Genomic DNA, 230686 nt, shown 5'->3' on the forward strand with positions numbered 1-230686 from the left:
CCGGTGTTCACCCTGCCGTCCATGGACTCTGCCTCCGCGAGCACACACGCGTACGACGGTGTACGCACCCTGGGAACGCCCCGCGCACTGGCCACCGAAGCCGTGCACGCCGGCCGGGACGACCTGGCCCGCCAGGGCCTGCACGCCCCGCCCATCGATCTGTCCACCACCTATCCCTCCTACGACAGCCGTGCCGAGGCCGCCCGCATCGACGCGTTCGCCGCCACCGGCGCCGAACCGGAGGGCCCGCCCGTCTACGGCCGGCTGGGCAACCCCACGGTCGCCCGCTTCGAAACCGCCCTCGCCCGGCTGGAGGGCACCGAGAGCGCGGTCGCCTTCGCCAGCGGCATGGCCGCGTTGAGCGCGGTGCTGCTCGCGCGCGGCTCGCTGGGCCTGCGGCACGTGGTGGCCGTCCGGCCGCTGTACGGGTGCAGCGACCATCTGCTGACCGCGGGGCTGCTCGGCTCGGAGGTCACCTGGACCGACCCGGCCGGGATCGCGGACGCGCTGCGCCCCGACACCGGCCTGGTGATGGTCGAGTCACCGGCCAACCCGACCCTCGCCGAGGTCGATCTGCGGGCGGTTGCCCACGCCTGCGGATCCGTGCCGCTGCTCGCCGACAACACCTTCGCCACACCGGTGCTCCAGCGGCCCGCCGAGCAGGGCGCACGGCTCGTGCTGCACAGCGCGACCAAGTACCTCGGCGGCCACGGGGACGTCATGGCGGGCGTGGTCGCCTGCGACGAGGAGTTCGCGGGGCGGCTGCGGCAGACACGGTTCGCCACCGGCGGGGTGCTGCACCCGCTCGCCGGCTATCTGCTGCTGCGCGGGCTGTCGACGCTTGCGGTGCGGGTGCGAGCCGCCTCGGCGACCGCCGCCGAACTGGTCCGCCGGCTGGCCGCGGACCCCCGCGTCGCACGCGTGCACTATCCGCGGATAGGCGGCGCGATGGTCGCCTTCGAGGTGCACGGCGATCCGCACGAGGTGATCGCCGGCGTCCGGCTGATCACCCCCGCCGTGAGCCTCGGCAGCGTCGACACCCTCATCCAGCACCCGGCGTCCATCAGCCATCGCATCGTGGACACACGGGACCGGCGGGACGCCGGGGTCGGTGACCGGCTGTTGCGGATGTCGGTGGGCCTTGAGGACGTCGAGGACCTGTGGGCGGACCTGGACGCGGCGCTGGGGGCCGGCCGGGAGCCCGCAAAGGCAGAAACGATTCACCGCGCACGGGCCGGGCACGGCCGCGCGGTGGTGTGACGGCTTCCCGGCCGGTGGGTGACGCGGGTCGCCGTACGCGGAACGGCCCGGCGGCGTCGTACGCCACCGGGCCGCCCTCCGGACGGTCCGCGTCAGTCGTGCGCTGCCTGCCTCTCGTACCGGTCGGAGGCCGCCCCGGCGCCGGCCCGCTCCAGGCGGGCGGTGATCACCAGGGTGCCCTCCTCGATCTGGTAGTCGAGGGGCAGACCCAGCCCGCGCATGGCGGCGACCATGCCGGTGTTGGAGGCCTGCGTCACCGCGTAGACGCTCGCGCAGCCCGCCTCCCGGGCCATCGCGACCAGCCGGCCCAGCAGTTCGCCGCCGATGCCGCGCCGCTGCCACTCGTCCTCGACGAGCAGGGCGACCTCCGTCTCGTCGCCGTCCCACAGCAGATGGCCGAGGGCGATGACGCGTCCCGACGGCGTCTGCACGGCGAGGGTACGGCCGTGGCGCGGGCTGAGCAGGTGGGTGAGGTAGCGGTCGGCGTCGCCGACGGGCCCGTGGTAGCGCAGCCCGAGCGTGCGGGGCGAGCAGCGCGCGTGCATCGCCTTGGCCGCCTTCACGTCTCCGGCGCCGGCCCGGCGCACGGTGATGTCGTCACCCTGAGGCAGCGTCAGCACGTCGAGCTGGGGCGGGACACGCGGACCGAGCCGGGCGTCCAGCTCGACCAGCGCGCGCGCCCGAGCGAACTCGGTCGGGGTGAACGGCAGATACGGCCGCTCCACGGCGATCACTCCGCCTTCCGGCGCCCGCAGGCGCATGACGGTGTCCTCCAGCACCCCCTCCACGGGGACCTGCTCCGGCTTCCGGCCGACGGGTCCGCCTGTGGCGGGCAGCGAGCGGATCGTGCACCGGCCCAGCAACTGGCGTAGGGCGAGGGGCAGTTCGGCGGGGTCGAGAGCGGTGCGGGTGGCCAGGCCCAGGACCCTGGTCGGGGCGTCCACGAGGTCGTGGGTGTCGGCCCGTTCGATCCAGGTGTCCGTGCCGCCGGCCTGAGCCACGGTTCCGGTGACCTCCGCCGCCGTGAGCGCGCCGGGCGCCCGCAGGAGGAACTCGTCCACCGTGTCCTCGCCCAGCGGGTGCGTCTGCAGGCTCAGGATGTCGACCCGGTGGGCGGCGAGGGCCGCGCAGAGTGCGGCCAGCGAACCCGGCTCGTCCTTCACCGTCGTGCGCATCCGCCACAGCGTGCTCGACTCGGCGGCGGGAGAGGGGAGTTCGGACTTCTGCCCGGCCGGCCCCGGCGCTGAGGGCGGCCGGGCGTCGGTATCGCTGGTATCGCTCGCGGGCGGCACGTGGTCGTGGCGTCGTGTGAGCCAAGGGGCGGCGGACTCCAGTGCGGCGCGCAGCAGGCGGCGCGCCGGGCGCTTGGGGTCGCAGTGCGTGTCGTCAGTCATGTCTCGAGTCATGCAGCCACTGTGAAGGAACGGTGTTGCGTGATCACGAACGGTGTGTGACCGATGGGTAAAGGAACCATTTGACCCTTTCTTCAAGGATTGTACAGATATGGGGGCGTATGCCGTTCGGACTCTCGCGTCGCCGTCGACCGAGGTCCTGCGTCCTCCCCGGGGGCCGGGCCGCGCACCGAAAGATGACGCCGATGCGCGGAACGCCCCTTCAGACTACGGGAGTCACCCCTGCGCCACGGGTCCCGTTCGGGACGTCCTGGACGAGGCCGACCGTACGACGTGGCTCACCACGTCCGCGAGTTCCTCGGCGTGCTTCCGGCCATGCCGGCGTGGCGTGATCGGCACGGCCGTCGGCGCCCCGCCGTCACTGCCCGACGCGGCCCGGCTGCAGCACCTGGGTGAACAGCACCGTGCCGTCCTGCTCGCGCAGTCGCACCGTCAACTCCCCGCTGTCGCCGTCGATGTCGACCTCGCCGAAGAACTGGTAACCGTCGGCGGGCGAGACGTTCGCCGTGGCCGGCGCCTTCACGAAGACGCGGTCCGGGCCGAACGTGCCGTCCAGCGCGCTCGCCGGGAAGGCGCCCGCGTTCAGTGGCCCGGAGACGAACTCCCAGAATGGCGCGAAGTGCTTGAACGCCGCCCGTGACGGGTCGTAGTGCTGGGCCGAGGTGTGGTGGACGTCCGCCGTCAGCCACACCGTGCCCGTGATCCGCCGGTGCTTGACGAACCGCAGCAACTCCGCGATCTGGAGCTCACGGCCGAGCGGCACGCCCGGGTCGCCCTGCGCGACCGCCTCGAAGTCGGGCTCGCCGTCGGTGGTGTCCGGCACGACCAGTCCGAGCGGCATGTCGGCGGCGATCACCTTCCACACCGCGCGGGAGCGGGTCAGTTCGCGCTTGAGCCACTCCAACTGCTCCCGGCCCAGGATGCCTTGTGCGTCGGCGGTCTGGGTGTCCGGCGAGTTGGCGTCACGGTAGGTGCGCATGTCCAGCACGAAGACGTCCAGCAGGGGACCGTGCCGCTGCACCCGGTGGACCCGGCCGCTCGGGCGGCGCAGGGTGGAGACAGGGAAGTACTCCGAGAACGCCCGGCGGGCCCGCGCGGCGAGCACGTCCACGTCCTTCTCGGTGTACCGGGCGTCCCCGAGGATCTCGCCCGGATACCAGTTGTTGGTGACCTCGTGGTCGTCCCACTGCACGATGGAGGGGACCTGGGCGTTGAAGCGCCTGAGGTTGTCGTCGAGCAGGTTGTAGCGGAAGTTGCCGCGGAACTCGGCGAGCGTCTCGGCGACCTTCGCCTTCTCCTCGGTGGTGACGTTCCGCCAGGTCCGCCCGCCGGGGAGCGGCGCCGACCCGGCGAGCGGGCCGTCGGCGTAGATGTTGTCGCCGCTGCACAGGAAGAAGTCGGGGTCGAGCGCGGCCATCGCCCGGTAGATGCGGTAGCCGCCGAGCTCCGGGTTGATGCCCCAGCCCTGTCCGGCCAGGTCGCCGGACCAGACGAACCGTACGCCGTCGCGCCGCGTCGCGGACGCCGTGCGGAACGTGCCGGTCACCGGTTCGCCCGTACGGCGCGGATCGTCCGGGTCGGCGAGCAGGACGCGGTAGTGGATCTGTTCGCCGGCCGGCAGCCCGTGCAGCCGGGTCGTGCCCGTGAAGTCGCTGTCCGCGCCCAGCAGGGGACCGAGCCGACGGCGCGCATTGCGGAACGACGGGGTGGCCGCCGTCTCCACGATCATCCGCGCCGGCCGGTCCGAGCGCACCCACACCAGCCCGGAGTCGGTGGTCACGTCCCCGGCCTGCACGCCCCAGCCGGCCCGGGGCCGCCCCGACAGGGCGAGGGCCGGCGCCGCGCCGGCCGCGACGGGCAGGGTCAGGGCCGCCGACGCGGCCAGCGAGCCGCGCAGCACGCTGCGACGCCCGGGGAGCGGACGAAGTGACATGACAGGCCTCCTGAGACGGAACCGACCGGTGTGCACAGCCACACCTACGGCCCCGCCACGGCCGGCACGCGAACCGGACGTGAACATCAGGACGCGGCGCGGAGGCGGACGCCGGCCACCGCGGGCCACCGCTCAACGCCGGCCCACAGCCCGCGCCATCAACCGGACGCCGTCCCGGATCCGCGCCGGCGACAGGTGCGCGTACCCGAGCACGAGACTCACTTCGTCGGCGTGGCCGCCGGCTCCGGGCACGCCTTCGCGCATCCCGGCGTGCGCGTACGCGGCCAACGCCCGCACCTCGATCCCCGCCTCGGCCGTCCGCGCGGCGAAGCGTGCCCACGGGCCGTACTCCTCGGGGAGCGTCGCGATGACGTGCAGGCCGGCGGCGATGCCGGACACACGCGTGCCGGGGAAGTGCTCACCGAGCGCGTCGACGACGGTGTCCCGCCGCTCCCGGTAGGCGCGTTGGCACCGACGCAGCTGACGGTCGTAGTCGCCGTGCTCCACGAACCGGGCGAACAGCGCCTGATCCAGGGTGGGATGGCCCAGATCCATGGTCCTCTTGCGCTCCACCGCTTGGTCGGCCAGTGCCTCGGGCACGAGCAGCCAGCCGAGCCGCAGCCCCGGCGCGAGGGACTTGCTGACCGACCCGGTGTACGCCACCCGCTCCGGATCGAGGCCTTGAAGCGCGCCGACGGGCGCGCGGTCGTAGCGGAAGTCGCCGTCGTAGTCGTCCTCCAGCACATAGCCGTCCACCGAGCGGGCCCACTCCAGAAGTTCCGTACGTCGGCGCGGCGAGCAGGCGATGCCGGTCGGGAACTGGTGCGCGGGCGTGGTCACCACGGCCCGAACGCCCGACGCCCTCAGCGGGCCCAGGGCCGGTCCCTGGTCGTCGAGGGGGAGCGGTACGGCGGTGACGCCGGCCGCCGCGTACAGCGCGCTGTGCTGCGGACTGCCGGGGTCCTCCACGCCGACCGCGTCGATCCCGCGCCCGTGGAGCACGAGTCCGAGCAGGGCCGTCGCCTGCGCCACACCGGAGACGACGACGATCCGTTCGGGGTCGGCGACCACGCCCCGCCGCCGGGCGAGCAGCTCGGCGAGCGCGGTGCGCAGCCGGGGCAGCCCGCGCGGGTCGGGGTAGCCCAGCTCCTGGTGGGGGAGCTCCGCGAGCACATGCCGCTGGGCGGCAGCCCACGCGGCCCGTGGGAACAGCGACAGGTCCGGTGTCCCCGGCACGAAGTCGGCGCGGACCCCGGGCGGGCGCGGGGCGAGGTCCCGCGCACGGGGCGGGGCCGCCCGCACGGCGCCGCTCACCCAGGTCCCGGCGCCGCGCTCGCTGCGCAGATAGCCCTCCGCCGTCAGCTGCTCGTACGCCTCCGTGACCAGCCCGCGCGACACGCCCAGGTCAGCGGCGAGGTCCCGGCTCGACGGCAGCCGGGTGCCCTGTGCCAGCCGCCCCGAGCGGACCGCCTCGCGCAGGGCCGTCCGGAGCGAACGCCCCCGCGCGCGTGCGGGCGCCGCCACGGCCGGCAGCAGGAGCTCCCATGCGGCCGAGGCGGACCCGCCGGCGACGGGTGCTTGCGGATTGGTCCCCGATGGCGTCATGGAAGTGGACCTTAAGCCGGGCCGCCGCACTTCCTAACGTCGCCGTCATGAACGCCACCACCGCACGCGGCTCCCTGCTCGCCGCGCTCGCCTGCCTCCTCGTCGGCGGCTCCTTCACAGCCAACAGCGTCCTCGGCTCCTACCCGTACGCGGGTGGGCAGGCCCTGCGCTACGGCCTCGCCTGTCTGCTGCTCGTCCCCCTCGCCCGCCCTGGCGCCGGGGCTCGACTGCGCGCGCTGACAGCTCGTCAGTGGGTCCGCCTCGCCCTGCTGGCCGCCGCGGGCATGGTGGGCTTCAACCTCGCCGTCCTCGCCGCCGAACGCTCCGCCGAGCCCGCCGTCCCCGGCGTCTTCGTGGGCTGCGCGCCGGTCGTCGTGGCGGTCATGGTGCCGCTGCTGGAGGGGCGGCGGCCGCGCCGGACGGTTCTGTGCGGGGCGGCGCTGGTGGCGATGGGCGCCTTCACCGTGCAGGGCTGGGGCCGTACGGACGCGGCCGGCATCGCCTGGTCCCTGTGCGCACTGGCCGGGGAGGTCGGCTTCGCGGTGTTGGCCGTGCCCCTGCTGCGGCCGCTGGGCCCACGGCTGCTGTCCGCGACGGTGTGCGGGCTCGCCGCCGTCGAGTCGGCGGCGCTCGGGGCGGTCCTCGACGGCGGCGCGTGGCTGCGCCGGCCCGACGCCGGCGAGACCGCCGCGTTGCTGTGGCAGGCGGTGGTCGTCACCGTCGTCGGCTTCGTGTGCTGGTACATGGGCATGCAGCGGATCGGCGCCGAGCGCGCCACGCTGTTCTCCGGTCTCATCCCGGTCGCCGCCGCCGGTACCGCGCCGCTGGCCGGCACGGGATCCTACGGCCTCGCCCAGGCCGCCGGCAGCGCCTTCGTGGGAGCCGGAGTCGCCCTGGGCGCGGGCGTGCTGGCCCGGAGGCGAGGTGCGTCGCCGGTGACCGGTCGGGGGCCGAGGGGGTCAGCGGCTGCCGTCGAGGAGTACGCGGGCGACGAGTGCCGGGTCGTCGTTCATCGGGCAGTGACCGCAGCCCGGGAGCCGTACCAGACGGGCCTGCGGGATGATCTGCTTGGCCCGGATGCCCTGGCGACGCACCAGGAGCCAGTCCCGGGTGCCCCAGGCGACGGTGACGGGTATGCCGGGGACGTCGTCGGTGAACTTGACGCTCGTGCCCGCCCGCAGGGTCTCGTCGAACCCGGTGGCCCCGGCCAGCGCCAGCGTCTCGGCGACCACGGCTTCCGGTGAACGGCGGCCAGGGCGGGCGTAGATGGTGCTGGTGAGGGCCGTACGGCCGACCGCCGACCGTGACAGCCGCTGGACCATCGGCAACGGCATCCGCTGGGAGAGGTGGCGCATGGTCAGCAGGACCCCGAAGGCGTAACGGCGCTCCGCCTCCGACCAGAACCCCGCCGGGGACAGCGCGGTGACGGACCGTACGCGCTTCTCCCGGCCGAGTTCCAGCGCCAGCAGACCGCCCAGCGAGTTGCCCGCGACATGGGGGCGCTCCAGCTCCAGCGCCTCGCAGAAGGCGCCGAAAACCGACGTGGTCGTGGGCAGGTCATAGGAGAGCCCCTCGGGCAGCCCCGGGGACGCGCCGAATCCGGGCAGGTCCACGCTGATCACGTCCCGCTCGGTGGCGAGGATGTCCAGCACCGGGTCCCAGGCCTGCCGGTGGTGCCCGATGCCGTGCAGCAGGAGCAACGGCTCGCCGCGCCCCGCGCGCGCATAGGACACGGTGACGGGCTGTGGGCCGCTGGGGGAGGGGACCGTGAAGGAGACGGTGGCGGCGGACATGGCGGTGCTCCTCGTCTGAACGGGCTGAACGGTCGAACTGGTCCGGCTGGTTGCTCTGGTTCAACGGCGTTACTGGCTGGGGGAGTTCGGGGCAAGCCCGGCGCGGCGGACGGGTGTCGGCGGCCGGTGCGGCCGTGGCCGGGCGTCGCGTAGACAGCTTGTCAGCAATTGCTACCGACGGGTAGCCCCCGGCGGCGCTCCGTCTGGACACCGGCTGCACTGTCGGATGGGATGGCTCGGTGACCACAGACACCGCGACCGAGGTCTTCGAGGAGCACCGGCCGCTGCTGCTGGGCGTCGCCTACCGCATGCTCGGCCGCGTGGCCGACGCCGAGGATGTCGTCCAGGACGCCTGGCTGCGCTGGTCCGCCGCCGGCCGCGCGGACGTGAGCCGGCCGCGCGCCTACCTGGTGCGGATCGTCACCCGCCTCGCCCTGGACCGCCTGACCCGCGTCAAGTCCCGCGACGAGGCCTACATCGGCCCCTGGCTGCCCGAGCCGTACCTCACCGACTTCGGCGACACCGTCCCGGACGCCGCCGAGCGGGCCGTGCTCGCCGACTCGGTATCGCTCGCCGTCCTCGTCGTCCTGGAGTCCCTGTCGCCCCTGGAGCGCGCGGTGTTCGTCCTGCGGGAGGCCTTCGGCTACCCCTACGCCGAGATCGCCGCCGTCCTCGACCGCTCCGAGCCGGCGGTGCGTCAGCTGGCCGGCCGGGCGCGCCGGCACGTCGAGGAGCGGCGGCCCCGCTTCACCGTGGATCCCGCCCAGCGGCGCGAACTCACCGAACGGTTCCTCGCCGCGGCCGCGGAGGGCGACCTGGAGGGGCTGATGGCGCTGCTCGCGCCGGACGCCCGGCTCGTCGGCGACGGCGGCGGCAAGGTCCAGGCGTCGCTGCGGGTGCTCCGGAGCGCGGACCACGTCGCCCGCTTCATCGTCGGCGTCGCCCGCAGGGGCCTTCCCGACGTCTCGTTCCGCTTCCTCGAGGTCAACGGCGGACCCGCCGTGCTGACCCTGTCCGGAGGCGAGCCGGACACCGTCCTCCAGCTCGACGTGGCCGACGGCCGGGTCCGGGTCGTCTACGTCATCCGCAACCCGGACAAGCTGCACGCCCTGCGGTCGTGATTCCGGATTACCCACCGTCAATTCCCGTACGGGAACCTCCGTTTCATTGCGGCTGTTGTGCCGCCGTGTCTACGGAAAGGGCCGGGTGCGAACGCTCCGTAAACGCTTACCCCTCCTGTTCCCTTGGGCTTCGAGAGCGTTCGAAGATTGATCTTGACCCTGGATGAGGGCCGCCTTATGGTCGCAGACAAGTGCAACAACCCTTAATAAACAAGGGCACGAAAACACCGCCTGCCACGGCGATCGCGAAGGACAGGGTGGGGACCTTGCAAGCGAAGGACAGGGTGGGGACCTTGCGACTGGAGACGGTGCCCGAGCCGAAGTACTGGCATCTCAAGACCGTGCTCACCGAGGCGCTGGACTCGGAGTTCGCCGTGGGCGAGGTGCTGCCCAACGAGCGTGCGCTGGCCGCCCGGTACGGGGTCGCCCGCGCCACGCTGCGCCAGGCGCTGGAGCAGCTCGAACTGGAGGGCCGCCTCCAGCGCCGCCGGGGAGTCGGCACCACGGTCGCGCCGCCCCGCGTGGACGTCGGAGCGGAGCGGCACGGCTGGCCCGGCGCGTCCGGTGACACGTGGAACCCGGTCGACTGCGCGCTCGCCGTACCGCCGGCGGCCGTCGCCGACGCCCTGGGCTCCGAACGCGACGAGCCCGTGCACATCGTGCGCCGCTCCCGGGTCTCTCACGGCCGGCCCCTCGCCGCCGAACTGCTCTACGTCCCGCAGGCGTCGGTGCCCGAGCTGACCGCGATCGACGCCCCCTCCGGCCCGGCACGCGCGCGTGCGGTGCTGCGCGAACTGCAGCACCTGGAGCTGGAGAGCCAGGACCGGGCCGTGGAGCTGGGCTCGGCCCGCGCGGACGACGCCAAGGAGCTCGACCGGCTGCCCGGCGCGCCCGTCCTCGTCGTCACCACCCGCTTCTTTGCCGGGGGCCGCACCGCCGCGCTCTCCGCGGCCACCTACCGCGCGGACACCTGCCGGCTGACGTTCGGCGCGTCGGGCGGCGTGGAGATCCACCACGACGACCCCACGCGCCAGGCCTCCTGACAGCCCGTCACGAACTCGTGCCCGGGCTCACGCGTCCCCCCGCCGGTGCCCGGCCCGTCACCGTCCCCTCCACCGCGAACAGTTGCTCCTCGACGTGATCGAGGGCCAGCCGCAGCGCGCCCGTCGCCACGGCCGCCTCGCCGAGCAGCGAGAGCGCCACCCGCGGCGGGCGGAGGCAGTAGCGCGCCAACTCCCGTCGCAGCGGCTCCAGTACGCCGTCCAGTCCGGCCGCCCAGCCGCCGACCACCACCAACTCCGGGTCCAGCGCCAGGACCAGCGCGGCCACGTCGTGCACGAGCCGCTGCAGGAAGCGCTCCACGGCCGCCCCGGCCCGCCGGTCGCCCTCGCGGGCCTGCGCGAACACCTGCGTGACCGCCTGCTCGTCCAGCGGATGCAACGGCTCGCCCGTCGTGGACAGCAGGGTCTCCGGCGTGACACCCCGCCCCAGCAGGTGCAGCGCGCCGATCTCGCCGGCCGCCCCACCGTACCCCCGGTGCAGCCGCCCCCCGATCAGCGAACCGGCACCCGGACTCAGCCCCGCCAGCACGAACACCACGTCGTCGGAACCGATGGCGGTGCCCTTCCAGTGCTCGGCCACGGCCGCCGCGTTGGCGTCGTTCTCCACCAGCACCGGGCACCTGAAGGAACGGCCCAGCCGCTCGCCCAGCCGCAACCCCGTCCACTCGGGCAGCGCGGTGCCCAGCCGCACCGTCCCGTCGGCCTCCACGATGCCGGGTGTGCCGACGCCCACGGCCCGCAGCGAACGGCGCGGCACGCCCGCCCGGCGCAGCAGCTCCGCCACCGCCGTGCGCAGCCGCTCCAGCCGCTCGTCGGCGGGGGCGCCCTCGTCGACCTCCGTGGCCTGCGCGCCCAGCACCCGCCCGTCCAGGTCCGACAGCAGCGCGGCCACGCGGTGCGCCCCGATCTCCAGGCCCAGCAGATGGCCGGCCTCCGCCCGGAACCTGAACCGGCGCGCCGGCCGCCCCTGCCGCCGGGCGGCGCCCTCCTCGGCCGCCTTCTCGACGACGAGCCCGGCCCCGACGAGGTCCTCCACGACCCCCTCGACGGTCGGCCGGGACAGCCCGGTGGCCCGCGTGATCTCCGTGAGCGTCGCGCAGTCGGCGGCACGCAGCTCGTGCAGCACCACCGCGGAATTGATCCTCCGCAACAGCGAGGGATCCCCGCCGGTCAGCCGCCCCAACGTCCGTCCTCCCAGCTCGCGCGCGTATGGGCCGGATCGTACTCGGCGCCGCGAACCCCGACGAGCACGAAATCGACACGAACCGCGCCCCACGCGCGCGTGCCGATACCCCCCGCGTCCCCCGGTGCGTGCTCAGCCCACCCCCACGAACCCCGACTCGTACGCCGTGATCACCGCCTGCGTACGGTCCCGCGCCCCGAGCTTCGCCAGGACGGCGCTCACATGCGACTTGACCGTCTCCGCCCCGACGACCAGCCGTGCGGCGATCTCCGCGTTGGACAGCCCGCGCGCCATCAGCCGCAGCACCTCGGCCTCCCGCTCGGTCAGGCGGGCCCGCTCCAGCACGTCCCGGGCCGCACGGTTGCCGCCCCCCTCGCCGTGCTCGGCGGCGAGCCGCCGCACCGAGGCGGGGAACAGCAGCGACTCGCCCTCGGCGACCAGCCGCACCGCGTGCACGATCTCCGCCGGCCGCGCCCGCTTCAGCAGGAAGCCGTCCGCGCCCGCGCGCAGCGCCTCGTACACGTACTCGTCGTTCTCGAACGTCGTCACGACCAGGATCTTCGGCGGGCGGTCCACCGTCCGCAGCAGCGCGCGCGTGGCCTCGATGCCGTCCATCAACGGCATCCGTACGTCCATGGCGACCACGTCGGGCCGCAGCGTCCGCACCAGCGGGATCACCGCCGCCCCGTCCGCCGCCTCCCCGACGACGTCGATGTCGGGCTGGGCGGACAGCACGGCACGCAACCCCGCGCGGACCAGCGGCTCGTCATCCACGAGCAGTACGGAAACCGGCACCCGCACAGCTTAGAGTCACCGGGGATCTGTCTGACCATCAGCTCAGCGGCAGCTCCGCGCGCACCTGCCAGTCGCCGGCGTCCGGGCCCGTCGACGCGTGGCCGCCGAGCAGCGCCGCCCGCTCACGTATCCCGCGCAGCCCGCTGCCCCGCCCGGGGCCGATGACGGCGGCCGTCAGCGGATTGCGGACCTCCAGGGTCAGCACGTCCGCCGCGGCATGGACGCGGACCCGCACCGGCACCGCGCCCGCGTGCCGCAGCACGTTCGTCAGCGCCTCCTGGAGGATGCGGTAACCCTCGCGGGACACGGGCCCCGGCAGCGCCTCGACAGCCCCCGTCACCTCCGCGTCCACCTTCGCCCCGGACGTCCGCGCCGACTCCAGCAGACGGTCGGCCTCGGCCAGCGTCGGCCGCCCGCTCACCGGCCGCTCCGCCTCGCGCAGCACCCCGAGCACCCGCTCCAGGTCCTCCAGCGCGGTCCGGCCGGTCTCCTCGATCGCGCCGAGCGCCCGGTCCGTGAACTCCGGGTCTCCCGCCGCCCGCGCGGCGCCCGCCTGCACCACCGCCACCGTCAGCGCGTGGCCGATCGAGTCGTGCAGCTCCCGGGCGATCCGGTTGCGCTCCAGAAGCTGCTCCGTGCGCTCCTCCAGGGCGGCGAGCCGCTCGCCGGCGGACGGGCCGAGGAGCCACCGGGCGACGGCCGTGACCGCCTCGCCCATGCCGACGACGACCGCGCCGAGCGCGAGGAGGGGGAGCGGCGCGAGCAGCGCGTACCACCAGTGCGGGGCCGCGTCCGCGAGGACCGGGACGTCGTCGTGCGTCAGCCCGCGCGCGGCCGCCACCAGCTCCAGGGCCAGGACGGGCAGCCAGACGCAGGCCACCGCCGTCACCCCGCCCAACACCATGCGCGCTTCCAGCCACAGCACCGTCCGCAGCCGGTCCCGCCAGGCCGTCGCCGGCGACACCGAGAACCCGGGGTCGCGCTCACCCGGCGTCAACAGCAGCTCCGCCTGCACCCCCTCGCCCCGGCGCACCGCCGGAATCAACCCGACCGGCACCAGCAGCAGCGCGGGCACCCATGGCTTCGACGAGTCGATGAACATCCAGACGCTCACCAACAGCATCGGCACCCACAGATGCACCAGCCGTGTGTACGTCGTCCCCCGCAGCAGCGGGCGCAGGAAGCGGCCCATGCGCACATGGTGGCAGCCGCCACTGACAACCGGCCTCCCCCGAGCGGGGGAGACGGACTCCACCCGCGGGGGAGGCCCCGGCCCCGGCCGGGCGGCCACAGTGATGCCCATGACCAGCATCGACGTCCGCGACCTCACCAAGGAGTTCGGCCCACGGCGGGCAGTGGACCGGCTCACCTTCCGCGTCCTGCCCGGCCGCGTGACCGGCTTCCTCGGCCCCAACGGCGCCGGCAAGTCCACCACGCTGCGCCTCGTCCTCGGCCTCGACCGCCCGACCTCCGGGACCGCCACCCTCGACGGCCGCCCCTACGCCGCCCTCGACGAGCCGCTGCGCCATGTCGGCGCGCTGCTCGACGCGCAGGCCCCGCACGGCTCCCGCACCGGCCGCGACCACCTGCGCGCCCTCGCCGCGAGCAACCGCATCCCCTCGCGCAGGGTGGACGAGGTGCTGGAGGAGACCGGCCTCGCCCCGGCCGCCCGCCGCCGCGTCAAGACGTACTCCCTCGGCATGCGCCAGCGCCTCGGCATCGCGGCCGCCCTGCTCGGCGACCCCGCGGTGGTGCTGCTCGACGAGCCGTCCAACGGCCTCGACCCGGAAGGCATCATCTGGATCCGCGGACTGCTGCGCCGGCTCGCGGCGGAGGGGCGCACGGTGCTGGTGTCCAGCCACCTGATGAACGAGACCGCCTCCTTCGCCGACCACCTCGTCGTCCTCGGCCGGGGCCGCCTCCTCGCCGACACCCCCCTGCGGGACTTCATCGACGCGCGCGTACGCCCCCGGGTGCGGGTCCGCACCAGCGACCCCGACGCGCTCGGCAAGGCCCTCGCCCGGCACGGCCACGACGGCGTCGCCCACGGGGAAGGGCACTTCACCGTCGACCACGCGCGCGTGGACGACATCGGCCGCCTGGCGTCCGAGGCGGGTGTCCCGCTGCTCGAACTGACCGCCGAGGAAGGCACGCTGGAACAGGCCTACCTCGATCTGACCGCCGCCGACACCGAGTTCGCGGCCCAGCCGCAGGAGGCCTGACCATGGCGTTCGCTCCCGCCCTCCACGCCGAGTGGATCAAGATCCGTACACTGCGCTCGCAACTCGGCGGACTGAGCGCGATCCTGCTCGCCACCGTCGCGTTCTCGGCGCTCGCCGCGGCCGACTCCGGCGACGACCCGACCGACGCGCTCGACCCGTTGTCCTCCGTCTACTTCGGTGTCAACTTCGGCCAGATCGCGGCGATCGCCTTCGCGACGACGGCCGTGTCCGCCGAGTTCCACGGCGGCGCCCTGCGGGTGTCCCTGGCCGCCGTGCCGCACCGGGGCCGCTGGTTCGCCGCCAAGCTCACGGCGATCGCCCTGCCCGTCCTCGCGGTCGGCCTCGCCACCGGTCTGCTGGCCCTGGCCGTCGGCAGCGCCGCGCTCGGGGACGACGCCGACGTGATCGGCACGGGCGAAGGACTGCGCGCCGCCGTCGGATGCGGGCTCTACCTCACCCTGCTGGCACTGTTCGCCGCCGGCCTGACGGCCGTCCTGCGCAGCGGCGTCGCCACGCTCAGCATTCTCATCCCGTTCCTCCTGATCGTGTCCTTCGTGGTCGGCGACGTGTCCGGCAACGCCGCCGACTTCCTGCCCGACCGGGCCGGCCAGACGGTGCTGCACAGCACGTGGGAGGGCGCCCTCGGCCCGTGGTCCGGGCTGGCGGTGACCGCGCTGTGGACGGCGGCGGCCCTCGCGGCGGGAGCCTGGCGGCTGCGGCGAAGGGACGCCTGAGGCGGCCGGGCGCTGACGCCCAGCCAATTGTCAGTGGCGGCCGCTTTACTGGAGCACATGGACATCGCGCGCTGCCTCGACACCATCGACCTGCTGTGCACCCGGGGCTTCCCCGCGGAGCACGGCAGGACCGACGTGGGCACCGCCGGTCCGGACGGTCTGGTCGCCGAATTAACGACCAGCGAAGACTTCTGGGAGGACGACGGGACGCGATGGGAGCAGACGCAGGCCCAGTACGACGCCGACCGGGACGGCCTCGCCCAGCGGCTGACCGACCGCTGGGGCCCGCCGCACCACATCAGTCTGGCGAGCGTCCTGGAACGCTCGCTGGACGGCGAGGACATACCCGAGCCCTGGGGCTCGCTCAGCGCTCACGTGCCGGACGTCCATCTGTGGCAACTGCCCGACACGGCGCGCTGGTTGGCCCTGGGGGTGTCCCAGTGGGACAAGGAGCTGCCGTTCCAGCTCCTCGCCGTCGTCACCGAGACGGATCCGCCGTGACCGCAGGGGGCGCCTCGGCCGCCAGCCGCAGCCGCTCGAACTCCTCCGCCATCGTCGCCGTCGTCCAATGGGCGTTGAGCCCGCTGGGGTTCGGCAGCACCCACACGCGCGTGTCCCCGATGAGCCGCTCCTGCGGACCCACCCGGGCGGCGCGGTCGTCGAACGCCGCCCGGTAGGCGGTGACCCCGACCACGGCCAGCCAGCGCGGCTTCAGCCGGACGACCTTCTCCGCCAGCAGCCGGCCGCCCTCGCGGTACTCCTCGGCCGTCAGCTCGTCGGCCCGCGCACTCGCCCGCGCGACCACGTTCGTGATGCCGAGCCCGTACGTCAGCAGCTCCTCCTGCTCCGCGGGCTTGAGCAGCCTCGGCGTGAAGCCGGAGCGGTGCAGCACGGGCCAGAAACGGTTGCCGGGGCGGGCGAAGTGGTGTCCGGTCGCCGCCGTCATCAGCCCCGGGTTGATGCCGCAGAACAGCACGCGAAGGCCGCTCGCGACCACGTCCGGGACGAGACGGTCGCGCGCGGCCTCCAGCTCCGCCTGGGTGAAGCGGCTCAGAGGATCGCTCCGGGCGTGTAACCGGCGGCCTCGGGCCGCTGCTTGACGATCTCCTCGATCCGGGCGACCACGACGCCCACCTGGTCGGCGGCGGCGCCCGTGAAGGACAGCTTGTCCGCCATCAGCGCGTCCAGCTCCGCGCGGTCCAGCGGGATGCGGTCGTCGGCGGCGAGCTTGTCGAGCAGTTCGTTGCGCTCGGCGCCCTGCTCGCGCATCGCCAGCGCGGAGGCGACCGCGTTCTCCTTGATCGCCTCGTGCGCGAGCTCACGGCCGACGCCGGCGCGCACCGCGCCCATCAGCACCTTGGTGGTCGCGAGGAACGGCAGGTAGCGGTCCAGCTCACGGGCGACGACGGCCGGGAAGGCGCCGAACTCGTCGAGCACCGTCAGGAACGTCTCCAGCAGCCCGTCCAGCGCGAAGAACGCGTCCGGCAGCGCGACCCGGCGCACCACCGAGCAGGACACGTCGCCCTCGTTCCACTGGTCGCCCGCCAGCTCGCCGGTCATCGACGCGTACCCGCGCAGGATGACCATGAGGCCGTTGACGCGCTCGCAGGACCGTGTGTTCATCTTGTGCGGCATCGCCGACGAGCCGACCTGGCCCGGCTTGAAGCCCTCGGTCACCAGCTCGTGCCCGGCCATCAGCCGGATCGTCTTCGCCAGCGACGAGGGACCCGCCGCCAACTGCACCAGCGCGGTCACGACGTCGTAGTCCAGCGAGCGCGGGTACACCTGGCCGACCGAGGTGAACGCCTGCGAGAAGCCCAGGTGACCGGCGATGCGGTCCTCCAGCTCGGCCAGCTTGCCCGCGTCGCCGCCCAGCAGGTCCAGCATGTCCTGCGCGGTGCCGACCGGGCCCTTGATCCCGCGCAGCGGGTAGCGGCCGAGCAGCTCCTCGATACGGCCGTACGCCACGAGGAGCTCGTCGGCGGCGGTCGCGAAACGCTTGCCGAGGGTGGTGGCCTGCGCGGCCACGTTGTGCGAGCGGCCGGCCATGACCAGCTCGCCGTACTCGCCGGCGAGCTTGCCCAGCCGGGCCAGGACGGCCACCGCGCGGTCGCGGATCAGCTCCAGCGACAGCCGGACCTGGAGCTGCTCGACGTTCTCCGTCAGGTCGCGGGAGGTCATGCCCTTGTGGACCTGCTCGTGCCCGGCGAGGTCGTTGAACTCCTCGATGCGGGCCTTCACATCGTGCCGGGTGACCTTCTCGCGCTCGGCGATCGAGGCCAGGTCGACGGTGTCGAGGACACGCTCGTAGTCGGCGATCGCCGCGTCCGGCACCTCGATCCCGAGGTCCTTCTGTGCCCGCAGCACGGCGAGCCAGAGCTGACGCTCCAGCTTCACCTTCTGCTCGGGCGACCAGAGCGTGGCGAGCTCGGCGGAGGCGTAGCGTCCGGCGAGGACGTTCGGGATGCGGGGCTTGGCGGGAGCGGAAGTCACGTGCACGGAGTCTACTGGCGATTCGTGCAGGCCAGCGCCGCGGGTTCGTTCGGCGGAACCTACGAGACCCACGTCACCCGGTCATGCCTGCCGGGGCACTAGGCAGTGGGTGGCTCGTACGGGAGCAGGTCCGGGCGTTTCGGCGGCAGGCCGTCGCCGGAGGAGCGGCCGGTGAGGCGGCGGCCTATCCACGGCAGCAGGTACTGCCGGGCGAACCGGGCGTCCTCGGCCCGTCGCAGCAGCCAGCCCGGCGGCAGGGTCGCCGGCATCGGCGTGCGCCACTCGGTGTCCTCCGGGTCGTGTCCGAGGCCCTGCCAGACCGCCTCGGCGACCCGGCGGTGGCCCTCGGCGGACAGGTGGAGCCGGTCCACGTCCCACATCCGCGGGTCGCTCAGGGACGGGGCGGCGTACAGGTCGACGACGAGCGCGCCGTGCCGGGCGGCCAGGTCGTCGACGCAGGCGAACAGCTCCTCCATGCGCGGCCGGAACCGCTCCAGCACCGGGCCCTGCCGGCCGGGGCTGCGCATCAGCACCAGCTGCTTGCAGGCCGGGGCCAGCGTCTCCACGGCCTCGGTCAGCAGGGCGCGCACCCGGCCCATGTCGCACTTGGGGCGCAGAGTGTCGTTGAGGCCGCCGACGAGGGTGATCACATCGGCGCCCATGGCGGCGGCCACGGGCACCTGCTCCTCGACGATCTGACCGATCAGCTTGCCCCGCACCGCGAGGTTGGCGTAGCGGAAGCCGGGCGCGTGGGCGGCCATCCGTCCCGCGAGGAGATCGGCCCAGCCCCGGTAGGTCCCGTCGGGCAGCAGGTCCGACATGCCCTCGGTGAAGGAGTCGCCGACCGCGACGAGGCTGGAGTACGGGGGTGTGGTGTTCGTCTGCATGGCGTCAGCGATGGTAACCCGCCGCCATACCCGCCGGTCGGTCGCCCCGGGACCAAGGCCCGTCAGGGCGCGGGACCCCCTGAGGGCGCCCCTGAAGGGCACCCCCGGGGTCGTCCCTCAGACCCGCTGTCCGAACAGCTCCCGCAGGACGTCCTCCATGGTCACCAGGCCCGCCAGACGGCCGTCGCCGCCCAGCACCGCCGCCAGGTGGGTGCGGCTGCCGCGCATCGCGGTCAGCACGTCGTCCATGGGGGTCGTCTCCCGCACGCGCGCGATGGGCCGCAGGTCGCGAACGCGGAACGGTACGTTCCGCGGTGAGGCGTCCAGCGCGTCCTTCACATGCAGGTAGCCCACGATCCGACGCTGCTCGTCCACGACCGGGAAGCGGGAGAACCCGGACGCGGCGGCCAGCCTCTCCAGCTCCTCCGGGGTGACGCCCACGCGCGCGTAAACGACGCGCTCCAGCGGCAGGGCGACGTCCCGCACCGGCCGCCGGCCCAGTTCGAGGGCGTCGCGCAGCCGTTCCTGGGCGCGGTCGTCCAGGAGGCCGGCCTCGCCCGCGTCCTTGACGATCTGGGCCAGCTCCGCGTCCGAGAACGTGGCCGTGACCTCGTCCTTGGTCTCGATCCGCAGCAGCTTCAGCAGCGCGTTGGCGAACGCGTTGATCGCGAAGATCACCGGCTTCAGCGCCCGGGAGAGCGCCACCAGGGGCGGGCCGAGCAGCAGCGCGCTGCGCACCGGCTCGGCGAGCGCGATGTTCTTCGGCACCATCTCGCCGAGGAGCATGTGCAGATACGTCGCCAGGGTCAGCGCGATCACGAAGGACACCGCGTGACCGGCGCCCTCGGGCACGCCGACCGCGTGGAACACCGGCTCCAGCAGATGCGCGATCGCCGGTTCGGCGACCACGCCGAGGACCAGCGTGCACAGCGTGATGCCGAGCTGCGCGGCGGCCATCAGCGCGGACACGTGCTCCAGCCCCCACAGCACGATTTTGGCCCGCCGGTCGCCCTCCTCGGCGTACGGTTCGATCTGGGAGCGGCGCACGGAGATCAGCGCGAACTCGGCACCCACGAAGAAGGCGTTGACGACAAGGGTCGCCAGGCCGATCAGCAACTGGACGGCGGTCACTTGCCGACCTCCTGTTCCGACTGTTCCGTGGCGTCCTCGACCGGCGCGTGCAGCAGCACCCGCGCGGCCCTGCGTCCGGACGCGTCCACCACGTCCATGCGCCAGCCGCCGATCTCCACCCGGTCGCCGACGGCCGGGATACGGCCCAGTTCGTTGGCGACGAGCCCGGCGAGCGTCTCGTACGGCCCCTCGGGGGGGTTCAGTCCGACGCGGGAGAGCTGGTCGATGCGGGCGGCGCCGTCGGCGGAGTACAGCACGCGGCCCTCGTCGTCCATGCCCGCCGGGGCCAGGTCGGGCGTCTCGTGCGGGTCGTGCTCGTCACGGACCTCGCCGACGACCTCCTCGACGATGTCCTCCAGCGTCACGACGCCCGCGGTGCCGCCGTACTCGTCGATGACCACGGCCATCGTCCGCCGGCCGGACAGCCGGTCCAGCAGCCGGTCCACGGTGAGCGACTCGGGCACCAGCAGCGGTTCGCGCATGATCTCGGCGACCGGCACGCGCGTGCGGCGCTCCGCGGGTACCGCCAGGACGTCCTTGATGTGGGCGGTGCCGACCACCGTGTCCAGGTTGCCCCGGTAGACCGGGTAGCGGGACAGGCCGGTGGCGCGGGTCGCGTTCGCGACGTCCTCGCAGGTCGCCTGGGTCTCCAGGGCGACGACCTGGACGCGCGGGGTCATCACGTTCTCCGCGGTCAGGTCGGCCAGGTTCAGTGTGCGCACGAACAGCTCGGCGGTGTCGGCCTCCAGTGCGCCCTGCCTGGCGGAGTGCCGGGCCAGCGCGGCCAGCTCCTGGGGGCTGCGGGCGGAGGCCAACTCCTCGGCGGGCTCCAGGCCGAAGCGGCGTACGACGCGATTGGCGGTGTTGTTGAGATGGGTGATGAAGGGGCGGAACGCGGCACTGAACCAGCGCTGGGCGTTGCCCACCCCCTTGGCCACCGCCAGCGGCGAGGAGATCGCCCAGTTCTTGGGCACGAGTTCGCCGACGACCATCAGGAACACGATCGACAGGGCGGTGCCCAGCACCAGCGCGACCGAACTCGCCGCGCTGCTCGACAGGCCGACGGACTCCAGCGGCCCGGAGATCAGTTCGGCGATCGACGGCTCGGCGAGCATGCCGACGACCAGGTTGGTGACGGTGATGCCGAGTTGGGCGCCGGAGAGCTGGAAGGTGAGGTTGCGGACGGCTTCGAGGGCGCCCGCCGCGCCGCGCTCGCCGCGCTCGACAGCGCGTTCCAGTTCGCCGCGCTCGACCGTGGTGAGCGAGAACTCGGCGGCGACGAACGCGCCGCACGCGAGCGACAGAAGGATCGCCACCAGCAGCAGGACGACTTCCATCATCGGGTCACCTCCGTCCCATCGTCGGCCAGGGCAGGGAGGAGTGCGCGATGTCGGATACTGGGAGGCTCGCCCATGGGCGGACGCTCACACCTTTCGTCGAGGTCGAAGAGGGACCTTGAAGGTCCACACGGTCCCCCAATGGTAAAGGATCGGCAAAGCGGCGGTGAGTGCGGTCTCCTTCGCCGCGTACCCCGCCGCGCGCCCCGCATGAGGCGCCGTCGGCACGGACCGCGGCCAACGCGTCCACGCCCCGTCCGCACGGATCGCGACCACCGCGTCCACGCCCCGCCGGCAAGGCCGCGCCCGGCGGTCCCTACAGCGGCTTGACCCAGCGCCGCCAGTGGTCCTCCCGCTGGTAGCCGGCCGCGTCCCAGGTGTGGTGCGCCCGTTCGTTGGCCTCCAGGACCATCGCGTCGACCCGTCGCCCGCCCAGGGCGGCGAAACGCCGCTCGGCCGCTTCCAGCAGGGCGGTGGCGATGCCCTGCCGGCGGTGGCCCGGGTGGACGGCCAGGCGGTAGGCGGAGCACCGCCACCCGTCGAACCCGGCTATGACCGTGCCGGTGAGGAGACCGTCGCGCTCCGCGAGAAGCAGCGCCTCGGGGTCCCTCGCGATGAGCCGCGCCACGCCGTCGTGGTCGTCGCTGATGCTCGTCCCCTCGGCGGCCTCGCGCCAGAAGCGCAGCACGGTGTCGATGTCGGCGAGGGTGGCGTGGCGGATGTGGAGATCGCTCATGGGGCGAGCCAAGCAGAGCGCCCGCCCGTCTGGCGAACCGTTTCGGCACGCACCGGTGAGGCGTCACACCGCCCGCGAGCGACCGCCTGCCGGATCAGTCCCGAAGGCCCACGTGACGGTCCAGCACACGGCAGGCGCGGGCGGTGCCGTCCTCGGCCGCCAACGCCCGGCCGAGCCGGTCCGCCGCCTCGGCGTAGGGAGCGTGCCGGGTGAGGGCGCGCAGACGGCCGGCGAGGGCGGCCACGGTCAGATCCCGGGCCGGCAAGGGGGCGGGCCCCGCGCCGAGATCACGCACCCGCGCCGCCCAGTACGCCTGGTCGCCGAAGAAGGGGCAGGTCAGGGAGGGCCGGCCGGCCCGCAGCGCCGAGGCCGTCGTGCCCGCCCCGCCGTGGTGGACGACCGCGGCCGTGCGCGGAAACAACCAGTCGTGAGGGGTGTCGCCGACCACGAGCATGTCGTCCTCGCCGGTGGCGGGATCGCCGGCGAGCACCCCGCGCAGCCCCTCGCGACGCAGCGCCGCCCGCACGACGGCGTCGGTCGCCTCCGGGTCTGCGGTCCTCATGCTGCCGAACCCGACGTAGACGGGCGGGGGCCCGGCGGCCAGGAAGTCCAGGAGCCGCCGCGGGGGCCGCCACTGCGGCTGATCGTGGTGCCAGTAGCCCGTCACATGGACGTTCGGCCGCCAGTCGGACGGCTGCGGCACCACCGCGGGACTGAACGCGCAGAGCACGGGCGCGCGTCGAGCCTGCCGGAAAGCGGCCGCCATGGACAGCTCCGGCAGGCCGAGACTCTCCCGGCGCCACGTGTTGACGTACTTCCGGCACACGAGCCAGGAACCGGCGTCGACCGCGTCGAAACTGAGCCTGTTGCCCCAGCCTCCCAGTGCCCGGGCCGCGGGCGCGAACGGGTGAGGGAAGGCCTTCGTCGGCTGGCTCGGCTGGAAGTGGACGACGGCGTGCGGGACTTGGAGGTACTGGCTCAGGTGGACGCCGAGGAAGGCGAACGTGGGCGCCAGCACCAGATCGGCCCCCTTCGCGCCCACCGCCGTCTGCTCCAGCATCGGCGTCATGAGGGGGCGCAGCAGCCGGTCCATGCCGCGGATGAACGCCACCGGGTTGCCTCGCCCGGTGAGCAGCTCCTGACCCTCGGGGGACTCGACCAGTTCCGCGGGATCGGCAGGCAGGGCGTGGAACTCCAGCCCCGCCTCGGCGATCAGCGGCAGGTAGCGCGCACTGGCGAGGATCCTGACGGTGTCGCCCTGCCGGGTCAGCGCCCGCCCCAGTGCCAGGCAGGGCTGGACATCGCCCCGCGACCCCCCGGCGAAGATCACCACTGTGCGCGGCATGCCGTTCCTCTTTCCGGTTGTGCCGAAGTGACGGGCGTCCGGTGGTGCCGATGTGACGAGCCGGACGGGCCCGCCGGACCCGTCACCCGATCGGCAGCCCCTGGGACAGGGTGAGAGATCCATTACAGAACAAATGGTGCAAGCATGTGGAAAATGCCACCCCTTGCGGGAGGGAAAGCTGATGCCACGGACCATGGCCCACGTCACTGCGGCAGCGCTCGGCGCGGGGTTCGCCCTCAACGCGGTACGGCTCGACCGCCGGCTGACCGGCTTGCGCCCGCTGGAGCCTTCGGCGGAGCAGCCCTCCCCGGACTTCCGGTTCGCCTTGGCCTCCGGCGTGCGGCTGGACGACGAGACGCGCCGCGCCGCCTGTGCCTTCGCCTCCCGCGAAGGGCTCAAGGTGCTCGATCTGGTGCCGGGCGACCTGCCCACGGAGGAGCTGCTCGACTTCGCCCGTCTGGTGGACACGCGCTCCTTCCGGCGCGACAGGCTGGCCTTCGGACGCAGCGCCCTGCACGCCGTCGTCGTGGAGGCGTCCGTGCTGGAGCGGCTCGGCAGACCTCTCCCCGCCGGCACGGACCTCTCCGGGCTGTCCGCCGCGGAACTCACCGACCTGCTCGGGTCCCTGAAGAAGTGTGCGCCGAACACGACCGGGTTCGCGCTCGCGCCCGGACTGCGCGGCGTCCGCCGCACCGCCCGTGAACGGGTGGCCGCACGGCCGGACAACACCTTCGTGCCGCTGCCGGCCGTCCTGGCCGCGCGCCTGGCCGCCGGCGCCCTCACCCTCGCCTGCCTCGCGAAAGCCCCCGCATGGGGGACCGCCGCACTGGCCGGATACGCACTGCAGCCGACCCTGGTGCGCGGCTTCGGGAAAACGCGCGCCGACCGGTACCGCGCCGCGCTGCTCAGGCCCGTACGGGGTCCGGGCGACTGGCTGCGCACGGCGCGGGCCGTGCACGCCCAGCGCGGTCCTGCCGACCCCCATGCCGCGCTCCGGCCGCGGTACCAGGCGGAGATCGCCCGCGGCCTGGAGCGGTTCTTCGAGCCGCGCCGCCGCTCCTGCCCGTGGTGCGGATCGTCCGACCTGAGACACCGGGTGACGGCACGGGACATGTACCAGGGAAAGCCGGGCCGGTTCACCCTGGAGGAGTGCGGGGGCTGCGGCCACACCTTCCAGAACCCGCGGCTGAACCCGGACGGCCTCGACTTCTACTACCGCGACTGCTACGACGGCGTCGGCGAGCGGCAGATGGAGAAGGTGTTCGCCTTCCAGGGCCCCGCCTACCGCGCCCGCGCCCGGCTGCTGCCCACCCACACCGCGCCCCGGACCTGGCTGGACGTGGGCGCGGGGCACGGACACTTCTGCCTCGTCGCCCAGGACGTGTGGCCGCGGACCGTCTTTCACGGACTGGACCGAAGCGAGGCCGTGGAGCGGGCCGCGCGATACGGCTGGGTGCACCGAAGCCACCGAGGAAGCTTCCCCGAACTCGCCGAAGGCCTGGCAGGCGCCTACGACGTGGTGAGCATGTTCCACTACCTGGAGCACACCCTCGACCCCCGGGCAGAGCTGGAGGCGGCTCGCAGGGTCCTCAAGCCGGGCGGGCACCTGGTGATCGAGGTCCCCGACCCGCAGAGCTCCCTCGGCCGGCTGCTGGGCCGCCACTGGATCCCCTGGATGCAGCCGCAGCACGTGCACCTGATGCCCTTCACCAATCTCGAACAGGCGCTGCTGGAGCGGGGTTTCGTCACGGTGGCCGAGCAACGTGTCACCGGACGGCCGGGCGGGGACTTCTGCGGCGCCGTCGTGGAGCGATTCCGCTCCTGGACGCCCAGTCCCCGCCACCCGTGGTCACGCACACCCCCGTCCCGGGGCCGCGCCCTCGCCCACGCGGCCATCTGGACGACCTCCGTCCCGCTGTTCGCCGCAGCGGCCGCGGCCGACGTCGCCGTCGCCCCTTTCCTGGGGGCGCTGCGAGGCGGGCAGGCCTACCGGATCCTCGCCCGCAAGGAGGAGTGACCCGCCTCACCGGCACGGCCGGCCCGGCTGCCGAGAGAGCCCATCAGCGCGGGCCAGATGTGGTGCAGTTCCTTGCGCCAGTACGCCCAGGAATGCGTCCCCGGCGCGTACATGTGCGTCGTGACCCGCACCCGTTCCTCGCGCAGCGACGCGGCGAACTTCTTGATCTGCGCCGGGAGCGCCGCCTCGCCCACCACGCTCGCCAGCACCACGTCAGGGGCGCGGCCCAGGTCCATGGGGCCGGGAGCGCTGTTGCCCACGGACAGATGGACGCGCGTCCCACGGAAGGAGCGCGGCATGGCGGCGGGATTGTGGTACCGCCAGACGTCGGCGTTGCGCACCGGGTCGCCCCAGACCTTCTTCATGTCGACGCCGACCCGCTGGGAGCCGAGCCCGATGGCCAGACGCACGGCGGGGTCGTCGAGGTCCACGTACGAACTCATCGCCGCCGCGTACCGGAACAGCCCGCGGTGGTGTGCCGCGTAGTTGAGCGCTCCGAACCCGCCCATGGACAGCCCCACCACGGCGCGCGAGGAACTGGCCCGGTACTCCTTCTCCATGAGCCGCACGAGTTCGCCGGTGTGGAAGGTCTCCCACCGGGGAGGACCGGCGAACCAGTCGCTGTAGTAGCCGTCCTTTCCCGCGTCGGGCATGACGATGAGCACGTCGGACTTCCGCGCCAGCTCTTCCAGGTCCGTCTCGCGCGTCCAGGCCGTGTAGTTGTCGTCACCGCCGTGGAGCATGTAGAGAACCGGGAAGGTGGCTTTCGGCCTCCGGTCCCAGTTCGCGGGAAGAATGACGCGGACCGGAATGGACTTGCCCATGGCCGGTGAACTGACCGTGATGTCGCGCGTTCGCTCGTCGAGCGTCTTCACGGCAGTGACACGGGCCTCCGCACGGGGAGACCCGGGCGTGCCTTCCCGGTCCCGCGCGACGGCGTCCGTCTCGGCCGAGACGAGAGCTGCCACGAGCCCCAGGCACACCAGATTCGTTTTCGCACACTTCGCAAGAGAGAGCCACACGGCTCGGAGCATGACGAAACTCACCGCCCGTCAACCGCAGACACTCCGCCCGGCCGAGGGCAGTCGCCCGTACGGCAGAGCAGCGGTTGCGGCGCCCCAGGTCAGCGGTTCTCGTGGGAACAGTCGCGAGAAGTGAGCATGAATGGAGCCGACATGACATCGCCCCTGTCAGAAGCGGTCATCGCGGGAGCGGACGCTGAGGCCCTCAAGTCCCTCCCGCTCCCGGACCACTTCCCGGCGGCCTGTGTGCGCGCCGCCGACGTCAACATGTTCGAGGGCGTCGAGGACAAGGACGTGCGCAAGTCCCTGCACGTCACGGACGTGCCGATGCCCGAGCTCGCTCCCGACGAGGCGCTGATCGCCGTGATGGCGAGCGCGATCAACTACAACACGGTCTGGACGGCGATGTTCGAGCCGCTGCCCACCTTCCAGTTCCTCAAAGCCATGGGCAAAGGCGGCGGATGGGAAGCGCGGCACGACCTGCCCTACCACATCGTCGGCTCCGACGCCGCGGGCGTCGTCGTCCGCACCGGCTCCTCCGTGCGCAAGTGGAAGGTCGGCGATCATGTCTCGATCTCGCCGGCCTACGTCGACGAGCAGGACCCCGACACCCACCAGGACGGCATGCTCGGGCTCGGGCAGAAGGCCTGGGGGTTCGAGACGAACTTCGGCGGCCTCGCTCACTACGCCGTCGTGCGGGCGAGCCAGCTGATGCCGAAACCCCCGGCGCTCACCTGGGAGGAGGCCGCCGTCAACCCCCTGTGCGCAAGCACGGCGTACCGCATGCTGGTCAGCGACCGCGGCGCGCGGATGAAGCAGGGCGACATCGTGCTGGTCTGGGGCGCGACCGGCGGACTGGGCGGCTACGCCGTCCAACTGGTCCGCAACGGCGGCGGCATCCCGGTCGGCGTCGTGAACTCCGAGGAGAAGGCGCGACTGCTCAGATCCCTCGGCTGCGACGCCGTCATCAACCGCGAGGAGATCCTCGGCGGCGACGACTCGCTCCTGCAGCGCGCCGAGGGGTGGAAGCTGATGGGCAGGGCGATCCGCGACGCGGTCGGCGAGGACCCGCACATCGTCTTCGAGCACGTCGGCAGGAAGACGTTCCCCGCGTCGGTGTTCCTGGCCAGGCGCGGCGGGACCGTCGTCACCTGCGGATCCAGCACCGGCTACGAGCACACCTACGACAACCGGTACCTGTGGATGCGGCTCAAGCGGATCATCGGCAGCCACGGAGCGAACCTGTACGAGCAGTGCGAGGTCAACCGGCTCATCGCCCTGGGCGGCGTGGTCCCCGCCCTGTCGGTCACCTACCCCCTGGCGGAGGTCGGGGCCGCCACCCGGACCGTCCAGGCCAACGAGCACATCGGCAAGGTCGGCGTGCTGTGTCTGGCGCCCCGCCCCGGCCTCGGGGTCACCGACCCCGAGGCCCGGGCCCGGATCGGTGAGGAGCGGCTGCGCCTGTTCCGCAGGTAGGACCACGGAACGGGCGCGGCGCGCGCATCACCGGGCGGACAGCCCCAGAGCACGGATGAGGTGCTCCGCGATGGTCTCGACGTGGGGCGGGTCGATGACGGACAGATGGTCGCCGCCGACGGGGACGATCTCCAGGGACGGGCACAGGGGCGCCCACCCGAGGTCGGCGTCCTCCCGCAGATAGCGCGGGTCCAGAGCGGTGGTCAGCCGCTGCGGCTGCTGCGCCCGGTAGAGCACCACATGACCGTCGTGAGGACGGGGGACGTACCGTTCGCCGACGCGGGCGTCGACGTACGAGGTCCGCTGGTGCTCCATGATTCCCGGGCTCATCTCCAGACCGGCCTCCGCGACGAGCTGCATGATCACCTCGATCTGCTGCTCGTCCGGGGTGCCCGCCAGCTCCTCGTAGGGAAGCTCCAGACGGTGGCCGTACGTCTGCTCGATGTACTCGGCGAAACGGCCGAACCGTTCGAGCAGGAACTCCGGCGACTCCCGCTGCTGCAGGGCGGCGGGCAGGATGGTGTCGATCAGCCCGAGGAACCCGACGCCCTGCCCCTCCTCCTTCAGCTGACGGGCCACCTCGTAGGCGAGGCAGCCGCCGAAGGACCAGCCGAGCAGGTGGTACGGGCCGTTCGGCTGGATGCCCCGGATGAGCGTGCGGTAGTGGGCCGCCTTGTCCTCCATCGTGCTCAACTCGTCCACGCGTTCCAGCCCGTACACGGGCAGCCCGGCCGGCAGCAGCTGCGTCAGAGGCAGGTACACCGAGGTCGGCCCGCCCGCCGGGTGGAACGTGAACAGCGGGGGGCGCGGCGATCCCGCGGGCGCCGGGCGCAGGGTGGTGACCGCGGAGGCGCCGGTCCGGTTGACCACGGGCCGGATCAGTTCGGCGACGGCCATGACCGTGCGGTGGGCGAGGACGGCGTCGGCCGTCAGCGCCAGCTGCGGATCGTCGCCGAGCCGCCGGCTGATGACGCCCGCCATGGCCGAGGCGGCGGCCAGGTCCCCGCCGGCGGCGGTGAAGTCCTCGCGGATGTCCTTCGGCCCGCGCCCGAGGACCTCCGCCCACGCGCTCGCCACCAGCCGCTCCGCGGCGTCCCTCGCGCCGAGGGAGGTCGGCAGCGAGGGCGGGGGCGACTGCGCCTGTCGCACGCTGTCCGGCGCGGAGGCGGCCAGGGGCGCCGCGGGGTCCAGTCCGAGCCGCTCCAGCACGGCGGAGCCGAGCTCCCGGAGGCAGGCGCCGCGCAGCAGCTGCGGGGCGGGCAGGTCGACGCCGAAGTCCTGGCGGACGGCGTTGCGGATGCGCACCGCCATCAGGGAGTCCAGCCCCAGCTCGGTCAACGGGGCCGTCTCGCTCAGCTCGTGGACGCTGAAGCCCATGATGCCGGCCGTCCGCCGGACCAGGCGGGCGTACACCGCGTCCGGGGCGGAGCCGCCGAGCGCCGCGATGCCGTCCGGGCCGATCCAGTCGTCGACGACGACCGAGTCGTCCTCCAGGACGTCGGTGAAGAAGGGGATGGCCGACAGGCCGGGGAACGCCGCCAGCACGCGGTCCGCGTCGAGGTGGACGACTCCGACGTGCGTGCGGTCGAGGACGACGAGCGACTGGAGGGCGTCCATGCCCTCACCGAGCCGGATGGGCTCCAGGGCCAGCGCCGGGTTCCCGGCCGTCGACGCGACGTTCTCCCAGGGGCCCCAGGCGATGGAGGTCGCCGGCAGGCCGACGGCCCGGCGGCGGTGGGCGACGGCGTCGAGCCAGGCGTTGGCGGCCGCGTAGGCCGACTGTCCCGGTGAGCCGAGCAGCGCGGCGGCGGAGCTGTAGTTCACCCACCAGTCCAGGTCGTGGTCGGCGATCGCCGCCTCCAGGTTGCGGGCCCCGACGGCCTTGGGCCGCAGCACCGTGTCGACGTCGCCCGGTTCGAGGTCGGTGATCACCCGGTCGTGCAGGACGCCGGCGCAGTGCGCGACACCGCGCAGCGTGTGGCCCTCGGCGAGGGCCGCGCTCACCAGGGCCTCGGCCACGCCGGGTTCCGCGATGTCCCCCTGGACCACGGCGACGGACGTGCCCCGGGCCTCCCACCCGGCCAGCGCCTCCAGGGCCTCGGGGCCGGGGTCCCGGCGTCCGTTGAGGACCACGCGGCCCGCTCCCTGTTCGGCGAGCCGGGCCGCGGTCGCGAGCCCCAGCCCGGTCAGGCCGCCGGTGACGACGTAGGCGCCGTCGGGACGGGCGAAGACCACCTCGTCGCCGCGCCGGGGGGTGAGGTCGGCACGGGCGAGCCGGGCGGTGAGCCGGGTCCCGGTCCGCCAGGCGATCTCGTCGGCCTCCCCGTCGGCGAGGAGCTCCTCCACCAGATCGTCGACCGCGCCGGTCTGCCGGTCGACGTCCACCGAGGACGCCCTCAGCTGCGGCTGTTCGAGCGCCAGCACGCGGACGAGGCCGCGCAGGCAGGCCAGGTGCGGCGTGCCCGCTTCGCCGGGCCCTGTCGACTGCGCCAGCACCGTGGCCATCCACAGGCGCGGCGGCTGCCGGCGGGTGTCGGCGGCCAGGCGGCGGGCCAGCCGGGCCGCCGTGCGCAGCGGCCGGATGTCGTCGTCGCGGTCGCACTGCGGGAAGAACAGCACGACGGCACTCGGGCCGTCCTCCGCCGCCTCCAGCCAGGCGTCGAGCGCGCCGTCGACGGCGTCGTCCCGGGCGTCGGCCACGGTGAGGGCGGCGCCCTTGGCCTCCAGGGCCGATGCGAGCGAGCCGGTGACGCCGCTCGCGGCGTCCGGTTCGTCGCTGACGAGCAGGACACGCCGCGGTCGGCCCAGCGGCAGGGGAGCGGTGGACTTCTCCCACTGGACGTCGTAGGCGCTCGTCTCCAGCGGCCGTGGCACCTCGTGCCGCTCGACGGGACGCAGCCTGACCTGCCGGGCGACGATCTCGCTGGTGTCACCCCGGGCGGTGAGGTCCCAGTGGCTGACGGCGGGCTCCGCCGCGTCGTCGCCGTCCGCGGGGGTGCAGCGGATGTCGTACGCGGTGTCGAAGACGCCGGGCCCCTTGACGTGCAGGGACGCCACGCCGACCGGGACGCCGGCTTCCGTGTCCGCGGAACGCGCCGCTTCGAGCATGGCGGTCAGCAGCTGGGCGTAGGACGGCCGGTGCGGATGCTGTACGTCCATCAGGGCGAAGTGCTCGACGAGGACCGGTTCCCGTTCCGCGGCCGGGCGCTGCCGCCCCTCGGCGGCGCCGTCACGGGTGACGCGGGCCGAGGCGTGACAGCTCCAGGTGGGGCCGGCGCCGCGGGCGTGCAGGGAGACGGTCCCCTCCGTACCGGTCGCAGGCTCCCAGACCAGGGTCACCGGAGTGCTGTCGGAGAGGGCGAGCCACTGGTGGATCCGCAGGTCCTCGACGCCGAGCCGGGTGATGCCCTCCCGGGCCCACAGGTCCAGTCCGGCCTCGATCATCAGTTCCGCCGCGTCCGCCAGGGTCAGGATCGCTCTGTCGTGGACCGTGCCCCGCAGGCCGTGCCGGCGGGTGCCGACGTCCGCCTGCCACAGCGCGGCGCCGCTCCTCGGGTCGTCGGTGCGCACCCCCAGCAGCGGATGCCCCACGACCTGTTCGGAGCGGACGGCACGGGCGAACCAGAACCGCTCGTGCCGCCAGGGCGGTGTGGGCAGCGAGGTGCGCGCTCCGGCCGGCCACAGGCCCGTGTCCAGCCTGACGCCGGCGAAGTGCAGCCGGGTCAGCGCCGCACGCAGCTCGACGGTGTCGTCGGTGTTCTTGTGCATGGTGGCGACGACCAGGGCCTGGCCCCCCGCCGGGATCGCGTCGAGGGTCTCGGCGAGCGGGACGACGGCGATCGGGTGGGGCGAGATCTCCAGGAAGAGGCCGTGGCCGTCCTCGGCGGCCGCGGCCACCGCCTGCTGCAGCCGGACGGGACGGCGGACGTTGGCGCACCAGTACTCCGCGTCGGCCGTGATGTCCGTCCGGGGATCGTCGAGAGCGGTGCTGTACCACGGCGTGGCGGGCACGCGCGGGCGCAGTCCGGCCAGGTCCTCGCGCAGGGGCGGCAGGACGGGGTCGACCTCGGCGGAGTGCCCGGCTCCGCCGACCTCCAGCAGCCGGGCGAGGTGGCCCTGCTCGGTCAGCTCGTCCACCAGGTCGCGCACGGCGTCGGCCGGTCCGGCCACGGTGCAGCGCTGCGGAGAGGAGTGGACGGCGACCTCGACGCCGGGAAACCGGCTGAGGACGTCGGCCCGGGTCGCCGCGGGCAGCTCGATCGCGGCCATCGCGCCGGCGTCGATGGTGGCGAGGAGGGCGGACCGGCGGACGATGACGCGCAGTCCGTCCTCGGCGCCCAGTGCTCCGGCGACCACGGCGGCGGCGACCTCGCCCATCGAGTGGCCGATGACGGCGGCGGGTACCACACCGTGCGCCCGCATGGTCCGCGCCAGGGCCAGCTGCATGCCGTAGAGCATCGGCTGGACCCGGTCGACCGTCCCGTCGTGCGAGGTCGTGAGCAGGTCGGTCAGCGTGGAGCCGGTCTCCGCGAGGAAGACCGGGTCGAGGGCGGCCACCTCGGCGGCGAACAGGGAGTCCTCGGTCAGCAGCCGTCGGCCCATGCCCTCCCACTGCGAGCCGTATCCGGAGAAGACGAACACCGGCCGGCGCGGTGTGGACGGCTGCGCCGCCGCGGCGTCGGCGCACGCGGCGACCACTCCGGGAACCGTTTCGCCCCGGGCGAGCGCGGCGAGCCTGTCGGCCGCCTCGCGGCGGTCCCGCGCGACGACCGCGGCACAGGACGGGCCCCGGCGGTGGGTGGCGAGCGTATGGGCGAGGTCGGTGAGGGCGGGTGCGCCGTCGGCCGCCACCCACCGCGCCAGACTCGCGGCGACGTCGGGGAGCCGGTCGGCGGACCGGGCGGACACCACCAGGACGTGCGGGCGCCCGGCGTCCTCGTCGTCGGCGGGCGTCCGCGCGGTCCCCGGGGCGGGCGGCGGCGCCTGCTCCAGGACGACGTGGGCGTTGGTGCCGCCGAAGCCGAAGGCGGACACGCCGGCCCGTGCGGGCCGCTGTCCGGCGGTGGGCCACTCGGTCGGCTCGGTGACCACCCGAAGGCCCAGCTCGGCGAAGTCGATGTGCGGGTTGGGCGTGCGGAAGTGCAGGCCGGCCGGGATACGGCCGTGCCGCAGGGCCAGGGCGGTCTTGATCAGCCCCATGATGCCCGCCGCGCCCTCCAGGTGGCCCAGGTTGCTCTTGACCGACCCGAGGAGCAGCGGCCGGTCGGCCGGCCGCCCGGCTCCGACGACCGCTCCGAGAGCCGTCGCCTCGATGGGGTCCCCCAGAAGCGTGCCCGTCCCGTGCGCCTCGACGTAGTCGAGGTCCGCGCCGTCGAGCCGCGCGTCCCGCAGCGCGTCGCGCAACAAGGCTTCCTGGGCGGCCGGGTTGGGCGCCATGAGCCCCGCCGAGCGGCCGTCCTGGTTCACCGCGGTGCCCCTGATCACGGCCACCACCAGGTCGCCGTCGCGCCGGGCGTCGGCGAGCCGCTTGAGCACGACCACACCGCAGCCCTCACCGCGGGTGATCCCGTCCGCCGAGGCGTCGAACGGCTTGCACCGGCCGTCCGCGGCCAGCGCGCCGGCCTGCTGGAAGGACGCCGTGACCGCCGGGGACAGCAGCACGTTGACGCCCGCGGCCAGCGCGGTGTCGCACTCCCGGCCGCGCAGGCTGCGGCAGGCCAGGTGCACGGCCACGAGGGACGACGAGCAGGCCGAGTCGACGGTGATGCTCGGGCCGCGCAGGTCGAGCGAGTACGAGACCCGGTTGGCGACGATGCTGCCGGCGGCCCCGGTGCTCGTCCACGGCGTCAGACGCGCCGGGTCCGAGGTCGTCAGCTGCCCGTACTCCAGGGCGCTGAGGCCGACGAAGACGCCGGTGGAGGTGGCCCTGAGGGAGTGGGCGGGCGTTCCCGCGTGGTCCAGCGCCTCGCAGGCCACCTCGAGCAGCAGCCGTTGCTGGGGGTCCATGACCTCGGCCTCGTGGGGGGCGATGCCGAAGAACTTCGCGTCGAACCCCGCGACGTCGTCGAGGAAGGCGCCCCAGCGTGTGGTGGCCTCCATCAGCGCGGTGACGTCGGAGGCGGTGCCGGCGAAGTCGCGCCACCGCTCCTCGGGGACCTGGCCGACCAGGTCCGCTCCCGCCATGAGCCGCTCCCAGAAGGCGTCGGGACCCCGCACGTTCGCGGGCAGCCGGCATCCGATGCCGACGACGGCGACGGCGTCCTCGTCGTCGGCGTCGGAGGCGGCTGCCCCCGTACCCGCGTCGGCGGAGGCGCGGGCCTCCTCCGCGCCGGCGTCCTCGTCGTCCGTCAGCGCGCCGACCAGCTGGGCGAGGGTGGGGTTCTCCCACAACAGGGTGGCGGACAGCGGCCGGTCGAGCACCTTCTCCAGCTCACCGGTCAGCCCGACGGCGTCGCGGGAGGTCAAGCCGTACTCCGCCAGAGGGCGGGCGTCGTCCAGTTGTTCCGGGGAGATGCCGCAGAGGTCCGACACCAGCCGCACCAGTACCGTCCGCAGCGCCTCGGAACCCGGCCCGGAGCGGGCGTCTGGCGTGACGGGGGTGGTCCGGACGTCCTCCACGGGCTCCTGGTCTCCGCCTGGTCGCTTCATGCGGTGCCGGTCTCCCTCTGTGCTCGGGTGTCGTCGCTCCAGGCGCCCTGGAGGTAGTGCTCGCGGCAGGCCCCGCGGGCGACCTTGCCGCTCGTGGTGTGGGGCACGGTGCCGGGCGGGGCCAGGACGAAGTCGTGGACGGCGACGCCGTGGCCGGTGGAGACCGCCGCGCGCACGGCCCGTGCCGCCTCCTCCCGGACGCCGTCGGCGTCCGCCAGGTCGCGGGCGTGCTCGGCGACGACGACCAGGCGTTCCCCGTCGTCGGTGAGGACGGAGAACGCCGCAGTGTGATGGCGGCGCACGGCCGGGTGGGCGCTCTCGACGGTCTGCTCGATGTCCTGCGGGTAGTGGTTGCTGCCGTCGATGATCACGAGGTCCTTGATGCGCCCGGTGACGTAGAGCTGGCCGCGGTGGCGCAGCCCCAGATCGCCCGTGCGCAGCCACCCCCGCGTCCCGCCGTCCGGGCCGTCGCCGTGGAGGGCGGCGCGGAACGTGGCCTCGCTCTGCTCCGGCCTGCCCCAGTAGCCGCGCCCGATGTTGGGGCCGCGCAGCCAGATCTCGCCGACGTGACCGTCCTCCAGACGGACGTGCGTGACCGGGTCGACGACGGCCGCCTCCTGGCCGGTGGGCAGGCCGCAGCCGACCAGGCGGGTGACGGCCCCTGTGCCCTCGGCGACGCGTGCGACGCCGGCCGCGAGCGCGTCCCGGTCGAAAGGGGTGACGGTGGGCTCCTCGCCCGCCGGTGAGGCGGACACGAAGACGGTCGCCTCGGCGAGCCCGTACGACGGGCGCATCGCCGTGGGGACCGCGCCGGCCGGGGCGAAGGCCTGCTGGAACCGGTGGAGCGTCTGCTCGGAGATCGGTTCGCTGCCGTTGACCATGGCGGCGACGGACCCCAGCGACAGCTCGCCGCGCTCCTCGTCGGTGACGCGGCGCGCGCAGTAGTCGTAGGCGAAGTTGGGGGCGGCGGTGATCGCGCCCTGGTGCGCGGTGAGCAACCGCAGCCAGCGGACGGGCTGTTGGACGAAGGCCAGCGGGTCCATCAGCACGGACGGGACATGGCCGACGAGGGGGAGCACCACCGCCAGCACGAGCCCCATGTCGTGGTAGAGCGGCAGCCAGCCGACGGTGCAGTTGTGGCCCGGGCGGATGCCGTAAGCCTCAAGTGCCTGGCGGGCGTTGGCGCAGACGTTGGCGTGGGTGATCTCCACGCCGGACGGCACGCGCGTGGAGCCCGAGGTGTACTGCAGGTAGGCGCAGTCCCCGGGCCGGACAGGGGCGGTCTCCCCGCCCGCCGCCGGGCCCCCGGCCGCCGGCTCCGAGACCAAGTCCCGCTCGGTGACCACACGTACGCGCAGCCCGTCCTGGTTGGCGCAGAACTTCTCCACGCTCGGGAGCGAGTCCGGGCTGGTGAGCGCGAGCACCGGGTCGGCGTCGGTGAGGACGGCGCCCAGCTTCGCCGCGTGGCCGGGCAGGTCCGGCGTGAAGAGCGGCACGGCGATCGCGCCGGAGCACGCGGCTGCGAGGAAGCCGACGACGTAGTCCAGGTTCTGCGGCGCCACGACGGCGACCCGTTCGCCGACCGCGCCGGCGCGGCGCAGCGCGCTCGCGAGCGCGTCCACCCGCCGCTCCAGCTCGCCCCACGTCAGGCTGGAGGGGACGCCCCCGCGGTCGCCGGCGAAGTCCACGAAGGTGAACGCCGTTTCGTCGGGTGTGCGGGCCGCGGCTTGAGCGAGATAGTGACTGATCGTGTCTCTCACGGTTTCCAGCACTAAGTCACCGAACCTTTGTCTGAGGAAGGGGGCTGACTCCTGGCAGTGGTGAAGGAACAGCCAAACACGGAGGGATGCCGGGCATCCAGTGACACGCCGAGGCGAACCGCGGGCCGAAAAGCTCGGCGGAATACCCGCGAGTCGCCCTCGATATGTCCGGGGTGCGGCGTATGCAGGAGGGGATTTGAGAACGCGGCTCCCCTTTCCGCTTCCTTCCACCGTCGCACGAGGCAGGTATCGTGAGCCGACCGCGTGTCATCGCCCTTCTCGTGGCCGTTCTCCTGCCGTCGTTCATGACGGCCCTGGACAACACCATCGTCAATGTGGCACTGCCCGCAATTCAAGCCGAACTCGTCTTGACCGACGCCGACTTGAAATGGGTCGCGGCTGTTTATCCGCTCACGCTCGCAAGCTTTCTCCTGCTGGGCGGACACCTGGCCGACATCGTCGGGCGGCGCGCGACGCTCCTGTTGGGCGTCGCCCTCTTCAGCGTGTCCTCGGCAGGCGGCACGGTGGCCGCCTCGGGGGAGGTGCTGATCGCCCTGCGGGGGCTCCAGGGCGCCGGCGCCGCGCTGATCCTGCCGGCGTCGCTGGCCGTCATGGCGCAGGACCTCCCCGCCCGCTCGCGCAACGTCGCCTTCAGCGCCATGACCGCCACGCTGGCCACGGCGCTGGCCTGCGGACCCGTCGTCTCCGGTGTGATGACCCAACACCTGGGCTGGGAATCGGTGTTCGCGATGAACGTGCCGCTCGGCTGCGTCAGCCTCCTCTTCGGCTGCGCCGTCCCCCGGCGCGCCCCCTTCGGCCGCTCCCCGTCCGCGCGAACGGTCACGCTGTCCCTGCGCGTCGTCGCACTGGCCTGCTGCGCGCTGGCGGCCCTCGCCCACTGGCTGATCGAAGGAGCCGCGTACGGGTTCACCGGCATTCCCGTCGTCGTCTCGGGAACCGTGTTCGCCGCCTCGGCCTTCGGTCTGTCGTACGAACTGACGCTCCGCAGGAACGCGGCGCTGCGGCTTCTCTTCCGGCAACGTCCCTACCTCGGCGGAGTCATCACCCAACTGCTGGGCGGACTGAGTGTCAGCGGGGTCTATTTCTTCACGTCGCAATTCCTCCAGAACGGCCTCGGACTCACCCCGACATCGGCTGGTCTCACCTTTGTCCCGCTGGCTCTTTCCGTACTCGTCACCGCCCCTTTCATCGGTCGGATCGCGAACCGCTGGGGGCCCGGCAGGGTGTCCGCCGCGGGCCTTCTCCTGGTCGGCTCGGGATTGCTGCTGATCGCGCTGGGGAGCCTGGGAGGAACCGTCGTCCATATCCTGCCCGGGCTTTCCGTCGTCGGCTTCGGCTCCGCGCTCGCCGTTCCGCTCACCACCCGCGCCCTGGAATCCTCGCCCGGCCACCTTTCCGGTATCGCCGCCGGATTGTTCAGCGCCATCCGGGAGGCGTCCGGAGTCGTCGGGATCGCCCTCGTGGGCGCCGTCGTGTCGTTCGTGGAACAGAGCGCCGTCGCCGCGGGAGCCGGTGAGACGGACGCCTTCCTCTCCGGCTACAAGATCGGGCTCTGCATGGCGGCTGCGCTGGTCGGGGCCGGCGCCCCCGTCGCGCTGTGGGCGCTGCGACAGGGCGAGGACACCCCGGAGGGTGGCAGGGAGACGTCCCCGTACCCCTCGGAACGGGGACGGTGACGGCCGGCACGCCGACGGCGTCACCCGTTCACCCCGGTGGCCTGCCGTGACTTGCCGGTGCACCTCGCACGCACAGACTGGGAAGGAGCCTGCGCACCGGCGGGAGCCGGGCCGGCCCACGGCCACCCTCGCCTTCTCGCGGCACAGCCATGTCCCGCCCCTCTCCTGACGGAAGGAACAGGTATGGCCACGCTCCTCTACCGGCTGGGCGCCTTCGGTGCCCGGCGGTGGCGAACGATGCTGACCGGCTGGCTCCTCGTTCTGTGCGCCGTGGCCGCCCTGGGCGTCTCCTTCGCCGGCGCGTTCCAGGCCGGCGACTCCATCCCCGGCTCCCCGACCCAGCAGGCGCTGACCCGGATGGAGCGGCACTGGCCGGCGCCCGCCGGCACGTCCGGGCACATCGTCTTCCAGGCGCCGCCGGGCCACCGGGTGACCGAGCCCGGCCTGCGCAAGTCCCTGGCCTCCGCCCTCGACGCGGCCGCACGCGTGGAAGGGGTGATCCGGGTCGGCGACCCGGCCACCAGCGGCCAGGTCTCCGGCGACGCGCGCACCGCGGTCGCCCAGATCCTCTTCGCCGAGCGGGACGGCCAGGTGCCCGGCGCGACGCTGCGGGCCGTCGAGGACGCCGGGGCCGAGGTCCGCAGGGCGGGCTTCGTCACCGCGTACGGCGGCGAGGCCTACGCCCCGCACAGCTCACCCTTCGGCCCCACCGAGACGGTCGGCCTCGCGGTGGCACTGGCCGCTCTGGTGATCACGTTCGGTTCGCTGCTCGCCGCCGGTCTGCCGCTGATCACCGCCGTCCTCGGCGTCCTCGGCACGATGGTCGCCCTGACCGGACTGGCGTCGGTGTTCGACATCGCCGACAACGCCCCGACCCTGGCCGTCATGCTGGGCCTGGCCGTCGGCATCGACTACGCCCTGCTCATCGTCTCCCGTCACCGCGCCCAGCTCGCCGCCGGTGTGCCCGTCCGGGAGTCCGTCGCCCGGGCCACCGCGACCGCGGGCAGCGCCGTCGTCTTCGCCGGGGTCACCGTCGTCATCGCGCTGGCGGGACTGTGCGTCGCGGGCGTCCCGATGCTCACCTCGATGGGCCTCGCGTCCGCCGGGGCCGTCGCGGTCGCCGTCGTCGTGGCGCTCGCCCTGCTGCCCGCGCTGATGGGCATGGCAGGCCATCGACTCGTCCCCCGGCCCGGATCACGCGCCGCCCGCCTGGCCCTCCAGGCCGGCCGCACGGACGGCGAGCCCGCCCTCGGGGTGCGCTGGACCGAGGGAGTGCTGCGCCACCCCCTGCGCACCCTGATCCTGGGCACGGCCGTCCTCGTCGCCATCGCGATTCCCGCCGTACGGCTCGAACTAGCCCTCAACGACGAGGGCTCCCAGGCCGTCAGCACCTCCGGCCGTCAGGCCTACGACATGATCGGCGACGCCTTCGGGCCGGGCGCGAACGGCCCGCTGGTCGTCGTCGTCGAGGACGCCGACCCGGAGACCGTCCGGGCCACGGCCGCCGACGTCGTGGAGGAGCTGGCGGGCGTCGAGAACATCGCGCACGTCAGCGGCGTCGAGGTGGCCGGGGACGGGAAAGCGGCCCGGGTCCAGATCGTCCCCGGCACGGGACCCCGCACCCAGGAGACCGCCGGTCTGGTCTCCCGGCTGCGGGAAACGACCCGGTCCGTCGGCGACGCGCACCACGCCTACGTGGCGGTGACCGGACAGACCGCCGTCAGCGTCGACGTCTCCGCCCGGCTCGGCGGTGCGCTGGCGCCCTTCGCCGTCGTCGTGATCGGCCTCTCCCTGCTGCTCCTGCTGGTGGCGTTCCGGTCGGTCGCGATCCCCCTCAAGGCGACCCTGGGCTTCCTGCTGTCCATCGGCGCCGCCTTCGGCGCGACCGTCGCCGTCTTCCAGTGGGGCTGGCTGGCCGGCCCGCTCGGCGTGCCCAGTCAGGGTCCGGTGGCCGGCTTCGTGCCCATCATCGTCATGGCCGTCCTCTTCGGCCTCTCCATGGACTACGAGGTCTTCCTGGTGTCCGCCGTGCGCGAGGACTACGTCCGCCACCGCGACGCCCGCGCGGCGATCACCGCGGGGGCGCGCACCTCGGCCCGGGTGGTGACCTCGGCGGCCGTCATCATGATCTCGGTGTTCGTCAGCTTCCTCTTCTCGCACGCCATCGACATCATGCCGATCGCGTTCGCGCTGGCCTTCGGCGTCCTGGTCGACGCCTTCCTCGTCCGGATGACCCTGGTGCCCGCGGCCCTGGCCCTCCTCGGCGACCGGGCCTGGTGGCTGCCCCGCCGGCTCGACCGGATCCTGCCCCGCATCGACGTCGAGGGCGGGAACGCCCCCGCCCCCGGGGCGGCCGGGCCCGGCGCCGGGGAACACCGGCCCGGCGAGCCCGCGAGAAGGTGACCGGGGCGGCGGCACGCAGACCGCCCCGGTGCGCGCCGGTCACTCGTGCGCGATGGCCGCCAGCACGTTCATCCGGGACGCCCGCAGCGCCGGCAGCAGCGCCGCCACCACGCCCACGACCGCCGAACCGACGACGACCGCGACGATCGTGCCCCACGGGACCGCCAGCGCCTTCATCCCCTGGAGGGCCAGCACCCGCTGCGTGCACAGACCCCACACCAGCCCCAGCCCCAGCCCCAGCACCGCGCCGAACACGGCGATCACCACCGACTCCAGCCGGATCATCCGGCGCAGCTGACGCCGGGACAGCCCGATCGCCCGCAGCAGCCCGACCTCCCGGGTCCGCTCCACCACCGACAGCGCCAGCGTGTTGACCACCCCGAGCACCGCGATGACGATCGCCAGCCCGAGCAGCGCGTACACCAGGTACAGCAACACGGCGATCTGGTCGTGCACCAGGTCCTTGTAGTCGGCCTGGTCGCGCACCTGCACCTGCGGGTACGCGTTGAGCGTCCGCTCCAGCCGGGGCCGCAGCGCGTCGGCGTCCGCGCCGTCGGCCGCGTTGACGTACAGCGCGGAGTCCTGACCGCCCGGCACGTACTTCTCCACGGTCGCGATGCCGACGAACAGGCCGCCCTGCATGCCGTAGCCCTCGGCGGCGTCCTGGTCGGTCAGTGCGCCGACCCGCAGCGAGGCCGTCCGCCCGCCGGGGAACCACACCGGCAGCACGCTGCCGAGGCGCACCCCGTGGTCCTCCGCGAAGTCCACGTCCATGCCCATCGCCCCGTCGGCCAGCGCCGCCGCCGCGCCACCCGCCGCGTACGTCACATGGGCGACGTCGTCGACACGGTCGTCGTACCCGGCGGCCGTGGTCTCCACCCGCTTGCCGTCGGGCAGCCGCACGGCGAGCGGCGCGAACCGCTGCCGTACGACGAGACCGACCCCGTCGGTCGCGCGGACCTGGTCGGTGACCTCCCGCGGGAACGGCGTGAAGTTGGCGTTCTGGACGACGAAGTCGGCGCCCAGGGTCTTGTCGATCTGCTCGTCGAAGGACTTCGACATCGAGGCGCTCGCCACCGACATGCCGCCCACCAGGGCGAGGCCCACCATGAGCGCGGCAGCGGTGGCGCCCGTGCGGCGCGGGTTGCGCAGGGCGTTGCGCTGGCTCATCCGGCCGACCGAGCCGAACAGGGCGGGGAAGGCCGCGCCGAGCACCCGGATCACCGGCCGCACCAGCAGCGGTCCGGCGATGACGGTCGCGATCAGCGTGAGGACGACGCCGAGGCCCAGCAGGGACGCCGAGGTCGCCGTCCGGGACGCGGTCGCGCAGCCGGCGAGCGCGGCCGCGCCGAGCGCGCCGACGACCGCCCCGACCACCGCCCGCGTCCTCAGCGGCCGGCCGACGCCCGCGACGTCCGCGTCCGACAGCGCCGCCATCGGCGACACGCCCGCCGCGCGACGCGCGGGGAGGTAGGCCGCGACGAAGGTGACGCCGACGCCGACGACGTACGCCGTCATCGGGGTCACCCACCCGACGACCATCTCCGTCGTCTTCAGGTTCATGCCGAGCGTGCCCATGAGCCGGATCAGGCCGGCCGCCAGGCCGATGCCCGCCGCCAGGCCCAGCGTCGAGCCGACCAGGCCGAGCAGCACCGCCTCGGTGAGCACCGAGCGCCGCACCTGACGCCGGTCGGCGCCCAGGGCGCGCAGCAGCCCCAGTTCACGGGTGCGCTGCGCGATCAGCATCGAGAACGTGTTGACGATCAGGAACACGCCCACGAGCACGGCGATGCCGGCGAATCCCAGCATCACGTACTTGATGACGTCGAGGAACCCGCCGAGATTCTCCGCCGCCGACTTCGCCTGCTCGTCCGCGGTCTTCACGTCGTAGGGGCCCGCGCCGACCGCGGCGGCCACCCGTGTCTTCAGCTGCTCGTCGGTGACCCCTTCCGCCGCTGTCACGGAGACGGCGGTGGCCAGGCCGGGCGAGCCCAGCAGCTCGGTCGCGGCGACCTTCTGGTCGAGGAAGACCAGTGCCGCGCCCGGGTTGGTGGTCTTGAACGTGGCGATGCCGACGACCGTGACCCGGAACGAGCCGGGCTGCGCCATCACGGTCAGCGTGTCGCCGATCCGCACGTGCTTCTTGTCGGCCGTGTCGGCGTCGAGCAGGGCCTCGCCGGCGCCCTGCGGGGCGTGACCGGAGGTCAGCTCCACGGGGCTGCGGTCGGTGACGTTCCAGCCGGAGGCGATGGTGGGGGCGCCGGTGGTGGGCCCCACGGACTGGTTCCGGCTGTTCACGACGGTGATGTTCTGCACGCCCACGTCGGCGTGGGCGGACGCCACCCCGGGGACCTTCGCCACCGTGCCGGCGAGCGAGGCGGGCAGGGTCCGCACCGCGCCGGTCGGCACGGAGGAGGTGATGTCGTCCTTCGGCTCGACGGACACATCGGCCGCGGTGGAGGCGAACAGGCGGTCGAAGGTGCGGGTGACCGTGTCGGAGAAGATCAGACTGCCCGCGACGAACGCCACCGAGAGGATCACCGCGAGCGCGGACAGGAGCAGTCTGCCCTTGTGGGCGAGGAAGCTCCGCAGGGTCGCTCTGAGCACGGGTCAGTCCTCCCCGGCGGGCTCGCCGGCCCGGACGGCGACGCCGTCCCCCTCGGCGGCGCGGGCGGTGTTCCCCCCGGCGAACAGGCGCATGCGCTCCAGCACGGCCTCGGCGCTCGGATGCTGCATCTCGTCCACGATCCGCCCGTCCGCGAGGAAGAGCACCAGGTCGGAGTGGGCGGCGGCGCCCGGGTCGTGGGTGACCATGACGACGGTCTGGCCGAGGTCGTCGACGGCCTCCCGCAGGAACGCCAGGACCTCCAGGCCGGCCCGCGAGTCCAGGTTGCCGGTCGGCTCGTCCGCGAAGATCAGCTCGGGGCGGGAGGCGAGCGCCCGCGCGCAGGCCACGCGCTGCTGCTGGCCGCCGGACAGTTGGGACGGCCGGTGCTTCAGGCGGTCCCGCAGCCCGAGTGTGTCGATCACCTGGTCCAGCCACTCCCGGTCGGGCTTCTGCCCGGCGATGTCCATGGGCAGGGTGATGTTCTCGGCCGCGTTCAGCGTCGGGATCAGGTTGAACGACTGGAACATGAAGCCGATCCGGTCCCGGCGCAGCCGGGTCAGCTCCCGGTCCTTCAGGCCGGTGATCTCGGTGTCACCCAGCCACACCTGACCGGCCGAGACGCTGTCCAGCCCGGCCAGGCAGTGCATCAGCGTGGACTTCCCGGAACCCGACGGGCCCATGACCGCGGTGAAGCGGCCGCGCACGACGTCCACGTCCACCGAGTCCAGGGCGAGCACGGTCGTCTCGCCGGAGCCGTAGGCCTTGGTCAGCCCGCGGGCGCGGGCCGCCACGTCGTGGGCCGAGGCCAGACCGGGGGCGTGCTCCGCAGCAGGTGTGGACAAGGTGCCTCCTCGCTCGCGTGGACGTGCAGACGTTCCTGTCCGGCCGAGCCTAATGTGACCGGGTCCACACCTGGAACGGTTTTCCGGCTCACCGCGCCTCGGGTCCGGCTTTCAGCACCCCGGTCCGACGGCGACAGCACGGGCGCGGCGGACCCGCCGGGACTTCCGCCCGCGTGGGTCCGCCGCGCCCGTGCTGTCGCCGTGCTCCCCCTACTGGATGAAAGCGCGCACCTGCGCGTACACGCCCGGGTCGCTGTTCATGTCGGTGTGCGAGACACAGCCGACGCCGACGTTGGTCGCCCCGCTCAGCAGCGCCGAGTCGTCCGGGTCGATCGCCGCGTCGCAGTTCGACCAGTAGGCCGCGTAGGAGACGCTTCCCGGCGTCTCGTCACCCAAGTTGAGCGCGGTGACGAACGAACTGCCGGTCCGCATCTCGTTGCACGAGGTGTACAGCCACCCGCACAGCGAGGCGACCGAGGTGCCGTGGTTGGTGCCGGCCACGGACACGAAGTCGTCGACGTACGCGGTGCCGCCGAGGTTCTTGAGGTAGTAGCGGGAGCTGAGCGCGCCCATGGAGTGCACCACGAGGTCGACCTTGCTCGCGCCGGTCCGCGCCAGCACGTTCTGCACCTCGGTGGCCAACTGCCGTGCCGTGGTGGCGTTCGACTGGGACCAGGTGTACGACCAGGCGTCCAGCTCGGCCGCCGTGTAACCGTCGGCCTTGAAGGAGGCCGCCCATGCGTTCCAGCTGCCGCCGGAACCGTTGAAGCCGTGCACGAAGACGACGGGGTTGCGGGCCGCGGCGTGCGCCGGGGGAGCGGTGAGGGAGAGTGACACGAGGAGCGATGCGGCCAGGGCCGACAGGGCCGTGGCGATGCGACGCCGGGAGCGCTGCATGGTGCCTCCTGGAACGTGTGGGGTAGCCAGGAGTGTCCGGCCGGGTCTACGCGCGCCGCATCGGTGAAGTCGCCGGTCTTTACGGTTCAAATAACCCGTCGGTAACCTGATGTGTGTGGTGACTCCGGTGAACCCCCCACGCCTTGACCGCACTTGGCCACCACCGCCCCCGGCCCTCGCTCTCCGCGAAGGGGTCCGGGTGCGGATCCTGCGTTCGGTGCACGGTGACCCGCGCGCCGCCGCCGCCCTCACCGTCCGCCTGACGGACGGTCAGCTGACCGGCTCCGACCCCCTGCCTCCCGAACCCGCGGCGCTGCTGCCCGAGTTGCTCGCCCCGTACCGCCACGCCGTCCGGGCCCTCCCCGACGGAACCCGGCTGCTGCTCCTCCTCGCCGCCGCCGACCAGTACCCGGTCGCCACCCACGCCTTCCTGCGCGCCGTCGCCGCGGCCCGCCTCGACACCCGTCCGCTGGAGGCCGCGGAGGCCGCCGGACTCGCCCACGCCACCCCCGGCGGCGTCGGATTCGCCGACCCCTGGACCCGGGTCGCCGCCTACGAGACCGCCGCACCGGCCGACCGGCGCGACGCCCACCGACTGCTCGCCCGCGTCCTGCACGGCGCGGGCGAGTCCCCCCGCCGCTCCTGGCACCGGGCGGCCGCCGCGCTCGGCCCCAGCGCCCGGCTCGCCGCCGAACTGACCGCGGCCGCCGCGCAGGCCCGTGGCGCAGGGGAACCCGCCCTGTCCGCAGTCCTCACCGAACGCGCCGCGGACCTCACCCCCGCCCCCCACGCCGGCTCCCGCCTGCTCGCCCGGGCCGCCGCCGACGCCTGGAACTCCGGCGACGGTGACCGCGCCCGCATCCTCGCCGCCCGCACCGACACCCCCGCCCTCGACGGCGTCCTCGCCCTGCGGACGGGGCACGCGGGCGACGCCTTCGACGCGCTCACCGAAGGGGCCGCACGGGCCGCCGACGGCCCCTCGGACCGGGCCGGCGAACACGCCCGCCACCTTGTCGCCCGCGCCACCGAAGCCGTCGTCTACACCGGCGATCTGCGCCGCTGCCGCGAGGCCGTCCACCTCGCCCACCGGCTCGGCATCGAGCCGCCCGGCGTCCTCGGCTCACTCGCCGCCGCCGTCGACGGGCGCTACGACGACGCCCGGGATCTGCTGGAGGCCACCGCCGGTCGGTGCGGACCGGGCGGCGACCCCACCCTCCTGCTGCACGCCGGCATCGCCGCCCTGATGCTCGGCGACCACACCCGCGCCGCCACCGCCACCGTCCGCGCGGCCGGAGCCGCCCGCGCCCGCGGGCTCACGCCCCTCGTCTCCCAGGCCATGGAGTTCCGCGCCCACGCCGACCTGTGGACCGGCCGCCTGCGCGCCGCCGAGGCCGCCGCCCTGGACGCGCTGCGCCAGGCCTACGCCACCGGCCAGGACAACGGCGCCTGCCACCTCCAGGCCGCCCTGGCGATGTTCGCCGCACTCGCCGGCGACGCCGCCGTGTGCCGGGACCGGGCCGCCGCCGCCCGCTCGTACGCCCTCGCGCACGGCCTGGGGCTGCCCGCCGCCCTCGCCCAGTGGGCGCTCGCCCTGCTCGACCTGGGGTTCGGCCGCTTCGACTCCGCCGCCGCACGGCTGCGCGCCCTCGCCGGCCTCGGACCCGGCCACGGACACCGAGCCGTCCGCCACCTGGCCACCCCGCACTACGTCGAGGCCGCCGTCCACACCGGGGACACCCGGATCGCCCGCGCCGCCCACGCCGACTACGACCGCTGGGCCCACGCCGTCCGCAGCGCCGACGACCTCGCCCTCAGCGCCCGCTGCCACGCCCTGCTGACCCCCGGCGCGGACGGCGTCGAGCACTACCGCACCGCCCTCGACCTCCACGACCGGGGCACCCGAGCCCTCGAACGGGCCCGCACGGAACTCCTGTTCGGCGCCGCGCTGCGCCGCCTGCGCCTGCGTGCCGAGGCCCGCGACCGGCTGCACAGCGCCCGGGAGGCGTTCGAGGCCTTCGGTGCCCCGCACTGCGCCGAACGGGCCCGCGCCGAACTGCGCGCCCTCGGCGCCCCCGCCGACACCGCGCACCCGCCGCGGAACCGGACGCCCCGTCTGACCGCCCAGCAACTCCGGGTCGCCCGCATGGCGGCCGACGGGGCCACCAACCGCGAGATCGCCACCTCCCTCGCGCTCAGCCCCCGCACCATCGACCACCACCTGCGCGGCGTCTTCACCCGGCTGGGCATCCGCTCCCGCATCGAACTGGTCCGCCTGCTGGAGGACGAACACAATGCCTGAACGTGTACTGAGGGGCCCTAAGCCTGCGCCCGGTTGCGGAACGCCTCCGCCTCCCAGGTTCCGTCCAGCCGCGCCGCCAGCCAACCCGGGGCCCGCGTACGGAAGTCGGCGGGCGTGAGCGAGCCGGCGCCCCCGGGCAGCACGCCCAGCAGTGGCGCGCCGGCGACGTCCGGGAGGTCGGTGACGTTGCACCGCATCGCCAGATCCGGGGAGTCGGGCCAACTGCCGATCACGACGCCCAGCAACTCCAGCCCGCGTGAACGCAGTTCACGGGAGGTCAGCTCGGTCGTGTTCAGCGTGCCCAGGCCCGGCGAGGCCACCACCAGCACCGGCGCGCGCAGCAGCTCCGCCGCGTCGGCCAGCGTCGCGCCCGCCTCGTCGAAACGCACGAGGAGACCGCCCGCGCCCTCCACCAGGACCAGGTCGTGCTCGGCGGCCAGCTTGGCGGCGGCCTCGGCGATCGCCTGCGGACGCACCGCCGGCCGGCCCGCCCGACGCGCCGCCGTCGCCGGCGCCAACGGGTCGGGATAGCGGGCGAGTTCAGCCGTCGTCACCGGACCCGCGAGCCGCGCGACCTCGTCGGCGTCCCCGCGCTCGTGTGGCCCCACACCGGTCTGCGCGGCCTTCAGGACGGCCACCGACCGGCCCGCCGACCGGGCGGACGCGGCCACGGCGGCCGTGGTGACGGTCTTGCCGACCTCTGTGCCCGTCCCCGTGATCACCAGGATCGGCATGCTCATCCCTCCCGCGCCGCGGCGCACACCGCGCGCGCGATCCGTGCCACGTCCGCGTCACCGGTGACGTACGGCGGCATCGTGTAGACGAGGTCGCGGAACGGCCGCAGCCACACGCCCTCGCGCACGGCCGCGTCCGTGGCGGCCTTCATGTCCACCTCGTGGTCGAGCTGGACGACGCCGATCGCGCCCAGGATCCGGACGTCCTTCACACCGGGAAGCGCGGCGGCCGGCGCCAGCCCCTCGCGCAGCCCCGCCTCGATCCGCCGGACCTCGGCGAGCCAGTCCTGCCCGAGCAGCAGCTCGATCGAGGCGCAGGCGACGGCCGCGGCCAGCGGGTTGCCCATGAACGTCGGCCCGTGCGCCAGCACCGGCACCTCGCCCCGCGAGATGCCGTCGGCCACCCGGGGCGTGCACAGCGCCGCCGCCATCGTCAGGTAGCCGCCGGTCAGCGCCTTGCCCACGCACATCACGTCCGGCGTCACCGCCGCGTGCTCCGCCGCGAACAGCGCGCCCGTGCGCCCGAACCCGGTCGCGATCTCGTCGAACACCAGCAGCACGTCGTGCGCGTCGCACGCCTCGCGCAGCACCCGCAGATACGCGGGGGAGTGGAACCGCATCCCGCCCGCGCCCTGCACCACCGGCTCCACGATCACCGCGGCCAGCTCGTCCGCGTGCCGCTCGATCGCGGTGCGCAGCCGCTCCGCGTACGCCTCGTCGTACTCCGCGGGCGGCGCGTCCACGAACACCTGACGGGGCAGCACCCCCGTCCACAGGTCGTGCATCCCGCCGTCTGGGTCGCACACCGACATCGGCTGCCAGGTGTCGCCGTGGTAGCCGCCGCGCCAGGTCAGCAGCCGCTGCTTGCCGGGGCGGCCGAGCGAGCGCCAGTACTGCAGGCACATCTTGGCCGCGACCTCGACCGACACCGATCCCGAGTCGGCCAGGAAGACGTGCTCGAGACCGTCGGGCGTCATGTCGACGAGGAGCTTCGCCAGCCGTACGGCGGGCTCGTGGGTGAGCCCGCCGAACATGACGTGGCTCATCCGGGCCAACTGCTCCCGCGCGGCCGCGTCCAGCACCGGGTGGCCGTAGCCGTGGATCGCCGACCACCAGGACGACATGCCGTCGACCAGTTCGCCCGAGCCGTCCGCGAGCCGCAGCCGGACCCCGCTCGCCGACTCCACCACGAGCGGTTCGGACCGGCCGGGCATCGGGCCGTAGGGATGCCACACATGCCGCCGGTCGAGGTCCAGCAGTTCCGGCACGCCCAGCTCAGGCATTGGGCGCGAGGTCCGTCCCGGTGCCCCGGCGGCGCACGGCGACCAGGTCCGTACGGGGCTCGCCGGCCGCCGGCGCGCCGACGGACCCCGCGACGCCCGCGCTCTTGACCTCCTCGGCGGCCGTGTGCGAGCCGCACACCCCGCCGCCCTCGTGCGAGCCGCAACCGCCGCCGGCGTGGGAACCGCAGCCCGCGCCCTGCGCGGATCCGCACCCGGCCCCGGCGTCGGCGTGCGAGCCGCAGCCACCGCCCCCGCCGGCCGCCACCCGGTGCTCGGGCAGCGTGACCTCGCCCGCGCCCTCCACCTCGAACCCGGCGTCCGCGATCATCTCCAGGTCTGCCTTGCCCGCCTGGCCCTCGCTGGTCAGGTAGTCGCCCAGGAAGATCGAGTTGGCCACGTGCAGCGCGAGCGGCTGCATCGTCCGCAGATGGACCTCCCGGCCGCCCGCGATGCGCACCTCGACGTCCGGGCACACGAACCGCGCCATCGCCAGGATGCGCAGACAGCGCTGCGGGGTGAGGTGCCACTCCTTGGCCAGCGGGGTGCCCTCGAACGGGATGAGGAAGTTGACCGGCACCGAGTCCGCGTCCAGCTCACGCAGCGAGAACACCACGTCGACGAGGTCCTCGTCGCTCTCGCCCATTCCGGCGATCAGACCGGAGCACGCCGACAGGCCCGCCGCGTGCGCCTTGCGGACGGTGTCCACCCGGTCGGCGTAGGTGTGTGTGCTCGTGATCTCGCCGTACGTGGCCTCGGAGGTGTTGAGGTTGTGGTTGTAGGCGTCGGCGCCCGCCTCGCGCAGCCGCTCGGCCTGGCCGTCGGAAAGCAGCCCGAGACAGGCGCACACCTCGACGTCCTCGTTCTGCTCCTTGATCGCCTGGATCGTCTTGGAGACCCGGTCCACGTCCCGGTCGGTCGGGCCGCGCCCGGAGGCCACCAGGCACACCCGCTTGGCGCCGCCGGCCAGCCCCGCGGCGGCCGCCTCGGAAGCCTCGTCTGGCTTGAGCCAGGTGTACTTGAGGATCCCGGCCGTGGAGCCCAGCCGCTGGGAGCAGTAGGAGCAGTCCTCGGGGCACAGCCCCGACTTCAGGTTGACGAGGTAGTTGAGCTTCACCCGTCGGCCGAACCAGTGCCGGCGCACCTTGCCGGCCGCGGCCACCACTTCGAGCAGGTCGTCGTCGGAGGTGGCCAGCACGGCCAGCGCTTCCTCGCGGGTCGGCAGCTCGCGCCGAAGCCCCTTGTCCACCAGCGTGTTCAGCAGGTCCATGAGAGCCGATCCTGTCCTACCGACCCGCTCCGGGCCAAGGTAGGGACCGGACAACACACCCGCTTCGACGTGTGGGTATTGCCACACCATGGGGGACCGGCCGGGCCGCTAGTGTCTGTCCGCTACCTACAAAAGACCCGGAGGACCCATGGCGTTCGGCTGGATCGACGAGCAGTCGGAGTCGCGCCGCCGCGCCGGACTCGTACGCACCCTGCGCCCCCGGCCGGCCGACTCCCCGCTGCTCGACCTCGCGAGCAACGACTACCTGGGGCTGGCCCGCCATCCCGAGGTCACCGAGGGCGCGGCGCGTGCCGCCCGGACCTGGGGCGGCGGCTCCACCGGCTCCCGGCTCGTCACCGGCACCACCGAGCTGCACACCGAACTGGAGCGCGAACTCGCCGCGTTCTGCGGCGCCGAGGCGGCGCTCGTCTTCTCCTCCGGCTACGCCGCCAACCTGGCCGCGGTCACCGCGCTGGCACCGCACGGCTCGCTGATCGTCTCCGATGCGGGCAACCACGCCTCGCTCATCGACGGCTGCCGGCTCGCCCGCGGCGTCACCCAGGTCGTCGCGCACGCCGACCCGGACGCCGTGCGCAAGGCGCTCGGCACCCACGACGGCCCGGCCGTCGCCGTCTCCGACACCGTCTTCTCGGTCGACGGCGACGCGGCCCCGCTGGCCGCCCTCGCGCGCGCGTGCCGGGAGCACGGCGCCGGTCTGGTCGTGGACGACGCCCACGGCCTCGGGGTGCTCGGCGACGGCGGCCGGGGCGCCCCGCACGCGGCGGGACTGGCGGGCGCGGACGACGTGGTCGTCACGGTGACGCTGTCCAAGTCGCTGGGCAGTCAGGGCGGGGCCGTGCTCGGTCCCGCGCGCGTGATCGACCACCTGGTCAACGCGGCCCGGACGTTCATCTTCGACACGGGACTCGCCCCGGCGGCGGCGGGAGCGGCCCTGGCGGCCCTGCGGCTGCTGCGCCGGGAACCGGAACGCGCCGCACGCGCGCGTGCGGTCGCGGGTGAGCTGCACGCCCGGCTGACGGCCGCGGGCCTGGAAGCGGTGCGTCCGGACGCCGCGGTCGTCTCCGTGCGGGCCCCGTCCCCGGAGCTGGCTCTGCGCTGGGCGGCCGACTGCCGGACGGCCGGCCTGGCCGTGGGCTGCTTCCGTCCTCCCTCCGTGCCCGACGGCGTCTCACGTCTGAGGCTGACCGCCCGCGCGGACCTCACCGAGCGGCAGATCGAACACGCTGTACGGGTGATCGACGGGACACGGCCGTGAGCGGGTGCGACACGGCCGTGCGCCGGGGAGAAGGGGAAGGAATCAGCGGAACGCGGCGGTGAAGCCCGTCCAGCTCTCGGGGGAGAACAGCAGGGCGGGACCGTCCGGGTCCTTGGAGTCGCGTACGGCGAGCAGGCCGGACCACGGTCCCGAGCGGGGGCGGGCCGTCTCCACGCAGTTGTTGGCCCCCGTGCTGTGGCTGCTGCGCAGCCAGCGCAGACCGTCCGGGCAGCAGAGGTCGGCGAGTTCGGTGCTGGAGGGTACGTGCCGAGGCAGTGCGGTCATGGTGCCTCCTTACACGCCGTCACCTATCGCGGCGATGTATTCCAGGGAGTCCTCGGGCGAAAGCGCGTTCGCCTGAAGGGCGTTGAAGGCCTCCGTGTAGACCCGGAGGTCTTCTTTCCGCTCGAGGTAGAGAGTACTCGTCAAGTGGTCGAGAACAACCACGTCAAGATCAGAAGTGCTCGAAAATGAGAAGACGACGAAGGGGCCGGTGACGCCGATATGTGCCCCGGCAGTGAACGGCAGTACCTGCAGCCTCACTTGGGGAAGCCGAGCCGCCTCCATCAGCCGCTCCAGCTGCCGTGCCATGACCTCGGGACCGCCCACCTCCCGGCGCAGCACCGCCTCGTCCAGCACCGCGTCCAGCTCCAGCGGCGGACGGGCCCGCAGCACCTCCTGCCGGGTCAGCCGCACCTCCACCAGCGTGTCCAGCCGCTCCTCCGGAACTCCCCCCACGGCGGCCCGGGTCACCGCGCGGGCGTACTCCGCCGTCTGGAGCAGGCCCGGGACCACGGTCGTCTCCAGTGTGCGCATCGCGCGGGCCTGGGACTCCAGGCTGATGAAGTCCCGGTAGGTGGGCGGAAGGACACCCCGGTAGGCGTGCCACCAGTGGTCCCTTCCGGCGCCGTCGTCCAGGCCGGCCAACGCGAGCATGACCTCGCGCAGTTGGGGGTCGCCCACGCCGTAGGCGTCGAGGAGTGAGCGCACATCGGCCGGTTTCGCACCGCTGGAGCCGGTCTCGATCCGGCTCACCTTCGACTGGTGCCAGCCCACGAGCCGCGCGGCCTCATCGCTCGTGAGGCCGGCCCCGGTGCGCAACGCCCGCAGTTCCGCGCCCAGTTTCCGGCGGCGCACCGCGGGACCGTGCTGCATGGAGCGCTCCTCACTCCTGGGGGCCGTGCAAATACGCTCTGCCGTAGCAGAGTTCACCGCATCGGGCGACAGATATATGCACTTCTTGGTGGATCGCCGCCCGGGCGTGAGGCGGTGATGGCACTCTGGCGACGAAGCACCAGTCCGGGACCGTACTCGAACCATCCGCACCGTGTCGGACTCCGGTCCCGTGGGAAAGGGACGACGTCGCCATGGCAGACCATCTGGAAGCCTCCCTCACTCTGCCGAGCGACCCCGCTTCGGTGTCCACGGCCCGCGCCTTCGCACTCGACACCCTCGGGGAGTGGGGACTGCCGGCGGACGCGGACGTGTCCGACACCATCCGCCTCATCGTCTCCGAACTGGCCACCAACGCCGTTCAGCACACCTTCGGGCTGTCGCCCACGTTCACGGTGGACCTCGTGCTCGACCGGGACGAGCGCCTGCGCATCGGCGTCACCGACAGCCACCCCCGCTTCCCCAGACGCCTGCCGGCCGCTGTCCAGCAGGACAACGGCCGGGGCATGGTGATCATCCGCTGTCTCACCGCCGAGCACGGCGGCAGACTCCGCGTCCGCCCCACCCGGGAGGGCGGCAAGACGGTGTCGATCGAGCTTCCGTGGGCCCTCCCGGCGGAACCGGTTCCGCCGAGCCCCGCGCCCGCGGCATGACGCGCCGGACAGGCCCTGGCGGCCGGCGGGGGGCCGAAGAGCGGGACTACTTGACCCGGCCGTACCAGACGCTCTTGGTCCAGATCTTCTGGAGCCGCACCACGTCGCCCGTCTTCGGCGAGTGCCAGATCTTGCCGTTCCCGGCATAGATCCCGACGTGGTAGACGTTCGACCCCGAGTGGAAGAACACCAGGTCTCCGGCCTTGCGGCCGGACGCCCCGATGTGGCGCGTCTTGTTGTACTGCTGGGCCGCCGTACGGGGCAGCGTCTTGCCCGCCTTCTTGTACGAGTACATCGTCAGCCCGGAGCAGTCGAACCTGTTCGGGCCGGTGGCACCGTACTTGTACGGGGATCCCTTCTTCGAGGCCGCGACCTGGAGTGCCTTCGACGCCGGCGTGGCGGCCGCGGCGTCGGCGGCGATGCCCGGAACCATGATCGAGCCGCCGACGGCGGCGATGGCGAACGCCGAGGCCGTACCGGCCCGGGCCATGAGCGACGGGACACGATTGAGCGCAGTCATGCGCAACCCTTCGTCAGCCGCCTGTGAAGGATGACCTGTCGGATTCGGGCTGACAAAGTTGCCCGGCCGCTCGCGCGGCTTCACCCCAAGGGCTGCTCGACCCGGCGCCTCCAGTGCGGAGACGACCGTGCCGGCGACCCGTCGTGCTTGGGTCCTCCACTCCTGCCGATGCACTTCTGTCGACCTGTCATCCGAACGGCGGCAGGACTCGGCGTCCGCGCGGATCGCCCCGCCGCTTGTGGCGGGGTCTTGTCGTCAGTCAGGGATCTTGGCCTATCGATGTCCGAAAATCCCAACGGAACCGGGTATTTGTGGGGTTACTCACCACTCACCTGTTCGGGTGAACAAGCTGATGATCGATCAGATGTCCGGCCGCTGTGAGCCTCCGACCAGCACCGGAATCCCTCGCGTCTCCCGCTCGGCGGTCCCGGCGCGCAACCGCAAGGGTCCATAAGGAGCAGCGACAACTCCTCCGAACAGCCGTACGCCATTTGGTCCGTTTCGGCTCCGGGCCGGACGAGGGGCGCGCCGGGCCACCCGTCCGGGTCCGGCGGGCACCCCGTCAGCCGTCCGAGAGCGGCGGCATCGCGACGCGCGCCGCCCTGCGCTCCCCGTCCAGCACGCGCAGCGCCCGCGCGAGCGTCGGCGCGTGCAGTTCGTGCTCGCCCCGCTGGTGCATCAGCGTCAGGGCGTCCCGCAGCGCCACCGCCCGGCCCACGAGCGCCTGGGCCGCGCGCAGCCCACGGTAGGTGTCCCCGTGGCGGGCGGGGTTGATGCGGCCGAGCAGGTCGACCGCCGCCAGGTAACCGTCGATCAGCTCGGCCTCTGCGCGGGTCAGCGCGGGCAGCGGCGGCAGTTCGGGCAGCATCGGCGGCTCACCTCGCGCCCGGGCCGGTCCGGCGGTCCGGCACGATCCCGTCCGCCAGTCCGTACGCCACGGCCTCCCGCGCGTCGAGGATCTGGTCCCGTTCGAGGTCCGCGGCCACCTGCCGCGGGCTGCGCCCGGTGTGCCGTGCGAGCAGCTCCTCCATCAGGGTGCGGGTGCGGATCAGTTCCTCGGCCTGGATCGCCAGGTCGCTGGGCTGCCCCCGCACCGGCTCCGGCAGCGCCGGCTGGCCGAGCACCACCCTGGCCCCCGGCAGCAGGTACCGCTTGCCGGGCGCGCCCGCCGCCAGCAGCACGGCCGCGTGGGCGCCGACCCGGCCGAGGCAGGTGGTCGCCACGTCGCAGCCGACGTACCGGAGCGTGTCGTAGAGGGCCGTCATCGCGCTGAACGAACCGCCGGTGGAATTGAGGTACAGCGAGACGTCGCGATCCGGGTCCCGGTGCTCCAGGTACATGAGCTGGGCCATCACGTCGTTCGCCGCGGTGTCGTCGACCGGCGTCCCCAGCAGGACGATCCGCCCCTCCAGGAGCTTCGAGTAGGGGTCCAGGGTCATGTACCCGGTGCCGGTGCGTTCGGTGAACTCGGGCAGGACGTGGCGGGCGAGCGGTCGGGTCATGGGTGCCCCTCCTTCTGTTCTGTACAGAACGTACAGTATGTACGTGACGTTAGAATGGGGTCATGGCCTACGAGATTCCGGTGACACAAGCCCGGGCCGAACTCGCCGACCTGATCAACCGGGTGGTGTACGGCGGTGAGCGCGTCGTCGTGACGCGGCACGGGAAGCCGCTGGTCGCCCTGGTCTCCGCCGCCGATCTGGAGCGGCTGGACGCGCTCGACGCGCCGGCCGAGGAGCAGGTGATCAGCTCGGTCTCCACCGTCCGCGACCAGGCGCCGTCCGCTCCCGGCGAACAGCGGCGGTTCGGCATCGCCGCGGAACACCGGAGGCCGGGCGCTTCCTGAGCCATGGCCCGGCCCCGCGCGGGGCGTTGCGCCGGACGCCGCACCCGGCCGTGCGCCGGAGGTCGCGGGGAGCGTTGCGCCGGACGCCGCACCCGGCCGTGCGCGGACGCCGCACCCGGCCGTGCGCCGTGCGCCGGACGCCGTGCGCCGGACGCCGGACGCCGGACGCCGGATGATCACAGCATGGTTAACGTCCGCGAAACGCGGTCCAACTAGCCTGCCCCTCCACGCCACCAGGCGCGTCGCCCGTGGCCGCGGCAGCCGGGCCCCGCACGGTCCGGAGCGAGGATGTGAGGTGGGAAGGTGCGACTGACCCCGCACGAGCAGGAGAGGCTGCTGATCCACGTGGCGGCCGACGTCGCCGAGAAGCGCCGGGCCCGCGGGCTCAGGCTCAACCATCCCGAGGCGGTGGCCCTCATCACCTCCCACATCCTCGAAGGCGCGCGGGACGGCCGCACGGTCGCCGAGTTGATGGCTTCCGGCCGCAAGATCCTCACCCGCGACGACGTCATGGACGGCGTGCCCGAGATGATCCACGACGTCCAGGTGGAGGCGACCTTCCCGGACGGCACCAAACTCGTCACCGTCCACGACCCGATCGTCTGAGGGGGCTTGATGATTCCCGGCGAGATCCTCTTCGGCGAGGACCCGATCGTGTACAACGAGGGCCGCGAGGTCACCCGGCTCACCGTGCTCAACACCGCCGACCGGCCCGTGCAGGTGGGCTCCCACTACCACTTCGCCGAGGCCAACCCCGGCCTGGAGTTCGACCGGGCCGCCGCCCGGGGCAAGCGGCTGAACGTCGCCGCCGGGACCGCGGTGCGCTTCGAGCCCGGCCTGCCCGTCGACGTGACCCTCGTGCCGCTCACCGGCGCCCGAGTGGTGCCCGGTCTGCGTGGTGAGACCGGAGGCCCCCTCGATGCCTGAGATCTCACGCCACGCCTACGCCGACCTGTTCGGCCCGACCACCGGGGACCGCATCCGGCTCGCCGACACCGATCTGATCGTCGAGATCGAGGAGGACCGCTGCGGCGGGCCCGGACTCGCCGGCGACGAGGCGGTGTTCGGCGGCGGCAAGGTCATCCGCGAGTCCATGGGCCAGTCCCGGGCCACCCGGGCGGAGGGCACGCCCGACACCGTCGTCACCGGTGCCGTCGTGATCGACCACTGGGGGATCGTCAAGGCCGACGTCGGCATCCGCGACGGGCGGATCACCGGCATCGGCAAGGCCGGCAACCCCGACACCATGGACGGCGTGCACCCCGAGCTGGTCATCGGCCCCGAGACCGAGGTCATCGCCGGCAACGGCCGCATCCTCACCGCCGGCGCGATCGACGCGCACGTCCACTTCATCTGCCCGCAGATCGCCGACGAGGCCCTGGCCTCGGGCGTCACCACGCTGGTCGGCGGCGGCACCGGACCGGCGGAGGGCTCCAAGGCGACGACCGTGACGCCGGGCCCCTGGCATCTGGCCCGCATGCTGGAGGCGATGGAGCAGTACCCGCTGAACATCGGCTTCCTCGGCAAGGGCAACACCGTCTCGCACGAGGCGATGCTGTCCCAGATCCGGGGAGGGGCGCTGGGCCTGAAGCTGCACGAGGACTGGGGGTCCACGCCCGCCGTCATCGATGCCTCGCTGACCGTCGCCGAGCGGACCGGCATCCAGGTCGCCATCCACACGGACACCCTCAACGAGGCCGGTTTCGTGGGCGACACGCTCGCCGCGATCGCCGGACGCGGCATCCACGCCTACCACACCGAGGGCGCGGGCGGCGGGCACGCGCCGGACATCATGACCGTCGTCTCCGAACCGCACGTGCTGCCCAGTTCGACCAACCCGACACGGCCGTTCACGGTGAACACCGCCGAGGAACACCTCGACATGCTGATGGTGTGCCACCACCTCAACCCGGCGGTTCCCGAGGACCTCGCCTTCGCCGAGTCCCGCATCCGCCCCTCGACGATCGGGGCGGAGGACGTCCTGCACGACCTCGGCGCCATCTCGATCATCTCCTCCGACTCCCAGGCCATGGGACGGGTCGGCGAGGTCGTCATGCGGACCTGGCAGACGGCGCACGTGATGAAGCGGCGGCGGGGCGCGCTGCCCGGCGACGGGCGCGCCGACAACCGGCGGGTGCGGCGCTACGTCGCCAAGTACACGATCAACCCGGCGCTCGCGCAGGGGCTCGCGCGGGAGATCGGGTCGGTGGAGACCGGCAAACTCGCGGACCTCGTGCTGTGGGAGCCCGCGTTCTTCGGCGTCAAGCCGCACCTCGTCATCAAGGGCGGGCAGATCGCGTACGCGCAGATGGGCGACGCCAACGCCTCCATCCCGACCCCGCAGCCGATCCTGCCCCGGCCGATGTACGGGGCGACGGGGCGGGCCCCGGCGGCCAACTCGTTCAACTTCGTGGCGCCGCTCGCGATCGAGGACGGGCTGCCGGAGCGGCTCCAGCTCGGCAAGAGGTTCGTCGCCATCGACTCGACGCGCGGCGTCACCAAGGCGGACATGCGGGAGAACGACGCCCGGCCGCGGGTGGAGGTGGATCCCGACAGTTTCGCCGTGCGCGTCGACGGCGAACTCGTCGAGGCGACACCGGCGGCCGAACTGCCCATGGCACAGCGTTACTTCCTCTTCTGACGGTGTGACGGCATGACACGGGCAGCACTTCTGATCCTCGCCGACGGCCGCTTCCCCGCCGGCGGGCACGCCCACTCCGGCGGGGCGGAGGAGGCCGTGAAGGCGGGGCGGATCACCGACGCGGCGTCTCTGGAGGCCTTCTGCCGGGGGCGGTTGCACACGGCGGGCCTGGTGGCGGCGTCGCTCGCCGCGGCGGCCGCGGCCGGGGCGGACCCGGCGGAGCTGGACGCCGCCGCGGACGCGCGCACGCCGTCGCCGGCGCTGCGGCTGGTCGCCCGGAAACTGGGCCGCCAGTTGATGCGGGCCGCTCGCGCGGCTTGGCCAGGCGCCGAACTCGACGCCGTGGCAGGTCAGTTCCCCAAGGGCGCGCACCAGGCGGTGGTGCTCGGGCTTGCGGCGCGCTCGGCGGGGCTGGGGCCCGAGGACGCCGCGTACTGCGCGGGGTACGAGAGTGTGAGCGGGCCGGCGTCGGCTGTGGTGCGACTGCTGAGCCTGGATCCGTTCGAGGCGACCGGGGTGCTGGCGCGGTTGGCGCCGTCGCTCGATCGGGTGGTGGACCTGGCCGTGTCCGCGGGGGTGGCCGCCCTGGGGGAGGGGGTGGGGGTGCTTCCTTCCGCTTCCGCGCCGTTGTCGGAGATCGGGGCGGAGGTGCATGCGGAGTGGTCTGTGCGGTTGTTCGCCTCCTAGAGGGGGGTTCGCCCCCGCCGCCCCTTGCCGTCCCGTCCACAGCGGGGCTGGCGCCCCCCAAACCCCCGCTTCGGCCCTGGACGCTCCTCGTCCTCGAATTCCCCCAGAGGGGGACCCCCAGACGGGCTGGAGCACTCACCTTGGAGGAGTCGTACATGCATCTTGATCATTCTCATCACGGTCCCGCCGCTGTCAGTGCCGACGCCCGGCGGGCCGACGGGGGGCGCAGGGCTCTGCGGATCGGGCTCGGAGGGCCCGTCGGGTCGGGGAAGACCGCCACCGTCGCCGCGCTCTGCCGGGTGCTGCGGGAGGAGTTGGCGCTCGCCGTCGTCACCAACGACATCTACACCCGTGAGGACGCCGAGTTCCTGCTGCGGGAGGCGGTGCTGCCGCCCGAGCGGATCACGGCCGTCGAGACGGGAGCCTGCCCGCACACCGCGATCCGGGACGACATCTCCGCCAACCTCGAAGCGGTGGAGGACCTGGAGGACGCGGTCGGGCCGCTCGACCTCGTGCTCGTGGAGTCCGGCGGGGACAATCTCACCGCCACCTTCTCCAAGGGGCTGGTGGACGCGCAGATCTTCGTCATCGACGTCGCCGGCGGGGACGACATCCCCCGCAAGGGCGGCCCGGGCGTGACCACCGCCGACCTGCTCGTCGTCAACAAGACCGACCTCGCGCCGTACGTCGGCTCCGACCTCGCCCGGATGGCCGCCGACGCCAAGGCGCAGCGCGCCGAACTGCCCGTCGTCTTCCAGTCGTTGCGGAGCGAGACCGGGGTGGCCGACGTGGCCGCGTGGGTGCGGGCGCGGCTCGCCGCGTGGACGGCGTGACATGAGCGCTGTACGTGCCACCGCGCGGATCCGGGCGGCGGCGGACGGGCGCGGGGGGACCTCGCTGCCCGTCCTGGAGAGCGACGGTCCGCTCGCGTTGCGGCGCACCCGCGCGGCCCCGGGCGGTGAGGCCCGGGTCGTGCTCGTCGGGGCGATGAGCGGGCCCCTCGGCGGTGACCGCTTCGCGGTGGAGACCGTCGTCGACAGCGGTGCCCGGCTGCGCGTCGGCTCCGCCGCCGCCACGATCGCGCTGCCGGGCCAGACCAAGGACGAGGCCCGGTACGGCGTACGGATCGACGTCGCCGACGGCGGCGAACTGCACTGGCTGCCCGAGCCGTTGATCTCCGCCCGGGGCAGCGACCTGCACGTGGTCACCCACGCCGACCTCGCGCCCAAGGCGCGGCTGGTGCTGCGTGAGGAGCAGGTGCTCGGGCGGGCGGGGGAGGAACCGGGGCGGCTCACCAGCCGTCTCGTGGTACGGGTCGGCGGACGGACCCTGCTCGACCAGGAGTTGGCCTGCGGACCCGGTGCGCCCGGCGGCTGGGACGGGCCCGCGGTGCTCGGGGGCAACCGCGCGGTCGGACAGATCGTGCTGGTGGCGCCGGAGTTCGCGGATCGGCCGGTGCCGGCGCGGAGCCTCGGGGACGGCGCCGCGCTCATGCCGCTCGCCGGGCCGGCCGCGCTGGTGACCGCCGTCGCCCCGGACGGCCTGCGCCTGCGGCGGCTGCTGGACGAAGCCCTCAACCGGGTTGTCTGATCCGGGCGTTCATCCGTTCAGCGGGCGCGTTTCTCCGGTTATCGGATTGGCAAAGAACCTCGGCGACACCTGTTCCCGGCGGCCTCACAGCCGCGAGGATCCCCGGTGACTGTCACAACCAGACACGGGAGATTCCCACTTGAGGGACATACGACCGAACAGGCGGACCGCGGCACTCGGCTCGGCCGGCGCGCTCGTCGCCGCCACGCTGATCGCCGGCGCGGTCGCAGCGCCCACCGCGAGCGCGGCCGGTGCGGTGAGCGGGCAGAGCGCGCAGACCGGTCAGGACCGGGAGATGCGCGGCGCCGCCATCGCCGCGGAGCGCGCCGCCGCGGCCGGCGTCGACTGGCGGGACTGCCCCGCCGACTGGGGCCTGGAGAAGCCGATCCAGTGCGGCTGGGTCACCGTCCCGCTCGACTACGCCAAGCCCGACGGCAAGCAGATCAAGCTGGCCGTCGACCGCATCGGCAACACCGGCACGAAGGAGGAGCGCCAGGGCGCCCTCGTCTACAATCCGGGCGGCCCCGGCGGTTCCGGCCTGCGCTTCCCGCGCCGGGTCACGACCAAGGCGCCCGTGTGGGCCAACGTCGCCAAGGCCTACGACTTCGTCGGCTTCGACCCGCGCGGCGTCGGCAAGTCCGCGCCCATCTCGTGCGCCGACCCGACGGAGTTCGTCAAGGCGCCCAAGAGCGACCCGGTCCCCGACAGCGAGGCCGACAAGCTCGCCCACATCAAGCTCGCCCGCGAGTACGCCGAGGGCTGCGCCGAGCGCAGCGGCGAGATGCTGCCCCACATGACCACACCGAACACCGTGCGCGACATGGACGTCATCCGCGCCGCCCTCGGTGAGAAGAAGCTCAACTTCCTCGGCGTCTCCTACGGCACCTACCTCGGGGCCGTCTACGGCACGCTGTTCCCGGGCCACGTGCGCCGGATGATCGTCGACAGCGTCGTCGACCCGTCCAGGGAGAAGGTCTGGTACCAGGCCAACCTGGACCAGGACGTCGCCTTCGAGGGCCGCTGGAAGGACTGGCAGGACTGGGTCGCCGCCAACGACGCGACCTTCCACCTCGGCGCCACCCGTGACGCCGTCCAGGCCAAGTGGCTCTCCCTGCGCGCCGCCGCCAAGAAGAGCCCCATCGGCGGGGTCGTCGGCCCGGCCGAGCTGATCTCCTTCTTCCAGAGCGCCCCGTACTACGACTCCTCGTGGATCCCGGTCGCCACCGTCTTCAGCAAGTACGTCGCCGGTGACACCCAGGCGCTCGTCGACGCGGCGGCCCCCGACCTCACGGACACCGCCGGCAACATCACCTCCGAGAACGGCAACGCCGTCTACACGGCCGTCGAGTGCGCCGACGCCAAGTGGCCGACGAACTGGCGGACCTGGAACCGGGACAACACCCGGCTGCACAAGGACCACCCGTTCATGACGTGGGCCAACGCCTGGATGAACCTGCCCTGCGCCTTCTGGCCGGCGAAGCAGCAGACCCCGGTGAACGTCAAGAGCAACAAGGACCTGCCGCCGGTGCTCATCGTGCAGTCGGAGCGGGACGCGGCCACTCCCTACGGCGGCGCCGTCGAACTGCACAAGCGCTTCGAGGGCTCGCGCCTGATCACCGAGAAGAACGCCGGCTCCCACGGGGTGACCAGCCTGGTCAACTCCTGCATCAACACCCGGGTGGACGCCTACCTCCTCACGGGCAAGCTGGACGGCGCGGACGTGACCTGCGCCCCGCACGCCACGCCCAAGCCGTAAGCGCCGCTTGCGGACACGGAAGGGGGCGGCCCGGAGTGATCCGGTCCGCCCCTCTTCCATGCCTCACGACGCGTCACCTGAGCGGCAGCCGCGGGAACCTGCGCGCCTTCTCCTTCGCCGCGGCCTCCTCCGCCTTGACCACGGCGGCGTACTGGTCGACGTACTCCTGCCCGGACAGCGTCAGGATCGCGTACATGATCTCGTCGGTGATCGCGCGCAGCACGGCCTTCTCGTTCTCCATCCCGGCGTAGCGGGAGAAGTCGAGGGGCTCGCCGAAGCGGATCGCCACCGGGTGGACGTTGGGGATCACCTTGCCGGGCGGCTGTGCCTCGAAGGTGCCGATCATCGCGCACGGCACGACCGGCACCCCCGCCTTCAGGGCCATCACCGCAACGCCGACCTTGCCCTTGTAGAGGCGGCCGTCGTGCGAGCGGGTGCCCTCGGGATAGATGCCCAGCAGCTCGCCCTTGCTCAGCACCCCAAGCCCCTCACGGATCGCCGCCTGCCCGGCCTCCTTGCCGGAGCGGTCGACGGGGATCTGCCCCGCGCTGCGGAAGAAGGCCGCCGTGAGCCGCCCCTTGATCCCGGGGCCGGTGAAGTACTCGGCCTTGGCCAGGAACGTGATGCGCCGCTTGAGGATCGCCGGCATGAGGAAGTGATCGGAGAACGAGAGGTGATTGCCCGCGACGATGGCCGCTCCGGAGTCCGGCACGTGCTCGAGGCCTTCGATCCGCGGCCGGAAGACCAGTCTCAGCAGGGGCCCCAGCAAGACGTACTTGAGCACGTAATAGAACAAGGTTGCTCCTCACTCCGGCGGATCGGCGAACGGCCATCTGAACAGGGTCCTGCTCCCGCCCACCCCCCAGCAACCCCGGGAACGCCACGGGACCTTCCAGGTCACGGGCAACTCCCCGACGCCGCCGGCTTGATCGAGGCTGAACGGCCCGTCACGACGGGTCACAACCGCACGATCACCAGCGCCGTGTCGTCCGTCGCGCCTCCGTGGGGGAGGAGTTCCAGGAGTACCGCGTCGGCGAGGGTCTCCGGGTCGTCGGCGCGGTGGCGGGCGAGGGAGTCGGCGAGGCGGGTCAGGCCGGTGTCCAGGTCCTCGTGGCGGCGTTCCACCAGGCCGTCGGTGTACAGCGCGAGGGTCGCGCCCGGGTCGAAGGAGGTGGTCGCCTGCGGGCGGGGGACGGGGTCGGGGCGGGCGTCCAGCGGGGGGTCGGTGGCCCGGTCGAGGAACTCCACCCGGCCGTCGGCGTGCACGAGCACCGGAGGGGGATGGCCGGCGCTGCTGTAGGCGATGGTGTGGTGGTCGAAGTCGATGAACGTGGTGACCGCGGTGGCCGACTCGGCGCCGTCCACGACATGGGCGTACCGGCCGAGGACGTCCAGCGCCTGGGCGGGTCCCACGGCGACCCGGGAGGTGGCGCTCAGCGCGCTGCGCAGTTGGCCCATCACCCCGGCGGCCTCCAGGCCGTGCCCCACGACGTCCCCCACGGACACGCCGACACGGCGTCCGCCGACCAGGTCCACCAGGTCGTACCAGTCCCCGCAGACGTTGAGCGCGCCGACCGCGGGCCGGTAGCGCACGGCGGCTCCGAGGTGCCGCACCTGGGTGTGTGCGGGCAGCATCGCCTCCTGGAGGGCGAGGGCCACCTCGCGCTCGCGGGCGTGGGCCAGCCGCAGGCGCTCGTTGAGCTCCTGGAGCTCGCGGGCCCTGGTGTACAGCTCGGCCTCCAGCACCCGGGACCGGGTCGGGGCCCGGTCCCCGGCCCCGCGGCCGCCGCGGGCGCGGATCAGCTCCGTCACCTCCTCCACGCGGTGCACGACCAGCGCCACGGACCCGCCGGGCCCGAGCACCGGCGCGTTGACGGGGCTCCAGTAGCGCTCCTCCCACTCCCCGGGCCGGTCGTGGGACTCGAGGTCGTAGCGCTGGAGCGCCATGGCGTCGCGTTCACCGGTGGCCAGCACGCGGTGCAGCGAGGCCTCCAGGTTGCGCATGCCGCTCGCGGAGGGGTCGTTGGGGTTGTCCGGGAAGACCTCGAAGACATGGCGGCCGATCACCTGCTCGCGCCGGCGCCCCGCCACCCGCAGGAACTCCTCGTTGGCGTCGGCGTACACCAGTTGCGGGGTCAGCAGGGCGACCATCCCGGGCAGGGCCTGGAACACCGCCGCGTAGTCGATCTCCGTGTCGTTCATCACCCGTGCCCCATCTGCCGCTTTTGCATCATTTTCTCATGGGGGTGGGGCACGGGTTCGCAGGCGGAAAAGGACCGGGGCGGCGTCAGGTCACGCGTCGGGCGAGGTCAGGGACTGCTCCGCCCGGATGATCTTCCCCTCGGGGGTGAACCGGGTGCTCCAGCGCCGGGTGAGCTGAGACCGGCAGCAGCCCCCGGCCGCCCTCGTCCGTCGTGCACGGATGGCGCGGACGGGGCGCGGTGGCGCCGCCGTCGTGGACCTCGCGCACCAGCGCCCGGTGCCGAGGACGTGCCGCATCTGCGCCTCGACCGCCCGGGCGTCGAAGCCCGGCTGCACGTCGGCCAGCCGCAGCCCGAGCCGGCGCTCGGGCGGCCCGCCGCCGAACCGGCCGAGCGCCGCGTTCGACCACACGAACCGCAGATCGGTGTCGACGACCGCGATGCCCACCGGAGCCCCGTCCACCATCTGCTCCAGCACCGGGCGGCTCATGCTCCAGCCGGGCGCGCCCTCGATCTCGATGAGCAGCGCCAGCCGGCGGGCCGGGCCGCCGGGCTCGTCGGCCGAGGTGATCCGCGCCATCACCGGCAGCGGCTCCTGGTCCTTGCGGCGGGCGGACAGCAGCCCCGCCCACCCGCCGTCCCGCCGGCACCGCTCCAGGACGTCCGGCACCCGCCCGGCGTCACCGACGGTCAGCAGCCCGGCCAGGTCCTTGCCCACCGCCTCGTCGCCCGCGTACCCCGGCAGGCGCTCGGCGTCCCCGGTCCAACTGGTCACCACGCCCCGCGCGTCGAGCAGCAGCGGCGCGGCGTCCGCCACGCCGAATATCCCCGACGGGCGACGCCGTCCTCGTCGTGTGAGCCCACGGCTGACCTCTCTGTCGCTGAGAGTGGTCTACCGTCTCCGGCCCCCGTCCTCACCCACCTCACCGGCGCCGCACGCCGGGCGAGAGAATTGGAAGATGCCCTTCCGGTAGGGGTCTCCTCATGCGAGCACCCTGGCCAGCGCCCCCAGCGCCGCCGTCAGCTCCTCCTCGGTGATCGTCAGGGGCGGGGCCAGCCGGATCGTCGAACCGTGGGTGTCCTTCACCAGGACGCCCTCCCGCAGGAGCCGCTCCCCGATCTCCCGTCCCGTCCCCACCGCCGGGTCCACGTCGACCCCCGCCCACAGCCCGCGCGCACGGAAGCCGACGACGCCCCGGCCGACCAGAGCGGCCAGGCCCTCCCGCAGGACCATCCCCAGCTCCGCCGCCCGCCGCTGGAACACCTCCGTCTCCAGCAGCTCCACCACCGCCGTGCCCACGGCCGCCGCCAGCGGGTTGCCGCCGAACGTCGACCCGTGCTCGCCCGGACGCAGCACGCCCAGCACATCCCGCCGCGCCACCACCGCCGACACCGGCACGATCCCGCCGCCCAGCGCCTTGCCCAGCAGCACCACGTCGGGGACGACCCCCTCGTGCTCCACCGCCAGCGTCCGCCCCGTCCGGCCGAGGCCCGACTGGATCTCGTCCGCGATGAACAGGGCGCCCTTGCGGCGGGTCAGCTCCCGCACCCCCGTCAGATAGCCGTCGTCGGGGATCACCACCCCCGCCTCACCCTGGATCGGCTCGATCAGCACCGCCGCCGTCGTCTCGTCGACCGCCTCCTCCAGCGCCGCGAGGTCGTTGTACGGCACGATCCGGAAGCCCGGCGTGAACGGACCGAACCCCGACCGCGCCGTCTCGTCCGTCGAGAAGCTCACGATCGTCGTCGTACGGCCGTGGAAGTTGTCCGCGGCGACCACGATCGTCGCCCGGTCGGCCGGCACGCCCTTCACCTCGTACGCCCATTTGCGGGCCACCTTGACGCCGCTCTCGACGGCCTCCGCGCCGGTGTTCATGGGCAGCACCATGTCCAGCCCGGTCAGCCCCGCCAGCCGCTCGGCGAACTCGGCGAGCCGGTCGTTGTGGAACGCGCGGGACGTCAGCGTCAGCCGGTCCAGCTGGCGGTGCGCCGCCTCCACCAGCGCCGGGTGCCGGTGGCCGAAGTTCAGCGCCGAGTAGCCGGCCAGCATGTCGAGATACCGGCGGCCCTCCACGTCCTCCACCCACGCTCCCTCGGCGCGGGCCACCACCACGGGCAGCGGGTGGTAGTTGTGCGCGAGGACGGGCTCCTCGGCCCGGATCAGCTCGGCTGAGGTGCGCGCGGGGGCGGTGACACGGGCGGGAGCGGTCATGAACGGATCTCCTGAGTGCAGCACTTGATGCCACCGCCGGCCTTCTGGAACTCGGACAGGTCGACGGGGACGGGAACGTAACCGCGCTCCTCCAGACGCGCGGCGAGGGCCTCGGCCCGCGGGGCGATGAACACATGACGGCCGTCGGACACGGAGTTCAGGCCGAACGCGAACGCGTCGTCACGGGTGGCGAGCACCGCGTCCGGGTACAGCCGCGCCAGCACCGCCCGGCTGCCCGGCGAGAACGCTTCCGGATAGTAGGAGACGTTCTCGTCGTCGAGGACGAACAACGCCGTGTCCAGGTGGTAGAAGTGCGGATCGACCAGCGTCAGGCTGATCACCGGGTGGCCGAAGAACTCCTGCGCCTCCCGGTGCGCCTCCCGGGTCGTGCGGAACCCGGTGCCGGCGAGCACGTACCGGCCCGTCCACACCAGGTCCCCCTCGCCCTCGCACACGGACCGGGGCCGGTGGACCTCGTAGCCCGCCGACTGGAACCAGGTGTCGTAGTGGGCGGACTCGCCGCGCCGCTCCGGCGCGTGGAACAGCGAGCCGAAGACCCGGCCGCCGACGACGACCGCGGAGTTCGCCGCGAAGACCATGTCGGGCAGGCCGGGGGCCGGCTCCACGGAGTCCACGGTGTGGCCGTGGGCGCGGTAGGCGCGGATCAGCGACTGCCACTGCTCCCGCGCGAGGTCGACGTCGACGGGGGTGTCGGGGCGCATCCACGGGTTGATGGCGTACCGCACGGCGAAGTGTCTGGGTTCGCAGACCAGGAAGCGCCTGGAGCGGGGCGTGCGGGTGCCGGTCACGGTGTCGGTCACAGAGGGGTCCCTCCGCTTCGCTGTCTCCCACGGCGCTCCGCCGGCGTCGCCGGTGTCGACGTGGGGTTGACACCACGGTAGGAAGCGAGAGGGACGCCCCACAAGCGACGAGTGCTGCGCGTCAACGCACGATCACTGCGTGTCGACGCCGCTCAGCGCACATCTGCTGCGTCGTCCGGGGCGGCATGGGTGGCGCCGGCCTCCGGGCTCTCCGGCAGGAGATGCGACAGCACCATCACACTGATCGTCTTGCGGATGAACGGCTCCACCCGGATCCGCTCCAGCACCTCCTCGAAGTGCTGCACGTCCCGCGCCCGCACATGCAGCAACGCGTCCGCGCCGCCCGTCACCGTCATCGCCGCGGTGATCTCCGGATGGTTGCGCACCACCTCCGCCAGCCGCCGCGGCGGCGCGGCCCCCTCGCAGTACACCTCCACGTACGCCTCCGTACGCCACCCCAGCGCCGACGGCTTCACCGTGGCCGTGAACCCCGTGATCACCCCCGACTCCCGCAGCCGGTCCACCCGCCGCTTGACCGCAGTCGCCGACAGCCCGATCGCCGTCCCGATCTCGGCGAAACTCGTCCGGGCGTTCGCCATCAGCGCGGTGAGGATCTTCCGGTCGAGCTCGTCGAAGAGGGCGGGTCCGCTGTTCATGCGGGGACTGTACCCAGTGCCCCGGCAGGAGCGGCCGCGGCCGCGGCCCGGCACCGCATCCGGCGGACACGTCCACGTCCGGTCCGTGTCCAGGCCCCGCGATCGCGCCTAGACTCCACGTCCATGCTGCGTGTCCTCGCCGTCGACGACGAACGTCCCTCGCTGGAGGAGCTGCTGTACCTCCTCGACGCCGACCCCCGGATCGGCAGCGTGGAGGGCGCCGGTGACGCGACCGAGGCGCTGCGCCGGATCAACCGCGCGCTGGAGTCCGGCCCCGGGGGCCCGGAGGCCGTCGACGTCGTCTTCCTCGACATCCAGATGCCCGGCCTCGACGGCCTCGACCTGGCCCGGCTCCTCACCGGGTTCGCCCGCCCGCCGCTGGTCGTGTTCGTCACCGCCCACGAGGACTTCGCCGTCCAGGCCTTCGACCTCAAGGCCGTCGACTACGTCCTCAAACCCGTCCGCAGGGAACGCCTCGCCGAGGCGGTGCGCCGGGCCGCCGAACTGCGCGGCTCGGCCCCCCGCATACCCGTCCACGAACCCGATCCCGACCACATACCCGTCGAACTCGGCGGCGTGACCCGGTTCGTCGCCGTCGACGACATCACCCACGTCGAGGCCCGCGGCGACTACGCCAGGCTGCACACCGACCGCGGCAGCCACCTCGTACGGATCCCGCTGTCCACCCTGGAGGAACGCTGGCGCGCCCGCGGCTTCGTCCGCATCCACCGCCGCCACCTCGTCGCCCTGCGCCACATAGGCGAGCTCCGCCTGGACGCGGGCACGGTCAGCGTCGTCGCCGGCGGCGAGGAACTCCAGGTCAGCCGCCGCCACGCCCGTGAGCTGCGGGACCTGCTGATGAGGAGGCCGTAGCCGTGCCGCAGGACCCCGCCGAGCGCCGCGTCGTCGTCACCGGCCCGCCCCGCGGCGGCAACCGGCGCGCCCTCGACCACCACCGCCCGCGCACCGAGATAGCCGAGCAGACCACCCTCGGCCACACCTACGTCCGCTCCCTCATGCGCACCCAACTGCGCGCCGCTCTCACCGCGTTCGCCGTCCTCGCCCTCCTCGTCGGCCCACTGCCCCTGCTGTTCGCGGCGCTGCCCGACGCCCGCCGCCTCCAGTGGGCGGTCCTCGGCTTCGGGCTGCAGATCCCTCTGATCCTGCTCGCCCGCTGGTACGTCCGCCGCGCCGAACGCAACGAACGCGACCTGGTGCGCCTGGTCGAGGACCGATGAACCACCGACACGGCCCGGAACCAGGCGACTCGGGGGCCGTCGCCCGATGAACCCCACGTTCGCCGTGCCCGCCGTCGCCCTCGTCGTCGTGGCGACGGTCCTCGTCGGCGCCTTCGGCCTGCGCATCTCCCGCACCACCTCCGACTTCTACGTCGCCTCCCGCACCGTCGGCCCCCGCCTCAACGCCGCCGCCATCAGCGGCGAATACCTCTCCGCCGCCTCCTTCCTCGGCATCGCCGGACTGGTCCTCGTCCAGGGCCCCGACATGCTCTGGTACCCGGTCGGCTACACCGCCGGCTACCTCGTCCTGCTCCTCTTCACAGCCGCCCCGCTGCGCCGCTCCGGCGCCTACACCCTCCCCGACTTCGCCGAGGCCCGCCTCGCCTCCCCGGCCGTCAGACGCCTCGCCGGCGCGTTCGTCGTCGGCGTCGGCTGGCTCTACCTGCTGCCCCAACTCCAGGGCGCCGGACTGACGTTGACGGTCCTCACCGGAGCGCCCGACTCACTCGGCGGACTGATCGTCGCCGTCGTCGTCACCGCGACCGTCGCCGCCGGCGGCATGCGCAGCATCACCTTCGTGCAGGCCTTCCAGTACTGGCTCAAGCTCACCGCCCTGCTCGTCCCGGCCCTCTTCCTGGTCCTCGCCTGGCAGGGCGACGGCGCCCCCCGGCACGCCTTCGCCGAACCGCCCGCCCTCCGCGAACAGCGCACCGTCCGCGTCGACGACACCCTCGACCTCCGGCTGGCGGCGCCCCTCACCGTGACGGTCAACGGCACCGTCGACGGCCGCCGCCACGAGGCCGCAGAGCTCCGCCTCGCCACCGGCGCCCACCGCGTCGAGGGCGGCACACGCCTCACCTTCCCCGAGGGCTCCGCCGTCCCCGCCGCCGGCCGGGGCGACGGCGGCGGCATGTCCACCTCCCTCGCCGCCGGTCGCGAGGAACGCCCCCTTTACGCCACGTACGGGCTGATCCTCGCCACCTTCCTCGGCACCATGGGCCTGCCGCACGTCGTCGTCCGCTTCTACACCAGCCCGCACGGCGTCGCCGCCCGCCGCACCACCGTCGCCGTCCTCGGCCTCGTCGGCGGCTTCTACGTGCTGCCGCCCCTCTACGGCGCCCTGGGCCGCCTCTACGCCCCGGAGCTGACCCTCACCGGCGACGCCGACGCCGCCGTCCTCCTGCTGCCGGACCGCGTGATCGGCGGCCTCGGCGGGGACCTGCTGGGCGCGCTGGTCGCCGGCGGGGCCTTCGCCGCGTTCCTGTCCACCGCCTCGGGCCTGACCATGGCCGTGGCCGGCGTCCTCGCCCAGGACGTACTGCCCGCCCGGGGCGTCGGCCACTTCCGGCTGGGCACCACACTGGCCATGGCGGTGCCCCTCGCGGCGAGCCTGCTGGTCGGCGGACTCCCGGTGGCCGACGCGGTGGGGCTGGCCTTCGCCGTCTCCGCGTCCTCGTTCTGCCCGCTGCTCGTCCTCGGCATCTGGTGGCGGCGGCTCACCCCGCCCGGCGCCGCCGCCGGGATGCTCGTCGGCGGCGGCTCCGCCTTCGCCGCCGTCGCCGCGACCATGGCGGGCCTGCCCGTGACCGGCACCCCGCACGCCCTGCTGGCATGGCCCGCCCTGTGGTCCGTGCCCCTGGGCTTCCTCACCATGATCCTCGTCTCCCTGGCCACCCCGGCCAGGGTCCCGGCCGGTACGGCGGCGATCCTGGCCCGCTTCCACCTGCCCGAGGAACTACGCGCCGAGGAACTGCGGGAGGTGAGAGGGTGAGCGGCTTCCTCGCGGGCCTGTGCATCGCGATCCTGCCCTTCCTCGCCGCCGGCTTCTGGCTCGGCCGGCGCACCGCCCGCCCCGAGAGCCTCGGCGGTCTCGGCACCCCCGTCGAGCACGCCACCTTCGAGACCCTGCACACCGCCTCCCTCGCCGCGCCCCCGCTCAGGGCCGGCCTCACCGAGGAGACCGCCCGCAGGTCCGCCCGCCGGCTGCGCACCCTCCTCGGCACCGACGCCCTGTGCCTCACCGACCACCGGCGGGTCCTGGTCTGGGACGGCGTCGGCGCGCACCACCGCCGGGAGATCATGGCGCGGCTGACCGGCCCGCTGGACACCGGCCGCGGCGAGGCCTTCCCGCTGACCTGCCGCACCCCCGATTGCCCCGTCCGCTGGGCCGTCGTCGCCCCGCTCACCGTGGACGACCGGGTCCACGGAGCCCTCGTCGCCTTCGCGCCCCGCGAGTCCGCCGTCCTCGTCCGCGCCGCCGGGGAGGTGGCCCGCTGGGTCAGCGTCCAGCTGGAACTGGCCGACCTCGACCGGTCCCGTACCCGGCTCATCGAGGCCGAGATCAAGGCCCTGCGCGCCCAGATCTCCCCGCACTTCATCTTCAACTCGCTCGCGGTGATCGCCTCGTTCGTGCGCACCGATCCCGAACGCGCCCGCGAGCTGCTGCTGGAGTTCGCCGACTTCACCCGCTACTCGTTCCGCCGGCACGGCGACTTCACCACCCTCGCCGACGAACTCCACGCCATCGACCACTACCTGGCGCTGGTCCGGGCCCGCTTCGGCGACCGCCTCGCCGTCACCCTGCAGATCGCCCCCGAGGTGCTCCCGGTCGCGCTGCCCTTCCTCTGCCTCCAGCCCTTGGTGGAGAACGCCGTCAAGCACGGCCTGGAGGGCAAGGCCGGCACCTGTCACATCCGGATCACCGCCCAGGACACCGGCGCCGAGGCCCTCGTCGTCATCGAGGACGACGGCGCCGGCATGGACCCCGACCTGCTGCGCCGCATCCTCGCGGGGGAGGTCAGCCCCTCCGGCGGGATCGGGCTGTCCAACGTCGACGACCGGCTCCGCCAGGTGTACGGCGACGACCACGGCCTGGTCATCGAGACGGCGCCCGGGGCGGGCATGAAGATCACCGCACGGCTGCCGAAGTACCAGCCCGGCGTGCACTCCGCCGCCCGCCCCGAGCAGTGATCAGCTCGCGCGTGTCACCACCAGGGCGAGCGTGACCAGTCCGAGCACGACCCAGCCGAACCACAGCCAGCCGTTGCTGCCGAGCGCCACCGTGTAGGCGGTGACCACCACGAGACCGCCGAGGGTGAGCACCCCCATGGTCTTCGTCGAACCGTCCGTGGAACCGGGCATCGCGACACCCTCCTCCGGCACACCCTCCTCAGGGCGTGTCCCCCACCATGGTGCCTCGGTTCGGCCCCGTCAGCCCCGGCGTGCGTTCAAGGAGGCCAGATAAGCGTTGTAGGCCTCCAGCTCCTTGTCGCCGTCGCGGTCGGCGGCCCGGTCCTTGCGCTTGGCCTGGCGCTGCTCCGAGCGGTACCACTGGAACAGCAGCGCGATCAGCACCAGCACCGAGGGGATCTCGCTGAACGCCCAGGCGATGCCGCCGGCCGCGTTCTGGTCCGAGAGCGGGTCGACGCCGAGGGAGGCGGGCGGGTTCTCGAACGACTTCACCATCGGTGCGGTCGCCATCATCAACGCGATGCCGAAGAACGCGTGGAACGGCATGCCGGCGAACAGCTCCAGCATCCGCATCAGATAGCCGGGCCGGTCGGGCCCCGGGTCCACGCCCATGATCGGCCAGAAGAAGACCACGCCCACGGCGAGGAAGTGCACCATCATCCCGACGTGGCCCGCCTTGGAACCCATCAGGAAGTCGAAGACGGGCGTGAAGTACAGCGCGTACAGACTCGCGATGAACAGCGGGATCGTGAACGCGGGATGGGTGACGATCCGCATGTACCGGCTGTGCAGCAGCATCAGCAGCAGCTCGCGCGGCCCCTTGCGGCCCCGTCCCGCCGTCGGCAGCGCGCGCAGCGCCAGCGTGATCGGAGCGCCCAGCAGGAGGAGGATCGGCGACAGCATGCTGATCACCATGTGCTGCACCATGTGCACGCTGAACATGACCATGCCGTAGTCGTTCAGCCGGGTGCACATCATCAGCGCGATGGTCAGCACACCGGCGACCCAGGACACGGTCCGCCCGACGGGCCACGCGTCCCCGCGCCGCCGCAGCCGCAGCACGCCCCACGCGTACAGGCCGAGCCCCACCAGGCAGGCGACGAGGAAGAACGGGTCCGCCGACCAGTGAAGACCCCGCCCCAGCGTGAACGGCGGCAGATCCATGGTCGTGCCGTGCCCGCTGTGATCCATTGCGCCGGCTCCTGATTCGTGGGGGGTTGTGCTGTCTGTCCGAACCCAGACTAGAACTGCCCCCGGCCACGTCTGTGACCGGGGGCAGGACTGCCGACCAAGGGGCACGACGAGCCACGACGGCACCGCACCCGCGAGACGGGGCTACAGCACGGTCTCGGCCTCCTCGTACCGCTCGACCGGCACGGTCTTCAGCGTCTCCACGGCCTCCGCCAGCGGCACCATCACGATGTCCGTGCCCCGCAGGGCCGTCATCTGCCCGAACTCACCGCGGTGCACCGCCTCCACGGCGTGCCACCCGAAGCGGGTCGCGAGCACCCGGTCGTACGCCGTCGGCGTCCCGCCCCGCTGCACGTGCCCGAGGATCACCGGCCGGGCCTCCTTGCCGAGCCGGGACTCCAGCTCGACCGACAGCTGCCGGGCGATCCCCGCGAACCGCTCGTGGCCGTAGATGTCCTTGCCGCCCTCGTCGAAGGCCATGCTGCCCGGCTTCGGCTTGGCGCCCTCCGCCGCCACGACGATCGCGAACCGCTTGCCCGCCTCGAAGCGCTCCCCGACCCGACGGGCCAGCTCCTCGACGTCGAACGGACGCTCCGGCACGACGATGGCGTGCGCGCCCGCCGCCATGCCGGAGTGCAGCGCTATCCAGCCGGTGTGCCGCCCCATGACCTCCACGACGAGCACCCGCTGGTGCGACTCCGCGGTGGTCTTCAGCCGGTCGAGGGCCTCCGTGGCGACCCCGACGGCCGTGTCGAAGCCGAAGGTGACGTCGGTGACGGCGATGTCGTTGTCGATGGTCTTGGGCACGCCCACGACGGGCAGCCCGGCGTCCGACATCAGCCGGGCCGCCTTGAGCGTGCCCTCACCGCCGATCGGGATGACGGCGTCGAGGCCGAGCTCCTCGACGTGGCCCTTCGCCCGCTCCACGCCGTCCCGCAGATGGGAGGGCTGGACACGGGAGGAGCCGAGGATGGTTCCGCCGCGGGCGAGGATGCCGCCCACCGCGTCGAGGTCGAGCTTGAGGTAGTCGCATTCCAGGAGGCCTTTCCAGCCGTCCCGGAAGCCGATGACCTCGTCGCCGTGGTCGGCGACGGCACGGTGCACGACGGACCGGATGACGGCGTTCAGGCCGGGGCAGTCGCCGCCGGACGTGAGGACACCAATGCGCATAGCCCGATAAACCTTCTCCATGGGGGCCGGGTCCGGACCACGCTGTCCGGCTCGAACCCCGCCACCCTAGCGGCAGGAGGGGGCGGGGCCGAAGCACACGTCCGCCTGCTGGACGTGCCCGCTCACCTGTGCGGATGCACCGTCAGACGGGCTGCTGACGCTGCGCTGAAGAGCAGGTGAACACACCGTCGCACAGGTGGCCGCGCGCCGGTGCTCAGGCAGGCTGCTGCGCGGAGGCGATGCGCTCGTTGCGGAGCGCCTCGTACCAGCGGTCGTCGATCGGAGGGAGCGCGTTCACATCGAGCGCCAGCTTCAGCAGCAGGTCCGCGATGAGCGGGTTGCGGGCCAGCACCGGGCCGTGCATGTACGTGCCGAACACCGTGTCGTTGTACGCGCCTTCGGTGCCGTCGCCCGTACCGTTGCCCCGGCCGAGCTGCACGCGTGCGAACGGGCGCGCCGTGGGGCCGAGGTGGGTGATGCCCTGGTGGTTCTCGAACCCGGTCAGCGGCGGCAGCCCGAGGCGCGGGTCGATGTCGGCCAGCACGTCGCCGACGCACCGATCGCCCTCGCCGCGCGTGGTGGTGACGTCGAGCAGACCGAGGCCCGGCTCGCGCTGCCCGAGGTCGTTGACGAACTCCTGGCCGAGGATCTGGTAGCCGGCGCACACCGCGAACACGATCGCGCCGTTCTGCACCGCCTGGTACAGGTGCCCGTCGCGGCGCAGCCGCTCGGCCGCGAGCCGCTGTGGACGGTCCTCGCCGCCGCCGATCAGGTAGATGTCGCCGGAGGTGGGGATCGGCTGGTCGCTGCGCACGTCCAGGCGTGCCACGTCCAGGCCGCGCTGCCGCGCCCGGCGCTCCACGACCAGGACGTTGCCCTGGTCGCCGTAGGTGCTGAGGAGGTCCGGGTAGATCCAGACGACCCGCAGCTGGTTGTCGCTCATCAAGTGATCGTCCCTCGTGCTCAGTTGCCGACGCGGCGGCGCAGGTCCTGGAAGGCGGTGTAGTTGGCGATGACCTCGATCCGGCCGGGCGGCGCCATCTGCACGGCCTGGTCGATGTCCTCGCACACCTGGAAGTGCTGGTTCGCGACCTCCAGACGCACCGCGAGGTCCAGCTTGCGGTCGCCGATGACGAAGATCGGATGGCCGGTCAGCCGGGTGTAGTCGACGTCCCACAGCCAGGAGGTGTCGGTGCCGTCGGCGCCGCGCGCGTTCACCGACAGGATGACCGGGGTGGGCGGCGGGTCGATCAGGCTGAACGTCTCGAGCCAGCCGGCCGGGTTCTTCGCCAGCAGCAGCCGCAGGTCGCGCTGCATGAACTGGACGACGTCGTAGCGTCCGGCGACGGCCTGCACCTGGTACATCCGCTCCAGCGCCACCTGCGGCGGCACCCCGAAGACGGCGGCGACGGCGGCCGAGGACGCGGCGTTGGCCTTGTTGGCGCGGCCCGGCAGCTGGAGGTGGATCGGCCAGGCGGAGCCGTGCGGGTCGAGCACGTGGTCGCCGGAGAGCACCCAGCTGGGCGTCGGGCGGCGGAAGCCGCACTCGCCGCAGAACCAGTCGTCGCCCGGACGCTGCATCACACCGCCGCAGGACGGGCAGGACCAGGCGTCGTCCTTCCACATCTGCCCGGCGGCGACCCAGACGACGTTGGGGGAGGAGGAGGCGGCCCACACCACCAGCGGGTCGTCGGCGTTGGCGACGACGACCGACTTGGAACCGGCCAGCCCCTCACGCCAGTTCTCCGCGAGCATGCGGGTCTCCGCGGCGCGGTCGAGCTGGTCGCGGGAGAGGTTGAGCAGGGCGATGCACTTGGGGGCGGTGTCGCGGGCCACGCCCGCGAGGTACTTCTCGTCGACCTCGATGACGCCGTATCTGGCCTCCGAGCTGCCCGCGAGGGCGGAGGTGATGCCGGCCGGCATGTTGGCGCCCAGCGCGTTGGAGACGACCGGCCCCGCGGCCCGCAGCGCCTCGGCGATCAGCCGGGTCGTGGTCGTCTTGCCGTTGGTCGCCGACACCAGGACGACGTCCAGGTTCTGGGCGAGCCGGGCGAGCAGGTCGGGGTCGAGTTTCAGCGCCACCCGGCCGCCGATCACCGAACCGCTGCCGCGCCCCGCGGCGCGGGACGCCGCCGCGACCGCCTTGCCTGCGGTCACCGCCAGCTTGGCCCGCGGCGTGAGCGGGTCCGAGTTGCCTGCCATCAGTTCTCGATCCTCCTTGCGTACGCGCCGCGCTTGAAGCCTGTCGGCACCTGGTAGGTGGTCAGCCTATCGAGATCCAATCGCACTCCCGAATCCCGGCACCGTTCGACGTCACGCACGGCATGCGCGTGTCAGGAAGGACCGTACCCTTGCGCCATGCGACACGGCTCCATCCCGGGCGCCCGAGGGCGGGTCCGGCCCCTCATCCTCCTCGGTGATCCCGTTCTGCGGGAACCCTGCCGGGAGGTCACCGACTTCGGCCCCGAACTCGCCCGTCTGGTCGAGGACATGTTCGCCACGATGTACGCGGCCCGGGGCGTGGGCCTGGCGGCGAACCAGGTGGGGGAGTCCCTGCGGGTGTTCGTCTACGACTGCCCGGACGACGACGAGGTCCGCCATCTGGGCCATGTCGTCAACCCGCGCCTGGTGGAGGCGGACGGGCTCGTGTTCCGGGGACCGGAGGGCTGTCTGTCCCTGCCGGGCCTGGAGGCGGCCACGGAGCGCCACGACCACGCCGTGGTCGAGGGCTTCACGGTGACGGGCGAGCGCCTGCGCGTCCACGGCACGGGATTCTTTGCCAGATGCTTGCAACACGAGTGCGACCACCTGGACGGCACGGTGTACGCGGACCGGGTCACGGGGTGGCGTGGGCGCAGGCTGACGCGCCAGCTGGCGCGGGCCTCCTGGCGGGGGTGAGGGCCGGTCAGAAGCCGGGGCCGCCGATCCTGTCCCCCGCGGCGGCCAGCCGGCCCCACAGCAGGTCGGCGAGACTGCGCACCAGCTCCGCCCGGCTGCACGGCCGCTCGCCGAGCCACCAGTCACCCGCCGCGTGCATCATCCCGACGATCCCGTGCCCCCAGACGCGGGCGAGCTGCTGGCTCCCGGGTCCGAGGTCCAGCCGGTCCTCGATGACCTGGGCCAGCTCCTCACCCATCCGCCGCAGCAGCGGAATGGAATGCTTGCCCACGTCGAACCCCTGGTCACCGCCGTGGCCGGCCTCGGCGGGGTGCATCAGGAACCGGTAGACCTGGGGCCGGGCCTCGATCGCCGCGAGGTAGGTGTCCAAAGTGGCCTCGACCCGGTCCCGGCGGTCGGCGGGCGCGTCCAGCGCGGCCCGCAGCGAGTCCAGCAGCGCGTCCGTGTGCCGTTTGGCCAATGCCGCGTAAAGTCCGCCCTTGTCGCCGAAGTGGCGGTAGAGGATCGGCTTGGTGATGCCCGCCTCGGCGGCGATGGCGTTCATCGAGGCCTGCGGGCCGTCACGCAGCACCACCCGGTCCGCGGCCTCCAACAGCTCCCGCCGCCGGCGGTCGGCGGATCGCTGCTGCTCGGTCCGCTGCGTGGTGTCCATGATCTCTCCCCACCCGTGCTGTTTCGATGGCGCCTGCGCAAACTAACACCTGACAGCAGCCTGACATCGAACGGGTTGACGGGCGGTCGTCGGGAGTTGACTTTCACTACCGACCGGTAACAGACTCGCGTTACCGCAAGTAACACGCACGTCAAGGCGTGCGGCCGCCGCTGGAGGGGTCATGGCCGAGTTCACCATGGAGCTCAACGACGAACAGAAGGAGGTCCGCGACTGGCTGCACGGTTTCGCCGCCGACGTCATCCGCCCCGCGGCCGCCGAATGGGATGAGCGTGAGGAGACTCCCTGGCCGGTCATCCAGGAAGCCGCCAAGGTCGGCATCTACTCCCTCGACTTCTACGCCCAGCAGTACTTCGACCCTACCGGCCTCGGCATCCCCATGGCCATGGAGGAGCTGTTCTGGGGCGACGCGGGCATCGCCCTGTCCATCGTCGGCACCGGCCTCGCCGCCGTGGGCGTCCTCGCCAACGGCACCGAGGAGCAGATCGGCACCTGGATCCCCCAGATGTACGGCGACGCCAGCGACGTGAAGGTCGCCGCCTTCTGCTCCTCCGAGCCCGACGCCGGCTCGGACGTGGCCTCCATGCGCACGCGTGCCGTGTACGACGAGGCCAAGGACGAGTGGGTGATCAACGGCACGAAGACCTGGGCGACCAACGGCGGCATCGCCAACGTCCACGTGGTCGTCGCCGTCGTCGACACCGAGCTGGGCTCCAAGGGGCACGCCTCCTTCATCATCCCGCCGGGCACGCCCGGACTGTCCCAGGGCCAGAAGTTCAAGAAGCACGGCATCCGCGCCTCGCACACCGCCGAGGTCGTCCTGGAGAACGTGCGCGTCCCCGGCTCCTGCCTGCTCGGCGGCAAGGAGAAGCTGGACGAGCGGCTGGCGCGGGCCCGGGAGCGGGCCAGGGCGGGCGGCGAGCGGGTGAAGAACGCGGCGATGGCCACGTTCGAGGCCTCGCGTCCGGCGGTCGGCGCGATGGCCGTCGGCACCGCCCGCGCCGCGTACGAGGTCGCCCTCGACTACGCGAAGACGCGCGAGCAGTTCGGCCGCCCGATCATCGACAACCAGGGCGTCGCCTTCCAGCTGGCCGACATGGCGACCTCCGTCGACGCGGCGCGGCTGCTGGTGTGGCGGGCGTCCTGGATGGCGGTCAACGGCAAGCCGTTCAAGGCGGCCGAGGGCTCGATGTCCAAGCTGTTCGCGAGCGAGACGGCGAAGAGGGTGACGGCGCAGGCCCTCCAGATCCTCGGCGGCAACGGCTACACCCGGGAGTACCCGGTGGAGCGGATGCACCGGGACGCGGCGATCTACACCATCTTCGAGGGCACCAGCGAGATCCAGCGGCTCGTCATCGCCCGGACGCTGTCCGGCATGCCGATCCGGTAAGGCGGCGGGGGTTTCTGCGCGATTCGGTCTGCGGGCCGTCCGTGGCCGATCGCGCGGTTCCCCGCGCCCCTCAGGTACGTCCGGTGCAACTGCTCAAGCGGCTCAAGGAGCTGCGCGACAAGCCGCCACCCGACCGGCACCCGGCGACGAATCCGCGCCCTCTACGGAGTGCTGCCGCTGCTGTGGGCGATGCACGCCACGTCGATGCGGTCCGCCAGCTTGGCCAGTTCGATGGTCAGCGCGGCGACCGTGTCCTCGTCCAGCCCCTCCGTGCCCGCCTCGACGAGGTGCAGCCACCGCCCGCCCAACGTGCGGAGCAGCTTGCTCACGTCGGCCGCGGACACCTGCAAGGTCCCGCGGTCGTCGACGATCAGAGGCAGGGTCACTTCGCGGTTCACACCCGGGATCGTAGCCGCGCGAGCGTCACGCACCGTGCCAAACCGTGGTGATGTTGCAGAACTCCCGGATTCCGTGCCCGGACAGCTCACGGCCGTATCCGGACCGCTTCACGCCGCCGAACGGGAACGCCGGGTGGGACGCGGTCATGCCGTTGACGAACACCCCGCCCGCCTCCAGATCCCGGACGAACCGGTCGACCTCGGCCTCGTCGCGGGTCCAGACGTTGGAACTCAGGCCGAACGGCGAGTCGTTGGCGAGGAGCACCGCCTCGTCGAGGTCGCCGGCCCGGTACAGCGTGGCCACCGGACCGAACGCCTCCTCGCGGTGGATGCGCATCTCGCGGGTGACGCCGGCGAGGACGGTCGGCGGGTAGTACCAGCCAGGCCCCTGCGGCCGTTCGCCGCCGCACAGCACGCTCGCGCCGCCGCGCCGCGCGTCGTCCACCAGCTCCTCCAGGTCCTCGCGTCCGCGCTCGCTCGCCAGCGGACCGATCTCGGTGTCCTCCTCCAGCGGGTCGCCGACCTTCAGCGCCCTCATCCCCTCGACGAAGCGCTCGGCGAACCGGTCGTACACGTCCGTGTGGACGATGAACCGCTTGGCGGCGATGCACGACTGCCCGTTGTTCTGCACGCGCGCGGTGACCGCGACCTCGGCGGCCCGGTCCACGTCGGCGGACGGCATGACGACGAACGGGTCGCTGCCGCCCAGCTCCAGCACCGTCTTCTTGATCATCTGCCCGGAGGTGGCCGCGACGGCGCGGCCCGCGGGTTCGCTGCCGGTGAGGGTGGCCGCCTTGACGCGGTCGTCGCGCAGGATGTCGTCGACCGCGCCCGAGCCGATCAGCAGGGTCTGGAAACAGCCCTCGGGGAAGCCGGCCCGGTGGAACAGGTCCTCCAGGTACAGCGCGGTCTGGGGGACGTTGGAGGCGTGCTTGAGCAGGCCCACATTGCCCGCCATCAGCGCGGGCGCGGCGAAGCGGACCACCTGCCAGAGCGGGAAGTTCCACGGCATCACCGCGAGGACGGGCCCGAGCGGCCGGTAGCGCACCAGGGCGCGGGAGCCGCCGGAGTCCGTCACGTCCGACTCGGCCGGCTCCTCGTCGGCGAGCAGGCCCTCGGCGCGCTCGGCGTACCAGCGCATCGCCTTGGCGCACTTCGCGGCCTCCGCGCGGGCCTGCTTGACCGGCTTGCCCATCTCGGTGGTCATCACGCGGGCGATCTCCGGCGCGTCCTCGTCGAGGAGGTCGGCGGCCCGGTTCAGCAGCCGGGCCCGCTCCGCGAACGCCGTCGTGCGGTACGTGCGGAACGTGGCCTCGGCGAGCTGGAGCCGGCGTTCGAGCTCCTCCTCGCCCATGGCCTCGTACGTCTTGAGCGTCTCGCCGTTCGCCGGGTTCACCGTCGCGATGGGCATGACCGACCTCCTGGAAAGCTGGCTGTGCTTCGACCTTCGCGCGCCGCGCCGAGGGACGCAACGCGTACGCGTCTGCTCAGGCCGAGTGCTCCGCCAGCCGGTCCAGAAACGCGGCCTGCGCCGTGACGATCACCTCACGCGCCCGTGCCAGGCCGAACCAGGCCACCCGGTCCAGCTCGGGGAACTCCACCGTCCGGCCGGACCGGGGCGGCCACTGCATGACGAACGTGCCCGGCACGACGGCGGTCGGGTCCAGGTCCGCCTCGACGGCCCACACCGTCACGATCTTGCCGCCTGTCTGCCGCACCCGGCCCAGCGGCACCGCCTCGCCGTCCGGCGGGGGCAGCCCCAGCTCCTCCCGGAACTCCCGCCGGGCGGCGTCCCACGCGGACTCGTCGGGGTCGTGCTCGCCTTTCGGGACGGTCCACGCGCCGGCGTCCTTCTTCGCGAAGTACGGGCCGCCCATATGCCCGAGCAACACCTCCAAGCCGTCGTCGGTGTGCCGGAACAACAGCAGGCCGGCGCTGTGCCTCGCCGTCACGGCCGCACCTCGGGGTGCGCGGCGAGGAGGGTCTCCACCGTGTCCGCCTCCTGCGGCCGCTTGTCCTCGCGGTAGCGGATCACCCGGGCGAAGCGGAGGGTGACGCCGGCCGGATAGCGGGTGGAGCGCTGGAGGCCGTCGTAGGCGATCTCGACGACGAGTTCCGGTCGCACGGTCACCCCCCAGCGCTCCTCCCGCACGGCGAGGCTCCGCAGCCGGTCGGTCTGCCAGGTGAGCAGGGCGTCGGTCATGCCCTTGAAGGTCTTGCCGAGCATGGCGAAGCCGCCGTCGGCGGTGCGGGCGCCCAGGTGCAGGTTGGACAGCTTGCCGGTGCGGCGGCCGTGTCCCCACTCGGCGGCCAGCACCACCAGGTCGAGGGTGTGCACGGGCTTGACCTTCAGCCAGGACGCGCCGCGCCGGCCCGCGCTGTAGGGGGCGTCCAGGGACTTCAAGACGACGCCCTCGTGGCCGCGCAGCAGCGTCTCCTTCAGGAACTCCTCGGCCACCGGCACGTCCGGCGGTCCCGACACCAGCGTCCGGCGGACCCGCATCGGCTCGGGCGTCAGCCGGGCCAGCTCCGCGTGCCGCTCGGCGAACGGCAGGTCGAGCAGGTCCCGGCCGTCCACCGAGAGCGCGTCGAAGAAGACGGGGGAGACCGGGACGGCCGCCGCGGCCGTCACCACGTCCACCCGCGAGCCGACCCGCCCGGCCGTCTCCTGGAAGGAGCGGGGCCGCCCCGACGCGTCGAGGGCGATCACCTCGCCGTCCAGGATGAACCGCGTGCCGCGCAACTCCAGTGCGGCAGCGCTCACTTCGGGCAGCCGGTCGGTGATGTCGTCGAGGGTGCGGGTGTGGATCCGCACGGCGTCGCCGTCCCGGTGGACCTGGACGCGGATGCCGTCGAGCTTCTCCTCCACCGCGCACGCGCCCAGTTTGCCGACCGCCTCGGCAACCGAGGTCGCGGAGTGCGCGAGCATCGGCTGGACCGGGCGGCCCACGGTGAGCCGGAAGCGCTCCAGGGCCGCCGGGCCGTCCGCCAGCAGCGCCTGGGCCACCGGCTGGAGCGCCCCGGCGAGCATCACCGCCCGCCGGACGTCCCCCGCCGCCGCGCCGGTCGCCCCGGCCAGCCCTTCCACCGCGACCGCGTCCAGCGCCCCCTGCCGGACCTCGCCGGTGAGCAGCCCGAGCAGGAAGCGCTGCTCCTCCCCGGTGGCCGCGCCCATCAACTCCTCGACCAGTCTGGCCCGTTCGGCCTGGGAGCCGGGACCCGACACCTTGCCCAGCTCGGTCAGCCGGGCGTCCACCTCGCGCACGGTCAGAGTGGCGTCGACGGCTGGGGCGACCGGGCGGCCCAGCACCTTCCAGCCCACGCCGAGGCGGCCCTGCGGGAGCCGTCCGGCGAGGTAGGGGATGACGATCGGCGCGTCCTCGGCCTCCGCCTCCCGGAAGAGCTCCGCGAGCAGGGCGATCTTGCGGGAGCGCGCCGAGGACGCGGCGACCTCCCGTGACACGTCGGCGAGCCGGGACAGCAGCATGCAGCCATGGTGCAACGCCTCACGGGGCATCGCACGTGTGCTGCCATGACCCCATGGACGACGCCCCCGTGAACGACGGGCCCGTGAACGACGCCCCCGTGAACGACACCCCCGCGAGCGACAGACCCGTGAACGACGGACCCGTGAACGACGGACCGGTGAGCGACCGCGAGGTGGAGGCCATGGAGGAAGTGCTCGCGGAGGTCGGCCCGCGGCTGCGGCGCCTCCGCAAGGCGCGGGGCGCGACGCCGGCCGGGCTGTCCGAGGCGACCGGCATCTCGGTCAGCACGCTCTCCCGGCTGGAGTCGGGCCTGCGCAAGCCCGGTCTGGAACTGCTGCTGCCGATCGCGCGGGCCCACGAGGTGGCGCTCGACGAACTCGTGGGCGCGCCGGCGGTGCGCGATCCGCAGGTGCGGTCGCAGCCCGTCCGGCGGCACGGGCGCACGTACTGGCCGCTCACCCGTCAGCCCGGCGGTCTCCAGGCGTACAAGGTGCTGGTGCCGCAGGGGCCCGACGAGCCGGACCCGCGCACCCACGAGGGCTATGAGTGGTTGTACGTGCTGGCCGGACGGCTCAGGCTGGTCCTCGGCGACCACGACGTCGTGCTGGGGTCCGGGGAGGCCGTCGAGTTCGACACCCGGGTGCCGCACTGGTTCGGGTCGGCGGGGGAGGGGCCCGCGGAGTTCCTCAGCCTGTTCGGGCCGCAGGGGGAGCGGATGCACGTACGGGCGCGGTCCCGGCGGACGTGACGCGGAAGACGGTTCCCTGATCGGCAAGCGACCGCTTAGTATGCAAACGAGGCCGGTCGCCGACCAGCCGGTCACCCGAGTCGGACGACGCAGTCCCGTGGAGGCTCCGCATGCAGGCATGGCAAGTGCACGAGAACGGCGAGCCGGGCAAGGTGATGCGCCTGGAGGAGGTGGCGCGGCCGACCCCCGGCGAGGGCCAGGTCCTGCTGAAGGTGCTCGCCGCCAACGTCAACTTCCCGGACGTGCTGATGGCGCGGGGCCACTACCAGGTCCGGCCCCCGCTGCCGTTCACCCCGGGCGTGGAGATCTGCGGCGAGACCGAGGACGGGCGGCGGGTCATCGCCAACCCGGCGCTGCCCCACGGCGGTTTCGCCGAGTACGCCCTCGCGGACGCCGCCGCCGTGCTGCCCGCCCCCGACGCGCTGGACGACGCCGAGGCCGCCGCCCTGCACATCGGCTACCAGACGGGCTGGTTCGGGCTGCACCGCCGGGCCCGCCTGGAGGCCGGCGAGACGCTGCTCGTCCACGCCGCCGCCGGAGGGGTCGGCAGTGCGGCCGTGCAGCTCGGCAAGGCCGCGGGCGCGAGGGTGATCGGCGTCGTCGGCGGTGCCGACAAGGCCGCCGTCGCCCGCGAGCTGGGCTGCGACACGGTCATCGACCGGCGAGCCGAGGACGTCGTCGCCGCCGTGAAGGAGGCCACCGGCGGCCGGGGCGCCGACGTGATCTACGACCCCGTCGGCGGCGACGCCTACACCCAGTCGGCCAAGACCGTCGCGTTCGAGGGCCGGATCGTGGTCGTCGGCTTCGCGAGCGGCGCCATCCCGAGCCCGGCGCTGAACCACGCCCTGGTGAAGAACTACTCCATCCTCGGCCTGCACTGGGGCCTCTACAACACCAAGAACCCCGCACTCGTCCAGCACTGCCACGAGCAGCTCACCGAACTGGCCGCCCGGGGTGCGATCAAGCCCCTGGTGAGCGAGCGCGTGCCGCTGAGCGAGGCCGCCGCCGCCGTCCAGCGGGTCGGCGACGGCCACACCACCGGCCGCGTCGCCGTCGTGCCGGGACTGACGAGCCCGGAGCACGCGCAGAACGGAGCCTCCGCATGACCGACGCAGCAGAACTCCGCCGCCGGACCAGGGAGTTGCTGGAAGCGCACCCGCCGGCCACCACCGACCGGCTGGACTTCCTGCGGGCCCGCTTCGACGCCGGACTCGCCTGGGTGCACTACCCCGAGGGCCTCGGCGGCCTCGGGGCGCCCCGCTCCCTCCAGGCTGTCGTGGACGCCGAGTTGGAGGCCGCCGACGCCCCCGACAACGACCCCCGGCGCATCGGCATCGGCCTCGGCATGGCCGCGCCGACCATCCTGCGCTACGGCACCGACGAGCAGAAGCGGCGCTTCCTGCGGCCCCTGTGGACGGGCGAGGAGGTCTGGTGCCAGCTCTTCAGCGAGCCCGGCGCCGGCTCCGACCTGGCCGCCCTCGGCACCCGTGCCGTCCGCGACGGCGAGGACTGGGTCGTCGACGGCCAGAAGGTGTGGACCTCCAGCGCCCACATCGCCCGCTGGGCCATCCTCATCGCCCGCACCGACCCCACCGTGCCCAAGCACGCCGGCATCACCTACTTCGTCTGCGACATGACCGACCCCGGGGTCGAGGTGCGCCCGCTGCGCCAGATCACCGGCGAGGCCGAGTTCAACGAGGTGTTCCTCACCGGCGTCCGCATCCCCGACTCCCGCCGCCTCGGCGAGACCGGCGACGGATGGCGCGTCGCGCAGACCACGCTGAACAACGAACGCGTCGCGATCGGAGGCATGCGCCTGCCCCGCGAGGGAGGCATGATCGGTCCGGTCGCCAAAACCTGGCGTGAGCGGCCTGAACTGCGCACCCATGATCTGCACCAGCGGCTGCTGAGGCTGTGGGTGGACGCCGAGGTGGCCCGCCTCACCAGCGAACGGCTGCGCCAGCAGCTCGCCTCGGGCCAGCCCGGCCCCGAAGGCGCCGGCATGAAGCTCGCCTTCGCCCGCCTCAACCAGGAGATCAGCGGCCTGGAGGTCGAACTCCTCGGTGAGGAAGGCCTGTTGTACGACGACTGGACCATGCGCCGGCCCGAGCTCGTCGACTTCACCGGACGCGAGGCCGGCTACCGCTACCTGCGCTCCAAGGGCAACAGCATCGAGGGCGGGACCAGCGAGGTCCTGCTGAACATCGTCGCCGAGCGCGTCCTGGGCCTGCCCGCCGAGCCGCGCACCGACAAGGACGTCGCCTGGAAGGACCTCGCCCGATGACGGATCTTCTCTACTCCGAGGAGGAAGAGGCGCTGCGGTCGGCGGTACGGGACCTGCTCGCCGATCACTGCGACGCGCCCGGCGTGATCGCCCGCACGGAGTCCGACGCCCCGCACGACCTGGCGGCCTGGAAGGCGCTCACCGACGCCATGGGCCTCGCCGGCCTGCTGGTGCCCGAGGCGCAGGGCGGACAGGGTGCCACCCACCGCGAAGTCGCCGTGGTGCTGGAGGAGTTGGGGCGTTCGGTCGCACCCGTGCCCTATCTGACCAGTGCCGTGGTGGCCACCGAGGCGCTGCTGGAGTGCGGTGACGAGGAGCTGCTCGGCCGGCTGGCCTCCGGGCGGACGATCGGCGCCCTGGCGGTCGGGCTGCACATCGCCCCCGACGCCGACTTCGCCGCCGTACGGATCGAAGACGGCTCGCTGCACGGGGAGTTGACCGGCATCGCGGACGCCGCCGTCGCCGACGTGCTGCTCGTGCCCGCCGAGGACGGTGGACTGTACGCGGTCCAGACGTCCTCGGTCACCGTCACCCCGCAGGTCTCCCTGGACCTGACCCGCCCGCTCGCCACCGTCACCCTCACCGGCGCTCCCGGCCGCCGCCTCGGCGACGCCGCACCGGCCGTCCGACGGGCCCTGCGCGCCGGCGCAGGACTGCTCGCCTCCGAGCAACTCGGCCTCGCCGAGTGGGCGTTGACCGAGACGGTCCGCTATCTCAAGGACCGCAAGCAGTTCAACCGGCCCGTCGGAGGCTTCCAGGCGCTCAAGCACCGGCTGGCCCAGCTGTGGCTGGAGGTCGTCAACCTCCGCGCCGCCGCACGCAACGCGGCCGACGCGCTCGGCGGCGGTCAGTCCGCCGATGAGACGGCCCTGGCCGTGGCCGTCGCCCAGGCCTACGCGGCGTCCGTCGCCGTCCACGCCGCCGAGGAGGCGCTGCAACTGCACGGCGGACTCGGCATGACGTGGGAGCACCCGGTCCACCTCGCCCTCAAGCGGGCCAAGGCCGACTCGATCGCCTACGGCACGGCCGGCGCCCACCGGGAGGCCCTTGCCGAGCTGGTCGACCTGCGCGCCCCCTGACCGGCGACGCGGGAAACCCCGGAGAAGCCCGTCCCCACCCGGGGGCGGGCTTTTTCGCTCGTTCGGCGGACAGGTCAGTCGCACGGACGAAACCTCCCTTACGCCACACTTGCGGCCGAACGCCACCGAACGGGCGTGGCGGAGGAGGTTGTCGTGGCCGTTTCCATTTCCGTGGTGCTGTTGCTGCTGATCCTGGCGGTGATCTTCCTGCGCACCGGCGGACTGAAGATCTCGCACGCCCTGGTCTGTCTGCTGCTCGGCTTCTTCCTGGCCGGCACCAACATGGCCCCCACCATCCACAGCGGCCTCACGGCCACGGCGGAGATCGTCGGCAGCATCCAGCCGTAGGGTGAGGCCGGCTAGCGGAGGAACACCCCGATGCCGTTGGGGACCGGGCGTTCCGTCCCGCCCGAGGGGTGGTTGCGCACCGTGACCCGGGCGGCGCCCGGCGCGCGGGCGACCAGGGTCGTCGAGCCGCCGCCGTCCAGGCTGAAGCCCCCCGTCGCCCCCAGGTTCCGCAGCTCCTCGGCGACCTCCGCGATCGTCAGGCCCGTGCGGTACCGGGGCGCGCCGTCGGTCGCGAACAGCAGCACCCGCCGCCCGCCGTCCGCGATGCCGACGGCGGTGCGCACGGCCGAGGTCCGCGCGTCCAGACCGGGCAGCGGGCGTCCGCCGGACAGCACCGGATAGCCGCCGACCGCGAAACGGTAGGCGCGGCCCGACAGTGAGGCGAGCGCGTACCGCACCGCGACCGACCGGCCCCGCACCAGCCCGCGCAGCCGCCGGGCACCCCCCTCCCGGCCCAGCAGGACCGTGCTGCCCGCCGCGACGGGCCCGGCGCCCGGCACGGCCGAGGCCGACACCACCCTGCCCGCCTTCACCGTCACCTGGTAGGTCCGCGTCCCGCACGCCGCGGCCCGGTCGGCGTCCGAGCCGCAGGTGGCGCGCTTGCGGGAGACGACGCCCCAGTCCGGCGTGTACGCGCCGACGGAGTTCTCCGGCAGCGCGTACTGGTTCAGCCCGCCCAGCGGCTGCCGCCGGCCGTCGACGGTGAACGACCCCCTCAGCGTCAGCGCGTCGATGTGGGCCCGGCCGTCCGAGCCCACGCCGAACACGGCGTCGGTGTCCGTGCCCGGCGGCAGTTCGGGGCCGAAGCGCTGCGCCGTGGGCACCGCGCCCTTGAGCGCCCTGCCGTCCGCGATCGCCGGGCCCACGCTCGCACCGGTCGCGGCGACGCCAGGATGCTGGGCCTCGCTGATGTCGAAGAAGTCGCCGTTGACGCCCGCGACCGCTTTGCGCGCCGCGGCCAGCCGGGAGAGGGGAGCGCGCGCCGCCACCTTCCCCGGGTGCAGCAGACCGAGGCGCACCCGGGCGTGCGTCAGATCGACGCTCACGACGTGCACATGGGTGAGTCCGGCCGTCGCCCGCAGGTCGTACTGCCGGTACGCCACCCCCGGCGCGACGGCGGTGCCCGCCCCGGTCGAGGCGCCCGCGGACGCCGCCCCCGTCAGGGCCGCGCCGGCCAGCGCGGCGAGCGCCGTCAGCAGGGCCAGCCGCATCCCGCGCGCCCGCGAGACCGTCTGCGTACGTGTCACACATCCCCCAGAACTCGTGCGAGCGGCAACTCTCACACGGCTCGCGGGCCCCACCCGGGCCCATCGGCCCGGACACCACGAGAAGGGATGAGGAAAGACACGGATCCGGGTGCTTTCGCAGCCGGCCGCCCCGCGCCGGGGACGAGGACGTGCTAGGGCGGGTTTCGAAAGTGGCGTCGTCCGCCCGGAGGGCGGGGCTCGCGGCGTCCGGTGCTGGGGGCACTTCCCACGCCTTTCAGGCAGTGGGGGAGCATCGCAAGGCGGAGGGTCGTCCGCGTACTGGTTGTACGCGGGCGATCCCGACAACGCGGCGAGGCGCCGTGCCAGGCGTCGCGAGCCCGGGGGTACCTCCCACGTCCTCAAGGCAGTGGGGGGAGGGACTTTCGAAACACGCCCTGGACGAGCTGGTCGGCGGGGGCGGGCGCCGCGTGGCAGCGGAGCCGGACGCGCTGGTCCTGCGGCCACAAGTCCTCGACCTCGCCGAGGAGTTCCCAGCCGAGGCGCTCGTAGAAGGCGGCCGCCGGGTGGGTGGCGACCACCTCCAGCACGGGCTGCAGACCGCGGGAGCCGGCCTCCTCGACGGCCCGGTCCATGAGGGCCGCCCCGACGCCGAGCCCGCGCGCCTCGGGTGAGACGAACAGCCGGCTGACGGAGGCGGTCGCCGCTCCCGGCCGGCGCGCCTGCCACAGGGCCGTCGCCGGCTCGTCGTCCCGCCCGAGGCACAGCGCCGCGTGCCCGACGATCCGCCCGTCCCACTCGGCCGCCCAAGCGGCGAGGAGCGCGGGCGGCGTCAGCCAGGCCTCAGGGGACACAGGCCAGTTGATCGGGTAGCCGCTGTGCTCGTGCACCAGCGCGAGGGAGGTCACACAACCGGCCAGGTCGGACGGGACACGCGGCCTGGTGGAGAGGGGTGCGGACGGGGTGAGGTGGGCGATCATCGCCGTATGCAAGCACGTGAGCCGCGTCGTCGGCCACGCATCACCGAGGCGCGTACGGCGTGAAGTGGGCCGGTGCGTGATCGATCGGCAGGTCGGGACGCCAGGCGGTGAGGGCCTGGGCGCTGCACACGAACAGCGAGGGCGGCAGCCGGTCCAGGGCATGCCAGCGCCAGCCGCCGACGCGCTCACCCGGCTGGTCGGCGGGCTCGCCGTGCCAGGCGGTGACGACGGCCGCGACGGTCATGCGGACGACGCCCTCGCTGTGGTCGAGGAGGGTCCCCAGCAACCGCACGTCCGCCGCGTCCACCCGCAGCCCGGTTTCCTCCCTCAGCTCCCGCACCGCCGTCTCCTGGAGCGATTCCCCGGGCTCCACCGTGCCTCCGGGCAGCTCCCAGGTGCCCCGGCGGTGCCGGCCGAGGAGCAGCCCGCGCGGGCCGTGCACGACGACGCCCACCCCCAGGGCGGCGTGCGCGGCGGGCGGTTGCGCCGAGCGCGGCCGGGAGGACACGCGCACCGGCCGCCGTGCCCGGAAGACACGGTACTCGGCGCGATGTGCGGGGTCCGGTGACCTCACCGTCACGACCTCCTCGACGTCCAGCCCATGATCGGTGAGCAGCTCCCGCCACCGCTCCTCGGTCGGCACCCACATATAGCCCGTCGTCTTGCCGCCGCCCGCGAAGTGCAGCGTCTCCGGCCGGGGAACGAGCTCGGAGGACGGACCGTCGCCGTGCGAGTTCGTGTGCAGCGCGGAGAAGCACAGCGTCCCGCCGGGCTTCAGCGCCGTCGCCAGCGCGGGCAGCAGCCGGCGCGGGTCGGCGAACGGCACCGCGCCCACGGCGTAGACGACGTCGTACGGCTCGGCGGTGCGCAGGTGGGTCACCGCGTCCGCGTGCACCAGACGAAGACCGGAGAGGGAGGCGTAGCGGGCCCGGGCGCGTTCGATCTGGCCGGGCGCGGAGTCCACGGCGTCCACCTCGGCGCCGTACGAGCGCACCAAGTGGGCCGCGTGCCGGGCCGTCCCGCAGCCCAGGTCGAGCACCCGCCGCCCCTTCAGCTCCCCGAGGAACGCGTCGTCGGGCCCCGCGCCGGGGAACCCCCAGTCGATCCGCTCGACCTCCTCGACGACCGTGCCGCGCCGCAGGTGATGCGTGGCGTAAGCCTGCCAGCAGGCCGCGTTGGCGGCCTCCGGGTCGTCCGGTGTGTGGACGTGCGGCATGGGCGGCCTCCTGGGACGGGCAGCGGACGGTGCGGGGATTCTTGCCACCTGCGGGGCGGGGTACTCGTGGCGCGCCCGTACGAGCCGTGGAGGAGGCGTGGTGGAACGACCGGATCGCATCGAGGCCCCCTGGAGGGCCCGGACGCCCTACGGACCCGGCGACCGCTGGCCGGCCCGCACCGACCTCCAACCAACCACCTCCACGGCAACACCCGGCTGTGCACCGCCACCGCCGGCGAGTCGCTCAGACGGGCGCCGCCCAGATCACCCTCGTCTCCCGCGCCACGGAGCCTGCGCGTGAATGACCCCGCCGGCGGGCGCCCGCACACCCTGTGTTCCCTCTGAGCACCCGTCAGTCCGCAGTGCCCACCGTGCCCGAAGGGCGCACCGAGTGGGAGTCAGCCCGTCGACAGCGACTGCTCCGCCCAGATCGTCTTGCCCCGGTAGGTGTGCCGGGCGCCCCAGCTGCTGCACAGCTGGGCGACCAGGAGCAGGCCCCGGCCGCCCTCGTCGTAGTCACGGGCCCGGCGCAGATGCGGTGAGGTGTTGCTCGCGTCGGACACCTCGCAGATCAGGCTGCGGTCCAGGATCAGACGCAGCTCGATGGGCGGCTCGCCGTACCGGATGGCGTTGGTGACCAGTTCGCTCACCACCAGCTCGGTGACGAACGATGCATCCTCCAGGCCCCATTCGAGCAGCTGCCGGGTGGCGCGGCTGCGGGTCTCGGCCACCGCCTCCGGCTCCGGCGTCACGTCCCAGGCGGCCACATGACGGGAGTCCAGGGCGTGCGTACGCGCCAGCAGCAGCGCCACGTCGTCGTCGGGCTTCTCCGGGAGCAGGGCCCGCAGCAGCGTGTCGCAGGTGTTCTCCAGGGAGGAGGTCGCCCGGCCCAGCACCTTCAGCATGATGTCGACGCCCTCGTCGATGTCCCGGCCCCGGGCCTCCACCAGACCGTCGGTGTAGAGCGCGAGCAGACTGTCCTCGGGCAGTTCGAACTCGGTGGCCTCGAACGGCAGACCGCCGAGCCCGAGCGGCGGCCCGGCCGGCAGGTCGAGCAGCTCCGGAGGTCTGCCGGGGGTGAGCAGCGCCGGCGTCGGGTGTCCGGCCCGCGCCATGCAGCAGTGCCGGCTGACCGGGTCGTACACGGCGTACAGGCAGGTGGCTCCGATGTCGGCGGCGCTGCCGGTCGGGTCGTCGCTCTCGGCGGACAGCCGGTTGACGAGATCGTCGAGGTGGGTCAGGAGCTCGTCGGGCGGCAGGTCGACGTCGGCCAGGGTCCGTACGGCGGTGCGCAGCCGGCCCATCGCGGCGGAGGCCTGGATGCCGTGCCCCACGACGTCGCCGACGACGAGCCCCACCCGCGCCCCGGACAGCGGGATGACGTCGAACCAGTCGCCGCCCACGCCGGTCTGCGCGGTGGCCGGCAGATAGCGGGTGGCGACCTCGACGGCGAGCTGCCGCGGGAGCCGCTGGGGCAGCAGGCTGCTCTGCAGGGTCAGGGCCGTGGCCCGCTCCCGTGAGTAGCGGCGGGCGTTGTCGATGCTGAGCGCGGCCCGGGCGGTGATCTCGTGGCAGAGCAGCAGGTCGTCCTGTTCGAAGGGGTCCGGGTGCCGGTGCCGGGAGAACGTCGCCACGCCGAGCGTGATGCCCCGTGCGCGCATGGGCACCGCCAGCACCGAGTGGAAGCCGAACCGGCGCATCTTCTCCGCCCGTTCCGGCGCCTCGGACGCCCACTTCGCCATGCCCGCCACGGTCACCTGGTGCATGGCGGCCTCTCCCGAGGCCAGGCACTCGGCAGCCGGCGAGGTGGACGGGTAGACGGCCACCGTGCCCAGCGGCACCACCGCCTCGGGGCAGCCGGGCAGCACCGACTGGTTGGCCACGCGGCGCAGCAGCACCGGACTGGGCAGCGCCTCCGCGCGCAGCTCCTGGTCGTCGTCGATGTCGGGCAGCAGGTCCACGGTGACGAAGTCCGCCAGCTGCCCCACGGCGACGTCGGCGAGCTCCTGGGCGGTGCGGGTCAGGTCCAGGGTGGTGCCGATGCGCACCCCGGCCTCGGCGACCAGGGCGAGCCGCTGTCTCGCCAGGTGCTCCTCGGTGGTGTCGTGCGCGGACAGCAGGACGCCCCGCACCGTGCCGTCCCCGTCCCGCACCGGAGCGAGCGACACCGACCACGCGCTCTCGTGCCGGTCGCCGGCCAGTCGCAGGGCGGCCCGCAGGTGCTGCTGCTCGCCGGTCTCGACGACCCGGCGCATCAGGCGCTCGGTGCGCTCGCTCTCCGGGTCCAGGACGATCTCCGAGACGCGCAGCCCCCGGATCTCGGCCTCCGTCAGGCCCAGTACGCGTTCCATGCCGGCGTTGGCCCGCAGCAGGTGCAGCCCGGTGTCGTAGAGCGCCATGGTGCACGGGGAGTGGACCATGGACCACCCGAGCAGGTGCTCCTCGTCGAACTCGGGACTGGAGGGGGGCATCGGCGCGACGATGAGCCACTCATGGCTCGCGGCGGGGCCGCTTTCGCGGCGGTGGGCGAGCAGACTGACCGCCAGGAGGTGGCCGTCGCGGTGCCGCAGGTTCACCGTGCCGTTCCAGCGGCTCGTGCCCACGACGGATCTCAGCGCCGGACCGGTGAGGCCGTCGGCGAGCAGCACGGTCGCCGGCCGCCCCGTGACCTCCGAGGCCCGGTACCCCACCAGTCGCTGCGCGCCCTCGCTCCATCCGGTCACCACACCGAACGCGTCCACGACCGCTCTCGCGGTGGTCGTGCCGCTGTCTGCCTGCGCCGGAGGCGCCGCAGGCCCGTTCCCGGTGGTTCCGGATCGCGTCATCGCGCCCATCCTGCCCTACAGCGGACGATAACCGACACATGGGGTACTTATTATAAAACCAAAAGATTATAATTACGTGCTCATGCCAATTTGGGGACGTCCCGGAGCGAAGGCGCGGGGATCCGGAGGACAAGGTGCCGGGTTCCAGCGGGGACTGCTCAGGACGCCGATCGTGCGCCACGCGTGCGGCTGCCGCCTGCACCGCCTCTTGCTCCCGCTGGTTCGGCCGACGGCCTCGGGCGCCCCGGCGACGCCGTGGAAGCGACCGCGCCAGCATGTCACGCGTCGCGCGGCCCGGCCAGAGCCGCGCACGAAGTGAGCGCCGCTCGGCCGGTTCCGTCACCGCAGTCCATAGGCCCGGGAGAGCACCTGGACCGTGGCCGCCATGGCCTCGCGCAGTTCGGGAGGCGCGAGGACCTCGACGTCGACGCCGAGCCGCAGCAGCTCGCCGCACGCGTGCTCGGTGCTCTCGGTCGGGATGACCGCCTCGATCCAGCCGTCGTCGCCCTCGGGGGTCGCGGTGGCCTCGACCGCCGCCATCACCTCCGCGGGGACGTTGTCGGGCAGGCGTCGGCGCCCCTGCCGGGACAGGCGGACGGTAGCTGTGCCGTTGTAGCGGCGGGTGCGGAACTCGTCCAGGTAGGAGGCCCAGTACGCGCCGAGGTCGAAGCCCTCCGGCCGGTCGAACCTCTCCTCGCTCGGCACCGCGTCGAGGACCTGGGCGACCCGGTAGGTCGCGGTCCCGCTCCCGCCGGCGGCGACGAGGTACCAGACGCCCGACTTCAGGACCAGGCCGTAGGGCCGGAGACGGCGGGTCACCTCCTGAGGGGCGCGCCAGCGGCGGTAGCGCACGTCCACCGCGCGCCGGGTGAGCACCGCGTCCACCAGCAGGGGGAGATGCGGCGTCTCCTCGGGCTCCCGGTACCAGCCGGGAGCGTCCAGGTGGAACACCGCCGCGGTCCGCGTCGCCTCCTCGCGCAGTTCCGCCGGCAACGCGGCCAGCAGCTTCAGGCGTGCCGCCGTCACCTCCGCCGTCAGCCCCAGGTCGGCGGCGGGGCCGGGCAGCCCGGCGAAGAACAGCGCCCGCGCCTCGCCCTCGCTCATCCCGGTGAGGCGGGTGCGATACCCGTCGAGCAGCTGGTAGCCGCCCCCGCGGCCCGGCAGCGCGTACACCGGCACCCCGGCGTCCTGCAGACGCGCCAGGTCCCGATAGGCGGTCCGCACCGACACCCCCAGCTCGTCGGCGATCCCCCGCGCTGACATACGGCTCCGGGACTGCAGCAGGAGCAGCAGGGACAGCAGGCGAGCGGCAGACATGCCGGCATTCTCCTCGGAAACCCTGACAGCACCTGGCACACGGCCGTCCTAGCGTCGACCCGGTCGCCGTCGAACGACCCGCGACCCGCGCCCGGAGCCCGAGCACCGAACAGGAGTCCCCGTGCCACCGACCCCCCTCGTCGTCCGCCCCGCCGTGCTGGAGCTGCGCCAGTACACCCTGCGTCCCGGCCGACGCGACGAGCTCATCGAGCTGTTCGACCGTGAGTTCGTCGAGACCCAGGAAGAGACCGGGATGGCCGTGCTCGGACAGTTCAGGGACGTCGGCGATCCCGACCGTTTCGTGTGGCTGCGGGGCTTCCCGGACATGGCGGCGCGCCGACGCGCACTGACGGACTTCTACGGCGGACCCGTGTGGGCCGAGCACGGTCCGCAGGCGAACGCCACCATGGTCGACTCCGACGACGTCCTCCTGCTGCGGCCCCTGACGACCGGGAGCGGCATCGAGGTCCTCCCCTCCGAGCGCCCCCGGCCCGGCGCTCCCGCCCCGGCCCGGCTCGTGACCGCCACCGTCTATTCCTTCCCTCCCGCACGGCAGGCCGGCGTCGAACTGGTCCGGGACGGACTCCTCCCCGCGCTCCGGGAGACGGGGCCCGCGCCTGTCGCCGCCCTGACCACCGAGACATCGCCGAACACCTTCCCCAGGCTGCCGGTGCGCACCGGGGAGAACGTCGTCGTGGTCATCGCCTCCTACCCCGACGCGAACGCGCACCGCCGCCACCTCACCGCGGTCCACGCCCACCCCCGCACCCGGAACGAGATCCTGCCCGGCATCGAGCGCGAGCAGACGGCGCCTCCCCAGCTGCTCCTGCTGTCCCCCACGGGCCGCTCGCTGATCTCCTGACCCCGTCCACCCATGCCCGGCCGCATCAGGGGATCAGCGACCGCATCACGGTGAGCGGCAGCGCCGGATTGGCGGCCGCCGCCTCAGCCACCGACTCGTCGGGGTCGGAGAGCAACTCCGTGACAACGCGCGGCGGCAGCGCCGGATGCGCGGCGGCCAGGGGCCGGGCCCGCCGGTCCGTCAGACAGGCGAGCAGCGCCGGGGCGCCGGCCCGGGGATGCCGGGCGATCTCGCGAAGCGCCTTGTGCACCGGCGGCTCGTGCCGGGCCAGCGTCTCCAACAGGGCGGCGGACGCGTCCGGGTTGAGCGCGGCCGGGGTGACGACGTGGATGCCGTGCCGGTCGACCATGGCGCGCAGCTGCTCCTCGGACAGGCCCGGGTGCGGGGCCACCGACTTGACCACCTTCGCGTCGGGGTCGGCCGCCAGCGCGTCACGGACGGCGGCCGGCAGGTCCCGCCGCTGGGCCACCATCATCCGCACCGCCGCGTCCGGGGACGCGGCCAGCTGCCCGACCTCCTCGGGCGAGGCCGGCGCGATCCGCGGCAGCAGCGTGGAGGCGATCCGCGCGGTCCCCGCCGGCGGCACGAGCACGTCGAGCGGCACGCGCGGATTGAGTGCGAGGGCACGGCGTACGTCCATGTCCTCGTCCTCGGCCAGCCGGCGCATCGACGTCTCGTCGACGGCGGGGTTCCGGGCGAGGTCCGCCCGGACGCCGGGGTCGGGGTCCGCCGCCAGACGCCGCGCCGCCTCGACCGGCAGGCCGGGGTGGGCCGCGAGGGCGCGGCGCAGCCGGTGATCGGGATGGCCGGCGAAGCCGGCGGCGGCCTCGGCGGGCGTGGCCGGGTTCGCCAGCGCAGCCCATCGGACGTCGTGCGACGCGGACGCGTGGGAGCCGTCGCAGGAGGCGTCCGGCGGCACGTCCCGGTCGGCGGGGCACGGGCCGTCGGGAGCCTGTGCGCCCGGCGCGTTCGGGCGGTCGCACACCGGGCACCGCTCCGCCGGGGCCAGTCCCTCGCCGTGGAGCAGCGCGGCGAGCACCGCAGGGGGCGTCGCCTCGTTGGCCGCGACGGCCCGGCGGACCTCGGTGTGCGGATGCGCCGCGAGCGGGGCGGCCACGCCCGGCTCCCGCGTCCACAGGGCCAGCTCCACCACGACCCCGACGTCCGGGTCCGCGGCGAGCCTCTCCGCCACGTCCGGCGGCAACCCGGGGCAGGCGGCCAGCTTCTCCCGGATGCGCACCTCCGGATCCGCCGCGAACATCCGTGGCCACTCCGGGCGTCCGAGGCCCTGGTCCAGCAACGCCAGTGCCGCGTGCGGCTGTTGGACCGGGTCCACGTCGGCCGCCGTCAACCGGCCCCCGTACGCGAGCGATACGCCGCCGTCGTCGACGCGGGAGAGCAGCGCGACCGCCTGGGCGCGGCTGAGGTCCTCGCGGTCGGTCAGGCGGCCGGCGAGCTCGGCGTCCGCGATCTCGATCAGCCGGTCGGTCAGCTCGCCGGGCAGGGCGGGGTTGACGGCGAGCCCGTTCACGACATGGTTCACGCCGGGCATCCTGCCGGGGCGGGACTCGAACTGCCTCTGTTTTTCGACTGGTTGGAGGAAGCCGGGCGGAAGGCGGCGGGTGGGAGAATCCGGGATCCGTTCGACAGGGGGCAACAGTCGTGCCGGGCCCGGAGGCAAGCGGCCCTCTTGCAGGACCGCGAAAAAGTTGACGGGGCGGAAGGAGGAGCGGGAGATGGTCGAATGGGTGCCGATGAGGGTGGGAGCCAGGCCCGTGCCCCCACCCCTCGCCACGCCGCTGGTGTGGGCGACGGCCTCCGGGGACGCGGTGGTCCTGCCGGCCGCCCACTACGCGCTGCTCGGGCCGGACCGCCCCGGGCCCGCGCTGGCCGCGCGGCGCCTGCTGGCGGCGCTGCTGGGACGCTGCGCCCGCTTCACCGCCGCCCCCGGCACGGCGCTGCTGTGCTGGCTGCTGCGCAACGGCTTCGCGCTCCCGCCGCCGGGCACCCTCACCTGGGCCGGACAGCGCGACGCCCTCCGGCTCGGCTGCCCGGGTGCGGCCACGCTCCTCGGCACCGCGCCGGCCCGCCTCCGCCACGCCCGTGCCGCCCACCGCCGTGCCCGCGCGCGGCACCCCGGCGACGCACCTCGACGACGGGACGCCCGGCCCCTGAACCGGCCTCCCCGGCCGACGGCTCAGTAGTTCTCCCACTCGTTCTGCACGTACTCCAGCACCGCCGGATCCATCAGCGTGCTCGGCCGTACGTCCTGGCGGCGGCGGTCCAGCGGGAACACGGTGGCCGCTTTCAGGACCGCGTCGTCCAGGTAGCGCAGCGGGGGAGTGTCCGGCGCGAGCCGCAGCGGCGGGGGAGCGGCGGTGCGGGGGGCGGCCAGGACGAAGCCCCAGTTGCCGAAGCTCGGCACGTCGATCTGGAACGGGGTGGTCGCGTAGCCCGCCGCCTCGATGGTCCTGTCGATCGACCAGTACGTCTTGGGCGCGAAGAACGGCGAACCGCTCTGCACCATCACCCTGCTGCGCGGAGTCAGGACCTGGCCGAGCAGATGGTAGAACTCCACCGAGTACAGCTTGGCCAGGGCGGCCGTGTCGGGGTCCGGAAAGTCGATGACGACCGCGTCGTACGTCCCGCGCGCGTCCCGCAGCCAGTTGAAGGCGTCGGCGTTGACGACCTTCACCCTCGGGTCGGTCAGCGAAGCGCCGTTCAGTTCCCGCAGCGGCCGGAAGTCACGCGCCAGCCGGGTCATCGCCGGGTCCAGCTCGACGAGGGTGACGTGCCGTACGTCGTCGTAGCGCAGCACCTCGCGCAGGGCGAGCCCGTCGCCGCCGCCCAGGACCAGGACGTCGCCACGGGGGCCGGACAGCGCGGGGTGGACGAGCGACTCGTGGTACCGGTACTCGTCGACGGAGCTGAACTGGAGGTCGCCGTTGAGGAACAGCCGCATGTCCGCCCCGCCCGTGAAGGAGGTGGAGCGGGTGACGACGATCTCCTGGTACGGGGTGGTCTCGGCGTGCACGATCGGGTCCTGGTACATCTGCTGGCGCGCCGTGACCTCCAGGTCGTCCGCGAACACGTACGCCGTGCCGAGCACCCCCAGGACCGCCGTCACGAAGGCGAGCAGACCGATCCGCACGCGCCGCCGGGTCTGCCGGCGGAAGATGAACACCACCACGATGACGCCGGCCACCGCGTTGACCGCGCCCACCACCAGCGCGCCCTTGAGCTGCCCGAACGTCGGCAGGAGCAGCAGCGGGAAGCACAGTCCGCCGACCAGGGCGCCGATGTAGTCCACGGCGAACATGTCGGCGACGGCGCTGCCCGCCTCCTGCCGGCGGATCCGCTGCAGCAGCGTCATCAACAGCGGGATCTCGGCCCCGATGAGCAGGCCGACCACCAGGGCGACGACGACCATCGCCGGGGTGTAGAGCCGCAGCCAGGCGAACGCCGCGTACAGCACCAGCACCGACAGTCCGCCGACCAGCGCCAGCATCCCCTCCACCAGTGCGAACGCCCCCACCGGGCGGCGGCGCAGCGGTTTGGCGGCGAGCGAGCCGACGCCCATCGCGAAGACCATCACGGAGATGACCACGGAGGTCTGCAGCACGGAGTTGCCGATGAGGTAGCTGCCCAGCGCGGTCAGCGCCAGCTCGTACACCAGGCCGCAGGCCGCGCAGAGGAAGACGGCGAACAGCAGCAGGAAACGCGCCCCGCGGGTGTGGCGAGGGGCCGGGGGACCGGCGGGGCCGGGACCGTGCGGGGCGTCGGCGGCGTCTGCGGGGACCGCGGCGGTGGCGGACGTGGATGCGGTGCCGGTCATGGGGCCTTGCCTAGGAGAGTGCCGCGCCGACCATGAAGGCGGTGCCGAGGTACATGCCGGCCTGGACCCAGGCGGCGGGGTGCGGGCGGTCCTCACGGTCGTCGAGGACGACGGCGCCCATCTGGCCGGGGGTGAGCAGGCCGATCACGATGCCGACGACCGTCATCACCAGCACTCCGGCCAGCCCGTACAGGAGCGTGCTCAGCAGACCCCTGCCGACTCCCTGCTCGGACTCGCTGGCCTGGATGGCCTCCATGATGACGAGGCCGACGGCGAGGGACTGGCTGCCCAGCAGGACGGCCGCGCCCCGGTTGCGGTCCGTCCACACGACGTGGAAGAGCTTGCCGGGCGTGACGAGGTCGAGGGCGATGAAGCCGACGGCCATCACCGCGAGGCCAACGACTCCGTAGAGCAGGGCCTGGCCGGTCGACTCGAGGATCTCGGTCACTGCGTTGCCTTTCTTCGAAGCGCGTCGGTGGGGCGGGAGGGGAGCCGGGCGGGTGTCACTTGCCTTCGCCGGGGCCGCCGCCCCGGAAGCTGGAACTGTTCGGGTCGGGCCAGAGGCCGAGGTGCCGACTGTGCCGCCGGTAGCCGTTGCGGTAGTCCTCGATCTCGATGCGGCTGCCGCTGCGGTACGGGGAGACGGTGACCATGTCGTCGCCGTAGCGCAGGAACTCCATGCGGTCGCCCGAGGCGCGGTCGAGCGCCGCGCGGTTGTGGTGGATGGCGTCGGCGACCTTGGCGGGCGCGCTGTGCGGGGCGATCCAGGCCGTTCCGCTGGAGGTGTACGTCTTCTTGATCCAGCCGAGCGGGACGCCGTTCTGTCCGTCGGAGGAGGAGCAGGCGGTCAGCAGGACCGCGGACAGCGTGGCAGCCATCCCCGCGCGGACGAGTCGGGCGCTTCTCATCGGGCCTCCAGCCGGGTGTACGTCGATACGATCTGGCCGTGCTGTGGGTACGTGTGCCAGGTGCGCCAGAGCAGCCCGGCGGCCGCCCGCGCGTCCGTCTCCGCGCTGTCCGGGTCCGTGCCGATCGCCTCCACGACCACCGCCGTCACCGCTTCCGGTGAGCCGGGGAAGACCCCGCACAGGCTGTTGGGGTCGGCGGCGACCAGGTCCAGGACGCGGGCCACCCGGGCGCTGAACTCCTCGGGGCCGAGCCGCCGGGTGTGCGCCCCGAACTCGTAGCTCCAACCGGGCAGTTCGCGGGTGTGGCTGTCCGGCAGGCCCCGGTCGGCCCCCTGGAGGCAGGCCACCGTCTCGCGTACGGGGCCGGCGAAGACCTGGTGGGAGGCACCGAGCAGGCGCAGCCGGACGTCGAGTCCGCCCACCCGCACCTCGCGTTCGGCGAGCGCGGGCCGTTCGGGCAGGTCCAGGGAGAAGCAGAGCTGATCCGCGTCCGTGTCCAGGTAGGGGGCATCCAGAGATACGGCATGCATTACGGAAAGCCCCCCGGTCGGATCTTGCGACAAGCGGCGCCGAGTATGGCACACGGGCTGCGGGGGGCTCTCACCCAGGGTGAGGAAGCGCCGGCTCCGCTCCCGCAGGTCAGGCCGTCGCACCGCCCCCGGTCAGGCCCGTCGCGCCTGTCGCGCGCCCCCGGTCAGGCCCTCCCGTGCGCCTCCTGCGAGCGTCGTGACAGCGAGTCGATGACGACCGCCGCGAACAGCACCCCGCCGGTGATCACGAACTGGACGGCGGTCGGGGTGTCCGTGATGGCCATGCCGGAGGCGATCGACTGGATGACCAGTATGCCCAGCACCGCCGACCAGGTCGTCCCGCGTCCCCCGTACAGGCTCGTGCCGCCGATGACGGCCGCGGCGATGGCGTTGATCAGCAGGACGCCCTGCCCCGAGCTCTGGCTCACCGACGTGATCCGCGAGGCCAGGAAGAGACCGCCGACGGCGGCCATGGTGCCCGAGATCGCGAGGACCGCCGTCTGCACCCGGGTGACGCTCAGGCTGGCGCGGCGGGCCGCCTCGAGGCTGCCGCCGAGCGCGTACACCTGGCGCCCGTAGTGGGTGCGGCGCAGCAGCACGTCCAGGCCGGCCACGATCACCAGGAAGATCAGCAGGGCGAGCGGCAGGCCCTGGAAGCGGTTGAGGAGATAGGCGATCGCGAAGGCGAGCACCGCGAGCCCTCCCGAGCGGACCGCGATGTCCCGCAGCGAGCGGTGGGGCATGCCGACGGCCCTGCGGCGGCGCCGGTCCCGGTCGGCCACCAGGAAGACGGCGCCCGCGGCGAGGGCGGCCACCCCGTAGGCGACGGCGTCATGGGTGAAGTAGTAGCTGGTCAGCCGGGCGACGAGCCCGTTCTCGTCGAGGTTGACGGTCCCGCTGTCGCCGAGGACGGACAGCATCAGCCCGTTCCAGGTGAGCAGTCCGGCCAGTGTGACCACGAACGCCGGCACCCTGGTCCGGGCGATGGAGTAGCCCTGGACCGTGCCCGCCAGGGTGCCCGCGAGCACCCCCATGACCAGGGCGAGCCACTCCGGCACCCCGTGCTGCACGTTGAGCACGGCGAAGACGACCGCAGCGAGGCCGCTGATCGAGCCGACGGACAGGTCGAGTTCGCCGAGCAGCAGCACGAAGACGATGCCGACCGCGATCAGCCCGGTGCCGACGATGTCGACGCTGAGGTTGGACAGGTTCCGCGGGGAGAGGAAGTTGTCGTTCATGGACTGGAAGACGATCCAGACGACGGCCAGGACCAGCACCACCGGGAGCGAGCCCACTTCGCCGGCGCTCAGCTTGCGCCGTACGGCCCCGGCCGCGCCCTCGGCGGCCCTCACCAGGGCGTGCCCGGCGCGCGGCGCGCGGGGTGCGGCGTCGCCCGCGACCGGTTCGGCCCGGGTACTGTCCGGGGTCTCTCGGGCCTCACGCCGGTCGCGCATGTTCTTCACCACCGCGCCTCCCGGGAGGCCGTCCTGCGGGGCATGTTCTGTGTGGCACCGGTGACGGAGGAGATGATCTGCTCCTGCGAGACGGTGTTCACGTCGAAGAAGCCGTTGTTGCGGCCGAGCCTGAGCACCGCCGCGCGGTCGGCGAGCGCCTTCACGTCGCCCATGTTGTGACTGATGAGCAGGACGCCCAGGCCGCGGTCGCGGAGCCGGTCGACGAGGTCGAGAACCTCGGTGGTCTGTTCGAAGCCCAGCGCCGCGGTCGGCTCGTCCAGCAGCAGCACGCGCGGTTCGGCCAGCAGCGAGCGGGCGATGGCGACGGTCTGCCGCTGGCCGCTGGAGAGCGAGACGACGGGGCCGCGCAGGTCGGGCAGCCGCCTGGTGAGCCGTTCCAGGAGCTGCCGGGTGCGGCGCTCCATCTCCACCTCGTCGAGGAACCCGTACCGGCGGATTTCGCGGCCGAGGAACAGGTTCGCGACGACGTCGAGGTTCCCGCACAGCGCGAGGTCCTGGTAGACGGTGGCGATACCGAGGTCGCGGGCGTCGTGCGGGCGGCGGATGTGGACCGCCCGGCCCTCCCACTCGATGACGCCCTTCTCCGCGGGGAGGACCCCGGAGATCACCTTGACCAGGGTGGACTTGCCGGCCCCGTTGTCCCCCAGCAGTGCCACGACCTGACCGGCGTGGATCTCCAGCTCGATGTCGGTGAGGACCTCGACGACGCCGAAGCGCTTGCACACGCCGCGCAGAGCCAGCAGTGGGGGGTCCGGCACGGACACCATCTCCTTTCCGGGGCGGCGCACGAGTGAGGCCGCTCCCGCCGCCGTCCTCGCGCGGGGCGCGTCCCGCCCTCGCGTCAGGTCAGTCCTGCCCGTTCGCAGGCGGCCCGCAGGTCCGGGACGCAGATCTGCCCGATCGTGTGGACTCCGCCCTTCACCACGGTCTCCTTGATGTTGTCGACGGTGACCGGCACGGGGGTGAGCAGCACGGCGGGGACGCTGTGCCCGTCGCTCGCGCGGACCTCGCCCGTTGCCGTCTCGGTGAGGCGCTCGCCGCGTGCCGCGGCCACCGCCATGGTCCCGCCGGCGGAGGCCTCCGGCTCGAACTGCTTCAGGACCGTCATGTACTGGTCGCCGCCCACGATCCGCCGCACCGCCCCGAGTTCGGCGTCCTGCCCGGTGACCGGGGGCAGCGGGGCCACCTTGTTCGCCTTCAGGGCGGAGACGCTCCCGGCGGCGAGACCGTCGTTGGCCGCGTACACCCCGTCGACGGCGTCCGCGCCGAGGCTCGACAGCGCGGCGGCCATGTTCGTGTTCGCGGCTTCGGGCCGCCACTGCGCGGTGTCGTAGGACTTGCCGATGCGCACCTTGCCGCGCAGCACGGACAGGGCGCCCTCCTTGAAGGACACCGCGTTGGGGTCGCTGGGGTCGCCGTTCATCATGACGATCTGGCCGCCGGGCACCTTGTCGCCCATGGCCCGCAGCAGCGCCCGGCCCTGGAGCCTGCCGACCTCCACGCCGTCGAAGGAGACGTAACCGGAGATCGGGCCGTGGGCGAGACGGTCGTAGGCGATGACGGGGATACCCGCACGCTGGGCCTGCGCGACGGTCGCGCCGAGCGAGCGGGCATCCACGGCGACGAGCACGATGGCGTCCACGCCCTTGGTGATCATCGAGTCCATCTGAGCCTGCTGGACGGCGACCTCGCCCCTGGCGTTGACGTGCTCGATCACGCAGTCGGCGCACAGCTCCTTGATCCGCTTCTCCAGCAGCGGCCGGTCCTGGGTCTCCCAGCGGGCCGTGGTGTTGTCCGGCAGCAGCACCGCGATCCTCGGCGCGTCGCCCCCACCGGATCCGTCCGCGGCCTTCGGTCCGCAGGCCGCGAGGGCGACGGCCGCCGACACCGCGGTCACGGCGGCGGCCGCCCCCCTGAGGCGGGGGGTGGGGTGGATGCGGGCCTTCATGTGATGCCTCCCTCGTCCGCCCTCGTCCTTCCTCGCGTGGCGTGGCCGGAGGGGCGCATGGGGCGGGATCGCGCTCACGGGACGGTTTCACAGGAGTGCCGGGCGGCCGCCGGGCGTCTGCCGTCGACGGCCATAGGGTGGAAATGTTCAGTTGGTCCGTATATGCGATTCTGGTGTCCGGGTGCCCCGTTCTCAACCCGGCACCTGCGGCATGGACGGGAGGTCGTAGCGGACATGCCTCACGACGGCGGCGCCCACGCCGGGGTCTCACAGCTGTGGGCGTCCGAGGCCGGCCCGGCGGACACCGGCGTCCGGCCCTCGGCGCGGACCTGCCCCGGGGAGTGGGCCCTGAAGTTCGCCGGTGCCACGCTGGCCGCGGTCTACGCGCTCGGCGCCGGCGCCGGAGAACTCGGGCTGGTCGACACGGCAGGCTCCTCCCTGCCCGGATCGCACCTGCCCGAGCGGCTGTCCCTGGCCGGCCGCTCGCCGGCCGCCCAGGCCTTCCGCACCGGCCGGCCGCTGTGGCTGAACCCCGAGGCGCTCTCCCTGTGCCCCGAGGGCGGCCCCGTCCCGCCCCGCGCGGGGGCCTCGCTCGGCGCACTGCCCCTCGGCGGGGACGGCCCCCGACGGGGCTGCCTGGTCGTCGTGGGGACACCCCCCGACGTCACGGACGGCTTCGAGCCCGAGCAGCGCCGCTTCCTGGAGCGGTACGCCGACGCCGTCACCGACCTGTTCCCTTCCGGCGACGGCCCGCCGCCGGCGCTGCTCGGACCTGCCCTGCGCAGCCTCGGCGTCGGCGCCTTCGCCCTGGTCCCCGACACCGGTCTGGTCGAGGCCGACGACACCCTCCTCGACCTGGTCGGCATCACCCCCGACGACTTCGACGGCAAGGCCGACACCCTGCTCGCGTACGCCCTGCCCGAGGACATGCACGCGCTGATGTCGGTCCTCGAACCGTCCGCCCAGACCTCCGGCCGGCGCGAACTGGAGTTCCGGGTCCGCTGCCCCACCGGGGAGACGCGCTGGCTGAGCATGAGCTGCCGGGTCGAACCCGCCGCCGGGGACCGGCTGGAGCGGGTGCTCGGCGTGGTCACCGCCACCCCGGTGCTGCCCCGCGGCACCGACGACGTCGCCCGCATCCAGTGGCTGACCGCCGCCCTCGACGAGGCCGTCACCGTCAGCGACGTCGGCCAGGTCGTCGTCGCCGCCCTGCGCGAGCCGCTGGGCGCGGACCACGTGGCGCTCGCCGCCCTCCAGGACGACCGCCTCATGGTCGCCCTGCTCGACCCGCCGCAGCCCGCCGCCTGGCCCGAGGCGTGGCGGGCGGAGTGGCGCAGCGAATGGCCCGACGCGCCCGTCCGCGCCCTGCCCACCCTGCGTTCCGCCCTCGCCGACGGCCGCATGGACCTGTGGCCGGCCGGCACCGCCCTGGAACCCGGCCTCGCCGAGGTCGGCGCCGGTGGACTGGCCGTCCTGCCGCTGCCCGCCAAGGGCCGCGTCGCCGGGGTCTGCGTCGTCGGCTGGGACCAGCCGCACGAGTTCGTGCCCGAGGAGCGCTCCCTGCTCACCGCCACCGCCGCCCTCGTCGGCCAGGCACTCAAACGCGCCCACGCCCACGACGCCGAGCAGGAACTCGCGACGATGCTCCAGCGCAGCCTGCTGCCCCGACGGCTGCCCGAACTGCCCGGCGGGGCCGCCGTCGCCCGCTATCTGCCCGCCCGGCGCGGCCTCCAGGTCGGCGGCGACTGGTACGACGTCATCGCCCTGTCCGAGGACCGGGTCGCGCTGGTCATCGGCGACGTACAGGGCCACAGCGCCGGCGCCGCCACCATCATGGGCCAGATGCGCACCGCCGTCCGCGCGTACGCCATGGAGGGCCACCCGCCCGACGTGGTCGTCTCCCACGCCAACCGCCTCCTCGTCGGCATGGAGACCGACCTCTTCGCGACCTGCTGCTACGTCGAACTCGACATGGAGGAGGGCACCACCCTGGTCGTGCGGGCCGGGCACCTCTCCCCGCTGGTGCGCCGCCCCGACGGCACGGCCGAGGAGGTGGAGGTCGAGGGAGGCCCCCCGCTGGGCGTGGTCGCCGAGGCGGACTTCCCCATGACCGCCGTCGAACTGGCCCCCGGCACCGTCCTCACCCTGATCACCGACGGCCTCGTCGAGGCCGCCGACCTCCCCCTGGACGAGGGCATGCGGCGCACCCGCGTCGCGCTCGCCGCCGCCGATCCCGCCGACCTCGGGCGCACGGCCGACGACCTGCTCGGCGACATCGGCCGGCGCGAGGACGACGTGGCGCTGCTCCTGCTGCGCTACGACGGCATGAAGACCCGGCCGATCCGGTCCGGCTGGATGGTCTGGCGTCTCCCCGACGCCGTCATGCACGCCCGCCGCTTCACCGCCCGCACCCTGCGCCGCTGGAAGGTCGGGGAGGCGGCCGACGCCGTCCTCCTCGTCGTCTCCGAACTCGTCACCAACGCCCTGGTGCACACCCAGGGTTCGGTCCGGCTGGACCTGATGCTGCGCGGGGACCGGCTGCGCGTCTCGGTGAGCGACTCCTCGCCGCGTGCCCCCGCCAAACCGGTGATCGTGGACTGGGAGTCCACCGGCGGCCGGGGTCTGCTGCTGGTCGAGGCGATGTCGGAGTCCTTCGGGTCGGTGCCGGTGGCCGGCGGCAAACAGGTCTACTGCGAGATCTCCGTGCCGCCGTCGCCCGACGGCGAGCCCGCTGGGGCCGGCGACGGATCCCGCCCGCACCCGGGAGGTCCGCCGTGAGAGCCCGCGCCCGGCACCTCGCCGCGACCCTCGCCGCCGCGCTGATGATCGTGTCCCTGACCTCGTGCGGGGGAGAGGAGGAGTCACGCGCGGACGGCTTCGCCGTGGGCCTGCTCCTCCCCAACCGGGTGACGCCCCGCTGGGAGAACCAGGACAAACCGCTGATCGAGAAGCGGGTGAAGGAGCTGTGCCCCAGCTGCACCATGGAGCACGCCAACGCCGAGGGCGACGTCACACGGCAGCGGCAGCAGATGCTCTCCATGATCACCAAGGGGGTCAGGGTCCTCATCCTCGACGCCGCCGACACCAGGGCGCTGCGCTCCTCGATCCAGGAGGCCCGCAGTGCGGGCGTCCCGGTCCTCGCCTACGACCGGCTCGCCGAGGGCCCGATCTCCGGCTTCGTCAGCTTCGACGGGGCGCGCATCGGCCGGCTCCAGGGCGAGGCGCTGCTCGGCGCGGTCGACGCGAAACGCCCCACGGGCTCCGCCGACAAGGCGAGCGTCGTCATGATGAACGGCGACCCCACCAGCGCCAACGCCGCCTGGTTCCGCAAGGGCGCGCTGTCCGTCCTGACCGGCCGGGTGCGCATCGCCCGGTCGTACGACACCGAGGGCTGGACCGCGCAGAACGCCCACACCGACATGACGGCGGCCCTCGCGGCCCTCGGCGCCGCCCGGATCGACGGCGTCCTCGCCGCCAACGACGCCCTGGCGTCCGGTGTCATCTCCGCGCTCAAGAACGCCGGCGTCGCCGAACTGCCGCCCGTCACCGGCCAGGACGCCGACCTGGACGCCGTGCAGCGCATCGTCAAGGGCGAGCAGTACATGACGGTCTACAAGCCCTTCAAGAAGGAGGCCGACGCGGCCGCGGCCATGGCCGTCGCCCTCGGCCGCGGCCGGGACCCGAGCAAGGTCGCCACGACGACCGTCGACAGCCCCACCGACCAGGCCATCCCGGCCGTGCTGCTCAGCGCCACCCCGGTGACCGCGCGCACCGTCAAGCGTGCCCTCGTCGACTCCGGCGCCTACACCGTCGCCCAGATCTGCACCCGGCAGCTGCGGACCGCCTGCGACCGGGCGGGGCTCCTCGACTGAGGTCCCCGCACGCCCGGGGAGGCGGGCGCTCAGCTCCGGGTGCGGACCAGCAGGAGCGCCACGTCGTCGTCGGGCTCCGGGCGCAGCGCGTCCAGCAGGGCGTCGCTCGTGCGCTCCAGGCTCGGAGCGGGGCTGCACAGAAGGCGGGTCAGCGTGCCGAGGCCGGCGTCGATCGGCTCGGCCCGGTTCTCCACCAGCCCGTCGGTGTACAGGGCCAGCAGCGAACCCGGCGGCAGTTCGAGCTCCACGGTGCCGAAGTCCACCCCGCCCACCCCCAGCGGCACTCCGCCCGGCACATCGACGAGCCGTGCCTCGCCCCCCGCCGAGGCCAGTACCGGCGGCAGATGACCGGCGCTCGACAGCGCGCAACTGCCGACCCGCAGATCACACACCGCGTACACACAGGTGGCGATGGCGTCACCGAGCGAGCCGGCGATGTCGTCGAGGTGCCGCAGCAGCTCGGCCGGCGGCAGGTCCAGCCGGGCCAGCGCCCGGGTGGCCGTGCTCAACTGCCCCATGATCGCGGCGGCTTGGACACCCTTGCCCATGACGTCCCCCACCACGAGCCCGGTCCGTCCGGGCCCCAGCGGCAGCACGTCGTACCAGTCGCCGCCGACCTCGCTCAGCGCCGGCCGGTAGCGGGCGGAGATGTCCAGGCCCTCCCGCCGGGCCGGTGCGGAGGGCAGCAGACTGCGTTGCAGGGTCAGGGCGGTGGCGCGCTCGCGGCCGTAGAGGCGGGCGTTGTCGATGGAGATCGCGGCCCGGGCGGCGATCTCCGCGGCGAGGACACGGTCCTGCTCGTCGAAGGGCGACTCGTTGACCGTGCGGTACAGGCTGAGCGTGCCGAGCACCTTGCCCCGCGCCAGCAACGGCAGCGCCATGTACGAGTGCACGCCCGCCTCGTGCAGCGCCTGCGCGGCGCGCGCGTCCCGGGCGATGCGCCGCATGGTCCGCCCGTCCACGCGCTCGACGAGCACCGGACGGGCCTCGCGGACGCACTGGGTGATGATCCGTGAGGGGCCGTAGGTGGCCAGCTCGCCGACCGGGTCGGCGGCGTGGATGGCGTCGGTGGCGTACCCGGCCGCCACCGCCAGCGCCCGGAACTCCGCGGGGGCGTCGCCGCTGACGGGCGTGATCGTCTCGTGCGCGACGACCGACTCCAGGATGTCGACGGCGGCCAGGTCGGCCACGTGCGGCACGGCCACCCCGGCGAGCTCCCGCGCGGTCTGCTGGAGGTCCAGCGTGGTGCCGATCCGCACCCCGGCGTCCGCGAGCACCGACAGCCGCTGCCGCGCCTGGGCGATCTCGGTGGCCGCCTGCTGGCGTTCGGTGACGTCCAGGACGGCCATCGCGAGACCGAGGACCCTGCCGTTGGTGTCCTCGATGCGGTGGTACGACTCCGAGTACGCGCGCTCCCGGGCGTCCCCCGCCGTCCGCCCGACCGTCTGCTGGTCCAGCAGGGGCCTGCCGGTCGCCAGGACGTGCCGCATCCGGTTCTCTATGGCCTCGACGTCCAGGTCGGGCAGCACCTCGCCCACCCGGCGGCCCACCACGGCCGACTCCGGCAGGCCGTTGATGCGCTCCAGCGCCGGGTTGACGCCCACCCAGCGCAGGTCGTTGTCGAAGACGGCGATGCCCAGCGGAGTCTGGTTGACGAGGCTGTGGGAGAGGGCCAGGTCCCGCTCCACCAGCCGCACGGTCCGCGCGTCCGTCGCCAGCCCGAGCAGATGGGGCCGGCCTTCGGTGTCCAGCAGACGCATCGTGCGGAACTCCACGGCGCGTTCGGTGCCGTCCCGGTGCCGCAGCGGGAACACGCCCGCCCACCGGGCGCCCGAGCGGACCTGGGCGAACAGATCCCGGACCTTCTGCCGGTTCTCGGGAGCGACCAGCAGCAGGTCACCGCGCTGCCCGAGCGCCTCCTCGGCCGGGTAGCCGAGCAGCTGCTCGATCTCGGGGCTCCACAGCGCGATGTTCCCCACCGCGTCCAGGACCACCGCGGCGACCTTGAGGAGGTCCAGCAGCCCGCTGGGCGCCGCCGTGATCTCGTCACCGCCCTCGGTCACATCCCCGTACATACGAGCCGCTCCCTCCGGCACGCCGGCGCGGCGAGGGGTACCGCCGAGATCCGTGCTGTCAGCTATCCGATTGAGTCACAGTACGCACGCCGGGGCAACACATTCACGCCCCGGCCGCTGGACGGGTCGGCCCGCGCCCCCCGTCGTAAGCTGGAGCAGTCCGATGAACGCGATGCTCCGGCAGCCGCCCACGCCGGCGCGAAGCCGCGGCCCGGACGGGTGACCCGATGACGACGGACGACGCACCTCTCACCCTCACGGAACCCTCCGCGGCGGCCAGGCTGGCCCTCCTGGAGGCGCAGAGCCACGACCTCTCGCCCTACGAGGCGCTGACGCTGGCTCTCCAGCAGGCGACGGCCGGGACCGGCGCCCTCGGCGGGTTCGTCCATCTGCGCAGCGACACGGACGCCGGAATGCGCCTGGTGGTGGCCGGCGGTCTCCCCGACCGGCTCATCGAGGAGTGGGCGCACCTGTCGGCGGAGCGCGACACCACCCCGGCGCGGACCATGCGCGACGGCTCGCTGCACTGGGAAGCCGTGAAGGACGCGTGCAGCGGCTGCCGCGCCATGGTGTCCGTGCCGCTGCACGGCGCCGACGGGCGGCTCGGCGTCCTCACCCTGCTGCTCTGGCAGGCCCAGGCGCCCGACGCCCACCAGCGGTCCTTCCTGACCGCCGTGGCGCGCTGGATGGCCGGCCGGCTCGGGCGGCGGCCGTATCCCGTGCTCGGCGGGGCGCTGCGGGCCGCCCGGATGACGGAGCTGACCTCGGCACTCGCCGAGGCCGTCACCGCGACCGACGTCGTCGACGCCGTCGCCCGCCATGTGCTCGGCCCGTTCGGCGCCGACGGGCTCGTCATCCAGGCGATAGAGAACGGCCGCATGCATGTCGTCGGGTCCGTCGGCTACAGCCAGGACTTCCTCGACCGCCACATCGAAGGAGTGCCGCCCGACTCCAACGTCCTGGTCGCCGAGGTGCTGCGGCTGCGCCGCCCGCTGCTGGTCGAGAGCACCCAGGAGTTCCTGCGCCGCTTCCCCGGCCTGCGCGCCCTCACCCACCCCGACAAGAACGCGTGGGCGTTCCTGCCGCTCGTCGCGTCCAGCCGCGACATCGGCTGCTGCGTCGTCTCCTTCGCCCTGCCGCGCACCTTCAGTGACGAGGAGCGCACCCTGCTGGCCGCCCTCGGCGGGCTCGTCGGCCAGGCGCTGGAACGGGCCCGGCTGTACGACGCCGAGCACGACCGCGCGCAGTCCCTGCAACGCGGGCTGCTGCCCCGCTCCCTGCCCTCTCTGCCGGCCGCGACCGCCGCCGCCCGCTACCTCCCGGCGAGCGAGGGCGCCGCGGTGGGCGGCGACTGGTACGACCTCATCGCGCTGTCCGCCGACCGGGTCGCCATGGTCGTCGGCGACGTGATGGGCCACGGCATCGCCGAGGCCGCCACCATGGGACGGCTGCGCACCGCCGTGCGCACCCTCGCCGACCTCGAACTCCCCCCGGAGGAGGTGCTCGTCCACCTCAACGACGTCGTCGAGGAGCTCGGCGAGGACAGCTACGCCACCTGCCTGTACGCGGTGTTCGACCCCGTCGGCCGGATCTGCACCTTCTGCCGGGCCGGCCATCCGCCGCCCGTCGTCGTCCACCCCGACGGAAGCGTCCACCACCCCGAGCCGGCCGCGAACCCGCCGCTGGGGGTTGCCCGCCCGCCGTTCGACACCGGCGCGGTGCGCCTGCCGGAGGAGAGCGTGCTCGTCTTCTTCACCGACGGGCTGGTCCGCTCGATGGACGGGGACAGCGACGACGGGGTCGACCGGCTGACCTGGGCCGTGCGCGACGCCGTGGCGCGGACCGGCTACTTCGCGCCCTGGCGCCCCGCAGACGAGGCCGCCGACGCCGGCGAGCGCCTCGACGAACTGTGCGGCATGGTCACCGCCGCGCTGACCGGCGACCGGCCGCGGGCCGTCGACGACGCCGCCCTCTTCCTCGTCCACACCCGGGCCGCCGCCCCTGGCGACGTCGCCTCCTGGCCGCTCCCGGCGGACCCGAGGGCCGCCGCCGAGGCCCGGCGGCACGTCCGGCGTCAGCTGGAGGAGTGGGGGCTCGACGAACTGGAGGCCACCGCCGAGATGGTGGTGAGCGAACTCGTCGGCAACGCGATCCGGCACGCCAAGGGGCCCGTCAGCCTCAGACTGCTGCGCAGCCGGTCGCTGGTCTGCGAGGTGTACGACGGCAGCCTCACCACGCCGCGCATCCGCCGCGCCGCGCAGACCGACGAGAACGGGCGGGGCCTGTACCTGGTGTCGGCGCTCTCCCGCCGCTGGGGCGCCCGCTACATGGACGACGGCAAGTGCATCTGGGCCGAGCAGGACCTCACCCCGGACGGCGCCTCCCGGCTCTGACGGTCCCACCCGCGGCCCTGCCCTGCCGTCGCCCGCCGCCTCGGGCCGGCCGGCTCGCGCATGCCGTGCTGATCGATCAACTCCCGTTCCGTTTCGACCTCTTGACGCGGCGTGCCGCAGTGGTGATCCTCATCGCATATCTGTACCGGTCATGACAACCCAAGGACGTGAGCAGTGGCCAAGGCTCGACGCCCGCACCGCGGACGCAAAGACGTCACCGTCGTGTCGCTGCTCCTCCTGGTGCTCGCCATGGTGCTCGGACCCACCCCGAGTTCGGCCGCCGCGGCCGACTGGTGGACGCCCACCGCCCGGCCCGCGCCGGATTCCGGTATCGACGTCACCGGTGAGCCGTTCACCGGGACCGACGCCCAGGGCAAGGTGCGCGGGTTCGTCGACGCGCACAACCACCTGATGTCCAACGAGGCGTTCGGCGGCCGCCTCATCTGCGGCAAGCCGTTCTCCGCCGCGGGCGTCGCCGACGCCCTCAAGGACTGTCCCGAGCACTACCCGGACGGCACCCTCGCCGTCTTCGACTACATCACCCACGGCGGGGACGGCCGCCACGACCCGGCCGGCTGGCCCACCTTCAAGGACTGGCCCGCCTACGACTCGATGACCCACCAGGCGAACTACTACGCCTGGGTCGAGCGGGCCTGGCGCGGCGGCCAGCGCGTCCTGGTCAACGACCTCGTCACCAACGGCGTGATCTGCTCGGTCTACTTCTTCAAGGACCGCGGCTGCGACGAGATGACCTCCATCCGGCTCCAGGCCAAGCTGACCTACGACCTCCAGGCCTACGTCGACAAGATGTACGGCGGCACGGGCAAGGGCTGGTTCCGCGTCGTCACCGACAGCGCGCAGGCCCGCCAGGTCATCCAGCAGGGCAAACTCGCCGTCGTGCTGGGCGTGGAGACCTCCGAGCCGTTCGGCTGCAAGCAGGTCCTGGACATCGCACAGTGCAGCAAGGAGGACATCGACAAGGGCCTGGACGAGCTGTACGCGCTGGGCGTGCGCAGCATGTTCCTGTGCCACAAGCTCGACAACGCGCTCTGCGGCGTCCGCTTCGACGAGCACGGCCTCGGCACCGCCATCAACGTCGGCCAGTTCCTGTCCACGGGCACCTTCTGGAAGACCGAGAAGTGCACCGGCCCGCAGAAGGACAACCCCATCGGCGACGTGGCGGCCTCGAAGGCCGCGGCCGACCTCCCGGCCGGCACCGAGGCGCCCCGCTACGCGGCCGACGCCCGGTGCAACGTCCGCGGGCTCACCGGCCTCGGCGAGTACGCCCTGCGCGGCCTGATGAAACGCAAGATGATGGTCGAGATCGACCACATGAGCGTGAAGGGCACCAGCCGGGTGCTCGACATCCTGGAGGCCGAGTCCTACCCCGGCGTCATCTCCTCGCACAGCTGGATGGACGCCGACTGGACCGAGCGGGTCTACGCCGTCGGCGGCTTCGTCGCCCAGTACATGCACGGCTCCAAGGAGTTCAGCGCCGAGGCCGAGCGCACCGACGCGCTGCGCGACAAGTACGGCGTCGGCTACGGCTACGGCACCGACTTCAACGGCATCGGCGACCACCCCGCCCCGCGCGGCGCGGACGCGGCCGACAAGGTCGTCTACCCCTTCAGGAGCGCCGACGGCGGCTCCGTCATCGACCGGCAGACCACCGGAGAGCGCACCTGGGACGTCAACACCGACGGCGCCGCCCACGCCGGCATGATCCCCGACTGGATCGAGGACATCCGGCTGGTCGGCGGCCGGGACGTCGTGGACGACCTCCTGCGCGGCGCCGAGTCCTACCTCGGCACCTGGGGCGGCACCGAGCGGCACCAGGCAGGCGTCGACCTCGCCAAGGGGGCGGCGGCGACTGCCAGTTCGGCCGAGTTCAACCCCTTCACCAGCTACGCCCCGAGCCGCGCTGTCGACGGCGACGCCGGCACCCGCTGGGCCAGCGACTGGAGCGACGACCAGTGGCTGCGCGTCGACCTGGGCGCCACCCACCTGGTCAGCCGCGTCACCCTGCAATGGGAGCGTGCCTACGGCAAGGCGTACCGGATCGAGCTCTCCACCGACGGCGTGACCTGGCGGACCGCCTGGTCGACCACGGCCGGCGACGGCGGCCTGGACACGGCCCGCTTCACCGGCACCCCGGCCCGCTACGTCCGCGTCCAGGGCGTCACCCGCGGCACCGAGTGGGGTTACTCGCTCCACGAGGTCGGCGTCTACAGCAGCTGACACGGGCCTCCCGCCGCGGACCCCCCGGGTCCGGCCGTCAGGAGTCGGCCGGACGCGGGGCCGCGAGGGGCGCCGCCGTCAGGGCGTTCAGTTCCTCGGGGCTGCGCGGACCCGGCTCGGACGCGTCCAGCACGCCCTGCGCGCGCAGCAGTCGCGCCGCCGCCACCCCCCACGGCAGCCGCAGCCCCGCCTGTCGCAGCAGGTCCGTGCGGGCCAGGGCCGCGGCGGCGGGGCCGGTGTGGGCGCCGGACGGAGTGAGCAGGGCCGCGTCGTCGGCCCAGCGGAGGGCGAGGTCGACGTCGTGCGTGGCCATCACCACCGTGGTGCCGGACGCCCCCAGCGAGTCCAGCGTGGCCAGCAGACGCTCCTGGCCGTCCGGGTCGAGCCCCGCCGTCGGCTCGTCCAGGATCAGCACCCGGGGCCGCATCGCGACGGCGCCCGCGATCGCCGTCCGCTTGCGCTGCCCGTACGACAGCAGATGGGTGGGCCGGTCGGCCAGCGCGGCGATGTCCAGCGCGGCGAGCGCCTCGTCCACCCGGGCCCGCACCTCGCCGTCGGACAGGCCTAGGTTCAGCGGCCCGAACGACACGTCCTGGGAGACGGACGCGGCGAACAACTGGTCGTCCGGGTCCTGCACCACCAGCTGGACGGTCGTCCGCAGCCGGGTCAGCCCCTTGCGGTCGTACGACACCGGCCGCCCGTCGACCCTCAACTCCCCGTTCCGGGGCCGCAGTCCACCGCTGAGCAGCCGCATCAGCGTCGTCTTGCCGCTGCCGTTGCGGCCCAGCAGGGCGAGCGCGCGCCCCTCGCGGACCTCGAAGTCGAGACCGTCGAGCACGGTCGGGCCGTCCTCGTACGCGAAGGAGGCGCCCCGCAGCGCGACCAGCTCGCTCATGTCAGAGGCCTTTCCAGGATCAGGGTCAGGACGGCAAGGGCCCCGAGGAGCCCGAGGGCGGCCGCCACGAAACGGACGGAGACGCGCGCCTCGGGCACCAGCACGCGCAGGGTGCCGTCGTAGCCGCGTCCGGCGAGCCCGGCCTGCAGCCGCGTGGCCCGGTCGAAGGCCCGCACGAACGCGGTGGCGCCCAGCCCGGCGAGCGAACGCCACTCCGCCGCCCGGCCGGTGTGGCCGAGCCGGGCCGCCTGGGCCTCCCGGATCCGGCGCACCGAGTCCAGCAGCAGGAAGCTCATCCGGTACGTCACCAGCGCGACGTCGACGACCGGCGCCGGCACCCCGGCCTTCACCAGGCGGGGCAGCAGGTCCGACATCGGGGTCGTGAACGCGAACAGCAGGACGCCGAGGGAGGCCGCCGAGGTGCGCAGCATCAGCTCTCCGGCGCGGGCCGGTCCGCCGTCGGCCCAGCCCACCCATCCGCCGGGCCCGCCCACCCGCACCAGCAGGGTGACCGCGCCGGTCGCGCAGAAGCCCAGCGGCACCCGGTAGGCGCGCCACAACCGGCGGGCCGGGACGCCCGCCGGGCCCAGCAGCACGGCGAGCGCCGCCGCCAGCACCAGGGCCGCTCCCGGCCACGGCGGCAGCGAGATCGCCAGCACGGTCAGCCCCAGACCGAGCACGGCCTTGTCCACGGGGTGGCGGCGGCGCCAGCGACTGCTGTGCGCCGCCGCGTCGATCGGCAGCACGAGTTGCTCAGGCCGGTTCGGAGGCGGACCGTGCCGACACGCCCTCGGACGGCGTGCCGTCGGGGCCCTCCGCCTCGGTCAGTGCCCGCAGCTCGCCCTGGCGGCGGCCGCGGCGCAGCCCGAAGTAGTAGGCGAGCACGCCCGCGCCGAGCGCGGCCTGGAGAGCGAAGAGGGCCGACTCGATCTCGCCGGAGGGCGGTTCGTACAGGGGGGAGAACCAGGGCTCGTAGTCGGGCTTGATCTCGGTGATCGCGGTCTCCGCCTCGGCGTCCGCGCCGGCGAAGGGCTCCTTCTTGTGGTCGCCCAGGCCGAGGGCCAGCGGCAGCACGGCCAGGGCGACGACGAGGAGGAGCAGCAGCGCGTTGATCTTCGTGTTGCGCTTCACCGGGCCACCGCCTCGGTGTCGACGCCGGCCTCGGTCTTCCGGCCGGCGAGCAGCACGCCGAGCCGGGTCAGCTCGCCCTTGCTGGACTGCACCAGCAGACGCATCACCAGCACCGTGAGCAGCCCCTCGCTGACGGCCAGCGGGATCTGCGTGACGGCGAAGATCGAGCCGAACTTGCCCAGCGCGCCGAGGAACCCGCTGCCGGGGTCGGGGAACGCCAGCGCGAGCTGGACGCTGGTGACGCAGTAGGTGGACAGGTCGGCGACGAACGCGCCGAAGAACACCGCGACCATCAGCGGCACGCTGTAGCGGCGCAGCAGCCGGTACGTGCCGTAGCCCGCCCAGGGGCCGACGATCGCCATGGAGAACACGTTGGCGCCGAGTGTGGTCAGACCGCCGTGGGCGAGCAGCAGCGCCTGGAACAGCAGGGTGATCGTGCCCAGCACCGCCATGATCGGCGGCCGGAAGAGGATGGCGCCCAGCCCCGTCCCGGTCGGGTGGGAGCAGCTCCCGGTGACGGACGGCAGTTTCAGTGCGGACAGGACGAAGGTGAAGGCTCCGGACGCGCCCAGGAGCAGCGTGCTCTCGGGGTGTTCGCGCACTTCACGGTTGAGGCGGCGCACTCCGTGGACGACGAACGGCGCCGACGCGACACCCCAGGCGACCGCGTGCGCCGGAGGAAGGAAACCCTCGGCAATGTGCATGGCTTGGCAGACCCTCTCCAGCACCTCGTGGATGGTTGACGCGCCCTGGCCGGTCTCCTGGCTGACGGGTACCACCGCCCGTGCTCCGCCTTCCCGGGTCGCAAGGACCCAGTGGCTGCCCGTGAGGGCCGGAGCCGGACTTCCCGATCACAGTGGCGAGGGCCGCACCGGCATCACACCGGATTTCCCGTTCACCAAGGCGTGGTGACAGTAGTGCCCATACAAACGTGCTGGCAAGCGGGCATGTTATTCCACTGCCCAGAGGGTTACTCCGGTGCTATGGCACGGACATCCAAATCCGATCACCGTATCGAGGGCCCCAGCGAGACCGGCCCGGAGCGCGAGCCCGGCCCGGACGAGTCGGTGGAACGGCGGGCACCGGACGAGCCCACCCAGCTGCCCAAGCGCTCCTGGGGGGCGGTGCTCAAGGGGACGGTCAAGGAGTTCCAGGACGACGAGCTCACCGACCGGGCGGCGGCGCTGACCTACTACGGCATCCTGTCGCTGTTCCCCGCCCTGCTGGTGCTGGTGTCCCTGCTGGGCGTCGCGGGCAAGTCGGCGACCGACGAGGTCCTCGCGAACGTCAGGAAGCTCGCCCCCGGCTCCGCCCGGGACATCATCAGCGACGCGGTGACCCAGCTCCAGGGCCGCGGCGGGGTCGGGTCGATCATGGCGGTCGTCGGCATCGTCCTCGCCGTGTGGTCGGCCTCGGGCTACGTCGCCGCGTTCATCCGCAGCGCGAACGCCGTCTACGACATGCCGGAGGGCCGCCCCGTATGGAAGGTGCTGCCGGTCCGTGTCGGCGTCACGGTGACGCTGCTCGTGCTGGCCGTGATCAGCGCGCTGATCGTGGTCTTCACCGGTGACCTGGCCCGCCGGGCGGGCGAGACCCTGGGCATCGGCGACACCGCGCTGACGGTGTGGTCGATCGCCAAGTGGCCGGTGCTGGTCGTCCTCGTCACGATCATGATCGCCCTGCTGTACTGGGCGACGCCGAACGTCAAGGGCCGCGGCTTCAAGTGGATCACCCCGGGCAGCGTGCTCGCTCTGCTCATCTGGCTGATCGCCTCCGCCGGCTTCGCGTTCTACGCGGCCAACTTCGCCTCGTACAACAAGACCTACGGCACGCTCGCCGGCGTGATCGTGTTCCTGGTGTGGCTGTGGATCAGCAACATCGCCATTCTGCTCGGCCTGGAGTTCGACGCGGAACTCGCGCGGCAGCGCGCCGTCGCCGGTGGACTGCCCGACGACGAGGAGCCCTACGTACCGCCCCGTGACACGCGCGCGTGGACCGAGGAGGACCAGCGGCGGATGGAGGACGACCAGCGGCGGGCGACGGACGGCCGGCAGCGGGCGGAGGACGAATAGGGTCCGCCGGGGGTGGGCCGCCCGGAGGGGGGTTCAGTCCTCGCCGAGGGTGCGGTGGGGCGGGCGGCCGTAGGACGCGCGGTAGAGGGTGGCGAAGCGGCCCGGGTGGAAGAAGCCCCAGCGGGCGGCGACCTCGGTGACCGTCGTGGCCGACGGTGTCCCGGCGACCAGGTCGGCGTGTGCGTGGGAGAGCCGCACCCGGCGCAGATGGGCCAGCGGGGTGGTGTCCATGTGCCGCCGGAACGCGTACTGCAGCGCCCGGACCGTGACATGGGCGGCCCCGGCGATCTCGGCCACGGTGACGGGCTCGCCGGCGTGGTCCTCGATGTACGCCAGCGCGCGGCGCAGCACGGCGGGGCGTGCGTCGTTGCGGTCGGTCGCGGTGGGCTCGGTGAGCGCGGTGTTGGGGAAGGCGGCGAGCACGCCCGCGGCCAGGCCCTGGGCGGCGGTGGAGGCGACCAGGGGCTGGTCGGCGAGCTCGGGCTCGGTCAGGATGTGGTCGCGGACGTACACGATGCTGCGCCGCAGGTGCTGGGCCGCGGCGGCGGAGTGGGGCCGGTGGCCGGTCAGCTGTACCGGCTCGGGTCTGCGGCCGGGCGCGGCGGAGGCGACCTGGGCGAGCAGGTCGGTGTCCAGCATCGTGATGTTGTAGCGGGCGTTGCAGATCCGGCCCGAGTAGGGCAGGTTCGGCGGGGCGAAGGACACCACGTCACCGGGGCCGAAGGAGTCCTGGACGCCGTCGAAGGCATGGTCCTCGACCGTCCCGTCGTGGACGAGACAGAGGCAGATCCTGCCCAGCGGGGTGACGGAGTAGCTCATCTCGAAGTCGAGGTCGAGTTCGTCGACGGTCACGGACGGCATGGCGCTGCGGCTGATCCGCGCGCGGCCCGCCTCTGCGGCGCCGCTGCCGATCCGCATCCTGGCGTAGGCCTGGCTGAGGAAGTCCTCCGTCCGGCCCAAGTCGTCACTGTCGAAGAAAAGCGTGTCCATCCCGGATACCGGATCCCTTCGATGTCGGACGTCCCGCGGTGGGGAGACGACCGGCGACCGCCGGCGTAGCCCAGATGCCCCGCAAACGGGATCGCATTCGTTTTTCGGACGGCCCCGGCGGTGTCGTTCGTTCTGTGTGCGGCCGGGGCCCGGCCCGGCCTGAAGGCTGGGAAAGATGACGGAGAGGGCTGACGGGTGCGAGGGCGCGAGAGAGGGAGGACGACGGTTTGTGACGGGTGGTTCCCGGGAGCAGTCCGAGCAGCGGATCGCCGCCCTGGAAGCGGAGGTCGACCAGCTTCAGCGGGCCGTCGTCTCCCACGCGGTCGTCGACCAGGCGATCGGTGTCGTGATCGCCGTCGGGCGTCTGCGCCCCGAGCAGGGCTGGGAGGTCCTCAAGGAGATCTCCCAGCACACCAACACCAAGCTGCGTGAGGTCGCGGAGTACGTGGTGCAGGGCGCCCACTGCGGCTGGCTGCCCGACGAGATCCACCACGCGCTCGTCTCGGCGCTGAGCCGCACGGACCCGCGATCCGGTGCCGGTGGGAACTCCGGCGTGGGCTCCCTGCCCGACCCGGGCATCGGCTCCCGGGGCGACTCCCGCGCTGACTCCCACTGACTCTCGGTGACGCTCCCCCTGACGTAGAGTCCACTGCGGGGAGCGGAACACCGGAGGGGGAATGACGTGCCGCTGAAGTCCGTGCGGTTCGCGGTCCTGGGGCCCGTGCGGGTGTGGCGGGGGGAGACGGAGCTGGATCCCGGAGGGCCGCAGGAGCGCGCCCTCCTTGCGTTGCTACTGGTCAGGGCGGGAGACCCGGTCGGCCTTGAGGAGATCGTCGACGCGCTGTGGGGGGCGGAGCCGCCGCGCAGCGCGGTCAACGTGATCCGACGGCACGCGGGCTCGCTGCGGCGTCTGCTGGAGCCGGGGCTCGCCGTGCGCGCGGAGGGGCGGTGGCTGGTCCGGGCGGCCGGCGGCTATCGTCTCGTGACCGACGGTGACTGCCTCGATCTGCTGAGGTTCCGGGAACTGTGCGAGGCGGGACGGCGGGCGGCGAGTGAGTCGCCCGCGCGGGCGGTGGAGCTGTTCACCGAGGCGCTGTCGCTGTGGCGGGGGCCGGCCGCGGCCGGGCTCCCCGACCACGCCCGCGCCCACCCGGCGTTCGGCGCGGCAGACCGCGAGCGCCTGACCGCCGTACGGACCGCCGCCGACGCGGCGCTGCGCGCGGGACTGCCCGACGTCGTCCTGCCCGAGCTGTACCGGGCCGCGGCGGCGCAGCCGCTGGACGAACCCGCCCAGGCCGCGCTGATCCTCACCCTCGCCGCGACGGGCCGCCACGGGGAGGCCCGCGCCGTCTACGACGCCGTCCGTGCCCGCCTCTCCGAGGAAATCGGCATCGACCCCGGACCGGAACTCCGGGAGGCGGGGGAGGCGGTACGAGGGGCGGGGGCATCGAGTGCGGTCGGCGGGGCGCCGGGCTCCGGGGCGGGCAGCGACGCCTCCGCCCCGAGCGCGACTTTGTTGCCGGTCACCGCCCCGGCATCCACGCCGGACACTCCCCCTGACTCAGCCTCCGCACCGGGCCCCGTCGCGCCCGTCCCCCGGCAACTGCCCCATGACGTAGCCGTGTTCGCCGTACGCGGGGACGAAGTCGCTGGGGTGCTCGCGGCTGAGGAGGGGCGGGTCGTGGTGATCGGGGGTATGGCCGGCGTCGGCAAGACCACGCTCGCCGTGCACTGGGCGCACCGCGTCGCCGGCAGGTTTCCCGACGGGCAGCTCTACGTCAATCTGCGCGGTTTCGGCCCGTCCGGCGCAGTCATGGAGCCCGGCGAGGCCGTCCGGGGGTTCCTCGACGCACTCGGGGTGCCGCCCGACCGGGTGCCGCACGGCCTGGACGCGCAGGCCGCGCTCTACCGCAGCGTGCTCGCGGGGCGCCGCGTCCTCGTCGTCCTGGACAACGCCCGCGACAGCGACCACGTCCGCCCGCTGCTGCCGGGCTCGCCGGGCTGCCTCACCCTCGTCACCAGCCGCGACGAGCTGTCGGGGCTGGTCGCCGGCCAGGGCGCGCACGCGCTGGGCCTGCGCCCGTTCGACGCCGGTCAGACGCGGACGTTCCTGGTCCGGCGGCTGGGCGTCGAGCGGGTCGAGGCCGAGCCGGGGGCCGCCGACGAGATCGGCGAGCTGTGCGCCGGCCTGCCGCTGGCCCTCGCCTGCGTGGCCGCCCGCGCCGCCGCGCACCCCCGCTTCCCCCTCTCCGCCGTCGCCGCCGAACTGCGCGAGGCGCACGGCAGCCTCGATGCCTTCGCCCGCTCCGACGCGTCCGTGGACGTCGGCTCCGTGTTCTCCTGGTCCTCCCGGGCCGTGTCACCACCCGCCCGGCGGCTGTTCGAACTGCTCGCGCTGCACCCCGGTCCCGACTTCTCCCTGCCGGCCGCCGCCGCCCTGGCCGGCCTGCCGGCACGCCGAGTACGGCCGCTGCTCGCCGAGTTGACCGGCCTGCACCTCGTCGCCGAACACAGCCCCGCCCGCTACTCCTTCCACGACCTGCTCCGCGCCCACGCCGCCGAACTCGTCGAGGAACACCGCACCGAGAGCGAACGACGCACCGCCCTGCACCGGCTGCACCACCACTACCTGCACACCGCGCACACCGCCGACCGGCTCCTCGCCCCCACCTCAGACCCGCTGCCCCCGCCCCCCGCCCCCGAGGGCGTGCGCCCCGAACCCCTCGCGGACGACGACCGGGCCCTGGCCTGGCTCACCGCCGAGCACGCCGTGCTGCTGGCCGTCGTCGACACGGCCGCCGCCTCCGGGCAGGAACGCGTAGCCTGCCATCTCGCCTGGTCCCTGGAGCCGTTCTTCGACCGGCGCGGCCACTGGCACGACGGGCTCACCGTCCAGCGCACCGCCCTCGCCGCCGCCCGCAGGCTCGCCGATCCGGCCCTGGAGGCCCGCGGACTGCGCGGACTGGCCCGCGTCGAAGGCCGGCTGGGCCTGCACGCACAGTCCGTCTCCCGCCTGGAAGAGGCCCTGCGACTGTTCGTGCGGCTCGGCGACGACACAGGCCGCGCCAACACCCACCGCAGCCTCGGCTGGGAACGCGAGCAACTCGGCGATCTGCCCGGCGCGTTGCACCACAACCAGCTCGCTCTCGACCTGTTCCGCGCGCTCGGCGACCGCGCCGCGCAGGCCAGCGTCCTGAACTCGGTCGGCTGGTACCACGCCCTCCTCGGCGAGCACCGGCAGGCCCTCGCGCACTGCTTCGAGGCCCTGCCCATGCTCCAGGCCCTCGGCGACCGCTACGGCCAGGCCGCGACCTGGGACAGCATCGCCTACGTCCACCAGCACCTCGGCCGCCACTCGCACGCCCTGCTCGGCTATCGCAACGCCCTGACCCTGCTGCGCGACCTCGGCGCGCCGTACGTCGAGGCCGACATCCTCTCCCGCGTCGGCGACACCCACCAGGCCATGGGCGACCACGACAGCGCCCGCGCCGCCTGGCGGCAGGCGCTCACCCTCCTCAGAGACGTGGACCACCCCGACGCCGAACGGGTCGAGGCCCGCCTCACCGGACGGGATGGACGCGCCGGTGCCGGCTGACCCCAGGGAAAGGCTGCGCTTCGAACTGCTCGGCCCCGTAAGGGTGATGAGGGCGGACCGCGAACTCGGCCTCGGGTTCCCCCAGCAACGCGCCCTGCTCGCCCTGCTCCTGGCCCACGCGGGCCGCACCGTGCCGACGTCCGAGATCCTCGACGTGCTCTGGGCCGAACGGCCGCCCGCCAGCGCGCACAACGTCGTGCGCCGTTACGCGGCCGCGCTGCGGCGGCTGCTGGAACCGGAGTCACCGCCCCGTGCCCCCGGCCGACGTCTGCTGCACCGCCCCGGCGGCTATCTGCTTCAGGCGGCCCACGACGAGGTCGACCTGCTGCGCTTCCGGGAACTGACCCGGCAGGGCAAGCGCGCGGCGGCCACCGGGCGGCCCGAGACGGCGGCCGAACGCTTCACCGAGGCGCTGCGGGAATGGCGCGGCCCGGTCATCGCCATGGGCATCCCCCAAAGAGCCCGCGAGCACGTGCAGTTCACGGCCGTCGAACACGAACTCCTGCACACGGCCGTCCTCGCCGCCGACGCGGCCCTGCGGTGCGGCCGGGCCGACCAGGTCCTGCCCGCCCTGCGCCGGGCCACCGCGCTCGCCCCGCTCGACGAACCCCTGCACGCGCGTCTGATCCTCTCGCTGGCCGCCTGCGGCCTCCAGGCGGACGCCCTGGCGGCGTACGAGGAGGTCCGCCGGCGTCTGACGGCCGACCTCGGCGTCAGTCCGGGCCCCGAACTCGCCGCCGCCCACACGAGCGTCCTCCGCCAGGAAGTGGGCCGGCTGCGCTCCGGACCGACCGTGCGCCTCGACCGCGCCGCACCCGTCGTCCACCTGAGGACTCCGCCGGACCCCCATTCGTCCACTCAACTACCCCACGCTGCGGATGAGTTCGCCGGTCGCAAAGCCGAACTGCACTGGCTGGCCGCGCGGTCGGCGGAGCCGGGGCCGACGGTACTCGCGGTCGTGGGGATGGCCGGCGTCGGCAAGAGCGCCCTAGCCGTGCACTGGGCGCACCGGATCGCCGGCCGCTACCCGGACGGCCTGCTGTACGTCCCCCTGCGCGGCACGGACCCCGCACGGCCCGCCCTGGACCCCGGGGAGGCGCTGCGCACGATGCTCACCGCGCTGGGCGTCCCCGCGTCGGAAGTCCCGGAGGGCCAGGCCGCGCGCGCCGGTCTCTACCGCACCCTGCTGGCGGACCGCCGCGTCCTCGTCGTCCTCGACGACGCCGCCGGGACCGAGCAGACGGGCCCGCTGCTGCCCGGCTCGCCGGGCTGTCTCACCCTCGTCACCAGCCGCGACGCCCTGCCCGGCCTGGTCGCCTCGGGCGCCCGCCCGCTGCGCCTGGAACCGCCGACCGCCACCGACGCGCGCGAGATCCTCACCCGGCGGCTCGGCGCCGGCCGGGTGGCCGCCGAACCCGCGGCCGCCGGCGAGATCGCCGCCCGCTGCGGCCGTCTGCCCCTCGCCCTGACCGCCGTCGCGGGACGCCTCACGCACCAGCCGGAGATCACCCTCGCCGCCCTGGCGGCGCAACTGCGCGCCCAAGAGGGCGATCTGGACGCCTTCGACGACGTCACCGGCGCGACACCCGATGTCCGCACGGCGTTTCTCGCCTCGTCCCGACGCCTCTCCCCGCAGGGCGAGCGCCTGTTCCGCCTCCTGCCCCGCCACCCGGGCCCCGACCTCACCGCCACGGCCGCCGCCCACCTCGCCGGACTGCCCCTGCGCCGGGCCCGGATCCTCCTCGGCGAACTCGCCGACGCCCACCTCGTCACCGAGCACGCGCCCGCCCGCTACATCCTGCACCCCCTGCTGCGCGCCCACGCCACCGAACTCGGCTCACCCGACGGCCCGTTCGAGTCGTAGTGGCGGCAACGGCCGCCGCCCCACCAGGCGTTGTCACTTCACTGTCACTCCTTTTGCACATCTGCCGACCTACCGTCCCAGCGACCGGACCGACCGTCGCTCAGGAGGGATCAGCGGAAGATGTCCATCACCAGCACCATCGAAGCCCCCGCACGGCCGACGCCCGCCGGCGTGGAGATCCTCACCGGCGAGCGGGGCCCCGGGCCCCTGCCGGGCGAGGGCGCGCCGCACCCTCGGCAGCGGCTGCACGCCCGCGAGGGCGGCGAGTACCTGTTCGTGGGCCTGCGCGGCACGCCCGCCCTGCCCGCCGGGGCCGAGCCCGTCAGCGCCCGCCTCGCCCCGGGCGACGTCTGCTTCTACGACGTCCACCGCCCGCCGAGGCTGGACTTCCCCGAGCGGTTCCGGGCGACGGTGTTCCTCGTCCCGGGCGATCTGCTGGGGCTGACGCCCCTGGACTTACGGCGTCTCACCCGCACGCCGGTGACGCCTGCCTCCCGGCTCGGCGCACTGCTGTCGCCGCTGCTGTCCGACCTCGCCCGCACCGCTGTGGAGGCCCGGCCGCCGGTCGGCGAGATGCTCGCCTGGAACGCGGTGAACCTCGTGGCGACCCTCGCCGCCGAGCAACTGGGCGCGGGCGGGCCCGGGGCGCCGGACGGACAGCCGCCGGTGCTGGGCCGCATCCTGGAGTACGTCGAACTCCATCTGACCGACACGGGGTTGTCGCCGGAGAGCATCGCCCGCGCGCACCACATCTCCGTGCGCTACCTGCACAAGTTGTTCCAGGACGAGGGCACCTCGGTCGGCCGCTGGATCCTGCGCCGCCGCCTGGAGGAGTGCCGGCGCGACCTGAGACGGCACGGCCGGGGAAGCCGCACCATCGCGGCCGTGGCCGGCCGCTGGGGTTTCACCAGCGCCACGCACTTCAGCCGCGTCTTCCGCACCGCCTACGGGATGTCCCCCAGCCAGTGGCGGGACATCCCATAGGCGGTGCGCGTGGGTCAGCCCGCCGCGTGCGCGCCGAGGACGGCCCCCGCGTAGACGATGCCGAGACCGTAGGTGCCGCCGTGCTCCTTCACGACGCCCGTGGTGGCCTCGTACGTGTCCGTGCGCGCCCAGTCCCGCTGGAGCTCCAACAGCACCTGCACCCAGGTCACGGGGACCGCGCCGCCCCGCACCATGCGCTGGACCGCGTGCTCGTGGGCCTGCGGGCTGACCCCGCCGGACGCGTCGGTCACGACGTACACCTCGTAGCCCTGGGCGAGCGCGGACAAGGCGGGCAGGACCACGCACACCTCGGTCCACAGACCGGCGATCACCAGCTTCTCGCGGCCGGTCGCCTTGACGGCCTCGACGAAGGCGAGGTCCTCCCAGGCGTTCATCGTCGTGCGGTCGACGATCTTCTGCTCGGGGAAGACGTCCGCGAGCTGCGGCAGGATCGGACCCGAGAACGAGTCGGCGGCCACGGTGCTCAGCACCACCGGCACGTCGAACGCCTTCGCGGCCTTCGCCAGACCCACCGTCGAGTTGATGATCGCGGTGCGGTCCCCGCTGCCGGTGCCGAAGAACATCTGCGGCTGGTGGTCCACGAACAGCATCGCGCAGTTGTCCGGGGTGAGCAGGTCGGGGCTGGGGGACGCGGTGACCTCGGAGATGTCGACCATGGTGAGAACCTTTCGGCACAGTGGTGAGGAAGGGACTTAGCGATCCCACCCCCGCCGCCGCAGCCCGTGTGTTCCCGGAGCGCACCGGGGGGTTCCCCACAGCGCACGGCCCGGTGTGCACTGTGAGCACAACGGCCGTGCACGCACGGGCAATCCGGGGCCGACGGCCGCGTCTAGCGTGACGGCGCGACACACCGCACCACCGCTCAGCACACCGATCACAGCAGGAGATGCCCATGTCCGACGTCGTCGAACCGGTCAAGCCGGTTCTGGAGCCCGAGGCCGCGGCGTTCGCCGAGGCGACCGCCAACCCGCCGTACCTGTTCCAACTGCCGCCGTCGGAGGGGCGCAAGGCCGTCGACGAGGTGCAGTCCGGCGGGATCGACAAGCCCGCCGTGGACGAGGAGTGGATCACCGTCCAGGGCGGCCCCACGGGCAGCGTCCGCGCCCGGATCGTCAGGCCCGCCGGCGCCGGCGGCGTCCTGCCGGTGATCCTCTACATCCACGGAGCCGGCTGGGTGTTCGGCAACGCCCACACCCACGACCGCCTCGTCCGCGAACTCGCCGTCGGCGCCGGCGCGGCGGTGGTCTTCCCCGAGTACGACCTCTCGCCCGAGGCCCGCTACCCGGTCGCCATCGAGCAGAACTTCGCCGTCGCACAGTGGATCGTCGACCAGGGGACGACGAAGAACCTCGACGGGACGCGGCTCGCGGTGGCCGGCGACTCCGTCGGCGGCAACATGACCGCCGCGCTCACCCTGATGGCGAAGCAGCGCGGCGGCATCCCGCTGGTGCAGCAGGTGTTGTTCTACCCGGTCACCGACGCCGCCTTCGACACCGGCTCCTACCACCAGTTCGCCGAGGGCTACTTCCTGCGCCGCGACGGCATGCAGTGGTTCTGGGACCAGTACACCACCGACGCCGCCGAGCGCGCCCAGATCACCGCCTCCCCCCTGCGCGCCACCTCCGAGCAGCTCCAGGGCCTGCCCCCGGCCCTCGTCATCACCGGCGAGGCCGACGTCCTGCGCGACGAGGGCGAGGCCTACGCCAACAAGCTCCGCGCCGCCGGCGTGCCCGTCACCGCCGTCCGCTTCCAGGGCATCATCCACGACTTCGTCATGCTCGACGCCCTGCGCTCGACGTTCGCCGCCGAAGCCGCCATCACCCTGGCCGTCGGCACCCTGCGCACCGCCCTGCACACCGCCTGACCTCCCGGGAGAAGCCTCACATGACCACCACCACGCCCACCGTCCTCCTCGTCCACGGCGCGTTCGCCGACGCCGGCAGCTGGTCCGGCGTCATCGCCGAACTCCAGGGCCACGGCATCCCGGTGATCGCCCCGCCCAACCCCCTGCGCGGACTCGCCTCCGACGCCGCCTACATCGCCTCCGTGGCCGCCCAGATAGACGGCCCCGTCGTCCTCGTCGGCCACTCCTACGGCGGCGCCGTCATCACCGTCGCCGGCGCCACCGAGAACGTCGTCGGCCTCGTCTACGTCGCCGCGTACGTCCCCGAGGAGGGCGAGAGCCTCGGCGCGCTGCAGGGCCGCTTCCCCCTCGCCCCGCTGGTCAGCAACCTCAGGGAGTGGACGTACCCGGGTCCCGGCGGTGAGCCTGCCGTCGAGGTCACCATCGCCGAGGCCGCGTTCCCCTCGGTGTTCGCCGCCGACGTGCCCACGGACGTCACCAAGGTGCTCGCCGCCGCCCAGCGCCCGCTGGCCGCCGCCGTGTTCGACGAGACCGCGGCAACGGCCGCTTGGCAGACCAAGCCGTCCTGGGCGCTCGTCGCCGCCGCCGACGAGGCGATCAACCCCGAGGTCCAGCGCTTCGGCGCCAAGCGGGCCGGCGCGACGGTCGTCGAACTGGAGGGCGCCTCGCACGCTGTGGCCGTCTCCCAGCCGAAGCAGGTCGCCGACCTGATCCGCGACGCGGTGCGGGCGACGAGCTGACTGTGATCGCCGGCCGGCCGTGGACCGGCTGACGGCGGCTGACGGCGACACCGGCTGACCGCGCGACTGCCGCGGACGGAGCGAGCGGGCTACCGGTCAGCCGGCGGCCGCCGTCGGCCTGAGGGTGAGGGAACTGGAGCAGTACGCGGTGTACGCGAGCCCCAGCAGGTTGCGCTTCTTGAGCAGGGTGATGCGCGCCGAGTGCAGCGCCGCCCCCACCGACCGTCGGTCCAGCATGGCCTGCCAGAACAGCTCGGCCACCTCGCTCGCCAGCGTCTGCGCCACCGAGATCTCGGTGCCGACGACACCCGAGGCGTGCAGGTCGGTGAAGGCGTCGGCGTAGGAAAGCCAGGTGGCGGGCCCGCTGTCCACCGTGTGACAGCCGTTGAGGAAGACCAGCGGCGACACGTCGCGCCAGCTTGCCCAGTGGGTGTCTTCCAGGGCGGGGAGATCACCCGGCTCGATCCGGTCCTCTTTGCCGATCTCCAGGACCGTGTGGCCGGGCGCCTCACGGCCCTTCTCCGGCTCACGGCCGTGGCAGTAGAAGTACAGGCAGTCCGGAGCGTCGACCAGCGCGTCGATGAGTGCGTCCTTCGCGGTGTGGTCGGTGAGCCGTCCACCGAACCGCCGGTGGAGGTCCGTCACATGGCGTTCCGTCTCGTCGAAGTCGAGGGCCGTGCTGAGGGCGACCGTCATGGCGGGATCGCCCTCGCCGCTCCCCGCCACCAGCGCGAGGCGTTGTCCGTCGGAGCGTGACGGCGGTTGCTCGATGATGTGCCGGTAGCCCCAGAAGCCGAACGGGCACAGGGTGTTGAGCTGATGGCCGTCCGCGCCCGGACACTCCCGGGTGCCCAAGGGCAGTTCCGGGTCCAGCCCCTGCTCGCAGTGCACCCAGCGGCTGCCCCGCACGACCGGGATGTCGTAGACGAGGGCCCAGGGGAAGGTCAGGTCCATGCCCTCCTGACGGCAGATCTGCACCTGTGCCGCGCCGCCCAGGACGTCGCGCAGCGCCTGTCGTTGGGCGCTGCGCGGGGCGATCAGGACGAACAGGTCCCAGCCGATGCCCGCCAGGTTCTTCAAGTCGGTGAGGAAAGCCTCCCCGGGCTTGCGGTTGTCCGGGGTCAGCTGGTTCACGCGTTTCCCGTCCTTCACCTCGACGTGGGCCGCCATGAGCGCCGTGCGGGCCTGGTCCAGTGCCCCGGCTGTCTGCAGCTCGCCGAGCCGGAAGGTGCTCACCACGCCGCTCGCCCCGTCGACGTCGACCGTGAGTGAGCGGTCGCCCGCCTGCGAGATCCGGATGGCGGCGGTGCGCGGCGGCAGAGCGGCGATGCCCGTGAAACCGGGCGTGAGCGTGTAGTCGATCTTCGCCGAGACGAGTTCGGCGCCCTCGAGCCGCGTCTCGCGGGGCGCGACCATGGCGGTGAGCGTCGCTGACTGCAGCTGGTGCCCGCGATGAGCGACCAGAAGCCGCAACCGGGCGGGGCCCGACTCCGGCGGGGCGACCACGGGAACGCGCAGGTACGGTCCCCGGTGCTCGTTCTCACAGACGTGCCCCGGGCCGTCGGGCGGGCACTCGCAGACCCAACTGCCGCCTTCCTTCGGCAGGAAGACGTGATGGTGAGCGGGGGAGACCGAGAAGTCGTCACTGCACACGGAGACGGTGAGCCAGTGCCCGTCGGCCGGGTCCAGCAGATCGTCGGGGAAGGGCTGGGCCGACCCGGACAGCAGGCTCTCGGCGAGTGACTTCCCGATGTTCATGAGCAGTTCGTAACGCCGTCCGACGGCAAGGCAACGGTCCGCGGGGACGCGGGCCTGGGACAGGGGCCAGGTCAGCCAGAGGTTCAGGAAACGGTCGGCCGCCGTGTCCTCGGACGGGAGCGCGGCGTCGCCCACGACGTCGAAGCCGTCGAGGTCGTCCAGGGCAGGGCGCGACGTGATGGTGACGGGGGAGAGGGGCGGGTCGGTGGGGGTGGCCGAGCGGTGCTCCTGCTCGTACTGCCGGTGGAAGGTGTTCCAGAGCCTCGCCGCTCCCAGGTGGTCGACCCAGATGCCGTCCAGCGCGTCCTGGAGGGACTCCGGCGGCAGGTTCGGGTCGGTCAGCAGGGCTTCCAGCTCCTGGCGCGCCTCGTCCTCCAGGTCCTCGTCGCCCCAGAAGCGGTCCGAGGCCCTGAACGCGCGCAGTTCGGTCTCGAGCGCGCACCGCGGTTCCCAGGGGTAGGCGGGGGCGGTCATGTAACTGCACTCCCTGAAGAGATGTGCGCCGACCGGACGGCGGTGACGGGCGGGGATGGAGTGATGATGGCATGGTGAAGGAACAACACAGGTGCAGATGAGCTGTTTTCGCCTCTGTGGGCGATGACCGACACGGCGCACGGGTGCGGTGCCGGGGGAGGCTGGGCGTGGTGGGTCTTGTGGACGAGCTGATCATCCAGCTCGAAGAACCGAGCAGTGGCCCGCGCAGGATCACGGCCGTCGTGGTGGACGGCGACGACCGTCCGCCGCCGGACGCCCCTGCGCGGGTCGGCGCGGCGCTGAGGGACCTGTGGGGCTCCGACGACAACGAACTCCTGCGCACGCGCCTGGCGAAGGCGTTGTTCCCGCCGAGCACCCGGCCCCGCTTCCGGGCCGCCGTGGAGGCGCTGGGCCGTGACAGAAGACTCCGCATCCGGCTGAGATTGCCGACACCGACGGGCGAACAGGCCTTCTCCTTGGCGGAGTTGCCCTGGGAGGCCGTGCGGGTGCCCGGACCCGACGCGGGACCCGGGGTCTGGGACGGCTGGGTCCGCGACCTGGAGCGGTCGCCCGTACCCTTCGCCGAACTGGGAAGAGACGAGCGGTTCACCCTGGTCCGGGAAGTCCAACCCGCCGGGCGGGGCACCACGAGTACGCCGCGGGCGTACGGCCGCGTCGTGATCGCCGACGCAACAGAGGTCCACGGACGTGTGCGCACCCCCTCCGGGACGTGCACCGTCAAGCGACCCGGTGACCGAGAGGCGGCGGCAACCGACAGCGGGCTGGTGAGATCGGTGCTCGACCGTTCGCACCTGAAGGCCGACGCCGTCCCGTCGCCGGCCTCGGCTGACACCATCCGCCGATGGCTCGTCGCCGGCGCGGGGGCCTTCTACTTCGGCGGCCACCACGTCGAGGGCGGTCTCGTCGTCGCCGACCGCCCGGGTTCGACCGAGGCCGCGCTGCTCGACGGCGGCACGCTGACCCAGTGGCTGCTGGAGTTCCAGGTGCCCCTCGCGGTGCTGCTCGCCTGCGACAGCGCGGGCCCGGCCGCGCAATCCGATGGCGGGACGAGGCCGCTTCCCCTCGCAGAGCGAATGGCGCGTGACGGTGTGCCTCATGTGGTCGCCGTCCAGGGCACAGTGAGTCACCAGCAGGCAGCCGACTTCGCCGGCTCGTTCTTCGCGAGCCTCGCCGCCCGGAAAGACATCGACGTGGCGCTCGGTGCGTCGTCCCACGCCTTCGCCGGGTCCACCGCCCGGCCGGTCCTGTACAGCGGTCGCGGCCGGCGGATGTCCATCGCACTCGACGAGACACCCCGCCCCACACCGCCCGGCTCCACCGACGCCCACCGGGTCGCTCAGGGCTGCGAGGAACCGGTGCTTCCCGACGAACGGTTCCGGGTCTCCCTGGAGACACGCTGGACTCTGTTCACCCCGGACGAGGGTCAGCCGTGCGTCTATGACGTCCTGGCCGATCCTTCATGCGGCGACCTCGCGGAGCCGCTGAACGAGTGGGAGAAGATGCTGCACCGGGCGGGACGCGGCGGCGATCGGCCGCTCCGTGAGCCGCGCCGCTGGCACACCTTCGACCATGACGCGCAGGGCGGACGGGTGCCGAACGGGCATGACGAACTGGCCCGCGCCCTGGGGGAGTCGTACCGGCCGCGCCCCAGGGAGCGGCACCCGGACGAGCCCCCGCACCGCGGGATCGGCCTCGTCGTGCGGAAGAAGGCCGCGGGAGCGACGGGCCCCGGCTTCGTTCGGGACCTGCGGCAACTTCCCATGCTGGACTGGGACTTGCGAATGATCGTCGTCCAGCTCCACGATCCCGGCGAGCGCATCGACACGGTCCGGCGCGCTGCCGACACCGTCGCCCGGGAGCTGAGGCTGCCCGAGTACGTCGTCAAGGCGCACGCGCTGGGCGGCGAGGGCGCGGGCGGGCACGACGTCAGGGGCGGCCGCGCGGGCGCCGCCCTCCTTGGTTCACTGTGTCTCGCCGCCACCGACGACGCGGAACTGGACCGCTGGCTGAGCGCGGCCGCGGCGCATGAAGGCGGGCTGCCCGTGCCCGACGACTTCCGAGGGCTGAAGGTCCCCTCCACCGTCATCGACGCGGTGGCCCTCGCGCTGATCCGCGGCGACGCCCCGGGCCGGAAGGCCGCGCTCGCCGCATGGGCGAACGAGGGACTGTCCAAACCCGTGCGGTGGGCCATGGACATCGCGGCGGCGGCCACGGACGTGGAAGAGGGCCGCGTGACCGCAGACGACCTGAGCGACGCGGACCGCGCGATCGCGCTCGACCGGGCCCGGCTTCTCCCCGCCCGGTTCCGGCAACTCGACCCCGAAGGTCTGCGACCCGGCAGCTGGGCGCTGCTGGCCCGGCGGCAGCCGACCGAGGAGGACGCGGAGTGGCTGTGGGGCATGGTGCCGGCCCGGCGTCGTCTCGCCGGACTGGAACCGGACACCGGGGACTACGACTACCAGCTCGAAGAGGACCTCCGCGAGTGCCGGACCGCTTTCCGGCCGGAGCTGCCGCACCCTACCTGATACACCGTTTCTCACGGTCAATCCGGAAGAAAGTGATGTTTGGCCGAAGTTCACTCCATATTCTGATCAGGCATCACCAAAAGACATCAGCAGCCGCCTGGTAGTGAACGCGGATCTGCCGGAACGCGAAGGGGACGCGCGTGCTCGACAACTGGTATTTCTGTGCCGCCCTAGGCCTCTCCCCCCAGGACGCCGCCGCCCATCTCGACGTCATCGCCGCCCTGGGCGAGCCGGCCGACGCCGACCACGCCGACGACGTGGTGTGCGCCGCCCTCGACCAACTCGGCCGGGCGGGGACGGCGACCGCGCTGCACGCCTTGCCCCATGTCCTCGCCGCACACCACCGTTTCGCCGACATCAGCAGGGAGGTCTCGGACCACGCCGGCGACCTCTACCGCGACCTCGCCTCCGTGGTCCCGTCCCAGGAACAGCACGGTACGGCGAACCTGCTTCGCACCGCAGCCGGCGGAGCGACGGCGGACGCTGCCGGGCTGCTGGACGGCGTCCTGAGCGAGGCCTCGGGCGAAGCGGACGCCCACAGCACCTCCGCCCAGCCCTACCTCGACCTGCTGCAACACACGCTGCCCACACTGGCGTTGATCGTCGCCCGGTTCCTGGCCCGGCTCGACCCGCGCGCGGTCCGCGAAACCGTCGAGGACCACGCGTCCCTGGTGGACAGGGCGTTGGCCGGCGGTCATGGCCGACTGGCCCTGCTCCAGGCGGCGGAGCTGCGAGCGGCACTCGCCCCGGACGAGGCCGACCAGGTCTGGGAGGAGCTGGCCCAGGCCTCGCAGGGAGCGCTCGACCTGGAACCCGACCTCCTCATGACGGCCGCCCGGGTCATGTTCGCGCCCGACACCGTCCCGCACACCAGGGACTCCCAAGTCCCGCTGGAAACCGATGACTCGGAGGAAGAGACCGGCGTACCGGACGAGATCCTCGACGCGTTGGAGACCGAGGCCTTGACAGGCACCCGGTTACTGCGCCGGCTGGAGAAGTGGCGGTCGTCGAAGACGGCCCCGGCGCGAGCCGACACCCTGCGGGCACGGCAAGCCGCCTACGCCCGGCTGGGCGGCACCGGCGCACAGCAGCACTCGGCCATGCCGTCGGTGCTGTGGCAGGCGTCGCTGTGGACGCTGTCCGCCGAACTCGCCCCGAGGGCGACGGCCCGCCGTCTCGCCCGCTGGTGGCAGGCACCGGACACCCCGCCCACGAAGCCGAAGCAGATCCAGAACCAGCAGCCGTGCCGGATCTCGGTGCCGTACGACGACTACGCCCTGGTACAGAAACACGTGGGCGGACTGCACCGGCTGCGCGCCCCGCACCAGAAGCCGCCGAACCTGCTGCTCACCGACGGCCCCGCCGCCGAGACCACGGCACGCGACGCCGCGTCGGTCTGGTCCCCCTGGATCATCCCGCCGCCCTGGACGCCCCGCGCGTCCCAGGGCGCCCAAGCGGACCCCGACTCCGTCCCCGGCGAAGAGGGACGCAGGCGGAGGGAGGAAGAGGAGAACGCCCGGCTCCGGCTCGGCGGCGTCGAACCCGAGCAACTCGTGCGACTGCTCGCCGCCGGAATGCTGACGGCCCGGCTCCTGACCGTCACGGCCGGCCCCGGCCCGCTTCCCGACCACCTGCTGCTGCTCGTCGTCCACATCCGGGACATAATGAGCCGCCGCAACGCGTTGCTCGCCCTCGCCCAGTCCGACGCCCGCCGCTACGGCGAGCTCACCGGCCACCTCGCCCCGCTGCTCCTGCACGTCAGAAGCCAGGTCGACCGCATCGGCAAGGGACAGCGCCCGATGGTCCCGCCGGACGAGATCGTGCGCGTCATCACCGGCCTCTACACGGCGGAGCCGGACGCGCCCGGAGCCGGCGCGCTCGAACGCCTGCTGGTACGCAACGGACAGGCCCTGAACGCGGCGCTGCTGTGGGTGCTCGAAACCTCCTCCGGCGGAGTCGGCCCGCACCGGACGGAGGCCGGCGGACGATGGTTCAGCGGTGAGAAGCCGCCCGCAGGCGACCTGCTGTCCCTGGCCCTCGAAATGCAGGACCACCCCTTCACCCGCACGGCCATCGACGCGGCTCTGCTGCGCCGGGAGATCTACGGCGAGGAACGCGACGGCCTGTTGCGCTGGGACTGGGAGGAGACGGGCCCGCGCTTCCTGGTCCCGCCGCCCGGCGACACGTACACCCTCCTTCCCCGTGCGCTCGTGCTCAGCGGCCCCGCCGACGAGGACCGCCCCTTTTTCTCGGTGGGCGAGTGGGAACGCATGGACAAGGGGCTGCGGGACCTCGTCGCCGCCACCGACACCTACGGGGTCACGCCCATCACCCTCAGCACCCAGCGGCTCGCGGCGCTGCTCCAGCGGCCCGACCTCGGCGACCGCGGAGACCACGAGGACTGGGTCACGGCCTGGACCGACCTGGTCGGCTCCCTCAACAGCGCCGCCCATCTGCCGCGCCCCGTACGCGGCCGGATGCTGGAGATGTTCCGGTCCCCGGTCGCGGGTGAGGGCTCCCAGCAGCGACTGCTGCGCGTGCTCGAACACGTGGTCAGGGCCATCGTCGACATCAGCGGCCGGGCGCAGTTCTTCTACGAACGCCTCTTCGAAGAACTCGCCGACACGCGGCTGCGCGCGGAGAGCGCCAACCGGTTGCGCCTGCTGACGATCCGGTCGCTTTACCGCAAGTGGGGACACGGGCCGCTGGCCGCCGAGCGCGGCAATCCCTTCGGCGTGTACGGCAGCCGGGTGACCGCGCGGGGCACCGAGCTCGCGCTCGCCCAGTTCCTGCGCGACACCGCCGACCTGCGGGTCCAGACGACGGGCAGACCCCTCGCCGCGATCATGACCCAGCTGTGGCGGCAGAGCCACCAGCCCGCGCCCCTCCCGCCGCACCGTCAGGACGCGGACGCGCTCACCGCCGACCCCCGGCTGGTGGTGGCCGCCACCGTCGACCGGCGCACGGGTCAGGCCGTGGTCTACCGGCAGCACAGCCGCCTGGACGTTGCGGACCTCGGTGGCAAACGGCCATCTGTCCGTGATCTGTTCGCCACCGGCACCGACGCGGACCTGCCGAAGGGGGGCGCGTTCGTGGTCGGCACCGTGTGGGCCGTCCGCGACGCGGACACCCACCGGCTGCTGTGGATCAACTGCGGTCTCGCCAGACCCGTGACCGTGCGTCTCGGCCGCTCCGCCCAGGACCGGTCCTGGCGCACCGGTCAGACCCTGGCCGTGTACGTCCGGCCCGGCGAGAGCAAGGCGTCGCAGGTCGCCCCGCTCGCGGCTCCGCAGCCTGAGGACGGGGAGGTACGCGCCGCCCGGATCGCGCCCGCTGACGCGTACCCCTGGCTCACGTTGGACATCACCGGCGCGGCCAACTACCGCTACCCCATGGGCGGCAGTGGCCGGGACGTCGCCGCCCGACGGCTCTGGGACCCCGACCTGTCCCGGGCCTTCGCCGACGGCGGCGGGGGATGCGTGGCGCACACGACGCTGGCCGCGTGGGACGCCCGGGTGGAGCGCTGGCTGCCGGTGGACGCCGGCCTGCCCGAACTGGCCGTGGAGGCCGCGGCGAGCGGGGCCACGGACGAACCCGGGCGTACCAGGGTCCGCCTGGTCTTCTGCGGTCACGCCACCGATCGCACCGGGTTCGGACCCGCCCACCGCTTCGTCACCCTCCCGGGCCGGTGCTTCGTGCTCGGCCCGACGGCCTGGGAGCCGTCCGACTGGGAGATCCTCGAAGAGGCGTGTCTGCGCGACCCCGCCGGACTGATCGTCCACGCCGAGTTCCGGCCGGGCGAGAGCCGCCTGCGGTTGGCGGCGGCCCCCGACGGCGGCTCGTACTTCGACGACCGCAACCTGCGCTGGCTCGCGGTCTTCGGGACCGACGCGGAAACCGGCACGGGCACGGACACCGACGACGAGCCTGCCGACGACGCCGAACCCCGGCTCGCGCACCGCGGGGACGACGGCCGCTGGCAGATCGAGGTGCCCGCCGTGGACGGATTCCCCCGGCAGGTGGAGGCCTGCCCGCCCAAGGGCTTCGTCTCACCACGGCATCGCAAGTCGCTGCTGTGCAGCATCCAGTCCTGGCGGGAACCCGAGGCCCGCAAGGCGACGGCGCTGGTGGAGCCGTTCCAGGAGGACGGCATCACCTACGATCCGGACGTCCAGCGGTACCGGGAACTGGTCCGGCTGCCGCTCGGAACCACGGTGAAACTCGTGGGGACGGACACCAAGGACTTCCAGAGCGAGAACCGGGTGTGGCTGGCCTCCGGGCTGGTCGGCTTCGCCGCCACCGACTCGCTGACGCTGACCGGCCGGTTCCCCAAGTGCACGAAGACCACCAGGCGCCAGGCGATCGTGCTCGAAGACCCGCAGCCCAGACCGCTGTGGCGCCCCAAGCAGGTCCCGGCCCCCCTCCCACCGCACGAACTGGCCGCGCACTGTACGGGCTTGGACGAGCCGACGATCCTCGACCGCGGCGACCTGGCCGGCATGGTCGCCGTCCGGATCCGGGACGACAGCGGCAGGCTCTCGCACCTGCGCGTCTGGCTGAACCTGGACACACGGGTCGTCGTGGCGCTCGTCCCCGTCGAATGTTTCGACCACGACATGCCCTCCGTCGGCGACCACGTGGCCGGACAGCGCACCGCCCGGGGCTGGACCTTCCACGTGCATCCCCGGCGGCTCAAACTGCGCGCCCTGTGGGAGCTGACGGACGACCGGCGCAAGCCCCACGAGTGGTCACCGGTGGGCCAGTACCAGGACGAGCAGGGCCTCCACGAGCTCTACCAGCACTCGGACAGCGCCCTGCTCTCCGAAGGGCCCCCGTCCGACCCCCGTACCGCCGCCAGAGCCCAGGTCAAGGCCGGTCGGCGCGGGCAGGCGCAGCGGCAGGACGGTGTCCCCGCGGTGGTGCAGCAGGACGGCCACCACCTGGTGGGGCAAGCCGCCGGTGTCGACCTGACGGAGGACTTCCAGCCGGTGCGTGTGGAGCGGACCTGGCTGGAGGCGTACGGGCATGGTGACGCCGCGTCGCAGGTGCCGGCCGGCCACCTGGACGTCCGTAGGATGTTCCTCCTCTCGCCCGCCGCCCGGTCACGGTCGGCCGCGCCGAAGCCCGCGCCCCGGCGCGTCCTCGACCCCGCCTCCGAGTGGAACCTGTTCATGGCGGGACCCGCGCCCACGGTGACCGGCTCCCTCGCCCGGAACAGGGTGGAACCGAGCGCCCCCGCCCCCCGCCTCGCTCCCGACGACGACGGCCGCCACCAGCCCTGGCTGGCGCTGTGCGACGAGCCGCGCACGCTGGTCGCCGGGCGGGCCGTCGAGGACTACCTCACCGATTCTGTCCGCGCCGTGCCCGTGGCACACGGCCGCGGAGCCCGGGCGTCCTTCCTGCGCGTACCGCCGGTGTCCCTCGCGGAGTTCATGAAGGAGGTCATGCCGCGCGCACGGGTCGACGGACGACGTCACGAGATCAAGGACCAGCACGGCAGGAAACGCCGCCCCTACTACGTGGGAGCCACCGCCGTCGGCCAGGACACCGTGCACCGCTTCGAATTCGGGTACGGCTGGTTCCTCGACGTCCCCGGGGACAAGCTCACCGTCAGCGGGGAACCCGTCGACCCCACCGGCATCACCCTCTTCCACGGCGACCGCGTCGACGCCATGTCCTTCCACCCCGGTGACGACTCCGCCACGGCCGGAGCCGTCACCGTGGACATCGCCCCCGGGGACATCGACAAGGGCGACGAGCACCACCTCTATCTGGAAGGCACCGACAAGCGCAGGCCCGTCGTCCATCTGCTGGACGTGGAGATCGACCACGCCAGGAGCCGGGTCCTGGTCCTGCGCGCCCACACGGCGAACCCGAAACGCGCCCGGCGCGGCGAGGACGCCGAGGTGAAAGCCGTCAAGATCAGCGCCTGCCTCGACGACGACAGCGTGCGCAAACTGATCGCCCTGTTCGGCCCCGACGCCGCCCGCGAGCAGCGCGTCCTGGCCAGGGTCCGCCCCGGGCGGGCCGGGGACTCCGGGCCGCGGCTCGGCTTCGTCCTCGTCCCCCCGCGTGCCGCGCCCGAGGGCGGCGACGAGCCCGGACTGCGCGCCGGCGACAGCCTCTACCTCGTCGCCGGCCGGATCGTGCAGACGGCCAACGACCGTCTGCTGCCCTTCACCCTCCCCGAACTCACCGCCGTCGACGGCGATCCGCTGCAGGTGACGGTGAGCCGACGGCACTTCTCGTACCGGGAGAGCGCCCTGCGGCTCGCCGCGGAGAAACAGTACGAGCACGCGAAGATGCTCGTCCGCCTCACCGACCGCGGGCCCGGCGGCGACAACCACTGGTACGGCGCGACCAAACAGGCGCCCGAACGCCGCCTCGACATTCTGCGCAGCCATCTCGTGAGCCGCGGCGGCGACTGCTTCGCCGTGGTCACCGACACCGGCAAACAGGTGGAGGTCCGTCCCGGCGTGCTCTTCCCGGTGGCCGGCATGCACACCCCCTACCGGCTCGCCCCCCGTTCCGTGGTGCGCCTGCGGCTCCACGGGACCGACGGGGTGACCGCGCGTCAGGCGATCGCCTCGGAAGTCAGCTATCTCGACGAACGGCCGCGTCCCGCCGTGGTGTTCCCCAAGGACGACTTCCGGACCGAGCAGGACTACCTGAAGGCGGGGACGCGTCGCGGCGGCTTCACCGTCGCCGGGCTGCCCGGCATCAGCGCCACCGCACCGGGGGACCTGGCGAAGGTCCTGCTGTGCGGAGACCACCCCAAGATCGCCGGAGTGGTCCGCGAGGGGCCGGACGGCGGCCGTCCCGAGGTACGGCTGGTGCCGCTCGGGCAGGGGCAGGGCGGTGTCGTGTCCTGCAGGAAGGGGCAGGCCGTCCGGGGCGCGCGGGTGCTCTGGAAGGGCGCAGCCGGCACCGAACCGGCCGCCTCCGACACGGTCGTGCCGTGGGCCCAGCTGTCGTTCATGGACGTCACCGCGGAGGAGATCGCCGCCGCCTGCCACGACCGGGGCTGGCTCTACCACGACACCCGGACCAGGACCTGGCTGCCGGCCCGGAAGAAGTACGACCGCCCCTGGCTCAGGCAGCCCGCCCGCTCAGTGGAGGAACCGGTCTTCTTCTCCCGCACCGCCGCCGGCTGGACGCTGCGGCACCGGAAGAACACCCTGCGCCAGTTCGGCTTCCCCGCAGCGGAACTGCTGGAAGGCACCCACCAGGACAGCGCCTCGCGGACCCGGGGGAGCTGGGTCGTCGCCGCCGGCGGCCGGGACAGCCTCTGGCTGGAGCTGGCCCCGGGGCGGATCGCCGAAGTGTCCGCCGAACTCCTCCAGTTCACCGACGGACGCTCCCTCGCCGACCTCGACTGCTCCCTGTTCAGCCCGGGCGACCTGGTACAGGGACGGGTGGAGGGCGGGGTGAACGAGTGCGGTCACCTCGTCCTCACCCGGTGGCGGCCGGGCCCGCGCGGCGCCTTCGCGGCGTCCGCAGCCCGCAGGATGCTCCTCCCGGTCGACAAGGTCGACGAGGTCAAGGGCGCCCTGCACCTGGGCGAGGGCCCCATGACCGTCCGCCATCCCGCGGCACGGGACGTCCTGGACGCCCACCCGGCCGGGGGCGCCGTGTGGCTCGACGACGCCAACACGCTGACCCCGCTGGGCGAGTCGCCCGTGCGCGAAGGCGACGTCGTGTTCGTCGCCGCGTCGGACGTGCCCGGTGAGCTGCGCGTCCTCGGACTGCCCGCGGCGCGGGTGAGATTGGCGCCGGAATCGGCGCAGGGCGCCTGGCCGCCCCGCACACGGTGGCTGCGCGACGCGCTGGCGGCGGTCGCCGCCGGGACGGGCCGGCTGCTCGCGAAACTCGGCAGTGTGCCCATGACCGTCGAACGCGTCGAGACCGGGGCCGAGCCCGTGCTCACCGTGTCCCGGCGGGCCCAGCCGCGCGGCACCTGGCCCAAGGGCTCCGTGCTGGCCGAGCCGGTCGCCGACCTGGGCAAGGGCGACCTGGCGGTGCGGTCGGGCTCCGCCCTGATCCAGGTCCCCGTCCGCACGCTCCTGCGGGGCCTGCCCGGCGGGGCGGCCGCCGCGTCGGCCGCCGCCGCGGCGCTCGTCGCCCGGGGCGGACTGCTCCGCCTGCACTGGGACCCGAAGACGGACACGCTCACCTGCGGCCCCGAGGCGGGACCGCAGGACCGGGACCGGCGAGAGACCAGCGTGGTCCCGCTGGCCGCGGTGGACACCCCGCAGGACGGCTGCCTCGGTCTCGTCTGCCGGGACGAACAGACCCAGCAGCTGTGCTGGCTGCCGGCCGGCAAGGCCGCCTGGACCCGTCACGTCCCCGGTGAGGTCCTCCTCGCCCACCTGCGCGCCGTGAAGCACCTGCCCGCCCTGCGCGACGCACCGGGAACGGTGACCCTGTGCGGGCACCCGCCGGTCGCCCGCGAGTACGACAGGCTGGAGCCCGGACAACTGCGCCACGTCCGCGTCGTCCTGTCCGAGCCCGCCGCGCCGGGCACGGACGCCGGCGGCGACGAGAGCGCTGCCGCGGCCGACGCGTCGCAGGCCACCGGCCGCTGCCTGGTCTCGGTCGAGCCGCTCGGCATGCTCGCCGAGTACACGCCCGCCGACGGCAACGCGCTCCCGGCGCCAGGCGAGACGTTCATGGCCGAGGTGTCACGCCTGGAACGCGGCCCCGGCCGCACCGCCCTCCGCCTCGTCGAACAGGGCAGCAGGCTGACGGTGGTCGATCTGCCCGTCTGGATGTCCAGCTCGCTGGGCGAGTTGTACGTCCCCCATCAGCTCGCGAAGGCGGAAGCGCAGCCGAACCTGATCCCGCCGAGGTTCGCCGAGTACGGGGCGGCGATGGACGAGGGCCGACAGGGCACGGCGCTCACCGGCCCAGCGCCCTCCCCGGCGCACCTCCTGCTGCGCGCCATGGGCGCGACGGAGACCCTCCCCGACGGCCATGACGGCCATGACGGCCATGACGGCCACGACGGCACCGCGGACGAGGCGGCGCGAACCGCCGACGTGCACGAGCAGGCCGTTCGCGCCGTCCTCGACTGGCTGCGCTCCCCGGAGGGCAGGGACTTCGTCCTGCAACGCGACGCCCCCGTCGACCTCGCCCCCGCCCTCGCCGCGTGCTCCCTGGGCACCCGGATTCCGCAGCAGGCCTTCGGCCTGAGCCGGGGATGGCAGGCGTACCTCCTCAGCCGGCTCGGCGACCGCGCCGTCAGCTCGCTGCACGTGGAGGCGCTCGTCACCGAGTGGCTGACCCGCCCGGAGCGACACCGCGCGACGGGCGGGGACTGGCGCAGGCTCCGCTCGGTGGAGATCCGGCCGAAGCTGACGCAGAACCAGCTGGGCAGTCTCGTCGACTACGGCCTGGCGGTCTGGGACGGCGGGCCCGCCGGGCAGCAGGGGGAGCGGGAGGCCGCGCCGGTCGCCCGCGCCCTGCTGGCCGCCGTGGGACGACTGCCCTCGGCGGACCGGATCGTCCTCGACACCCGCCAGCGGCCGGTCGACTCCCCGCTCCTGCGCGCCCTGGCCGACCTCGGCGCCGGGCTGCGGCCCGCGCGGGGCCGGGCCGTCCCCCGCTGGAACCTCCAGAAGGAGCAGTACGACACCCTGCGCGCCGTCACCGCCAAGGTCCTCCGCGACGACATCCCCCTGACCCTGCTCCCCGCGTACGCCCCCCTCACCCCCGCCGCGCGGAAGTTCGGTCACGAGCTGCTCAGGGACGCCGGCCGGCGTCTGCAGGACGGCTGAGCCGTCCCGTGGGCCCGGCGCCTCACCGGGCCCACGGTAACCCGCCCCCGGCGCCGGGCGAGCCGCGTCACCGGGTGAGGGGCGCCTTGGCGTACACCTCGATCTCGCTCAGGGTGATGTATCCGCCCGGCCGGGCGGTCATGACCACGCGGACGGCGGTCGCGGGAGGGGCCGTCACCGGTACGGAGACGATCGGTGCGCCTTCGGTGCCGACCGGGACGGTGTCGCTCGCGTCGCTCCAGACGTCGTCGGCCGACCGCACCTGCACCTTGAGGCTCTCGGGGAAGGAGGCGTTGGCGCCGTCCCGGTGGAAGCGGGCGACGATCCGGGTGAGGTCGCGGGCCTTCGGCAGGGTGAACGTGATCGTGTCGGAGGGGTTCTTGGCGGTCCCCGGCTTCCAGTTGGACCAGGCCTTCTCGGTGAGGTCGCCGTTGCGCAGCCGCTCCGCCGAGTACCCGCTCTCGGTGAACGTGGCGTCGACCGAGACGCCGTCGTCCGGGGCCACGTTGGTCTCCACCGCCTCCGTGACCCGCACCTGGACGCTCGCGTCGACCGTGCTTCCGTCGACGACGCGTGCGAGGCCGTGCAGGGTCACGACGCCGACCGTGTCGAACGCGCCGTCGGGCGCCGGGTCCCAGGTCACCGGCAGGACCGCCCGGCCGCCGTGCGAGCCGACGCCGACGACGGTCGTGGGCAGCTCCGGCCGTCCGCCGGTGTAGGTCGTGGCACCGCCGGGGAGCGTCGAGACGATCCGGTCCACGGTGACGACCGCCGTCGCGGCGACCTCGCGCCCGAGCGCGTCGGTCGCCCGGCCTTTGACGCGTACGCTGCCGGGCTTGCGCCAGGCCCGGTCCGCCGGGAGGCGCCACACCACCGGGAGAGAGCCCCGGGCGCCGTCCGGGAACACCGGCGTGACCGTGGACGGCAGCCCGGGCCGCAGCCCGGGCACGGTGAACGCCTCGGCGGTCTCGGTGCTCCGCACCGTCTCGTCGGTCACGGTCCAGCGCTGGTTCGCCGCCGAAGTCGGCGTGTACACCGACACCTTGGCGCCGTCGGCCGTGGACTGGCCGCTGACGTCGAGCAGTCGGCCGGTGGCGGCGTTCACGAACGTCCAACTGCCGTCGCCGGTGGTGGACATGATCCACTGCGCCGCGCCGTCGGCCGCTCCGGCCGCCGGGTCCTCCAGGACGGCCCGGCCGTCCCGCACGGCGAGCCTGCGGCCCGTGCTCGCGCCGGTGAGGGAGTACCGCGCCCGGTGGTCGGTTCCGGCCGACGGGATCACGTTCCACAGCTGTTCGGCGCGGGCCGGGTCGGTCGTGCGGACGGCGACGCCGCTGCCGTCGGCGGCCGGTGCGAGCGACTTGCGGCTCTGCGCTCCGGTGAGCCGGTAGACGTGTCCGGGCTGGACGAGCGCGGCGTCCTTCGCCACGCCGCTGACGCCGTCGACGAGGAAGGTGGTGACCGACTTGGCGGGGACGGTGAGCGTGGCCGAGCCGGCGGCGACCGCGACCGGGGTGCCCCGCACGAGGGCGCCGTCGGCACTGGTCACCACGGGTGTGACGGTGGCCTGCGCGGAGATCTTCCGGAAGCGGGAGAGGTCGAGGGTGACCGAGCGTGCCGTCGTGCCGCTGTTGACGTGCACCACGCTCGCCGCGTCGCCCGAGGCGCGCACCGCGGCGACGGTGTCGGTGTCGTCGACCTTCACGAAGCGGTCGCCGGGGCGGATGTAGTGGGTGAAGTTGCGGATCGTGTGGAACTTGGAGTTGGTGCGGATCGGGCAGGTCCGCGGGGTGTCCCGGGCCGTGCAGTTGAAGGGGACGTGGATGCTGCCCCAGTTCTTGCCGGCCGCGGCCTGCGGCAGGGCGTCCTCGATCGGCTGCCAGAACACCCAGGCGGACGGCTCCAGTTCGCGCATGTCGTCGACCATGCGGGTGGCGATCCCGAGACCGGGTTCCATGCCGGTGAAGTCGGTTCCGGCGCCCCAGGTGCCCTCGACCTCGCTCATCCACAGTTTCTTTCCGGCGCCTTTGGCGATGTCGCGGGCGCTGGTGCGCATGCCGGTGCCGTAGGTGTGCACGTTGAGCTGGTCGACGGCGGCGCGCGCGGGGGCGGCGTAGGCGTTCCAGTTCTGGGTGAAGATGCCGGGGTTGGTCTCGTCCATCGCCGAGACCTTCGCGCCGGTGGTGGTGTGCTTCAGCGCCTCGTCGAGGGCGAGGATCACCTTCTGCTGGAGCGCCGGGCCCGCGTGCGCGCCCTCCTGGCGTCCGCCGGTCGGCTGACCGTCGGCGCCCAACTGGGTCCCCCAGTAGGTGGTGTTGGGTTCGTTGAGCGGGTCGATGGTGTCGAAGGAGATACCGTGCTCGCGCTCCAGGCGCTCGGTGACGCGCACCAGGTAGGAGGCGAACTCGTCGACGCGGTCCGGGCGGATCTGGTCCGCGCCGGAGTCGAAGCCTCCGGAGACGTAACCGCTGACGGTCTGGAACCAGGGCGGCGAGTTGCTGAACGCCTCCCAGCGGGTCACCTTGTCCTTGACCTGGTCCACCCACCAGCGCTGGCCGGCGTCGGCGTTCCAGTTCCAGTGGCCGGGGTCGTCGGGGTTCCACCAGTCCATGTCCTGCCGGGTGGTTCCCGCGGGGGCCTTCCAGAAGCCCTCCATGGTCGCGCCGGCCTTCATGTAGTCCGTGCGGACGTCGGGCGCGTTGCCGCCGCCGATGTTGTACCGCGCGATGTTCAGCCGCAGCCCGTCCTCGCCGAACAGCAGGTCGACGAGTCTTTTGCGCAGGGCGTCCGGGTAGCCGCCGGTGGCGTTGGCGAACCACACGAGGCTCGTCCCCCACCCCTCGAACTTCTGCTGGCGGTATGACGGGTCGACGCGCACAGTGACCGCGTTCGGCGGTGACGGGGCCGACGACGCCGATGTCGCCGGCGAGGGCGACGGATCCCCGTACGCCGTCGGCGCGGCGACCAGTCCCGCGCCGAGCAGGAGAGGAACCGCGGCCGCCAAGCCCCGGACGATGAGCTGCCGTTGGGTCACGACACTCCCTTTCACCACACGAGGGCGAACAGAAACGATCAGAATGAGCCGCGCTCAGGGCATGCTCAACGACGGAAATGAACACGTCAAGACGGTGGGCGGGAACCTCTCCCACGACGCGGTCGGCGACCGGTGACAAACGCGCCACCTGTCGCTGCGTTCCTGTGAGCATCGCCCGGTCCGCCCGGTCCGCCCGGTCCGCCCGGTCCGCACGGTCCGCCCATGAACGCGACGCACAGCAGAAGGGGAACGTGGCCCGGCGTCGCCCTGGCTGCGCTGCTGGCCGCGGCGACGCTCGCCGCCGCGGCCCCGGCCCCGCCCGCCGACACGGCCTCGGGCCCCGTGCCGCGAGCGCGCGGACCGGGACGCCCGTGACCTCGACGAGCCCGGCCACAGGGGTGACCGGGACCGTGGTGCGCGTGCGGTCGCCCCCGTCGACGTCCTTCGGGGCGCGCCCGGCAGCAGCCCTGCGGGGCGCCGAGAGCGCGTACCGCAACTTCTTCGCCTCCCTCGGTGCCGCCCGCATGGGACCGAAAGTCCGGGCGTGAGTCCGTGCGCCCCCTCTGCCGATGCCGTCCCACCACTCGAGACGATGTCCGGAATACGAGAAAAATACCGGTTCGGAGATCTGCTCACCCTTCCGTGCCGAATGAAGGACATGGGTACGACCACGACCCTGGCCGACACCGGTGTGCCACGCGAACCGGCCAGTGCCGAGCGGCACTTCCTCGGAACCTTCGGAGCTGACATGGCGGACAAGCCGGTGGAGACACTGCCCCTTGCACGCGAGGAGTCCACGGTCCTGCTGGACGGGTACGGCGACCCGGCCGTACTCGAAGAAGAGTTCACCTCCGTACTGGCCGACGTCGTCCGCATGGAGCGGATACCGGCCGACGCCCACTTCTTCGAGGAGCTGGGCGCAGACTCGCTGGTCATGGCGCACTTCTGCGCCATGATCAGGAAACGCGGCGACCTGCCACCGGTGTCCATGAAGGACGTGTACCGCCATCCGACGCTGCGCAGCCTCGCGACGGCCCTCGCCGACGCCACGGCCACCGCCGCTCGGGCAGAGGCGGCCGCCGCGGGAGCCCCGGACGCGCAGCCGGCCCCGAGGACCGCCCCCGCCCCTGCGGGGCCGGTGACGCCACCCCCGGCCGGCGCCCCGCACTACGTCATGTGCGGCGCCCTCCAGCTCCTCGCCTTCCTCGCCTACGCCTACCTCATCGCCCTGATCGCCGAACGAGGCTACGAGTGGATCTCCGCGGGCTCCTCGGCGGCCGAGGTGTACCTGCGGTCGGTCCTGTTCGGCGCCGCCGCCTTCGTGACCCTGTGCGCGCTGCCCGTCGTCGCCAAGTGGGCGCTCGTCGGCCGGTGGAAGCCCCAGGAGATCCGCGTCTGGAGCCTCGCCTACGTCCGCTTCTGGATCGTCAAGGCGCTCATCCGCTCCGACCCGCTCGTGCTGTTCCACGGATCGCCGCTCTACCTCGTCTATCTGAGAGCCCTGGGCGCGAAGGTGGGGCGGGGCTCCGTCGTCCTCTCCCGGACCGTGCCCGTCTGCACCGACCTGCTCACCATCGGCGACGACACCGTCGTCCGCAAGGACTCCTCCTTCACCTGCTACCGGGCCCACGACGGACTCATCCAGACCGGCCCCGTCACCCTCGGCAACGACGTGCTGGTCAGCGAGGCCACGGTGCTCGACATCGACACCCGTCTCGGCGACGGCGCCCAGCTCGGCCACGCCTCCTCGCTGCACCGCGGGCAGACCGTGCCCGCAGGGGAGCACTGGCACGGCTCCCCGGCCCAGCCGGCCGACGCCGACTACCGGAGGGTGGGCTCGGTCCCCTGCGGCCCGCTGCGCCGGACGGTCCACAGCGTGCTGCAACTCCTGGTCGCCCTGGCCGTGTACCTGCCGATCGCGGTCGGCGGCCTGCACGCGCTGCTCGCCGAGACCCCGGACATCCGAACCGCCCTGGAACCGGGACCCGCCGTCTTCGGCGACTGGACGTTCTACCGCGACGCCCTCGCCTTCTCCTTCGTGCTCGTCTTCGGCGCCGTCCCCGCCGGACTCCTCGTGATGACCACCGTGCCCCGCCTGCTCGCCAAGACCGTGAAGCCGGACCGGGTCTACCCCCTGTACGGCTTCCACCACGGGGTGCACCGGACCATCACGCTCCTCACCAACTGGCGTTTCCTCAAGCGCCTGTTCGGGGACAGCTCCGCCATCGTCCACTATCTGCGGTGCCTCGGCTACGACCTGTCCAGGGTCGAGCAGACCGGCTCGAACTTCGGCACCGAGATGAAGCACGAGACGCCCTACCTGAGCCTCGTCGGACGCGGCACGATGGTCGCAGACGGGCTGTCGATCATGAACGCCGACTACTCCGGCAGCGCCTTCCGCGTCTCCCGGGCGGCGATCGGCCCGCGCAACTTCCTCGGCAACCGCATCGCCTACCCCGCCGGCGGCAGAACCGGCGAGAACTGCCTCCTGGCGACGAAGGTCATGGTGCCCATCGACGGGAAGGTCCGCGAGGGCGTCGGACTGCTCGGCTCGCCCAGCTTCGAGATCCCCCGCACGGTGCTCAGGGACAGCCGGTTCGACCGGTTCACGAGCCCCGAGGAGCTGCGGCCCGCCCTCGCCGCGAAGAACCGGCACAACGCCTCCACCATGCTGTGGTACCTCGGGACCCGGTGGATGTACGCCTTCGGCCTCGTCCTGCTCGCCTCCGCCGCCACCGAGTGGTACGGCGCCTTCGGCGCGCCGGCGATCGCCCTGGCCGACGTGCTCGGCCTGGTCTTCACCGTCGCGTACTTCGTGTTCCTGGAGCGCGCCCTCACAGCCGTCGTCCCGCTGCGCCCGCTGCTCTGCTCGATCTACGACCCGCGCTTCTGGCGGCACGAGCGCTACTGGAAGGTGCCCTCCGAGACCTACCTGCGCATCTTCAACGGCACCCCCTACAAGAACCTGGTCTGGCGGCTGCTCGGCGTCCGCCTGGGCCGCCGGGTCTTCGACGACGGCTGCTACCTGACCGAACGGTCCCTGGTCACCCTCGGCGACGCGTGCACGCTCAACGCGGGCACCGTCGTGCAGTGCCACTCGCAGGAGGACGGCACCTTCAAGTCCGACCGCAGCGCCCTCGGCTCCCGCTGCACCCTCGGCGTCGGCGCGTTCGTGCACTACGGGGTCATGGTGGGCGACGGCGCGGTCCTCGCCCCCGACTCCTTCCTGATGAAGGGGGAGCTCGTCCCCCAGGACGCCCGGTGGGGCGGCAACCCGGCCACGGCGCTGAGCCCGTCCCGCAGCGGCGAGGGGAGGTAGGTCCGCATGGCTACAACGACACCCACGCTCATCACCCAGGCCGGCCGGGAGCACTGGCAGAACGTCCTGGCCTCGGGCGGGGCCACCATCGTCCCCCGGTGGCGGACCCCCGGCGCCGGCCGCCCGGCCGCCCGCGGGACCGCCGTGCACGAGACCCCGATCCCCGACGACCTGCTCACCGCGCTCCGGACGACCGGCCTGCCCGGCGACCCCCTCCTCGGCTCGGTGCTGCTGGCCGCCCACGCCAAGGTGCTCGCCGCCCTCTCCGGCGAGCGGGAGGTCACCACCGCTCACGTCGTCGCCGAGGGCGGCCGGCCGCTGCCCTGCCGGCTGACCGTCGACCCCGGCCCCTGGCGCGCGCTCGTGGAACACGCCCACCGCGCCACCGTCGCCCTGGTGATCCACCAGGACTTCCCCGTGGACGCGCTCCGAAGGGAACTCGGCCGCACCGGACCCTCGACCGAGGCCGTGTTCGACCCGACCGGCGCGGCGGGCGAACTGCCCGAGGACGCCGTGCTGCGCCTGGAACTCCCACGACACCACGGCCGCCCCCTGCTGCGCCTGCGCTACCGGACCGACGCGCTCGACGCCGGGAGCGCCGCCCGCATCACGGGCTACCACCTCACCGCGCTCCGGCTGATCGCCGCCGACCCGGACGCCTCGCACGACCGGCAGAGCCTGCTCTCGCCCGAGGAGCTCCGCTTCCAGCTCGACGGCCTCGCCGGTCCCCGCCGCGAGCTGCCCGACCGCCGCGTCCACGAACTGTTCGAGGAACGCGTCCGCGCCCACCCCGACGCGGTCGCCGTCGCCCGCGGCGACCGTCGCTGGACCTACCGCGAACTCGACGAGCGGGCCAACCGGCTGGGCCGCGCCCTGCTCGCGCGCGGCCTCCGCCCCGAGGACGTGGTCGCGGTGGTGACCGAACGCACCCTCGACTGGGCCGCGTGCGTCCTCGCCGTCTTCAAGGCGGGCGGCGCTTACCTGCCCGTCGAACCGCACTTCCCGGCCGACCGCATCGCCACCATGCTCTCCCGCGCCGACTGCCGCCTGGTGCTCACCGAGGAGGGTGCCGCCGCCGGCCTCGACCGGGCCCTGGACGTCCTGCCCGCCGTCCGGGCGCTGCCCGTCAGCGAGGCGTACGCGGAGGACCACCCCGCCGGCGACCTCGGCGTGCCCGTCGCCGCCGGACAACTCGCCTACCTCTTCTTCACCTCCGGCTCCACCGGCGAACCGAAGGGCGCCATGTGCGAGCACGCCGGCCTGCTCAACCACCTCCACGCCAAGATCGACGACCTCGGCATCGGCGAGAACGACGTGGTCGCCCAGACCGCGCCCCAGTGCTTCGACATCTCCCTGTGGCAGCTGCTGGCCGGGCTCCTGGCCGGCGGAAGCACCCTGCTGGTGGAACAGGAGGCGATCCTCGACGTCCCCCGGTTCGTCGACACCGTCGAGCGCGGCCGCGTCGGCGTGCTCCAGGTCGTCCCCTCGTACCTCGACGCCGTCCTCGCCTACCTGGAACGCCACCCGCGGACCCTGCCCGCCCTGCGCCGCGTGTCGGTCACCGGCGAGGCCCTGAAGAAAGAGCAGGCCCAGCGCTGGTTCGCGGCTCAGCCCCGGATCCCGCTGGTCAACGCCTACGGGCTCACCGAGACCTCCGACGACACCAACCACGAGGTGATGGACCGGCCGCCCGACGGCGACCGCGTCCCGCTCGGCCGCCCCGTCAACAACGTTCGCGTGTACGTCGTCGACGAGCACCTGGCGCCGGTGCCGCTGGGCGCGCCCGGCGAGATCGTCTTCTCCGGGGTGTGCGTCGGACGCGGCTACGTCAACGACCCCGAGCGCACCCGGCTCGCCTTCACCGCCGACCCGCACCGCCCCGGCGAACGGCTCTACCGCAGCGGCGACCACGGCCGCTGGCTGCCCGACGGGAAGCTCGACTTCCTCGGCCGCCGGGACAACCAGGTCAAGATCCGCGGCTTCCGCATCGAGATCGGCGAGGTCGAGAACGCCCTCCTGCGGGTACCCGGGGTGCGCGACGGAGCGGTGGTGGCCGCCGACGGCACCGGAAGAGGCGGACGCCTGGCGGCCTTCTACGCCGGCCCGGACCCGCTGGACGACGCCGCCCTGCGCGCCCGGCTCGGCGAGTCGCTGCCCGCCTACATGGTCCCCTCCGAGTTCCACTGGCGGCACGAACTGCCCCTGACCGCCAACGGCAAGACCGACCGCAAGGCGCTCACGGCGCTCGCCGCCCGGCTCGGCGCCGACGAACCCGCCACCGGGGCGCCCACCACCGCGTCCGGCGCCGACGGCCCGGACCGGGACGCCCCCCGCACCCCGACCGAGCGGCGCCTGGCCGCCGCATGGGCCCAGGTGCTGGACATGCCCGAGCACCGCGTCCGCCGCCACGACCACTTCTTCGACCAGGGCGGCACCTCCCTCGCCGCCGTCCGGCTCGCGATCGCACTCGACCGCGCGGTGGACCTCACCGACCTCACCCGCCACCCGGTCCTCGCCGACCTGGCCCGCACGGTCGACGAACGGCAGACCACGCCGGCACCCGCTTCCCCCGATCCGCGCCGCCCGGACCGTACGACCACGACATAGACCGCACGGCGCGGACCACACGGCCCGGACGCCACCGTCCGAGCCCCACCGCCTCCGGAAGGAGACCGAGATGCCGTCCTCGATCCCCCTGTCGCCGCCCGGCGTCGACCTGCGGCCCGGCAGACCTCCCGTCCTGCGCGCCGACCTCACCGGCGACGCGGCGAGCTGGGCCGCCGAGCACCGGGGCGCGCTGCGCGCCGTCGTCACCGAGCACGGCGCGGTCCTCGTCCGCGGCCTCGCGGTCGGCGACCCGGACACGGCCGGGGCCGTCCTGCGCGAGCTGGCCGGCGGCCCGCCCATGACCGAGAAGGAGGCCTTCGCGGCCCGGCGGACCTACCCCGGCGGCGTCTACTCCTCCGCCAAGTGGCCGCCCAGCCAGCCCATGTGCATGCACCATGAACTCAGCTACACCCTGGAGTTCCCCGGGCTGATGCTGTTCGCCTGCATCGAGGCTCCCGCCGCCGGCGGAGCCACCGCCCTCGCCGACGCGCCGACCGTCCTCGGCGCGCTGCCCACCGACCTCGTCGAACGCTTCCTGCGGCAGGGCTGGCTCCTCACCCGCACCTACAACGAGGACATCGGCGCCTCCCTCGCCGACTCCTTCGGCACCGAGGACCGTGCCGCGATCGAGGCCTACTGCCGCGCCTCGGCCATCGCCTTCGAGTGGCAGCCCGACGGCGGACTGCGCACCCGGCAGCGCCGCAGCGCCGTCGTACGCCACCCGGTCACCGGCCGGCGCTGCTGGTTCAACCAGATCGCCTTCCTCAACGAGTGGACCCTCGCCCCCGAGATCCGTGAGTACCTGGTGGACGTCTACGGCGCTGACGGGCTTCCGTTCAACACCCGCTACGGGGACGGCACCCCCCTGGAGGAGGACACCGTCCGCCTGCTCAACGAGGTGTACGAGGCGCACACCGTGCGCGAGCCGTGGCAGTCCGGCGACGTCCTGCTCGTCGACAACGTCCGCACCGCCCACAGCCGGGAGCCCTACGAGGGGCCGCGCGAGGTGCTCGTCGCGATGGCGGACCCCGTCCGGCTGGCCGACTGCTCGCCCACCGTGGAGGTGACCCCCGTATGACGACGGCCCCCCGCGACGACGCGACCCCGGCCGCCGTGCCGCCCTTCGCGGTCGTCCCCGGCGCACAGGTCCGCGACGCCCTGCGCGGGCGGGAGAAGCAGATCGTGGAGCTCGTCGAGGCCGTCTACCGGCTCCACGACGCCGGCGACACGGTGAACCCGCCGTCGAACTTCCTGCGCTTCCCCGACCGCCCCACCTCGCGGATCATCGCGCTGCCCGCCTCGATCGGCGGCCGGACACCGGTGGACGGAATCAAATGGATCTCCAGCTTCCCGCAGAACGTGACGGCCGGAGTGCCGAGGGCGTCGGCGGTGCTCATCCTCAACGACCACGACACCGGCTACCCCTTCGCCTGCATGGAGGCCTCCATCGTGAGCGCCACCCGCACGGCGGCGTCCGCGGCGCTGGCCGCGGACCGGCTCAGCGCCGGCCGGCCCCGCCCGGCCCACGTCGGGTTCATCGGCTGCGGCCTCATCGCCCGCTACGTCCACACCTTCCTCACCGGCACCGGCTGGTCCTTCGACGCCATCGGCGTCCACGACCTGTCCGCCGACAGCGCGAACGGGTTCCGCGGCTACCTGGAGAGGTCCGGCGCCCCGGGCGACATCGTCGTGCACGACAGCCCCGAGGCGCTGATCCGCGCGAGCGACCTGGTGGTCTTCGCCACCGTCGCCGCCCGGCCGCACATCCACGCGCCCTCGTGGTTCGCCCACCACCCGCTCGTACTGCACCTGTCCCTGCGCGACCTCGCCCCCGAGGTCGTCCTCGCCTCCGCCAACCTCGTCGACGACGTCGACCACTGCCTGACCGCGCAGACCTCCGTCCACCTCGCCGAACAGCTGACCGGCCGACGCGACTTCGTCACCGGGACCCTGGCGGACGTGCTGGCCGGACGCCTCACGCCCCCGACGGACCGGACGACGGTGTTCTCGCCCTTCGGCCTCGGAGTGCTCGACCTCGCGGTCGGCAAGTACGTCCACGACGAGGTGGCCGCCTCCCGGGAGCTGCACATAGTCGACGACTTCTTCCACGAACTGAACAGGTACGGATGAACACCATCCGGCCCCCGGCCGACCTTCAACCCGCGGAGGCCATCGTGTCAGTCATATCGGACCCCTACACCTTCAACGAGGAGGACCTCTACGTCGATCTCCGATCGGTGCTGGGAGGCGAACTCTTCCTGAAGTGCGAGGGCTTCAACTTCGCCGGGTCGATCAAGCTGAAACCCGCCACGGAGATGGTGGAGTCCGCCGAACGCCAGGGAGCCCTGACATCGCGGTCCGTCCTGCTCGAGTCCTCCTCCGGGAACATGGGCGTCGCCCTCAGCATGATCGCCGCGAGCAAGGGCTACCCGTTCCTGTGCGTCACCGACTCCCGCTGCAACCTGTCCACACGGCTCCTGATGGAAGCCCTCGGCGCGCACGTCCACGTCATCACCGAGCCGAGCGCCCACGGCGGCTTCCTGCGCGCGCGCATCGACTACGTCCGCACGCTCTGCGCCTCGGACGACCGCTACCTGTGGCTCAGTCAGTACACCAACCCGGGCAACTGGCAGGCCCACTACCACCAGACCGCCCCCGCCATCGCCCGCTCGTTCCCCCGGCTGGACGTGCTGTTCATCGGCGCCGGCACCACCGGCACCCTGATGGGCTGCGCCCGCTGGTTCCGCCAATGGCACCGCCCCGTCCGCATCGTCGCCGTGGACAGCGTCGGCTCGGTGACCTTCGGCGGCGAGGCCGGCCGCCGGATGCTCCCCGGTCTCGGCATGAGCGTCCGCCCCCCGCTCCTCGACGAGGGGTACGTCGACGAGGCCGTCCACGTCGAGGAGGCGGACACCATCCGCGCCTGCCGCCGACTGGCCCGGCGCGGCTTCCTCTTCGGCGGCTCCACCGGCACCGTGGTCAGCGGCGCGATGCGCTGGCTGGCCCGGCACGGCACACCCGGCCTCACCGCCGTCGCCATCGCCCCCGACCTCGGGGAGCGCTACCTCGAAACCGTCTACCAGGCCAACTGGGTGCAGGCCCTGTACGGCGACGAGGTCCTCGGCCCCGTCGAGTCCGACGCCGCCGGCTCCCTCGCCGCCCGCACCGCGCCCCCCGTCGCCTCCCCCGACCTGTGGACCGGCCGCCCCCTCCAGGACGACGACGCCTGGACCGGTTCCCGGACGGCGGACTCCACGCCCCTGCGAGATGCGGTCGACGACCGTGCCTCGGAGACTGTGAAGAGGGACACATGAACCCGGCGGCGAGGCCGGGGCAGGCGCGCAGGCGGGAGAGGGTGTGGCGAAGCGACAAGCCTCCTGGGCCCAGCACATCGGCGCCTCCGAGACCGACCGGCTGCTGCTGTCCGTGGCCGAGGGCAGCCAGGACGCCTTCACCCGTCTGTACGACGCGGTCGCCGGCCCGATCTACGGAATCGCCTGCCAGGTCCTGCGGGACCCGGCCCGCGCCGAGGAGGTCGCCCAGGAGGTCATGCTCGAGGTGTGGCAGACAGCCCCCCGCTACCGGCCGGAGAGCGGGCACGCCATGACCTGGATGATGACCATCGCCCACCACCGCGCCGTCGACTGCGTCCGCACCGCGCGCCGTGCCGCCGAACGCGAACGCACCGTCTCCCAGCGGGAGTCGGTGCCCGCCTTCGACGACGTCGCGGAAGCCGTGGAGGCGCTCGGCGAACGCGAGGAGATCCGCAGCTGCCTGCGGCAGCTCACCGCCGAACTCCTTCAGCCGGTGCTGCTCGTCTACTACCGGGGCCTGACCCATGCGGAGGTCGCCTCAGTCCTGTCCCTGCCGCTGGGCACCGTCAAGAGCCGTCTGCGCAGGGCACTGACCCGTATGAGGCACTGCCTGGGAGCCCCACGATGACGAAGGACGACGCGCTCGACCTCACCGGCGCCTATGCCATGGACGCGCTGGACCAGGAGGAACGGGAGGCCTTCCGCCGCCACTGCGCCGAGTGCCCCGAGTGCGCCCGTGAGACGGTCCGTCACCAGGAGGCCGCGGCCTGGCTCGCCCTCGCGGCCTCCCGCCCCCCGCCGGAGTGCCTGAAGGTACGGGTCCTGGCGGAGGCGGCGCGTACCCCCCAGTTCCCCCCTTTGCCCCCGGCAGACGCCGCGACGCCGCCGGCCGGGGGAGGATCGGCAGGCGACGGGACGAGCGGCGGCGGGACGGCGGGGGGCGGGGCGAGCGCCGTCGCCGACGACGCCGGTGACTGCTACGTCGCCCGCGAACCCGTGGTCTGACCCCGTGGCGTTGCCGGTGTTGTCCATGTCACTCCCGCTCCCCAGGCGTTCGCGCTGCCCGCAGGGCCCGGACCGGTAACGTTCAGGCCGTCGGCACCAGCCGGCGGCCGAGAGCGGTCAGCGCTCACGAGCAGGTCGAGGAGTCGGGGCGTCGGTGGTGGTACGTCGCATGGCCGCAGCCGTGGTGCTGCTCGCCGCGGCCGTCCTGCTGCACCTCGGCACACCGCACCACTTCTTCGCCGCCCCGCTGAACCCGGTGGCGGCGACCGTCGTTCCCGGCGACGGGGAGAGCACGCCGCACGACGGCGCCTCCGGGCCCGAGAGGTCCGACGCCGGCCAAGTGCCCGTGGCCGCGGCGCTGCACGGCGGCGCCCTCGGCGCCCCGCACCACGAGGCCCAGTCCGACGCCCTCGTCCTGCCCACTCGCTCCGGACACCCCGACGGGACGTCCGCGCTCGCCGCCGACGTGAGCGCGGACGAGGCCCACGCGTCCTCCGCCGCGCTCGGTCCCGCGCACCCCCGTGCCGCGCGGGACGTCCGCGACCCGGGCGGCGGCCGAGCGCCCGCGCTGAGCGCCCTGCAGTCCTTCCGCCGCTGAGCCGTCGCATCCCCGCACCCCCCGTTGCGGGGCCCGTGCACCCCCGTTCGCCCGCCCCGTCGCTCGCGGTACCCCCTGCACGGCACCTGGGTGACATACCGGGGTCACATACCGGGGTGAACGCCGCATCCCGTTCATCCGTACCCCCTGCAAAAGCCGCCCCCTGCCCGCCCCCACGGGCAGGACCCCACCTGATACGGAGAGGCACGTGCCACGACAGCCGCAGCGAGGACGCACCGGCAGGATCCCCCACCCCGCCCGCTCGATACGCGGCGCAGCCCTCGCCCTGAGCCTGGCTCTGCTGCCCCTGGCCACGGCGTGCAGCGGCGCCGACGGCGGCACGGACAGGAACGCGGCCGGCGACGGCGATCCCGCGAAGATCTCCGCCGCCCCCGCGGCCGACGTCGTGGCGCCCGCGAAGGTCGAGGTGATCGCCGGCCTCACCGGCTGCACACCCGAGATCCGCATCGAGGCGGACGAACTGCGCCAGGGCGTCTGCCACACCCCCGAGGTCGACTACCTCATCACCACCTTCCCCGAGGACCGGTTCACCGAGGCCTGGCTGGACTCCGCGGCCGTCTACGGCGGCACCTACCTCGTCGGCACCCGGTGGATCGTCAGCGCGAAGGAGCCCGAGATGCTGGAACGGTTCCGCACCAAGCTCGGCGGAACGATCCGCCGAATGGGCGGAATCGGCTCGTCCACGGCCCCCACCACCGCACCCACCACGGCCCCGACCACCGCTCCGAGCGCGTCATGACGGCCGCCCTCGCCGCCCCGGCAACGCGCCGGTCGTCCCGCTCCCGGCTGACCGCCCTCCTGCTCCTGGCGGGCGCCGTGCTCGCCGTCCTGGCCGGCGGCGCGAGCCCGGCCGCCGCCCACTCCACGCTCGTGCGCGCCGTCCCGGCCGACTCCTCGGTGATCAAGACCGCGCCCGACCGGATCACCCTCACCTTCTCCGAGACCGTCGGCCTCTCCGCGGGCTCGCTGCGCGTGCTGTCCCCGGAGAGCCTGCGCGTGGACGAAGGGCCCGTGCGGCACGCGCCCGGCACCGCCGACACCGCCGAGGTGAGGCTGGCCGACAAGCTGCCCGAGGGCACCTACACCGTGGGCTGGCGGGTCGTCTCCGCCGACGGCCACCCGATCTCCGGCGCCTTCACCTTCTCGCTCGGCCGGCCCTCCTTCTCCACCGACGTGCCGGCCGCCGACTCCCCGGACGGCATCGCCGCCTCCCGCCTCTACGACGCCGTGCGCTACGTCGCCTACGGCGGCCTGGCTCTGCTGATCGGCGTCACCCTGTTCGTGGCGGCGTGCTGGCCGGCCGGCGCCGGCCTGCGTCCGCTGCGCCGGCTGCTGACGGCCGGCTGGGCGACGCTGACCGCCGCCACCGCCCTGCTGTTGCTGCTGCGCGGCCCGTACGAGTCCGGCGGCAGCCTCGCCTCCGTCTTCGACCCGTCGCTCCTCGAAGGGACGATCACCGGCAGGACGGGGCTGGCGCTCGGCGGCCGGCTGGTCCTGCTCGCCGCGGCCGGCGTCGCGCTGAGGAAGTACGGCGCCCGGCTCGGCGACGCGCCGGGCGCCGGCGTCCGCACCGCGGGCGCACTGACCGCCGTCGCCCTCGCCCTGACCTGGGCGGCCGCCGAGCACGCGTCCGCCGGTATCCAGGTCTCGCTGGCGATCCCGGTCTCCGTGCTGCATCTGCTGGCCATGGCGGTGTGGCTGGGCGGCCTGGCCGCGCTGGCGGTCGCCCTGTACCGGGCGCCCGCCGGCTCCGAGGTCCCGGCGCCGGCGGTGGCCCGCTTCTCGCGGCTGGCGTTCGCCTCGGTCGTCGTCCTGGTCGTGACCGGCCTCTACCAGTCCTGGCGTCAGGTCGGCTCGCTGGACGCCCTGAGCACCACCGACTACGGCCGGCTCCTCACCCTGAAGGCCAGCGCCGTGGTCCTGGTGCTGACGGTGGCCTCCTTCTCCCGCCAGCTGACCGCCCGGCTCCTCCAGCTGCAACCGGCGTGGACAGCACACGATTCGGCACCAGAGGTCGTCCCCGAAGCGGCCCTCGAGGCGGTCCCGGAGACGGCCCGCCGGCGAGTGGCGGAAACCGTCCCGGCCGGCCCGCCGCCCGCCGACGTGCCCTCCGATGCCGCCACCCCCGCCTCCGTGGAGGCCGAAACCGAAGCCGCCGTCCCCGTCGAAGCCGACGCCGGTGCCGTAGCCGACACCGAGCAGACGCCGGCGGCCCCCGCCGACCCGGCCCCCGAGCCCGCGAGCCACCGCCGCTCCCTGCGCCGCTCGGTCGCCTTCGAAGCCGTCCTGGGCGTCCTGGTCCTGGCGATCACCACGCTGCTCACCGGCACCGAGCCCAGCCGGGCCGCCGTCCGCAACGCCGCCATGGCCGCCGAGGCCCACGCGCCGACGGCGCGGATGGTGATGGTGCCCTTCGACACAGGGATCGCGAACGGCAGTGGCAAGGTGCAGATCACGTTCGCCCCCGCGCGCGTCGGCGACAACACCGTGGAGGCCCTGGTGTACGGGGCGGACGGCGGCATCCTGTCGGTCCCTGAGGTCCGGCTCACGCTCACTCACCGCGAGCAGCAGATCGGCCCGCTGGACGCCGAACTCGTCGACCGCGACGGCTACTGGGCCGCCGACAGGCTCCGCCTGGCCCTGCCCGGCGCCTGGACGATGGCTCTCACGGTCCGCCTCACCGACATCGACCAGGTCACCGTCCACCAGGACGTGACGGTCCGCCCGGCACCCGACCTCTGACCGCACGCGGGGCCGCCGGGGGGCCGCATGACGTCACGGCGGAGGGTGACTCGCGCACCATCAGCAGGGGGGCCGGGGGTGGCGGGGTGGGTGTGCCGAGGCGTGTGGCGGAGCCGTTCGAACGTCGCCGTTCCTCCACGATGACCCACGACATGACACGTGAACCGGCCTCGTCGCAGGTGTTCACCCCCGCTTCCTCCCCGTCCGCTCCGTTTGTCCGGGGTCGGGCGGGGAACCCGGCGGCGCATGAGCGCAACGCAGCGTCGCCTTCGGACCAAGCAGAACCGAGTGCTGGCCCTCCTGGACCGCCTGGAGCGTGAACCGAGGGCCGACCGGCTGATCGACACCCTCCAGTCGGGGATCCGCTCCCTGCCGCTCGGGCGCGGCCGGGACCTGCTGCACGGCAGGTGGCTCGGGCATCCGGTCCACCCGCTGCTGGTTCAGGTACCGGTGGGCAGCTGGATGTCCGCTGCGGTGCTCGACATGCGGCCGGGGCGCTCCCGTGAGGCCGGTCTCCTGGTGGGCGTCGGCCTCGCCGCGGCGGCTCCCGCGGCTCTGGCGGGAGCCGTGGACTGGGCTGAACTCCACCGAGAGCAGTCCCGCGTGGGACTAGTCCACGCCATGGCCAACTGGGCGGCCGTGGGCCTGTACGCGACCTCCCTCGTCTGCCGCGTCAAGGGCCGCACGGCGGCCGGCCGCGCATACGGCTTCCTGGGGCTGACGGCGGTCGGGGTCGGAGGCATGCTCGGCGGGCACCTCGCCTACCGCCAGGCCTCCGGCGCCAACCACGCCGAAGAAGTCCCGCACGTGATCCGGGACACCTGGCACCGCGTCGGCGCGGTCGCCGAGTTCCCTGCCGGCGAACCCGTACGGCGCGTCGTCGACGACGTGCCGATCCTGGTCGTCCGCGAGACCGGCGGAGAGATCCACGCCCTCGCCGAACGGTGCAGCCACCTCGCAGGACCGCTGTCCGAGGGCACGGTCGCCGACGGGTGCGTCCAGTGCCCCTGGCACGGCAGCGTCTTCCGCCTCTCCGACGGCTGGAACGTCCGCGGCCCCGCCACCGCGCCCCAGCCCGCCTTCGACACCCGCATCACCGACGGCCACGTGGAGGTGCGCCTCAGGCGCGACGGCCTGCGCGAGGCGAACGGCAAGTGGAGCGGGAAGGAGACGTCGGGCACCCAGGGGCGCACCGGCTGACCGCGGCCCCGGGTCGCGTACTGCGTCAGCGGTTGAGCAGGCCGGCCAGCACGCCGATCCCGGCCGCGCAGGCGAGCGTCGCGGACGCGAACGCCATGTGACGCCGGAGCAGTTCGCGCCGCAGGGCGGCGTAGCGGGCCTCGTACTCCTGGCGCAGTTCGGCGGCCCGGTCGACCGTCGTCCGCAGCATCCGGCGGGTCAGGCCGACGCGCTGACGGACGTAGTGCCGGCTGACGTCCTCGGCCTGGGCCGTCGTCAGCCAGGGCAGACGGTCGCACAGTTCCTCCGCCTCGCGGCGTGCCTCGTCGTGGTGGGCGCGCGCGAGGAGGTACCCCTCGACCGTGTTGGCCAGCGCACCGCCGGCGACCTCGCCCGAGGTCCGCCGCCCACCGCGCCTCACTTCGGTTCGCCCCGGTGGCTCTCCGCGTCCAGCGCGTCGCGTCGGCCGCCGTGCTCCAGGTACTCCGCCTCCGCCAGGTCGGGGTGGTGCAGGTCGAACGCGGGGGACTCGGAGCGGATGCGCGGCAGGGTGACGAAGTTGTGGCGGGGCGGCGGACACGAGGTCGCCCACTCCAGGGAGCGGCCGTACCCCCACGGGTCGTCGACCTCGACCCGCCGGCCCCGCTGCGCGGTCCACCACACGTTGTAGAGGAACGGCAGCGTGGACAGACCCAGCAGGAACGAGCCGATGGAGGAGACGGTGTTGAGCGCGGTGAAGCCGTCGGCGGCGAGGTAGTCGGCGTAGCGGCGGGGCATGCCCTCCGCGCCCAGCCAGTGCTGGACGAGGAAGGTGGTATGGAAGCCCACGAACAGCGTCCAGAAGTGGACCTTCTCCATCCGGTGGTCGAGCATCGTGCCGGTCATCTTCGGCCACCAGAAGCTGAACCCGCCGAACATCGCGAAGACGATCGTGCCGAACAGCACGTAGTGGAAGTGCGCGACGACGAAGTAGCTGTCGGTGACGTGGAAGTCCATGGGCGGCGAGGCGAGCAGAACACCCGTCAGGCCACCGAAGAGGAACGTCACGAGGAAGCCGCACGCCCACAGCATCGGCGGTTCGAAGGAGATCGAGCCCTTCCACATCGTGCCGATCCAGTTGAAGAACTTCACCCCCGTCGGCACGGCGATCAGGAAGCTCATGAAGGAGAAGAAGGGCAGCAACACCGCCTGGGTGGCGAACATATGGTGCGCCCACACGGTCACGGAGAGACCGGTGATGGCGATGGTCGCGCCGACCAGCCCCATGTAGCCGAAGATCGGCTTGCGGGAGAACACCGGGAGGATCTCGGTGACCACGCCGAAGAACGGCAGGGCGAGGATGTAGACCTCGGGGTGGCCGAAGAACCAGAACAGGTGCTGCCACAGCACCGCCCCGCCGTTCTCCGGGGCGAAGACCTGCGCCCCGAACTTGCGGTCCGCCTCCAGGACCAACAGGGCGGCCGCCAGGACCGGGAAGGCGAGCAGTACCAGCACCGAGGTGAGCAGCACGTTCCAGGTGAAGATCGGCATCCGGAACATGGTCATGCCGGGGCCGCGCATGCAGATGATGGTGGTGACGAAGTTGACCGCGCCGAGGATCGTGCCGAACCCTGCCAACGCAAGACCCATGATCCACAGGTCGGCGCCCAGCTGGGTGGTGCGCTCGCCGCCGCTGAGCGGCGTGTACGCGGTCCAGCCGAAGTCGGCGGCGCCGTCGGGAACCATGATGCTGCTGACGACGGTCAGGCCGCCGAAGAGGAACAGCCAGTACGACAACATGTTCAGCCGGGGGAACGCCACGTCCGGGGAGCCGATCTGCAGCGGCATGATCGCGTTGGCGAACCCCGCGAAGGTCGGGGTCGCGAACAGCAGCAGCATGACCGTGCCGTGCATCGTGAACGCCTGGTTGTACTGCTCCTGGGACAGGATCTGGATGCCCGGCCGGGCGAGTTCCGCCCGGATCGCCATCGCCAGCAGCCCGCCGACGAGGAAGAAGCCGAACGAGGTGATCAGGTAGAGGTGGCCGATCTTCTTGTGGTCGGTGGTGCTCAGCCAGGAGACGATCACCTGTCCCCGGCCGCGGCGTTCCGCCGCCGGCACCGGAGCGACGGGCTCGGTATAGGTCGCCATGGTTCCCCTCGGTGGGTACGCCGTGGTGGGCGGCGCGTGGGAGCGGTGGGCCGCGCGTGACCAGCCCAGCGGAAACTAGCCTCGGCGCGGTGCGGCCGTCTCCCGCAGACCGCGGTTCCTGCGCCGAACGGCCGGGTGATCCACTCATCCGGGTGAGCTCACCCGGCGCCCTCAAGCCTCCACCGTCGTCGTGATGCGGGTGACCGCCGGCGTGCGCGGCGCCGATCCGAATCCGAAGCGGACGGGCGGGTCCACGGGGGCCGCCGGGCCCATGTCGCGGCCCTCGAAGGACGCCGACACACCGCGGACGGGGCGTAGGTCCCGCGCGCCGTACCAGGCACGACGGCCCGACGCGCCCCGGCCGCGCGTGCGCACCCCGGGCAGCAGGACGCGGGCGACCGTGTCCGTGAGCGCGCTCCACGCCGGACGGCCGGCGAGGCCGCCGGGCACCGCCCGCAGCAGGCACCCCAGGAGCCCCCGCCGCCCGGTGACGAGACGCAGCTCCAGCGGCCCGGCGGACACCGTCCATGTGTCGCCGACGACGCGTACGTCGACGGGGGTGACCTCGACGGCGTCGAACGTGTACGCCGTACCGATGAAGTCGGCCGTCCGCCGGGTGGGCGCCAGCAGCAGGCGTCGTCCGTCGGGCCGTTCGAGCATCACGTCGCTGAAGGGGCCGAACGGCGACCGCTGCCAGTGCCCCAGCACGATCCGCGTCCCGGAGGACGTGCCGACGCCCGCGATCCAGCCGTCGAAGCGCAGGCGCGGCCGACGCCGGGGGGCAGCGGCCGGCCGGTGCACGACCCGACGCACCGATTCGCGGCCTCCGCTCACGAGGCCGTGCTCTCGACTCACGGGGCCGTGCTCTCGACTCACGGGGTCGTGCTCTCGACGGAGATCAGGTCGGTGACCGCCCGGAGGCCTCCGGCGGCGAGGGCCGTGCGCTGGCGGTCCGCTCCGGTGCCGTCCTGGAGGAGCCGGTGGATCAGGGCCGTCACCTCGCGCGTGTCGCCTGCCTCCTCCAAGGAGGGGCCGATGTGCCGCATCAGCTCGTACAGCACGTCACCGGCCCGGGCCCGGCCGCCCCCGGGATCGATCAAGGCGTCGCTCAGGCCGTGGCGGGCCGCGTGCCACATGGCGGCCTGGAGCAGCTCGGGGGCGCAGTCGGGGGCGGGCGCCCCGGCGGCGGCCTCGGCGAGCGCGGTCTCCGCCAGCGCGCGGACGATGCCGGCGAACATGACCGCATCGTCCGCGCGCAGCTGAACGTCCAGGCACCGCACCTCCACCGTGGGATACCGGTCCGACAGACGGGCCTGCCAGTACAACTGGCCCGTGTCCGAGATCAGACCGTTCTCCTGGAGGCGCCCCACCCGCCGGTCGTAGTCGGCCGCGTCGCGGAAGAACGGGGGGACGCCGCTCACCGGCCACCGGCTGAAGATCACCGTTCGCCAGCTGGCGAACCCGGTGTCGTGGCCGTCCCACAGCGGGGAGTTCGCCGACATCGCCGTCAGCGTCGGCAGCCACACCCGCATCCGGTTCAGCACCTGCACGCCCGCCTCCCGGCTGGGCACGGCCACATGCACATGCATGCCGTTGACCAGTTGCTCCGCCACCAGTTGGGGCGCCTGGACGGCCATGGCGCGGTAGCGGGCGTGGTCGGTGACGGCCACCGGCCTGCCGTGGCGCAGCGGCGGCGTCCCGCAGGCCGCGATCCGGCAGCCGTGCGCCTCGGCGGCGGCCCCGAGCGCGTGCCGCAGCCGCAGCAGATGCCCGCCGACCTCCTCCAGGTCGCCGCAGACCGGCGTGGCCACCTCGACCTGCGCCTGGAGCAGCTCGCTCTGCACTTCCCGGTCGGCCGTGAGCGACCCCAGCCCCGCGGCGACGCGCACCTTGTCCGCGTGGGGCACCGGCAGTCCCGTGACCGGGTCGAGCAGCAGGTACTCCTCTTCCACACCGATCGTCGTCATCGGCCGCCTCTGTTTCCGACCCTCTAGGGGTGCACGCCCAGGGGTGCCCCGAGTGCCGCGCTCGCATCCCCGGCAAACCAAGGCCGTGAGGTCGAGCTGTGGGCGCACCCGGGCGGGGGTCCGTCAGGAGCCCTCAGTTTCGATTGTCGTATGGGTGCGAACCGGAACAAAACAGTCATTTACTTGCCAAGTGCATTTATCACTGACACGTACGGGGAGGCGTGGCCTGATGAGTGGCACAGTGCAGGGCGACACGACGAGAATGCGGCAGACCGGTGAGACGGCCGGAGCGGAGGCCTCGGCCACGGCCGGCCAGGCCAAGCAGGCCGCCGGTCAGGTCGCGGACACAGCCGTGGACCAGGCCAAGTCCGCGGCGGGGGAGGCGTGGCAGCAGGTCGGCACCGCCGCGGGCGACCTGCGGAGCCGCACGCTGACGAGGTCCAGACGCAGCCCCGGCGGGCCGCCGGCGCGCTGCACGACTGAGCGGACGACCTCGCCGGACTGGCGGAGAACGCCCCGGGCGACTCGCCCGCCCGCAGTCTCACGACACATGCGGCGGACGGCGGACACCGGGCCGCCGACCGTCTGGAGAAGCAGGGAGTCCGAGGCGTCCTCTCCGACGTGCCGGCCTTCGCCCGCCGTCGTCCGGGGGCGTTCCTGGGCGGCGCCCTGCCGGCGGGGACGGCCGTCGGCCGTCTGACGAAGGTGGCGGCCAAGGCCGACATGTCCTCGGGCGCCGACACGTCGTCCGGGACGGGACGGCGCGAACTCGCCGCGGACACACGGCAGATGACGCTGAGCGACCCGGCCACGGCCGTCCCGGCGGCTTCCGCCACGGACGTCGCACAGACCGCCACACCGGCGGCGCCCGCCGTCCCGGAGTACCCGCCGTCCGTCGGCACGCCCTCCGGCGACGTGCCGGGCCGGCCCGCTGCGGGGGTGTGAACCATGAGGCCGACCCCGCAGAGCCGTCGGCGCCGGGCGTGCGCACCACGCGCCCGGCGCCGCTCGTCGAGGGCTCTCGCAGCGCGGGGTGCCGACCGCCGTGCGCAGGCGTAGCGTCCACATGTGGGTGAGGCCGGGAAGCACGTGGGCGGGAGAACGACGCCACGGCGAACGCCTCACGTGCTGGAGGTGCCGAGTGAGCGGCCCGGATGGCTTCGACGCCGCCCCCGCCGACGGGCTCGACGCCGCGTTGGCGGAGACGGTCCGCAGGACGGGCGCGTCCATCGGCGCGCTGTACCTGCTGGCGCCGGACGAGCAGGTGCTCTGCCTCGACGTGCTGTGCGGGGCGCCCGCGGACTTCGCCGCGCCGTGGACCAGGGTGTCGACGGCATCGCCCGCGCCGGTGGCCGACGCCGTCCGTGAGGGCCGCCTGGTGTGGATGGCCGACCAGGGGAAGCTGGCCCACTCCTACCCCCGTACGGCGGTGGCGCTGCCCTACCCCCTGTCGCTGGCCGCCGCCCCGGTCACCGGCGTCCGCACCTGGGGGTCGCTGCTGCTGATGTGGCCGGCCACCCGCCCGCCCCGGATGACCCGGCGGGAGGAGAACCACGTCCTCGCGAGCTGCCGCCGGCTGGCGCGGCTGCTGGAGGAAGCCCTCGACCACGGCAAACCGCCGGCCTGTACCGGGCCCCCGCGCGCCCTGCCCGCGGGGGCGGGGCTGCGGTCGGGCTCCGAGGCGGCCGCCGCCGACTTCGTGGAACGCCTGCCCGGCGGCAGTTGCGCCCTGGACCTGCAAGGGCACTTCACCTATCTGAGCGAGGGCGCCTGCGCACTGCTCGGCCGTGACGCCGGCCGGCTGCTGGGCACACTGCCATGGCAGAGCCTGCCATGGCTCGACGACCCGACCTACGAGGACCGCTACCGCGCCGCCGTGATCAGTCGCGCACCCGTCGCCTTCACCGCGTGCCGCCCGCCCGACCAATGGCTGGACTTCCACCTCTTCCCCGACGCCAGCGGCATCAGCGTCCGCATCGTCCCGGGCGGCGACCCCCCGCCGTCCTCGCCCGCCTCCCACCATCCCGCGCTGCCGACCGTGCCGGCCCGGGCCGGCCGTCTCTACCAGCTCACCCACCTGGCCGCCGCGCTGACCGAGGTCGTCGGCGTCCAGGACGTCGTCGACCTGGTCGCCGAGCAGATCATGCCCGCCTTCGGCGCCCAGGGCCTGGTCCTGTCGAGCGCCGAGGCCGGCCGGCTGCGGATCACCGGCTACCGGGGCTATCCCCCCGAGGTCATCGAACGGCTCCAGGGCCTGCCGCTGGGCACCTTGTTCACCCCCGCCGGCCGCGTCCTGAGCAGCGGCATCCCCGCGTTCTTCGCGAACCCCGAGGAGATGCGGCGCATCTACCCCGAGGCGCAGCAGGTCAGCGGCAAGAAGGCGTGGGCCTTCCTCCCCCTGATCGTCTCCGGCCGGCCCGTCGGCATCTGTGTCCTGTCCTACGACGAACCCCGCGAGTTCCCGTCCGAGGACCGCGCCGTCATGACCTCGCTCGCCGGGCTCATCGCCCAGGCCCTGGACCGGGCCCGCCTCTACGACGTCAAGCACGAGCTCGCCCACGGTCTCCAGCAGGCCCTGCTCCCGCACGACCTCCCCGCCGTCCCCGGACTGGACGTCGCCGCCCGCTACCTGCCCGCCACCCACGGCATGGACATCGGCGGGGACTTCTACGACCTGATCCGGCTCGGCGACACCGCCGTCGCCGCCGTCATCGGCGACGTCCAGGGCCACGACGTCGCCGCGGCGGCGTTGATGGGGCAGGTGCGCACGGCCGTCCACGCGCACTCGGTCGCCGGCGCCCCGGACGCGGTCCTGTCCGGCGTCAACCGCCTCCTCACAGACCTCGCCCCCGACCTGTTCACCAGTTGCCTCTACGCCCATCTCGACTTCGCCGCGGGCCGCGCCACGCTGGCCAGCGCCGGCCATCCGCCGCCGCTGGTGCGCCCGGCCGGCGGCGACGCCCGGCCCCTGGACGTCCCGCCCGGCCCGCTGCTGGGCATCGACCCCGACGCCGTCTTCCCCGTCACCGAGATGCCGCTCACCGCCGGGCTGATGCTCGTCCTCTACACCGACGGGCTCGTCGAACGGCCCGGCGTCGACCTGGACGACGCCATCGCCGACCTCGCCCGCCACCTCGCGCAGGCCCGCGAACAGGACATCGACCCGCTCGTCGACACACTGCTCGGCCAGGCCGGCGTCGGCGCCCAACGCCTCGACGACGTCGCGCTCCTGGCGCTGCGGCTGGTCGGCCGATGACGGTCGTCATAGTGGGGGTCGAGGTAGACTATGACGTCCGTTATATCCAGAGGGGGGCGGAGCCTTGGCCAAACCCAGTGCGCCGTCGCGCGAGCGCATCGTGGCGGGTGCCGCGGATCTGATCAGCAGGCGCGGCCTGAACGCCACGAGCATCCGTGACCTGGCCAAACACGCCGGAGCGCCGCTCGGCTCGACCTACCACTACTTCCCGCAGGGCAAGGGTCAACTGGCCACCGAGGCCGTGCGGTACGCGGGCGAGGCGGTCACCGGCGTCCTGCGCCGGGGACTGGACGCGGGCCCGGTCGCGGGACTGCGGGCGTTCCTGGCCCTGTGGCGCGGCATCGTCGTCGACAGCGGCTTCCGCGCGGGCTGTCCGGTGCTGGCCGTCTCCGTCGAGGAACCGCAGGCCGACGAGGTCCCGCCGGCCCTCCTCGCCGCAGCCGAGGCGTTCCAGGACTGGGAGCGGCTGCTCGCCGACTCGCTGCGCGGACAGGGGGTGGACGCCGACCGGGCCGAGGGCCTCGCGGCCCTCGTGGTGGCGTCCGTCGAGGGCGCGACCGCGATGTGCCGCGCCAAGCGCGACGCGCACCCCTTGGACCAGGTCGCACAGCAGCTCGAAACGCTGATCGAGGCGGCGCTCGCTCCCGCGGCATGAGACGGGCGGGTGGTGGCGTGAAGCGCGTGGGGCGGCGTCAGCCGTCCGGCGGCGCGGGCAGGTCGAGGACCATGTCGAGCGCACGCGTCCCGTCGGCCGCGGTGAACGCGCCCACGGTCCGAAAGCCCTGCTTCTCGTAGAAGCGGACGGCGCGCGCGTTGTCGGCGAGGACGCCGCCCCACAGGACGATCCGCGTCCTGCCGAACCGCCGGGCGACGTCCGCGACGAGCGGGAAGACCAGGGTGCCCACGCCCCTGCCCTGGTGGTCGTCGGCCAGGGTCGGTCCGAGACGGCAGTCCGCCGCCGTCAGGGCGATACCGGCCTCGCGGTGACGGGCGATGTCCGACGGGTGCAGATCGAGGGCCGGTTCCAGCAGGCCGACGATCCTGCCGGACCCCGCTTCCTCCAGCACGAGCCTCAGCTGTCGTAGCGCGCTGTGGCATCGCACAACTCCCGCGCGAACGCGAGATCGTACCCGTCGAACGTACTGAACCGCCGTGACTCGGGGGACAGTTCCCGCAGGAACTCCGCGAGCCCTTCCGCGTCGGCGTGCGTGAGCGGCCGGAAGACGACCTCCGTGCCGTCGCCCAGGCCCACCCGCCGGGTGAGGAGCGCGGGCTCCGCGGCGACCTCCGCCGATGTGAGCATCCTGCCTCCTTCGCTCCGGTCTCAACGCCCTTGCGTTGGAGTGCGCTCCAACTCCTAGAGTGACGATCCCAGTTGGCCCTACCCGACACGGAGAAGCGGCATGCGCTATCGAGTCCTCGGCACCACCGGCATCGAGGTCAGCACCCATTGCCTCGGCACCATGATGTTCGGCGCCGTCGGCAACCCCGACCACGAGGACAGCGCGCGCATCGTCCACGCCGCCCTCGACGCCGGCGTCAACTTCGTGGACACCGCCGACATGTACTCGGCCGGGGAGTGCGAGGAGATCGTCGGCAAGGCGCTCAAGGGCCGGCGCGACGACGTCGTGCTCGCCACGAAGGTGCACTTCCCGATGGGGGAGGGCCGCAACCGCGGCGGAAACTCACGCCGTTGGATCCTCAAGGCCGTCGAGGACAGTCTGCGCCGCCTGGACACCGACTGGATCGACCTCTACCAGGTGCACCGCCCCGACCACACCACCGACATCGAGGAGACCCTGTCCGTCCTCAGCGATCTGGTGCGAGCGGGCAAGATCCGCGCGTTCGGCTGCTCCACGTTCCCCGCCGAGGACCTCGTCGAGGCACATCACGTGGCGGAGCGGCGGGGGCTGATGCGACTGCGCACCGAGCAGCCGCCGTACTCGATCCTCGCGCGCGGCGTCGAGCGGTCGGTGCTGCCCACTGCGCGCCGCCTGGGCATGGGCGTGCTGACCTGGGCGCCGCTCGCCTCGGGCTTCCTGTCCGGCGCCTACCGTGAGGGCCGCCCCGTCGACCTCACCGCCGGCCGCGCCAAGCTCACCCCGCACCGCTTCGACCCCGCCGTCCCCGGCAACGCCGAGAAGCTCGCGGCCGCCGAGCGACTCGCCCTGCTGGCGGAGGACTTGGGCCGCACCCTGCCGGAACTGGCGGTGGCCTTCCCGCTGGTGCACCCGGCCGTCACCTCGGTGATCATCGGCCCGCGCACGATGGACCAGCTGACCTCGCTGCTGAAGGGGGCCGATCTGCTGCTCGACGACGAGACGCTCGACCGGATCGACGAGATCGTGGCGCCCGGCACGGATCTGTACCGCGCCGACGGCGTCTGGCAGCCCCGCCCGCTCACCGAGCCCGCGCTGCGCAGGCGCCCGGCGGGAGAGCGGGCGGCCGCGGACTGAGCCCGGCCGGGGAAGGGGCCGGCCCCGTCAGCCCAGGGGGTCCGGGGCGTCGGCGGAGCCCGGGGCCGGCATGTCGCGGATCCCCATGCGCAGGTGCTCCACGTGGTACAGCGCCTGGTCGAGCAGTTCGGCGACGTGCCGGTCGTAGAGGGCGTAGATGATGGACCGCCCCCGGCGTTCCCCCGTCACCAGGCCGAGGTTGCGCAGCAGGCGCAGCTGGTGGGAGCAGGCGGACGGCTCCATGTCGACGGCGGCGGCCAGGTCCCCGACCGAGCAGGGGCCCTCCTGGAGCCGGGCGAGGATGTGCAGCCGTGACGGGGTCGCCAGGGCCTGGAGGGTGGCGGCGACGTCCGCGGTGCCGACGGCGTCGAGACGCTCGCGGGTGGTCGCGGTGCTGGTGGTGACGCTTCCATGGCCCATGGGGGACAGCATACCGACGACATATGAAGACCTGTTCATATGTTCCTGTATGGTGTGGGGGTCCCTGCCGCCGTGCCCCCGAGGGGTCGATCGTCATGCCTTCCGCCCTGGACCAGCGCCCCGCCCCGGGCCTGACCGGCCCGCGCCCGAGCCCCGCGCCGCCCGGCCGGCGCACTCGCCTGCTGTCGCTGCCCGAGGCCCGTTGGGCACTGGCCGCGCTCGCCCTGTTCCTCCCCGCCCTCGCGCTGCACCTGCTCGGCGCGCCCGCGTGGACGTGGGGACCGCTGTTCGCCGCCGTCTACGTCACCGGAGGCTGGGAGCCGGCCCTGGAGGGGCTGAGGGCCGCGCGGGAGAGGACCCTGGACGTCGATCTGCTGATGGTCGTCGCGGCGCTGGGCGCGGCGGCCATCGGCCAGGTGCTGGACGGCGCGCTGCTGATCGTCATCTTCGCCGCGTCCGGCGCCCTCGAAGCCGTCGCCACCGCCCGCACCGCCGACTCCGTGCGCGGCCTGCTCGACCTCGGGCCCGACACCGCGACCCGGCTCACCGACGGCGGCGAGGAGACCGTCCCGGCCGACCGTCTCACCCCCGGCGACGTCATCCTCGTCCGGCCCGGCGAGCGGATCGGCGCCGACGGCCGCGTCGTGGCGGGCGCCGGCGAGGTCGACCAGGCCACCGTCACCGGCGAACCCCTGCCCGCCCCCAAGGAACCCGGCGACGAGGTCTTCGCCGGGACCGTCAACGGCACCGGCGCCCTGCGCGTCCGCGTCGAACGCGACCCGTCCGACTCCGTCCTCGCCCGCATCGTGAAGATGGTCGAGGAGGCCGCCGAGACCAAGGCGCCCACCCAGCTGTTCATCGAGAAGGTCGAACAGCGCTACAGCGTCGGCATGGTCGCCGCCACCGTCCTGATCTTCGTCGTTCCGCTGCTGCTCGGCAGCGATCTGCGGGACGCGCTCCTGCGGGCCATGACCTTCATGATCGTCGCCTCGCCCTGCGCCATCGTCCTCGCGACGATGCCGCCGCTCCTGTCGGCCATGGCCAACGCCGGCCGGCACGGGGTCCTCGTCAAGTCCGCCGTCGTCATGGAACGCCTCGGGCAGGTCGACGCGGTCGCCCTGGACAAGACCGGCACCCTCACCCAGGGCGCGCCCCGCGTGACCGAGGTACGCCCCCTGCCCGACGGGGGCACGGACCCGGACGAGCTGCTCCGGCTCGCCGCGGCGGCCGAGCATGCCAGCGAGCACCCGCTGGCCCGCGCCGTGACCGAGGCCGCGCGCAGTCGCCGGCTGACCCTGCCCGAGGCGACCGGGTTCCGCTCGGTGCCCGGCGCCGGCGTCACCGCCGTCGTCGACGGCCGCGCCGTGAGCGTCGGCAGCCCCGCCCGGCTCCTGCCCGACGGGCACCCCGCGCATGTCGCGGCCGGGCGACTGGAGGAAGAGGGCCGCACGGCCGTCCTGGTCACCGTCGACGGCACGCCCGCCGGCCTGCTCGGCGTGGCCGACCGGCTGCGGACCGACGCCGGCCGGGCCACCCGCGGCCTCACCGCCCTGACCGGCCGCCCGCCCGTCCTGCTCACCGGCGACAACCCGCGCGCGGCTCGTCGCCTCGCCGAGGAGGTCGGCATCACCGACGTGCGGGCCGGGCTGCTGCCCGAGGACAAGGTCGCCGCCGTGCGCGAGCTGGAGGGCGACGGCCGCCGGGTCCTGGTGGTGGGCGACGGCGTCAACGACGCGCCCGCGCTGGCCGCCGCGCACACCGGCGTCGCGATGGGCCGCACCGGCTCCGACCTCGCGCTGGACGCGGCCGACGCCGTCGTCGTCCGCGACGAACTCGCCGCCGTCCCCGCCGTGATCGCGCTCTCCCGGCGCGCACGCCGCCTGGTCGCGCAGAACCTGGCGATCGCGGGCACGTTCATCGCCGCCCTGGTCCTGTGGGACCTGCTCGGCACCCTCCCCCTGCCGCTCGGCGTCGCCGGGCACGAGGGCTCCACCGTCCTCGTCGGCCTCAACGGCCTGCGCCTGCTGACGGAGGGGGCCTGGCAACGGGCGCGCGGAGCGAGCGAGGCGGCCCCACCGGCTGACGGGTGAGGGACCTCGCCGGTCAGCCGGTGGAGCCCCCTCCCGGTGACCGCTGAGCGGCCGCGCGTCGCGACCCCGCCCCCCTCACACCGACAGGTGATCCCTCTCGCACCCCGGCCTCCCGACACCCCCGGCCGGCCCGGCGCTACAGTCGCCGTGCACCGCGCCGGGCCTCGCCGGCGGCCGCGGTTGTTTCGTGTCGGGCCGGCAGAGCAAGGGGCAGGGATGACCAGCACACAGGAGAACGCGCCCGTCGTGTCCACCAGCGAGGCCGGGGAGTCCGGGGACACCGGGCGGTCCGACTTCGACGAGCGGGCCGCCCGGATACGGCGGCGGCTCGAACGGCTCATCGGCATCGCGGCCACCGAGGGGAACGCCCTGGTCGTCCTGCGCAACGGGGACGAGATCTTCCCGGCGATGCTGGAGAGCATCCGGTCCGCCGAGCACACCGTCGACATGATGACGTTCGTGTACTGGAAGGGCGACATCGCCCGCCAGTTCGCCCGCGCGCTGTCCGAGAGGGCCCGCGCGGGCGTCAGGGTACGGCTGCTGCTCGACGGCTTCGGCAGCCGCCTGATCGAGAAGGACCTGCTGGAGGAGATGGGCCGCTCCGGCGTACAGGTCGCCTGGTTCCGCAGACCGCTCTACCTGTCCCCGCTGAAACAGAACCACCGCTGCCACCGCAAGGTCCTCGTCGTCGACGAACAGGTCGCCTTCACCGGCGGGGTGGGCATCGCCGAGGAGTGGTGCGGCGACGCCCGCAACCCGGGCGAGTGGCGCGACACGCACGTACGGCTCGCCGGTCCCGCGGTCGACGGCGTCGCCGCCGCGTTCGCGCAGAACTGGGCCGAGTGCCACGACGAGCTGTTCGACGACCGCGACCGCTTCGCCGGGCACCGCCCGCAGGGCGACGCCGTCGTCCAGGTGGTGCGCGGCTCCGCGAGCTTCGGCTGGCAGGACATGCAGACCCTGATGCGCGTGATGATCGAGTCGGCCGAGCAGCGGTTCCGGCTGGCCACCGCCTACTTCTCCCCGGACGCGTTCTTCGTCGAGTTGCTGTGCGCCGCCGCCCGCCGCGGCGTGGAGGTGGAGATCCTGCTGCCCGGCCCGCACACCGACAAGCGCGTCTGCCAGCTCGCCGGCCAGCACTTCTACGAGGACCTCCTCGCCTGCGGAGTGAAGATCCACCAGTACCAGCCGACCATGCTGCACGCCAAGATCGTCACCGTGGACCGCACGGCCGCCCTCGTCGGCTCCACCAACTTCAACCGGCGCTCCCTCGACCACGACGAAGAGGTCATGCTCGCCGTGCTCGACGAACGCTTCACCGCCGTCCTCGACGCCCACTTCGACGAGGACACCGCGGTCAGCACGCCGATCGTGCCCGGCCGCTGGAAGAAGCGCCCGCTGCGGCAGCGCGCCTACGAAACCGTCGTACAGCCCATACGCCGCTTCCTGTGACGGCCGGGCTCCCGCGCCTTACCGAGTTTTGGGGTGCGGACCACGACATCCCGGGCAGCCGACCGGCATGACAGCCAGCGACACCACCCGCGGCACGGCACTGCTCTCCGACCCCCTGCGCAACCGGGGAACCGCCTTCAGCCGGCGCGACCGCGCCGAACTGGGCCTCGACGGGCTCCTCCCGCCCGCCGTCGAAACCCTCGACGAGCAGGCCGACCGTGCCTACGAAGCGTTCCTCGGCTACGACAAGCCGCTCAACCGGCACATCTACCTGCGCCAGTTGCAGGACACCAACGAGGTGCTGTTCCACCGGCTGGTCACCCGGCACCTGGAGGAGATGCTGCCGGTCGTCTACACCCCCACGGTGGGCGAGGCCTGCCGCCGCTTCAGCGAGATCTACCGCAGGCCGCGCGGACTGTTCCTGTCGTACGACGACAGGCACCGCTTCCGGGAGATCCTGCGCAACCGGCCCCACGCCGACGTCGACGTCATCGTCGTCACCGACGGCCAGCGCATCCTCGGCCTCGGCGACCAGGGCGTCGGCGGCATGGGCATCCCCATCGGCAAGCTCAGCCTCTACACCGCCATCGGCGGCATCCACCCGGCGCGCACCCTGCCCGTCCTACTGGACGTCGGCACCGACAACGAGGAGCTGCTGGCCGACCCGCACTACCTCGGCACCCGCCGCCGCCGGGTCACGGGCGACGAGTACGACGAGCTGGTGGAGCTGTTCGTCTCGGCCGTCGAGGCGGAACTGCCCGGCGCCCTCCTCCAGTGGGAGGACTTCGCCACCGCGCACGCGCGTCCGATCCTCACCCGCTACCAGGACCGGCTGCTGACCTTCAACGACGACATCCAGGGAACGGCGGCCGTGGCGCTCGGCGCGCTCACCACGGCGACCGAGATCGCCGGCGGCAGCCTGTCCGACCAGCGCTTCGTCGTGCTCGGCGCCGGATCCGCGGCCGTCGGCGTCGCCGACATGATCCGCACCGCCCTCCACGAGGAAGGGCTGTCGGCGGACGACGCCGTCTCCCGCTTCTGGTTCGTGGACGTCGACGGACTGCTGCTCGCGTCGCGGTCCGGCCTCACCGACGAACAGCGCACCTACGCCCGCGACGACGACGAGGTGGGCGACTGGGACGGCGACGGTGCGCCCGGCCTCGCCGAGGTCGTGCACCGCGTGCGGCCCACCGTGCTGATCGGGCTGTCCACCGCGCACGGGGCGTTCACCGAGGAGATCGTGCGGGACATGGCCGCCGGCTGCGAACGCCCGGTCGTCTTCCCGCTGTCCAACCCCACCTCGCACGCCGAGGCCGACCCCGCCGACCTGGCACGCTGGACCGACGGGAAGGTGCTGGTCGCGACCGGGTCCCCGTTCCCGCCGCTGCGGATCGACGGCCGTGACGTGCCGGTCGCGCAGGCCAACAACGTGTACGTCTTCCCCGCGATCGGCCTCGCCGTCACCGCCGCCCGCGCCACCCGGGTGACGGACCGGATGATGGTCGCAGCGGCCCGCGCCGTGGGCCGCTGCGCCGCCCGCTCCGCGCCGGACGACGGCTCCCCGGCGCCCCTGCTGCCGCCGCTGGGCCGGATGCGGGACGCCGCCCGCGAGATCGCCCTCGCCGCGGCCCTCGCGGCCGTCGAGGACGGCGTCGCCCCGAAGGCCACCGAGGACGAGCTGCGCGCTGCGATCGACGCCGCCCAGTGGACCCCCGACTACGACGACTGAGAACCCGCCATGAGGCGCGAGGCGAGTAGGCGGGTACGAGGTTCCCCGTCGGGCGGACATCCGCCCGACAGAAAGCAAGGGAGACGCCGGTGGACTGGGACCGGTTCGCGCAGAAGATGGCGTCGATGGCACGCGACCTCCTGGCACAGGAGTCCGTCGGCGCGACCCTGGAGCGGATCACCGCGTCCGCCACCGAACTGGTGGACGGGTGCGACGCGGCCGGCATCCTCCTGCTGCGCGGCTCCGAGGTGGAGACCCTCGCCGCCACCGACCAGCTCGTCGTCGACAGCGACCGGCTGCAGGCGCGGCTGGGCGAGGGGCCCTGCTTCGACGCCGCCCGCACCGCGACCGGCGAGCGGGTCTTCCGTATCGCCGACTTCACCGCCGAGCAGCCCCGCTGGCTCGCCTACGCCCCGCGCGCCCGAGCCCTCGGCGTGGGCAGCATGATGGGCTTCCTGCTCTTCACCGAGGAGGAGCGCCTCGGCGCGCTCAACCTCTACTCCCGCCGCCCCGGCGCGTTCACCGAGGCCAGCGAGCTGTCCGGTTGGCTGCTCGCCTCCCACGCGGCGGTCGCCTTCTCCAGTGCCCGCACCCACGCCCAGCTGGAACAGGCCATCGCCACCCGACACCTCATCGGCGAGGCCATGGGCATCCTGATGGGCCGTCACCACATCAGCGAGGACCAGGCCTTCGACGTTCTGCGCCGCTACTCCCAGGAGAACAACGTCAAACTCCGCGAGGTGGCCCGCCTCGTCTGCGAGAAGGGCACCGTCCCGTGACCATGCCCTCAGGCGACGACCGGTCCGGGCAGGTGTTCCTCGAGGTGCATGGCGTGCAGGCGGGCCGGTTACGTCGAGGCGGGTTCGTCGACGACCTGCGTCGACTGTCAGCGCGGCTCCCGCTCGAAGCCGGCGGAGCGCAGGTGCTCGCGCAGCCAGCGCTCGGTGTTGCCGACGTGGAGCAGGGCGGCGGCCTGACTCAAGTTGGCGTCACGCGCGCTGAGCGCGTCGAAGATCGCCTCGTGTTCCGCGAGGGTCCGCCCGGCCGCCTGGTCGTCGACCAGCCCGCGCCAGATGCGGGCGCGCAGGGTGCGGCCCGAGACGCCCTCCAGCAGCGTGAGCAGCGTTTCGTTGCCGGTGGCGGCGACGACGGCGCGATGGAAGGCCGCGTCATGGGCGTTGAGCCGCTCCACGTCGTCACGCGCCTCACGCATGGCGTCCAAGTGGCGCTCGACCTCGCCCAGTTGAGCGTCCGAGATCCGGCTCGCGGCGAGCCCCGTGGCGAGCGGCTCGAGCAGCCGCCGCACCTCCATCAGGTCCAGCAACGCCCCGTTGTCGCCCTGGAGGAGTTCCACCGCGCCGCCGAGGCTCTCCAGGAGCAGGCTCGGCTGGAGACTGGTGACGTACGTCCCGTCACCGCGCTTGACTTCGAGGACCCGGGCGACGGCCAGCGCCTTGACCGCCTCGCGGGCCAGGTTGCGCGAGAGCCCCAGCTGCGCCGCCAGCTCGGGTTCCGGCGGCAGCTTCGCTCCCGGCGGCAGCGCGCCCGAGCGGATCAGCTCACGGATCTGCTCGATGGCCCTGTCGGTCAGGGACAACGGGAGCTCCTTTCCGCGAGTGCGCCGCGCGCACGGGCCCTGTTCGTCTCGTCGAGTCCCGGGCGGGAAGGCCCTGAAGTGTGACGTCGATGATAGCCGTGCGTCCGGCGCGGATCGGAGGCCGCCCTGTCGGCGGCCCGACCCCGTTCCGCTCGTGGGGCGGCGTACGGCGGTCCGGTGTCACGAGGGTGGACGCGGCGGCCGTCTCGCGCCGGGCGCCGCCGGCCGCCAGGTGCTCCCGCAGCCACTGCTCGGTGTTGCTCACGTGCTGCAGCGCGGCGGCCTGACTGAGGCCGGCGTCCCGCGCGGCCGGCGCCGCGTAGATCGCCTCGTGCTCGGCGAGGGTGCGTCCCGCGGCGCGGGTGTCCACCAGGCCGCGCCAGATCCTGGCCCGCAGGGTGCGCCCCGCGATGCCCTCCAGCAGCATGATCAGCGTCTCGTTGCCGGTGATGTCCGCGATGGCCCGGTGGAACGCCGCGTCGCGGACGGTCAGCCGCTCGATGTCGTCGCGCCGCCCGCATGGCGTCCAGGTGCCGTCTCACCCCGGCCAGCCCGTCGTCCGAGATCCGGGCGACGGCCGGCGCCGCGACGGCGGGCTCCAGCAGCCGCCGTACCTCCATGAGGTACAGCACCGCGCCGGGGTCGCCCTGGAGGAGTTCGACCGCGCCGCCGAGGCCCTCCAGGAGCAGGCTCGGCTGGAGGCTGGTGACGTAGGTGCCGTCGCCGCGTCTGGCCTCCAGCACACGGGCCATGGAGAGGGCCTTCACCGCCTCCCGTGCGAGATTGCGGGTGAGGCCGAGCTGAGCGGCCAGCTCCTGCTCCGGGGGCAGCTTGGAACCCGGGGGCAACGCGCCGGTGGCGATGAGCTCGCGGATCCTCGTGATCGCCTTGTCGGTCAGGGACACGGGGTGCTCCTCCCGGAGGGCACGTCGGCCCTGATCAGTCCCCGGTCGCGCAGGTCGTCCCACAGCGCGTCGGGGACGGCGTCGCGGTGGAGTCGCGCGTTGCGGGCGACCTCGCCGGGGTCGCGCATGCCGAGGGTGACGTCGACGACGGCGGGGTGCGTCCAGGGGAAGGCGATGGCGGCTGCGGGGAGGGTGGTGCCGTGGGCCTCGCAGATTTCGGCGAGCGCGCGGGCCCGCGCGACGAGCCCGGGCGGGGCGTCCTGGTAGTCGTACTTCATGCCCTCGGCGGGCCGGTCCTGGGAGAGCAGACCGGAGTTGAAGACGCCGGCCGCGACGACGCTCCTGCCGTGCTCCTGCGCGGCGGGCAGGACGTCGTCCAGGGCGGACTGGTCGAGCAGGGTGTAGCGGCCGGCCAGCATGACGACGTCGGCGGCGGTCTCGCGCAGGAAGCGGGCGAGCATGGCGGACTGGTTCATGCCCGCGCCGATCGCGCCGACGACGCCCTGGTCGCGGAGTTCGGCGAGGGCGGGCATCGCCTCGTCGGCGGCCTGCCGCCAGTGGTCGTCCGGATCGTGCAGGTAGACGACGTCGATCCGGTCCAGGCCGGTGCGTTCCAGCGTGTCGTCGAGTGAGCGCAGCACGCCGTCGCGGCTGAAGTCCCACCGGCGGCGCAGGTCGTCGCGGACGGCGAAGCCCTCGCTGTCCACGCCCCGGGGTTGTTCGTTGGGGACGAGGAGCCGGCCCACCTTGGAGGAGACGGTGTACTCGCCGCGGGGCCGGCCGCGCAGGGCGGCGCCTAGACGCCGTTCGGACAGGCCGAGGCCGTAGTGCGGCGCGGTGTCGAAGTAGCGGATGCCGGCGTCCCAGGCCGCGGCGACGGCGGCGGCCGCCTCCTCGGCCGGCGTGACGCGGTACAGGTTGCCGATCACCGAGCCGCCGAAGCCGAGTTCGGAGACGGTGACCGCCGTGCCGCGGATCTTCCGGTGGTGCAAGACGTTCTCCTCGGTCGTGCGGGTGCGGTTTTCCGGGTACCGGTCCGGTCAGCGTCGGACGTGGGCCGGGGCGCCCGCGGCCAGCGCCTCGACCTCGTCGAGGGTGGCCATGGAGACGTCCCCGGGCGTGGTCATGGTGAGCGCGCCGTGCGCGGTGCCGTAGGCGAGGGCGCGCTCCAGGCCGGCACCCGTGAGCAGCCCGTGGATGAGCCCGGCGGCGAACCCGTCTCCCGAGCCTATGCGGTCCAGGACGTGCAGGCCGGGCATGAGGGGGCCGGTCACCACGCCGGTCGCGGCGGACCAGGCGGCCGACGACCAGTCGTTGACCCCGGCGGAGGGGACCTCACGCACGGTCGTCGCCAGCACCCCGGCGCCCGGCAGCAGACCGGCGACCTCGGTCAGCGCGTCGGGCACCTCGTCCCGTGTCAGACGGCCGGCGTCAGGCCCGGCGCCCGCGAGACCCAGGGCGCCCACGACGACGTCGGCGTGCCGGGCGAGCCGCAGGTCCGTCTCACGGGCGCGGTCGGCCCCGCCCCGGCCGGCCCACAGACTCGGGCGGTAGTTGGGGTCGTAGGAGACCGTCACCCCATGGCGGCGGGCGGCGGCCATCGCCTCGTCGGCGACGTCGGCGGTGGTGTCCGACAGGCCGGCGAAGACGCCCCCGGTGTGGAACCAGCGCACCGGGCCGGAGAAGACGGCGTCCCAGTCGACGTCCCCCTCGCGCAGCCGGGACACGGCGGTGTTCGCCCGGTCGCTGACGCCGAGGGCGCCCCGGACGCCGTAGCCGCGCTCGACGAAGTTGAGTCCGTTGCGCACGGTGCGGCCGGCGCCGTCGTCGGGCGTCCAGCGGATCAGCGAGGTGTCGACACCGCCCTGGAGGACGAGGTCCTCGACGAGCCGGCCCACCGCGTTGTCGACGAGCGCGGTCACCACGGCGGTACGCCACCCGAAGCAACGGCGCAGTCCCCGTACGACGTTGTACTCCCCGCCGCCCTCCCAGACCCGGAAGGAGCGGGTGGTGCGGATGCGTCCCTCTCCGGGGTCGAAGCGCAGCATCACCTCGCCCAGGGCGATCACGTCGGTCACGGCGCGCTCCTCTCCACGGCCTCGGCGGTCAGCCGGCGGATCTCCGCGTACTCACCGCGCTCCAAGTGGCCGTCGGCCGCCATCCAGCTGCCGCCCACGGCCAGGACCGCCGGATGGGCCAGGTAGGAGGCCAACCGGTCCGGGCCGATGCCGCCGGTGGGCACGAACCGCGCCTGCGGGAAGGGCGCCGCGAGGGCCCGGAGCGTCCGGGTGCCGCCGAGCGGTTCGGCGGGGAACAGCTTGACCGTGTCCAGGCCCGCCTTCAGCGCACACATCAACTCGGTCGCCGTCGCCACACCGGGCACGACCGGTACCCCCAACTCCTGAGCCTTGTCTATCACTTCGCCGTCGAAGCCGGGGGAGACGAGGAACCGCGCGCCGGCCGCCACGGCTCGCTCGGCCTGGTCCGGCGTGAGCACGGTGCCGGCCCCGACGGTCAGAGCGCCGTGCGCCGCCATCGTCTTGAGGACCTGTTCGGCGTCAGGCGTGCGGAGGGTGACCTCGGCGCACCGGGCGCCGCCCGCCGCGAGCGCGTCGGCCAGCGGACCGGCGCTCGCGGCGGAGGCGACCGTCAGCACGGGCAGCAGCCGGGACCCCGCCAGTACGGCCGCCATGCCGACGCCGCTCACCGGCCGAGCCATCCGCCGTCGACCGGAATGACGGCGCCGTGGACGTAGTCGGCCGCGTCGGAGGCGAGGAACACGGTGGCGCCGGCGAGGTCGTCGGCGCTGCCCCATCGGGCGGCCGGGATGCGGTCGAGGATGGCCTTGCTGCGGGCGGGGTCGTCCTGCAGTGCCCGGGTGTTGTCGGTGGCGATGTATCCGGGGGCGATGGCGTTGACGTTGACGCCGTGCGGCGCCCACTCGTTGGCCAGCGCCTTGGTGAGACCGGCGACGCCGTGCTTGGCGGCGGTGTAGCCGGGGACGGTGATGCCGCCCTGGAAGCTGAGCAGCGATGCGGTGAAGACGATCTTGCCATGTCCGCGGGCGATCATGGCCGTCCCGACCGCACGGGTGAGGGCGAACTGTGCGCTCAGATTGACCTGGAGCACCAACTCCCAGTCAGCGTCGCTGTGTTCGGCGGCCGGTGCGCGGCGGATCGTGCCGGCGTTGTTGACGAGGATGTCCACCGGGCGTTCTCGCGCGGCGAGTTCGGCGCCGAGGGCGCGGACGGCGTCGGGGTCGGCGAAGTCGGCGCGGATCGCCTCGAAGGCACGGCCGGCGGCGGTGACGGCCTTCTCCACCTCGCTGCCGGACTCCTCCAGCGAGGCGCTGACGCCGATGACGTCCGCGCCGGCCTCGGCGAGCGCGCGGGCCATGGCCCGGCCGATCCCGCGCCGGGCACCGGTGACGACGGCGAGCCTGCCGGTGAGGTCGAAGGCGTTCATACGGCGGCTCCCTGCGGGGCGGTGGCGCAGTCGAGCAGGATCTTCATCACGTCGCCGCCGCTCTCCAGTGCCTCGAACGCGGCGGACGCCTCGGTGAGGGGCACGACCTTGCTGATCAGCCGCTGGGCGGGGACGGTGCCGTGGGCGACCAGGGTGACCGCCTGCTCGAAGTCGTCCCGGTCGTACAACCGGGCCCCGACAAGGGTGAGTTCACGCCAGAAGAAGCGGTGCAGGTTCACCTCGCGGGGCCTGGGGTGGATGGCGACCAGGCACAACCGCCCGCGCGCGCAGAGGACTTCGACCGCGGTGTCGACGCCGCCCGCCGCGCCGGACACCTCGAAGGCGACGTCCGCGCCCGCGTCGCCGGTCCACCGGGCGACGAGTTCGGGGATGTCGTGGGCGGCAGGGTCCCAGGCGGTCAGGCCGAGGTCCTCGGCGAGCAGCCGCCGATGGGCGTTGAGTTCGACCACGCGGACGTCGGCGCCGGCGGCCCGCGCCACCAGCGCGATGAGGACGCCGACCGGGCCGCCGCCGACCACGACGACCCGGTCGCCGTCGCGCACCCCGGCCCGGCCCACGTCGTGCACCGCGACCGCGGTGGGCTCGACCAGGGCGCCTTGGTCCAGGGGCAGGGAGTCGGGCAGCCGTACCAGGGTGGAGGCGGGGACGGTCCACCGCTGCTGCATCGCGCCGGGGGAGTCGATGCCGATGAAGTCCAGGTGCCGGCAGATGTGGCGATGACCCGCTCGGCAGGCGGGGCAGGAGTCGTCCCAGCGCAGCGGCATCACGGTGACCGCGTCACCGGGCCGCCATCCTTCGACGCCGGGCCCGACCCGGACGACCCGGCCGGACATCTCGTGCCCGAGGACGGCGGGCGCGGCGACCCGGGCGTCCATGTCGCCGTGGAAGATGTGCAGGTCGGTGCCGCAGATGCCGACATAGGAGGGGGCGAGTTCCACCTCACCGGGACCGGGCGGCGCGATGAGCGCGGGCGCGGTGTCCAGGGTGCGGGCGCGGGTGTAGCGGACGGCGAGTGTCATCGCGGGGTCAGGGTCCCTTCCGCGCGGACGCCGATGGTCAGCAGCAGGTTGGCGTAGGTCCGTGTGTCGGCCGTGACGATCGCCAGGGCCAGGTCGGGTGAGCGGGCGGCGTCGTAGAACGCGAAGCGGCCGAGGTCGTCGACGGCGACGGGCGCGAGCAGCGAGCGGTACTCGGCGACGGCGGGCGGTTCCGGCTCGCCCTCGGGCGGCACCATCACCTGCGCCGACTCCACGGGCAGGGCCCGTAGCAGCACCCCGAGGACGGTGGTGACGTTGAGGACGCCGGGGGAGAGGTTGAGGTGGACGGTCCGCGCCCGTTCCCCGACGGCGGTGCTCGCGGGGTAGTGCCCGTCGGCGAGCAGGACGCGGGCGCCGTGCCCCGCTCCCGCGAGCGCTTGGAGGATGCCGGGGTGCAGCAGTTCGGTCAGGAGCATGGGGCGTCCTTCAGACGGTAGAACTCGGTCGCCACGCCGGCCAGGATCATCCCGGCCTCGTCGGCGGAGCAGTCGTGCAGCAGTTGCTCGACGGCGGCGGCCCAGCGGTCCCAGCCGCCGGCGAGGACGCACACGGGCCAGTCGGAGCCGAACATCAGCCGGCCGGGGCCGAAGGCGGCCAGCAGGGTCTCCCACACGGGCCGGATGTCGTCGAGGGTCCAGGTGCGGTGGTCGGCCTCGGTGATCAGGCCGGACACCTTGCACCGCACCTGGGGGAAGTCGGCCAGTGCGCGCACCTGCCGCGTCCACTCGGTGAGCGAGGACCGGCCGACGGGCGGCTTGCCGGCGTGGTCCAGGACCAGCGGAAGGTCCGGGAACCGCCGGGCGAGGCGGACGGCCTGCGGGAACTGGTGGCCGCGGATGAGCACGTCGTACCCGAGCCCCCGCTCCCGCACGGCGCGCAGGCCCCGTTCGACGGCCGGCCGCTGCAGCCACTGAGGGTCCGACTCGCCCTGGACGAGGTGGCGCAGGGCCCGCAGCCGTCCGCCGCCGGGCCCGGCACGCAGTTCGTCGAGCACATCGCCGACCGTGGGCGAGGTGAGGTCCGCCCAGCCGACGACGGCGCCGACCAGCGGATCCCGTTCGGCGAGGGCCAGCAGCTCCCTCGTCTCGGCGACCGAGGTCACGCACTGGACCAGCACCGTCCGGGTCAGCCGCCGTCCCGCGAGGGGCCGGCCCGCGGCCCGCCGCAGGTCTCCCATGTCGTGGGTGCGGCGGATCGGTTCGAGGCCGGGCTCGTCCAGCCAGGGCTGGGGGCGTCGGGACAGGTCCCACACATGGTGGTGGGCGTCGACCAGGGGCAGCGGCTCAGACACGGGCGGACCAGACCGGGCCGTCGGGGTAGAGGTACTCCTTCAGCGTCTCCGGGTGCATCTGCGCGCTCAGCCCGGGCCGCGTCGGCGCGAGATAGCGGCCGTCGACGACGCGCACCGGGTCGACGAAGTGCTCGTGCAGATGGTCGACGTACTCGATGACCCGGTCCTCGGTGGTGCCGGTGACGGCGACGTAGTCGAACATCGACAGGTGCTGCACCATCTCGCACAGGCCGACCCCGCCGGCGTGCGGGCAGACCGGCACGCCGAACTTCGCCGCCAGCAGCAGGATCGCGATGTTCTCGTTGACGCCGCCCACCCGGGCCGAGTCGATCTGCACCACGTCCACCGCGCGCGCCTGCAACAGCTGCTTGAAGACGACCCGGTTGGCGACGTGCTCACCGGTGGCGACCTTGATCGGCGCCAGCGCCTCGCGGACGGCCGCGTGGCCGAGGATGTCGTCGGGGGAGGTCGGCTCCTCGATCCAGTACGGGTCGTACGGGGCGAGTTCCCGCATCCAGTCGACGGCGGGGCCCACGTCCCATCTCTGGTTGGCGTCGACGGCGATGCGGACGTCCGGCCCCACCGCCTCGCGCGCCACCCGCATACGACGTGTGTCGTCCGCCAGCGACGCCCCGACCTTCAGCTTGATCTGGGTGAAGCCGTCGGCGACGGCCTCGCGGGCGAGACGGGCCAGCTTCTCGTCGGAGTAGCCGAGCCAGCCCGGGGTGGTCGTGTACGCGGGATAGCCCTCGTCGATCAGCAGGCCGGTACGCCGTTCGCGGCCCGGTTCGGCGCGGCGCAGGATCTCCAGCGCGTCCTCGGGGGTCAGGGCGTCGCTCAGCCAGCGGAAGTCGACCTGGGCGACGAGCTCCTCGGGCGTCATCTCGGCGAGGAAGCGCCAGACGGGCTTTCCGGCCCGCTTGGCGGCGAGGTCCCAGGCCGCGTTGACGACCGCGCCGGTCGCCATGTGGATGGCGCCCTTCTCCGGTCCCAGCCAACGCAGTTGGGGATCGTGGACGAGACCGCGTGCGAACGCGCCGAGGTCCGCGCAGACCTGCTCGACGGACAGGCCCACCACATGCGGGGCGAGAGTGGCGATGGCGGCGGCCTGCGCGTCGTTGCCCCGGCCGGTGGTGAAGGCCAGCGCATGGCCCTCAAGACCGTCGCCGGCGTCGGTGCGCAGGACGACGTAGGCGGCCGAGTAGTCCGGTTCGGGGTTCATCGCGTCCGAGCCGTCGAGATGCTCGGACGTCGGGAAGCGCACGTCCAGCACGTCCAGGGCGGTGATGCGGGCAGACGCCGGGGAAGGGGACACAGCGGAGGACATGGCGGCAACTCCTGTGAGTGGCGAGGGGCGAGGGGCGTGCGGCCCCTCGCGACGGGACATGGGAAGACGGCTCGGGGCGCGGGCCGCCCGGTCAGTCCTGGACCTTGCCGCCGGTGATGCGGGAGATCATCAGGGCGAACAGGATGATCAGGCCGTTGAGGGCGCCGATCCACTGGGCGGGGACGCCGGCCAGGGTGAGCACGTTCTGGATCATGAACAGCAGCAGGATGCCGCTGAACGCCCCGAACATGGTGCCCTTGCCGCCGTTGAGGCTGATCCCGCCGATGACGGCGGCGGCGAAGACGGTGAAGATGTAGCCGTTGCCCTGCGCCGAGGCGACCGAAGCGAGCCGCCCGGAGAGCATCAGACCGGCGAGGGCGGCGAGCACGCTGCCGGTGACGATGACGATCCACAGCACCCGGTCGGTGCGGATGCCGGCCGCCTTCGCCGCGTCGACGTTGCCGCCGATGGCGTACAGGGACCGGCCGAAACTCGTCCATCCGAGCACCACGATCGCCACGGCGAACAGCGCCAGGCAGATCCAGATCGACGCCGGCATCCCGAACCACTGCGCGGTCCCCAGGTACAGCATCGACTCGGGCAGCTGGAAGAACGTCTGGCCGCCGGACACACCGGTGAGGACGCCGCGCAGCACGATCAGCATGCCGAGGGTGACGATGAAGCCGTTGAGGCCGAAGCGGATGATCAGCAGCGCGTTGAGCACGCCGACGAGCGCGCCCACGGCGAGCGTCACGGGAACGGCCCACGCTCCGGAGAGCAGGCCCAGACCGTGCCCGGCGCCGACCGGGACCACCAGCCAGGCCGCGACTCCGGGCGCGAGGCCCATCGTGGACTCCAGCGACAGGTCCATCTTCTTGACGATCAGGATCATCGTCTGGGCGAGGACCAGCAGCGCCATCTCCGACATGGTCTGCAGGACGTTGATGAGGTTGTCCGTCTGCAGGAAGACCGGGTTGACGATCTGACCGACGATGGCGATGACCACGATCGCGGGAACCAGCGCCAGGTCGCGCAGCCGGGCCAGCGGCACCCGGCCGCCCAGCAGCGCGGTCCGCTTGAGCCGCGGCTTGGCTGCCGGGGGCGCGGGCGGGTGCGCGAGGACCGTTTCAGGCACTGCCTCAGGCATGCAGGTCCACTCCTTCCATCGCGGCCACGAGGTCGTGTTCGTGCCAGCCGCGGGCCATCTCGGTCGTCACCCGGCCCTGGAACATCACCAGGACCCGGTCGCACATACGCAGGTCGTCGAGTTCGTCGGAGGCGATGAGCACCCCGGTCCCGGTGTCCGCGATCTCCTCGACCTTGCCGAGGAGGAACTCCTTGGAGCGCACGTCCACGCCCGCGGTGGGACTGATCAGGACCAGCAGCCGGGGGTCGTCGGCGAGGGCTCGGGCCATCACGACCTTCTGCTGGTTGCCCCCGGACAGGGCGGAGACGGGCAGATCGGGGCCGGGCGTCTTGATCGCCAGTTTCTCGATCATCACCTCGGCGAGCCGGTCCCGGCGGCCGCGGTCCAGCAGCCCGCCCCGGCCCAGCCTCTTCGGCACGGACAGCGTGGCGTTGTCCGCGATCGACATGTCCGGGACGAAGCCCTGGTGGTGCCGGTCCTGCGGGACGAACCCCGCCCCGGCCGCGAGCGCGGCGGGCACACTGCCCGGCCGGGGCCGCGTCCCCGCGATCTCCACCTCGCCCGCCGCCGCCGAACGCAGCCCCACGACGGTCTCGGCGACCTCGGTGCGTCCGCTGCCGGCCGCCCCCGCCAGCCCGACGATCTCACCGGCGCCGATCCGGAAGCCGACGTCGCCGTAGGACTCGCCGCTCAGCCCGCGCACGCTCAACGCGGCCTCGGCGGCGGGCACATGACTGCTCACCCGGTCCTCCCGCCGGCCGGCGGCCGCCTCGCCGGTCATCGCGGCGACCAGGTCGGTGCGGGGCAGCTGCGCGACCGGCGCGGTCACGATGTGCCGGGCGTCGCGGAACACCGTCACCATGTCGCAGATCGCGTAGACCTCCTGGAGGTGGTGGCTGATGAACAGGAAGGTGACGCCCTGGCGTTGCAGATCACGGATGCGGTCGAAGAGGCGGTTGATGGCCGCCGCGTCGAGCTGCGCCGTCGGCTCGTCGAGGATGATGAACCGCGCCCCGAAGGACAACGCCCGGGCGATCTCCACGAACTGCCGCTGCTCCACGTTCAGATCGCCGGCGAGGGTCTGCGGGTCGACGTCGACCGACCATGCGGCCAGCAGGTCACGGGCGCGGCCGCGTACGCCCCGCCAGCTGATCAGGCGGCCCCGGCCGTGGTCGTACCGGTTCAGGAAGAGGTTCTCGGCGACGGTCAGCGTGGGGATGACCGTGGACTTCTGGTAGACGCACGCCACCCGTCGCCGCCAGCCGTCGCGGTCGGCGAGCCGCGGCGCCGGGACGCCGCCGAAGGAGACCGTGCCCTCGTCGGGGGCCTGGAGGCCGGTGAGCACGGACACCAGGGTCGACTTGCCGGCCCCGTTGCGGCCGACGAGTGCGTGGGTCTCGCCGGGCCTGATGGTGATCCCGGCGCCGTTCAGGGCCACCGTAGGACCGAATCGTTTGACTATGCCCGCCGCCTCGACGACAGGCGGGTCCACTGGGGCCCGTCCGCCGTCCTCCGGGGCGGACGCGGGGGTGACTTCCCGCTCCCCGTCGCTCATCTCAACCGCCTTGTTCTCCATAGCCGTTGGCTGCCTGATGGGAGCGGGTCAGCCGAGGTTGTTGCCCCACAGGGACTTGTCGTCGCTCTTGAGGCTGGCGACCCCGCCGTAGGTCGCGCCGTCGGCCGTCACGAGCGGTGCGGAGAGCTGGTCCTCCAGCAGTCCGTCACGGACCCGGATGATGGTGCTGTCGTGGTCGGTCCTGCCGGGCTGGAACGTCTTGCCGCCGATCGCCGCCTTCAGGTAGTACAGGGCGTACTTGGCGTAGAGGTCGGCCGGCTGGGACACGGTGGCGTCGATCTTGCCCGCGGCGATGTCCTTCAGCTCCTCGGGGATGCCGTCGTTGGAGACCACGAACACGTGCTTCTCGTCCCGCGGGCCGACCAGCAGGCCCTTCTGCTTGAGCACCTGGAGGGTGCCGGACAGGGCGAAGCTGGACTGCATGTAGACGCCCTTGATGTCCGGGTGGGCGGTCAGGTCGGTCTGGAGCTTCTGCGCGGCCACGGCCCCGTCCCAGTTGGTGGCCTCGCCGAACACCTTGATGTCCGGGTAGTCCTTCTTCATGCAGTCGTTGAACGCCTCGGTGCGGTCACGGCCGTTGACGGATGCGAGGTCGCCCTGGAGCATGACGACCTTGCCCTTGCCGCCCAGCTTCGTGCCGAGGAACCGACAGGCCTTCTCGCCGTAGGCGCGGTTGTCGGCGCGTACGACCATGTAGACCTTGCCGGTGTCGGGGCGGGTGTCCACCGTGACCACCGGGATCTTCTTCGCCTCCAGCTGCGCGAGGGTCGGCGCGATGGCGGCGGTGTCCTGCGGGGCCGTCGCCACGCCCTTGACGCCCTGGCTGATGAACGTCTGGGCATTGGCGGTCAGCTTGGCGACGTCGTTCTGCGAGTTGGTGGTCTTCAGGTTCAGGCCCAGCTCCTTGGCGAACTGAGGCGTGTACTTGATGTACGAGTTCCAGAAGTCGGTGTCGGACCGCGGGTAGTCGACGCCCACGAGCGGCTCGCCCGACGACGCGGTCGGGGAGCCGCCGGCGCAGGCGCTGAGCAGCGCCAGGGCGGAGACTACGGAGGCGGTGGAGCAGAGGACTGTTCTGAGTCTCATCGGTACTTCCTCGCGCTGGTCCCGAAGCGGCGTGGTGCACGGTGCGACGGTGGGATGTCGCTCATGGAGAGATGGGATGTTTATAGGGGCGGCATGGGCGGGCTGTCTAGATGCCTGACGAGAGAAGCCCTGAAAATCGGCACTCGGCTCTCCGGGTGAGCCCAACTTGTGTCGCCTCCATCTTTGAATGAATCCCATCAATGCGCGGTTCGCCTGTTTCACGTGCGGCTTCGCGCGGACGCGGGCTGCGAGGCCCGGCTCGGCTGCAGCGCGGCGGCGGCCGGTTCGCCGTCATCGTCCGGCCGTCGCGGCGGCAGGCCGTCGTCGCGCCGCTCCACCCCGGCCCCGTGCGGCACCGCTGGAGGATCCTCGCCGTCCGGGCGCGGTCCTCGGACCCTGCGAACAGGAACGCCCCCGAGCGGCCGACGACCTCCTCCGGTGCGTACCCGAGGAGTTCCTCCACGCCCGGGGTCCAGCCGATGATCTCGCCGGCGGCGGGGACGTCCGCCGTCGCCGCCCGGGTTCGGACCGGACTGCTTGTCCCTGCGGCCCCGTTCGGCCAGGGTGGGCCCGTGCCGGGACAACGGAAGAGGAAGCGACAGCAGGAAGACGCCAGACGACGGTCCGTGACCCACGGACCGGGACGCTGGGAAGCGGTCTTCGAGACGCAGGACGCGGCGGAGTTGCGCGCCCGCCTGCGCCGCCTGGGCACGGGGGCGGAACCCGTCGACTTGACCACGGTCCGCATCGACAAGTCGTGCGGACGCCCGCCGCAGCCGGCCTTCTACCGTGTGTACCTCTTCGTCCCCGACCCCACGTGACCCCGACGAAAGTACCCCCGGCGGATGCACCCCGCCCGCCCGGATCGCGTCCTCCCGGGTGATCGCACGATCTTGATCATCCGAGAGGACATCCATGCCGCACATCCCGTCCCGAGGCGTCCGCCGCACCGTCTCCGGTCTCGCCACCGCCGCCCTGCTGGCCCTGGCCGGACCGCTGGCGGCTCCAGCCGCGCCGGCCGCGGCCGCCGCCGGAACCGGGCAGGTCAGCACGGTCGCCTACACGGCGGCCGAGCAGACCGCCGCCCTGTCGTACTGGACGCCCGCTCGGATGACACAGGCCGGCCGCACCGTCGACCTGGGCGCTACCGGGCCGCTCACCAAGACCTGGGCCGGCAAGGCGATCCCCAGCATCGGCCGGCTCTTCTTCGTCAACTCGCGCGGCGACGACAGCTGGTGCACGGCCAGCGCCGTCACCAGCGGCAACCGATCGGTGATCATGACCGCCGCCCACTGCGCACGCGTCGGCTCGTCGTCCTTCAACACCTTCACCGACATGGTCTTCGCCCCCGGCTACGCCAAGGGCAAGACACCGTACGGCCGTTACGCCGTCAAGGCGACGATGACACCGCGCTCCTGGGTGGAGAATACGGTCGGCGACGTGGCGGCGATGGTCGTCGCCACCCCGGCCGGCGGCAAGCGGCTCACCGACGCGGTGGGGGAGCAGAAGATCGCCTTCGGTCGCGCGGCCGGCGAGCGGATCGTCACCTTCGGCTACCCGGGGACGACGCCCCAGCGGGGCGAGCAACTCCTGTACTGCGTCGGCACGTCCGCCGTCGCGCCCGAGAACGAGCAGCGCGTGCCCTGCGACCTCGGCGGCGGCGCGAGCGGCGGCCCCTGGCTCGCCGGCTTCGACTCCGCCACCGGCAAGGGCACCCTGGTCTCGGTCAACAGTCACGGCGCGGGCGACGGCGGCTCCCCGATGTACGGGCCGGCCTTCGACAAGACCGCCCAGGCCCTCTACGACGCCGCACAGCGCGGCTGAGCGAACGGACCGTCCGGGGAACGGGAGTCGGGGGAGCCATGCGAACCGGAGCGGGAGCACAGGGGAGCCGGGCCACCCTGACGGGCTGGTCGCGCGCATGGCTGGTGGCGCCGGCCGCCCTTGCAGCGGCAGGTACAGCGTGAACGTCGACGACCGGAGGCGCCGCGTGCGGGAACGCCGAGGTGCCCGGTCCCGGCGCTCAAGGCCCGGTCCTCGTGGTCCGGTCCGAGGAACCGGCCCGCTCCGACCGGGCGGCCGCCGCCTTCCTGCGGGAGCACGGACCGGTGGCACAGGCCGCCGCCGCGGTCACCGACCTCCTCACGCTGGACCGGCCGGTCCCCCTCGTCGTCCGGTCCTGTGACGGTGACGGCTCCTCCTACGACCCCGAATCCCGCCGGATCGACATCTGCTACGAGGAAGTCTCCGAAGCAGGGGCCTGTTCGGGCGGGCCCGGCGGCAGGACCCGGACGACGCGGTCGCGGCGGTGCTCCAGGAGACGGTGTTCCACGAGACAGCCCACGCCGTCGTCGACGCCCTCGACGTGCGAACGACGGGCCGGGAGGAGGACTTCGCCGACCGGTTCGCCGCCCTGATGCTGCTGCGGCAGGGCGCCGCCGACGAGCGGCGCCTGCGCGCCGCCGGTGCGTGGAACCTCCTGGCGGCGACGGCCGAGAACGCCGACGGCGACACCGAGGACGAGCATTCCCCGGACCGGGAGCGTGCCGTCAGCGCGTTCTGCCACCTCTACGGCTCCGCTCCCGGCCGGCCTCAGGACCTGGTACGCCCGGACGTCCTCCCCCTCGCCCGTGCCCGAGGCTGCGCCGAGGAGAGGGCCGCCGTCCGCGACACCTGGCTGAAGACGCTCGGGCCCGCGCTGCGCGAGGGATGAGGACGGCCGCCGTGCGCCCGGATCACCTCATCGCACCTCCTTCGCGAAGGGCGTGACGGTGATGCGGTCGATCAGGGGTGCGTAGCGGGAGCGGAGCAGGACTCCCGGGAAGGTGTCCGAGGCGTATGTCGTGCCGTCGAAGTTCGGCACTTCCTCGGCCCGGAGGACGAGGGTGTTCCGTCCCTTTCCGAGCTGGACCGGGACGGTCAGCTCCCAGAAGTTGTTCTGGTGGAAGGTGTGCGGGAAACCCACGCGCCGTGTCGCGCCGCCGTTGACGGTGAGGTCGGCGTAACGGGCCAGCGGGTCCGGGTTGTAGTGGGTGGCCGGGGACTGCTCGGGGTTGGAGTAGCGGATGCGCAGCGCGTGCAGACCGGCCTTGTCCGCGGTGACGGTGAACGTGGCCGTGTTGCCGTTGCCCGGGTCGCCGCCGACGCCGGTGATCGCGCTGCCCTTCGTGGCGAGCGAGAGCGGGACCAGCGTCGCCGAGCCGCCGAGTCGCGCGTCCTGAGCCTCGTACGTCCGTGAGCCGAGCGCGCCGTCGGTGGGCGTGACCGTCAGCCGGTCGACGAGCGTGGCGGACGAACCCCCCGTCAGCGTCACCTTGTTCACGCCGCCGGAAAGCGAAACCGCCACGCTGGTCCTGCTCTTGGCCAGACGCAGCACCTCATGCCCGTTGACGGAGAGCCGGGCGCCCTTGCCGTCCAGGGTGTCGACCCGGAGCGTGGCCTCGCGGTCGGCGGGGGAGTACACCCAGAACGTGGCGCTCTGGTCCCGCGCGATCAGGGCCCCGCCCGAGCCGGTGGCGGGCCTGTCGGCCTTCTCCGGCAGGTGGTAGACGGGCAGTGCTCCGCCGTCCAGCCAGGCGAGTTCGGCCTCGTACACCCGTGTGTCCGCCGACGCCTCGGGAAGAGCGAGGGTGACGCGGTCGACGATGGCGTCGCCCTTCGTGGCGCGGGTCCCGTCGGCGCTCCTCGCGGCGAGGGTCAGGGTGTGCCTGCCCTCGGTGAGCCGGACCTTGGTGTCGGTGTGGTCCCACACCACCCACTTGTAGCCGAGCGGCAGATGCAGTTCCTGCTCGCTGTCCGCCTGCCCGTCCACCCGCAGGAACACGTTGGTGGGGCCCTGCTCGGCCACCTTGTCGTAGGTGTTGAGGGAGTTGGCGAAGACGCTCAGGTCGTACACGCCGTCCTCGGGGACGTCCACGGCGAAGTCGAGCGTGAGGTCGGAGCCGGCGCGCAGGCCGCCCACGTCGTAGCCGCCGGAGGTGTAGAACTTCGACACGTCCCGCGGGGAGCCCTCCGGGCCGTTCTTCGAATGGCCGGACCCGGTGTGGGCGGCGTCCTCCGCCTCGTACGACCCCTTCCAGCGCACGGGCGCGGCCTGCGCCGCCTTCGCCGTACCGGCCGGGCTGAGGACGATCTCGTACGCGGAGGACTCCTCCAGCGCGGGCAGCGCCCCGTCACCGAAGTCGACCACCGCCGTACCGTCCTGATCGACCGTCAGGTTCGTTTCCGTGAGCAGCTTCGGGCCGGCGGAGTCGCCGACCTGCCCGGTCCACTCGATCTCGCGGACCCAGGCGTGGACGCGGTCACCGAACAACTCGCGCGGAACGCCCGCGAAGGTGATGTGCCCCTTGCCGGTGGAGCCGCCGAAGATCAGCCGCGCCTGCCTCTTCCCCTCGTCGAGCGTGGCCACGCCCTGCATGGTGTAGTTCTCGCCGGGGAACGGCGGGGTCACCCGCACCGTGTGGCCGCTCATCGAGGCGTACGAGTTCAGCAGCCACCACTGGCCGTTGCCGCGGTTGGACTGCACGGCGGAGTCGGAGAGGTTGCCGTCGATGTTCCAATACGCGATGTCGGCGTCCACCTTGGACTCCTCGATCGCGGACACCCACTGGATCATCTGACCCGGCACGGAGGTGTGGTAGTTGAAGGCGTACTCGTTGATGTTGACGGGGAGCCGGCTGCCTTCCCTGTCCGTCCCCTCGAACAACTCCCGCTCCCAATCCCGGTACTTGGCGACGCTGTCACGCACCGCCTCCGGGTGGCTCAGCTCGTGCCAGGTGATGACGTCCGGGAGCGTGCCGGCGGCCAGGGCGTGGGAGAGGAAGCCCTTGACCTGGTCGTAGAGGACGCTGGTGTTGGGTCCGGCGACACGGGCGCCGGGCATCCTGTCCTTGACGATCCGGTAGGAGCTGTCCCAGGCGGCGAAGTAGTCGTCGGGGTCGTCGAGCCAGCTGACCTTGTCGTAACTCCACTGCCCGGTACCGAACATGTTGCCCTCGGGCTCGTTGAACGGCACGAAGACGATGTTGTCCTGGTACTCCGCAGGCAGTTTCAGCACCTGGTCGACCTGCTTGGCGATCTTCTCCTGGTAGAGCCTCAGCTTCTCCGCCGGGGTGCCGCCGGGCCACTCGTACGGGAAGCCGCGGTGGATGTCGGTCATGTAGATGTACACGTCGCCGTCGGTGGAGTCGGCCAGCGGCCTCACCACCTCCAGCGCGTCCGCCCCCGGGTGCTGCGGGCCGTCCTGCGCCTTGGTGGAGACCGTGCGCAGACCCATCCCCTCGATGAGGTTGCCGGTCGGGACGTCCGGCCCGTACACGCCGTACAACGTGCCGGACGCGCCGCCGTGGAACGCGCCGGTGTCCGAGCCGAGGTCGACGGTCAACTGCCCCTCGCGGACCACCGTGACGGACGCCTCCACCGCCCGCCCCGCCGCCGTCCCCGCCACGCCGAACGTGCCGGGCCGCGCGTACTTCTCCGGCGGCACTGCGTCCCAGACGACGGGCGTGTCACGGTCGTAGCCGTCGGAGAAGGACGCGCGGACCGCCGCCGGCAGCGAGGGAGCCGTACCGGCCGTCGTACGCACCGCGAACGACGCCCGCGAGAGATCCCGGAGCTCGGGCGGGTTCGCGACCGTGCCGGCGACCTGCTCGGGGGTGAGCGCCGCGTGCCAGACCGTGAAGTCGTCGACCGCGCCCTTGAACAGCGGGTCCGGGTAGAAGGACCTGCCGATGCAACCGGCGGCCGCGGCCGAACCGTCCAGCAGGTCACCGGCCTTGACGGTCGTCGCGGCGGAGGACACCGCCACGCCGTCGAGATAGGTCGTGACCCGGCCCGCGGAAGCGTCGAGGGTGACGGTGACCGTCCGCCAGGCTCCGGCCGGCAGCGCCGCGTACCCGGAGACCCGGGCCTCCCCGCCCCCTCCGCCGGTGGTCACCGCCGTGCGCAGGACGCCACCGTCGTGGGACGGGGTGGTGAACAGGTACTTGCCGGTTCCGGTGCCGAGATCGAAGATCCGCTGCCAGGGCGACCGGTCGTCGCCCCACCTCACCCGGGCGGACACCGTCAGATCGGTAGCGTCCGCGAGCACCCCGCGCGGCAGCCGGACGTACGCCCCGTCGGAGGTGGGCGCACCGCCGGGCAGGGCGAGCGCCCTGCCGCCGTCCGCGCCGTCGACGGACCGTGCGGTGGACCCGTTCACCAGGCTCGCCGTCAGGCCGTTGCCGGAACTGTCGACGATCCTTCCCGAGGCGAGGTCGTCCTGGTCGAAGGTGTAGCGGACCGTGGGCGGGGGCGCGCCGGCCGCCTGCGCGGGGACGGCCGGCGTGGCCAGCACCCCCGCGCCGAGGGCCATGGCCACGGCGGCCGGCGCCTTCCGACGCCGGGCGGAACTGTCAGCGGATGACATGGAGTGCGTCCTCAATCCTTTGAGCAACGGGTCCGGCCGGCCCGCGGGACCGGCCGCGCATCGGCGTGCCGCCGTCGGCGAGGAGGGTTCCGGGGCCGCCGGAACGATCACTTCATCGAACCGGTTCGCTGGAAGCTAGCACCCGGGAAAATCCCTCAGCAATACCCCGGACACGAGCCGAGTCCGGTGGTGGAGCAGCCTCGGTAAGATGCGGGGGGAGTGCCGTCGCGGATGTTGACAGCCGCCGGGCTTGTTCCTACGTTCACTTCACGCGAACCGGTTCGACGGCCGGTCGCGGACGAACCGGTGCGACGAAGGAGTCATCCGTGAACATCGGTGAGATCGCCCGGCGGGCCGGTGTCTCGCGCAGCACCGTGTCCTACGCGCTGAGCGGCAAACGCCCCGTCTCGGACGGAACCCGGCGGAAGATCCAGCGGGTCATCGACGAACTGGGCTACCGGCCCAACGCGAGCGCCCGCGCCCTCGCCAACGGCCGGACCAGCACGATCGGCCTGGTCTTCCCGCCGGCCGGCGACCACTACACCGGAATGCAGCTGGATTTCATCGGCAGCGTCGTGGAAGCCGCCGCCGCCCGCGACTACGACGTGCTGCTGTCCCCGAGCGGCGTCGACAGCGACCGCTCGTTCCAGCGGATGCTGGGGGAGCGGCGCGTCGACGGCGCCATCCTCATGGAGATCAGGCTGGAGGACGACCGGGCCGACCACCTGGCCGCCCTGGACTTCCCCTCCGTCACCATCGGCCGCACCGCCCGCCCCGAGGGCGGCTGGTGGGTGAGCCTCGACCACACCGCGCTCGCGGCGGCCTGCGTCCACCACCTCGCCGACCTCGGCCACCGCACGGTCGCCCTCGTCAACCGGCCCGAGCAACTCCTGCGGGCCGGATACGAGTCGGCGCACCGCGGCCTGGACGGCTTCACCAAGGCCGCGGCCGAACGCGGGCTGACGGTACGGACGTACACGTGCGGGGACGACGCCGCGTCGGGCCAGGCGTGCGTGGAGCGGATCCTGCGGGACGACCCGGCCACCACCGGCCTGGTCACACTGAACGAGGCCGCCCTCGGCGGTCTGTACCGGGGGCTCGCCGGGGCGGGCCGCCATGTGCCGCGCGACTTCTCCGTCACCGGAGTCGTCGCCGGCCGGTGGGCGGAGACGGTCACCCCGCAGCTCACCGCGGCGGACGTGCCGGCGCGGGAGCTGGGCCGCCGCGCCGTGGACCTCCTCGTCGAACGGCTCGACCACCCCGACGCACCACCCCGGCACCACCTCCTGACCCCGCCGATCTCCCTGCGGGGCAGCACCGGCCCCGCCGCCGGCACCGCCTGAACCTCGAAGCCCGCACAACGCCCCACCTCCCGTCCGAGCCCCGCGGCCTCACACCGCGCCTCGCAACCGCGCCGCGGGGGCAGACCGCACAGCCGGCTCCATACCCTCGGTTCCGGGGCCGGCTCACAGCCCTACTGCCTCTGCCCCGGGCCGACCCCACAGCCACGGCCGCCGCTTCGGGGGCCGACCGCACAGCCCCACGGCACCCCCCTGCCCCCGCCGCCGCGGTTCGCCGCGCCCTCCTCCTCCCGTCCGTCACCCCTCCCGCGGCACATCCGTGCTGCCCAGAAGTGAAGGATCCGCCATGCCCAGCACCTCCGGACAGCGCCGTCTGACCGCCGCCGCCCTGACCCTCCTGACAGTGGCCGTCGGCGCCACCGCCTGTTCCTCCGGCTCGGGCGTCGCCGGGTCGAAGAACGCCGACAGCGGCACGTACACCGTCTGGGACCCCTACCCGCAGTTCGCCAAGGGGTCGGCCTGGACGCGGTTGCTGGACCGGTGCGGTGCCCAGGCCGGCGTGAAGATCAAGCGGACCGCCTTCGACACCGGCGATCTGGCCAACAAGACCTTGCTGGCGGCCCAGCAGGGCAACTCGCCCGACGTCCTCATCGTCGACAACCCCGTGGTGTCGACCCTGGCCGAGGCGGGCGTGCTCACCACCACCGACGACAACAAGCTGGACACCTCGAAGGTGGACCCCAACCTGCTCGCCGCGGGCCAGGCGGGCGGCAAGACGTACGGCACGCCGATCGGCGCCAACACCCTCGCCCTCTACTACAACAAGAAGGTGCTGAAGGAGGCCGGGGTGGACATCGCCTCGGTCAAGGACTGGAAGTCGCTGACGGCCGCGCTGGAGAAGGTCCAGAAGGCGGGCAAGAAGGGCATCACCTTCTCGGCGATCGGCACGGAGGAGGGCAGCTTCCAGTTCCTGCCCTGGTTCTGGGGCTCGGGCGCGAAACTCACCGAACTCGACTCCGCCCGGGCCGTGTCCGCCCTGTCGCTGTGGAAGGACTGGCTGAAGAGCGGCTACGCCCCCAACTCCGTGCTCAACAACACCCAGACGACCAGCTGGCAGGAGTTCGCCAGTGGCGACTACGCCTTCGCGGAGAACGGAACCTGGCAGCTCGCGGCCGCCCACGAGACCGGCTTCGAGTACGGCGTCCTGCCCGTCCCCGCCGAAACCGGCGGCGCCGCGGCGGCCCCGACCGGCGGCGAGTTCGTCACCCTGCCGGTCCAGGGCGACACCGCCCGCCACGCCACCTCGCGGAAACTGGTGACCTGCCTGACCAGCACCGACAACCTCTACGACACCGACACGACCCTGTCGTACGTGGCGCCCACCGGCGAGGTCCAGGACAAGCAGGTCGCGGCGAACGCCGAACTGAAGCCGTGGGTGCAGGCCGTCAAGGGAGCCAAGGGCCGCACCAGCGACGACCTGGGCACCCGCTACCCCAAGATCTCCGAACAGATGTGGAAGGCCGTCCAGTCCGCGCTCAGCGGCGCCCGGTCGCCGAAGGACGCGCTGGCCGAGGCCCAGTCGGCCGTCAAGTGATCCGGGATCGCGGCCCCAGGATGAACCACACGACACAGCTGCCGCGACGACGGCCCGCACACCACCCCACCGGGGCGGCCACCGCCGCCCCGACCCGGGCACTGACGCGACGCCCAGCCTCCCCGCAGTGGACCGCCTGGGCCTTCCTCACCCCGGTGACCCTCTACCTTGCCTGCTTCTACGCCTGGCCGCTCTACCGCAACCTCGACCTCAGCCTGCGCGACTACACCGTCCGCTCCTTCGTCCAGGGCGACGCGCCCTTCACCGGGCTGGACAACTACCGCAAGGTCCTCGCCGACCCGACCTTCGCGCCGGCCCTGCTGCACACCGTCGTCTTCACCGCCGTATGTCTGGTCTTCCAGTACGCCATCGGACTGGCCCTCGCCGTCTTCTTCCACCAGCACTTCCGGCTCTCCGCCACCCTGCGCGCCCTGTTCCTGGTGCCCTGGCTGCTGCCGCTGATCGTGTCGGCCTCCACCTGGTCGTGGATGCTCAACAGCGACTCCGGCATCGTCAACGCCGCCCTGCACGCCGTGGGCGTCGGCCCGGTCGACTGGCTCACCTCGCCGTCCTGGTCGCTGACCTCGGTGATCGTCGCGAACATCTGGATCGGCGTCCCCTTCAACCTGGTCGTGCTCCACAGCGGCCTGCAGTCCGTCCCCGCGGCGCTGCACGAGGCCGCGGCCCTCGACGGGGCGAACGCGTGGCAGCGCTTCTGGCGCATCACCTTCCCGCTGCTGCGCCCGGTCTCGGCGATCACCCTGTTGCTCGGACTTGTCTACACGCTCAAGGTCTTCGACATCATCTGGATCATGACCAAGGGCGGCCCCGCGGACGCGTCCACCACCTTCGCCACCTGGTCCTACCGGCTCGGCTTCGGCAACCTCCTGCCCGCCTTCGGCCCGGGCGCGGCCGTCGGGAACCTGCTCGTCGTCGCCGCCCTCGTCTTCGGGCTGATCCACCTCCGTATCCAGCGAAAGCAGGCGCTGTCATGAACCGGGGCTCCGGCCGCACGGGAGGGAAGACCGCCGTCGGCCTGCTGCTGACCGGGATCATGCTCTTCCCGGTCTACTGGATGATCAACGTCTCCTTCACCCGCGACCAGGACATGCGCAAGAGCCCGCCCGACCTGCTGCCCCTGCACGGCACCCTGGCCGGCTACCGCACCGTCCTCGACGAGCAACTGCCCTACCTCGCCACCAGCCTCGTCGTCGCCCTCGGCACCGTCGCGCTGACCGTGGCCCTCGCCGCACCCGCGGGCTACGCCCTGGCAAAACTGCGCCCACGCGGCGGCGGTCTGCTCGGCTTCCTCCTGCTGGCCGCGCAGATGATCCCCGGCATCATCATGGCGATGGGCTTCTACGCCGTCTACCTCCAGCTCGGCCTGCTCCAGTCCGTCCCCGGCCTCATCGTCGCCGACTCCACCCTGGCCGTCCCGTTCGCGGTCCTGATCTTCACCGCGTTCATGTCCGGCATCCCCGGCGAACTGCTCCAGGCCGCGCAGCTGGACGGAGCGAAAGCCGGGCGCGTCTTCTGGTCCGTCGTCCTGCCGATGAGCCGCAACGCCGTCGTCACGGTCTCGCTCTTCGCCTTCCTGTGGTCCTGGTCCGACTTCGTCTTCGCCAACACCCTCGTCAACGGCGGCGCCCACGAGCCGATCACGCTCGGCGTCTACCACTACATCGGCAACAACAACCAGGAGTGGAACGCCATCATGGCCACCGCCGTCGTCGCCTCACTGCCCGCCGCGGTGATCCTCGTCCTCGCCCAGCGCTACGTGGCCGCCGGAGTGACCACCGGCGCCGTCAAGGACTGAGCCGCCCACCGTGCCCCGCCCCCGCTCGAGAAACGAGTCAGCGCCATGACCGCCGCCCCGTCCGGCCCGGCCTTCTCCGTCCACGACATCCCTTTCAGCACACACGGCTCCTGGTTCGGCATCTCGCCCGTGCTGGCGGAGAAGACCCGCGCCGAGGACCTCCACCTCGTCTCGCACCAGAACGGCATGCACGCCGCTCTGCGCCTCGCCCCCCTCGACCCGGCCACCGCAGGGCGGGCGCACACCGATGTGCGGGCGACCCCGAGCCTGCTCACCTGGACCGGTGCGGGCGGCCGCATCGACCTCGCCTACGCCTCGCCCGACACCGTGCGCGTGCGCGGCGAAGGGCTCGGGCTGCGCGTCACCGCGGCGGCGCGGACCCTCACCCCCTTCAGCGGGACCTACTTCTTCCGGGACCCGGTCGACGGCGCCCACACGTTCACCTCCTACGAGACCGGCCGCCGCTACCGGATCACCGTGCTGTCCGGCACGGTCGCCGAGGTGTCCGGCTCCCAGGCGCTCGGCGCCGGCGACCGCGGTCTCACGGTCACCGCCGAGTCGGGCGCCCCGTGGGAGATCGCGGTCGAGGAACTGGACAGCGCGCGACCGCCCCACCGCCCCTCGGCGACGTTCGCCGAGATCACGGAGACCGCCCGGCGGTCGTTCGCCGAGTTCGCCGACACGGTCGCCCCCTGGCGCTCGGCCGACACCCCGGCAGCCGAACTCGCCGCCTACGTGGTGTGGTCCGCGACGGTGGCCCCGGCGGGACTGGTCACCCGGCCCGCCGTACTGATGTCCAAGCACTGGATGGACAAGGTCTGGAGCTGGGACCACTGCTTCAACGCCCTGGCCCTGGCCCCCGGTTGTCCCGAGCTCGCCTGGGACCAGTTCGCCCTGCCCTTCGACCACCAGGACGAGACGGGGGCGCTGCCCGACTCCGTCACCCACTCCGAGGTCCTGTACAACTTCGTCAAACCGCCCATCCACGGCTGGGCCCTGCGCGGCCTGCGCGACCGGCTCCCCGCGCCCCTCGGCCCGGCCGAACTGACCGAGGCGTACGGCAGGCTGGCGCGCTGGACCGACTTCTGGCTCACCGCGCGGCGCGCACCCTCCGCCGCCCTCCCGCACTACCAGCACGGCAACGACAGCGGCTGGGACAACGCCACCACCTTCGACCCCGCCCGCGTGGCCGTCACCGCCGACCTCGCCGCCGTGTTGATCCTCCAGCTCGACGAACTGTCGCGCACGGCGGCGGAGTTGGGCTTCCACGATGAAGCCGGGCGTCGTGCCGGGACGGCCGACGCCCTCCAGGCCGCCCTGCTGGAGGAGTTGTGGGACGGCGAACGGTTCACCAGCCGCCCGGCCCACGGCGGACCCCCCTCCTGCAGCGCCGGCCTGCTCGACCTGATGCCCGTCGTGCTCGGCGACCGCCTCCCCCCAGAGGTGCGCGACCGGCTGGCCGAGCGGATCGAAACCCATCTCACCGAGTTCGGCCTGGCGACCGAACAACCGGGCTCCCCTCACTACGAGTCCGACGGCTACTGGCGCGGCCCCATCTGGGCGCCGGCCACCGTCCTCGTCGAGGACGGCCTGCGCCGCGCCGGCCACGAACGCCTCGCCGACGACATCAGCGCCCGCTTCCGCGCCCTGTGCGAAGCCTCCGGCTTCGCCGAGAACTTCGACGCCCTGACCGGCCAGGGCCTCCGCGACCGCGCCTACACCTGGACCGCGAGCAGCTACCTCCTGCTGGCCCGCGACCACTGCCGGCGCCGAGAGGCCCGTGCGGGGGGAGCGGACGGCGCCGGGAACCGCGACGAGGTGACGAACACCGGGAGGTGAGGCGGACGCCTGCACACCCTCCGTCCCGAGCGGATCCGGACGGCCGGGAGACTCACCCGTACAGGTGAGCCATCGAGCGGACGTTCGCGCGGGGAAGTTTTTCCGTTCAGGAACGCCGACCGGACATCTCACGGACGATGGTCACGTCATGAGCCCGCACGCATGCCTCCTCACCCGGCCGAGCCGCCCGCTGCCCAGCGGAGCGGCCCGGACGCGAGTGCTGGGGGCCGCTTCCTTCGCGGCGCTGGCGACACCCCTGGCAGCCGCCGGACACCACCTGGCGTTCGCGGGCACGGCCCCCGTCGCAGGACACCTCGCCGTGGCGCTCGTGCTCTTCGTGGGCCGTCTGCTGCGCCCGCCCAGGGAACGGTCCCTCGCCGCGGATCTCGGAGCCATGCTCCTCGCGCAGGCGTCCGCCTGCTGCTGGCTGGCGTGTCTCAGCGATCCCACCCCCGCGGCCGCCGCGCTGCACGGGGAGATGGGAGCGGCCCTCTACCTGGTGATGACGCTGGTGACCACCGGCGCCCTGCGCGCCGCCGTGCCCTCCGGGCCGCCGCTGTCCGTCATGATGCAGGAAGCGCTGAGAGCCTTCGCCCACCGGCTCTGCGCCCTGGCGTCCGCACGGACCCCGGCGCCCGGCGTCCGGAGCGGCCCGCTCACCGGCGCCGGCGGCGACCGCCACGACACGCCCGTTCCCGAGGTGCTGCCGACCGGTGCGGCGGCACGTCGGGGTCCTCCCCCGAAGCACAGCGCGTCCGCACCACCCGGGCAGGTCACCGAGCGCTGACCGCGCCCGTCCCGCCGCAAGCGACTCCGCACACCGCCGAGCCCCTCGGCGTCTGCCGGCGTTCCCCCGTGCTCGCCGGGGCACCCTCCGCGCCCGCACAGCCGCCCTCGGCGGCGGCCGCCCGCGCACCTCACCCGGCGAAGCCGCACCACTCGCTCTGCCGCCGAACCAGGAGCCCACATGTCCACACCCCGCCTCCCGCGCATCCACGTCGTGCACCCCGACGACCTGACACCAGGGGACCTCGAACTGTGGGGCGAACTGAGCACCGCCACCGCGGACGCGGTGAACCCCTTCATGAGCGCACAGTTCACCCGGGCCATGGGCCAGGTCCGGCCCGACACACGGGTGGCCGTCCTGCACCGCAGAAGAGAACGGCTGGGCTACTTCCCCTACCAGCGCAGCAGATGGGGCCACGGCCGTGCGGTCGGTCTGGGCGTCTCCGACTGCCAGGGCGCCGTGCTGCACCCCGACGCCCAGCTCGATCCGCTGCACCTCATGCGCGCCTGCTCCCTGAACGCGTGGGAGTTCAACCACCTCGAGAGCGGTCAGGACCTCTTCCTGCCTTACGCGACCGGCCAGTTCGCCTCACCGGTCGTCGACCTCACGCACGGCTTCGCACGGTACGAGGACCATCTGCGCACGCACTCACGCCGCTTCGTCAAGACGGCACGTGCTCAGGAACGCCGGATGAGCCGCCAACTCGGGCCGCTGCGCTTCGTCCACGACGAACGCAACCCCGAGGCCCTGCGCGTACTCCTGACCTGGAAGTCCGCCCACTACCGGCGCACGGGCCGCCGCGACCCCTTCGCCCAGCCCTGGATCACCGAGCTCGTCGACCGACTCGCCCACACCACCTCACCGCACTGCTCCGGCATCCTCTCCGTGCTGTACGCGGCCGACAGACCGGTCGCCGCGCATTTCGGCCTGCGCTCGCAGACCGTCTTCTCCTGCTGGTTCCCCTCCTACGACCGCAGCCTGGCCACCTACTCGCCCGGCCGCGTCCTCTACCTCCGCATGATCGAAGCCGCCGCCGCGTCCGGCATCCGCCTGTTCGACTTCGGACGAGGCGACGCCGCCTACAAGAACTCCTTCAAGACCGGGGACCTCCTCGTCCACGAGGGAGCCCTGCGCACCACCGGGCCCGGCGGCACCCTGCACTGGCTCCGCAGCGAACCGACGAGGGCCGCACACCGGCTCGTGCGGGACCACCCGTCCTTGAAGCGGGCGGCGGTGCGCACACTCAGGGCCGTCGGCGCCGTACGGAGTCGCTGAGCCGGTTCGAAACATTCGGTCCTCGCGTCGAAAGTGTTGACAGTCCATCAGGCCGGTCCAACACTGACGACGGCGACAGACCCCCCACCGACCGCCGGATCGGGGCAGCCGCGGCTGGATCCACGAGCAACTCCGTCGGTCCGCGCCCTCCGTCGGCTTTCACGAGGAGCAGATATGCACAACGGTGACATACCGCCTCTTGGGCTGGGCCGCAGGCGATTCATCGGCGGCGCGGGAGCCGCCGCGCTCGCCGTCACGTCGGGACTGATCCTGCCCGGCACGGCCCGCGCGGACACGACCATCACCACCAACCGGACGGGCTTCGACAACGGCTACTACTACTCGTTCTGGACCGACGGCGGCGGCGCGGTCTCCATGACGCTGTCGTCCGGGGGCGCCTACCGGACCTCGTGGACCAACTGCGGCAACTTCGTCTGCGGCAAGGGCTGGAGCAACGGCGGACGCAGGACGGTCCGCTACTCGGGCGGCTTCTCCCCGTCCGGCAACGGTTACCTCGCCCTCTACGGCTGGACGTCGAACCCGCTGGTCGAGTACTACATCGTCGACAACTGGGGCTCCTACCGGCCCACCGGCACCTACCGGGGCACCGTCACCAGCGACGGCGGCACGTACGACATCTACCGCACGACGCGCTACAACGCCCCCTCGGTGGAGGGGGTCCGCACGTTCGACCAGTACTGGAGCGTCCGCCAGTCGAGGAGGACGGGCGGAAGCATCACCACCGGCAACCACTTCGACGCCTGGGCCAGGGCCGGGATGCCTCTCGGCAGCTTCCGGTACTACATGATCCTCGCCACCGAGGGCTACCGGAGCAGCGGCAACTCCACGCTCACCGTGACCGGCTGACTCGTGCGAGAGGGCGTGAGCGCCTGGCGGGCGTACGACGTGACCGCTCAGGCGCTCACGACCGATCCGGTGAGCTGCCGGTGAGGAGAGCGGCTCCGAGGCGTGTGACGGTGTGCAGGACGGTGTTGGCCCGACGTGCGCTGCCGATCAGTCCGGTGTTGCGCAAGGCCGTGGTGTGGTGGGTGGCGGTGCCCGGCGAGACCCCGGCACGCTGAGCGGCCTCCGTCGTGGTGGCTCCGGTGGCGGTGGCTTGGAGGATGCTCGCGCGGGTGCGGCCGAGAAGGGCCTCCAGCGGCTGCCCTTCGCTGACACGAGTACGACTAGGCATCGCCGCGAGTACCGCCCACGGGCGGGATCGGGGCGATCGGCCGGGACGGCACGAGGACGGGATCCTCCTGCCGTCCAGGAAGCCGACCGCGGGCCACCGCGCCCGCCGCGATCGAACGGCGACCGCGCGAGCGTGGTTCGTGCCGGGTGGGGTCCGCCGGTACGGCCTTGTTGATCATCTGCGACGGGTGGCAGGGTGGGTCGTGCCGGCCGGCTCGGGTGCGTTGCGTGGCCGGAGCGGCCGTTCCACGACGGTCGTCGGACCCCTGCCCGCGAGCCCTTGCGAGGAGCCCCGCCATGACCAGCACGTTCCGTCCGGACTTCGGGCTCACCGCACAGGACTACGGCCGCCACCGTGCCGGCTTCCCCCCGCAGATCGTCACGCACCTGTACCGGCACGGCATCGCCTTCCCCGGCAAGGACGTCCTCGACCTGGGGACCGGCACCGGAGCCCTCGCCCGGCTGTTCGCGCAGGCCGGGGCACGGGTGACGGGCGTGGACCCGGCGGGACCGCTGCTCGATCAGGCCCGGGCGCTCGACAGGGAAGCCGGGGTGGAGACCGATTACCGGGTGGGCACGGCGGAATCGACGGGCCTGCCGGACGGCTCGTACGACGTGGTGGCGGCCGGCCAGTGCTGGCACTGGTTCGACGCCCCGAAGGCCACCGCCGAGATACGGCGGCTGTTGCGCCCGGGCGGCCGGGCGGTCATCGCCCACTTCGACTGGCTGCCGCTGCCGGGCAACGTGGTCGAGGCGACCGAGGAACTGATCCTCTCCTTCAACCCGGCCTGGACCATGGGCGGCGGCACGGGCCTGTACCCCCGCTGGCTGACCGACCTGGCCACCGCGGGCTTCACCGGCATCGAGACGTTCTCCTTCGACCTGACCGTGCCCTATCCGCCCGAGGCATGGCGGGGCCGGATCCGGGCCAGTGCCGGTGTCGGCGCCAGCATGCCGCCCCACGAGGTGGAACGCTTCGACGACGCCCTCGGCCGCGTGCTGCACGACCGCTTCCCCGGCGAGGTGATCCAGGTCCCGCACCGCACCTGGGCCGTCGTCGCCACGAAGGGCGACGACTGACGCCCTCTGGCCGGTGACTGGGCGCAGGGACCGGCCAGTTGTCGGTCGTCACCCGGACCGGCTTCGGTAGCCCGGCGCTGTCCCGAGCGGCGCGGTCCCCTGGAGCCAGGCGTGCGGTCCGCTCCACGTCATGGCCGGTCCCGCCGCCTTTCGTGACGCGGGAGTTGACCGTCCGCATCTACTCCCGGTCGGTGTGTCACATGGGTGGTGCGGGGTCGCGTTGGAGGTCAGGACGTCACCACGGCCCGCCACGGGGTGAAGACGCCGACCTCCGGCTTCCCGCACCGGTCAGGGGGACGACGGGCTGCGCCTGGGGCGGTCGGCGCTGAGAGGCGCCGGCCGCCGGACGCGGACACCGCGGGGGTCACTCCCCGCCGACGAGCCGCTGGTACGCCTTGGCGTCGAGCAGGTTGTCGAAGGGGCTCGAGGCGGCCTTGATCTTGTAGAGCCACATCCCGTACGGGTCGCTGTTGACCTCCTCGGGATTGTCCACGGCGTCCTCGTTGACCGCGACGATCTCCCCGCCGACCGGGCTGAACAGGTCGGAAGCCGCCTTGACCGACTCCACCGTGCCGACGGGGTCCCCCGCCTCGACCACTTTGCCGACGGAGGGCAGATCGAAGAAGACGATGTCGCCGAGAGTCTTCTGGGCGTGATCGGTGATGCCGACGGTGACGGTCCCGCCCTCGGTGCGGACCCACTCGTGTTCGTCGGTGTACTTGAGATCGCTGGGCACGTGGGACATCTCAGCTCCATCAGCCGTGGGGGTACGCGGTGCGAAGCGGCCGCCGTGTCGACGACCGACAGAGACAGCCTTGCGCCGTTGCCCCGCAAAGGCATGTATTTCGAGCCGCAGGTTCCACCGCCCGGGTGACGCCCGCCGCAGTCGGCCTCATGACCTTCCACGGACGGATTCAGGCAGCGCCCGTCGGGTCGTTGATCTGGAAGGTGACGACGTCGACCTCGTCGGTTCCCGCGAGATCCGGATAGTGGCCCTTGAGGACCTCCCGGAGTTCGGCTGCGGTCGTCAGGCCCTCGGCTTGAGCGTCCTGGTCGGTGAGGCCGCTGACCGGGCAGTGCCTGATGTCGGTCACCTCTGCCGACAGGACGACTTCGGGGTCGCTCTCGAACACCAGCCGTGCCGGCCCGAGCCGCGCCGGGTCACGGAAGCGGGTGGTCCTGGTCTTGGCGCCGGAGCGGACGACGTCGAGGTAGCGGGGGTTGAACCGAATGATCGGGGGACCTGCCGTCTCGGGGTCCTGGTGGAGCGACGGGTCGAGACCGTTCATGCCCGCCTCCGGGGTCCATCGCTGGACCAGCGGCATCAGGTCGGCGGCGAGAACGGACCTGAGCCCCTCAGGCGTGGGCACGATGACGCGCATGGTGGGGTAGTAGTCCACGAACACCTGCCGATCGCGCCCGCACGGGCCGATGACCCCGCGCCCGTGGTTTCCCACAGCGACGATGCAGCGCATCTGGCGGGCGCCCTGGGCTCGCGCGGCTCCCAGAGCCACGAGTTCGGCGCAGGGTCCGCCGGTGAAGTGGTAGAGGTTCACGCCGACGAACATCCGGTAGTCGGCGGCCATGACCGCGGCGCCCATCGTGTGGATCCCGTCTTCGTTCGGCCCGGCGTCGGTCTGCGCGTCTATGGTGCGGCGTGCCAGTTCCACGAGCTCACGCTCGTCATCATCGAGAGACCGTGCAGATGACGGGACGTACACCTTCTCAACCTTTCCTTCCGTCAGCAGTCGCCCAAGAGCATTCCACGCCGTGCAGGTGGGCTCCACAGGGTTTCGGCTCACCCTGACCGGGCCCCTGTCGTGATCGCTACACCGTGGCAGCCCCCGTCGGCAGGGGCGCAAGACCGTCCGGCGTGACCTTGTGGAACAGGCTCGACCCTTCGGGCATGCCACTGCCCCATCCCATCGACGGCGCGCTCGCGGCCCTCTGCCACGCGGCGATGTACGGCTGACCGGTCGAATGACCGGCCCCGCCGTGTGGTTCAGCAGGCGATGAACGGCTGGGTCAGGTGCGGGGGCACACTAGGGAGCCGGCTTCAAGGCGATGTGCGGGGACAGCGCGCGGAGGAAGTCGGTCGCGTCGAACATCTCGCCGGCGGAGGCGACGCCGACGGTCCTCGTCCGGCCCGTGAGGACGCGGTCGACCGCTTCGACCGCGAGGGGTGCGGTGACGGCATAGATGTCCTGGCCGACGGCCACGGCGCGCCGTTCGGTGCCGCCCAGGCGTACGACGACGTCGACGAGGAAGGTCTGCGCGGACCGCCCGTGTTCGTCGACCGCGGTGGGAGTCGGCGTGTCCGGTGCCGTCACGCCCCTGGCCGCTTCGGTCGTCATGTAGGTGCGCACTTCGGGGATGGGCAGATGGCTCGGGACGGTGACGACGTCGGCCATCGTGAACTCGCCGATGACGTCTCGGGGCCCCAGCGGGGCGGGGAAAGGCCACTGCAGGGTGGGCAGGTCGTCGTTGTGGTACTCCAGCCGCCCCTTCGTGAAACGGACACGGCGGCCGTTGCGCCGCTCGACGGAGACCTTGCCTGCCGCGCGCGTCCCGTCCGTGGGGGCCCAGCCGTTCAGCCCGTACGCGATGTGGGCCTCGTCCGCCTCGGTCCAGTCGCCCATCGTCGCGGTGGCCAGCAGATCGCCGAGACCGCCGTAGAAGGCCATCGCGGGGACGATCGCCGTCCCCGCCTCGCGGGCACGGTCCGCGAACTGCGCGAACGTGTCGGCGTTGGCCTCGATCTCTGCCGCCACATCGACGTACGGGATCCCGGCACGCAGGGCCGCCTCGATCACCGGTGCGGCCGTCGTGGCGAAGGGACCCGCACAGTTGATGACGGCTGCCGCACCCGCCAGCGCGCGGTCGAGGGACGCCGGATCGTCGACCGAAGCAGGGCGGACCTGGACCCCGGGGTACTCGCCCGCCAGCCCCTTCAGCTTGTGGGCGTCGCGGCCGGACAGCACCGGGACGAACCCGCGCTCCCGCAGATGTGCCACCACGAACCGTCCGGTGTGCCCGTACGCGCCGTACACCGTCACCGTCTGCCCCGCCGCCATGACGTCTCCCCTGTGCTCGAACCGATCCACTGCGACGATCTTGGCGGGTTCGAAGACGCAACCGTGAGTGTCTGGAACGACATGCCCCATACAATTCCGGACATGAAGACTGTCGCGCTGGCCGTCACCGACGGGATGCTGCACTTCGAACTGTCCGTGGCGCACGAAGTCTTCGGCTCCGCCCCGGCCGGAGTCACCGTCCCCTGGTACGACGTCTCCGTCTGCGGGCCGGGCACGGTGCGGTTCGGCCGGTTCCGGCTGGAGCCCGACCACGGCCTCGACCGGCTCCGGGGCGCCGACACCGTGATCGTCCCCGGCTGGGCCGACGTCGACGTGGCCCCGCCCGTCGAACTGGTCGAGGCGGTGCGCACGGCCCACGACACGGGCGCCCGCGTGGTCTCCCTGTGCACGGGTGCGTTCGTGCTGGCCGCCGCGGGTCTGCTGAACGGCAGGCGCGCCACCACCCATTGGGCGCATACCGACGTCCTGGCCGCCCGCCACCCCGACGTGGAGGTCGACCCGGACGTCCTCTACGTGGACAACGGCAGAGTGCTCACCTCAGCGGGCAAGGCCGCCGCACTCGACCTGTGCCTGCACCTCGTCCGCCTCGACCACGGCTCGTCGATCGCCAACGCCGTCGCCCGCCGCCTCGTCGTACCACCGCACCGGGCCGGCGGCCAGGCCCAGTTCGTCACCGCCCCGGTGCCCACCCAGGGCGACCACCCGCTCGCCGCCCTGTTCCCCTGGATCATCGAACGGCTCGACCAGCCGCTGACCGTGGAGGACCTGGCCCGCCACGTACGGATGAGCTCACGCCACCTGGGCCGCCACTTCCAGGCGGCGACCGGCACCACACCTCTGCAATGGCTGCTGACCCAACGCATCCGTCACGCCCAGGAACTGCTGGAGAAGACCGACGAGAGCATCGACGCCATCGCCGCGGCCACCGGCATGGGCACGGCCACGACCCTGCGCCGGCACTTCAACCGCACCCTCGGCGTGCCCCCGGACACCTACCGCCGCACCTTCCGCTCCCGGACCGCCCCTTCCCCCGGTGCGAAGTAGTGACATCGAATGCCGGGCACTGTTGCCGCACGGGATCGCCTGGGCGGCAACAGCGCTACGCAGCCACCCACTTGAGGACTCATCAGCGCAACCGGGTTCGCTCCTGCTTGCGGTACGCGTCCAGGACGTCCTGGCGGAGCAGGAAGCCGAAGCCCGCGGACTCCAGCCGCAGGCCCAGTTGAGCCTCGTCGATACTCAAGTCGGCCGCGGTGTCCGCCAGATGCCAGTCCTTGGCCGCCAGTCGGCTGAGAAGGTGGCCGCGTCGGACCTGGTTCTCCGACAGTCGGAACGTCTTGAGGTAGGCGATCCTGCCCCTGTCGTCGGTGATGGCCTCACCGATGTGGTTCTCCTGCTTGGGACGGAACGTAGGCAGGAAGCGGGAGAGGGTGAAGCGTCCCATCCGGTGGACCGTCTGCCAGGTGTACGTGTGCTCCAGCAGGCCGGTGGCCATGGTCGTGTCGTGAAAACGCGACCAGGCGCGTTCCTGGTCGGCGACTGCCGTGCGCAGGTGGGCCAGGGAGCGGATCCGCGCGTCGGGGATGCGCGCCCGGAACTCCTGCACCGGCGGCATCAGCGTGGCGTAGTGGTGGATCAGTTCGCCGTACAGATCCTGCAGGAGGGTCGGGTGGAGCGCGCGGTAGTCGTCGGGATGCGGGACCGCGAACACGGCCGCGAGTGCGTCGGCGACGTAGAGCATCACGCCGCACTGGCCGGGATGGATCTCGAAGACGCGCAGTGCGTCGCCGAGTCCACGTACGTCGGCGCCCACGTACGCTTCTTCGACGCGAGGGGAGAGACCTTGGCGGATCGCCCGCTGCGACCACTCCTCCCAGGCGACCGAGGGGCCGCCGAAGTGCAGTGCCAGGTAACCTTCCAGCGCCAGGTGCACGGGGAGGAACCGCAGCCGGTCCTTGGCCTGGCGACGGGCCATTCTGCGGTGGAAACGCAGGCGCATCATGGCAGCGGGAGCCGCGTTGCCGCCGGCGGACATCTGGGTGCCATAAGCGGCTGCCGGCGTGCCGTCATCGGTCCACGTGGCGACGAATCCGTGCGGGATGTAGGAGACGTAGGCATGGCGTGGGCCGACCTGGACCAGACCTGCCACGTCGCCGTAGAGTTCCGGGCGCAGACGGAGATCGTGGAGAGGTTCGTCGCGTACGAGCGGCACCACGCGGACGGCGCCCCAGACCTGGGAGGGGCGGGTTTCCAGTCCGGTCAGGTCCAGCGTGGTCATCGCGCCTGCTCGTGGTCGTGGCCGCTCAGCATGCGGGCAGCACGGGTGTCCATGTAAGTGATCAGTTCGGCCAGACCGGTCCGGCCTTCCGTGAACTGGGCGAGTTCCACAAGAGCGGGAAGGTCCTCGGCGTCACGGATGCCCGCGGTGGGCACCGTCGCGGAGAGTCGGCGCACGTCGAAGTCGGCCGCGTCGTGGACGGGGTTGACGTGCACGACGCTGGTGCGACGCTCGGGGTCGAGCCGGGTCCGCCAGATGCGCAGCACTTCGGCCGCCAGGCCGGGGGGTGCGTTGTCCCATCCGTCGGAGACGATCACCAGCCTGGACGGGGCGGTGTCCAGCGCGTCGAGGATCCGCCGCCCCAGCGGCGTCGGCCCGTACGGATGGGTCAGCAGGGCGTCGGTCCGCCCCGATGTCCACAGCGCGGTGTAGTCGGTGGCAAGGGCTGCGAGCAGGTAGTGGCAGGCAAGGGCCACGGCCAGCGGTCGACGACGCTTGTGGGCCGAGCCGGAGGCGGAGAAGCTGTCGTCGAGGACGGCGGTGACCTTGCCCCAGCTGCCCCTGTGTGAGCCGGCCACCTGACCCGCGGCCGACTCCAGGGCGTGGGTCAGCTCATGGCGTCGGCGCAGGCGGTCTTCGACCGGCAGCGACAGCACATAGGCGGCCAGCCTGGTCAGGGGCATCCGGGTCAGGTCCGCTCGTACATCTGTGGCCCCGCGCTGGTGCGCGGACTCCTGCAGCCGCAGCGTCTCCAGTCGGGTCATGCGGGGAGCTATGCGCTGCAGGAAGACATCCCGGGGGATGCCGTGCTGGGCGGCGAAGCCCTCGGCGGCCGTGAAGGGCAGTTCGTACAGCGCGGCCTTTTCGTAGTGTGCGCGGCGCCATGTCTCCAGGAGGGGTGTCGCATAGCGCGTGCGGGTCAGCGGCGCGAAGACGAACGGTCCCAACTCCTCAGCGACGGGGGCCAGGTGTGCGTGGCGAAGCGCCCGCTTGAGCCCGCTGCGGTACTTCACGGCATCGAACGCCAGGTCCGGACGGGCGGACAGCCAGTCACGCATGATCGCGCGGGTGCGGCGATTGTTCACCCTGGCCCGGCGCAGTGCGTCGAACAGCCGGTACACGCGTTGCGGCGGCAGCATCGCCAGACGGGCCGCGATCAGACGGCCCTCGCTGCGACGCTGGCCGGCGGCGGCCTCGTGGGCGGTCTCCAGCAGACGCAGGATGATGAGGCCCGCGTTGTGGTCGTTGATGTCGAGGGCAAGGACTCCGGCGTAGAGGTCACGGTAGTTGCCCAGCATGTACGCGTGGAGAAAGTCCAAGGACAGCCGCTGCTCGTCCGCGTCACTGTGGAACTCACGCTGCCCGGTGGAGGTGATCGCCGCGTTGACGAAGAGCAGCACGTCCTCAGCCGCGACGAGGTCCCCGTACGAAGCCATCCGAATCTTCCTCACGCCTGCGGTGCCGGCCGGGGAATGGGGGCACGAGCTGCGAATCATTGCTTCATAGGCAGGTTCCGGAAGTCGCACCGGAGTCCCGCGGCCGGCGACAGGACCGTAACAGAGCGGGTGACAAGGCCTCCACTGACTTCCGTCACTGCTGGGCCCCTTGCTCGACGACGGCTCGCTCGGCCGCCTCCAGCCGTCATGTCCGGTTGTGGGCCGCGCCGGACCGCTCCGTGGCCGGAGAGGGGTGGCACACCTGGTGCTACGGCGAGGTGGGCAGGTGCGTGCGGAGCACGAGCAGGGTGATCTCGCTGGGGGCGAAGACGCGGAACGGCGGGCCCCAGAAGCCGGTGCCGCGGCTGGTGTAGAGGAGGGTGCGGGTGCCGTGTCGGCTCAGGCCCGCGACGACGGGCTGGTCGATGCGGACCAGGTGGTGGAAAGGCCAGATCTGGCCGCCGTGGGTGTGACCGGAGAGTTGGAGGTCGACGCCGGCGGCTGCCGCCCGGTCGACGAACTTGGGCTGGTGCGCCAGGAGCAGGACGGGCAGGCCGGGGTCGACGCCGTGCAAGGCTCCGGCGAGGTGGGCACGGTGGCCTGCCACGCCGGAGGTCTCGGCGGTGACGTCGTCCACGCCGGCGACCACGAGGGTGTCGCCTCCGCGTTCCAGCAGCAGATGGCGGTTGCGCAGCGGCTCCCAGCCCAGCTCGTCCATCAGGTCGACCCAGCCCTGGGCCTCGCTGTAGTACTCGTGGTTGCCGGTGACGTAGACCCGGGCCCGGGTCGCCCGCACGGTGCCGAGTGGGGCGGCCTGGTCGCGGCGGCGTTCGGCCGTCCCGTCCGCGATGTCGCCGGTGTGGCAGACCAGGTCGGCTTCCAGGGTGTTCACCGTCTCGCACACCCGTGCCGACCAGCGGGCGCGGTCGAGTGGGCCGTAGTGGGTGTCGGTGATGAGGACGACGCGGAGGCCGTCCAACCCGGGACCCAGCCGCGGGAGTCGCACGTCGAGCCGGCGCACGCGGGGCACGCGGCGGGCCTCGGCGTACCCCCATGCCAGCAGTACGGCGGTCACGCCGAGGACGGCCCAGGTGACGATCCGGGCCCGGTCCTGGCTTTCGCCGACGCCGGTCACGGTCAGGGCGAGCCTCAGGAGGACGCCGAGCAGGACGGACCAGGTGAACAGAACCCAACTGGCGCCCAGGAGGGTGTCACCGGTGATCGCCGCCCGGTCCTGCCGGCGCCGGCCGTGGCCGCGCGCCATCGCGAGCGGCATACCGATGAGGCCCAGGGCGAACAGGGCGGTGCCGGTCAGAGTGACGGGGAGCGGCCAGTGCTGGCCGCTGTGGAGGAGCACCCAGCAGGGCACGGCCCACAGCAGGACGGGGGCGATCAGGGGGATGTAGCGCATCAGGCGGTGCAGTCGGCTCTTCCGCAGCGCTTGCGCCTCACCCTCGCCGGGCCGGGTGCTGCTGGTGTCGGTCACGCTTGCCCTCCCTGACGAGGCTGCCGTCCCGCGCACTGTATCCGGTCGCCCTGGGCCCGGCCGGACCGGCGTTCATGGGCGGCCCCGGCACCGGCGAGCGTGACCGGACGGCCCCGGCACCGGCGAGCGTGACCGGGCGGGCCCGGCCTTCGGCCGAGCCCGCCACGCCGGCTCCGTACCGGAGCCGGACTCGTGCCACGCGGTCAGCGCTGCCGTGTCAGCAGACCCGGGCGGTAGGGAAGGAGGCCGTAGTCGCCGCCGGAGTTGGGGCTGCGGCCCTGGTAGAGCAACTGCAGATTGCAGGGGTCGACGGTCATGGTCTGGTCGGGGCCGGTGCGGATCAGTGCGCCGTGGCTGATGTCGTTGGTCCAGGTGGCGCCGCTGTTGGCCTTGCCGGCGAAGGGGTTGCTCTCGGTCGCGGCCTGGGGTGTCCATGAGCCGTTCAGACTGGTGGCCGTGAACGAGCGGAAGTAACGGTGGCCCTGCGCGCCGATCGCCTCGACGATCATGAGGTAGCGGTTCTGGCCCTGCAGCTTGTAGACCTGCGGGGCTTCGAACAGGTTGTTCGTCGAATCGCTCATGACCACTGTCGAGGTCGAGCCGAAGCTGCCGGGGAAGTTCCCGATCGGCATACTGGCCCGGTAGATCTTGCCGTTGTCACCGGCGAAGAACAGGTACATGTTCGTCCCGTCGCCGATGAGCGTCTGGTCGATGGGTCCTGTTCCGGAGTCGGAGATGCCTCCGGAGAAGAGCACCTGCTGGGCCGACCAGCCATTGGGGTTGGTGGGGTCGCTCGAGGTCCGGTAGGAGAAGGCGGTCCCGCCCCACTGGTAGGCAAGCACCCAGATGTTCTTCGGTGCGAAGTAGAAGAGCGTAGGCGCGACGGTGGAAGCCGACATCGTGTTCTGGCCGGCGGAGGCCATCTCCGACCAGTTGGTGAACAAGCCGAAGTTCATCGAACCCCAACGCGTCCCCGTGTCGTGCGTCGTCGCGTACACGAGTTGCCTGCCGTTGTAGGGGACGACGGTGAAGTCCTTGAGTGAGACCCACCCCGGCTTGGGCTGTGCCAGCGCGCCCGTCGACGTCCAGCGGTATGTCGACGGAAGGTCGCACGGGCCGGGGATGTCGGCGCCGACCTTGACGAGCTGCCACTGCTGGTTGGCGCCGCCCCAGTCGTCGTACTGGACGATGTTCGCGTTGTCGGCGGTGGAGGCGCCTTGTACTTCGAGGGCTTTGCTGCTGTGGCGCGAGATGAGCCGCACGTAGCCGTCCGAGCTGTCGGAGAGCCGCCACTGCTGGTTGGTGCCGTTCAGGTCGGCCCACTGGACGATCGGGCCCCCGTTCGCGGTGGACCTGTTCTGGACGTCCAGGACCTTGCCCGAGTGGCGGGACACGATGCGGTAGTAGCCGCCCCCGGAATCGACGAACCGCCACTGCTGCTGGTTCTGGTCGTTCCTGGTCCACTGAGTGATGCGGGCGCCGTCGCCGGTCGCCATGTTGTACACATCCAGGGCCTTGCCGCTGTTGCGGTTGACCAGCACATACGAGGCGTTGGGGTCTACGGTCGCCGCGGCGGCAGGCTGGGCGCCGAGAAAGGTGGATACGAGCAGCAAAGGCGCGAGGACGGCGAGTAATCGCCTCATGCGGACCGGGGGTGGGTGGCGAAACCACATAAGAGGGCCTCCTTTGTGGGGGGCGGGGGTGAGGTGTCCCCGATGAACCGCGGAGCGGACGTTCCGGGAAGAGGAGGGGGGATCTCGAAACATTCGAGAAACTCCCGGAAGCTTTGACGCCACAAGCTAGGAATGTTGGGCCCTCTGGTCAAGGTCTGTCACCGATCTGTCCACAAACAGCGCCTCCTTTCGGGTCGGGCAAGCTGTCGAACCGGCCGACAACGCGGCCCCGGCCCGGCGGCATCCGTCGACGGCGGCGCCGTGGGTCGCCGCTCGGCCTGCCGGGATCCCGGAAGTTTCGGTCGAGGGATCGAAATTTCTTCTGCGGTGAGTATTGACGATGCATCGTCAATGCCTCAATCATCCCTGGCTGAGAGGCCGCTCATGGTTCGCGACGTCGAACCGATTCAGTGCTGCAGAGCAGACCCAGGCACAGCTGCACGACAGATCCGCACACCAAAGCCTGCGCCACCCCTTCACGTCCCACCCGCCGTACGTCACCCGGCGACCGGCCGCGTGCCGTCCGTGCCGGTCGAGATCGTCTCCGTCCCCTGAGCGCGGTGTCCGGTGGTTCCGAGCTGCCCGGGTTTCGGACCGCCCCGTCCGACTGCGAGTGGGAGCGGCGACGCACTCCTCGCGATGCGGCGAACCATGCGCTGGCCGCCGTACTTCAGTCCTTCTTCGACGCCTACCCTGGAGGCACATTCATGGGTTCGTATGCCCTTCCCAGACCCGTTGTCCGCCGGAAGGTCCGCGGCCTGCTGTGGGCGCTGGTCGCCGGTGTCCTCGGAGTGGTCGCCGCACTGGTCGCGCCGCCGACCGCACACGCCGCCGAGAACACGCTCGGCGCCGCGGCGGCGCAGAGCGGCCGCTACTTCGGCACCGCCATCGCCTCGGGCAGGCTGGGCGACTCGGCGTACACGACGATCGCAAGCCGTGAGTTCAACTCGGTGACGGCCGAGAACGAGATGAAGATCGACGCCACCGAACCGCAGCGGGGCCAGTTCAACTTCAGCGCCGGCGACCGTGTCTACAACTGGGCGGTGCAGAACGGCAAGCAGGTGCGCGGCCACACCCTGGCCTGGCACTCCCAGCAGCCCGGCTGGATGCAGAGCCTCAGCGGCAGCGCACTGCGCCAGGCGATGATCAGCCACATCAACGGCGTGATGGCCCACTACAAGGGCAAGATCGCCCAGTGGGACGTCGTGAACGAGGCCTTCGCCGACGGCAATTCAGGAGGTCGGCGCGACTCCAACCTGCAGCGCACCGGCAACGACTGGATCGAGGTCGCCTTCCGCACCGCGCGCGCCGCCGACCCGGCCGCCAAGCTCTGCTACAACGACTACAACATCGAGAACTGGACCTGGGCCAAGACCCAGGGCGTGTACAACATGGTCCGCGACTTCAAGCAGCGCGGCGTGCCGATCGACTGCGTCGGCTTCCAGTCGCACTTCAACAACGACAGCCCGTACAACAGCAACTTCCGCACCACCCTGCAGAGCTTCGCGGCCCTCGGCGTCGATGTGGCCATCACCGAGCTCGACATCCAGGGCGCCTCGGCCACGACCTACGCCAACGTGACCAACGACTGCCTGGCCGTCTCGCGCTGCCTCGGCATCACCGTCTGGGGTGTGCGCGACACCGACTCCTGGCGATCGGAGCAGACACCGCTGCTGTTCAACGGCAACGGCAGCAAGAAGCCCGCCTACACCGCCGTCCTCAACGCCCTCAACGGCGGCTCCACCCCGAATCCCCCCACGCCTTCGGACTCCGGACCGGTCAGGGGCGTCGGTTCGGGCCGCTGCCTGGACGTGCCCGGCACCAGTACCACCGACGGCACCCAGCTCCATCTGTGGGACTGCCACAACGGCACCAACCAGCAGTGGACGTACACCACGGCCGGCGAGCTCAGGGTCTACGGCGACAAATGCCTGGACGCCGCCGGCACCGGCAACGGCGCCAAGGCCCAGATCTACAGCTGCTGGGGCGGCGACAACCAGAAATGGCGCCTCAACTCCGACGGATCCATCGTCGGCGTCCAGTCCGGCCTCTGCCTCGACGCCGTCGGGGGCGGCACCGCCAACGGCACCCTGATCCAGCTCTACACCTGCTCGAACGGCAGTAACCAGCGCTGGACCCGCACCTGATGGGAACTGACACGAACGAAAAGGTGAGTCGATGAAGACCTATGGTGCGGTTTCGCCCGCCCCTCCGCCACGGCATCGCTGGTGGTCCCGGGTCGCCGCCCTGGTGGCGGCGACCCTCGCGATCGGCCTGCTCGCCGTGGTGAAACCGTCGCCCGCCGAGGCGGCGACGGTGGACACCGGTGCCTGGTACGTCCTGGTCAACCGCAACAGCGGCAAGGCGCTGGACGTCTCCGGCGCGTCCACCGCCGACGGCGCGCGGGTCGGCCAGTGGACGCGCAACGACCAAGCCAACCAGCAGTGGCAGTTCGTGGCCTCCGGCGACGGCTTCTACCGCCTCAAGGCCCGCCATTCGGGCAAGGTTCTCGACGTGGCCGGCGCCTCGACCGCGGACGGTGCCGCGATCCAGCAGTGGACCGACCACGCGGGAGCCAACCAGCAGTTCCGCCTGGCCGACTCCGACGCGGGCCACGTCCGGCTGATCAACCGCACCAGCGGCAAGGCGGTGGAGGTGCAGGGCGGTTCCACCGCCGACGGAGGAAACGTCGTCCAGTACACCGACCGGGGCGGCGCCAACCAGCAATGGCAGATGATCAAGGTGTCGTCCGGTGGCGGTGGCGGCGGTGGCAGCGCCGGATGCGGCAGCGCACCGACTCTGACGAGCGGTACGTACACGATTCAGAGCGGCGGCAAGAGCCGCAGCTTCATCCTCAGGGTTCCCGCCAACTACGACAACAGCCGCCCCTACCGGCTGATCTTCGCGTTCCACTGGCGGGGCGGAACCGCCGGCGACGTCGCCTCGGGCGGCACGAGCGGCACCTCCTGGTCCTACTACGGCCAGCAGGAACAGTCGAACAACACCGCGATCCTCGTCGCCCCCCAGGGGCTCGGCAACGGCTGGGGCAATGCCGGCGGTGAGGACGTCACCTTCGTCGACGACATGCTCCGGCGCATCGAGAGCGGCCTCTGTGTCAACCCGGCACAGCGTTTCGCCACGGGCTTCAGCTGGGGCGGCGGTATGAGCTACGCACTCGCATGCAGCCGGGCGAACGTCTTCAGGGCCGTCGCGGTCATCTCCGGCGCCGAGATCAGCGGGTGCAGCGGCGGCACCCAGCCCATCGCCTACTTCGGCATCCACGGCGTCAGCGACTCCGTCCTCAACATCGCGCAAGGACGGACCCTGCGCGACAAGTTCGTCAGCAACAACGGCTGCACCCGCCAGAGCCCGCGCGAGCCCGCGCCGGGCAGCCGGACGCACATCACCACCACCTACTCGGGCTGCCGTGCCAGATACCCGGTCCAGTGGGCCGCGTTCGACGGAGGCCACATGCCCGGTCCGGTCGACGGCTCCACCGGCGAAAGCGGCGTCACCACTTGGACCAAGGGAGAGATCTGGAGGTTCTTCGCACAGTTCCAGTGACGCGCCGGCACCATGAAGTGGGGCCAGGATCATCCTGGCTCCACTCCGTCGACGTCTGTCGCGCGCTGTCCCGTCTTCTGGTCGTACGGCGCCGACGCGTCGGCAGGCCCAACATCGTGCAGCAGGCCTCCCGGACGGAGCGGCCGGCAGTCTGTGGCTGCCGGTACAGCAGTCCGACGGCTCGTACTCCTTCCAGAACACGAACAGCGGCCTCTGCCTCGACGTCTACGGCGGCGGCAGCAACCTCGGCCAGCAGCTCGACCGATGGCCCTGCAAGAACACGGCCGGCAGCAACCAGGACTTCACGCCCCGCTGACCGGCCCGCGTGCTCGTTCACCCCCCACCCACTGACCCGCACCAGTGAGGAACGCTGATGAAGAAGTACCTGGCACCCTGGGTCGCGGCGCTGGCGACCGCGCTCGGTCCGGGCGCCGCCCTGCCCGCGGCGGCCGCCACCGGCACCGAGCCGCCGCCCTCCGCCGTACGGGCCGCCGCGCCCACCGCCCTGCGGCTGATGCCGTTGGGGAACTCCATCACCTGGGGCGTCGGCAGCTCGTCGGGGAACGGCTACCGCGGCTTCCTGCGGAACCAGCTGGCGGCCGAGGGACACGCACTGGACTTCGTCGGCTCGGGTCGAAACGGCACCATGTCCGACCCGGACAACGAAGGCCACTCCGGCTGGCGGATCGACCAGATCACCGGCATCGCGGACTCCGTGCTGGCCCGTTACCGCCCGAACGTGGTCACTCTGGAGATCGGCACCAACGACCTGAACGGCAACTACCAGATCCCGACCGCCCCCGACCGGCTCCGCGCGCTCATCGACCGGATCACCGGCGCCGCCCCCGACGCGACCGTCCTGGTCGGCACCGTGATCATCTCCACCAGTGGCACGGAGGAGGCCAACCGGCCCGCGTTCAACGCCAGGATCCCCGGGATCGTCCAGGCCGCGCAGGCCGCCGGCAAGCACGTACGCCTGGTGGACATGAGCGCCCTGACCAGAGCGGACCTGGCCGACGCCCTGCACCCCAACGACACCGGCTACCGCAAGATGGCGGACGCCTTCAACGCCGGAATCAAGGCCGCGGACGCGGCCGGCTGGATCAAGCCGCCGGCTTCCGCGGGCGGCGAGGTGCGCTCGGGGATCGCGGGGAAGTGCCTGGACGTCAACGGCGGCAACAGCGTCAACGGGACCGCGGTGGACGTCTGGTCCTGCAACGGCTCCGACGCCCAGCTCTGGTCCGCTCGCTCCGACGGCACCCTGCGGGCCCTCGGGAAGTGCCTCGACGCCACCGGCCGCGGTACCGCCAACGGCACGAGAATCGCTGTCTGGGACTGCAACGGCGGCGCCAACCAGCAGTGGCGGGCGTACAACGGCGGTTACCGCAACCCGGTCTCCGGCCGTTGCCTCGACATCCCCGGCGCGTCCGCCGCCGACGGAACGCAACTGGTCCTGTGGGACTGCAACGGCGGTGCCGACCAGCAGTGGACGGCTCTGCCGGCCTCCTGACCCGGTGAACCTCAGGTGAGGTGAACGAACACCCGCGCCCGGCACGGCGACCGTCGCCGGACGCGGGTTTCGCCATGCCCTGACAGCGGCTCAGTCCCGTATACATGGGATGGATGGGGTTCTGACGTAGAGCGACACGTCTATTGACAGCGCGAGAGGCGTATGGAATCACTATCGACATGGGATGTCTGAGGGTTCCCTGTGGATGCTCCAGAGCGTCCTGGCCCCTTCGGACAGGCACGGCACTCTCTGTCCCCTTCCCCCACATATCAAGGAACAGAATGCAGCCTTCATTCGTTCCGCCCCGGAGCCCCGCGGCTCTCGGACGACTCTTACCGGCGGCCGCCACCGTATGCGTCATGGCACTGCTGGCCATCCTGGTCGCGACCGCGCCGTCCTGGCCGTCAGCGGCGTCGGCGGCGACCCTGGTGAGCTCGGCGTCGGGGCGGTGCCTGGATGTCAAGGGCAACGTCGACACGCCGGGAACGGCGCTGGACATCTGGGACTGCAACGACCAGGCCAATCAGGCCTTCGAGCTCACGTCGGCGGGTGAGCTGAGGACGATGGGCGGCACCCGGTGCGTGGACGCCTACGACAACCGGACGACTCCCGGAGCCCCGGTGGTCATCCGGGCATGCGACGGCCGGCCGGCCCAGGTGTGGCGACGGAACTCCGACGGGTCCGTCACCGGTGCGGCATCCGGCTTCTGCCTGGACGTCAGCGGAGCGGGAACGGCCAACGGCACCGCGGTCATCCTGTGGACCTGCAACGGCCAGAGCAACCAGAAGTGGAGCAACCCGGCGCCCCCGCCTCCGCCTCCGCCCGGCGGGTCCGGCCCCTGCGACATCTACGCCGCGGGCGGCACGCCGTGCGTGGCGGCGCACAGCACCGTGCGGGCACTGCAGCGTTCGTACAACGGCTCCCTGTACCAGGTCAGGCGCTCCTCGGACAACGCCACCAGGGACATCGGCGTGCTGGTGCCCGGCGGCTTCGCCGACGCGGCGGCGCAGGACTCGTTCTGCGTCAACACCTCATGCGTGATCACCGTCGTACGCGACCAGTCCGGACACGGCAACGACCTGTGGTACCAGGGATCGGCCCAGGTGCCCGGGTCGAGTCAGAGCAGCCCCGCGAAGGCGACCTCCGAGTCGCTCACGGCCGGGGGCACCAAGGCCTACTCGCTGTACATCAACCCCGGGAACAGCTACTGGCGGGACGGCCACCTGACGGGAGTGCCGACCGGTGCCGCTCCGGAAGGGGCGTACATGGTGACCAGCGGCACCCACGTCAACAGTGGCTGCTGCTTCGACTACGGCAACAGCGAGACGAGCCGGAAGGCCGACGCCGCCGGGGCGATGGACGCGATCAACTTCGGTACCCAGTGCTGGTTCGGCGGGTGCGCCGGCAGCGGCCCCTGGGTGCAGGCCGATCTCGAGTGGGGCCTGTATCCCGGCGGCAGTCAGTCCTGGAACCCCAACCAGCGGGCGTTTCCCGGCAAGTTCGTGTCGGCGATGCTGAAGAACAACGGCACGTCGAGGTTCGCGCTCAAGGGCGGCAACGCGCAGTCCGGTGGCCTGACCACGCTGTGGGACGGCGGACTTCCCGGCGGATACAGCCCCATGAAGAAGCAAGGGGCCATCGTCCTGGGGAGCGGCGGCGACTGCTGCAAGCCCGGCGGCGGCGCCAACCTGAGCGCCGGCACCTTCTACGAAGGAGCCATCGTCGTCGGCTACCCCTCCGACGCGACCGACAACGCCGTACAGGCCGACATCACCGCGGCCGGCTACCGCTGAGCTCATTTCACGCCCCATCACAGGAGGATCGGATGAGGACGAGGATGAGAACGGGGACGAGAAGCAGAGCGAGACGCGGCCGTCCGGCACTGTTGGCCGGCCTCGTCCTGGCACTCGTGCTGCCGCTGCTGTCGACGCCCCTGAGCCAGGCCACCGAGGGCAAGGCGCTGAGCGTGAACCTGGCGTCGCCCCGCGGGCCGTCGACGGGCGTGGGGGCAGCTGGCAGCCCACCGGCAACCGGTGGGCGCTCCGGGACTACGCCGACATGACCGTTGACCCTCGTCGACACCTCCGGCCAGGTCGGCTCGACGGCGATCTCGGCCGCCGTGGACGCCTCCGCGAGGCGAGCGGTCGCGGTCGTCGGCGACTCCAACGGGTACACGGGCGCGGCGTCCGTGACCTTCAACGGGCTGTCGTCGGTGCCGTGGCCGGCGAACGACGGCAGTGCGCACGTCACTGTGCACCGCATCCCGGACCAGGCGCCACTCGCGGCCCCCCCAGACCGTGTACGACCAGAACGTGAGCACCGCCGGTGGCTCGATCACCGTGCCGTTCACGTTCCAGGGCCCGCACGACGCCTTCGCCGTCTATCTCACCCCCGTCTCGTCCGGGGCCGGGGGCTTCCCGGACGGCTACCAGCAACTCGTGGTGGCGCACGACAGCTTGTGCCTGGACGTGAACGGCGACTCCGCCGACCCGGGTGCCGCGATCGACCAGTGGACCTGCAACGGGCAGGGCAACCAGCAGTTCCGGTTCGTGCCCGCCTCGGGCGGCTACGGCGAAGTGCGGGCCCGGCGCTCCGGCCTGGACATCGCGGTGGCCGGCGGTTCCACGACGGCGGGCGTCCCGAACATCGTCCGGCAGACTCCCGGCACGACGGCGAGCAGCCTGTGGCTGCCCGTGCGGCAGTCCGACGGTTCCTACGCGTTCCGGAACAGGAACAGCGGTCTGTGCCTGGACGTCTACGGCGCCGGCGGCAACCCGGGGCAGCAACTGGACCAGTGGCAGTGCAAGAACACGCCGGGCACCAACCAGGACTTCTTCGTCCGCTGACCGCACAGCCATCGCACCCTGCGGCCGGACCCGCCACCACCGGCCACGGACCACCCCACCTGCGAAAGGAACCCACCGTGTCAGCATTCGGACGGCCGTTACGGCGCCTGCGCGCCGGAGCGGCCGTGCTCGCGGGCCTCCTCCTGACCGCCGGCGGCATCGTCGGCACGGCCGCCGCGCCGGCCCAGGCCGCCACTTCCGTCACGATCAACGGCGCGTCCGGCGGCCGGACCTTCGACGGCGTCGGCGCGATCAGCGGCGGGGGCGGCAACAGCAGACTCCTGGTCGACTACCCCGAGCCCCAGCGCGGCCAGATCCTCGACCACCTGTTCCGGCCCGGCTACGGCGCCTCCCTCCAGATGCTCAAGGCGGAGATCGGCGGCGACACCAACTCCACCTCGGGGGCCGAACCGAGTCACCAGCACACCCGGTCCGACCTCAACTGCGACCGCGGCTACGAATGGTGGCTGATGGAGCAGGCCAAGGCGCGCAACCCAGGCATCAAGCTGTACGGGCTCGCCTGGGGCGCGCCCGGCTGGATCGGCGGCGGGAACTTCTGGTCCACCGACATGGTCAACTACACGCTCTCCTGGCTCGGTTGCGCCAAGAAACACGGGCTGAGCATCGACTACCTCGGCGGGTGGAACGAGCGCGGCTACAACGTCTCCTGGTACCAGCAGCTGCGCGGCGCCCTCAACAGCAACGGCTACGGCAGCGTCAAGATCGTCGCCGCCGACTCGGACTGGGCCGTGGCGAACGACATCAACTCCAACCCGGCGTTCGCCGCCGGGGTGAGCGCCATCGGCACGCACTATCCCTGCGGCTACCGGTCGGCTCAGTCCAACTGCTCGGTCCCGTCGGCCGCCCTGGCGTCCGGCAAGCCCCTGTGGGCGAGCGAGAACGGCTCCGACGACTACAACGGGGGAGCGCAGGCCGTGGCCCGCGGCATCAACCGCGGGTACATCGACGGACGGATGACCGCCTACCTCAACTGGCCGGTCGTCGCCGCCCTCACCCCCAACCTGCCGTACCCCACGATGGGTCTCGCCCTGGCCTCGCAGCCGTGGTCCGGTGCCTACTCGATCGGCAAGAACGCCTGGGTGATGGCGCACACCAGCCAGTTCACCGCCCCGGGGTGGCGCTACCTCGACTCCTCCAGCGGCTACATCGGAGGCAACCGCGCCAACGGAAGCTACGTGTCGCTCAAGTCCCCCAGCAACTCCGACTACTCCACGGTCATCGAGACGATGGACGCCGGCGGCGACCAGACGCTGAACTTCAACGTCGCCGGAGGGCTGTCCACCGGAACCGTCCACGTCTGGTCCACCGACGTCAGGTCCGGCAACACAGCCGACCACTTCGTGCACGCCGCCGACATCACCCCGTCCGGCGGCACCTTCAGCCTGACCGTCCGGCCCGGGCACATGTACACCCTGACCACCACGACCGGACAGGGAAAGGGCACCGCCACCGGCCCGGCCAAGGCCCCGCTGAAGCTGCCGTACAGCGACTCCTTCGACGGCAACGCCACCGGCACCGAGGCCAAGTACCTCATGGACTGGCAGGGCGCCTTCGAGGCGGTGGGCTGCGGCGGCGGCCGCGGCGGGATGTGCGTGCGCCAGATGAGCCCACAGAAGCCGATCACCTGGGACACGCTGACCGATCCGCACGCGCTGTTCGGCGACGTGAGCTGGGGCAACTACACGTTCTCGTCGGACGCGCTGCTCGAACAGCCCGGCTACGTCGAGCTGATCGGCCGTGCGGGAGGGCACGACTACGACCGTACCGGCGGGCAGAACGCCTACCGTCTGCGGGTGAGCGACACCGGGGCCTGGTCGATCCTCAACTCGAACACCAACGGCACCGTCTCCACCCTGGCCCGCGGCACGACCGCCGCGCTGGGCACCAACCGCTGGCACACCCTGGGCCTCACCTTCTCCGGCACCACGATCACCGCGGTCGTCGACGGTGCCACGGTCGGCTCCGCGAACGACAGCACCTGGGCGACCGGGCAGATCGGCTACGGGACCAGCCAGGGCGAGACGGCGCAGTTCGACAACCTGTCCATCACCCCCGGCAGCGGCGGAAACGACGGCGGTACGACCGGCGCGCTCGTCGGGGCCGCCTCCGGCCGGTGCGTGGACGTGCCGAACCAGTCGCACACGGCCGGCACCCAGGTGGCGCTGTGGGACTGCAACGGCGGCAGCAACCAGCAGTGGACGAACACCTCGGCCGGTGAGCTGCGGGTCTACGGCAGCGACTGCCTGGACGCGGCCGGCCAGGGCACCAGCCCCGGCACCAAGGTGACCATCTGGGGCTGCAACGGCGGCGCCAACCAGAAGTGGACGCTCCACGCCGACGGCACCGTCACCGGTGTCCAGTCCGGTCTCTGCCTGGACGCCACCGGCGCCGGAACGGCCAACGGCACGCCGCTGCAGCTGTGGACCTGCAACGGCAGCAGCAGCCAGAAGTGGACGCGCGACTGATCCGGTGCCGGTTCGACGCTCCCCGACTCCCGCACCTCCTCCGAGATTCCCGCTCCGACAGTCCCCGAGAGGCCTCCATCCATGTCTTCCTCCTCCCTGCCGCTCAGCCGGCGCCGGCTGCTGGCGGCGGCCGGCGCTGCGACAGCCGTCGGCCTGCTGCGGTTCGCACCCGACGCCGCCGCGACCGAGGGCCCCCAGAGCTACACCCCGAGCTGGTCCTCCGTGGACCAGCACCCCCCGGCCCCGGCCTGGTTCCAGGACGCCAAGTTCGGCATCTACTACCACTGGGGCGCCTTCAGCGTTCCCGCGTTCGGGAACGAGTGGTATCCGCGCAACATGTACATCGGCGGCTCGGCCGAGAACCGGCACCACATCGCCACCTACGGCGACCCCTCCGTGTGGCCGTACAGCAACTTCATCGACGGCGCCCGCGACAAGGCCGGCAACCACGTGCAGTTCTCGCCCAAGCTCGCCTCCCAGGGCGGCAGGTTCGATCCGGACGCCTGGGCGCGGCTGTTCAAGGCCGCGGGCGCCAGGTTCGCCGGCCCGGTCGCCGAACACCACGACGGCTTCTCCATGTGGAACAGCCGCTCCAACCCGTGGAACTCGGTCCAGCACGGTCCCCGGCTCGATTTGGTGGGGCTGCACGCGCAGGCCATACGCGCGCAGGGGCTGAAGTTCATGGCCTCGCTGCACCACGCCTATCACTTCACCGGCTTCTACGACCACGTGCCGTACCAGTCGAACCCCACGCTCCGCATCCTGTACGGCCAGCAGGGCGCGTCCGCGGAGAACAAGCTCTGGTACGACAAGCTGATCGAGGTCGTCGACGGTTACCGACCGGACCTGGTCTGGCAGGACTTCGCCCTGAACCAGGTGCAGGAGTCCTACCGGCTCCAGTTCCTCGCGCACTACTACAACCAGGCGGTCGCGTGGAACAAGGACGTCGTCGCCACCTACAAGGACGGCTTCAACAACAAGGGTGAGGTCTTCGACTTCGAGCGCGGCGGCCCCGCGGGGCTGCTCACCCCCTACTGGCTGACCGACGACAGCATCTCCTCCTCGAGTTGGTGCTACACGGTCGGCATCGGCTACTACTCGACGCAGGCCATGCTCCACTCGCTGATCGACCGGGTCAGCAAGGGCGGCAGCATGCTGCTGAACATCGCCCCGATGGCCGACGGCACCATCCCCTCCGGGCAGCAGTCCATCCTGCTCGCCATGGGCGACTGGCTCGGCCGCTTCGGAGAGGCGGTCTATTCCACCCGCTCCTGGTCCAGCTACGGCGAGGGCCCGACCAAGATGGGCGGAGGCTCGTTCAGCGGACCGGTGGCCGGCAAACCGCAGGACGTCCGGTTCACCCGCAGCAAGGACAACAAGGTCCTCTACGCCACCGCGCTGGGCTGGCAGGGCGGCACCATGAACATCACGACGCTCAACTCCAACCAGATCAACCTCAGCAGCCTGACGCGCGCGCAACTGCTGGACAACACCGCCGGCGCCTACATCGACCTGCCCGCACCCACCCAGGACGCCTCGGGCCTGCACCTCACCATGCCCTCGTCCAACCCGCCGTTCAGCGCCCTGGCGTACACGGTCAAACTCACCTTCTCCGGTGAGATCCCCGTCCTGGGCGCGCCGGGCGGCTCCACCACCTGGGTGAAGATCGCCAACGTGACCAGCGGGCTGCTGCTCGACAGCGGCGGCAACGTCGCCTCCGGATCCAACCTCAAGCAGTGGAACTCCGACGGCAGCCCCAACCTGCAGTGGCAGCTGATCGACCTCGGCAACGGCTACCACCGCATCGTGAACCGCACCAACGGCATGGTCGCCGACAGTTACGGAAACTCCGCCAACGGTGCGCCCGCCCGCCAGCAGGCGTGGAACGGCGGCGACAACCAGCAGTGGTCGCTGGGCAGCCTGGGCAACAACCGCTACCAGATCGTCAACCGCGC

The 230686-nt window shown here is 72.8% G+C and carries 184 protein-coding genes, 4 pseudogenes and 2 riboswitches (1 of these 190 cut by a window edge); of the genes and pseudogenes, 91 read left to right on the top strand and 97 right to left on the bottom strand.

Annotated elements, in window-relative coordinates:
* The first annotated feature begins 21 nt into the window (after window positions 1-21).
* Window positions 22-1260, top strand: a complete 1239-nt coding sequence (locus tag ACIOC0_RS00585; RefSeq protein WP_402150520.1) for a trans-sulfuration enzyme family protein — start codon at window positions 22-24, stop codon at window positions 1258-1260.
* Between the two features lie 92 nt (window positions 1261-1352).
* On the opposite strand, the gene ACIOC0_RS00590 is transcribed toward ACIOC0_RS00585, so the two are convergent.
* From ACIOC0_RS00590 to ACIOC0_RS00600, 3 genes are all read right to left on the bottom strand, one after another.
* The gene (locus tag ACIOC0_RS00590) at window positions 1353-2654 is read right to left on the bottom strand and encodes a GNAT family N-acetyltransferase (RefSeq protein WP_402150523.1); all 1302 of its coding nucleotides are present in this window, start codon (window positions 2652-2654) and stop codon (window positions 1353-1355) included.
* A gap of 376 nt (window positions 2655-3030) precedes the next feature.
* Entirely contained in the window at window positions 3031-4605 is a 1575-nt protein-coding gene (locus tag ACIOC0_RS00595) for an alkaline phosphatase D family protein (RefSeq protein ID WP_402150525.1), read from the bottom strand.
* Window positions 4606-4737: 132 nt separating this feature from the next.
* Entirely contained in the window at window positions 4738-6210 is a 1473-nt protein-coding gene (locus tag ACIOC0_RS00600) for a PLP-dependent aminotransferase family protein (protein ID WP_402150528.1), read from the bottom strand.
* 47 nt (window positions 6211-6257) lie between these two features.
* Between ACIOC0_RS00600 and ACIOC0_RS00605 the strand changes: the two are divergent.
* A pseudogene (locus ACIOC0_RS00605) lies at window positions 6258-7094 on the top strand (EamA family transporter); the annotation flags it as partial.
* A 75-nt stretch (window positions 7095-7169) separates the two neighbouring features.
* Here the strand turns inward: ACIOC0_RS00605 and ACIOC0_RS00610 are convergent.
* Window positions 7170-8003 (bottom strand): alpha/beta fold hydrolase, encoded by an 834-nt coding sequence (locus ACIOC0_RS00610; RefSeq protein WP_402150531.1) that lies wholly within the window; start codon window positions 8001-8003, stop codon window positions 7170-7172.
* 239 nt (window positions 8004-8242) lie between these two features.
* Here ACIOC0_RS00610 and ACIOC0_RS00615 point away from each other — a divergent pair, with 239 nt between their 5' ends.
* Window positions 8243-9124 (top strand): RNA polymerase sigma-70 factor, encoded by an 882-nt coding sequence (locus ACIOC0_RS00615; protein ID WP_402150534.1) that lies wholly within the window; start codon window positions 8243-8245, stop codon window positions 9122-9124.
* Window positions 9125-9408: 284 nt separating this feature from the next.
* The gene (locus ACIOC0_RS00620) at window positions 9409-10167 is read left to right on the top strand and encodes a GntR family transcriptional regulator (RefSeq protein WP_402150537.1); all 759 of its coding nucleotides are present in this window, start codon (window positions 9409-9411) and stop codon (window positions 10165-10167) included.
* Window positions 10168-10174: 7 nt separating this feature from the next.
* Here ACIOC0_RS00620 and ACIOC0_RS00625 read toward each other — a convergent pair whose 3' ends face one another.
* The 3 genes from ACIOC0_RS00625 to ACIOC0_RS00635 form a co-directional block, all read right to left on the bottom strand.
* Window positions 10175-11368, bottom strand: coding sequence for an ROK family transcriptional regulator (locus tag ACIOC0_RS00625; RefSeq protein WP_402150540.1), 1194 nt, complete (start codon window positions 11366-11368; stop codon window positions 10175-10177).
* Window positions 11369-11500: 132 nt separating this feature from the next.
* Entirely contained in the window at window positions 11501-12163 is a 663-nt protein-coding gene (locus ACIOC0_RS00630) for a response regulator (RefSeq protein WP_402150542.1), read from the bottom strand.
* Between the two features lie 37 nt (window positions 12164-12200).
* Entirely contained in the window at window positions 12201-13355 is a 1155-nt protein-coding gene (locus tag ACIOC0_RS00635; protein ID WP_402150545.1) for a sensor histidine kinase, read from the bottom strand.
* Window positions 13356-13464: 109 nt separating this feature from the next.
* On the opposite strand from ACIOC0_RS00635, the gene ACIOC0_RS00640 reads away from it, so the two are divergent.
* From ACIOC0_RS00640 to ACIOC0_RS00650, 3 genes are read left to right on the top strand one after another with little or no spacing between them, the layout of a single operon-like run.
* Window positions 13465-14385, top strand: a complete 921-nt coding sequence (locus ACIOC0_RS00640; protein ID WP_351093744.1) for an ATP-binding cassette domain-containing protein — start codon at window positions 13465-13467, stop codon at window positions 14383-14385.
* 2 nt (window positions 14386-14387) lie between these two features.
* Complete coding sequence (locus tag ACIOC0_RS00645) at window positions 14388-15119, top strand: ABC transporter permease (RefSeq protein ID WP_402150548.1); 732 nt, start codon at window positions 14388-14390, stop codon at window positions 15117-15119.
* Between the two features lie 57 nt (window positions 15120-15176).
* Window positions 15177-15620 carry a hypothetical protein gene (locus ACIOC0_RS00650; RefSeq protein WP_402150551.1) on the top strand — a complete coding sequence of 148 codons (444 nt, stop codon included), beginning with the start codon at window positions 15177-15179 and terminating at the stop codon, window positions 15618-15620.
* Here ACIOC0_RS00650 and mug read toward each other — a convergent pair.
* The 7 genes from mug to ACIOC0_RS00685 all read right to left on the bottom strand — a co-directional run bounded on the left by mug (window position 15598) and on the right by ACIOC0_RS00685 (window position 23048).
* On the bottom strand, window positions 15598-16173 hold the full coding sequence (gene mug / locus ACIOC0_RS00655; protein WP_402153107.1) for a G/U mismatch-specific DNA glycosylase: 576 nt from the start codon (window positions 16171-16173) through the stop codon (window positions 15598-15600). The two genes, ACIOC0_RS00650 and mug, sit on opposite strands and share 23 nt — an antisense overlap.
* The gene (gene purB / locus ACIOC0_RS00660) at window positions 16170-17612 is read right to left on the bottom strand and encodes an adenylosuccinate lyase (RefSeq protein WP_402150554.1); all 1443 of its coding nucleotides are present in this window, start codon (window positions 17610-17612) and stop codon (window positions 16170-16172) included. The genes mug and purB overlap by 4 nt, the downstream gene beginning before the upstream one ends.
* Before the next feature lie 98 nt (window positions 17613-17710).
* Window positions 17711-18499, bottom strand: coding sequence for an SGNH/GDSL hydrolase family protein (locus tag ACIOC0_RS00665; protein WP_402150557.1), 789 nt, complete (start codon window positions 18497-18499; stop codon window positions 17711-17713).
* Between the two features lie 117 nt (window positions 18500-18616).
* On the bottom strand, window positions 18617-19630 hold the full coding sequence (locus ACIOC0_RS00670; RefSeq protein WP_402150560.1) for a hemolysin family protein: 1014 nt from the start codon (window positions 19628-19630) through the stop codon (window positions 18617-18619).
* On the bottom strand, window positions 19627-20970 hold the full coding sequence (locus ACIOC0_RS00675) for a hemolysin family protein (protein ID WP_402150563.1): 1344 nt from the start codon (window positions 20968-20970) through the stop codon (window positions 19627-19629). Before ACIOC0_RS00675 ends, ACIOC0_RS00670 begins: the two co-directional genes overlap by 4 nt.
* A 313-nt stretch (window positions 20971-21283) precedes the next feature.
* Window positions 21284-21703: a GNAT family N-acetyltransferase gene (locus tag ACIOC0_RS00680; protein ID WP_402150565.1), complete on the bottom strand. Its 420-nt coding sequence runs from the start codon at window positions 21701-21703 to the stop codon at window positions 21284-21286.
* Window positions 21704-21797: 94 nt separating this feature from the next.
* Window positions 21798-23048, bottom strand: coding sequence for a glycosyltransferase (locus tag ACIOC0_RS00685; RefSeq protein WP_402150568.1), 1251 nt, complete (start codon window positions 23046-23048; stop codon window positions 21798-21800).
* A gap of 193 nt (window positions 23049-23241) precedes the next feature.
* Here ACIOC0_RS00685 and ACIOC0_RS00690 point away from each other — a divergent pair, with 193 nt between their 5' ends.
* Window positions 23242-25065, top strand: coding sequence for a class I SAM-dependent methyltransferase (locus ACIOC0_RS00690; protein WP_402150571.1), 1824 nt, complete (start codon window positions 23242-23244; stop codon window positions 25063-25065).
* Here the strand turns inward: ACIOC0_RS00690 and ACIOC0_RS00695 are convergent.
* Window positions 25035-26033 (bottom strand): alpha/beta hydrolase, encoded by a 999-nt coding sequence (locus ACIOC0_RS00695; RefSeq protein WP_402150573.1) that lies wholly within the window; start codon window positions 26031-26033, stop codon window positions 25035-25037. The genes ACIOC0_RS00690 and ACIOC0_RS00695 overlap by 31 nt on opposite strands.
* 207 nt (window positions 26034-26240) lie before the next feature.
* Here ACIOC0_RS00695 and ccrA point away from each other — a divergent pair, with 207 nt between their 5' ends.
* Complete coding sequence (gene ccrA / locus ACIOC0_RS00700; RefSeq protein WP_402150576.1) at window positions 26241-27563, top strand: crotonyl-CoA carboxylase/reductase; 1323 nt, start codon at window positions 26241-26243, stop codon at window positions 27561-27563.
* A gap of 27 nt (window positions 27564-27590) precedes the next feature.
* On the opposite strand, the gene ACIOC0_RS00705 is transcribed toward ccrA, so the two are convergent.
* Both ACIOC0_RS00705 and ACIOC0_RS00710 read right to left on the bottom strand, forming a co-directional pair.
* Entirely contained in the window at window positions 27591-34211 is a 6621-nt protein-coding gene (locus ACIOC0_RS00705) for an SDR family NAD(P)-dependent oxidoreductase (RefSeq protein WP_402150579.1), read from the bottom strand.
* The gene (locus ACIOC0_RS00710; protein ID WP_402150582.1) at window positions 34208-35971 is read right to left on the bottom strand and encodes a fatty acyl-AMP ligase; all 1764 of its coding nucleotides are present in this window, start codon (window positions 35969-35971) and stop codon (window positions 34208-34210) included. The genes ACIOC0_RS00705 and ACIOC0_RS00710 overlap by 4 nt, the downstream gene beginning before the upstream one ends.
* Before the next feature lie 251 nt (window positions 35972-36222).
* Between ACIOC0_RS00710 and ACIOC0_RS00715 the strand changes: the two genes are divergently transcribed.
* Window positions 36223-37668, top strand: coding sequence for an MFS transporter (locus ACIOC0_RS00715; protein WP_402150585.1), 1446 nt, complete (start codon window positions 36223-36225; stop codon window positions 37666-37668).
* 183 nt (window positions 37669-37851) lie between these two features.
* A complete protein-coding gene (locus tag ACIOC0_RS00720) occupies window positions 37852-40071 on the top strand; it encodes an MMPL family transporter (protein ID WP_402150587.1) in 2220 nt (739 codons plus the stop codon).
* Between the two features lie 39 nt (window positions 40072-40110).
* On the opposite strand, the gene ACIOC0_RS00725 is transcribed toward ACIOC0_RS00720, so the two are convergent.
* The 3 genes from ACIOC0_RS00725 to ACIOC0_RS00735 all read right to left on the bottom strand — a co-directional run bounded on the left by ACIOC0_RS00725 (window position 40111) and on the right by ACIOC0_RS00735 (window position 44418).
* On the bottom strand, window positions 40111-42678 hold the full coding sequence (locus ACIOC0_RS00725; protein WP_402150589.1) for an ABC transporter permease: 2568 nt from the start codon (window positions 42676-42678) through the stop codon (window positions 40111-40113).
* Window positions 42679-42681: 3 nt separating this feature from the next.
* Window positions 42682-43521, bottom strand: a complete 840-nt coding sequence (locus tag ACIOC0_RS00730; protein ID WP_402150591.1) for an ABC transporter ATP-binding protein — start codon at window positions 43519-43521, stop codon at window positions 42682-42684.
* Between the two features lie 210 nt (window positions 43522-43731).
* Window positions 43732-44418 carry an esterase/lipase family protein gene (locus tag ACIOC0_RS00735; RefSeq protein ID WP_402150594.1) on the bottom strand — a complete coding sequence of 229 codons (687 nt, stop codon included), beginning with the start codon at window positions 44416-44418 and terminating at the stop codon, window positions 43732-43734.
* 109 nt (window positions 44419-44527) lie between these two features.
* Here ACIOC0_RS00735 and ACIOC0_RS00740 point away from each other — a divergent pair, with 109 nt between their 5' ends.
* Window positions 44528-46717 carry a LuxR C-terminal-related transcriptional regulator gene (locus tag ACIOC0_RS00740; protein WP_402150597.1) on the top strand — a complete coding sequence of 730 codons (2190 nt, stop codon included), beginning with the start codon at window positions 44528-44530 and terminating at the stop codon, window positions 46715-46717.
* A gap of 17 nt (window positions 46718-46734) precedes the next feature.
* Here ACIOC0_RS00740 and bioD read toward each other — a convergent pair whose 3' ends face one another.
* From bioD to bioB, 3 genes are read right to left on the bottom strand one after another with little or no spacing between them, the layout of a single operon-like run.
* Window positions 46735-47451, bottom strand: coding sequence for a dethiobiotin synthase (gene bioD, locus ACIOC0_RS00745; RefSeq protein ID WP_402153109.1), 717 nt, complete (start codon window positions 47449-47451; stop codon window positions 46735-46737).
* A gap of 2 nt (window positions 47452-47453) precedes the next feature.
* Complete coding sequence (locus ACIOC0_RS00750; protein ID WP_402150599.1) at window positions 47454-48734, bottom strand: adenosylmethionine--8-amino-7-oxononanoate transaminase; 1281 nt, start codon at window positions 48732-48734, stop codon at window positions 47454-47456.
* Window positions 48727-50001 carry a biotin synthase BioB gene (gene bioB, locus ACIOC0_RS00755; protein WP_402150601.1) on the bottom strand — a complete coding sequence of 425 codons (1275 nt, stop codon included), beginning with the start codon at window positions 49999-50001 and terminating at the stop codon, window positions 48727-48729. Before bioB ends, ACIOC0_RS00750 begins: the two co-directional genes overlap by 8 nt.
* Window positions 50002-50149: 148 nt before the next feature.
* On the opposite strand from bioB, the gene ACIOC0_RS00760 reads away from it, so the two are divergent.
* Window positions 50150-51277, top strand: a complete 1128-nt coding sequence (locus tag ACIOC0_RS00760) for an 8-amino-7-oxononanoate synthase (protein WP_402150604.1) — start codon at window positions 50150-50152, stop codon at window positions 51275-51277.
* Window positions 51278-51319: 42 nt separating this feature from the next.
* On the opposite strand, the gene ACIOC0_RS00765 is transcribed toward ACIOC0_RS00760, so the two are convergent.
* Complete coding sequence (locus ACIOC0_RS00765) at window positions 51320-51562, bottom strand: DUF397 domain-containing protein (RefSeq protein ID WP_402150607.1); 243 nt, start codon at window positions 51560-51562, stop codon at window positions 51320-51322.
* A 9-nt stretch (window positions 51563-51571) separates the two neighbouring features.
* Window positions 51572-52432 carry a helix-turn-helix domain-containing protein gene (locus ACIOC0_RS00770; RefSeq protein WP_402150610.1) on the bottom strand — a complete coding sequence of 287 codons (861 nt, stop codon included), beginning with the start codon at window positions 52430-52432 and terminating at the stop codon, window positions 51572-51574.
* Between the two features lie 212 nt (window positions 52433-52644).
* On the opposite strand from ACIOC0_RS00770, the gene ACIOC0_RS00775 reads away from it, so the two are divergent.
* Complete coding sequence (locus ACIOC0_RS00775; RefSeq protein ID WP_402150612.1) at window positions 52645-53103, top strand: ATP-binding protein; 459 nt, start codon at window positions 52645-52647, stop codon at window positions 53101-53103.
* A gap of 46 nt (window positions 53104-53149) precedes the next feature.
* On the opposite strand, the gene ACIOC0_RS00780 is transcribed toward ACIOC0_RS00775, so the two are convergent.
* The 3 genes from ACIOC0_RS00780 to ACIOC0_RS00790 form a co-directional block, all read right to left on the bottom strand.
* Window positions 53150-53623: a C40 family peptidase gene (locus tag ACIOC0_RS00780; protein WP_402150614.1), complete on the bottom strand. Its 474-nt coding sequence runs from the start codon at window positions 53621-53623 to the stop codon at window positions 53150-53152.
* A gap of 3 nt (window positions 53624-53626) precedes the next feature.
* Window positions 53627-53818, bottom strand: a riboswitch (cyclic di-AMP (ydaO/yuaA leader).
* Window positions 53819-54185: 367 nt separating this feature from the next.
* The gene (locus tag ACIOC0_RS00785; RefSeq protein ID WP_402150617.1) at window positions 54186-54491 is read right to left on the bottom strand and encodes a hypothetical protein; all 306 of its coding nucleotides are present in this window, start codon (window positions 54489-54491) and stop codon (window positions 54186-54188) included.
* Between the two features lie 7 nt (window positions 54492-54498).
* Window positions 54499-55125 carry an ATP-dependent Clp protease proteolytic subunit gene (locus tag ACIOC0_RS00790; RefSeq protein WP_402150619.1) on the bottom strand — a complete coding sequence of 209 codons (627 nt, stop codon included), beginning with the start codon at window positions 55123-55125 and terminating at the stop codon, window positions 54499-54501.
* Window positions 55126-55187: 62 nt separating this feature from the next.
* Here ACIOC0_RS00790 and ACIOC0_RS00795 point away from each other — a divergent pair, with 62 nt between their 5' ends.
* The 8 genes from ACIOC0_RS00795 (at window position 55188) to ACIOC0_RS00830 (ending at window position 62143) form a co-directional block, all read left to right on the top strand.
* Complete coding sequence (locus tag ACIOC0_RS00795; RefSeq protein WP_402150622.1) at window positions 55188-55469, top strand: type II toxin-antitoxin system Phd/YefM family antitoxin; 282 nt, start codon at window positions 55188-55190, stop codon at window positions 55467-55469.
* Between the two features lie 303 nt (window positions 55470-55772).
* Window positions 55773-56075, top strand: a complete 303-nt coding sequence (locus tag ACIOC0_RS00800; protein ID WP_130439907.1) for an urease subunit gamma — start codon at window positions 55773-55775, stop codon at window positions 56073-56075.
* Window positions 56076-56084: 9 nt separating this feature from the next.
* Window positions 56085-56396 carry an urease subunit beta gene (locus ACIOC0_RS00805; protein ID WP_130439909.1) on the top strand — a complete coding sequence of 104 codons (312 nt, stop codon included), beginning with the start codon at window positions 56085-56087 and terminating at the stop codon, window positions 56394-56396.
* Window positions 56389-58110: an urease subunit alpha gene (locus tag ACIOC0_RS00810; protein ID WP_402150625.1), complete on the top strand. Its 1722-nt coding sequence runs from the start codon at window positions 56389-56391 to the stop codon at window positions 58108-58110. The genes ACIOC0_RS00805 and ACIOC0_RS00810 overlap by 8 nt, the downstream gene beginning before the upstream one ends.
* Window positions 58111-58122: 12 nt before the next feature.
* Window positions 58123-58797, top strand: coding sequence for an urease accessory protein UreF (locus ACIOC0_RS00815; RefSeq protein WP_402150628.1), 675 nt, complete (start codon window positions 58123-58125; stop codon window positions 58795-58797).
* A 155-nt stretch (window positions 58798-58952) separates the two neighbouring features.
* Window positions 58953-59630, top strand: coding sequence for an urease accessory protein UreG (ureG, locus tag ACIOC0_RS00820; RefSeq protein WP_402150631.1), 678 nt, complete (start codon window positions 58953-58955; stop codon window positions 59628-59630).
* A gap of 1 nt (window position 59631) precedes the next feature.
* The gene (locus tag ACIOC0_RS00825; RefSeq protein WP_402150634.1) at window positions 59632-60387 is read left to right on the top strand and encodes an urease accessory protein UreD; all 756 of its coding nucleotides are present in this window, start codon (window positions 59632-59634) and stop codon (window positions 60385-60387) included.
* Between the two features lie 139 nt (window positions 60388-60526).
* Window positions 60527-62143: an alpha/beta hydrolase gene (locus tag ACIOC0_RS00830; protein WP_402150637.1), complete on the top strand. Its 1617-nt coding sequence runs from the start codon at window positions 60527-60529 to the stop codon at window positions 62141-62143.
* A gap of 73 nt (window positions 62144-62216) precedes the next feature.
* Here ACIOC0_RS00830 and ACIOC0_RS00835 read toward each other — a convergent pair whose 3' ends face one another.
* The 6 genes and pseudogenes from ACIOC0_RS00835 to ACIOC0_RS00860 form a co-directional block, all read right to left on the bottom strand.
* Entirely contained in the window at window positions 62217-62939 is a 723-nt protein-coding gene (locus ACIOC0_RS00835; protein ID WP_402150639.1) for a lysophospholipid acyltransferase family protein, read from the bottom strand.
* Window positions 62940-63100: 161 nt separating this feature from the next.
* Window positions 63101-64345, bottom strand: coding sequence for a PP2C family protein-serine/threonine phosphatase (locus ACIOC0_RS00840; protein ID WP_402150641.1), 1245 nt, complete (start codon window positions 64343-64345; stop codon window positions 63101-63103).
* Between the two features lie 90 nt (window positions 64346-64435).
* Window positions 64436-65208, bottom strand: a pseudogene (locus tag ACIOC0_RS00845) (PAS domain-containing protein).
* A 118-nt stretch (window positions 65209-65326) separates the two neighbouring features.
* Window positions 65327-66556: an ornithine--oxo-acid transaminase gene (gene rocD, locus ACIOC0_RS00850; protein WP_402150643.1), complete on the bottom strand. Its 1230-nt coding sequence runs from the start codon at window positions 66554-66556 to the stop codon at window positions 65327-65329.
* A complete protein-coding gene (gene ddaH / locus ACIOC0_RS00855; RefSeq protein WP_402153110.1) occupies window positions 66553-67365 on the bottom strand; it encodes a dimethylargininase in 813 nt (270 codons plus the stop codon). The genes rocD and ddaH overlap by 4 nt, the downstream gene beginning before the upstream one ends.
* Window positions 67366-67529: 164 nt before the next feature.
* Window positions 67530-68033 carry an Lrp/AsnC family transcriptional regulator gene (locus ACIOC0_RS00860; RefSeq protein WP_402150646.1) on the bottom strand — a complete coding sequence of 168 codons (504 nt, stop codon included), beginning with the start codon at window positions 68031-68033 and terminating at the stop codon, window positions 67530-67532.
* A gap of 123 nt (window positions 68034-68156) precedes the next feature.
* On the opposite strand from ACIOC0_RS00860, the gene ACIOC0_RS00865 reads away from it, so the two are divergent.
* From ACIOC0_RS00865 to ACIOC0_RS00880, 4 genes are read left to right on the top strand one after another with little or no spacing between them, the layout of a single operon-like run.
* Complete coding sequence (locus tag ACIOC0_RS00865; protein ID WP_389031210.1) at window positions 68157-68906, top strand: LytR/AlgR family response regulator transcription factor; 750 nt, start codon at window positions 68157-68159, stop codon at window positions 68904-68906.
* A gap of 2 nt (window positions 68907-68908) precedes the next feature.
* On the top strand, window positions 68909-69271 hold the full coding sequence (locus ACIOC0_RS00870; protein ID WP_402150649.1) for a hypothetical protein: 363 nt from the start codon (window positions 68909-68911) through the stop codon (window positions 69269-69271).
* Window positions 69272-69317: 46 nt separating this feature from the next.
* Entirely contained in the window at window positions 69318-71042 is a 1725-nt protein-coding gene (locus tag ACIOC0_RS00875) for a cation acetate symporter (protein WP_402150652.1), read from the top strand.
* Entirely contained in the window at window positions 71039-72241 is a 1203-nt protein-coding gene (locus ACIOC0_RS00880; RefSeq protein ID WP_402150654.1) for a sensor histidine kinase, read from the top strand. Before ACIOC0_RS00875 ends, ACIOC0_RS00880 begins: the two co-directional genes overlap by 4 nt.
* Here the strand turns inward: ACIOC0_RS00880 and ACIOC0_RS00885 are convergent, their stop codons facing one another.
* From ACIOC0_RS00885 to ACIOC0_RS00905, 5 genes are all read right to left on the bottom strand, one after another.
* Window positions 72242-72412: a hypothetical protein gene (locus ACIOC0_RS00885; RefSeq protein ID WP_130439938.1), complete on the bottom strand. Its 171-nt coding sequence runs from the start codon at window positions 72410-72412 to the stop codon at window positions 72242-72244.
* Window positions 72413-72481: 69 nt separating this feature from the next.
* On the bottom strand, window positions 72482-73432 hold the full coding sequence (locus ACIOC0_RS00890; protein WP_402150657.1) for a cytochrome c oxidase assembly protein: 951 nt from the start codon (window positions 73430-73432) through the stop codon (window positions 72482-72484).
* Window positions 73433-73576: 144 nt separating this feature from the next.
* Entirely contained in the window at window positions 73577-74602 is a 1026-nt protein-coding gene (locus ACIOC0_RS00895; RefSeq protein WP_351093665.1) for a 6-phosphofructokinase, read from the bottom strand.
* A gap of 214 nt (window positions 74603-74816) precedes the next feature.
* Window positions 74817-75545, bottom strand: a complete 729-nt coding sequence (locus ACIOC0_RS00900) for a glutamine amidotransferase (protein WP_351093663.1) — start codon at window positions 75543-75545, stop codon at window positions 74817-74819.
* A 20-nt stretch (window positions 75546-75565) separates the two neighbouring features.
* Window positions 75566-76804 (bottom strand): MurT ligase domain-containing protein, encoded by a 1239-nt coding sequence (locus tag ACIOC0_RS00905; RefSeq protein WP_351093661.1) that lies wholly within the window; start codon window positions 76802-76804, stop codon window positions 75566-75568.
* Window positions 76805-76960: 156 nt separating this feature from the next.
* On the opposite strand from ACIOC0_RS00905, the gene def reads away from it, so the two are divergent.
* Entirely contained in the window at window positions 76961-77500 is a 540-nt protein-coding gene (gene def / locus ACIOC0_RS00910; protein WP_402150661.1) for a peptide deformylase, read from the top strand.
* Between the two features lie 7 nt (window positions 77501-77507).
* On the opposite strand, the gene ACIOC0_RS00915 is transcribed toward def, so the two are convergent.
* The gene (locus tag ACIOC0_RS00915; protein WP_402150664.1) at window positions 77508-78152 is read right to left on the bottom strand and encodes a TetR family transcriptional regulator; all 645 of its coding nucleotides are present in this window, start codon (window positions 78150-78152) and stop codon (window positions 77508-77510) included.
* 181 nt (window positions 78153-78333) lie between these two features.
* Between ACIOC0_RS00915 and ACIOC0_RS00920 the strand changes: the two genes are divergently transcribed.
* Entirely contained in the window at window positions 78334-79560 is a 1227-nt protein-coding gene (locus ACIOC0_RS00920) for an acyl-CoA dehydrogenase family protein (protein ID WP_402150667.1), read from the top strand.
* Window positions 79561-79721: 161 nt separating this feature from the next.
* Here ACIOC0_RS00920 and ACIOC0_RS00925 read toward each other — a convergent pair whose 3' ends face one another.
* The 4 genes from ACIOC0_RS00925 to ACIOC0_RS00940 form a co-directional block, all read right to left on the bottom strand.
* Window positions 79722-79958 carry a DUF6213 family protein gene (locus tag ACIOC0_RS00925; RefSeq protein WP_130439954.1) on the bottom strand — a complete coding sequence of 79 codons (237 nt, stop codon included), beginning with the start codon at window positions 79956-79958 and terminating at the stop codon, window positions 79722-79724.
* 25 nt (window positions 79959-79983) lie between these two features.
* The gene (locus ACIOC0_RS00930) at window positions 79984-81369 is read right to left on the bottom strand and encodes an NADP-dependent succinic semialdehyde dehydrogenase (RefSeq protein ID WP_402150670.1); all 1386 of its coding nucleotides are present in this window, start codon (window positions 81367-81369) and stop codon (window positions 79984-79986) included.
* A 76-nt stretch (window positions 81370-81445) separates the two neighbouring features.
* Window positions 81446-81910 (bottom strand): NUDIX domain-containing protein, encoded by a 465-nt coding sequence (locus tag ACIOC0_RS00935; RefSeq protein WP_402150673.1) that lies wholly within the window; start codon window positions 81908-81910, stop codon window positions 81446-81448.
* On the bottom strand, window positions 81907-83445 hold the full coding sequence (locus tag ACIOC0_RS00940) for an ATP-dependent DNA ligase (RefSeq protein ID WP_402150676.1): 1539 nt from the start codon (window positions 83443-83445) through the stop codon (window positions 81907-81909). Before ACIOC0_RS00940 ends, ACIOC0_RS00935 begins: the two co-directional genes overlap by 4 nt.
* 182 nt (window positions 83446-83627) lie before the next feature.
* Between ACIOC0_RS00940 and ACIOC0_RS00945 the strand changes: the two genes are divergently transcribed.
* The 5 genes from ACIOC0_RS00945 to ACIOC0_RS00965 all read left to right on the top strand — a co-directional run bounded on the left by ACIOC0_RS00945 (window position 83628) and on the right by ACIOC0_RS00965 (window position 87905).
* On the top strand, window positions 83628-84194 hold the full coding sequence (locus ACIOC0_RS00945) for a helix-turn-helix domain-containing protein (RefSeq protein WP_402153112.1): 567 nt from the start codon (window positions 83628-83630) through the stop codon (window positions 84192-84194).
* Between the two features lie 110 nt (window positions 84195-84304).
* On the top strand, window positions 84305-85300 hold the full coding sequence (locus ACIOC0_RS00950; protein ID WP_402150678.1) for an NADPH:quinone oxidoreductase family protein: 996 nt from the start codon (window positions 84305-84307) through the stop codon (window positions 85298-85300).
* Window positions 85297-86478, top strand: a complete 1182-nt coding sequence (locus tag ACIOC0_RS00955) for an acyl-CoA dehydrogenase family protein (RefSeq protein ID WP_402150681.1) — start codon at window positions 85297-85299, stop codon at window positions 86476-86478. The genes ACIOC0_RS00950 and ACIOC0_RS00955 overlap by 4 nt, the downstream gene beginning before the upstream one ends.
* Window positions 86475-87557, top strand: coding sequence for an acyl-CoA dehydrogenase family protein (locus ACIOC0_RS00960; RefSeq protein WP_402150684.1), 1083 nt, complete (start codon window positions 86475-86477; stop codon window positions 87555-87557). Before ACIOC0_RS00955 ends, ACIOC0_RS00960 begins: the two co-directional genes overlap by 4 nt.
* Window positions 87558-87710: 153 nt before the next feature.
* Entirely contained in the window at window positions 87711-87905 is a 195-nt protein-coding gene (locus tag ACIOC0_RS00965) for a hypothetical protein (RefSeq protein ID WP_130439968.1), read from the top strand.
* 11 nt (window positions 87906-87916) lie between these two features.
* Here the strand turns inward: ACIOC0_RS00965 and ACIOC0_RS00970 are convergent, their stop codons facing one another.
* The 5 genes from ACIOC0_RS00970 to ACIOC0_RS00990 all read right to left on the bottom strand — a co-directional run bounded on the left by ACIOC0_RS00970 (window position 87917) and on the right by ACIOC0_RS00990 (window position 95448).
* Entirely contained in the window at window positions 87917-89116 is a 1200-nt protein-coding gene (locus tag ACIOC0_RS00970) for a phosphodiester glycosidase family protein (protein ID WP_402153114.1), read from the bottom strand.
* A 395-nt stretch (window positions 89117-89511) separates the two neighbouring features.
* Window positions 89512-90090 carry a GNAT family N-acetyltransferase gene (locus ACIOC0_RS00975; protein ID WP_402150687.1) on the bottom strand — a complete coding sequence of 193 codons (579 nt, stop codon included), beginning with the start codon at window positions 90088-90090 and terminating at the stop codon, window positions 89512-89514.
* A 40-nt stretch (window positions 90091-90130) separates the two neighbouring features.
* The gene (locus ACIOC0_RS00980; protein ID WP_402150690.1) at window positions 90131-91306 is read right to left on the bottom strand and encodes a bifunctional class I SAM-dependent methyltransferase/NUDIX hydrolase; all 1176 of its coding nucleotides are present in this window, start codon (window positions 91304-91306) and stop codon (window positions 90131-90133) included.
* Window positions 91307-91704: 398 nt separating this feature from the next.
* Complete coding sequence (locus ACIOC0_RS00985) at window positions 91705-94131, bottom strand: SpoIIE family protein phosphatase (RefSeq protein ID WP_402150693.1); 2427 nt, start codon at window positions 94129-94131, stop codon at window positions 91705-91707.
* 339 nt (window positions 94132-94470) lie between these two features.
* The gene (locus ACIOC0_RS00990; protein ID WP_402150696.1) at window positions 94471-95448 is read right to left on the bottom strand and encodes a helix-turn-helix transcriptional regulator; all 978 of its coding nucleotides are present in this window, start codon (window positions 95446-95448) and stop codon (window positions 94471-94473) included.
* A 121-nt stretch (window positions 95449-95569) separates the two neighbouring features.
* Between ACIOC0_RS00990 and ACIOC0_RS00995 the strand changes: the two genes are divergently transcribed.
* The gene (locus ACIOC0_RS00995) at window positions 95570-96310 is read left to right on the top strand and encodes an NIPSNAP family protein (protein WP_402150699.1); all 741 of its coding nucleotides are present in this window, start codon (window positions 95570-95572) and stop codon (window positions 96308-96310) included.
* Window positions 96311-96335: 25 nt separating this feature from the next.
* Here the strand turns inward: ACIOC0_RS00995 and ACIOC0_RS01000 are convergent, their stop codons facing one another.
* Window positions 96336-97853 (bottom strand): hypothetical protein, encoded by a 1518-nt coding sequence (locus tag ACIOC0_RS01000; protein ID WP_402150701.1) that lies wholly within the window; start codon window positions 97851-97853, stop codon window positions 96336-96338.
* 193 nt (window positions 97854-98046) lie between these two features.
* On the opposite strand from ACIOC0_RS01000, the gene ACIOC0_RS01005 reads away from it, so the two are divergent.
* Window positions 98047-98514 carry a hypothetical protein gene (locus tag ACIOC0_RS01005; RefSeq protein ID WP_402150704.1) on the top strand — a complete coding sequence of 156 codons (468 nt, stop codon included), beginning with the start codon at window positions 98047-98049 and terminating at the stop codon, window positions 98512-98514.
* Here the strand turns inward: ACIOC0_RS01005 and ACIOC0_RS01010 are convergent.
* The 7 genes from ACIOC0_RS01010 to ACIOC0_RS01040 form a co-directional block, all read right to left on the bottom strand.
* Window positions 98508-100145, bottom strand: coding sequence for a polyamine aminopropyltransferase (locus ACIOC0_RS01010; protein ID WP_402150707.1), 1638 nt, complete (start codon window positions 100143-100145; stop codon window positions 98508-98510). The two genes, ACIOC0_RS01005 and ACIOC0_RS01010, sit on opposite strands and share 7 nt — an antisense overlap.
* Before the next feature lie 10 nt (window positions 100146-100155).
* A complete protein-coding gene (locus tag ACIOC0_RS01015) occupies window positions 100156-100593 on the bottom strand; it encodes a DUF350 domain-containing protein (protein WP_130439986.1) in 438 nt (145 codons plus the stop codon).
* A 55-nt stretch (window positions 100594-100648) separates the two neighbouring features.
* Window positions 100649-101053 (bottom strand): DUF4247 domain-containing protein, encoded by a 405-nt coding sequence (locus ACIOC0_RS01020; RefSeq protein ID WP_402150709.1) that lies wholly within the window; start codon window positions 101051-101053, stop codon window positions 100649-100651.
* The gene (locus ACIOC0_RS01025) at window positions 101050-101583 is read right to left on the bottom strand and encodes a DUF2617 family protein (protein WP_402150712.1); all 534 of its coding nucleotides are present in this window, start codon (window positions 101581-101583) and stop codon (window positions 101050-101052) included. Before ACIOC0_RS01025 ends, ACIOC0_RS01020 begins: the two co-directional genes overlap by 4 nt.
* Window positions 101584-101747: 164 nt before the next feature.
* Complete coding sequence (locus ACIOC0_RS01030; protein WP_402153116.1) at window positions 101748-103037, bottom strand: sugar ABC transporter permease; 1290 nt, start codon at window positions 103035-103037, stop codon at window positions 101748-101750.
* Between the two features lie 5 nt (window positions 103038-103042).
* Entirely contained in the window at window positions 103043-103825 is a 783-nt protein-coding gene (locus ACIOC0_RS01035) for an ATP-binding cassette domain-containing protein (protein WP_389031133.1), read from the bottom strand.
* Between the two features lie 74 nt (window positions 103826-103899).
* Complete coding sequence (locus tag ACIOC0_RS01040; RefSeq protein ID WP_402150714.1) at window positions 103900-105006, bottom strand: sugar ABC transporter substrate-binding protein; 1107 nt, start codon at window positions 105004-105006, stop codon at window positions 103900-103902.
* 234 nt (window positions 105007-105240) lie between these two features.
* Here ACIOC0_RS01040 and ACIOC0_RS01045 point away from each other — a divergent pair, with 234 nt between their 5' ends.
* Both ACIOC0_RS01045 and ACIOC0_RS01050 read left to right on the top strand, forming a co-directional pair.
* On the top strand, window positions 105241-107784 hold the full coding sequence (locus ACIOC0_RS01045; RefSeq protein ID WP_402150717.1) for a SpoIIE family protein phosphatase: 2544 nt from the start codon (window positions 105241-105243) through the stop codon (window positions 107782-107784).
* On the top strand, window positions 107781-108878 hold the full coding sequence (locus ACIOC0_RS01050; protein ID WP_402150720.1) for a substrate-binding domain-containing protein: 1098 nt from the start codon (window positions 107781-107783) through the stop codon (window positions 108876-108878). The genes ACIOC0_RS01045 and ACIOC0_RS01050 overlap by 4 nt, the downstream gene beginning before the upstream one ends.
* 29 nt (window positions 108879-108907) lie before the next feature.
* Here ACIOC0_RS01050 and ACIOC0_RS01055 read toward each other — a convergent pair whose 3' ends face one another.
* Window positions 108908-110953, bottom strand: a complete 2046-nt coding sequence (locus ACIOC0_RS01055; protein ID WP_402150723.1) for a SpoIIE family protein phosphatase — start codon at window positions 110951-110953, stop codon at window positions 108908-108910.
* 227 nt (window positions 110954-111180) lie between these two features.
* Between ACIOC0_RS01055 and ACIOC0_RS01060 the strand changes: the two genes are divergently transcribed.
* Both ACIOC0_RS01060 and ACIOC0_RS01065 read left to right on the top strand, forming a co-directional pair.
* Window positions 111181-113346: a SpoIIE family protein phosphatase gene (locus ACIOC0_RS01060; RefSeq protein WP_402150726.1), complete on the top strand. Its 2166-nt coding sequence runs from the start codon at window positions 111181-111183 to the stop codon at window positions 113344-113346.
* Window positions 113347-113595: 249 nt separating this feature from the next.
* A complete protein-coding gene (locus tag ACIOC0_RS01065) occupies window positions 113596-115584 on the top strand; it encodes a discoidin domain-containing protein (RefSeq protein WP_402153118.1) in 1989 nt (662 codons plus the stop codon).
* Between the two features lie 37 nt (window positions 115585-115621).
* On the opposite strand, the gene ACIOC0_RS01070 is transcribed toward ACIOC0_RS01065, so the two are convergent.
* The 4 genes from ACIOC0_RS01070 to ACIOC0_RS01085 are packed head-to-tail and all read right to left on the bottom strand — an operon-like array spanning window position 115622 to window position 118314.
* A complete protein-coding gene (locus ACIOC0_RS01070) occupies window positions 115622-116479 on the bottom strand; it encodes an ATP-binding cassette domain-containing protein (RefSeq protein WP_402150729.1) in 858 nt (285 codons plus the stop codon).
* Window positions 116476-117225, bottom strand: coding sequence for a cobalt ECF transporter T component CbiQ (gene cbiQ, locus ACIOC0_RS01075; protein ID WP_130440010.1), 750 nt, complete (start codon window positions 117223-117225; stop codon window positions 116476-116478). Before cbiQ ends, ACIOC0_RS01070 begins: the two co-directional genes overlap by 4 nt.
* Window positions 117226-117232: 7 nt before the next feature.
* Window positions 117233-117610, bottom strand: a complete 378-nt coding sequence (locus tag ACIOC0_RS01080) for an energy-coupling factor ABC transporter substrate-binding protein (protein WP_402150732.1) — start codon at window positions 117608-117610, stop codon at window positions 117233-117235.
* Complete coding sequence (locus ACIOC0_RS01085; RefSeq protein WP_402150735.1) at window positions 117607-118314, bottom strand: energy-coupling factor ABC transporter permease; 708 nt, start codon at window positions 118312-118314, stop codon at window positions 117607-117609. Before ACIOC0_RS01085 ends, ACIOC0_RS01080 begins: the two co-directional genes overlap by 4 nt.
* Window positions 118315-118343: 29 nt before the next feature.
* Window positions 118344-118541: riboswitch (cobalamin riboswitch) on the bottom strand.
* 52 nt (window positions 118542-118593) lie between these two features.
* On the opposite strand from ACIOC0_RS01085, the gene ACIOC0_RS01090 reads away from it, so the two are divergent.
* Complete coding sequence (locus ACIOC0_RS01090; RefSeq protein WP_402150737.1) at window positions 118594-119682, top strand: YihY/virulence factor BrkB family protein; 1089 nt, start codon at window positions 118594-118596, stop codon at window positions 119680-119682.
* Between the two features lie 33 nt (window positions 119683-119715).
* Here the strand turns inward: ACIOC0_RS01090 and ACIOC0_RS01095 are convergent, their stop codons facing one another.
* Entirely contained in the window at window positions 119716-120672 is a 957-nt protein-coding gene (locus tag ACIOC0_RS01095; protein ID WP_402150740.1) for a helix-turn-helix transcriptional regulator, read from the bottom strand.
* A gap of 229 nt (window positions 120673-120901) precedes the next feature.
* On the opposite strand from ACIOC0_RS01095, the gene ACIOC0_RS01100 reads away from it, so the two are divergent.
* From ACIOC0_RS01100 to ACIOC0_RS01115, 4 genes are all read left to right on the top strand, one after another.
* Window positions 120902-121288 (top strand): ANTAR domain-containing protein, encoded by a 387-nt coding sequence (locus tag ACIOC0_RS01100; RefSeq protein WP_402150743.1) that lies wholly within the window; start codon window positions 120902-120904, stop codon window positions 121286-121288.
* A gap of 66 nt (window positions 121289-121354) precedes the next feature.
* Window positions 121355-124267 (top strand): AfsR/SARP family transcriptional regulator, encoded by a 2913-nt coding sequence (locus ACIOC0_RS01105; RefSeq protein WP_402150746.1) that lies wholly within the window; start codon window positions 121355-121357, stop codon window positions 124265-124267.
* A complete protein-coding gene (locus tag ACIOC0_RS01110) occupies window positions 124257-126131 on the top strand; it encodes a BTAD domain-containing putative transcriptional regulator (protein WP_402150748.1) in 1875 nt (624 codons plus the stop codon). The genes ACIOC0_RS01105 and ACIOC0_RS01110 overlap by 11 nt, the downstream gene beginning before the upstream one ends.
* Window positions 126132-126251: 120 nt before the next feature.
* A complete protein-coding gene (locus ACIOC0_RS01115; protein WP_402150751.1) occupies window positions 126252-127115 on the top strand; it encodes a helix-turn-helix domain-containing protein in 864 nt (287 codons plus the stop codon).
* 14 nt (window positions 127116-127129) lie between these two features.
* Here the strand turns inward: ACIOC0_RS01115 and ACIOC0_RS01120 are convergent, their stop codons facing one another.
* Window positions 127130-127792 (bottom strand): hydrolase, encoded by a 663-nt coding sequence (locus ACIOC0_RS01120; protein WP_402150753.1) that lies wholly within the window; start codon window positions 127790-127792, stop codon window positions 127130-127132.
* A gap of 236 nt (window positions 127793-128028) precedes the next feature.
* On the opposite strand from ACIOC0_RS01120, the gene ACIOC0_RS01125 reads away from it, so the two are divergent.
* Window positions 128029-129000 (top strand): alpha/beta hydrolase, encoded by a 972-nt coding sequence (locus tag ACIOC0_RS01125; protein WP_402150756.1) that lies wholly within the window; start codon window positions 128029-128031, stop codon window positions 128998-129000.
* 20 nt (window positions 129001-129020) lie between these two features.
* Window positions 129021-129740 carry an alpha/beta fold hydrolase gene (locus ACIOC0_RS01130; protein ID WP_402150759.1) on the top strand — a complete coding sequence of 240 codons (720 nt, stop codon included), beginning with the start codon at window positions 129021-129023 and terminating at the stop codon, window positions 129738-129740.
* A 96-nt stretch (window positions 129741-129836) separates the two neighbouring features.
* On the opposite strand, the gene ACIOC0_RS01135 is transcribed toward ACIOC0_RS01130, so the two are convergent.
* On the bottom strand, window positions 129837-131972 hold the full coding sequence (locus ACIOC0_RS01135; protein ID WP_402150762.1) for a CHAT domain-containing protein: 2136 nt from the start codon (window positions 131970-131972) through the stop codon (window positions 129837-129839).
* A gap of 167 nt (window positions 131973-132139) precedes the next feature.
* On the opposite strand from ACIOC0_RS01135, the gene ACIOC0_RS01140 reads away from it, so the two are divergent.
* Entirely contained in the window at window positions 132140-134518 is a 2379-nt protein-coding gene (locus ACIOC0_RS01140) for a CHAT domain-containing protein (protein ID WP_402150764.1), read from the top strand.
* A 140-nt stretch (window positions 134519-134658) separates the two neighbouring features.
* Window positions 134659-144294: a hypothetical protein gene (locus ACIOC0_RS01145; RefSeq protein WP_402150767.1), complete on the top strand. Its 9636-nt coding sequence runs from the start codon at window positions 134659-134661 to the stop codon at window positions 144292-144294.
* A gap of 67 nt (window positions 144295-144361) precedes the next feature.
* On the opposite strand, the gene ACIOC0_RS01150 is transcribed toward ACIOC0_RS01145, so the two are convergent.
* Window positions 144362-147328 carry a glycoside hydrolase gene (locus ACIOC0_RS01150; RefSeq protein WP_402150769.1) on the bottom strand — a complete coding sequence of 989 codons (2967 nt, stop codon included), beginning with the start codon at window positions 147326-147328 and terminating at the stop codon, window positions 144362-144364.
* A gap of 222 nt (window positions 147329-147550) precedes the next feature.
* Here ACIOC0_RS01150 and ACIOC0_RS01155 point away from each other — a divergent pair, with 222 nt between their 5' ends.
* The 13 genes from ACIOC0_RS01155 to ACIOC0_RS01215 all read left to right on the top strand — a co-directional run bounded on the left by ACIOC0_RS01155 (window position 147551) and on the right by ACIOC0_RS01215 (window position 162134).
* Window positions 147551-147703: a hypothetical protein gene (locus ACIOC0_RS01155; RefSeq protein ID WP_402150772.1), complete on the top strand. Its 153-nt coding sequence runs from the start codon at window positions 147551-147553 to the stop codon at window positions 147701-147703.
* Window positions 147700-147876: a hypothetical protein gene (locus ACIOC0_RS01160; protein WP_402150774.1), complete on the top strand. Its 177-nt coding sequence runs from the start codon at window positions 147700-147702 to the stop codon at window positions 147874-147876. Before ACIOC0_RS01155 ends, ACIOC0_RS01160 begins: the two co-directional genes overlap by 4 nt.
* Before the next feature lie 200 nt (window positions 147877-148076).
* Complete coding sequence (locus ACIOC0_RS01165) at window positions 148077-150647, top strand: Pls/PosA family non-ribosomal peptide synthetase (protein ID WP_402153120.1); 2571 nt, start codon at window positions 148077-148079, stop codon at window positions 150645-150647.
* Between the two features lie 6 nt (window positions 150648-150653).
* The gene (locus tag ACIOC0_RS01170; RefSeq protein WP_402150776.1) at window positions 150654-153254 is read left to right on the top strand and encodes an amino acid adenylation domain-containing protein; all 2601 of its coding nucleotides are present in this window, start codon (window positions 150654-150656) and stop codon (window positions 153252-153254) included.
* Between the two features lie 70 nt (window positions 153255-153324).
* Window positions 153325-154332, top strand: coding sequence for a TauD/TfdA family dioxygenase (locus ACIOC0_RS01175; RefSeq protein WP_402150779.1), 1008 nt, complete (start codon window positions 153325-153327; stop codon window positions 154330-154332).
* Window positions 154329-155384 carry a 2,3-diaminopropionate biosynthesis protein SbnB gene (sbnB, locus tag ACIOC0_RS01180; protein WP_130440052.1) on the top strand — a complete coding sequence of 352 codons (1056 nt, stop codon included), beginning with the start codon at window positions 154329-154331 and terminating at the stop codon, window positions 155382-155384. Before ACIOC0_RS01175 ends, sbnB begins: the two co-directional genes overlap by 4 nt.
* 44 nt (window positions 155385-155428) lie before the next feature.
* Entirely contained in the window at window positions 155429-156568 is a 1140-nt protein-coding gene (gene sbnA, locus ACIOC0_RS01185; RefSeq protein ID WP_402150782.1) for a 2,3-diaminopropionate biosynthesis protein SbnA, read from the top strand.
* 43 nt (window positions 156569-156611) lie between these two features.
* Entirely contained in the window at window positions 156612-157196 is a 585-nt protein-coding gene (locus ACIOC0_RS01190) for a sigma-70 family RNA polymerase sigma factor (RefSeq protein ID WP_402150785.1), read from the top strand.
* The gene (locus ACIOC0_RS01195; protein WP_402150788.1) at window positions 157193-157573 is read left to right on the top strand and encodes a zf-HC2 domain-containing protein; all 381 of its coding nucleotides are present in this window, start codon (window positions 157193-157195) and stop codon (window positions 157571-157573) included. The genes ACIOC0_RS01190 and ACIOC0_RS01195 overlap by 4 nt, the downstream gene beginning before the upstream one ends.
* A 154-nt stretch (window positions 157574-157727) precedes the next feature.
* Window positions 157728-158171, top strand: a complete 444-nt coding sequence (locus ACIOC0_RS01200) for a hypothetical protein (protein WP_402150791.1) — start codon at window positions 157728-157730, stop codon at window positions 158169-158171.
* A gap of 208 nt (window positions 158172-158379) precedes the next feature.
* Window positions 158380-158931 carry a hypothetical protein gene (locus ACIOC0_RS01205; RefSeq protein WP_402150794.1) on the top strand — a complete coding sequence of 184 codons (552 nt, stop codon included), beginning with the start codon at window positions 158380-158382 and terminating at the stop codon, window positions 158929-158931.
* Entirely contained in the window at window positions 158928-160934 is a 2007-nt protein-coding gene (locus ACIOC0_RS01210; protein WP_402150797.1) for a copper resistance CopC/CopD family protein, read from the top strand. The genes ACIOC0_RS01205 and ACIOC0_RS01210 overlap by 4 nt, the downstream gene beginning before the upstream one ends.
* Window positions 160935-161180: 246 nt before the next feature.
* Window positions 161181-162134, top strand: coding sequence for a Rieske 2Fe-2S domain-containing protein (locus tag ACIOC0_RS01215; protein ID WP_402150800.1), 954 nt, complete (start codon window positions 161181-161183; stop codon window positions 162132-162134).
* Between the two features lie 25 nt (window positions 162135-162159).
* Here ACIOC0_RS01215 and ACIOC0_RS01220 read toward each other — a convergent pair whose 3' ends face one another.
* The 4 genes from ACIOC0_RS01220 to ACIOC0_RS01235 form a co-directional block, all read right to left on the bottom strand.
* Window positions 162160-162534 carry a hypothetical protein gene (locus tag ACIOC0_RS01220; protein WP_402150802.1) on the bottom strand — a complete coding sequence of 125 codons (375 nt, stop codon included), beginning with the start codon at window positions 162532-162534 and terminating at the stop codon, window positions 162160-162162.
* Window positions 162531-164243, bottom strand: coding sequence for a cytochrome c oxidase subunit I (gene ctaD, locus ACIOC0_RS01225; RefSeq protein ID WP_402150804.1), 1713 nt, complete (start codon window positions 164241-164243; stop codon window positions 162531-162533). The genes ACIOC0_RS01220 and ctaD overlap by 4 nt, the downstream gene beginning before the upstream one ends.
* 171 nt (window positions 164244-164414) lie before the next feature.
* Window positions 164415-165056: a hypothetical protein gene (locus tag ACIOC0_RS01230; protein WP_402150807.1), complete on the bottom strand. Its 642-nt coding sequence runs from the start codon at window positions 165054-165056 to the stop codon at window positions 164415-164417.
* A 59-nt stretch (window positions 165057-165115) separates the two neighbouring features.
* The gene (locus ACIOC0_RS01235) at window positions 165116-166210 is read right to left on the bottom strand and encodes a glutamate--cysteine ligase (protein WP_402150810.1); all 1095 of its coding nucleotides are present in this window, start codon (window positions 166208-166210) and stop codon (window positions 165116-165118) included.
* A gap of 621 nt (window positions 166211-166831) precedes the next feature.
* Here ACIOC0_RS01235 and ACIOC0_RS01240 point away from each other — a divergent pair.
* The 3 genes from ACIOC0_RS01240 to ACIOC0_RS01250 all read left to right on the top strand — a co-directional run bounded on the left by ACIOC0_RS01240 (window position 166832) and on the right by ACIOC0_RS01250 (window position 170121).
* Complete coding sequence (locus tag ACIOC0_RS01240; RefSeq protein ID WP_402150813.1) at window positions 166832-167155, top strand: hypothetical protein; 324 nt, start codon at window positions 166832-166834, stop codon at window positions 167153-167155.
* A 196-nt stretch (window positions 167156-167351) separates the two neighbouring features.
* Window positions 167352-169466: a SpoIIE family protein phosphatase gene (locus tag ACIOC0_RS01245; RefSeq protein ID WP_402150816.1), complete on the top strand. Its 2115-nt coding sequence runs from the start codon at window positions 167352-167354 to the stop codon at window positions 169464-169466.
* 64 nt (window positions 169467-169530) lie between these two features.
* Complete coding sequence (locus tag ACIOC0_RS01250) at window positions 169531-170121, top strand: TetR/AcrR family transcriptional regulator (protein ID WP_402150819.1); 591 nt, start codon at window positions 169531-169533, stop codon at window positions 170119-170121.
* Window positions 170122-170158: 37 nt separating this feature from the next.
* On the opposite strand, the gene ACIOC0_RS01255 is transcribed toward ACIOC0_RS01250, so the two are convergent.
* Window positions 170159-170533 (bottom strand): GNAT family N-acetyltransferase, encoded by a 375-nt coding sequence (locus ACIOC0_RS01255; protein ID WP_402150822.1) that lies wholly within the window; start codon window positions 170531-170533, stop codon window positions 170159-170161.
* 5 nt (window positions 170534-170538) lie between these two features.
* Complete coding sequence (locus ACIOC0_RS01260; RefSeq protein ID WP_402150824.1) at window positions 170539-170769, bottom strand: hypothetical protein; 231 nt, start codon at window positions 170767-170769, stop codon at window positions 170539-170541.
* A gap of 100 nt (window positions 170770-170869) precedes the next feature.
* Here ACIOC0_RS01260 and ACIOC0_RS01265 point away from each other — a divergent pair, with 100 nt between their 5' ends.
* Window positions 170870-171922, top strand: a complete 1053-nt coding sequence (locus ACIOC0_RS01265; protein ID WP_402150827.1) for an aldo/keto reductase — start codon at window positions 170870-170872, stop codon at window positions 171920-171922.
* Window positions 171923-171949: 27 nt separating this feature from the next.
* On the opposite strand, the gene ACIOC0_RS01270 is transcribed toward ACIOC0_RS01265, so the two are convergent.
* Window positions 171950-172342 (bottom strand): ArsR/SmtB family transcription factor, encoded by a 393-nt coding sequence (locus ACIOC0_RS01270; protein WP_402150830.1) that lies wholly within the window; start codon window positions 172340-172342, stop codon window positions 171950-171952.
* Window positions 172343-172437: 95 nt separating this feature from the next.
* On the opposite strand from ACIOC0_RS01270, the gene ACIOC0_RS01275 reads away from it, so the two are divergent.
* From ACIOC0_RS01275 to ACIOC0_RS01290, 4 genes are all read left to right on the top strand, one after another.
* Window positions 172438-174432, top strand: coding sequence for a heavy metal translocating P-type ATPase (locus tag ACIOC0_RS01275; RefSeq protein ID WP_402150833.1), 1995 nt, complete (start codon window positions 172438-172440; stop codon window positions 174430-174432).
* A gap of 216 nt (window positions 174433-174648) precedes the next feature.
* Window positions 174649-175884 (top strand): phosphatidylserine/phosphatidylglycerophosphate/cardiolipin synthase family protein, encoded by a 1236-nt coding sequence (locus ACIOC0_RS01280; RefSeq protein WP_402150835.1) that lies wholly within the window; start codon window positions 174649-174651, stop codon window positions 175882-175884.
* Between the two features lie 67 nt (window positions 175885-175951).
* Window positions 175952-177613 (top strand): NAD-dependent malic enzyme, encoded by a 1662-nt coding sequence (locus ACIOC0_RS01285; protein ID WP_402150838.1) that lies wholly within the window; start codon window positions 175952-175954, stop codon window positions 177611-177613.
* Window positions 177614-177702: 89 nt separating this feature from the next.
* The gene (locus ACIOC0_RS01290; protein ID WP_402150840.1) at window positions 177703-178392 is read left to right on the top strand and encodes a GAF and ANTAR domain-containing protein; all 690 of its coding nucleotides are present in this window, start codon (window positions 177703-177705) and stop codon (window positions 178390-178392) included.
* Between the two features lie 107 nt (window positions 178393-178499).
* Here the strand turns inward: ACIOC0_RS01290 and ACIOC0_RS01295 are convergent, their stop codons facing one another.
* The 14 genes and pseudogenes from ACIOC0_RS01295 to ACIOC0_RS01360 all read right to left on the bottom strand — a co-directional run bounded on the left by ACIOC0_RS01295 (window position 178500) and on the right by ACIOC0_RS01360 (window position 191777).
* Entirely contained in the window at window positions 178500-179210 is a 711-nt protein-coding gene (locus ACIOC0_RS01295) for a FadR/GntR family transcriptional regulator (RefSeq protein ID WP_402150843.1), read from the bottom strand.
* 220 nt (window positions 179211-179430) lie between these two features.
* Window positions 179431-180115: pseudogene (locus tag ACIOC0_RS01300) on the bottom strand (FadR/GntR family transcriptional regulator); the annotation flags it as partial.
* Window positions 180106-181107, bottom strand: a complete 1002-nt coding sequence (locus ACIOC0_RS01305; RefSeq protein WP_402150845.1) for an aldo/keto reductase — start codon at window positions 181105-181107, stop codon at window positions 180106-180108. The pseudogene ACIOC0_RS01300 and the gene ACIOC0_RS01305, both read right to left, overlap by 10 nt.
* A gap of 48 nt (window positions 181108-181155) precedes the next feature.
* Window positions 181156-182193 (bottom strand): sugar kinase, encoded by a 1038-nt coding sequence (locus ACIOC0_RS01310; RefSeq protein WP_402150848.1) that lies wholly within the window; start codon window positions 182191-182193, stop codon window positions 181156-181158.
* Window positions 182190-182834: a bifunctional 4-hydroxy-2-oxoglutarate aldolase/2-dehydro-3-deoxy-phosphogluconate aldolase gene (locus ACIOC0_RS01315; RefSeq protein WP_402150851.1), complete on the bottom strand. Its 645-nt coding sequence runs from the start codon at window positions 182832-182834 to the stop codon at window positions 182190-182192. The genes ACIOC0_RS01310 and ACIOC0_RS01315 overlap by 4 nt, the downstream gene beginning before the upstream one ends.
* On the bottom strand, window positions 182819-183580 hold the full coding sequence (gene kduD / locus ACIOC0_RS01320; RefSeq protein ID WP_402150854.1) for a 2-dehydro-3-deoxy-D-gluconate 5-dehydrogenase KduD: 762 nt from the start codon (window positions 183578-183580) through the stop codon (window positions 182819-182821). Before kduD ends, ACIOC0_RS01315 begins: the two co-directional genes overlap by 16 nt.
* Entirely contained in the window at window positions 183577-184620 is a 1044-nt protein-coding gene (locus tag ACIOC0_RS01325) for a zinc-binding dehydrogenase (protein ID WP_402150857.1), read from the bottom strand. Before ACIOC0_RS01325 ends, kduD begins: the two co-directional genes overlap by 4 nt.
* The gene (locus ACIOC0_RS01330; protein WP_402150860.1) at window positions 184617-185054 is read right to left on the bottom strand and encodes an RbsD/FucU domain-containing protein; all 438 of its coding nucleotides are present in this window, start codon (window positions 185052-185054) and stop codon (window positions 184617-184619) included. The genes ACIOC0_RS01325 and ACIOC0_RS01330 overlap by 4 nt, the downstream gene beginning before the upstream one ends.
* Window positions 185045-185929, bottom strand: a complete 885-nt coding sequence (locus tag ACIOC0_RS01335; RefSeq protein ID WP_402150863.1) for an amidohydrolase family protein — start codon at window positions 185927-185929, stop codon at window positions 185045-185047. The genes ACIOC0_RS01330 and ACIOC0_RS01335 overlap by 10 nt, the downstream gene beginning before the upstream one ends.
* Window positions 185922-187256 (bottom strand): L-fuconate dehydratase, encoded by a 1335-nt coding sequence (locus tag ACIOC0_RS01340; protein ID WP_402150866.1) that lies wholly within the window; start codon window positions 187254-187256, stop codon window positions 185922-185924. Before ACIOC0_RS01340 ends, ACIOC0_RS01335 begins: the two co-directional genes overlap by 8 nt.
* Window positions 187257-187347: 91 nt before the next feature.
* The gene (locus ACIOC0_RS01345; RefSeq protein ID WP_402153122.1) at window positions 187348-188391 is read right to left on the bottom strand and encodes an ABC transporter permease; all 1044 of its coding nucleotides are present in this window, start codon (window positions 188389-188391) and stop codon (window positions 187348-187350) included.
* 4 nt (window positions 188392-188395) lie between these two features.
* Window positions 188396-189958: a sugar ABC transporter ATP-binding protein gene (locus ACIOC0_RS01350; RefSeq protein ID WP_402150868.1), complete on the bottom strand. Its 1563-nt coding sequence runs from the start codon at window positions 189956-189958 to the stop codon at window positions 188396-188398.
* A 48-nt stretch (window positions 189959-190006) separates the two neighbouring features.
* Window positions 190007-191065 carry a sugar ABC transporter substrate-binding protein gene (locus ACIOC0_RS01355; RefSeq protein WP_402150871.1) on the bottom strand — a complete coding sequence of 353 codons (1059 nt, stop codon included), beginning with the start codon at window positions 191063-191065 and terminating at the stop codon, window positions 190007-190009.
* 106 nt (window positions 191066-191171) lie between these two features.
* Entirely contained in the window at window positions 191172-191777 is a 606-nt protein-coding gene (locus tag ACIOC0_RS01360; protein WP_402153124.1) for a PAS domain S-box protein, read from the bottom strand.
* Between ACIOC0_RS01360 and ACIOC0_RS01365 the strand changes: the two genes are divergently transcribed.
* The 4 genes and pseudogenes from ACIOC0_RS01365 (at window position 191692) to ACIOC0_RS01380 (ending at window position 193778) form a co-directional block, all read left to right on the top strand.
* On the top strand, window positions 191692-191886 hold the full coding sequence (locus tag ACIOC0_RS01365; RefSeq protein WP_402153264.1) for a hypothetical protein: 195 nt from the start codon (window positions 191692-191694) through the stop codon (window positions 191884-191886). The two genes, ACIOC0_RS01360 and ACIOC0_RS01365, sit on opposite strands and share 86 nt — an antisense overlap.
* 94 nt (window positions 191887-191980) lie before the next feature.
* Complete coding sequence (locus ACIOC0_RS01370) at window positions 191981-192889, top strand: trypsin-like serine peptidase (RefSeq protein ID WP_402150873.1); 909 nt, start codon at window positions 191981-191983, stop codon at window positions 192887-192889.
* Window positions 192890-193104: 215 nt separating this feature from the next.
* Window positions 193105-193311 (top strand): annotated as a pseudogene (locus ACIOC0_RS01375) (DUF4344 domain-containing metallopeptidase); the annotation flags it as partial.
* A gap of 14 nt (window positions 193312-193325) precedes the next feature.
* The gene (locus tag ACIOC0_RS01380) at window positions 193326-193778 is read left to right on the top strand and encodes a DUF4344 domain-containing metallopeptidase (protein WP_402153126.1); all 453 of its coding nucleotides are present in this window, start codon (window positions 193326-193328) and stop codon (window positions 193776-193778) included.
* 27 nt (window positions 193779-193805) lie between these two features.
* On the opposite strand, the gene ACIOC0_RS01385 is transcribed toward ACIOC0_RS01380, so the two are convergent.
* Window positions 193806-197471, bottom strand: coding sequence for a LamG-like jellyroll fold domain-containing protein (locus tag ACIOC0_RS01385; RefSeq protein WP_402150876.1), 3666 nt, complete (start codon window positions 197469-197471; stop codon window positions 193806-193808).
* Window positions 197472-197797: 326 nt separating this feature from the next.
* Here ACIOC0_RS01385 and ACIOC0_RS01390 point away from each other — a divergent pair, with 326 nt between their 5' ends.
* The 8 genes from ACIOC0_RS01390 (at window position 197798) to ACIOC0_RS01425 (ending at window position 206950) form a co-directional block, all read left to right on the top strand.
* Window positions 197798-198814: a LacI family DNA-binding transcriptional regulator gene (locus ACIOC0_RS01390; RefSeq protein WP_402150879.1), complete on the top strand. Its 1017-nt coding sequence runs from the start codon at window positions 197798-197800 to the stop codon at window positions 198812-198814.
* Window positions 198815-199118: 304 nt separating this feature from the next.
* Window positions 199119-200366, top strand: coding sequence for an extracellular solute-binding protein (locus tag ACIOC0_RS01395; RefSeq protein WP_402150882.1), 1248 nt, complete (start codon window positions 199119-199121; stop codon window positions 200364-200366).
* A gap of 20 nt (window positions 200367-200386) precedes the next feature.
* Window positions 200387-201361: a carbohydrate ABC transporter permease gene (locus tag ACIOC0_RS01400; RefSeq protein ID WP_402150885.1), complete on the top strand. Its 975-nt coding sequence runs from the start codon at window positions 200387-200389 to the stop codon at window positions 201359-201361.
* Window positions 201358-202182, top strand: coding sequence for a carbohydrate ABC transporter permease (locus tag ACIOC0_RS01405; RefSeq protein WP_402150888.1), 825 nt, complete (start codon window positions 201358-201360; stop codon window positions 202180-202182). Before ACIOC0_RS01400 ends, ACIOC0_RS01405 begins: the two co-directional genes overlap by 4 nt.
* Window positions 202183-202227: 45 nt before the next feature.
* Window positions 202228-204021: an amylo-alpha-1,6-glucosidase gene (locus tag ACIOC0_RS01410; protein ID WP_402150890.1), complete on the top strand. Its 1794-nt coding sequence runs from the start codon at window positions 202228-202230 to the stop codon at window positions 204019-204021.
* 148 nt (window positions 204022-204169) lie between these two features.
* On the top strand, window positions 204170-204808 hold the full coding sequence (locus tag ACIOC0_RS01415; protein ID WP_402150893.1) for a hypothetical protein: 639 nt from the start codon (window positions 204170-204172) through the stop codon (window positions 204806-204808).
* A gap of 180 nt (window positions 204809-204988) precedes the next feature.
* Window positions 204989-206083, top strand: coding sequence for a GNAT family N-acetyltransferase (locus tag ACIOC0_RS01420; RefSeq protein WP_402150896.1), 1095 nt, complete (start codon window positions 204989-204991; stop codon window positions 206081-206083).
* Window positions 206084-206257: 174 nt separating this feature from the next.
* Complete coding sequence (locus ACIOC0_RS01425; RefSeq protein WP_352246899.1) at window positions 206258-206950, top strand: glycoside hydrolase family 11 protein; 693 nt, start codon at window positions 206258-206260, stop codon at window positions 206948-206950.
* Between the two features lie 55 nt (window positions 206951-207005).
* Here ACIOC0_RS01425 and ACIOC0_RS01430 read toward each other — a convergent pair whose 3' ends face one another.
* On the bottom strand, window positions 207006-207278 hold the full coding sequence (locus tag ACIOC0_RS01430) for a helix-turn-helix domain-containing protein (RefSeq protein WP_402150898.1): 273 nt from the start codon (window positions 207276-207278) through the stop codon (window positions 207006-207008).
* Between the two features lie 296 nt (window positions 207279-207574).
* Between ACIOC0_RS01430 and ACIOC0_RS01435 the strand changes: the two genes are divergently transcribed.
* Window positions 207575-208357, top strand: coding sequence for a class I SAM-dependent methyltransferase (locus ACIOC0_RS01435; protein ID WP_402150901.1), 783 nt, complete (start codon window positions 207575-207577; stop codon window positions 208355-208357).
* A 364-nt stretch (window positions 208358-208721) separates the two neighbouring features.
* Here ACIOC0_RS01435 and gcvH read toward each other — a convergent pair whose 3' ends face one another.
* The 3 genes from gcvH to ACIOC0_RS01450 all read right to left on the bottom strand — a co-directional run bounded on the left by gcvH (window position 208722) and on the right by ACIOC0_RS01450 (window position 211431).
* Entirely contained in the window at window positions 208722-209102 is a 381-nt protein-coding gene (gcvH, locus tag ACIOC0_RS01440; protein ID WP_402150903.1) for a glycine cleavage system protein GcvH, read from the bottom strand.
* A 169-nt stretch (window positions 209103-209271) separates the two neighbouring features.
* Entirely contained in the window at window positions 209272-210027 is a 756-nt protein-coding gene (locus ACIOC0_RS01445; RefSeq protein WP_402150906.1) for an ASCH domain-containing protein, read from the bottom strand.
* Between the two features lie 372 nt (window positions 210028-210399).
* A complete protein-coding gene (locus ACIOC0_RS01450; RefSeq protein WP_402150909.1) occupies window positions 210400-211431 on the bottom strand; it encodes a saccharopine dehydrogenase family protein in 1032 nt (343 codons plus the stop codon).
* Between the two features lie 102 nt (window positions 211432-211533).
* Here ACIOC0_RS01450 and ACIOC0_RS01455 point away from each other — a divergent pair, with 102 nt between their 5' ends.
* Window positions 211534-212496 (top strand): helix-turn-helix domain-containing protein, encoded by a 963-nt coding sequence (locus tag ACIOC0_RS01455; RefSeq protein ID WP_402150912.1) that lies wholly within the window; start codon window positions 211534-211536, stop codon window positions 212494-212496.
* Between the two features lie 82 nt (window positions 212497-212578).
* On the opposite strand, the gene ACIOC0_RS01460 is transcribed toward ACIOC0_RS01455, so the two are convergent.
* The 4 genes from ACIOC0_RS01460 to ACIOC0_RS01475 all read right to left on the bottom strand — a co-directional run bounded on the left by ACIOC0_RS01460 (window position 212579) and on the right by ACIOC0_RS01475 (window position 218325).
* The gene (locus ACIOC0_RS01460) at window positions 212579-213730 is read right to left on the bottom strand and encodes an ARPP-2 domain-containing protein (RefSeq protein ID WP_402150915.1); all 1152 of its coding nucleotides are present in this window, start codon (window positions 213728-213730) and stop codon (window positions 212579-212581) included.
* Window positions 213727-215166, bottom strand: coding sequence for a hypothetical protein (locus tag ACIOC0_RS01465; protein WP_402150917.1), 1440 nt, complete (start codon window positions 215164-215166; stop codon window positions 213727-213729). Before ACIOC0_RS01465 ends, ACIOC0_RS01460 begins: the two co-directional genes overlap by 4 nt.
* Before the next feature lie 268 nt (window positions 215167-215434).
* Window positions 215435-216652 (bottom strand): metallophosphoesterase, encoded by a 1218-nt coding sequence (locus ACIOC0_RS01470; RefSeq protein WP_402150920.1) that lies wholly within the window; start codon window positions 216650-216652, stop codon window positions 215435-215437.
* Between the two features lie 203 nt (window positions 216653-216855).
* Window positions 216856-218325 (bottom strand): non-reducing end alpha-L-arabinofuranosidase family hydrolase, encoded by a 1470-nt coding sequence (locus ACIOC0_RS01475; protein ID WP_402150923.1) that lies wholly within the window; start codon window positions 218323-218325, stop codon window positions 216856-216858.
* A gap of 707 nt (window positions 218326-219032) precedes the next feature.
* Here ACIOC0_RS01475 and ACIOC0_RS01480 point away from each other — a divergent pair.
* The 5 genes from ACIOC0_RS01480 to ACIOC0_RS01500 all read left to right on the top strand — a co-directional run bounded on the left by ACIOC0_RS01480 (window position 219033) and on the right by ACIOC0_RS01500 (window position 225192).
* Entirely contained in the window at window positions 219033-220472 is a 1440-nt protein-coding gene (locus ACIOC0_RS01480; protein WP_402150926.1) for an endo-1,4-beta-xylanase, read from the top strand.
* Window positions 220473-220572: 100 nt separating this feature from the next.
* On the top strand, window positions 220573-221889 hold the full coding sequence (locus ACIOC0_RS01485; protein WP_402153128.1) for an RICIN domain-containing protein: 1317 nt from the start codon (window positions 220573-220575) through the stop codon (window positions 221887-221889).
* Window positions 221890-222046: 157 nt separating this feature from the next.
* Window positions 222047-222205: an RICIN domain-containing protein gene (locus ACIOC0_RS01490; protein ID WP_402153130.1), complete on the top strand. Its 159-nt coding sequence runs from the start codon at window positions 222047-222049 to the stop codon at window positions 222203-222205.
* Window positions 222206-222262: 57 nt separating this feature from the next.
* Entirely contained in the window at window positions 222263-223399 is a 1137-nt protein-coding gene (locus tag ACIOC0_RS01495) for a ricin-type beta-trefoil lectin domain protein (RefSeq protein WP_402150927.1), read from the top strand.
* Between the two features lie 359 nt (window positions 223400-223758).
* Window positions 223759-225192, top strand: coding sequence for an arabinofuranosidase catalytic domain-containing protein (locus tag ACIOC0_RS01500; protein WP_402150931.1), 1434 nt, complete (start codon window positions 223759-223761; stop codon window positions 225190-225192).
* Window positions 225193-225199: 7 nt separating this feature from the next.
* Here ACIOC0_RS01500 and ACIOC0_RS01505 read toward each other — a convergent pair whose 3' ends face one another.
* Window positions 225200-225649: a hypothetical protein gene (locus ACIOC0_RS01505; RefSeq protein WP_402150932.1), complete on the bottom strand. Its 450-nt coding sequence runs from the start codon at window positions 225647-225649 to the stop codon at window positions 225200-225202.
* Window positions 225650-225711: 62 nt separating this feature from the next.
* On the opposite strand from ACIOC0_RS01505, the gene ACIOC0_RS01510 reads away from it, so the two are divergent.
* The 3 genes from ACIOC0_RS01510 to ACIOC0_RS01520 all read left to right on the top strand — a co-directional run.
* Window positions 225712-226245: an RICIN domain-containing protein gene (locus tag ACIOC0_RS01510; RefSeq protein ID WP_402150935.1), complete on the top strand. Its 534-nt coding sequence runs from the start codon at window positions 225712-225714 to the stop codon at window positions 226243-226245.
* 77 nt (window positions 226246-226322) lie between these two features.
* Entirely contained in the window at window positions 226323-228731 is a 2409-nt protein-coding gene (locus ACIOC0_RS01515) for a ricin-type beta-trefoil lectin domain protein (RefSeq protein WP_402150937.1), read from the top strand.
* Window positions 228732-228812: 81 nt separating this feature from the next.
* Window positions 228813-230686: the 5' portion of an alpha-L-fucosidase gene (locus ACIOC0_RS01520; protein ID WP_402150940.1), read on the top strand. 109 nt of this gene lie beyond the right edge of the window; the window shows 1874 of its 1983 coding nt (coding positions 1-1874); the start codon lies at window positions 228813-228815; its stop codon lies off the right edge, out of view.

The organism is Streptomyces sp. NPDC088254, assembly GCF_044740925.1.
Classification (GTDB): Bacteria; Actinomycetota; Actinomycetes; order Streptomycetales; family Streptomycetaceae; genus Streptomyces.

Coding starts and splice junctions, on each gene's coding strand:
- ACIOC0_RS00585 (WP_402150520.1), top strand. CDS start 22: ATGGACTCTGCCTCCGCGAGCACACACGCGTACGACGGTGTACGCACC.
- ACIOC0_RS00590 (WP_402150523.1), bottom strand. CDS start 2,654: ATGACTGACGACACGCACTGCGACCCCAAGCGCCCGGCGCGCCGCCTG.
- ACIOC0_RS00595 (WP_402150525.1), bottom strand. CDS start 4,605: ATGTCACTTCGTCCGCTCCCCGGGCGTCGCAGCGTGCTGCGCGGCTCG.
- ACIOC0_RS00600 (WP_402150528.1), bottom strand. CDS start 6,210: ATGACGCCATCGGGGACCAATCCGCAAGCACCCGTCGCCGGCGGGTCC.
- ACIOC0_RS00610 (WP_402150531.1), bottom strand. CDS start 8,003: ATGTCCGCCGCCACCGTCTCCTTCACGGTCCCCTCCCCCAGCGGCCCA.
- ACIOC0_RS00635 (WP_402150545.1), bottom strand. CDS start 13,355: ATGGGCCGCTTCCTGCGCCCGCTGCTGCGGGGGACGACGTACACACGG.
- ACIOC0_RS00640 (WP_351093744.1), top strand. CDS start 13,465: ATGACCAGCATCGACGTCCGCGACCTCACCAAGGAGTTCGGCCCACGG.
- ACIOC0_RS00645 (WP_402150548.1), top strand. CDS start 14,388: ATGGCGTTCGCTCCCGCCCTCCACGCCGAGTGGATCAAGATCCGTACA.
- ACIOC0_RS00650 (WP_402150551.1), top strand. CDS start 15,177: ATGGACATCGCGCGCTGCCTCGACACCATCGACCTGCTGTGCACCCGG.
- ACIOC0_RS00665 (WP_402150557.1), bottom strand. CDS start 18,499: ATGCAGACGAACACCACACCCCCGTACTCCAGCCTCGTCGCGGTCGGC.
- ACIOC0_RS00675 (WP_402150563.1), bottom strand. CDS start 20,970: ATGATGGAAGTCGTCCTGCTGCTGGTGGCGATCCTTCTGTCGCTCGCG.
- ACIOC0_RS00680 (WP_402150565.1), bottom strand. CDS start 21,703: ATGAGCGATCTCCACATCCGCCACGCCACCCTCGCCGACATCGACACC.
- ACIOC0_RS00685 (WP_402150568.1), bottom strand. CDS start 23,048: ATGCCGCGCACAGTGGTGATCTTCGCCGGGGGGTCGCGGGGCGATGTC.
- ACIOC0_RS00690 (WP_402150571.1), top strand. CDS start 23,242: ATGGCCCACGTCACTGCGGCAGCGCTCGGCGCGGGGTTCGCCCTCAAC.
- ccrA (WP_402150576.1), top strand. CDS start 26,241: ATGACATCGCCCCTGTCAGAAGCGGTCATCGCGGGAGCGGACGCTGAG.
- ACIOC0_RS00705 (WP_402150579.1), bottom strand. CDS start 34,211: ATGAAGCGACCAGGCGGAGACCAGGAGCCCGTGGAGGACGTCCGGACC.
- ACIOC0_RS00720 (WP_402150587.1), top strand. CDS start 37,852: ATGGCCACGCTCCTCTACCGGCTGGGCGCCTTCGGTGCCCGGCGGTGG.
- ACIOC0_RS00735 (WP_402150594.1), bottom strand. CDS start 44,418: ATGCAGCGCTCCCGGCGTCGCATCGCCACGGCCCTGTCGGCCCTGGCC.
- ACIOC0_RS00740 (WP_402150597.1), top strand. CDS start 44,528: ATGTGTGTGGTGACTCCGGTGAACCCCCCACGCCTTGACCGCACTTGG.
- bioD (WP_402153109.1), bottom strand. CDS start 47,451: ATGCCGATCCTGGTGATCACGGGGACGGGCACAGAGGTCGGCAAGACC.
- ACIOC0_RS00750 (WP_402150599.1), bottom strand. CDS start 48,734: ATGCCTGAGCTGGGCGTGCCGGAACTGCTGGACCTCGACCGGCGGCAT.
- bioB (WP_402150601.1), bottom strand. CDS start 50,001: ATGGACCTGCTGAACACGCTGGTGGACAAGGGGCTTCGGCGCGAGCTG.
- ACIOC0_RS00760 (WP_402150604.1), top strand. CDS start 50,150: ATGGCGTTCGGCTGGATCGACGAGCAGTCGGAGTCGCGCCGCCGCGCC.
- ACIOC0_RS00765 (WP_402150607.1), bottom strand. CDS start 51,562: ATGACCGCACTGCCTCGGCACGTACCCTCCAGCACCGAACTCGCCGAC.
- ACIOC0_RS00770 (WP_402150610.1), bottom strand. CDS start 52,432: ATGCAGCACGGTCCCGCGGTGCGCCGCCGGAAACTGGGCGCGGAACTG.
- ACIOC0_RS00775 (WP_402150612.1), top strand. CDS start 52,645: ATGGCAGACCATCTGGAAGCCTCCCTCACTCTGCCGAGCGACCCCGCT.
- ACIOC0_RS00780 (WP_402150614.1), bottom strand. CDS start 53,623: ATGACTGCGCTCAATCGTGTCCCGTCGCTCATGGCCCGGGCCGGTACG.
- ACIOC0_RS00785 (WP_402150617.1), bottom strand. CDS start 54,491: ATGCTGCCCGAACTGCCGCCGCTGCCCGCGCTGACCCGCGCAGAGGCC.
- ACIOC0_RS00790 (WP_402150619.1), bottom strand. CDS start 55,125: ATGACCCGACCGCTCGCCCGCCACGTCCTGCCCGAGTTCACCGAACGC.
- ACIOC0_RS00795 (WP_402150622.1), top strand. CDS start 55,188: ATGGCCTACGAGATTCCGGTGACACAAGCCCGGGCCGAACTCGCCGAC.
- ACIOC0_RS00805 (WP_130439909.1), top strand. CDS start 56,085: ATGATTCCCGGCGAGATCCTCTTCGGCGAGGACCCGATCGTGTACAAC.
- ACIOC0_RS00810 (WP_402150625.1), top strand. CDS start 56,389: ATGCCTGAGATCTCACGCCACGCCTACGCCGACCTGTTCGGCCCGACC.
- ACIOC0_RS00815 (WP_402150628.1), top strand. CDS start 58,123: ATGACACGGGCAGCACTTCTGATCCTCGCCGACGGCCGCTTCCCCGCC.
- ureG (WP_402150631.1), top strand. CDS start 58,953: ATGCATCTTGATCATTCTCATCACGGTCCCGCCGCTGTCAGTGCCGAC.
- ACIOC0_RS00825 (WP_402150634.1), top strand. CDS start 59,632: ATGAGCGCTGTACGTGCCACCGCGCGGATCCGGGCGGCGGCGGACGGG.
- ACIOC0_RS00840 (WP_402150641.1), bottom strand. CDS start 64,345: ATGAACGACACGGAGATCGACTACGCGGCGGTGTTCCAGGCCCTGCCC.
- rocD (WP_402150643.1), bottom strand. CDS start 66,556: ATGACCGCTCCCGCCCGTGTCACCGCCCCCGCGCGCACCTCAGCCGAG.
- ACIOC0_RS00860 (WP_402150646.1), bottom strand. CDS start 68,033: ATGAACAGCGGACCCGCCCTCTTCGACGAGCTCGACCGGAAGATCCTC.
- ACIOC0_RS00865 (WP_389031210.1), top strand. CDS start 68,157: ATGCTGCGTGTCCTCGCCGTCGACGACGAACGTCCCTCGCTGGAGGAG.
- ACIOC0_RS00875 (WP_402150652.1), top strand. CDS start 69,318: ATGAACCCCACGTTCGCCGTGCCCGCCGTCGCCCTCGTCGTCGTGGCG.
- ACIOC0_RS00885 (WP_130439938.1), bottom strand. CDS start 72,412: ATGCCCGGTTCCACGGACGGTTCGACGAAGACCATGGGGGTGCTCACC.
- ACIOC0_RS00890 (WP_402150657.1), bottom strand. CDS start 73,432: ATGGATCACAGCGGGCACGGCACGACCATGGATCTGCCGCCGTTCACG.
- ACIOC0_RS00895 (WP_351093665.1), bottom strand. CDS start 74,602: ATGCGCATTGGTGTCCTCACGTCCGGCGGCGACTGCCCCGGCCTGAAC.
- ACIOC0_RS00900 (WP_351093663.1), bottom strand. CDS start 75,545: ATGAGCGACAACCAGCTGCGGGTCGTCTGGATCTACCCGGACCTCCTC.
- ACIOC0_RS00905 (WP_351093661.1), bottom strand. CDS start 76,804: ATGGCAGGCAACTCGGACCCGCTCACGCCGCGGGCCAAGCTGGCGGTG.
- def (WP_402150661.1), top strand. CDS start 76,961: ATGCGACACGGCTCCATCCCGGGCGCCCGAGGGCGGGTCCGGCCCCTC.
- ACIOC0_RS00915 (WP_402150664.1), bottom strand. CDS start 78,152: ATGGACACCACGCAGCGGACCGAGCAGCAGCGATCCGCCGACCGCCGG.
- ACIOC0_RS00920 (WP_402150667.1), top strand. CDS start 78,334: ATGGCCGAGTTCACCATGGAGCTCAACGACGAACAGAAGGAGGTCCGC.
- ACIOC0_RS00930 (WP_402150670.1), bottom strand. CDS start 81,369: ATGCCCATCGCGACGGTGAACCCGGCGAACGGCGAGACGCTCAAGACG.
- ACIOC0_RS00940 (WP_402150676.1), bottom strand. CDS start 83,445: ATGCTGCTGTCCCGGCTCGCCGACGTGTCACGGGAGGTCGCCGCGTCC.
- ACIOC0_RS00945 (WP_402153112.1), top strand. CDS start 83,628: ATGGAGGAAGTGCTCGCGGAGGTCGGCCCGCGGCTGCGGCGCCTCCGC.
- ACIOC0_RS00950 (WP_402150678.1), top strand. CDS start 84,305: ATGCAGGCATGGCAAGTGCACGAGAACGGCGAGCCGGGCAAGGTGATG.
- ACIOC0_RS00955 (WP_402150681.1), top strand. CDS start 85,297: ATGACCGACGCAGCAGAACTCCGCCGCCGGACCAGGGAGTTGCTGGAA.
- ACIOC0_RS00960 (WP_402150684.1), top strand. CDS start 86,475: ATGACGGATCTTCTCTACTCCGAGGAGGAAGAGGCGCTGCGGTCGGCG.
- ACIOC0_RS00970 (WP_402153114.1), bottom strand. CDS start 89,116: ATGCGGCTGGCCCTGCTGACGGCGCTCGCCGCGCTGGCCGGCGCGGCC.
- ACIOC0_RS00975 (WP_402150687.1), bottom strand. CDS start 90,090: ATGATCGCCCACCTCACCCCGTCCGCACCCCTCTCCACCAGGCCGCGT.
- ACIOC0_RS00980 (WP_402150690.1), bottom strand. CDS start 91,306: ATGCCGCACGTCCACACACCGGACGACCCGGAGGCCGCCAACGCGGCC.
- ACIOC0_RS00985 (WP_402150693.1), bottom strand. CDS start 94,131: ATGACGCGATCCGGAACCACCGGGAACGGGCCTGCGGCGCCTCCGGCG.
- ACIOC0_RS00990 (WP_402150696.1), bottom strand. CDS start 95,448: ATGTCTGCCGCTCGCCTGCTGTCCCTGCTGCTCCTGCTGCAGTCCCGG.
- ACIOC0_RS01005 (WP_402150704.1), top strand. CDS start 98,047: ATGGTCGAATGGGTGCCGATGAGGGTGGGAGCCAGGCCCGTGCCCCCA.
- ACIOC0_RS01010 (WP_402150707.1), bottom strand. CDS start 100,145: ATGACCGGCACCGCATCCACGTCCGCCACCGCCGCGGTCCCCGCAGAC.
- ACIOC0_RS01020 (WP_402150709.1), bottom strand. CDS start 101,053: ATGAGAAGCGCCCGACTCGTCCGCGCGGGGATGGCTGCCACGCTGTCC.
- ACIOC0_RS01025 (WP_402150712.1), bottom strand. CDS start 101,583: ATGCATGCCGTATCTCTGGATGCCCCCTACCTGGACACGGACGCGGAT.
- ACIOC0_RS01030 (WP_402153116.1), bottom strand. CDS start 103,037: ATGCGCGACCGGCGTGAGGCCCGAGAGACCCCGGACAGTACCCGGGCC.
- ACIOC0_RS01035 (WP_389031133.1), bottom strand. CDS start 103,825: ATGGTGTCCGTGCCGGACCCCCCACTGCTGGCTCTGCGCGGCGTGTGC.
- ACIOC0_RS01040 (WP_402150714.1), bottom strand. CDS start 105,006: ATGAAGGCCCGCATCCACCCCACCCCCCGCCTCAGGGGGGCGGCCGCC.
- ACIOC0_RS01045 (WP_402150717.1), top strand. CDS start 105,241: ATGCCTCACGACGGCGGCGCCCACGCCGGGGTCTCACAGCTGTGGGCG.
- ACIOC0_RS01055 (WP_402150723.1), bottom strand. CDS start 110,953: ATGTACGGGGATGTGACCGAGGGCGGTGACGAGATCACGGCGGCGCCC.
- ACIOC0_RS01060 (WP_402150726.1), top strand. CDS start 111,181: ATGACGACGGACGACGCACCTCTCACCCTCACGGAACCCTCCGCGGCG.
- ACIOC0_RS01065 (WP_402153118.1), top strand. CDS start 113,596: ATGGTGCTCGGACCCACCCCGAGTTCGGCCGCCGCGGCCGACTGGTGG.
- ACIOC0_RS01070 (WP_402150729.1), bottom strand. CDS start 116,479: ATGAGCGAGCTGGTCGCGCTGCGGGGCGCCTCCTTCGCGTACGAGGAC.
- ACIOC0_RS01085 (WP_402150735.1), bottom strand. CDS start 118,314: ATGCACATTGCCGAGGGTTTCCTTCCTCCGGCGCACGCGGTCGCCTGG.
- ACIOC0_RS01090 (WP_402150737.1), top strand. CDS start 118,594: ATGGCACGGACATCCAAATCCGATCACCGTATCGAGGGCCCCAGCGAG.
- ACIOC0_RS01095 (WP_402150740.1), bottom strand. CDS start 120,672: ATGGACACGCTTTTCTTCGACAGTGACGACTTGGGCCGGACGGAGGAC.
- ACIOC0_RS01115 (WP_402150751.1), top strand. CDS start 126,252: ATGTCCATCACCAGCACCATCGAAGCCCCCGCACGGCCGACGCCCGCC.
- ACIOC0_RS01120 (WP_402150753.1), bottom strand. CDS start 127,792: ATGGTCGACATCTCCGAGGTCACCGCGTCCCCCAGCCCCGACCTGCTC.
- ACIOC0_RS01125 (WP_402150756.1), top strand. CDS start 128,029: ATGTCCGACGTCGTCGAACCGGTCAAGCCGGTTCTGGAGCCCGAGGCC.
- ACIOC0_RS01130 (WP_402150759.1), top strand. CDS start 129,021: ATGACCACCACCACGCCCACCGTCCTCCTCGTCCACGGCGCGTTCGCC.
- ACIOC0_RS01135 (WP_402150762.1), bottom strand. CDS start 131,972: ATGACCGCCCCCGCCTACCCCTGGGAACCGCGGTGCGCGCTCGAGACC.
- ACIOC0_RS01155 (WP_402150772.1), top strand. CDS start 147,551: ATGAACGCGACGCACAGCAGAAGGGGAACGTGGCCCGGCGTCGCCCTG.
- ACIOC0_RS01165 (WP_402153120.1), top strand. CDS start 148,077: ATGGCGGACAAGCCGGTGGAGACACTGCCCCTTGCACGCGAGGAGTCC.
- ACIOC0_RS01170 (WP_402150776.1), top strand. CDS start 150,654: ATGGCTACAACGACACCCACGCTCATCACCCAGGCCGGCCGGGAGCAC.
- ACIOC0_RS01175 (WP_402150779.1), top strand. CDS start 153,325: ATGCCGTCCTCGATCCCCCTGTCGCCGCCCGGCGTCGACCTGCGGCCC.
- sbnB (WP_130440052.1), top strand. CDS start 154,329: ATGACGACGGCCCCCCGCGACGACGCGACCCCGGCCGCCGTGCCGCCC.
- ACIOC0_RS01195 (WP_402150788.1), top strand. CDS start 157,193: ATGACGAAGGACGACGCGCTCGACCTCACCGGCGCCTATGCCATGGAC.
- ACIOC0_RS01210 (WP_402150797.1), top strand. CDS start 158,928: ATGACGGCCGCCCTCGCCGCCCCGGCAACGCGCCGGTCGTCCCGCTCC.
- ACIOC0_RS01215 (WP_402150800.1), top strand. CDS start 161,181: ATGAGCGCAACGCAGCGTCGCCTTCGGACCAAGCAGAACCGAGTGCTG.
- ctaD (WP_402150804.1), bottom strand. CDS start 164,243: ATGGCGACCTATACCGAGCCCGTCGCTCCGGTGCCGGCGGCGGAACGC.
- ACIOC0_RS01235 (WP_402150810.1), bottom strand. CDS start 166,210: ATGACGACGATCGGTGTGGAAGAGGAGTACCTGCTGCTCGACCCGGTC.
- ACIOC0_RS01260 (WP_402150824.1), bottom strand. CDS start 170,769: ATGCTCACATCGGCGGAGGTCGCCGCGGAGCCCGCGCTCCTCACCCGG.
- ACIOC0_RS01265 (WP_402150827.1), top strand. CDS start 170,870: ATGCGCTATCGAGTCCTCGGCACCACCGGCATCGAGGTCAGCACCCAT.
- ACIOC0_RS01270 (WP_402150830.1), bottom strand. CDS start 172,342: ATGGGCCATGGAAGCGTCACCACCAGCACCGCGACCACCCGCGAGCGT.
- ACIOC0_RS01275 (WP_402150833.1), top strand. CDS start 172,438: ATGCCTTCCGCCCTGGACCAGCGCCCCGCCCCGGGCCTGACCGGCCCG.
- ACIOC0_RS01280 (WP_402150835.1), top strand. CDS start 174,649: ATGACCAGCACACAGGAGAACGCGCCCGTCGTGTCCACCAGCGAGGCC.
- ACIOC0_RS01285 (WP_402150838.1), top strand. CDS start 175,952: ATGACAGCCAGCGACACCACCCGCGGCACGGCACTGCTCTCCGACCCC.
- ACIOC0_RS01315 (WP_402150851.1), bottom strand. CDS start 182,834: ATGGCTCGGCCGGTGAGCGGCGTCGGCATGGCGGCCGTACTGGCGGGG.
- kduD (WP_402150854.1), bottom strand. CDS start 183,580: ATGAACGCCTTCGACCTCACCGGCAGGCTCGCCGTCGTCACCGGTGCC.
- ACIOC0_RS01325 (WP_402150857.1), bottom strand. CDS start 184,620: ATGACACTCGCCGTCCGCTACACCCGCGCCCGCACCCTGGACACCGCG.
- ACIOC0_RS01330 (WP_402150860.1), bottom strand. CDS start 185,054: ATGCTCCTGACCGAACTGCTGCACCCCGGCATCCTCCAAGCGCTCGCG.
- ACIOC0_RS01340 (WP_402150866.1), bottom strand. CDS start 187,256: ATGTCCTCCGCTGTGTCCCCTTCCCCGGCGTCTGCCCGCATCACCGCC.
- ACIOC0_RS01350 (WP_402150868.1), bottom strand. CDS start 189,958: ATGAGCGACGGGGAGCGGGAAGTCACCCCCGCGTCCGCCCCGGAGGAC.
- ACIOC0_RS01355 (WP_402150871.1), bottom strand. CDS start 191,065: ATGAGACTCAGAACAGTCCTCTGCTCCACCGCCTCCGTAGTCTCCGCC.
- ACIOC0_RS01370 (WP_402150873.1), top strand. CDS start 191,981: ATGCCGCACATCCCGTCCCGAGGCGTCCGCCGCACCGTCTCCGGTCTC.
- ACIOC0_RS01385 (WP_402150876.1), bottom strand. CDS start 197,471: ATGTCATCCGCTGACAGTTCCGCCCGGCGTCGGAAGGCGCCGGCCGCC.
- ACIOC0_RS01395 (WP_402150882.1), top strand. CDS start 199,119: ATGCCCAGCACCTCCGGACAGCGCCGTCTGACCGCCGCCGCCCTGACC.
- ACIOC0_RS01400 (WP_402150885.1), top strand. CDS start 200,387: ATGAACCACACGACACAGCTGCCGCGACGACGGCCCGCACACCACCCC.
- ACIOC0_RS01405 (WP_402150888.1), top strand. CDS start 201,358: ATGAACCGGGGCTCCGGCCGCACGGGAGGGAAGACCGCCGTCGGCCTG.
- ACIOC0_RS01410 (WP_402150890.1), top strand. CDS start 202,228: ATGACCGCCGCCCCGTCCGGCCCGGCCTTCTCCGTCCACGACATCCCT.
- ACIOC0_RS01415 (WP_402150893.1), top strand. CDS start 204,170: ATGAGCCCGCACGCATGCCTCCTCACCCGGCCGAGCCGCCCGCTGCCC.
- ACIOC0_RS01420 (WP_402150896.1), top strand. CDS start 204,989: ATGTCCACACCCCGCCTCCCGCGCATCCACGTCGTGCACCCCGACGAC.
- ACIOC0_RS01425 (WP_352246899.1), top strand. CDS start 206,258: ATGCACAACGGTGACATACCGCCTCTTGGGCTGGGCCGCAGGCGATTC.
- ACIOC0_RS01430 (WP_402150898.1), bottom strand. CDS start 207,278: ATGCCTAGTCGTACTCGTGTCAGCGAAGGGCAGCCGCTGGAGGCCCTT.
- ACIOC0_RS01435 (WP_402150901.1), top strand. CDS start 207,575: ATGACCAGCACGTTCCGTCCGGACTTCGGGCTCACCGCACAGGACTAC.
- gcvH (WP_402150903.1), bottom strand. CDS start 209,102: ATGTCCCACGTGCCCAGCGATCTCAAGTACACCGACGAACACGAGTGG.
- ACIOC0_RS01450 (WP_402150909.1), bottom strand. CDS start 211,431: ATGGCGGCGGGGCAGACGGTGACGGTGTACGGCGCGTACGGGCACACC.
- ACIOC0_RS01455 (WP_402150912.1), top strand. CDS start 211,534: ATGAAGACTGTCGCGCTGGCCGTCACCGACGGGATGCTGCACTTCGAA.
- ACIOC0_RS01460 (WP_402150915.1), bottom strand. CDS start 213,730: ATGACCACGCTGGACCTGACCGGACTGGAAACCCGCCCCTCCCAGGTC.
- ACIOC0_RS01465 (WP_402150917.1), bottom strand. CDS start 215,166: ATGGCTTCGTACGGGGACCTCGTCGCGGCTGAGGACGTGCTGCTCTTC.
- ACIOC0_RS01475 (WP_402150923.1), bottom strand. CDS start 218,325: ATGTGGTTTCGCCACCCACCCCCGGTCCGCATGAGGCGATTACTCGCC.
- ACIOC0_RS01480 (WP_402150926.1), top strand. CDS start 219,033: ATGGGTTCGTATGCCCTTCCCAGACCCGTTGTCCGCCGGAAGGTCCGC.
- ACIOC0_RS01495 (WP_402150927.1), top strand. CDS start 222,263: ATGAAGAAGTACCTGGCACCCTGGGTCGCGGCGCTGGCGACCGCGCTC.
- ACIOC0_RS01500 (WP_402150931.1), top strand. CDS start 223,759: ATGGCACTGCTGGCCATCCTGGTCGCGACCGCGCCGTCCTGGCCGTCA.